The sequence below is a fragment of the Enterobacter sichuanensis genome (assembly GCF_002939185.1).
Lineage (GTDB): Bacteria > Pseudomonadota > Gammaproteobacteria > Enterobacterales > Enterobacteriaceae > Enterobacter > Enterobacter sichuanensis.
The window spans coordinates 1-210,464 of the sequence record NZ_POVL01000002.1; the positions used below are offsets into that span (position 1 = coordinate 1).

Below are 210,464 nucleotides of genomic sequence, written 5' to 3' on the forward strand. Positions count from 1 at the left end.
ACATTCACTATGAGATCGCCCCAGAGCGAGTGAACGGAGATACGAAACTGCAGCTTCTTTATTCCAACTCATTCTTAGTTCCTTTAAGTAAGTAAGAATAGAATTATTATATTAACCATTTATTCTACGCGGGATTAAAAGTGCTGTTTTCTAGAATTTTAAGCTGGCGGGGAACGATACAATGAATCACATTGAAAGTGTCAGCATTCAATATGAAAAAATCACCTGGAGAATTCTTGATGGTAATATTCAGTTTTCAGATGCATGGAATGAGCGTCGTACAAGTTGACTTATACGGTTCGGGGGGGTAATGAGGTTTATTCAGAAAAAGGCCCTTAAGGCCTCTGACTATGACTGATGAAATGAAACCGCAAATCCCTGCTCACGCCAGTGATCGAGCTGCTCCTGCTGGCGAGGGGTTGGGGATTTCCCCGTCCAGACGAAGATTTTTTGCCCGGGAAACAGTTCAGGACGCGGTGAATCAATCGGTTCCGCCAGAACGTCAATGTGCCAGCCCTTCTGCGATAGGCGCGCGGCTTCAAGCCACAAATGGGTGCGATCATCGCATTCCCAGCCAATCAGGAGCGCGTCTTTACCGGCTTTCTTGCGGGACTCCGCCAGGCTTGCAATCGCGAATTCAATCAGTACGCCATCAAACAGGCTCGCCATGTGGCGCACGGTGTTTTGATCCTGGTTCATCCGCTGACGGACGGGAGAGAGAATATTGTCAATCAGCGCATCCATCGGGTGATCGCGACGAAACTCACCGACTTTGGCGCGCAGTTTTGCCGGGCTGGCGTAACGCAGTACGGTCATCATCTCTTCCTGGAAGGCGAGCCAGTTGCCCTGCGTCAACACTTCCTTGTTTTCCAGCAAGGCTTTGACTTTGCCGACCGAAACGCCGCTTTTCATCAGGCGTTTGATCTCTTCAATACGCAGGATATCTTCATCGTCAAACTGACGATGACCCCCTTCGCTGCGCTGCGGCTTCAACAATCCATAACGGCGCTGCCAGGCACGCAGCGTAACGGGGTTGATACCGCATCGTTCGGCCACTTCGCCGATACTGTAATAGGCCATTAACTCCCTCACGCTCAGAACTTCCATACCTAACTACACCAACCTTATCAGATTGTACAAACCATTTGTATAATTAAGGCCACATTTTGCTCAGGTGAACGGGCGACGTTGCCCTTCACCTGTTAATACATTGTTGTATAAAATGTGCCTGTCGTACAGTTAAGTCCGTCGAAATGTGTACAACCCTATCAGATTTCGAATCTCTTCTCCGGCCACGCAATCGCCGGTATCCCGCCATGCCGGGGGCTGGCAAAAAGGTGCCCCTGGAACTGGGAAATGCCTGCAGACTCCAGCCACATCCACTCTTCCGCCTTCTCTACGCCTACCGCACAGAACTGAATCTCAAGCGAGGCACAGCATTTAATGATCGCCTGAATAATGGCCTGTCGGGGGCCACTTTTGTGCACGTTCGCAACCAGATCGCGATTAATCTTAATTCTGTCCGGCTGGAACTGAGCCAGCAGCTGCAACCCGGCAAAACCGGCACCAAAGTGATCGATCGTCACGCTGATCCCCGCGCTTTTCAACTGCCTGACCGCATCCGTAAACTCATCAAAGCGGGAAATGGCTTCGCTTTCGGTAAACTCCACCACAATTTGCTCGGGCACAAACCCGTTGGCTTCAATCGCGGTAAGCAGGAAATCCACGGCGTTGGGAATGTTAACCAGCGTCATGGGCAGCAGGTTGAGAGATAACGTCTGGCCCTGTAACCCCAGCGCGCTGGCCATGGAAAGCGCGACCTGTTTGCTTTGCAAATCCGAGACATACACTTCGTCACGCGGCCGGTTGGCGAAATAGACCCCAGGTGCGCCGCCGTCGGGGGTACGGAGAAGCGCCTCCCAGGAGACGACCTGCTGCATAAACGGATCGACTATCGGCTGGAAGGCGAAGCTGCAATCCGCCCCTTTCGCGACCACTTCAGGTTGCGCGGACAAAGGTGTTTCTTCGGTGACAAAATCCCATGAATCCGCAGGCGGCAGTTCAAAGTAGTTCGATTTTTCAGTCGCTTCGATAAAGGTACGGAAAAACTGCAGAGGGCGGTCGTTGTAGGTCAGCTGGTAACGGGTCGTTCCCCTGTTGAGCACCTGCTGCAACACCTCATCTCTGTCGAACTGGCGTAGATCAAACAGCTCCATGCCCACGTTACCAAAACGCCGGACTGGACCGTGATCGCGCATTAACTCCACTACGTTATGGTGACGCGGGTCGTTACAGATCTGCTCATAGATGGAAGTTACCTGCTCCACCGGCCCTTCAAGCAGTTGAAAAAAATGTGTGCCGTTAAACAGCAGGATCCCCGTGACATTGGATTGCCGGTTTTTACGATTTGCAGCAGCGACCATGGCTTCCAGCGCTTTCACTGGAACGTCCTCGCAGATATGACTGCGGTAAATGATGGTTGTGAGCATGCTATTCCTGGGGTTAGGGTTTTGGCCACGAAAGACGTGGGTAATTTTCATTTATAGCACATTAATTGCCCTACAAATAATTTACATCTCAATCATTTACAGCAGTTAATGTGATTTTTTTCTCTGCTGTACAACTTACCAGCGCCAGAACTTTTTGTACAATATATCCTGTAACGTTACCGCTTCGCGACACCATCATAACTATATGATAATAAAGTAATTTATTAAATATATCATAAAAACATTAAAAATTTGTACATTTTAAGTGTACAGATTTTGAAATTGTGTATACCTTAAATGTAACGTTAGTGATTACAAAATTTTACAGGAGCGAAACATGCAGCAGAAAGGTTACGCCACAGATTCCGCAGCAGCGATCGCACAGTACTTCGAAAAGGCCGCCCTTCCGACCCAACAGGAGACGCTGGGTCAGGTGGTAGTAGAAATTCTCAGCGACGGGCGAAACCTCAATCGCAAATCGCTCTGTACCAAACTGCTCAGCCGACTCGAGAACGCGGATGGGCCGGAAGAGGAAGAGCATTACCACATGCTGCTTGGTCTGCTCTTCGAACGGTAAGGTTATGAACAGCAGTGACGCAGACAGTCTGATCGACAAGCTTATCGGTGAAGCCGTTCTCTCTCTGTTGAAAGAGCGGGGGCCTGTGACAACCGAAGGATTGCTACAGCGTCTGCGGACGATGAAAGCCTGTGAAAAGGATCCCCGGCGGCGGGAGACACTTGCGAAGGTGATTGCCGACATCGGCACAAATAATCTCGCCTTTACACGTCGCAGAACCGCACAAGGACGAACGAACAGAGAGGGACCTCTCAACGATAAAAGAGACAATGTAGTGCCGTTATTTGGAAGTGGAAAACCGTCCGACCCCAAAAAAATACATTGACTGCAATTTAACAGCTACGGTGAGAACAAATGAGACAAAATATTCAGCTTCAACCCGAATACCACTCTGCTTTTTTAGACAGTGCGCTGGCGGAATATTTCCGTCACGCAGGCGATCGTTTTGCTGAAGAGTCCGCTATTTTTTCTACTGCAGTACGCTGTGTTCTGGCCTCCGAGGGTCACCTGTCTAATAAAGCGATCATCTTATGGCTTATTCAGACGCTGGAAGCCACCAACGACGTGGTTCAGGCGGACGTCATTCGTAAAACGCTGGAAATCGTGGTGGGTTACACGATGGACGATCTCTGAATTCCTGCTTGCCACGCCCCCGACGTGTCATCGTCAAAACTGACGAACAGCCTGACGATGACACGTAACGCCCCGCATAACACCCTGTAATACCAGCAAAGCCAATCTGGCACGCTTCCTGCTTAACGCCACGTACGGGACTGGGTTGTCCAGTCAACTTTGCTTCATTTCTTAACAGGTCTGTTATTGATGAAAAAGATCGCCAGCGTCTGCCCGTACTGCGGTGCAGGCTGTAAATTAAACCTTGTCGTAGAAAATAACCGTATCATCCGTGCCGAAGCGGCAGAGGGGGTAACAAACCAGGGCACCTTATGTCTGAAAGGATTTTACGGTTGGGACTTCCTCAACGATACCCGTCTGCTCACCCCACGCCTGACCCAGCCAATGATCCGCTACCACAAAGGCGAGCCATTCACCCCCGTTACCTGGGAAGAGGCTATCCGTTACACCGCTCACCGGCTCAGCAGCATTAAAGCGCAGCACGGACCGCGGTCAATTATGACCACCGGCTCCTCCCGTGGAACCGGCAATGAAACAAACTATGTGATGCAGAAATTTGCCCGTGCGGTGCTAAACACCAACAACGTGGACTGCTGCGCGCGCGTCTGTCATGGTCCATCCGTTGCCGGGCTTCAGGAGACGCTCGGCAATGGCGCGATGAGTAATTCCATCAACGATATTGAGAACTCAAAATGTCTGCTGGTGTTTGGCTATAACTGCGCAGACTCCCACCCTATCGTTGCCCGGCGCGTGCTGAAAGCGCGTGAAAACGGCGCAAAAATTATCGTCTGCGATCCGCGGCGCATTGAAACGGCGCGAATTGCCGATCAGCATCTGCAGCTCAAAAACGGCAGCAACATGGCGCTGGTGAACGCCTTTGGCTATGTTCTGCTTGAAGAGGAGCTGTACGACAAAAACTACGTTGCACGCTTTACAGAAGGGCTTGAGGCCTACCGGCAGACGGTAAAAGACTATGCGCCAGAGCGTGTGGAACATCTCACCGGCCTCCCCGCCCGTGAGGTGCGTCAGGCGATGCGTACCTTCGCGGCGGCCCCTTCCGCTACCGTGATGTGGGGGATGGGCGTCACCCAGTTTGGTCAGGCCGTTGATGTGGTCAAAGGGCTCGCAAGCCTGGCGCTGTTGACCGGTAATCTCGGTCGTCCTGCCGTCGGCGTCGGACCGGTGCGCGGTCAAAACAATGTCCAGGGGGCCTGTGATATGGGCGTGCTGCCCAATATGTTCCCCGGCTATCAGGACGTCACCGATCCGGCCGTTCGGCAGAAGTTCGCCAACGCCTGGGGGATTGACGTTGCGGCGATGGACGATCGGGTCGGGACGCGCATCACCGAAGTACCTCACCTGGCGCTGGAAGGCAAGATCAAGGCCTACTACATCATGGGGGAAGATCCGCTGCAGACGGAGGCCGATCTCGGGCTGGTGCGCAGCGGTTTTGAAGCGCTCGATTTTGTCGTGGTTCAGGACATCTTCATGACCAAAACAGCGGAAGTGGCGGACGTTCTGCTCCCGGCAACCTCCTGGGGTGAACACGGCGGCGTCTTTACCTGTGCCGACCGGGGATTCCAGCGTTTCGGCAAAGCCATCGAGGCCAGCGGCAACGTGAAGCGCGACTGGGAGATTATCAGCCTGCTCGCCACCGAGATGGGTTACCCCATGCACTATGACACTAACCAGCAGATCTGGGATGAGATGCGCGAGCTGTGCCCGCTTTTCTACGGGGTAACCTATGAAAAAATGGGCGAGATGGGCCACGTGCAGTGGCCGTGCCCGACGCTGGATCACCCCGGCACACCGTACCTGTACAAAGATAATCAGTTCGACACACCAACCGGTAAGGGGCAACTGTTTGCCGCGCCGTGGCGCGCGCCGGCAGAAACGCCTGATGACGATTACCCGCTGGTGCTCTGTACGGTGCGCGAAGTAGGACACTACTCCTGCCGCTCCATGACCGGTAACTGCGCCGCGCTGCAAAGCCTGGCCGACGAGCCCGGTCGGGTGCAACTGAACCCTGCCGATGCGGACAAACGGGGCATCACTGACGGGCAGCTGGTCTGGGTGCGTTCGCGTCGCGGCAAAGTGATTACCCGCGCCAGCATCAGCGAGCGCATCAACGCCGGGGCCGTCTACATGACCTATCAGTGGTGGATCGGCGCCTGCAACGAGCTGACCCAGGATAATCTCGACCCCATCTCCAAAACGCCGGAAACGAAGTACTGCGCGGTGCAACTGGAGGCTATTGAGGACCAGCGCTGGGCTGAGGACTATGCGGCGTCTGCCTATCAAACGATGAAGACCCGGTTGATTAGCGCAGTGAATGTGTAAGTAAAAAGAGGCTCACAGCGTGGGCCTCTGACACATTGCGTGTTTATCCAATTAACAGCAGGCAGGATAAATCATCACCGCCGTTGATTTTATCGATTGCAAAGTCCATGCGCGCATCAATGGTCGTATTGTGCATGGTCTTTTCTGACAGGCTGGCGATGGTTTTCATCACCACCTGCTGGTCGATTTCACCCTGCATCGATTTTACGCTGAGAATGCATTTGACGTAGAAAAAGTCGAGCACCATACGATAAAACTGTCGCATGATGGTTGCCGTGTTTTTGCCGGGGAAATAGCTGCTGTAGAGTTTATACAGCAGATAATTGCGTAACACATAAGGCTCTGACAAACAGGAATCCTCACACAGTGTATGCCACTGCTGATTAATCTTGTCGAACTTTGCCTCCAGTTCGGCCGGGTCGTCTGAACCAGCAATATTCAGATACGCGGCAATGTGCTGATGCCCTTCCAGAATAAAACCGTCCCGGGCCGAATCTTTCGCCACGTTGGTTCCCATTACCGACAGCGCAAGATATTTCATCGCGTTTGAACGGGCCAGATTACCGGAATCCATCAGCGATTTTCCGCTTTGTAGTTCAGTCAGTAACGCGTCGTAGAAACGTTCCACTTCCGAAAATCTATTATGCAAATCAAAGTTAACGTGCTGAAGACAGAGAATAAACTGTGCCAGCGCCATTAAATTCTCTTCAATGTTACGGGATGGCGACTGGATGATATTCCAGGCAAAGAGATGGATCACCTGCTGCGTCTGCGAAGCAGACTGGCGCTGCCCAATCAGGTTTGTTTTATAGCGCGCCACGAGCTCATCCTGCTCCTGAAGCAGCATGGCATCCGGGTCAAACAGCACACGTCGCACCACTTCCGGACAGGAGAGCGTCATCGTATGTCGCGTCTCATCCTGATAGCGGGTTGAATTGCGGGGATAGATACTGCAGGTAGGCGACAGCGCCTCTTCCCCTAAATCACGGTGTACCATGCAGAGCTTGTTTTCATCGATAAACGGACAGTCCCCGTTTTCGTTGAGCCTGATTCTGGAATAGCTGCTCTTGCCCTTGCGCTGCAGGATGAGATTCTCTTTGGCAATGGCGGCAATACCCGGGTGTGAGGAGAGGAGATATTTCTGGTGGGTTTTCTTATCAATATTGATCGTCCAGCCACGACAGCATGACATTAAGCACTCTGGCCCAACGCACTGAAACTTAGTAAAAAAAAGCGGCTTGATAGTTTTATGAATATGCATAGCGAAGGCGTCATTTTATAAAGCATAAAAAGTACCATGACGCGCTCGCTATTCTAAAGGCGCATAACCGTGCACTATGTTTTGTAATTCACTGCATCAAGGGAACACATTCCCCGTAATGATTGACCAGATAGTCACGCAGCAGGTTCGGGTAACTCTTTTTCTCTACCATTTTGCGAATCAGCGCAATCAGTTCAAAATCCGTTCGCAGATTAAATTTCTGCATCATCATATATTTATGCGTAAAGACAGTTTTATCATTCATCTCCAGCGCCCGGGCCACCTGCACTACCGATAGCCCCCGGTAAAAATTCACCATAATGCGAATTTGCTGAGGTGATAATATTTTATACTGGCACTCACAGCAGCTTATTTTTTTCCAGATATAACCGGGCGCCTGCGTGCGATACCAGGCGAGAAAAAGCATCTCGCTCAGGCTATCGAGCGAGACATTACGCGGAATAAAAAGAATATCCTGGAAACAGGCGTTAAATGCCGAAACGCCCAGCGCATCCTCCACCAGTCCTAACACGATCCCTTTCTGGCGGGCCTGTAATTCTGGAATACAGGTGAGCGTCTCCCCTTTACAGAGGGAGAGCACGATAATATCGGCAGTGCTGACGTTTTCATGGCTAAATTGCGTCGCGAAGTGGATCGGCTGTTTAAAATTACGCAAAAAGAAATCTATAAAAAAACGCTGTAGTCCGCTGCGAAAAAATTGATCGGCTTCCTGAATAAGAATATTCAACATAGCAAGTACCACTGTCCTTAATGAGTGAGGAACGTCAACGCTGACATCTCAGTTATATTGCATCGTCATCACAACGACTGCACTGATACTCCCCGGCGTCGCGCCGCCGCTAACCGATTTGACCGACGCCTGCATAGCCATCGTGGCGGTTCTGTCTGCCGCAATAGTTTGCGTTATGCTGGAACCTGTTCCCTTTAGCGTCCCTGTTCCGGCCTCACGCATGGCGACCGCCACGTTTGTCGCCGAGCCGCTGTTCAGATAGTAGTCCGCCCCGGCGAGCGGATCGGGGCTTCCGGTGAACGAGACCGTGACGCTACGGGTTCCCGCCGGACACTGGGTAAACAGCAGGTTAAAAGGCACGGGATCGGATGATGACCCCGGCGTCGCCATATTGGTGGCCTGTATATTCCCAAGATTAATATCCATACTGGTGCTCCCGCCGTTAAAGATACAGGGCGAGGCAACGATATTTCCCGTGACGCCAAGATTCACGCTGTCAGCCGCGAACGCGTGCCCGCAGAATAAAAGAAGGATAAGCCCACGCTGATAATGTAATTTCATCACTCCACCTGTTACTGGTACGTCAGATTAAGCGTGGCGGAGGCATTCGCGGAGCCGGACTCGACGGAGGTTAAGGTCTGGTAATAACGCGCCGTTAACGGGAGCGTCTCTTGTCCCCCCGCAGACTGTTTTAATAACAGACGGCTATTTAATGCCAGCGGCGTACCGTTATATAAAAGCTGCACGCCGACACCTTTTGCCGTACCGGCACTCCCCTGCCCCGTTAAGGCCATCACGCTGGTATTTGCACTGTCTGGATTCTGTATTCCGCTGAGCGAGACCGTAATATTGGTGCCAGCGCTGCAGGTTAATCCCAGATTTTGTGTATTCTGCGCCACGCCCGGCGTGGTCCCCACTACGGTGCCAAAGGCGGATGCCGGAATATCACCAAGCGGGAACGTCAGCTGTGGCGTATTGATCGTGCATGCCAGGGCGTTGATGGTTCCGCCGGTAAGTTGCTCGGTCAGCCCGTCACGATAAACCCCGTCGCTGCCCTGGAGCGTGACCACGCCGATGACCCCCGGCGTTAAGGCACCGGATGACACCGGGCCGGTCACCACCAGCTCGACCCGGCCGCCATACCAGTCCACATAAGAGGTCTGCGCACTGTAAGAGAATGTATTGCTTGGGTTCTCGAAATAGGCATTTGAAGAAAACCGAATGCCTATGCCGCTGACGTTGGTGTTATACACATGATTGCCGTAGCTGCTCAGCGTGGCATTGTTATAGCGCATGCTAAAACCCAGCATTAACGGGTTGGTACACCCTGTCAGATAGCTGCCTGTCATGCTTCCCGTGCCGGAAAAAATCACCGTGCCGACAGGCGTATCACGTTGAACATTAATGGTTCCCACCGACAGCGTCGACAGCTGCGGCGTAATAGTGGTGCAGGTCCCTGCCCTGGCCACTTGCCAGCCGCACAGACAACACAGCAGTAACATAGCGTTGATAAACTTCATATTAATGCTCCTGGCGACACGTGACGCTTATGTCAGCGATGCCACCATACTGAGATCCTTTCGGCAGATTAAAATCCGCCCGACACTGCTGGTGGGATTGCGTCCCCCATGTCGCCAGAACGGTGCCCTGTTCACGCAGGCCGGTTAAATAGACCTGACCGCGATCGCCGACGATAAAACTGGCGCTGGCATCACCCTCCAGCGTGACCACCGCGCCAAACGGCACAAAACGGTTATTGTCCATTAAGGTCATCAGCACCCGGCGCCCCACTTTAGAGAGGTAATCGGCTTTCACGACCGCACCGCGTGTCGGCGTGACCGTGCGCGTATTGATCTCAAGCTCCAAATCATCAGGCATATTTTCAGGATCGAGGGCGAGATCGTTTTTTCGGTACACGGAGAGGTTATTCACCACCGTGTAGCCCCGGAAATCCGTCCGCACGCCAGCCTGATTGCGTATATTGACGCCGTGCGCGCCAGGGGCTTTGATTAACGCGTTGGTTTCCCCCAGCGGCTGCGACAGCGTAATGCCGTCAGCATGCGCAAGGATGCCGCCCTGTAAGCCATAATTCAGGCGCTCGCTACTGGTGTCGTAGCCATAGCCCGCCGAGACCTCGCCGTATGTGCCTTTATAGTCGCCGTTCATATTGCCGGTATAACCCACGCCATCGGTGCCGTAACCCTGCTGGATATTCCAGTTCAGGGCGCTGTTTTCGAGAGCAACCCCGTTCATGCCGAGATTGTGTGTTGTGCCATTATTTTGACTGGCGTTCAGGCCATAGTTGGCCCACGTCTGCGGCAGAAATTTGTCCAGCGGCACGCTGACGGTAAACGCCAGAAGCTGGTCGCGATCGTAAGATTTCGTACCCCCGCTACCGGATGACGCCGGGCTGCCGTTTTTACTGAATGTCCAGGTCACGCCATAGCTGATGTTGTGCCAGTAATTGTTGTAACCGACGCTCCATGACGCCATTGATTTATCGGCGTTCCAGTAGTCCTCCCGTGCGGCGCTCAGCGTCAGCGCGCCCAGGTTTCCACCCAGCGTCTGGCTCATCGTCAGCTCCACGCGATTGCGCCGTCTCTCCTGAAGTGCGCCGCTGTCCCCGAAGGAATCCAGCACTTCCTGCATCCCGTAATAGCCACGGGTTGAATAGCGGTATCCTGCAATGGAAAAATTTGTGCCGGTATTGAGGAGGTTCTTGCTGTAACGCGCGCGCAAGGACTGCCCCTGCGTTTTTGCGGTATCGGCCGGTGATGACCAGGCCTGGGTGATATCCGCGGAAAGCGCACCGAAATCGCCCATGTTTTTACCTACCCCAAGCGCCAGGGACTGGTACTTGCCGGAACCCTGCACGCCGCCATAGAGCGTAATGCCATCCGGCAGGCCATAAATCGCGGTGATCTGGCCAAACGGGGTTTTCTCCACGCTGCTGTTATAGGCGCGATACTGTCCCGCGGAGAGGGCATATTTCAGCCGTCCCTCGCGCTGCAATACCGGTACCGAGGCATACGGCAGCGTGAAATGCTGCTCGCTGCCATCCGCCTCTTTGATGGTCACGTCTAAGTCGCCCGCGCCGCCGGTGGGGTACATATCGCTAATCTCAAACGCGCCCGGCGCCACATAGCTTTGGTAGATCTGATAGCCATTCTGGCGGATCACCACCTGGGCATTGGTGCGTGCGATCCCGCGTACCACAGGCGCATAGCCCTTCAGGGAATCCGGCAGCATGTCATCGTCCGACGCCAGCTGGACGCCGCGAAACGGCATACTGTCAAACACATCCGCCGGGGCGGAACTGTCCCCGACGGTAAGCTGCGCTTTCAGCGGGATCACGGCGCGTTGCAGGTAGCTGTAGACCGTGTCCCATTGATCCTTGCCGGAAGGATCCCGCGACCAGGTGGTGTAGTTGCGTAAACGCCACGGCCCGATATTGATCCCCGGACGCAGGTTCGCATACTGGCTGTTGCTGCTTGCCCCCGCGCCCGTTTTCGCCCGGCTGGTCGCCCCGCTCAGGCTGTAATTGAGCATGGCTGCGGTTATCCCCTCATCCCACATCTGCGGCGGTACATAGCCTCTCGCCGGCAGGTCGATGGCTGCCTGAGGGATGCTGAGCACAAGGCGCTGGGCGCTAAACTGGAAATCCGCACTGGCCTGCGGTATCGCCTGAAGATTGACACATTCGCCCGGTTCCGCACTGAGTGCGGGAAATAATGCGGTTTTAACCCCCCAGCGCTTTAATTGCTCAATACTCAGGCACGGCTGCAATGACTCATCGCCATTCTCGTTTTTGCCTGCGGTAAAGCGAATATCCCCCGTCTCCACTAACGCGTCGTCAACAATAATATCGACATGGTAGTTCCCCGGCGCCTGAGAGCCTGATTCAAAAGCCGACAGATCGGCTTTATCCATGCCGGGATTATCCAGCTCTATCAGATCCGTGTTAAAAGCCACACTGGCGCAGAGCGTCGGAGAGGATCCGGCAAACGCCAGGGCGATAAACGTCGCCAGGCGTGCAGGCCGCATCCTGTTTATTACTGTCATGACGAATTACCTGATAAATACGGGCGTTGCCGTTTGCTAACACATTACAAACTGGCCTGGTGTAAAACGCCGGGACTGCCATAGTCATTAATGATTTTAAACGTGAGTGAATTTCCCCTTACTTCATTCGGTAATGCAAACCGGGCTGAAGCGCCGGGTAAAACGTACGTCACGTCATCCAGTTTTTTCCCCGCCAGCGTAATTTCATTAAAATTAATGACGTATTGCGTGGGGTTTTTGACCTCAAGGTTATTTCCTGTTCGTTGCCAGGTTAATTTATTGGCCTGTTCCTCTGGTGTTGACGCCCGCAGACCTTCAGGCCGGTAAATCAGTTTGATGCGGGTTTTCACTGCAATTTGCAGGGAGTTCGTCTGTTTTGATGCCGACGGAATCGCTTTAATATTCAGCCAGAACAGACTTTCCCGTTCCTGTGGCAATGCACCCGTCATTACAATTCGCTCAATGTTTTTTTGTCCGCCATCCAGGCGATATAATGGCGGTGTAATAATAAAAGGCGCTTTACCTGAATTCCCTTCCTGCATATCTATCCATGACTGAATTAAATAGGGCGTACTGTCAGGGTTATTTATGCTTATTGACGCTTCTTTTTTAGCCCCATCAAAGATGAGGCGGGTGCCGCCAATAATAACGCCAGCGTTGGCTGTGGTCAGCGTGAGCGCAGACAGCGCCAGGGCCAGTCCTGTCGTGGTGATAAAACGCATGATAAACCTCATACAACAAAGGGGCCGGGTTGGCCCCTTAATGATTCTGCAAAATATCAGTTATAGATCACTGAGAAGTTAGCGACAGAGTTTGCCGGGCCGGCGGTGACTGCCGCTGCGGTGGAAATATACTGGGCATAGAAGCTCAGGGTATTATCCGCCGTGCTGCTCAGCACATAGCTGTAGCTGTTGCTGCCATGAAGCGGGAGATCCGCCTTATCTGCCGTCATCAGGTTAATGGCTACCCCGGTCGCCGCACCCGCCGCAGACGAATCAATCGCCAGCAGGCTGGCATTGGTGGCATCCGGCGTACCATCAAAACGCACTTTGGCGCTGGTCACCGTCACCGGACAGTTTTTCAACACAATATTAAACTGCGTTGCTGCCGTTCTGGCGCCGGTGGTTGGGAACTCCGTTTTATAATAATCCCCTAATACCACGACCTGATTCTGAGACGCGACATCCACATCGCAGGCGGAATCCAGAATATTACCGTTAAAGTTAACGGTACCGGCTGCGGCAAAAGCGTGCGTCGTTGCCAGAGTGGAGCCGATTGCCAGCATTGCTATCATCATTTTATTTTTCATAAGTAAATCCTGTATCACTTTATTTATTACAGAAATCCAGACAAAGCGGTTTAAAGCTGTTCACCGCCACCTCACCTTGTCATTTATATATTGTCAGGTGCCCATTAAATAACGTCGCTTCATAGCTCAGCTTAAACATTCCGGGTTATGCCTGCCGACGAGTAAAATTTATACAACTCTTTTTCGACGCACAATCTATTTGAGGTCTAGCTGTAGACTCAGGTTTAACAAAATTAAAACAATTCTCTTTAGAATTATCTCAATGCCATTATTACGGGTCTACTTTTAGACCCGTAAAAGACAACCTTAAAATTCATATAATTAGTACTACAACATCTTGCGGTCTATTTTTAGACCTGCCGTAAACATTCCACGACTCGCTGTTTTTTAAGATAATTCTTTATGCCGATCAAAAAATGATCGCATCCGTAAGTGAGGTCTCTGATGAACACCCGAATGGCTCCCGAAGTCGATATTGAAAAAAACCCGGTGCTGACTGCAAAACCCTATAAGCACATCGAGAAATTAATTAATACTCTTCTTCCCCTGACAGAAAGACGCATTCTGTCCAGAGGGGAAGTGGTTCACTATTACCATCACGACGATCGTCAGTGTTTTTTACTTCTGCAGGGCAGCGTGGCGTTGCACCGTCGGGGAGATGGCATTGTATTAAATTCTGAATCCTCGCCGTTTATTCTCGGCGTCAGCAGCCAGTTCTCGTCAGAACATCTGTACGTCCGGGCGCTGGAAACCTCTGAACTCGCGGCCGTTTCGCTGGAACGTTTTAACAGCACGATTGCGCAACACAATTTGTGGGAACCCTTTTCGCATCTGCTGATCTATACCGCCTCCCGGGTCTACGAACACTGCTCGCGGATCTCACAGATGTCGGCCTATGACATCATCCGGTTTCAACTGGTGGAGTTGATGCAGGAGCCGGAAGCAATACGGATGAACACCACGGCGGCTGCGTATATACAGAGTCGAACCTGGCTGTCGCGCAGCGGAATTATGCGGATCCTGGCCGAACTTCGCACCGGGCAGTACATTACAATGGAGCGCGGCGTGCTGCTTGATATACACCATTTACCGAGGAAATACTGACCCAGGTGGTGCTGGCGAAAACGAGTAACGCTATAATCAGAAAGATGATTCTTTCAGGTTCAGGTTATGTCCACCACAGAAAAGCCACGACGTGGCTCCCCTTATGCACAAGAGCTGATTACGCACTTACAACCTTACTCTGCGATTCGTAACACCGGTCGCGGGGAGCAACTGGATCTGGTGGTCAACGGTCAGGGGATGAGTTATTTGATCCTGGAAGGCACCGTGGCCATTTACCGACGCAACGACAATCTGATGCTGTCGACGGCGAAAAGCCCGGCGTTTTTTGGTGTGGCCAACCTGAATGACATTTTTTTTGACGACTACCTGAAAACGGTGACCCCCTGCAAAATTGGCCTGTTGCCTACCCGGGAGCTCAACGTCCTCATTCAGGAGAAGGCGCTATGGGGGCTGTTGTCAAACCATCTGATGTTTATGTACAACCGGCTCTACAACACCGTCATGCCGAAGGGCGCCCCAACGGCCTATGAGATGATCCGCCAGCAGCTGATGTTATTGATGAATGAAGATGAGTCTTATCGCCAGGGGATTACCGCTGAGCGCTACATTCGCGACAAGACCCAGCTTTCCCGCAGCGGCGTGATGCGGATCCTCGCGGATTTAAAAACCGGGGGGTTTATCGAAATGGAAGAGGGCCGGCTCATTAAAATCAATAAACTGCCCGCTAAATATTGAATTCCGGAGACAAAAAAGGCCGCGGTTGCGGCCTTTTTACGCTCTCAATGGACGTGAACGCCCAACCGCCAGGCAAAATAGATCTCTTCTTTCAGCTCATTCGAAGAGAGCGCCAGCAAATCTGTAAATTCCAGCTCAAGCTGTTTCAGCTTTTTCAGGTACTGCGCCGGAGACAGGTTGCTCTTATCGCGACGTAAATATTCAATTGCCAGCTGTGTTGGGGTTATTTCAGTATCCATGATGTCCTCGCTTATGTACAAAACCTGACCAGTATACCACAACCTGCTGGCTAGTTTTTGACCGATTGCAAAAACATCAGGAAAATTTATACCACCGCCGTCGTCAGCCTCGAAGAGCAGCACAGACGGTCCTGCTCATCGAGAATATCGATCTGCCACACCTGATGACGGCTACCGGCGTGCAGCGCACGGCAAATACCGCGCACGCGCCCGCTGCGCACCGAGCGAATGTGGTTAGCATTCACCTCAAGCCCGACAACCTTCTGCTCCCCTTCGGTGCAGAGATACCCCGCCACCGAGCCCAGCGTTTCGGCCAGCACCACGGAGGCGCCGCCGTGCAGCAGGCCAAACGGCTGATGCGTGCGGTGATCGACAGGCATGGTCGCCTCCAGATCGTTCTCGCCGATGCGGGTAAACTGGATATCCAGCAGCCCGACCATATTCCCTTCGCCCATGGCGTTTAACGCCTGTAGCGTGACAGCGCGTTTCCAGATCATCCAATAATCTCCAGCAAAGCCTGCAATGGGTGGCGTACCCCGTTACCTTCGACCCGTTTCACCTGGCTTCGACAGGAGTAGCCCGTCGCCAGGCAGCGGTTTCGCGGCAAACGCTGCATCGCCTGATGCCAGGACAGCTCGTAGATGCCGAGCGAGTTGGCATGGTTTTTCACTTCATGTCCGTAGGTGCCGGCCATTCCGCAGCAGCCCACGTTGACGCTCTCAAGCTTCGCGCCGAACCGGGCAAAGACAGATGCCCACTGGGCGGGTGCGCCAGGCAGCGCGGTGACTTCGGTGCAGTGGCCGAACAGGTACCACGGTTCACCGCTGACATCCTGAACCGCTTTGTCTGCCAGGACCCCAGGCAGCCACTCATGCACCAGCAGCACGTTGAAATCGCCACGCTTGTCGCCCAGCGTCTGCTTATATTCATCGCGATAGCACAGCACCAGCGCCGGATCGACGCCGACCATCGGTATCCCCAGCTGCGCCACGCGATTCAGGAAATCAGCCGTTTTCTGCGCGGTCTTCGCAAAGCGCGTCAGGAAGCCCTTAATGTGCTGCGCCTTGCCGTTAGGCGAGAATGGCAGGACCACCGGCTGATAGCCCAGCTTTTCTGACAGGCGGATGAAGTCCGCCACCACCTCTGCATCGTAGTAGCTGGTAAACGGATCCTGCACCACCAGTACTGTCTTCGCTTTTTGCTCAGGGGTGAGTGCCTCCAGCTGCTCCAGGGTCATGTTCGCCGAGCGATGCCCGACGAGCTGGCGCTGAAGAGAGGGCACCGAGAGCAGCGGCAGATCGACCATCCCGATATGCTTTTCGGAAAGCTTGCGCACCAGCGGCTGGTTAATAAAGAAGTTAAAGGTCTTTGGCGCTCGCGCCATCAGCGGCGCGTAGCTCTCTACCGTCGCCACCAGATGGTCGCGCACCGGACGCAGATAGCGCGTGTGGTAAAGCTGCAGGAAACGCGAGCGGAATTCCGGCACGTCGATTTTAATCGGACATTGGGTGGAGCAGGCTTTACAGGCCAGACAGCCGGACATCGCCTCTTTCACCTCGTGGGAGAAATCATACTCGCCCTTGCTGGCATGCCAGCTGTTGCGGGTGCGCTCGATAAGCGAGCGCAGGCTGGCGCGTTTTTCCGGTAACTCCTGCTCGAGCCGGAGCGGATCAACCCCGCGGTCGGCGAGCAGGCGCAGCCACTCGCGCACCAGCGTCGCCCGCCCTTTTGGCGAGTGAATACGGTTGCTGGTGATTTTCATCGACGGACACATCGGGCTTTTGACATCAAAGTTAAAGCACAGGCCGTTGCCGTTGCACTCCATCGCGCCGCGCCAGGAGGAACGCACCGCAATCGGGATCTGTCTGTCGTAGGTGCCGCGCTTGACGGCGTCCACCTGCAGCATCGGGGCATCGACACCTTCTGGCGGGCAGATTTTACCCGGGTTGAGGCGGTTATGCGGGTCGAAAGCCGCCTTCACCTTACGCAGCTCCGCATAGAGCTGTTCACCGAAGAACGCCGGGCTGTATTCCGCGCGGAACCCTTTCCCATGTTCGCCCCACAGCAGACCGCCGTATTTGGCGGTTAAGGCCACCACCTCATCGGAGATCTGCTTCATCAGGATCTCCTGCTGCGGGTCGCACATATCCAGCGCAGGACGCACATGCAGCACCCCGGCATCCACGTGGCCGAACATGCCGTAGCTCAGGCCGTGGCTGTCCAGCAGGGCGCGAAACTCAACGATATAATCCGCCAGGTGCTCAGGGGGAACGCAGGTATCTTCGGCAAACGGAATCGGCTTCGCCGCCCCTTTGGCATTGCCGAGCAGCCCCACGGCTTTTTTCCGCATCGCGTAGATACGCTCGATACCGGCCAGATCGTTACAGAGCTGCCAGCCGATCACGCCGCCTTCGCCATGGGCAATCAGTTCGTCCAGTCGCTGACACAGCGTGGTCACCTGGCTGTCGATAAGCGCTGCGTCATCGCCGGCAAATTCCACGATATTAAGACCCAGCATCTCTTTACCCGGCACGTCGGTAATCAGCTCGCTAACGGAGTGCCAGACGATATCTTCCCGGGCCAGATTGAGCACTTTAGAGTCAACGGTTTCCACTGACAGCGCCTGGGCTTCCACCATAAACGGCGCATTGCGCAGCGCGGAATCGAACGAGTCATATTTGACGTTCACCAGGCGACGCACCTTCGGCAACCGGGTGATATCCAGCCGCGCCTCGGTGATAAACGCCAGCGTCCCTTCGGAGCCGGTCAGCACGCGGGTTAAATCAAACTGGGTCAGGTCATCGTTAAAGACGTGGCGCAGGTCGTACCCGGTCAGGAAGCGGTTCAGTTTGGGGAATTTATCGAGGATCAGCTGTCGGTTGTCGCGGCAGCGCTCCAGCACGGTACGATAAATACGCCCGCTGGCGGTGTTATCTTTGCCCAGCGTTTCCGCCAGCTCCACCGCCATCGGCTGGGTATCGAGGATATCGCCTCCCAGCAGAACCGCTCGCACGCCCAGTACGTGATCGGAGGTTTTGCCGTAGACCAGCGAGCCCTGGCCGGAGGCATCCGTGTTGATCATCCCGCCAATGGTGGCGCGGTTACTGGTGGAGAGTTCAGGTGCGAAGAAGTAGCCGTACGGTTTGAGGTACTGGTTAAGCTGATCTTTGATCACGCCCGCTTCGACCCGCACCCATCCCTCTTCAGGATTGATCTCAATGATGCGGTTCATATAGCGCGACATATCAATAATGATGCCCTGGTTCAGCGCCTGACCGTTGGTTCCGGTGCCGCCGCCGCGCGGCGTAAAGACCAGCGAGGCGAAGCGCTCCTGCGTGGCGAGCCGGGCAATCAGCGCCACATCGGCCGTTGAACGAGGAAAAACGACGGCATCGGGAAGAAGCTGGTAAATACTGTTATCGGTGGCCATCGTCAGCCTGTCGGCATAGTTCGTGGCGGTATCACCTGTAAAACCCTGTTGCTCCAGTGCCTGCAAAAAATTAAGCACCAGCTGAACGACGCCAGGTGCCTGAGAAATCTGTGGGATCATGACCGTCGACCCTAATTAGAGTAATGTGAAATCGTTTGCGTTGTGTCCGGAAAGTTTTATCACATTTTTTTCTTATAATCTCTGCTGAATTACAGGCAGAATTCGCCTGTCAAAAATCGCTGATATCATTAATGATTAGAGAGACGCGGTTTTCCCTTCCCGCCAGCCTCGCTGGTGTTTTATTAAGGAAAGTTTCATTTATGGTCAATGTTCGCCAGCCCAGGGATGTTGCGCAAATTTTGCTGTCGGTGCTGTTCCTGGCCCTCATGATTATTGCGTGTCTGTGGATTGTTCAACCCTTTATTCTCGGCTTCGCCTGGGCCGCGACCGTGGTCGTCGCCACATGGCCTTTATTGCTGCGCTTGCAGAAGCTGCTGTTCGGCCGCCGTGGGTTAGCCGTGCTGGTCATGACGCTGCTGCTGTTCCTGCTGTTTATTATTCCCATTGCTTTGCTGGTGAACAGTCTGGTGGATTCCAGCGGCCCGGTTATCCGTGCCATTACCAGTGGCGACCTGACGCTGCCGGATCTCGCCTGGCTGAACAGCATTCCGCTGGTGGGGGCCAAGCTCTACAGCGGCTGGCATAGCCTGCTGGAGATGGGGGGCAGCGCGTTGATGGCAAAAGTTCGCCCGTATATTGGCACCACCACCACCTGGTTTGTGGGTCAGGCGGCGCATATTGGTCGCTTTATGATGCACTGTACCCTGATGCTGCTCTTCAGCGCCCTGCTCTACTGGCGCGGTGAACAGGTGGCGTTGGGCGTTCGTCACTTTGCAACCCGCCTGGCGGGTAAACGGGGCGACGCTGCGGTACTGCTGGCGGCACAGGCCGTACGCGCGGTTGCGCTGGGCGTGGTGGTGACCGCGCTGGTGCAGGCGGTGCTGGGTGGTATTGGTCTGGCGATTTCCGGCGTACCGTACGCCACGGTCTTCACCGTGGTCATGCTGATGACCTGTCTTGCGCAACTGGGGCCGCTGCTGGTGCTGGTACCCAGCATCATCTGGCTCTACTGGACGGGTGATACCACGTGGGGAACGGTGTTGCTGGTCTGGAGCTGCGTGGTCGGCACGATGGATAACGTCATTCGCCCGATTTTGATCCGCATGGGCGCTGACCTGCCGCTGATCCTGATCCTCTCCGGGGTGATTGGCGGCTTGATTGCCTTCGGCATGATTGGCCTGTTTATCGGCCCGGTGCTTCTCGCCGTCACCTGGCGTCTGTTCTCCGCCTGGGTGCATGAAATTCCCCCGCCGGGAACTGACCCGGACGTGATTTTGAGCGAACTGGAAGAGTTGGAAGAAAAGAATACCCATTAAGTCTTGTTGCCGGGTGGCGCTGACGCTTACCCGGCCTACATTCTCCCGCTCAATACTTTAACACTGCTAAAGTATTTATTCGTTACACACTGGTCAGACCCGCGATTCCTGCCCCCAATCTGCTCATAACCGCAAGAAATCTTTACGTCTCTTTAACTATTGAGACGAATCCGATCGACGCTAAAAGCGGACATGCCTACTATTAGCACACGGTTATAAATCAACACCTTGATTTATAAGCATGGAAATCCCCTGAGTGAAACAACGAATTGCTGTGTGTAGTCTTTGCCCATCTCCCACGATGGGCTTTTTTTTATCCTGACTACGCGCGCTTAACCTCACAGGTACTGAGCATCCGCCACTCAGCGGGCAGCACCCGCGTTTCCCCTGTCACATTAACCGTAACCGTCTCGCGGATATCCGCTGACGATGCGCCCATCTGCAGCTCAAACTCACCCGGCTCAACGATGCGTTTCCCGTCACGACGGGTAAAGTTGAACATCTCCACCGGCAGCGTAAAGGTGAGCGTGGCGGTTTCCCCCGGCGAGAGCGTGACGCGCTGGAAGGCCTTCAGCTCCTGGAGCGGCCGAACCTGCGTGGCGACCTTATCCCTGACGTAAACCTGCACCACCTCGCTGCCGCTGCGCTCCCCGGTGTTGGTGATCTCCACGCTCAGTGCCACCTCGCCGTCGACCGACACCTCAGATGAAGCCACGCTCGCGTTCCCCCAGCTAAATGTCGTCCAGCCGAGGCCGAAGCCAAACGGGTAACGTGCACCGAAATGGAACGCAAACGGCGTGCCGCCGCTTTTGAGCTTGTGATTGTAGTAGTACGGCATCGCGCCGGCGCTTTTCGGCACGCTCACCACCAGACGCCCCTGCGGCTCCGCACGCCCCGTTAGCACGTCCGCAATGGCCCAGCCCCCTTCCTGCCCCGGTGCCCACGCCACGATCAGCGCGGCCACCTTGTCCTCCAGGCCCTGAAGATGGTAAGGACGCCCTCCGGTCATCACGACAATCACCGGTTTGCCCGTCGCCACCAGCGCCTCCAGCAACTGTTGCTGCACGCCCGGCAGGTTTAAGGAGTCGGTATCCGAACCTTCCCCCACGGTACCGCTCTGGAACAGCCCGGCGAGATCGCCCACGCAGGCCACGACAACATCACTCTCCTGCGCGGCATTCACAGCCTCGGGGATCAAGGCGGTGCTTTGCGAAACCGGCGACTGCTGCATCGGTTTGCCTCCACTGTCCCCCGGGAAGACCGGCGCACCCGCCATCCGTTTTTCGATGATGTGACACCCTTTAGCGTAGCGGACCTGCGACGCGCCGAGGTAATGCTCCAGCGCCGCGCGCGGCGTCGTCACCTGAGAGGTCTCCTCGACCATATCGCTGATGATCAGATGAACGGGGAAACTGTAGCCGCTGAGTAACGCCAGCGGATCGTCTGCCGTCGGCCCTACCACCGCCACGCGGGGTTTGCCACCAAGAGGTAAGATGCCGTTGTTCTCCAGCAGCGTGACCGATTTTGTCGCCACCTCCCGCGCGACCTGGCGGGTCACTTCATTTTGCAGATCGATACCGTTTTCATCGACATACGGCTCTTCAAACAGACCGAGACGGAATTTTTCGGTCAGCACACGGCCCACAATCTCATCCACTTTCGCCATGGCGATCAGCCCGCGATCGACGGCTTCGGCCAGGTGGCGTGCGCAGTCATCTTTCGGCAGCTCAACATCCAGCCCGGCGTTGAAGGCCAGCGCGGCAGATTCTGCCGCATCGTGGGAAACCCCATGATGCTGATGCAGCAGGCTGACGCCGCCGTAGTCGGCCACAACGATCCCGTCGAAGCCCCACTGTTCGCGAAGGACGGTGGTCAGCAGGAAGCTGTCGCTGTGGCCCGGCTGGTTATCAATATCGTGATAGGCGGGCATTACCGAACCGGCGTTGGCGAGCTTCACCGCCATTTCAAACGGCAGCAGGAAGGTGTCGTTAAGCTCGCTAAAACCCAGGTGTACCGGAGCATGGTTACGCGCGCCTTCACTGAACGAGTGACCCACATAATGTTTGAGGGTCGCCAGCAGGTCACGTTTGTCGCCCTGCAGTCCCTTAACATAGGCGGTAGCCATGACGCCCACCAGCCAGGGATCTTCGCCAAAGGTCTCTTCGGTTCGCCCCCAGCGCACGTCGCGGGAGACATCCAGCACCGGCGCCAGCCCCTGCTGGCAGCCCACAGACCGCGCCTCTTTACCAATCTGTTGTGCCGCTCGCTGCACCAGTTCAGGGTCCCAGGTTGAACCGTAGTTCAGCGACGACGGGAACAGCGTGGCGTCTTTACACAGCAGCCCCACCAGGCACTCCTCATGGAACAGCGCCGGAATGCCGAGACGCGTCTCCTCAATCATCATCCGCTGCAGGCGGTTAGCGGCGCGTACCCCGGTTTTCGCATCAACGATATGGGTTCCCAGCGGACGGGTGATCTGCCCGACGCCCAGCTTAAGCCGTTCGCCGAGAGAAGCCTGTTGGCTCACACCGGCAAATTCGTCACTCAGATCGCTGCGCTCGCGGTGGTTGCCGTTTTCATCGAGGATCAGCCAGTACGCATGCATCTGAGCGAACTTCTCTTCCGGGGTCATGCGTGACAGTAAATCGGCGACGCGCTCGTGCACGGGACGTCCCGCGTCCTTATAGATAGCTGTCATGTTTTACTCCTGTAGTGCGGAAGGTGTTGCCGGGCTGAGCTGCCCTGCTTCGGGTCTTACCTCACGTTTGCTGGCCAGCTCCCGGGCGATGGAGTCCACCAGCCGGCTGTTCAGTTTGTAGATGGCCAGCAGCGCGACCATGCAGAGGAACAGCGCGCAAGGGATAAGGGTGAACAGTGCGTTAATGGTCGAGAGCACGTGCGGTGCCTGGGCTGCCTCACCGGGTGCATAATCCACCATGCCCAGCACCCAGCCGACGACCGCCCCGCCCAGCGCCAGGCCAAATTTGATGGCAAACAGCGCGGTGGAGAACACCAGCCCGTCCAGGCGGCGGCCGCTGCGATGCTCTTCGTAGTCCACCACATCGGAGAACATGGTCCACTGCAGCGGTGTGGTGAGGTTTTGCACAAAGCTGAAGACGATATTGAGGCCAAAGATGAGCCAGACCTGAGAAGGCGGCAGGAAGAAAATCAGCGCGCCGAAGATGACGAAGGAAATAATGGTCCACTGATAGGCGCGTACGCGGTCAAATTTCCCCAGCAGCCGTTCGGATAATAACGCGCCGCTTAATGAGGCCACCATCCCGGAAACAATAAAGGCAAAAACCAGCTCCGGACGCAACAGCACATATTTCACGTAATACATCGTGGCGGAACCCCGCGTCACCACCGCCGTTAACAGTAAAATATTAAACAGGAACACAATACGCCACTGGCTGTTTCCGGCCAGCAGTTTTAAATCGGTAAACATGGATCCGGAGGTATCGTTGCGTGGAGAATAACGCTCGCGGGTCATCATGAAACAGCAGAAGAACAGTACAATCCCCAGCAGCCCCATCAGACTCATGGCATAGAAATAGCCTTTCTGCACGTTGCCCTGGCCTAACAAGGAGACCAGCGGCAGGGCAATTACCGTCACAATCAACCCGCCGATAAATGACAGGCCAAAGCGCCAGGATTGCAGGGAGTGACGCTCACGCGGATCCAGCGTCAGCGCGCCCGGCATGGCGCAGTAAGGCACGTTAATCGCGGAGTAAATCAGGCTTAAAATAGCGTAGGTCACGCAGGCATACACGATTTTTGCCGTTGGCCCAACATCCGGGACATAGAACGTAATCAGGCAGCTCACGCCAAACGGAATGGCAAACCACAGCAGCCAGGGTCGGAAACGACCGTGGCGCGTCCGGGTGCGATCCACCAGCGCGCCAATGCACGGGTCGACAAACGCATCGACCACGCGCACCACTAAAAACATGGTGCCCATAACCGCGGCGGGCAAACCAAAAACGTCCGTATAGAAATAAGCGAGAAATAGCGTTGCCGTTTGCCAGACCAGCGCGCTGGCCATATCACCTAAGCCATAACCTATTTTATCTTTGGTACGCAATACAGAGGAGATTATCATTGTTATTTGCCTTTTTATCAGGTTAAAACGTATTTCAACCAGTTGCGCATCTTCACCAGGGAAATGCGCAGTAAGGCTCAAGTATTAGCAACGCTTTGCGGGCTAACAATTGTCTAAATTAACAGACAAATTATGATATTTAGTTTTTTACTTTATTTGTGATGGGGAGCATATTCGGGCGGAAATAAAAAAGGCGAGGAGATATCTCCTCGCCTTTATCCGTTTTTTAGCGGTTACTTGTTCAGTTCCGCCAGGCTCAGCCAGGTTTGCACCACGGTATCCGGGTTCAGGGACAGGCTATCAATCCCCTCTTCCATCAGCCATGCGGCAAAGTCTTCATGGTCGGATGGGCCCTGACCACAAATCCCGACGTATTTACCCTGCTTCTTCGCTGCGCGGATGGACATAGAGAGCAGCGCTTTCACCGCCTCGTTACGCTCATCGAACAGCTCAGAGACCACGCCGGAGTCGCGGTCCAGACCCAGCGTCAGCTGCGTCATGTCGTTCGAACCGATAGAGAAGCCGTCGAAGTGCTCAAGGAACTGCTCAGCCAGCAGGGCGTTGGACGGAATTTCACACATCATGATGATCTTCAGCCCGTTCTCGCCGCGCTTCAGCCCCTGACGAGCCAGCTCGTCCACCACGGCTTTCGCCTGATCCACGGTACGCACAAACGGGATCATGATCTCGACGTTGGTCAGCCCCATGTCGTTGCGCACGCGTTTCACCGCCTCACACTCCAGCGCGAAGCAGTCGCGGAAGCTGTCGGATACGTAGCGTCCGGCTCCGCGGAAGCCCAGCATCGGGTTCTCTTCTTCCGGCTCGTAGCGCTCACCGCCCACCAGGTTGGCGTATTCGTTAGACTTAAAGTCTGACAGACGCACAATCACGCGTTTCGGCCAGAACGCCGCGCCCAGCGTGGCGATCCCTTCGGTCAGACGGCCGACGTAGAACTCTTTCGGCGAGTCGTAGCCTTTCATCATCTCGCGGATTTCGTTCTGCAGTTTCGGATCCTGGTCGTCAAACTCCAGCAGCGCACGCGGGTGGACGCCGATCATACGGTTGATGATGAATTCCAGACGCGCCAGACCTACGCCTTCGTTCGGCAGGCAGGCGAAGTCAAACGCGCGGTCAGGGTTACCGACGTTCATCATGATCTTCAGCGGCAGGTCCGGCATGGTATCCACGCTGGAGCTCTTGACGCTGAAGTCGAGGATATCAGCATACACGTAGCCGGTATCGCCTTCGGCACAGGAGACGGTCACATTCTGTCCGTCTTTCATGCGTTCGGTAGCGTCACCGCAGCCGACAACCGCAGGAATACCCAGTTCACGCGCGATGATGGCAGCGTGACAGGTACGGCCACCGCGGTTGGTAACGATAGCCGCGGCTTTCTTCATGATCGGTTCCCAGTCCGGGTCGGTCATGTCGGTTACCAGCACGTCGCCAGGCTCAATACGGTTCATTTCGCTGATGTCGTGGATCACTTTCACCGGACCGGCACCGATACGGTGACCAATCGCACGGCCTTCCGCCACGATTTTGCCCTGCGCGTGCAGCGTATAACGCTCCATTACCTGGCCGCGAGAACGGACGGTTTCCGGGCGCGCCTGCACGATAAACAGCTTGCCGGTGTTACCGTCTTTCGCCCATTCGATGTCCATCGGACGACCGTAGTGTTTTTCGATCTGCACCGCCTGCTTCGCCAGCTCCTGCACTTCAGCGTCGGTCAGGGAGAAGCGATCGCGCTGCTCCTGCGGCACATCTTCAATTTTCACCTGCTTGCCATGCTCCTGCGTCGGGGCATAGATCATGCGGATTTTTTTCGAGCCCATGGTGCGGCGCACCACCGCCGGGCGGCCAGCGGCCAGCGTCGGCTTGTGAACGTAGAATTCGTCAGGGTTAACCGCCCCCTGGACCACCATCTCACCGAGACCCCATGCAGAGGTGATAAACACCACCTGGTCGAAGCCGGATTCGGTATCGATGGAGAACATGACACCGGAGGAACCGACATCCGAGCGCACCATGCGCTGAACGCCAGCGGAAAGCGCGACGCCACGGTGGTCATAGCCCTGATGCATGCGATAGGAGATGGCACGGTCGTTAAACAGGGACGCAAAGACATGTTTCACCGCCACCAGCACGGCGTCATATCCCTGAACGTTCAGGAAGGTTTCCTGTTGCCCGGCAAACGAGGCGTCCGGCATATCTTCTGCGGTGGCAGAAGAGCGCACGGCAAAAGAGGCCTGCGCGTCATCAGCAGAAAGCTGGTTGTACGCGTCGTGAATGGCTTTTTCCAGTTCCGGCTGGAAAGGTGTGTCGATGATCCACTGGCGGATCTGCGCCCCGGCTTTCGCAAGCTCGGTAACGTCATCAATATCCGTTTTATCCAGCAGGTCGTAAATGCGCTGGTTAACACCGCTCTGGTCTAAAAACAGGTTAAAGGCATCGGCGGTGGTGGCAAACCCGTTCGGTACGGAGACACCCATACCTGACAGATTTGTAATCATTTCACCCAGGGAGGCATTTTTGCCCCCAACTCTGTCTACATCATTCATGCCGAGTTGGTTATACCAAAGCACCAGCGGTGACGAGCCATTGTTGGACATCGAAACAATCCTTTTGTGATATTTGATCGGAGTAAGTAACGCCTGACTACGTATTTATAGTGGCATATTTATTTCCGCTAAAAAAACGGTGAATCGTGTAAGCAATTTAAATTTTCAACTTTTCGGATACTTTCCCATCAACGATTAAGCCGATGATTCCTCTATATTCAGCCAGAAACCCCAAAAATAAAGTCGCTATATGAAAAATGAAATCCACTTTTCAGGAAAATCAAAAACAGCGTTTCATTCATAATTAGGATAAGTTCTTTGCTGTATAAATTACTTTTTTAATTTATGCTTTCAGACAATTACGTATGATATTCAGGGTGGGTAAAATGGATAGTGCTGTCGATCGCCACGTTTTTTATATTTCTGATGGGACGGCGATCACCGCCGAGGTGCTGGGCCACGCGGTGATGTCGCAGTTCCCCGTTTCGATTAACAGCATCACGCTGCCGTTTGTCGAAAATGAGAGCCGCGCCAAAGCGGTGAAAGACCAGATTGACGCCATCTATCAACAGACCGGCGTCCGCCCGCTGGTGTTTTACTCGATTGTGATCCCCGAGATTCGCTCGATCATTCTGCAAAGTGAAGGCTTTTGTCAGGATATCGTGCAGGCACTGGTGGCCCCGCTGCAAAGCGAACTGAAGCTCGACCCGACGCCCATCGCCCACCGTACCCACGGGCTTAATCCCGGTAACCTGACCAAGTACGATGCCCGTATCGCCGCCATTGATTACACCCTGGCGCACGATGACGGTATCTCTCTGCGTAATCTCGACCAGGCGCAGGTGATCCTGCTGGGCGTGTCGCGCTGCGGCAAAACCCCGACCAGCCTCTATCTGGCGATGCAGTTCGGTATTCGCGCCGCCAACTACCCGTTTATTGCTGACGACATGGATAACCTGGTGCTGCCCGCCGCCCTGAAGCCGCTGCAGCACAAGCTGTTTGGCCTGACCATCAACCCGGAACGCCTCGCCGCCATCCGCGAAGAGCGCCGCGAAAATAGCCGCTACGCCTCGATGCGCCAGTGCCGAATGGAAGTCTCCGAAGTGGAAGCGCTGTACCGTAAAAACCAGATCCCGTGGCTGAACAGCACCAACTATTCGGTAGAAGAGATCGCCACCAAAATTCTCGACATCATGGGGCTTAACCGCCGCATGTACTAATATGCTAGTACATTAACTCAGATTCAGGTATCATCATCGGCAACCACGGGGCGGTGTCGCCCCGAACTTGAAATCAGCAGGGATTGGTTTAAGGTGATGCCCATCACTTCCCGGTAGTCTGCCGATGAAGCAAAAATTTTCTGAGACATTCCATGAATAAAACCGATGAACTCCGCACTGCGCGCATTGACAGCCTGGTTACGCCGGCTGAACTGGCACAGCGGCATCCCGTTTCCGCCACCGTTGCGGAACATGTGACGGCCTCCCGGCGACGCATTGAAAAAATCCTCAATGGTGAAGACCCGCGTCTTCTGGTGGTGATTGGGCCGTGCTCCATCCACGATCTGGATGCGGCGATGGATTATGCCAAACGGCTGCAGGGGCTGCGTGATAAGTACCAGCATCGCCTTGAGATCGTGATGCGAACCTACTTTGAAAAACCGCGCACCGTGGTGGGCTGGAAAGGCCTGATTTCCGACCCTGACCTGAACGGCAGCTATCGTGTGAATCACGGTATTGAGCTGGCGCGTAAGCTGCTGTTACAGGTCAACGAGCTGGGCGTGCCGACGGCAACCGAGTTTCTCGATATGGTGACCGGGCAGTTTATCGCCGACCTGATCAGCTGGGGCGCGATTGGCGCGCGCACCACCGAGAGCCAAATCCACCGCGAGATGGCTTCTGCCCTCTCCTGTCCGGTGGGCTTTAAAAACGGTACCGATGGTAACACCCGTATCGCGGTGGATGCCATCCGCGCGGCCCGTGCCAGCCATATGTTCCTGTCACCGGACAAGAGCGGCCACATGACAATTTACCAGACCAGCGGTAACCCGTACGGCCATATCATCATGCGCGGCGGCAAGAAGCCCAATTATCATGCAGAAGATATTGCGGCGGCCTGCGAGTCGCTGGCCGAGTTCGACCTGCCGGAACATCTGGTGGTAGATTTCAGCCACGGCAACTGCCAGAAACAGCATCGCCGCCAGCTGGATGTGTGCGATGAGATCTGCAAGCAGATCCGCAGCGGTTCAACCGCTATCGCTGGCATTATGGCCGAAAGTTTCATCAAGGAAGGGACGCAGAAGATCGTTGCCGGACAGCAGATGGTTTACGGGCAGTCCATCACCGACCCGTGCCTGGGCTGGGAAGACAGTGAACTGCTGCTGGAGAAGCTGGCTGCCGCCTTGGACACTCGCTTTTAACATCCTGCCGGGTGGCGCTGCGCTTACCCGGCCTACGATTCGTGCCCTTCTCCCTCAGCCCCGTGGGAGAGGGTCGGGGTGAGGGCATCAAGCCGCACCTCCCCCCAATTTTATCCCCTCACCCTTTTTTCACAAAAACGCTTGCTGTGAATTTGCAGTTTATTGATAATGATTATCATTGTTACATTGATTGTTATTTATAAACATTATGTCACGTACGGATAACAGCGCGGCAACGCCAGCAAAAACACACACAGCGCCAGCCCCTACCGAGCGCAGGATTGACAGCAAAACCCTGCTCGGCGATGAGGGGCGGGTCATTATCGAGCATGACGGCCAGCGCTACCTTCTGCGCCAGACCCATGCCGGAAAACTGATCCTCACGAAATAAACAACACAAAAAACGACGCCAGCCACCCAGGTGAAACCAAGGCAGCCAGCGCTTTTCAATGCTTATGGAGAGTTGCTATGCCACACCTGCCTTCCGCATCTTTACGTCCGTCACTTCTGGCGCTGGCGATCGTCAGCGCTCTGCCGGGCACCGCTTTTGCCGCCACAGATGAAATGACCGTGATCGCCACGGGTAACGCCCGCAGCGCCTTTGAAGCCCCCATGATGGTGAGCGTGATTGACGCCAGCGCGCCGGAGAAACAGACCGCCAGCTCGGCGGCCGACCTGCTGCGTAACATCCCCGGTCTGACGCTGGACGGCACCGGGCGCACCAACGGGCAGGACGTGAACCTGCGCGGCTATGACCGTCGCGGCGTGCTGGTGCTGGTGGACGGCGTGCGGCAGGGAACCGATACCGGACACCTGAACAGCACCTTCCTCGACCCGGCGCTGATTAAACGTATCGAAGTGGTTCGCGGTCCGTCGGCCCTGCTGTACGGCAGCGGCGCGCTGGGCGGCGTGATTTCGTATGACACCGTCGATGCGAAGGATCTGCTGGAGCCGGGTAAAAGCAGCGGTTACCGCGTGTTTGGTACCGGCGCGACGGGCGATCGTAGCCTTGGCATGGGGGCCAGCGCCTACGGACGCACAGACACGCTGGACGGGCTGGTGTCCTGGTCCAGCCGCGATCGCGGAGATATCCGCCAGAGCGACGGTGCAACGGCGCCTAACGACGAATCCATCAATAACATGCTGGCGAAAGGCAGCTGGAAAATCGATCCGGCCCAGACCCTGAGCGGCTCCCTGCGCTACTACAACAACGCCGCCCGGGAGCCGAAAAACCCGCAAACTCCCGGGGCGGACAGCAGTAACCCGATGACCGATCGCTCCACCATTCAGCGTGACGCGCAGCTGGGCTATAACATTGCCCCGGCGGGTAACGACTGGCTGAACGCCGACGCAAAAATTTACTGGTCCGAAGCGCGCATTAACGCACAGAATATCGACAGCAGCGGTGAGTTTCGCCAGCAGACCACCAAAGGCGGCAAAGTTGAAAACCGCACGCGCCTGTTCAGCGACACCTTTGCGGCACATCTGCTGACCTACGGTGGGGAATACTACCGTCAGGAGCAGCACCCGGGCGGGGCCACCACCGGTTTCCCGGAAGCGAAAATCGATTTCAGCTCTGGCTGGTTGCAGGATGAAATTACCCTTCGCGATCTTCCCGTCACCCTCCTTGGCGGCACACGCTATGACAATTACCGCGGCAGCAGCGATGGCTACGACGATGTCGATGCCGATAAATGGTCATCCCGCGCCGGGTTAACCATCAGCCCGACTGACTGGCTGATGCTGTTTGGCTCTTACGCGCAGGCGTTCCGCGCGCCCACCATGGGCGAGATGTACAACGACGCCAAACACTTCTCCATCGGCAGCTTCTATACCAACTACTGGGTGCCCAACCCGAACCTGCGCCCGGAAACCAACGAAACGCAGGAGTTTGGTTTTGGCCTGCGCTTTGACGATCTGATGCTTGCCAACGATGCGCTGGAGTTCAAAGCCAGCTATTTCGACACCAAAGCTAAAGACTACATCTCCACCACCGTCGATTTTGCGGCGGCGACCACCATGTCCTATAACGTCCCGAACGCCAAAATCTGGGGCTGGGACATGATGGCAACGTACTCGGCCGACCTCTTTAACCTTGACCTGGCCTATAACCGCACGCGCGGGAAAGACACCGATACGGGCGAGTATATCTCCAGCATCAACCCGGACACCGTGACCAGCAAGCTGGACATTCCGGTGGCGCAAAGCGGTTTCTCCGTCGGCTGGATTGGCACCTTTGTCGAGCGGTCAACGCATATCAGCAGCAGCTACAGCCAGCAGCCGGGCTATGCGGTCAACGATTTCTACGTGAGTTACAAAGGCCAGGAGCGGCTCAAAGGCGTAACCACAACGCTGGTGCTCGGCAACGCCTTTGACAAAGCGTACTGGTCCCCTCAGGGCATTCCGCAGGACGGCCGTAACGGCAAGATTTTCGTAAGCTATCAGTGGTAATTCCCGTCGGGGCCACTCTTCAGAAGGAAAAGACAATGAATCACTACACACGCTGGCTTGAGCTCAAAGAAGATAATCCGGGAAAGTACGCGCGCGACATCGCCAGTTTAATGCACATCAGCGAAGCAGAGCTGGCCTTTGCCCGCGTGGGTCACGACGCCTGGCGACTGCGCGGTGAAATCCGCGAGATCCTCGGCGCGCTGGAAGCGGTGGGCGAAACCAAATGTATCTGCCGTAACGACTATGCCGTACATGAACAGACAGGGAGCTTCACCAACCAGCACCTGACCGGACACGCCGGGCTGGTGCTTAACCCGCGCGCGCTGGATCTGCGCCTGTTCCTCCACCAGTGGGCAAGCGCGTTTCACATCAGCGAAGCCACCGCCCGCGGCGAGCGGCAGAGCATTCAGTTTTTCGACCACCAGGGCGATGCCCTGCTGAAGGTCTACGCCACGGAGAACACCGACGTTTCCGCCTGGGGAGACGTGCTGACCCGCTTTATCTTTGCCGAGAATCCCCCGCTGGCGTTGAAGGTGGCCGAGCGCCCGGCCCACGCTGAACAGCCGGAAGCCGCGCTCGTGGATGCCGAGTGGCGCGCCATGACCGATGTGCATCAGTTCTTCAGCCTGCTCAAGCGCCATAACCTCAGCCGCCAGCAGGCGTTTCGCCTGGTGGGGGACGATTTGGCCTGCAAGGTAGAGAACGCCGCGCTGGCGCAGCTACTGGAAGCGGCGCGCCGGGACGGGAACGACATCATGATCTTCGTCGGCAACCGCGGCTGCGTGCAGATCTTCACCGGTGCGGTGGAAAAGCTGGTGCCGATGAAAGGCTGGCTGAACATCTTTAACCCAACCTTTACCCTGCATCTGCTTGAAGGATCCATTGCGGAAACGTGGGTCACGCGCAAACCAACGGCAGACGGGCATGTCACCAGCCTGGAGCTGTTTGCCGCCGACGGGACGCAAATCGCCCAGCTGTACGGCCAGCGTACCGAAGGCGAACCGGAGCAGAGCCGGTGGCGCAGCCAGATTGACGCCTTAACGGCGAAAGGGCTGGCCGCATGAAACGGTGGCTTGCCCTGATCGGCGCCCTGCCCCTGCTGGCATTTGCTGCCCCGCAGGAGAAAATCGTCACGCTCGGCGGCGACGTCACCGAGATTGTCTACGCCCTCGGTGCGGCTTCTTCGCTGGTGGCGCGCGACAGCACCAGCCAGTGGCCCCAGGCGGCGAATGCGCTGCCTGACGTGGGCTATCTACGCCAGCTCAACGCGGAGGGGATCTTATCCCTGCGCCCCACGCTGGTGCTGGCCAGCGCCCAGGCGCAGCCGTCTCTGGCGCTAAAGCAGGTTGAGCAAAGCCACGTCAGGGTGATCGAAATTCCCGCCAGTAACGACCTGAGCGTCATTGATGAAAAGGTGCGGATCGTGGCGGAAGCAACGCACCGCGAGGCCGAGGGGCAAGCCCTGCGCAACAGGCTCCGTCAGGCGCTGTCGACACTTCCCGCATCGCCGCTCAACAAGCGGGTGCTGTTTATTCTCAACCACGGCGGGATGACCGCCATGGCTGCCGGACAACAGACCGCCGCCGATGCCGCTATCCGCGCGGCGGGACTGCTTAACGCGATGCAGGGGTTCAGCCGCTATCAGCCGCTGTCTCAGGAAGGCATCATCGCCAGCCGGCCCGATCTGGTGGTGATTTCCTCGGCCGGCATCACCGCCCTGGGCGGTGAAGCGAACCTGTGGAAGCTGCCCGGCCTGGCGCAAACCCCGGCAGGACGAAACAAGCAGGTGCTGGCGATTGACGATATGGCGCTGCTGGGCTTCAGCCTGCGAACGCCAGAGGCCATCCAGCAGCTGCGCAGCAAAGCGGAGCAGCTGCCCTGATGTCCCGGCGGATCACCTTATCGTTATGGATGCTGACCGCGATCCTGGCCATCATAACCCTCGCGGCAACCGGGGTCGGGGCATTACACCTGCCAGTCAGCCTGCTGTGGAACGGCACAGACGAAGCGCTGCGTCAGATCTGGCTGACGATCCGCCTGCCTCGCGTGCTGCTGGCGCTGGCGATCGGCGGTTCACTGGCAGTGGCGGGCTGCGTGATGCAGGGGCTGTTTCGCAACCCGCTGGCAGACCCAGGCCTGCTCGGCATCAGCAGCGGCGCGGCACTTGCCGTCGCGCTGTGGGTGGTGCTTCCCCTCTCGCTGCCTGCCCTGGTGATGCTGTATGCCCCGATGCTGGCGGCGTTTCTCGGTGCGCTGGCCGCCACCCTGGTGATTTTTATCCTCAGCCGACAACGTGACGGTTCTTTGTCGCGCCTGCTGCTGGTAGGCATTGCCATCAACGCCCTGTGCGGCGCGGCCGTCGGCGTGCTGTCATGGCTCAGCAATGATGCCCAGCTTCGCCAGCTTTCGCTCTGGGGAATGGGCAGCCTCGGCCAGGCGCAGTGGTCAACGCTGCTGGCCGTCTCGTCGCTGATGATACCCACCGTGCTGGTTATCTGGCGTCTGGCAGGCGCCCTTAATTTGCTGCAACTGGGTGACGAAGAGGCGCACTACCTCGGCGTGGACGTCGCCAGCGTGCAGAGGATCCTGTTGCTGTGCAGTGCTCTTCTGGTGGCTGCCGCCGTTGCGGTCAGCGGCATTATCGGCTTTGTCGGCCTGGTGGTGCCGCACCTGGTGCGCATGTGGCTGGGAGCCGACCACCGCGCCGTACTCCCTGGTTCGGTGCTGGCCGGAGCGTTGTTATTGCTGGTTGCCGATACGCTGGCGCGCAGCGTGGTCGCCCCGGCGGAAATGCCGGTCGGCTTATTGACCAGCCTTCTCGGCGCACCGGGGTTCCTGTGGCTTATCTTTCGTCGTGGAGGTTCGCATGGCTGAACGCTATTGTGGCGAAAACCTTGTTTTTCGCGTCGGGCAACGGACGCTGATTAACGACGTGTCGCTGACCTTATCTCAGGGCGAGATGGTGGCGTTGATTGGCCCCAACGGCGCCGGGAAATCCACGCTATTGCGGCTGCTTACCGGCTATCTTAAACCGGCGGGCGGACAATGCAGCCTGGCGGGCACGCCGATCGCCGCCTGGCAGCCGGAGACGCTCTCCCGCTACCGGGCGGTGATGCGTCAGAACACGCAGATTGGATTTGACTGGCCGGTTGAAGCAGTAATCGGCATGGGCCGCGCGCCCTGGACCCGCACGCCTGAAGCCTCGGTAGTAGAAGCGGTGATGGTCGTTACCGGGTGTTTACCGCTGGCGGGCAGGCAGTTTGCCGCACTTTCCGGTGGCGAGCAGCAGCGCATCCAGCTCGCCCGCGCGCTGGCTCAGCTCTGGTGCGACGGTGCGCCACGCGGCTGGCTGTTTCTGGATGAACCCACGTCTGCGCTGGATCTCTACCACCAGCAGCATCTGCTGCGCCTGCTGAAATCCCTGACCCGTCGGGGACATCTGCACGTGTGCGTGGTGCTGCATGACCTTAATCTGGCGGCGCTGTGGGCGGATCGCATCCTGCTGCTGCAAGGCGGAAAAATCGTGTCCCAGGGGAAACCGGAAACCGTTTTGCAGGCCGATGCGCTGGCAAAATGGTACGGCGCGCAGGTCCACGTTGGCCGGCATCCGGCTCACGCTGCGCCGCAGGTATTTCTCGCCCCCTGACCCGGCTGATAAAAATCTTTCAGGGTTTCCAGCAGGGCATGCGCTGCTTTAGAAAGCTGCGTGTGCCCGGGATGGATCACCCCGATACACTTTTCAATAGGCGGGCTGTCCAGCGGAATACAGACCGCGCCTAATGAGGCCATCTGGGTCTCACACAGCGCCGGTACGGCACTGCCGCCCAGCCCGCTCGCGACCATGCGCCCAACCGTCACCAGTTGATGGCTCTCCAGGGCGACCTCCAGTTTTCTGCCGCTTCGCGCCAGCTCCTCTTCCATCATCAGACGCACCGCAGAGGGACGCTGCAGGGTAATGAAATCCAGCGTCAGCAGCGCGTCCCATGTCAGGCGCTTTTTGCCTGCAAGCGCAGAATCTTTCGGCACAATGGCAATAAACCGGTCGAGGCCCAGCGGGGTAAACAGCAGGTTGTGCGTTGGCGCAGGCTCGAATGCGATCCCCATCTCCACGCGCCCTTCCCGGACCATCTCTATCACCTGCTCGTTAATCACATCATGCACGGTGACGTTGATCCCGGCGTGGCGGTCGCGAAACGCTTTTAGCACCTCGGGTAAGACATTCGCCGCAAACGACGGCATGGCCGCGACCGAGATTTTACCGCGCTGCAGGGTAAAGCACTGGTGCATGGCCTCTTCGACGTTATCCCAGTCCGCCAGCAGCTGCCGCGCCATCGGCAAAAAGGTCTCCCCTTCCTGCGTCAGGGCCACCTTGCGCGTACTGCGCTGAAGAAGCGGTCCGCCCAGCGCGTCCTCCAGCCCTTTTATCGTCAGGCTCAGGGCTGGCTGAGAGAGATTCAGCCGTTCGCTGGCGTGCGCGAAATTCAGAGTGTGAGCTACCGCTAAAAACGCGCGTAACTGTTTGACACTCATTCTCATTTTTCATCCTGTTAACTAATTGAAAAAATTTAGTTAACAGGAAATTAATAAAAAAACCAAATGAGTGGGTCACAAATTCAAAATTAACAAATGAGTCGCCACCCCTAATGATACCGGCACGGTTAACGGGAGGGATGAGTATGGCAGGACTGGATAAGCGCGTCGGCAGCTATGCGCAGGCGCTGGATGGGCTGACGGACGGGATGACCTTGCTGGCGGGCGGCTTCGGCCTGTGCGGCATTCCGGAGAACCTGATTGCCGAAGTCAGACGCCGGCAGGTGCAGGGGCTGACGGTGGTCTCAAACAACTGCGGCGTGGATGGCTTCGGTCTCGGGATCCTGCTTGAGACGCGGCAGGTTCGCAAGGTAGTGGCCTCTTACGTCGGCGAAAACGCGCTGTTCGAGCAGCAGGTGCTGAGCGGCAAGCTGGAGGTTGAACTCACGCCGCAGGGGACGCTGGCCGAAAAGGTGCGCGCAGGCGGCGCCGGGATCCCCGCGTTTTACACCGCGACCGGCTATGGCACCCCCGTGGCTGCAGGCAAAGAGGTGCGCCAGTTTGCGGGTAAACATTACATCCTCGAAGAAGCCATTACGGGGGATTTCGCGCTCATCAAAGGCTGGAAGGCGGACTGGTACGGCAACGTTATCTATCGCCATACCGCGCAAAACTTTAATCCGCTGATGGCAACCGCGGGCCGGATAACGGTGGTGGAGGTGGAAGAGATTGTTCCGCCAGGTGAACTGCCTCCGTCGGCTATTCATACGCCGGGCATTTACGTCGACAGGCTGATTGTCGGCCAGTTTGAAAAACGCATTGAGCAGCGCACGCTGCGCGCGCAAGGAGTGTGACGATGTTGACCCGTGAACAGATGGCCATGCGCGTGGCCCACGAGTTGCGTGACGGTTACTACGTCAACCTGGGGATCGGCATTCCGACGCTGGTGGCGAACTACATTCCCGCAGGGATGGACGTGATGCTCCAGTCGGAAAACGGTCTGCTGGGGATGGGCGCCTTCCCCGATGAGCAGAGCCTCGACGCCGACATGATCAACGCCGGTAAACAGACCGTCACCGCACGGACAGGGGCCGCCATTTTTGACTCAGCGCAGTCGTTTGCCATGATCCGCGGCGGTCATGTCGACCTGACCGTGCTGGGTGCCTTTGAAGTGGACGTTGAGGGCAGCATCGCCTCGTGGATGATCCCCGGAAAAATGGTGAAGGGGATGGGCGGCGCGATGGATCTCGTTGCCGGGGCGCAGAACATCATTGTGGTGATGACCCACGCCTCAAAAAGCGGTGAGTCAAAGCTGCTGCCGCGCTGCACGCTGCCGCTCACGGGCGTGGGCTGCATCCGTCGGGTGTTAACCGACCTCGCGCTGCTGGAAATTGAGGATGGCGCGTTCATCCTGCGGGAGTATGCCCCCGGCGTCAGTATTGACGAGATCGTGGCGAAAACGGCCGGGAAAATCATTGTGGCGGACGACGTGCGCGAGATGCGCTTTAGCTGAGGGCTTCGGATGAAACAGGTCATGATTGTCGGGGCAACGCGTACCCCTGTCGGCAGTTTTCGCGGATCGCTCGCCTCCCTCTCTGCGGTTGAGCTGGGGGCTGTCGCGGTACGTCACCTGCTTGAGAGCAGCGGTCTTGATAAAGAGAAGATTGACGACGTGATTTTCGGTCAGGTGCTGACGGCGGGATGTGGACAAAACCCGGCGCGTCAGACGGCCATCGCCGCCGGATTACCCGTCAGCACGCCAGCGACAACGGTCAATCTGGTGTGCGGCGCGGGCCTGAAAGCGGTACAACTCGCCGCGCAGGCGATCCGCAGCGGCGACGTCGGGGTGGTTATCGCAGGCGGTCAGGAGAGCATGAGCAACGCCCCCTATCTGCTGGACGGGGCGCGGTCTGGTTTGCGGTTTGGCCATACGGGTCTGCAGGACAGCATGATTACCGATGGTTTGTGGGACGCATTCAACGATTACCACATGGGTATCACCGCTGAAAACGTTGCCCGGCAGTACGGTATTTCCCGCGAACAGCAGGATGATTTCGCCGCCCGGTCGCAGCAAAAAGCGGCGGCCGCCATTGCGTCCGGTCGGTTTGACGCCGAGATAGCGCCAGTCACGGTGAAAGAGGGCAAAAAGCCACCGCGGGTTATTCGTTGTGATGAACAGCCCCGACCAGAGACCACCGCTGAGCAGCTTGCGCAACTGCGCCCCGCATTTTTACGCGAGGAAGGCACGGTCACGGCGGGAAATGCTTCGACGCTCAATGACGGTGCCGCTGCGGTACTGCTGATGAGTGAAGAAAATGCGCGGCAGAGCGGACTGCCGATCCTCGGTCGCATTGTGAGTTACGCCGTAACGGGGGTTGACCCGTCGGTGATGGGCATCGGTCCGGTGAGCGCCTGCCAGACGGCGCTGGCGCGGGCGGGCTGGACGCTCGATGAGGTGGATCTCATTGAAGCCAATGAAGCCTTTGCCGCTCAGGCGCTGGCGGTGGGCAAGCAGCTCGGCTGGGATGCGCGCAAGGTGAATGTAAACGGCGGCGCGATTGCCCTTGGTCATCCGATTGGCGCCTCCGGCTGCCGCATCCTCGTGACGCTGCTGTACGAAATGCAGCGCCGCGACGTTAAAAAAGGGCTCGTCACCCTGTGCATTGGCGGCGGACAAGGCATCGCCCTGACTGTCGAGCGTTAAGCCTCTCGTTGGTACCCGAATAATAATTAAAGTGAGGAGTCGTAATGAGTGTGTTAATTGCCCTGGCGGCGCTGGCACTGCTGATGCTGGCGGCCTATCGCGGATACAGCGTGATTTTGTTTGCCCCGATTGCGGCGCTCGGCGCCGTGCTGCTGACCGATCCTGGCGCCGTCGGCCCGACGTTTACCGGGCTGTTTATGGAAAAAATGGTCGGCTTCGTCAAGCTCTACTTCCCGGTGTTCCTGCTGGGTGCCGTGTTTGGCAAGCTGATTGAACTCTCCGGCTTCTCGCGCGCTATCGTCGCCGCAGCGATTCGGATCCTCGGGCGGCGTCACGCCATCCCGGTGATTGTCCTGGTGTGTTCGCTGTTAACCTACGGTGGCGTTTCGCTGTTTGTGGTGGCGTTTGCGGTTTACCCCTTTGCCGCCGAATTGTTCCGCCAGAGCGGCATCCCGAAACGGCTGATCCCGGCCACCGTGGCGCTCGGTGCATTCTCGTTTACCATGGATGCCCTGCCCGGCACGCCACAGATCCAGAACATTATCCCCACCAGCTTTTTTGGCACAAACGCCTGGGCCGCGCCGTGGCTGGGGCTGATTGGTTCGCTGTTTATTATCTGTTTTGGTCTGCTCTGGCTGGAGCGCCAGCGCCGCAAAGCGCTCCAGAACAACGAGGGGTACGGCACGGATCTGAAAAATGAACCGGAAACGCCGGACGACATTAACCTCCCTCACCCGCTGATTGCCCTCTCTCCTCTGCTGCTGGTAGGGATCCTCAATCTGCTGCTTACCCGCTGGATCCCCGGCTGGTACGGCACCAGCCACGAGCTGACCCTTCCCGGACTTGCAAAGCCGATTGTGATCGAGGTAAGCAAGATCACCGCCATCTGGGCCGTGGAAGCGGCGCTGATCGCCGGTATCGTGCTGGTGCTGGTTTTTGGCTTTCGCAATATCCGCGGACGTCTGGCGGAAGGCAGCCGCACGGCGGTCAGCGGGGCCATTCTGGCCGCGATGAATACCGCCTCGGAATACGGTTTTGGCGCGGTGATCGCCGCCCTGCCCGGTTTTCTGGTGTTATCCCACGCGCTGGCGGCCATTCCAAATCCGTTACTCAATGAAGCCATCAGCGTGACCGTTCTTGCAGGGATCACCGGTTCGGCGTCCGGCGGGATGAGCATTGCCCTCGCGGCCATGGCCGACACGTTTGTTGCCGCCGCCCACGCAGCCAATATCCCCCTTGAGGTGCTGCATCGCGTGGCCTCCATGGCCAGCGGCGGGATGGATACCCTTCCCCATAACGGCGCGGTGATCACCTTGCTGGCAATCACCGGTCTGAGCCATCGTCAGGCCTACGGCGGCATTTTCGCTATCACTATCATTAAAAGTCTGGCAGTGCTTTTTGTCATTGCCGTGTTCTATCTGACCGGCATTGTGTAAGGAGAAAAAGATGAATCTGAACGGTAAAACCGCCCTGGTGACCGGCTCAACCAGCGGCATTGGCCTGGGGATCGCCCGGGTACTGGCGAAAGCCGGGGCACAATTAATTCTTAACGGTTTCGGTGACAGCGAAGCGGCGCGCGCAGAGATCGCGCAACTGGGCAAAAAACCGGGCTATCACGATGCGGACCTGCGTGATGTCCTGCAGATTGAAGCCATGATGCGCTACGCCGAAACGCAGTTTGGCGGGGTGGATATTCTGGTCAATAACGCCGGGATTCAGCATGTGGCTCCGGTTGAGGCGTTTCCGGTTGAAAAATGGAATGACATTATCGCCATTAATCTTTCCGCAGTGTTCCACACCAGCCGGCTGGCGCTGCCTGCCATGCGGGAGAAAAACTGGGGGCGCATCATTAATATCGCCTCCGTTCACGGCCTGGTGGCCTCAAAAGAGAAGTCAGCCTACGTTGCTGCCAAGCATGGGGTGGTGGGTTTTACGAAGTCACTGGCGCTGGAAACCGCTCGCACCGCGATTACCGCGAATGCGCTCTGCCCCGGTTGGGTACTGACCCCGCTGGTGCAACAGCAGATCGACAAACGTATTGCGCAGGGCGTCGCGCCGGATCTGGCCCAGGACCAGCTTCTGAGCGAAAAACAGCCTTCCGGGGAGTTTGTTACCCCGGAACAGCTGGGCGAGTTGACGCTGTTTTTATGTAGCGACAGCGCCGTTAACGTTCGCGGCGCAGCATGGAATATGGATGGCGGCTGGGTCGCTCAGTGATGTCCTGGCCGGGTAGCGTAGCGCCACCCGGCAAAAGACTAGCTTGAGCAGCTGACCTCCAGCCGCTTGCCCCAGTCAGGCGGGCGGCTGACGTAATCATCATCCCGGTCGGCAAACGGCGTGCGCAACGCCACATGCAGACGATGTAACTCAGCGTATTCCCCCTGCTCTGCCTGCTCAATCGCCCGCTGCGCCAGCCAGTTGCGCAACACCATCGCCGGGTTCGCCGCGTTCATCTGCCTCTGGCGGGTAGCGTCATCCACCTGCTCCGACTGAAGCCGCGTGCGGTACTGAGTAAACCAGTCGTCAAACGCCTGTCGATCGATAAATTCATCACGCAGCGGCGAGGCAGGACTGTGCTGCTCCGTCTGGCCCAGCATGCGGAAGGTACGCGTATAATCGCTGCCCTCACGTGCCATAAGGGTAAACAGGCCATTCAGGATATCGTTATCGCCTTTCTCCTGGGTCATCAGCCCCAGCTTGTTGCGCATCAGCGTGCCGTATTCGCGCAGCAACGTCTCCTGATAGCCATCAAGCGCATCATTGAGGGCATCGACGTCGATAAACGGTGACAGGGATTGCGCAAGACGCTGAAGATTCCACAGTCCCACCGCCGGTTGATTGTCAAAGCTGTAGCGCCCCTGGTAGTCGGAGTGGTTGCAGATATACCCCGGCTGATAATCATCGAGGAAACCAAACGGACCGTAATCGAAGGTCAGCCCGAGGATCGACATGTTGTCCGTATTCATGACGCCATGGGCAAAGCCCACCGTTTGCCAGCGTGCGATCATCGTGGCCGTGCGGGCCACCACATCCCTGAACCAGAGAACGTATTTATCCGCCTCGTCCTGCAAATGCGGCCAGTGGTGACGGATGGCAAAATCCGCAAGCTGGCGAACCTTGTCCGGCTCGCGGCGATAATAAAAGTGCTCAAAATGACCGAAGCGCAGATGGCTTTGCGCAATGCGCATCAGCATCGCCCCTTTTTCCATCGTTTCGCGCGCGACCGGCGTATCGCTGGTGACAATCGACAGCGCACGGGTCGTTGGAATGCGCAGTGCATGCATCGCTTCAGATGCCAGGCATTCACGAATCGTTGAACGCAGTACCGCGCGCCCGTCGCCCATGCGTGAATAGGGAGTCAGCCCTGCGCCTTTCAGGTGCCAGTCAACCGTCTCCCCGTTGGGAAGCTGTTGTTCGCCGAGCAAGATCCCCCTGCCGTCGCCCAATTGACCCGCCCAGACGCCAAACTGATGCCCGCTGTAGACCTGAGCCAGGGGTTGCATCCCGGGGAGTAGCGTTTCGCCGCCCCAGACGCCAGCGCTGTCTGAACGCTGAAACAGCGCGGGTGGAATAGCCAGCTCGTCTGCCAGCCGATCGTTATGCCAGATGAGACGGGAATTTTGTAGCGGTGTCGGTTTGAGTGCGGTGTAAAAACCAGGCAACTCGTCATGCCAGTGAGCAGTAAAAGACAGGGTCATAAGTCCTCCTGCTTTTAGTGTAGAGGGTTTACCCGGTCTTAAACACGGGCGAAAGCAAGGGTTATCGCTGCTGAACCAGCGTGGTGACGTGTTCAGCAGAGACGGCAGGCCACAGCGCCCCCTGCATGGCACCAAAATTGAAGGACAGGACGCGCTGCAACAGGGCGTGATCGTCAATGCCCGAGACGATCACCGACTGACAGTGCGGCGTGATTTGCCAGAGGATTGCGCGCATAAAGGGCTCAAAGGAGAGTTCCTGAGCACGCTGCTGAATGAATCCTTTATCGAGAATGACCCGTTTGAATAATCCATCATAGACCGCTTTGAGCGATGCTGCGCCTGCGCCAAAGTTTGCCAGGACCAACGGGAAATGGATCGCCATTCTTGCCAGCTGCAGATCGTCCTTTCCGTTATTTAAACCTGGATAATTCTCATTAACAGTAAACTCCAGAAACGGATAGCGCTCAAGAATTGAAACAGCGTTTCCATTACTTAATAAAAACTCAACAATTACAGGTGTAATATTGATCCATGCAATTAACTGATGCTGAATAAAAAACAGTTTACAGGTATCAAGCAATTGCAGTTTTTCGTTAAACAGCGCTAACTCTTCCGCCTCGGAAAGCCGCGGGATAACGAGTTCAGTAGGGATCCTCACTTCGCTGCCGACGCCAGTAAAGTTAACCACAATGTCTAAACCTTTCAGCTCACCTGCGCTATTACGGGCAGGCTGAAGCAACAGTTCAGACTGGTAAGCATTATCTAGCGTAATAATCATTGCACTCGCCCCGCATTAAAGATGAGAGAGGACATCCTGGAGCAATTGCTGACACAATTCCACTGTCTTGATTTTAATAAGATTAATTTCATTAGTTCCGTATTAATTTTCAGATTTATCCCTGAATCTAAAATAATCTTATCCTGGTTGTAGAATAATAGCCAGTTTTAGATAAAACAGACACATGCGGGCTAAGCTAATTTTAGGTAAATTTAACTTTAATCATCTTATTTGAGAAAAAAACGGCATGAATTATTAGTTACCCTGCCGTCATAAGAGGCGTCCATCGGCGACTAAATACGTCGAGCCTGCCAAAAACTTTTACGCCAGTAAACATTATCCAGAGAAGAACGCATCACCCCGCGACTGGTCGACGCGTGAATAAACTGATTGTCTGTATCATATATCCCCACATGGAGACCGCTTTCACCCGACCCGGTTTTGAAGAAAACCAGATCCCCGGGCAGAAGATCGTCTTTATCAATTTCCGTACCGATTTCAGCCTGTTTACGCGTTTCGCGCGGCAGCTGTAAATCGAACTTATCGCGAAACGTCATCAGCACAAAGCCGGAACAATCCACCCCGCCACGGCTCATGCCGCCGTAGCGATAAGGCGTGCCGCGCCAGTTGCTCAGCTGATCGTTAAGGCTGGCAATGACGGTGATCGAATCTGAAAGCCGTGGGTTAGGCGGCGGAGCACGATGGCTACTGCATCCCGCAAGAAAGAGTGCAGCCATCAGGAGAAACCAGAATCGCATTTCAGACGAATCCTCTGCTTTTTTGTTCTTTTCGTAATTTAGCGTGCAAGTGTGTGGACAGGCAAGAAACGGTTACTCCTGCCCGGTAGAAATCAGCATCTTATGTCCCTCTATATCCAGCCTGCGGAACGCCATTTTGTACGCGCGGGCAAGATTGGGTGGCGTGAGAACCTGATCCCGCGTCCCGCTGGCGATCAGGTTTCCCTTCGACAGCAACCATACCCGGTGGGCATGACGCAAGGTATGGTTGAGGTCATGACTGCTCATTACCACGGCGATGCCTTTTCGGCTCAGGGTGCTTAGCTGCGTATCCAGTGCCGCCTGCTGCGCCACATCCAGACCGCTCATCGGTTCATCAAGCAGCAGCAGCCGCCCGTGAGGATTACCGGCCGGGTGGATCTGCACGATTGCGGCCGCCAGACGCACCCGCTGCCACTCTCCACCCGAAAGCTGCCTGGCTTGACGAGCCAGTTTATCTTCCAGCCCCAGGGCTGCAGCCACGTCCGTCAGCAGCGCCGTATGGTGTTTATCATGCAAATGCAGCGTCAGGTAGTGCCAGACAGGCATCGCAAAGGGCGGTGTCTGCTGCTGCACAAGGTAACTGCGCCGGTGCGCCAGCGAGACTGGCGTCCAGTCGGTGAGGGGATGCCCCAGCAGCGTTACCTGCCCTTCACCACCAACCAGGCCTGCCATCCGCGCCAGCAGCGTGCTCTTGCCCGCGCCGTTCGGCCCGACAAGATGCAGAATTTCACCCGCATTGACGGTACCGGTTACCGGCGCCAGACGTCCCTTTTCGGCTACGTCCGTGAGCTGCATCAGCAGTGACATTATTTCGCCAGCGCCAGCTTGATAGATTCCATCACAATCGGATCCTCAGGCGTCATATCCGGTGAAAAACGTTGCACCACCTGGCCATCACGACCAATCAGGAATTTTTCGAAGTTCCACAGAATGTCATCCGGGTAGAGCGGCGCGCGGCCTTTGCTGGCCATACGTTCATAAAAACCGCTTCCTTCCGGCGCAACGGCTTTCGGTGCGGCAGCGATCAGCTTCGCGTACAGCGGATGACGATGCTCACCGTTGACATCAATTTTGCTGAACAGCGGGAACGTGACGCCGTAGGTGGTGCTACAAAACGTCTTGATCTCCTCTTCGCTGCCCGGCTCCTGGCCCAGGAACTGGTTGCACGGGAACCCCAGCACGGTGAAACCGTCCTTCTCCCAGGCCTTCTGAATGTTCTCCAGCTGTTCGTACTGCGGCGTCAGGCCACATTTGGATGCCACGTTGACGATAAGCAACACGTTGCCTTTGTAGCCTTCCAGCGTGGTGTTATCGCCATCAATGGTGGTCACTTCAGTATTCAGGATATCTGACTGCATGGCATTCCCTCAGGTTGTCTTACGGGTATCGTGATTTAACGTCCAGCTTTTAATAGTAGCCAGATAAAGACCGGCGCGCCCAGCGTGGCGGTCACCACGCCAATGGGCAACTCTGCGGCTGTCAGGGCAAGCCGGGCGATGATATCGGCCACCAGCAGCGTGACGGCTCCGGCAACAGCCGAGGCCGGAAGCAAGGTTCGATGGTCAGTGAGGCCACACAGGCGCAGCATGTGCGGGATCACCAGCCCAATAAAACCAATCGCCCCCGCGAGGGCGACGCTGACGCCGACCAGCCAGCCAATGGCAATGACCAGCACATTACGCCAGAACCCAATCGGCATACCGAGCTGGCGGGCAGAGGTTTCACCCAGCGCGAGCATATTCAGCGGCTGCGCCTGCAGGGCAACCCACACGATAACCGGCACCAGCAGCACCATAAGCCAGCCCTGGTGCCAGTCAACGCCGCCAAAGCCGCCCATCATCCAGTACATGAGCTGTCTCAGGTCAAAGGAGGTTGAGAAGTAGACGGCCCAGGTCATCAGCGCGCTGCAGATGATCCCGAGCGCCACGCCGGCAAGCAGCAGACGGCTGGTCGATAAGTGCCGTCTGGCGAAGCGAAGCAGGATGACCGTGATCAGTAATGCGCCGAGAATGGCGCTCAGGCTAATACTCCACCCGGTGAGCTCTCCCCCACCCAGCATCACCGCGGCAATCAGCCCGACGCCAGCCCCGTTCGAGACGCCGAGCAGCCCCGGTTCCGCCAGCGGGTTATCAAATAACGCCTGCATAATGGTGCCGCCCAGCGCCAGCGCGGCCCCCACCAGCATCACCGCGACGGTGCGCGGCAGACGAATTTGCCAGACAAAGAGTTGTCCGTCTGGCCCCCACCAGCTCTCAGGCCCTATCCACCTGTCACCGGCACAGAGGCTAACCCCTGCGGCGACAATGAGCAGCAGCACCAGTAAAAGCAGGCGACGTTGATCGGAACGGTGCTGGCGATGGGCGTAATCAAGCATGGAGTCGGTTTTATTTGCGAGAGATATCATTGATTTTACGGCGGGTTTGCCAGGGAGCGCAAAGAAAAAAGGCCGCATGGGCGGCCTTTTTAGTTAGTTCATATTACTCTGCTTTGGGCGTTGCGTTTTCGACACGGCTTTTTAACTTCTGGCCGGGTCTGAAGGTCACCACGCGGCGGGCTGTAATGGGAATATCTTCCCCCGTCTTCGGGTTACGACCCGGACGTTGGTTTTTGTCTCGCAAATCAAAATTGCCAAAGCCGGAGAGTTTTACCTGCTCACCATTTTCCAGAGCACGACGGATCTCTTCGAAAAACAGCTCTACCAGCTCTTTGGCATCCCGTTTGCTAAGCCCAAGCTTATCAAACAGATATTCTGACATTTCAGCTTTTGTAAGCGCCATAGGTTCAATCCCTCAATGATGCCTGGAATCGCTCTTTTAATGCCTCTACACATTTGGCGACGGTAGCGGCAATCTCCTCTTCTTCGAGTGTACGGCTGGTATCCTGAAGGATAAGGCTGATAGCGAGGCTCTTGAAACCTTCTGCTACGCCCTTGCCGCGGTACACGTCAAATAAGTTTACGCCAACTACCTGATTTACGCCAACTTTCTTACATTCGGCCAAAATATCTGCTGCAGGCACATTTTCGGCGACCACAACCGCGATATCACGGCGGTTTGCCGGGAAGCGGGAGACGTCCTGAGCCTGAGGGATCACGCGGTCTGCCACCAGGTTCCACTCCAGCTCAAACACGATGGTACGGCCGTTCAGGTCCAGTTTACGTTCCAGCTCAGGGTGAACAACGCCAATAAAACCAACACGTTTGCCGTCTAAATAGATGGCTGCACTCTGACCCGGATGCAGGGCCGGAATGGCTTCTGCGCGGAATTCAATTTCAGATAATTTACCGGTCAGATCGAGAATCGCTTCCAGATCGCCCTTCATATCGTAGAAATCAACCGTGCCTTTTGCCAGGTCCCAGTGCTCTTCATAGCGGTTACCGCTAATCGCACCAGCCAGCATAAGATCCTGACGGATGCCTAAATTTGCCTGATTATCCGGCACAAAGCGCAAACCGCTTTCGAAAATTCGCACGCGGTTTTGCTGGCGATTCTGGTTATAAACGACAGTGCCCAGCAGGCCGGTCCACAGAGACAGACGCATAGCCGACATTTCGCTGGAGATTGGGCTTGGCAGGATCAGGGCTTCCTGACCTGGGTGGATCAGCTGCTGCAGTTTTGGATCAACAAAGCTGTAGGTGATCACTTCCTGGTAGCCTTTGTCGTTCAGCATGGTTTTCACACGCTTCAGGGACAGGTCGGCTTCACGGTGGGACCCCATCACCAGACCCGCCTGCACAGGCTCGTCAGGGATGTTGTTGTAGCCGTACACGCGGGCCACTTCTTCCACCAGATCTTCTTCAATTTCCATGTCGAAACGCCAGGATGGCGCAACGGCTTGCCACTCGTCCTGGCCTTCGGTCACTTCACAGCCCAGACGCTTCAGGATATCGGTCACCTGCGCATCGGGTACGTGGTGACCAATCAGGCGATCCAGCTTGCTGCGACGCAGGGTGATGGTCGCGCGCTTCGGCAGCGTGGCTTCGTGGGTGACATCAATCACCGGGCCCGCTTCACCGCCGCAGATGTCGATCAGCAGACGGGTGGCACGTTCCATCGCTTTGTACTGCAGCGCAGGGTCAACACCGCGCTCGTAACGGTGAGAGGCATCGGTGTGCAGACCGTGACGGCGTGCGCGACCGGTGATAGAGAGCGGGCTGAAGAATGCACATTCCAGCAGCACGTTTTGCGTCTCATCGTTCACGCCAGAGTGTTCGCCACCGAAGATACCGCCCATCGCCAGCGCTTTGCTGTGGTCAGCAATCACCAGCGTGTCAGCGTTCAGTTTCGCTTCGCTGCCGTCAAGCAGAACCAGGGTTTCACCCTCTTTCGCCATGCGTACAACAATACCGCCTTCGATACGATCTTTATCGAACGCGTGCATCGGCTGACCCAGCTCCAGCAGTACGTAGTTGGTCACGTCAACCACCGCATCGATAGAACGAATACCACAGCGACGCAGTTTCTCTTTCATCCACAGCGGGGTTGGCGCTTTAACATTGATGCCTTTCACCACACGACCGAGGTAGCGTGGGCAGGCATCCGCGGCATCAACCTGAATAGGCAGAACGTCACTGATGGTCGCTTCAACCGGGACGATCTCCGGCGCGTTCAGTTCGGTCTGGTTCAGCACGGCAACGTCGCGCGCAACGCCGATAATCCCTAAGCAATCAGCACGGTTTGGCGTGACGCTGATTTCGATGGTGTTGTCATCAAGCTTCAGGTATTCGCGGATATCGGTACCGATCGGCGCATCCAGCGGCAGCTCGATGATGCCGTTGTGATCGTCGGAAATCCCCAGCTCAGAGAACGAGCACAGCATACCTTCGGACGGTTCACCGCGCAGTTTGGCAGCTTTGATTTTGAAATCACCCGGCAGCACAGCACCGACGGTCGCCACGGCCACTTTCAGCCCCTGACGGCAGTTTGGTGCGCCGCAGACGATATCCAGCAGACGGTCACCGCCCACGTTGACTTTTGTTACGCGCAGTTTGTCCGCGTTAGGGTGCTGACCGCACTCCACCACTTCACCCACGACCACGCCATTGAACGCGCCCGAAACCGGCTCAACGCCGTCCACTTCCAGACCCGCCATGGTGATCTGGTTAGAAAGCGCGTCGCTGTCCAGCGTGGTGTTCACCCATTCGCGTAACCACAGTTCACTGAATTTCATTGTTCTGTCCTGCCCTTATTTAAACTGTTTGAGGAAACGCAGATCGTTTTCGAAGAATGCACGTAAATCGGTCACGCCGTAGCGCAGCATGGTCAGACGTTCCATGCCCATACCGAACGCAAAGCCAGAGTAAACTTCCGGATCGATGCCCACGTTGCGCAGCACGTTTGGATGCACCATACCGCAGCCCAGCACTTCCAGCCATTTACCGTTTTTACCCATCACGTCCACTTCCGCAGACGGTTCAGTGAACGGGAAATAGGAAGGACGGAAACGAACCTGCAGATCTTCCTCAAAGAAGTTGTTGAGGAAATCATGCAGCGTGCCCTTCAGGTTGGTGAAGCTGATGTTTTTATCAACAATCAGGCCTTCCATCTGGTGGAACATTGGGGTGTGAGTCTGATCGTAGTCGTTACGATAGACGCGGCCCGGCGCGATAATGCGGATTGGCGGTTCCTGCTCCTTCATGGTACGGATCTGAACGCCGGAGGTCTGGGTACGCAGCAGACGGGTCGCGTCAAACCAGAAAGTGTCGTGGTCAGCACGTGCCGGATGATGGCCAGGAATGTTCAGGGCATCGAAGTTGTGGTAATCATCTTCAATTTCCGGGCCAGTCGCCACGGTAAAGCCGAGCTCACCGAAGAAACTTTCAATACGATCGATGGTGCGGGTAACCGGATGCAGACCACCGTTTTCAATTCGGCGACCCGGCAGAGAAACGTCGATCGTCTCTGCGGCCAGACGCGCATTCAGCACCGCGCTTTCCAGCTCAGCCTTACGCGCGTTCAGAGCCTGCTGTACCTGCTCTTTGGCTTCGTTAATTACCGCACCTGCTGCCGGGCGTTCTTCTGCCGGCAGTTCACGCAGGGTTGTCATCTGAAGGGTCAGGTGCCCTTTTTTACCAAGATATTCGACGCGGACATTGTCTAACGCGGCAACATCTGAGGCCTGATTAATGGCGGCTGTTGCACTGGCAACCAGCTCTGCGAGATGTGACATGATTTTCCTCGTTATGTAGCGATATTTACCAGCGGCAGATACAAAAAAAGCCTCCATCAGGAGGCTTTCTGGCGCTGTTTTCCGTTTCGTCTCTCACGCGCTAGCCTCCTGATCTCAGGTGCTAAAGTAAAAGAAGAAGCGGAAAATAGCAGCATTCATGCTTGCGTTACCTTGTGTGGTAAGGAACCTAACGCCTTATTGAAAAGGGTAGCCCAAAAATTGTCAACGTTTTGATGCTGTTGAAACGAAAAGAGGGAGCCAGGCCCCCTCTCTCAACTGGCTTATGCCAGTGCTGCTTTCGCTTTTTCGACCAGAGCGGTGAACGCTACTTTGTCGAATACTGCGATGTCAGCCAGGATCTTACGGTCGATTTCAACAGAGGCTTTTTTCAGGCCGTTGATGAATTTGCTGTAAGAAATACCGTTCTGACGTGCTGCTGCGTTGATACGCGCAATCCACAGTTGACGGAACTGACGCTTACGCTGACGACGGTCACGGTAAGCGTACTGACCTGCTTTGATAACAGCCTGGAAGGCAACGCGGTATACGCGTGAACGCGCACCGTAGTAGCCTTTAGCTTGTTTCAAAATTTTCTTGTGACGTGCACGTGCAATTACACCACGTTTTACGCGAGCCATGTGTGCTCTCCTGTATCTATTCTAAGTTAAAAAAGTTAAACGAAACGACTTATGCGTACGGCAGGCACGCGATAACCAGGCCCAGATCGCCTTTAGAAACCATGGCTTTTGGACGCAGGTGACGTTTACGCTTGGTAGCTTTCTTAGTCAGAATGTGACGCAGGTTAGCGTGCTTGTGCTTAAAACCACCTTTACCGGTTTTTTTGAAGCGCTTAGCAGCACCGCGTACGGTCTTAATTTTTGGCATTTTAATAACTTCCACTTCGCATTGTTAAATAAACGAAACCCAGGCGAACAAAACCTGTGAAGCGCAAAGGCTCCACAGGAATTGCTACTTGAAGGCCTACTGTTTCTTCTTAGGAGCGAGCACCATGATCATCTGGCGGCCTTCGATCTTCGTAGGGAAGGATTCGACTACTGCCAGTTCACTCAGATCGTCACGGACGCGGTTAAGCACTTCCATACCGATCTGTTGGTGGGCCATCTCACGACCGCGGAAACGCAGTGTGATCTTGGCCTTATCGCCATCTTCCAGAAAGCGAATCAGGCTGCGGAGTTTTACCTGATAATCGCCATCGTCGGTACCAGGACGGAATTTGATTTCCTTAACCTGGATAACTTTTTGCTTTTTCTTCTGTTCCTTAGAAGACTTACTCTTTTCATAAAGGAACTTGCCGTAGTCCATGATACGACAAACTGGCGGTTCGGCGTTAGGGCTGATTTCAACTAAATCTACTCCAGCTTCTTCAGCCTTTTCGATTGCTTCTCTCAGACTCACAATCCCCAGCTGCTCGCCTTCCAGACCTGTTAAGCGAACTTCCTGGGCGCGAATCTCGCCATTGATACGATTCGGACGTGCCGTTTGAACTCGTTTTCCGCCTTTAATACCTTATTCCTCCAGTTGTTGAAGACTGCGGCTGCGAATCTCTTGTTGCAGCTTCTCAATCACTTCACTTACGTCCAGGCTGCCCAGGTCTTTACCACGGCGGGTGCGAACGGCAACTTTGCCTGCTTCCACCTCTTTATCACCACAGACCAACATATACGGGACACGACGTAAAGTGTGCTCGCGGATTTTAAAGCCAATCTTCTCATTTCTCAAGTCTGCTTTTACGCGAATGCCCGCATTTTGTAGTTTCTGCGTCAATTCTTTAACGTAATCCGCCTGAGAATCGGTAATGTTCATCACCACGACCTGCACCGGCGCAAGCCAGGTTGGGAAGAAGCCAGCAAACTCTTCGGTCAGGATGCCGATGAAGCGCTCCAGTGAACCGAGAATTGCACGGTGAATCATAACCGGTACCTGACGCTCGTTGTCTTCGCCAACATAAGAGGCGCTTAAACGCTGCGGCAGGGAGAAGTCCAGCTGTACCGTTCCGCACTGCCATGCGCGATCGAGGCAGTCATACAGGGTAAATTCAATTTTCGGACCGTAGAATGCGCCCTCGCCCAGCTGATATTCGAACGGAATCCCGTTCTCTTCCAGTGCAACGGCGAGATCCGCTTCTGCGCGATCCCAGGTCTCATCGCTACCGATACGTTTTTCCGGGCGCGTTGAGAGTTTGACCACGATCTTCTCGAAGCCAAAGGTGCTGTACATATCGTAGACCATACGAATACAGGCGTTAACTTCATCACGGACCTGGTCTTCAGTACAGAAGATATGCGCATCATCCTGAGTAAAGCCACGCACGCGCATCAGACCGTGCAGAGCACCTGATGGTTCGTTACGGTGGCAGCTACCGAACTCCGCCATACGCAGCGGCAGGTCGCGGTAGGATTTCAGACCCTGGTTGAAGATCTGAACGTGGCCCGGGCAGTTCATTGGCTTAATGCAGTATTCACGGTTCTCAGACGAGGTGGTGAACATCGCATCCTTGTAGTTGTCCCAGTGGCCGGTTTTTTCCCACAGCACACGGTCCATCATGAACGGACCTTTCACTTCCTGATACTGGTACTCTTTCAGCTTGGAGCGTACGAAGGTTTCCAGTTCACGGAAAATGGTCCAGCCATCGTTATGCCAGAACACCATACCCGGCGCTTCTTCCTGCATGTGGTACAGGTCAAGCTGCTTACCGATTTTACGGTGGTCACGCTTCGCGGCCTCTTCCAGGCGCAGCAGGTACGCGTTCAGGGCTTTTTTGTCGGCCCACGCGGTACCATAAATACGCTGCAACATCTTGTTGTTGCTGTCGCCACGCCAGTAAGCGCCTGCGATCTTCATCAGTTTGAAGTGATGGCAGAAGCGCATGTTCGGCACGTGCGGTCCACGGCACATGTCGACGTATTCTTCGTGATGGTACAAGCCAGGCTTGTCATCATGGGAGATATTTTCGTCAAGAATAGAGACTTTATAGCTCTCGCCGCGCTTCACGAAGGTTTCACGCGCTTCGTGCCAGCTGACTTTCTTCTTGATGACGTCATAGTTGGTTTCGGCGAGCTCGTGCATACGTTTTTCGAGCGCGTCGATATCTTCCTGAGTCAGGGTGTGGTCAAGGTCAACGTCATAGTAGAAACCGTTGTCGATCACCGGACCGATCGCCATTTTGGTGTTGGGCCACAGCTGTTTGATGGCATGACCTAACAGATGCGCGCAGGAGTGACGAATGATCTCCAGACCTTCTTCGTCTTTCGCGGTGATGATGGCAAGCGTCGCATCGTTTTCGATGAGATCGGAGGCGTCCACCAGTTCACCGTTAACACGGCCAGCGATAGTCGCTTTCGCGAGACCCGGACCGATATCCAGGGCAACATCCATTGGGCTTACAGCGTGATCGAAATGGCGTTGGCTGCCATCAGGAAGAGTAATTACAGGCATTTTATATCCTTATTTGCAGTGATGCCCCACACATAAGAGCATATACAAAGAAAATAATCGTGATTTGACAATAGATTACGAGACCATCTGACCAACAATCGTCAAATTGGTTCGTCATCATTCACCTGCCAGAATCAGAATAATTCGGATTTACGGCAGGCTTCGTAATGGTAACACTAATCACAGGGCGTATGCATCCTCTGCTGGCAGATTGATGCGCTGGCACTTTTGCATGAATTTGCAGGTGGCCAGTTCCCGGTGCTCGCATTCCTGAAATGCTGGGCTACTCTTGAACAGATCTTTAAACCCAAAGGTGCATACCATGAACGTATCCAGTAGAACGGTTGTGATATTGAACATCCTTTCAGCGACAGGTTTATTGTTGATTCTCGCCGAACGATTCCACTGGTTCTAAGCCCAACCCTACGCTGGCATAACCTGATCGATCCTGTGAAGGGGCATGTATCAGCCCTGTTTGATAGACTGTGGGTGTTAACAAACAAGGATCAGGTTATGCCAACAAAACGATTTGCCGTAAAACACTGGAAAATGGTGCTGGTGCTGATTGCCATCTGCGGCGCAATGCTGCTACTTCGCTGGGCGGCGATGATTTGGGGCTAAACGTCAACAGAAGGAAAGCCAACTGGCCTGAGATGAGAAACGGGCCGACATTTTCATCGGCCCGCCATAATTACATTTTATAACCCAGTGAAACCGTGGTTCTGCGGTCGGTATGATCCGGTGCCGTTTCTGGCGGTGACGAGTTCCAGGTGACGTTGTAGGCCACTTTCAGCCCAAAGTGTTCGTTGATGGCCACGTTCAGCGCCGTCTCAGAGTTCAGCGTCGTATCGTCGGCACCAAATACAGAAACACCCTGCGTGAATTTGGTGTTGTCAGTCATCTGCCAGGCATAGGTCCCGGACGCGTAACCGAGCGGTTGGGTTTTGGTATCGCCATCGGTGTACTCGTCATAGCGCACACCTGGACCGAATTCAAAACGGAAGCTGTGTACCGGGCCGTTCAGGAACTGGCGACCATAACCGGCGGTAAACACATCGCGCTGGCGATAACCGTTGTAACGGTCGGTTAACCAGCTTGCCTGACCAAACAGGTAGTCATAGTCGGTCATGTTGTAACGGCTACGTCCGCCTACCGCATATTTCTCGGAAGAGCGTTCGTCATTCGCGGACGTGTTGCTGGCATTTCCCCACAGCGACCAGGCGGTCGTGTTACCGTACCAGGTGAGCGTACTGTCCGCTGTCAGAGAGGAGCTTTTGGTGTTACCGGATTGTGCCAGATACCCAGCGTTCAGGTTACCTTCAAAAGGTTTTTTCGCGGTGGTGGGATCGTCCATGACAGTAAAAACGGTATCATCGGCGGCTGCGTTCATAGCTGCAAACACGCCACCCGCCAGCATCAGTGCAGCGGGAACTGTCTTTAAAAGCTTCATTTTATTAAGGAGTCCGTACAACAAAAAAAGAGACCACACGGTCCCGGAATCTTTCTTGAGGATCAATGACAAGGCGTCCAGAGAAAGGTAACAAATTATAAAAAGCCGCAAATAACATAGCAATGTTTTCTTATTTCATTTTTTGAATAAGAACGATCCCAAAAAGCGTTTTATTTTATATATCCCGCGCCTCACTTTACGTCTGTATTCATATTTAAAATCATACTGTTATTTACATTGCGTTCCGGACAAAGGGTGCCAGACTAATAGGAACCCACGCTAAAAGGAGGTAATGATGGTTTCTATCTACACCCTGACGCTCTCCCCTTCCCTTGATTCCGCAACCCTGACGCCGCAGATTTACCCGGAAGGTAAGTTGCGCTGTAGCGCCCCTGTCTTTGAGCCCGGCGGCGGCGGTATCAACGTGGCGCGCGCCATTACGCACCTTGGCGGCCACGCCACGGCAATTTTTCCCGTCGGTGGGGCCACCGGCGAACACCTGGTCTCTTTGCTGGCAGATGAACAGGTCGCCGTAGAGACCGTGGAGGCCAAAGACTGGACGCGGCAGAACCTGCATGTGCACGTGGAGTCCAGCGGCGAGCAGTATCGCTTTGTGATGCCCGGCGCGAAGCTCAGTGATGACGAGTTTCGTCAGCTTGAAGAGAAAGTGCTGACCATAGAAAGCGGCGCACTGCTGGTGATAAGCGGTAGCCTGCCGCCCGGAGTGAGTACGGATAAATTAACCGCGCTTATTCAGGCGGCGCAGCAGCGCGGTATCCGCTGCATTCTCGACAGCAGCGGCGAAGCCCTGCAGGCGGCACTCGTGCCGGGCAATCTGGAGCTGGTCAAACCGAACCAGAAAGAGCTCAGCGCGCTGGTCAACCGTGAGTTGACGCAACCGGATGATGTTCGCACCGCCGCACAGGAGCTGGTACGCAGCGGCAAAGCACGACGCGTCGTGGTCTCTCTGGGCCCTCAGGGGGCACTGGCCGTCGATGAAACGTCGGCCGTTCAGGTTGTCCCACCGCCCATGAAAAGTCAGAGTACGGTTGGCGCCGGGGATAGCATGGTTGGCGCGATGACGCTGAAACTGGCGCAGGGCGCGTCTTTGCTGGAAATGGCGCGTTACGGTGTGGCGGCGGGTAGCGCCGCAACCATCAACCAGGGCACGCGTCTGTGTTCGCTGGCCGATACGCAAAAAATCGTCGATTACCTGTCCCGAGATTAACGCCCGTTCCCCTTGATCGTTATGGAGGGGAATCTCATCTCTTAGTCGCCAAACGCAAACTATCGACTATGCTAAGAAAACTTCCATGATAACAATGAGGTGAATTATGAGCAGTGGTGACATCACCCGCTACGTCGTAACCGTCAACCTTCATGAAGCCTCGCTGACGGAGCTGAATGAGCTCAACAACGCCTTCACCCGGGCTAAGTTTCTCCTCACGCTCACGGATGACGAGGGCAATATTCACGATTTAGGCACCCTGGCATTTGGTCTCATCTCTGCGCTGACTAAAAAAGAAGTGCATGCGCTGGCCGCCAGTCTGGTGGAAAGTGTGACCGACAAACCCACCGAGATTGACGTCGATACCTGGGAAAGCTGGCAGAAAAAAGAACAATAAGTGCCCTGCATGAATTTAAACCGCTCAGGTGTGCGTTAGTTCGTATTTTTTTACCGCAATAATGCGCTAACTTTATGATCTGGCAGACAACATGGGAGAGACATCATGTGGCAGGCTATCAGTCATCTTTTAAGTGAGCAACTGGGTGAAGGTGAAATCGAACTGCGTAACGAACTGCCAGGCGGAGAGATCCACGCCGCGTGGCATTTACGCTACGCAGGCCGCGATCTCTTCGTAAAATGCGATGAACGTGAGCTTCTTCCAATATTTACCGCCGAAGCTGACCAGCTGGAGCTGTTGTCCCGCAGCAAAACGGTGACGGTTCCGCAGGTCCTGGCCGTGGGTAGTGACCGCGACTACAGCTTTCTGGTGATGGAATATCTCCCTGCCCGTCCGCTGGATGCCCATAACGCCTTCATTCTCGGCCAGCAGTTAGCGCGACTTCATCAATGGAGCGACCAGCCGCAGTTTGGTCTCGATTTCGACAACGATCTCTCCACCACCCCTCAGCCCAACGCCTGGCAGCGCCGCTGGTCGACGTTTTTTGCCGAGCAACGCATTGGCTGGCAGCTTGAGCTGGCCGCTGAGAAAGGGCTGGAATTTGGCAATATTGATGCCATCGTCGAACACGTTCAGCAGCGTCTGGCCTCCCACCAGCCGCAGGCATCTCTGCTGCACGGTGATTTATGGTCCGATAACTGCGCGCTGGGGCCCAACGGTCCCTATATCTACGACCCGGCCTGTTACTGGGGTGACAGAGAGTGCGATCTGGCCATGCTGCCGCTGCATCCTGAGCAGCCGCCGCAAATATACGACGGGTACCAGTCCGTTTCCCCCCTGCCGCACGGTTTCCTCGATCGTCAACCGGTGTATCAGCTGTATACGCTGATGAACCGCGCCATCCTCTTTGGTGGCGAACACCTTGTGAACGCCCAGCGGGCGCTCGAACGCATGCTTGCTGCCTGACAACAAAACGGGTGGCCTGAACGCCACCCTTATCGCTTACAGAAAACCAAGCAGTGAGAAGAAGAAATACCCCGCCACAATGACGATCGCAGGAAGAATATAGAGCGGGAAGATCTGCAGAAAAATGGAGTGACGCGGAACCACAATCCGTGACTCAATCTGTTCCCGGGTCATCCTTTCCGGGCCTTTGGCCTGCTCGAGAATCATCTGATCTTCAACCCCTTCACGAAGAAAACGCGTCTGACGGCTCATTCGTGCGCCGGAGGCCTGCAACGCCATGGCGATAAAGATCAGCGCATAGATAATCCAGAACCCGATATTGAGTTGCTGATGAAAGTCCGGCGTGGGGGAGTTGAACCAGAAGACATTCAAAAATGGCGTGTTAAAACGCATCATCTCAATCATGACATGCGCAAAATCAAGCATGACCGCATTTATACCCGGCTGTTTTTCGCTGTGATCGTACATGAACTTGAGCACAGAAATCAGCGTAGAAATAACGGCGGGAATAAAAATCACCCAGCCAGCAACCCGTTTTAAGACCGCAATGCGTCCAGCTTGTTGATACGTCATCAGTTCCTCTTCATAAAGACGCGTTATTTGTGCCTAAGTCTACCTGCTGGTCATCAATTTCGCCCGCTCTTTAAAAGCAATATGCTAAATTGCAGAGTGTGCTTAGCACGTATCGTCTGTCGAACACCCTGGATAAGGAGACGTTGTGATGTCGACACCGCGCCAAATTCTTGCCGCAATTTTTGACATGGATGGATTACTGATCGATTCCGAGCCGTTGTGGGATCGCGCTGAACTGGACGTCATGGCCAGTCTGGGCGTTGATATCAACCGCCGTAATGAACTTCCTGATACGCTGGGTCTGCGCATCGACATGGTGGTGGACCTGTGGTTTGCCCAACAGCCGTGGGTGGGCCCCGACCGTGATGAAGTGACCGCCCGTATTATCAGCCGCGCGATTTCCCTGGTGGAAGAGAACAGGCCGCTGCTGCCCGGCGTACGTGATGCCGTCGCGCTGTGCAAGGCTCAGGGGCTGAAGGTCGGCCTGGCCTCCGCCTCCCCGCTGCACATGCTGGAAAAAGTGCTCACCATGTTTGAGCTGCGCGACAGTTTCGACGCCCTGGCGTCCGCTGAAAAATTGCCTTACAGCAAGCCGCATCCTCAGGTCTATCTGGACTGCGCCGCGAAACTGGGCCTGGATCCCCTTAACTGTGTGGCGCTGGAAGATTCCGTTAACGGTATGGTGGCGTCCAAAGCCGCGCGGATGCGTTCCATTGTGGTGCCCGCTGAAGAGGGCCGTCACGATCCCCGGTTTGCCCTGGCCGATGTGAAGCTCACGTCACTGACAGAGCTCACGGCGCGACACCTGCTGGGCGGTTAACCCTTATCGCCGGTTTGTGACAAACAGTTACACCGTCACCTCTTCCGCCTACTGTATAAAAACCCTATACTGTATGAATTGACAGTTTCGTGGGTTTTATCATGACGGCGGAAGGCCACCTGCTTTTTTCTATTGCGTGTGCAGTATTTGCCAAAAATGCTGAACTCACCCCCGTGCTGGCACAGGGGGACTGGTGGCATATTGTCCCTTCCGCCGTATTAACCTGTCTGCTGCCCGACATCGACCACCCGAAATCCTTCCTCGGACAACGTCTGAAGTGGGTGTCAAAACCCATCGCCCGCGCGTTCGGCCACCGGGGATTTACCCACAGTCTGCTGGCCGTATTTGGCCTGCTGACGCTGTTCTATTTAAAAGTGCCCGAAAGCTGGATAGTGCCTGCGGATGCCATTCAGGGCATGGTGCTGGGTTATCTGAGCCATATTCTCGCCGATATGCTGACGCCTGCGGGCGTGCCGCTGCTGTGGCCCTGCCGCTGGCGTTTTCGTTTTCCCATCCTGGTTCCACAGAAAGGTAACCAGCTTGAGCGCGCATTGTGCATGGCGCTATTTGCTTACGCCGTCTGGATGCCGCAAACATTGCCCGAAAACAGTGCAGTCCGCTGGTCGTCCCAGATGATTAATTCGCTGCAATTTCAGTTCAATCGTTTTATTCATCACCAGATTGAACAGTAAACCAACAAAATCATCCCATTTGTCATAACCCATTCCATTTGGATATAAGCGCTACATCACACTTCTGCTAACCTTCCGCCAACAGGATCGGTAAAAACCGGCCCGATAATAAATCAGGAGAACGGGGATGAATTTTCCACTCATCGCGAACGTCGTTGTGTTCGTTGTATTGCTATTGCTTCTCGCGCAGACGCGCCACAAACAGTGGAGCCTGGCGAAGAAAGTGCTGGTCGGTCTGGCCATGGGTGTCGTATTTGGTCTGGCATTACAGGCAATTTATGGCTCCGATAATCCAGTTCTGAAAGATTCTATTCAGTGGTTCAACATTGTCGGTAACGGCTATGTTCAGCTGCTGCAGATGATCGTTATGCCGCTGGTGTTCGCCTCTATTCTGAGCGCCGTTGCGCGCCTGCATAACGCCACTCAACTGGGCAAAATCAGTTTCCTGACCATCGGTACGCTGCTGTTTACCACGCTGATTGCCGCGCTGGTGGGTGTGCTGGTGACCAACCTGTTTGGCCTGACGGCCGAAGGTCTGGTTCAGGGCAGTGCTGAAACGGCGCGTCTGACCGCGATTCAGACCAACTACGTAGGTAAAGTGGCTGACCTGACCGTGCCGCAAATGGTGCTTTCCTTCATTCCGAAGAACCCGTTTGCTGACCTGACCGGCGCGAACCCAACCTCCATCATCAGCGTGGTGATTTTCGCCGCGTTCCTGGGCGTGGCGGCGCTGAAGCTGCTGAAAGACGACGCGCCAAAAGGCGAGCGCGTGCTGACCGCCATCGATACCCTGCAAAGCTGGGTGATGAAGCTGGTACGTCTGGTGATGCAGTTAACCCCATATGGCGTGCTGGCGCTGATGACCAAAGTGGTCGCTGGCTCTAACCTGCAGGACATTATCAAGCTGGGAAGTTTCGTCGTCGCCTCTTACCTGGGTCTGGGCATCATGTTCGTGGTGCACGGTATCCTGCTGGGTGTGAATGGCGTCAGCCCGCTGAAATACTTCCGTAAAGTCTGGCCAGTGCTGACCTTTGCCTTCACCAGCCGTTCCAGCGCCGCGTCTATTCCACTGAACGTGGAAGCGCAGACCCGTCGTCTGGGCGTGCCTGAGTCTATCGCCAGCTTCTCGGCCTCGTTTGGTGCAACCATTGGTCAGAACGGTTGCGCAGGCCTCTACCCGGCGATGCTGGCGGTGATGGTCGCGCCAACGGTGGGGATTAACCCGCTGGATCCGGTCTGGATCGCCACGCTGGTCGGGATTGTGACCGTGAGCTCCGCAGGTGTTGCGGGCGTTGGCGGTGGCGCAACTTTCGCCGCGCTGATTGTTCTGCCAGCGCTGGGCCTGCCGGTTACGCTAGTCGCCCTGCTGATCTCCGTAGAACCGCTGATCGACATGGGCCGTACCGCGCTGAACGTCAGCGGCTCAATGACCGCCGGTACGCTGACCAGCCAGTGGCTGAAGCAGACTGACAAAACGATTCTGGAAAGTGAAGACGACGCCGAGCTGGCGCACCGTTAATCACTGTAGAAATAAAAAAACCGCCTGATGGCGGTTTTTTTTATGACTGTTATTCTTCAACCTCTTCATCCTGGCGTATCTGCATCGCCCACCGCTGCGCGGACTCCGGCACCGTAAACACGGGGGAACGACGGAAGTGCTCACCGATCAGCACAAAGGCCACGTATTTACCCCGCAGTTGCCAGACATCGCGAAACCCCTCCACTTTCAGGGCATGGTCAGGCGGCGCGGGCTCAACGCGGGGCACATAGCTAATAACCTGGCGGTTTTGTTGACGAAGAGGTTTCATAAGCGACGGATTCACTAAAACAAATTCTTGAAGCAGGAAAATTCTATGATAGCCGATCCTGCCCCCACGCGTCGCGCCTTGCGTGTGGTTGAGCGTGCCTTTTACGCAGTCAGTATCTGAAAACTCTTAGTTCACCTGCCCTTTCCCTACATTGTTCTATAGTTAACAGGGTTTTTTAGGAATGAATAAAGGAGAAGCGTGCAATGTCGAACAAAGATAAAACACATCAATCACCCATTCATGGCACCGAAGAATCGCAACCTGGGATGGACTCCCTTGCCCCTGAAGATGGCTCTCATCGCCCTTCCCCTGGCCCGTCCGCCCCAGGCGAGCAGCCTACCGCGCCGGGCAGTCTGAAATCACCGGACACCGGCAATGAGAAGCTGAAATCCCTCGATCCTCATCGCAAAGGCGGAGAAGGCTATGCGCTAACCACCAACCAGGGGGTGCGCATCGCTGACGACCAGAACTCCCTGCGCGCCGGGTCCCGCGGGCCAACCCTGCTGGAAGATTTTATCCTGCGGGAAAAAATTACCCACTTTGACCACGAACGCATACCGGAGCGCATCGTCCACGCGCGCGGCTCCGCTGCGCACGGCTACTTCCAGCCCTACAAGAGCCTGAAAGCGATCACCAAAGCGGACTTCCTCTCCGACCCGGACAAAATAACGCCGGTGTTCGTGCGTTTCTCCACCGTTCAGGGCGGTGCGGGCTCGGCGGATACAGTGCGTGATATCCGCGGCTTCGCCACCAAGTTTTATACCGAAGAGGGTATTTTCGATCTGGTGGGTAATAACACCCCGGTGTTTTTCATTCAGGATGCGCATAAATTTCCTGACTTTGTCCATGCGGTAAAACCGGAGCCCCACTGGGCCATACCGCAGGGACAAAGTGCGCACGACACCTTCTGGGACTATGTCTCTCTGCAGCCTGAAACCTTGCACAACGTGATGTGGGCGATGTCAGACCGCGGGATCCCCCGCAGTTACCGCACCATGGAGGGGTTTGGCATTCACACCTTCCGGATGATCAACGCCGAGGGGAAAGCCACGTTTGTCCGTTTCCACTGGAAACCGGTGGCGGGTAAAGCCTCGCTGGTGTGGGATGAGGCGCAGAAACTGACCGGGCGCGACCCGGACTTCCATCGCCGGGAGCTGTGGGAGGCCATTGAAGCCGGCGACTTCCCGGAATATGAACTGGGCCTGCAGCTGATCCCGGAAGAGGACGAATTTAAGTTCGATTTCGATCTCCTGGACCCGACCAAACTGATCCCGGAGGAGCTGGTGCCGGTTCAGCTGGTGGGTAAAATGGTGCTCAACCGCAACCCGGATAACTTCTTTGCCGAAAACGAACAGGCCGCCTTCCATCCCGGGCATATCGTGCCGGGGCTGGACTTCACCAACGATCCGCTGTTACAGGGGCGCCTGTTCTCGTATACCGATACGCAGATCAGCCGTCTTGGCGGGCCGAACTTCCACGAGATCCCGATCAACCGCCCCACCTGCCCGTATCACAACTTCCAGCGCGACGGGATGCACCGTCAGGATATTGATACCAACCCGGCCAACTATGAGCCGAACTCCATCAACGATAACTGGCCGCGTGAAACCCCTCCGGCCCCAAAACGTGGTGGATTCGAATCGTATCAGGAGCGGATCGATGGCAACAAAATTCGCGAGCGCAGCCCGTCGTTCGGCGAGTATTACGCCCACCCTCGCCTGTTCTGGAACAGCCAGACGCCGATTGAACAGCAGCATATTATCGGCGGCTTCAGCTTCGAACTGAGCAAAGTGGTGCGCACGTATATCCGCGAGCGCGTAGTCGACCAGCTGGCGCATATTGATATTCAGCTTGCCCAGAGCGTGGCGGATAACCTGGGTATCACGCTGACCGATGAACAGCGCAATCTTGCGCCGCCGAAAGAGGTTAACGGCATCAAGAAAGATCCGTCGCTGAGCCTGTACGCGGTGCCGGGAGGGTCGATCAAAGGCCGCGTGGTGGCGATCCTGCTGAACGACAAAACCCGCGCCAGCGACGTGCTGGGGATCATGCAGGCGCTGAAAACCAAAGGCGTACACGCCAAACTGCTTTATTCACGCATGGGTGAAGTGACCGCTGATGACGGCTCCGTGCTGCCGGTGGCGGCAACCTTTGCCGGTGCACCGTCGCTGACGGTGGACGCGGTGATTGTGCCGGGCGGGGATATAACCAGCCTGCTGACTAACGGTGACGCCGTCTATTATCTGCTCGAAGCCTATAAGCACCTGAAACCGATCGCCCTTTCCGGCGATGCGCGACAGTTTAAAGCGCCGTTGAAGGTGGCCGAGCAAGGTGAGGACGGCATTGTCGAGGGAGATAACGTTGACGACGCGTTTATGACGAAGCTGTTTGATTTGCTCGCCGCGCACCGCGTATGGTCGCGCAGCAGCAAGATCGATCAGATTCCGGCGTAAAAAAAGCCGGGTGGCGCTTGCGCTTACCCGGCCTACATTCGATTGGTTTTGTAGGCCCGGTAAGGCGAAGCCGCCACCGGGCTTTATTTCAAAGATCCCCGAACGTCCCCAACCGATATCCGCGCTCAGCAATCGCGTACTTGAGCGATGGCGACGTCAACACATCCAGCTCCGCCAGGCGCGGCCAGCAGTAGGCGCTCTTACGCACGATGTTATCGACAAAGGCGGGATGCGCCATCACCTCCAGCGACCGTTCACCCCGTGCGGCGGAATCGTCCAGCACCTTCAGGAACAGCGCCTCGTCGATCGCATCGCCGTAGAACGCGCTGCTGAACCCCTCGGTTGTGGCCACGGCGTACGCCGGCAGCCCGCGCACGTCGCGATCCACGCGCATGGCGACGCCTTTACGCTGCGCAAATTCCGCAACCAGAGGGAAAATCGCCGGGATCATATGCACATGGTGATGGCTGTCGATATGCGTCGGTTCACGACCAAAGAGGTCTACAAAACGGTTGAACTGACAGTCCAGCTCGCGGGCAATCTCTTCAAGCGGCAGCGCATCTTCCGCCATCTCCCAAATCCATTTCCCCAACTGTCCGTCGCGCGTCAGGCCCGGCATCGCTGAAAGCGGCATGCCCAGGGTCAGCACAAAGTGCATGCCCACGCCCAGGTCAGGCACCTCGCGGCTCAGCTGCGCCGCATGCTCAATCGCTTCTCCATTCACCAGCGCCGTCGTCGAGGTGACTACCCCCCGACGACAGGCTTCAACAATGCCGTAGTTCTGCCCTTTCGACAGGCCAAAATCATCAGCATTGACGATCAGCAGGTTTTCCATCGCACATCCTCTTAACGGTGTTGGAACTTGAGCTTCTCTACCGTGGCGGCAAAGTTTGGCAGCCATTTTTCGTGGGCCAGGATCATCTCCGTCGCCAGCACTTCTGCGTCGCGGTCGGAATGCACCAGCGGGCTGAGGTTCAGCGCCAGAAGCACATCGTTCAGCTCACCGCTCAGCGCCGCGTTGCTGGCCGCCACCTCGAACCCTTTGATGGTGTGAATGAGCCCCATCACCTTCTCATCAAAGTGGGTAATACGCGGATGCGGTTTCGCGCCATCGCGGCCGAGGATGCAGGTCATCTCCACGGCCCAGTCGGCCGGGATATTGTCGATATGGCCATGGTGCGGCACATTGACGTAGTGCTCGGCCTGCTTGTCGTTGTAAATGGCGTTGATCACTTCACACGCCGCATCGGAGTAGTAAGCCCCTCCGCGCTGCTCCAGCTCTTTTGGTTTGACGTTCAGGTTCGGATCTTTATACAAATCAAACAGCTGCTTCTCAACTTTCTGCACGATCTGAGCCCGTGCGCCGCCCTTATAGTACTCGCCCATTTCAATGGCCAGCATCTCTTTCTGCTTGAAGTAGTAGAGCAGGTAGGAGCACGGCAGCAGATTCAGGGAACGGATCAGCCCTTCACTGAACGGCAGGTCAAAGATATTTTTCACGGATGCGGCGGTCAGACGTCCCGACGCCACGCCGTCGAGCAGTTCGGCAAAGCGCGATTTTCCGTTCACGATGACATCTTTGATGAACACCATGTGATTCAGGCCGAACAGATCGATGGAGAGATCGTCGCTGTCAGTCAGCCCCAGCACGTCGCGGATAAACATCTTCATGCCAATCGGAATGTTACAGACGCCGATAAAGCGTTTGAAATTCGTATGCCGATAGACCGCCTCGGTCACCATACCGGCCGGGTTGGTGAAGTTAATCACCCACGCGTTCGGGCAGATCTCCTGCACGTCTTTTACGATGTCGAAAATGACCGGGATGGTACGCAGACCTTTAAACAGGCCGCCCGCGCCATTGGTCTCCTGCCCCAGATAACCGTGGCTCAGGGGAATACGCTCGTCCAGCTCGCGCGCTTTCAGCTGGCCCACGCGCAGCTGGGTGGTAACGAAATCCGCATCTTTCAGCGCCAGACGGCGATCGAGCGTTTTGTGTACGGTTAAGGGCACACCGGCTTTCGCAACCATGCGCTGACACAGGTCAAAAATGATATCCAGTTTTTCCTGCCCTTCCTCAACGTCAACCAGCCATAATTCGCTGACCGGTAATTCGTGATACCGTTTCAGAAAACCTTCAAGTAATTCCGGGGTATAGCTGCTGCCGCCACCAATGGTTACGACTTTCAATTTCTTCTGCATAATATCTCCCTTAGCGTATCAGGTTAATCGCCTGCAAGGTATAGCGTACTCTTCCCGCTATTTGGGCAAGCCATTAAAGCAATATTTGTGGCGGGCAAACCGCCGAACGTTAATTAATTACCGTCAGGTTCTTCCGGTAACTATTTGGTGTGAATGAGGTCAATTTCTTAAACGTTTTAATAAACAGGCTGGGACTGCTGTACCCGGACTCATAGGCAATATCCGTGACAGAATAGTTGGTAATTTCCAGCTGTTTTTTGGCAAAGTTAATGCGGATTTCATTAATAATTTGCACCGGCGTTTTACGATAATAGCGCTGGGTCGCACGGGTCAGATATTCCTGGGATTTCCCCGACAGTGAAACCATATTTTCCAGCGCATTTTCGCTGAACTGGCCTTTATCGTGCATCAGCTCAACGGTGCTGCGCAGCCACTGTGGAATATCATCCGTCACCTGCTGCTCTTCACGGTGATGGCGCAGCCGGTTCATCACGTAGAAGGTCACCGTTTCAATAAACTCATCGAACTCATTGTCGCGGAAGTTGAGCGAGGCAATCACCGTTTCAATCCAGGTCATGAACTCGTTTTTGACGCGATAGACCTGTGATGCCACAAAACAGAACGGCACCAGCGGCAAATAGTGCTTCTCAAAGAAGCGTCTGCTGACACCCACGTTCAGAATGCGGGTGGCGCCAAATTCGTAAAAGCTCTGGTGATGGGAGCCCATCGGCAGAAAGACAAAATCTCCGCGCTCAAGCAGAACGCGCTTACCGTTGATCTCCTGATAGTAGCGGCCGGTCAGAACAATCGTGAACTCGTAGTAGTCATGCTGGTGCAGACCACTCGCGCTCTCCGTCTTGTTGTAAATAACCACGTGAAAATTCTTGCCATTAAACAGTTGCTGCTCAAGTGCGGTTTTAATTTCCATCGTGCTGACCCCCTGCTACTCAGTCTGACTTACTGCATCTTCTCGTGAAGCTCAATTAACTCCGCCACCAGCTCGCGCGCCAGCATCGAGGTCATCAGGTGATCCTGGGCGTGTACCAGCACCAGACTGACCTTCATCTTACCTTCGCCCTGGTCGCCTTCAATCAGCTTCGTCTGCACCAGGTGCGCTTCATTGAGCGCGGTACGGGACTGTTCCATCATGGTTTTCGCGGCGGCAAAATCACCCTGCTTAGCCTGCTTGAGTGCGGCATACGCCAGGCTGCGTGCCTGACCGGAGTTGATGATAAGGCCCATCACCACTTCTTCGAGGTCATTCTCAGCGCTTTCTTCTGCAACGATACTGTCCAAATCTAACATCTTTAAGCTCCTTTTCGCTGGCGCGGGTTGCCCCGCGCCGTGCAATTTTAGAATTTCAGTGCGAGGGCGATATCCTCTTCGCTCTCTTCTTCATCAATAACGGTTGCGGCTTTGTTGGCGATGGCCACGAACGGCATGTAGAGCAGCGTTGCAATCCCGAGGTTGAATATCGCCAGCAGGAAGGCGGCGACGCTACCGTTGGTGTTGAAGAACGCCCCCAGACCCGCCGGCATGGTCCACGGCGCAATGTTGGTAATCGGTGGGATAATGCCCAGGTAATACGCGGTCAGGGTGATCCCCGCCAGCAGCGGCTGAACCAGAATGAAGGGAATGAACATCACTGGGTTCATGATGATTGGCAGACCAAACAGGATCGGTTCGTTAATCTGGAAGATACCTGACGGCAGTGCCAGCTTCGCCACCTGACGATGGTCAGCGCGACGAGAGACAATAAAGACCGCGATGATCAGACCCAGCGTCGCCCCGGTACCCCCCAGGAAGATATAGGAGTCCAGCATCGGCTTCGCCCACACATGGAAGGTTTTACCGGCCGCCAGCGCCGCGTCAACGGAGCCGTACTGCTGATAAAGTGCAACGTTTTCCAGTGCCCATGGGGTCATGATACCGCTGTCCAGCGCGGCCAGTGCCAGTGAACCATGCACGCCGAAGAACCACAGCAGGGAGGTGAAAATCACGTACGCCCAACCGACCACACCACCCATCGACGCCAGCGGCGTAGAGATAGAGTCCATGATGATCTGGTGGAAGTTTGTGCCCCAGTGAGAGAGCGCCCAGGCAATAATCCCCATGATGGAGAGAATAATGAAGCCTGGAATCAACGCGGAAAATGAACGGGAAACGGACGCCGGCACGCTATCCGGCAGGCGAATCACCCAGTTGCGACGGATAATAAAGGTAAACATCTCTGCCACCACCAGACCGATAACAATACCGGAGATGATGTTGGCCCCACCCAGCCAGTTGGCGCCCACCGCATAGGCTTCACCGACGCTGTAGGGGGTTACGGTCATAAAGGCGGCAACGGATAATAACCCGGCGGCCAGCGGATCCACTTTCCGCTCTTCTGCCAGTGCCATCCCGATAAAGAAAGGCGCCATCAGCGACATAATACCCAACGTACCGTTGTATACGTTACCGCCGATGGCTTTAAAACCATTAAGGGTTTCAATTGTCGATGCGTCTAAGCGAATTCCTAATGAATAAAAGAAGGAACCTTCACCAAAGCTCAGAAAAACGTTGTTAATTAAAACGAACATTGCCCCGGCCAGCGTCAATGGCATTAATTTAATAAAGCCGTTCTTGATGGCGTTAACGTGAGGCTGCTTTCCTATTTTAACAGCAAAAGGAAGGAGTACCTTTTCAAGTGAAGCGATGACTTTACTCATAGGAAAATACCCTTAAATGCCGCAACGACTGTTACGGCGTATTGTGTGTGAAATAACTCTTTGACGGGAAAAATAAAAATTAATTAGCCGCTTTTTTAATGGCTGCCACAGCAGCTTTAAGTACACCTAAACCATCAATCTTGCCGTACAGCCCCGAGTCGATCACTTCGACCGGTTTATTGGGTAACAGACGTTGTATTTCTGGCAGCATGTAGGCAATTTGCGGCCCGAGTAAAACGACATCCGCAGTCTGCCCCTTTTCACCCGCCAGCGTTTCCGGGAACGCTTCGATCACCACAGGCACTTCATACTTTTCAGCCTGCGCACGCATCTTTGACACCAGAAGCGAGGTTGACATGCCCGCTGAGCAGAACAGGTAGATATGTTTCTTTTCCATCGTAATTTCCCTCTTGTATGACTACCTGCCGTCTCGCTATCACTCGACTCGCTCTCCTGGCTGACAGGTAGTGTGCTGACTGTTGTTTATCGTTGGAGTGAGTATACGTAATGGTACAGAGGGGGGATAATTCTGGACAGGCCTAAATTGTCTCTCATTGACCTGGCTTGTTGACTACCTTCACATTTCGGGCAAATAATTCGCGCAAAGAAATAAGATTTACGTATGGATAAAAAAACCGGCCGATGGGCCGGTTTGTTAACATCCTCAGAGCAGCAAGGTTACTGCGCCTTAGGTGCCTGCGGATCGGTGTCATATTCTGCACAGGTCTGATACCCGGAGTTGATGACATGGCCGGTATCGTCCAGGGCGACAAAGTAGGTTTCTGCCTTACCATCACGTTGACCCAGGATATAGGTCTGACAGGTACCACGCGCGTGGATCATCGTCACTTCTGAAGACGGCTTACCGGCAATCGCAGCCACCTGCGAACGCGTCATGCCTTTTTTGACATCTTTCACCACGGGCTGTGTGAACTGATCTTTGGTGCGATCGTACGCCGTACACCCTGCCAGCATAGTCAGTACCGCCGCTGCGCTAAGAATTCCTGCTACGTTCTTGTTCATATTCCGTCCTCTTGTTTATCAGCGTGTTATCTAAGCATGGGATAAAAAGTACTATTGTTCAACTTTGTGAGTTACGCCAGACGAATTTCGGAAAATTCTAATAAAACAACGATAACCTGCTAAAACGGCGCAAATTAACGCACTCGAAACTGTGATCCTTGTCGTTTTCCGTCCAAAGGGTTAGTTTTAACAGTTAACACATTCTGTTTATGGAGAGCGTGATGACTCTGCAACAAGAGATTATCCAGGCGCTGGGCGCGAAGCCCGCGATAGATGCAAATGAAGAGATCCGCCGCAGCGTGGATTTTTTAAAAGCGTATTTAAAGACCAACTCTTTCCTGAAATCTCTGGTGCTGGGCATCAGCGGCGGCCAGGATTCCACGCTGACCGGTAAGCTCTGCCAGATGGCGATTTCAGAGCTGCGCGAGGAGACGGGAGATGAAAGCCTGCAGTTTATCGCCGTGCGCCTTCCGTATGGCGTACAGGCGGACGAACAGGATTGTCAGGATGCCATCGCCTTTATTCAGCCTGACCGCGTACTGACGGTGAATATCAAAGGATCGGTGCTGGCGAGCGAGCAGGCCCTGCGCGAAGCGGGCATTGAGCTGAGCGATTTTGTTCGCGGCAACGAAAAAGCCCGTGAGCGTATGAAAGCGCAGTACAGCATCGCCGGGATGACCAAAGGCGTCGTGGTCGGCACCGACCATGCAGCCGAAGCGATCACCGGTTTCTTCACCAAATACGGCGACGGCGGCACCGACATTAACCCGATCTTCCGTCTGAATAAGCGTCAGGGTAAGCAGCTGCTTGCCGCGCTGGGCTGCCCGGAGCATCTTTACAAGAAAGCGCCGACAGCGGATCTGGAGGACGATCGTCCTTCCCTGCCGGATGAAGCAGCCCTGGGCGTGACCTATGACAATATCGATGATTATCTTGAAGGCAAAACGCTGGATGAAGGTACCGCCAAAATCATCGAAGGCTGGTATCTGAAAACCGAACACAAGCGTCGCCCACCGATTACGGTGTTTGACGATTTCTGGAAAAAATAAAGCAAAACGGTAACCCTGGTTACCGTTTTTAGTGTTTACGCCCTCTCCCGTGGGAGCGGGTTAGGGTGAGGGCATCAGGCCGCACATCCTGGCCGGGTAAGGCGCAGCCGCCACCCGGCTCTTTTTTAACCAAACCGCCTCTGCTACACTGTATACCTGAACAGTATATGGAGTGGTATGTGAGCAGGCGTCAATCCGCCCCGCGTCTTGAATTTGAAGCGGCGGCTATCTACGAATATCCCGAGCACCTTCGTCCCTGGCTTGAAGCGCTGCCTAAGCTGCCGGGGGTGTATATCTTTCACGGTGAAAGCGACACCCTGCCGCTCTATATCGGCAAAAGCGTGAACATTCGCAGCCGGGTGTTATCCCATCTGCGTACGCCGGACGAGGCCGCCATGCTGCGTCAGTCGCGTCGCATATCCTGGTTCGAGACGGCGGGAGAAATGGGCGCGCTGTTACTGGAAGCCAGGCTTATAAAAGAACAACAGCCGTTGTTTAACAAGCGCCTGCGCCGCAATCGTCAACTCTGCTCCCTGCAAATAACCGCCGGCAAGCCGCAGGTTGTCTACGCGCGCGAGGTTGATTTTTCTCATGCCCCGAATCTTTACGGCCTCTTTGCGAATAAACGTGCCGCGCTCCAGGCGCTGCAAACCCTGGCGGATGAACTGCAGCTTTGCTACAGCCTTTTGGGTCTCGAGGCGACCACCCGCGGACGGGCCTGTTTCCGGTCTGCACTTAAGCGCTGCGCAGGCGCCTGTTGCGGGAAAGAGAGTGTCGACGCGCATCACGCCCGGCTCCTCGCCGGCCTGGCGACCATCAGCGTTAACTGCTGGCCCTGGGAAGGCGCCGTTGCGCTAAAAGAGGTGGGTGAAGCCATGACCCAGTACCACATCGTCAACAACTGGTTCTGGCTGGGCGCCGTCGACGATATCAACGACGCGGCAACCCTGTTGCGCACACCCGCCGGATTTGACCACGATGGCTATAAAATTCTCTGTAAACCCGTCTTAGCCGGTAAGTTTGAAGTCATTGAGCTCAATGGCCTGGCAGCCACGTAATTTCACTGAACAACAGGGTGCCCTGAGGCTCCAGCAGACGCAGAGTATGGGTCCCCTCCTCCCAGCTGGCGCCCTGATCGGCCGTCAGCAATTTATCCCCCAACTGCCACGCCCCGCTTAAGACAAAGACCACGCCCCCGCGTGTGCCAAAGGTGGTAAAGGTACGGTCGGCCACGCGCACCTTCGCACGACAACAGTCGCGACGGGTCATAATATTGAAGTCCATCGCCATCCGCCCATCGGACAGCAGCGCCTTGACCGGCAGATCGCCGGCAAAACTGTAAGGCTGATGGTGCTTGAGGGTATGGAAGAACGCCTGACCGGCATCGAGCGTCACCTCCCCTCCTTCCAGCAAGGTAATCACCCGATCGACGCCGGGGAATGAGGAGAATTCGCCGTTGCTGGCGATAGTCGCGATACTGGCACGCCAGTGAAAATCGCGCGTTGCGGGTGGGAAACAACAAATCTCACGCGTTTCGCCAGCACCATTACGCCAGAGGCTGACCGGCATCTTACGGATATCAAAGAACTCCATCACCACTCCTGAATGGCACAACCCGTGCCAGGGCAAAGATATTGCTATCGTTGCTGTCTTGTTTGTTATCGTTGGGTATTCACAGACACAGTATCGGCAGCAGAGCGGGCAAGCCTTAGCGCAACGTCAATAAATTTACTAACGTCATGACTCTACAAACATTCTCTGAAGCGACTACAGGAGAATACCGCGCTGGCGGCGGCAGGCAAGAGGGCAGGAAAGAAAAACCGCCGGTCCTGTCCACAGCGATTGCGCTTTTGTGGACAGGATCCCGGCGGTCTTAAGAGTGTGAACCGATTATTCGGTTGGTGCTGGCATTTTACCTTCCATCGCCGGACGTTCTGTCAGACGCTTCTCAAAATTCGCATTAAATTGTTTTTTCTGTTCCGGCGTCAGAATGTTGTAGATCTTGTTCTGAGTTTCCATGTGAGCCAGCATGCGGGCTTTATGCTGCTCGGCCATTTTGTCGATCTGCGCTTCAGCTTTCGCCTTATCGAAGCTGTCGCTGGCGATGATGTCATGCATCGCACGACGCTCTTCAAGCGGCGGACGTTTCATCTGATCGCGCTGACTTTTCATGATGTCGCGGATCTGCTGCTTCTGCGCATCTGTCAGGTTCAGGTCCTTAAACATCATCATCTCGTGCATACCCGGCTTGCCTTTATGATGCATCATCATTTTGCCTTCAGCAGGCGCGGCAGGGGTGGTTGCGGTATCTGCGGCGAACGCCATGCTGGTAGCGCCCAGAGCCAGGGTAGAAGCAACAAACAGTGCAGTAAACTTACGCATAATTTATTTCCTTTCTTTCAGTTATTCTTCGGCGCTATGCCGTGTTGACGAGATTAACTTTACGGGGTTTATCGTCAATTAGTCAGAGCAACGGTAAAACAATGAAAGTGTAAAAAACAAATTTTCGTCAAATGTGGAGAAAATAAGGATAAAGCGTGGAGAGTTGCAACAAAAAATATTTAAAACGATGATTTTAAAGAGAATGAGCAGAAGTATAGCGGAGAGCGGATTAAGAATAAAGCAATTCGCCAGGAATAATCCGCAAAAGAGGCATGAGCGCTTTAATTGCTAAGAAATGTTTTCCCCTCCCGAGTGATGAGAGGGGAAAAGGTCAGGATATTTTTTCCAGCATCAGCCCGGCACGCAGGCCAAATGCCACGGTAGGGTTGGGAAATAACACATACTCGGTGGTTTTCTGCACCTCGTAACGCTCTTCGCCATCTTCGGCCAACAGCGCCCCTTTACGAAACGGCGTGAAGTTCAGGGTGTGTGCGGCCATATGAAGCTGGAAAGCATCGCTGCGGCGCGTGATCTGCTGCACGACCCGATACCGCTCGACGGGCTGATGTGTATGCTCGGGCGCCGCCCCACCCAGCAATGCCCGCAGGGCAAGATGCGTTGGCGCAAAGCGAGTGAGATCGTTTTGCCCAAACGGCAACGCTTTCCCCAGCTCCAGCGTACAGGCCAGCGCGCCGAAGTGTTCACAGGTAAAGTGCGTAAAGGTTCCGCCCGGCGACTGGTGGAACACCAGCGCCTCCAGCCCGGCATCACCCAGCCAGTCGAGGAACGCTTCATCCCACGGCTGATTGCGCTGCGGCAGCACGCCGAAGCGGACATGGTAAGACGCGCGAATGGCCGTGTGCAGATCCAGATGCCAGCGCACTGGCCCCGCCGACGCAAAAAACGCGCTCACCACGTTCTCCAGCCACTGCGCCCGCGCCGTCTCGTCACTCTGCGGGAACTGCGACCAGCGCCCGCCGAACATGCGGTTAATGTCACTCACCAGATAGCGTTTGTTTTGCGCCAGCGCGGGTGGGTTCCCAAGCACCACCAGCACGCGGCACTGAAGCGTAATCTCTTTGCGATACAACGCGCGCAGCAGCAGGTCAACAATCTCCACGGGCGCCGTTTCATTCCCGTGAATACCGGTCGAAAGCAGTAGCGAGAGATCGCTCTCTACAACCGGTGTCAGTTCAAGCACCCCACGCCCCAGCCACCGCCAGTGGAATGAGGGGCCCTCCCCCTCACTCTGTTCCGGCGTTTCATCGGCCAGGGTCAGCGCCAGTAAATTTTCCATACCCACTCCTTAGCGCTGGAACGGATAAACCGATCCCAGCTGCAGGATTGATGTTAACGCGTCAAGCGCCTCGCGACCTTCGCGCAACAACTGCGGGTCAACGAGGTCAGCCTGCGTTAACCGGTCGCGATAGTAGCGGTCCACCCAGTCGTTCAGGGTAGTAAACAGCGTCTCATTCATCATTACTGCCGGGTTAACGGCCTGCATTTCTGACTGCGTCAACACCACGCGCAGGCGCAGACAGGCCGGTCCGCCGCCGTTGGCCATACTTTCGCGCAGGTCAAACACCCGCAGCTCGTCAATCGGGTTATCGGCCTTCACCAGCTCGGTCAGGTAACGCCACACCCCGCTATGGTCCCGCGACTCCTGCGGCAGGACCAGCATCATGCTGCCGTCATCACGGCTTAGCAGCTGGCTGTTGAACAGATACGTTTCGACAGCATCCTGGACGCTCACCGCCCGGGTAGGCACCTGAATCGGCATAAAACCGGGTACGCGTTCATGCAGCGTGGCGAGCAGCTTCTCCTGATGGGCAAACGCCTGCTCGTGGCAGAAGAGGACCTGACGGTTCGAAACGGCGATCACGTCGTTATGGAACACGCCCTGGTCGATCACCTGCGGGTTTTGCTGGGCAAAAATCACCTGCGAAGGATTGACCTGGTTCAGGCGGGCGACCGCCTGGCTGGCGGCCAGCGTCTGGCGTGCGGGATAGCGAACAGGGGCAGAATGACCGCCCTCCTCGCGCCCGTAGATAAACAACTGCACGCCGGGTTCACCGTAATCGCCCCCCAGCCGGTTATGGTTGGCCGCACCTTCGTCGCCAAACATTGCCACCTGTGGCAGAGCCGGATGCACCGCAAAATGGGCGTCATGGTTGAATATGGCGCGCAGCACGCGCTCGGTGGTTTCTGCTTCGGTGGCGCGGTGGAATTTGTTATTCAGGTTCGCCACCGTCAGATGGACTTTGCCATCCAGCGTGTCGGCTGACGGGGCGACGGTGGCCGCGTTGGCGACCCACATCGAAGAGGCCGAACTTGCCGCAGAGAGCAGGTGCGGCGTTTGCGTTCCCGCTTTTTCAACGACCTGCTCATCGCTGCCGGTGAAACCGAGCTGACGCAACACCGCGACGTTCGGGCGTTCCTGCGGCGGAATAACCGCCTGCGGGAAACCGGCATCCGCCAGCGCTTTCATTTTCAACAGCCCCTGCTTCGCCGCCAGCTTCGGGTTGGAGACCTGAAAGCGGTGCTTCGTCGAGGCCTCATTACCAAAAGAGAGACCGGCGTAGTGGTGCGTCAGCCCCACCAGCCCGTCAAAGTTGACTTCACGCGCTTTCATGACGTTCCCCTCCGGTAAAGTCCAGCCCCGGATTAAGCGTTTCCGGCAGCGTCAGCGCCGGGCTTTCCAGGCTTGCCATCGGCCATGCGCAGTAATCTGCGGCGTACCACGCGCTGGCGCGATGGTTGCCCGACGCGCCCACGCCGCCGAACGGCGCGGTGCTCGCAGCACCGGTCAGCGGTTTGTTCCAGTTCACAATCCCCGCACGCGCTTCCAGCAGCAGCTGTTCAAACTTCTCACGCTGCGGCGAAATCAGTCCGCTCGACAGGCCGTAGCGGGTGTTGTTGGCCATTGCGATAGCGCTGTCAAAATCGTCATAACGCCAGACGCAGAGCAGCGGACCAAAGACCTCTTCATCCGGCACGTTGCTCGCCCCACTCATCTCAACGATGCCCGGCGTCAGCAGCGAGGTACCCGGCTGAACCTGCTTCGGTTCGAGCAGGGTTTTCGCCCCGCGAGCGACGTGGTCCTGCCAGGCCTTCAGCACGTTTTGCGCGGCCTGCTCGGAAATCAGCCCACCGATAAACGGCTGCGGGTCGGCATCCCACGCGGCGGGCACCAGACGCGCACTCACCTCAACCAGACGTTTAAGGAACGCATCCCCCTGCGCGCCCCGTTTCACCAGCAGACGGCGGGCACAGGTGCAACGCTGTCCGGCGGTAATAAAAGCAGACTGAATCGTCAGGTGCACCGCGGCATCGATATCATCAGGATCTTCCACGATCAGCGGGTTGTTGCCGCCCATCTCGAGGGCGAGGATTTTTTCCGGCTGCCCCGCCAGCTGGCGATGCAGTTGATAGCCCGTCCCGGCGCTACCGGTAAACAGCAGGCCGTCGATATCGCTCAGCGCGCTCAGCGCCTGACCGGTTTCACGCCCGCCCTGCACCAGATTCAGCACGCCCGGCGGCAGGCCCGCCTGTTCCCACAGCTTAACCACCGCCTCGCCGGTGAACGGCGTTAACTCACTCGGCTTGAAAATAACGGTGTTGCCCGCCAGCAGCGCCGGCACGATGTGGCCATTCGGCAGATGCCCCGGGAAGTTGTACGGACCAAACACCGCCAGCACGCCGTGCGGACGGTGGCGCAGCGTGGCCGCGCCGTCCGGCATCTCGGTATGCTGCTCGCCGGTGCGGGTGTGGTAGGCCTTCACTGAAATGGCAATTTTATTGATCATCGCCGTTACTTCCGTGGCCGCTTCCCAGCGCGGTTTACTGGTTTCAGAGGCAATAATGCGCGTCAGCTCGGCTTTGTTCGCTTCCAGCAGCCCGGCGAACTTTTCAACAAGTGCCTGGCGCACGGCGAAAGGCTGTTTTGCCCACGCCGGAAACGCGCGACGCGCGGCATGGCAGGCTTGTTCCACCTGCGCGGCGCTGGCGTCGTTCCCCTTCCAGAGCACCTCTTTGCCTACCGGATTGGTTTTTACGCGCTGTTCGCCTTCGCCCGTGACCCAGTCACCGTTAATCCATAATGTCATGCTGTTTTCTCCTCAGGGCAGAGACGCACCAGGCGAACCGTATCGCCGGCGTTACATTTCAGGGCATCCAGTTCTGCAGCCGTCAGTACCAGACGTTCACATTTCGGGTTGGTCCGCACCAGCATGGCGCGGAAGTTGGTGTAATTTTCGTTCGCCACCAGGCACGCCGGCCAGTCCCCCGGCGCGGGCTGACCTTCGGCAACTTCAACCAGCCGGCTTTTACGGATCGCACGGACGCGGTCGATGTCACACTCAAGCGTTGGCCCACCGTCAAAGATGTCCACATAGTTACGGTAGCGGAAGCCCTCTTTCTCCAGCACCGCGCGGGCAGGCGCGGTTTGCGGGTGGACTTCGCCGATCACCGCCTGCGCTTCCGGCGTTAAGAAATGGGTGTAAATAGGATGCTTCGGCATCAGCTCGGCGATAAAGGCTTTCTGACCGGTGCCGCACAGGTAGTCCGCCCGGCTGAACTCCATCGAGAAGAAGCGCTCGCCCAGACTCTCCCAGAACGGCGAGTAGCCTTTGTCGTCGATCACGCCGCGCATCTCCGCAACCACTTTTTCGTTGAAGCGATCGCGGAAGGCGGCCATAAACAGAAAGCGCGATTTGGAGAGCAGATAGCCGTTGCCCTCTTTGCGCCACGCCGGGTCGAGGAACAGCGTGCAGAGCTCGCTGGCGCCCGTGTGGTCATTACAGAGAAACAGCGTCGGCAGCGCGTTATAAACGTTCAGCTCTTTGGAAGCATGTACCATGGTGCCAACGCGGTAGTTGTACCACGGGTCGTTAAGCCCCACGGCCACTTCGATAGCGCAGATCCCGGCCACGGTCCCCGTGGTGGTGTCTTCCAGCACGAACACATATCCCTGTTCGCTTTTTGGCAACGTCCCCTGCCAGGTTTGCAGGGCGCGCTCAATGCGCGCCGACAGCGTTTTTTCATCGGCAGGAAGCGAGGTCAGCCCGCCTCCCGTCTTACCGGCAAGCTGCATGAGCCCGGCGAGATCGCCGCGCTCAACGGGACGGATGACCATCATGATGACACCCCGGACTTCACCTGTTCACACGCCAGCGCAAAACGGTCCAGACCGGTTTGCACCTCTTCCTCGCTGACAATCAGCGCAGGAGCAAAACGCACCACGTTGGCACCGGCAATCAGGACCATCACGCCCATTTTTGCCGCTTCCTGTGAAATAAGTTTAGCTTTTCCGGCAAACTCAGCGGTAAGCTCGCAGCCAATTAACAGCCCCAGACCGCGAATTTCTTTAAACAGCCCCGTTTTGCTGTTGATGGCATTCAGACGCTCAACAAACCAGTCGTGACGCTGCTTAACGCCTTTCAACACCTCCGGGGTATTAATAATGTCGAGAACCTGCCCGGCGACAGCGGTGGCCAGCGGGTTGCCGCCGTAAGTGGTGCCATGGGTGCCCACGGTCATCACGCTGGCGAATTTATCGGTGGTCAGCATCGCCCCAATCGGGAAGCCGCCGCCCAGCGCTTTGGCAGTAGAAAGCACGTCAGGCGTCACGCCGTAGTGCATATAGGCATACAGCTCACCGGTACGGCCCACGCCGGTCTGCACTTCATCGAAAATCAGTACCGCATTGTGACGATCGCACAGCTCGCGCAGCCCCTGCAGAAACGCTTTTTGTGCCGGAAGAACGCCGCCCTCACCCTGCATCGGCTCGACAATTACCGCACAGGTGGTGTCGTTGATCAGTTCGCTGGCGGACTGCAGATCGTTATAAATACCGTGACGGATATCCGGCGGCAGCGGTGCGAAATCCTGCGAGTAAGCAGGCTGGCCGCCCGCGCTGACGGTAAAGAGCGTGCGCCCGTGGAAGGCATTTTTAAACGCCACGATACCGCTCTTGTGGGCACCAAATTTGTCGTGGGCATATTTGCGCGCCAGCTTCAGTGCCGCTTCGTTGGCTTCCGCCCCTGAGTTACAGAAAAAGACTTTTTCGGCAAACGTCGCGTCGATCAGCTTTTTCGCCAGGCGCAGCGCGGGCTCGTTGGTAAAGCCGTTGCCGGTATGCCAGAACCTCGCCGCCTGGTCATTTAGCGCCTGACGCAGCGCCGGGTGCGCATGACCCAGCGCGTTTACCGCAATCCCACCCGCAAAGTCGATATACTCTTTACCCTGCTGATCCCACAGGCGCGAGCCTTCCCCACGAACCGGAATAAAAGCCGCCGGAGCGTAAACCGGCATCATCCATTCATCGAAATTTTCACGCGTAATTGACAGAGACATAGCGACCTCATCCGGTAAATAAAAGGTTATTTGAATGTTAAATAATTGAGTGTTTGCACTGTGAATGTAGATTGCAGCCTTCGTGCCAGCCAGCGATAAAAATGCATAAACGGGTCTGATGAACAGAATATCAATGAGTTACAATATGGAGTTATTCACTATTAGTGCATAAAAAGTGAATATTTTTACGACAAGCGGCGCTTTGCCGCATGAAAATCAGAAAGAGTATGCACAAGCCAAATATAATTCTGGAATTGTGATCGCTCGCGAAATTTATCGGCCATTTACGCCCTGTTTGAGGGCGATGCGCGTCAGAATGGTGCAAATATTGCACCACCGGCATTATCTGTCGCAGTTATTGGTCGAAGCCGGTAACAGTTGACGCAAATTCTGCTACCATCCTTGCACTATTCACCTTGCACTGGCAGCGACTATGAAATTTGTCTCTTTTAATATCAACGGCCTGCGTGCCCGCCCTCATCAGCTTGAAGCTATCGTTGAGCAACATCAGCCAGATGTGATCGGCCTGCAGGAGACCAAGGTCCACGACGACATGTTCCCTCTCGAAGAGGTGGCGAAACTCGGTTATAACGTCTTTTACCACGGTCAAAAAGGTCACTATGGCGTCGCGCTGCTGACCAAAGCGCCGCCGGTTTCCGTACGTCGCGGCTTCCCTGGTGACGGTGAAGAAGCCCAGCGCCGCATCATCATGGCGGAAGTGCCTTCTGCGCTCGGCAATATCACAGTCATTAACGGCTATTTCCCGCAGGGTGAGAGCCGTGACCACGAGACCAAATTCCCGGCCAAAGCGAAGTTTTATCAGGATCTGCAGGACTTCCTGACCACCGAACTCAAAAAAGAGAATCCGGTGCTGATCATGGGCGACATGAATATCAGCCCGACGGATCTCGATATCGGTATTGGCGAAGAGAACCGCAAGCGCTGGTTGCGTACCGGCAAATGCTCTTTCCTGCCGGAAGAGCGTGAGTGGATGGAACGCCTGCTGGGCTGGGGCCTGGTGGATACCTTCCGCAATGCCAACCCGGAAACGCAGGACCGCTTCTCCTGGTTCGACTATCGCTCAAAAGGTTTTGACGACAACCGTGGCCTGCGCATCGATCTTCTGCTGGCCAGCGCGCCGCTGGCAGAACGCTGCATCGAAACCGGGATCGACTACGATATCCGTAGCATGGAAAAGCCGTCCGATCATGCGCCAGTGTGGGCGACCTTCAAGCTGTAATGACGCGTGAACAGTCGAAAAATCCTTCTCCTGTGCGCCCTTCTGGGCGCATTTATTCTGACGATTGTTCTCCTTCCACCGGGCACACTCTCTCTGGAAGGGATTAAAACGCATCAGCAGGCGTTACTCGCCCACGTCGACCGCGCGCCGCTGCAGAGCGCCATGATCTTTTTTGCGCTCTACGTGCTGGTTTCCGCCCTGTCGATACCCGGTGCAGCGATACTGACCCTGCTGGGTGGGACGCTGTTTCCCCTGGGCGAAGGCATCGTGCTGGTCTCGTTTGCCTCGACGCTCGGGGCAACGCTTGCGATGCTCGCCAGCCGTTATCTGCTGGGTGAGTGGGTCCAGCAGCGATTTGCTCAGCAGATGAAAACGGTTAACGCTGGCATGAGGCATGACGGCGCGGGCTATCTTTTTGCCCTGCGCCTGATGCCACTGTTCCCGTTTTTTCTGGTGAATTTGCTGATGGGGCTGACCCGCATGGGGGTATTCCGCTACTGGTGGGTGAGCCAGGTGGCGATGCTGCCCGCGACGGTTGTCTTTCTGAACGCCGGGCGCGAACTGGGAAAAGTAGCATCGCTTCGCGATATTTTGTCGCCGGGCATGGTATTCGCCTTTACACTACTGGGGTTATTACCGCTGGTCACACGCCAGCTCTTTTCCCGCTACACCCCCTTGTCTAAAAAGTGAGGCATTATGCGCCGTGTGCGTTTTTGCGCGTTTCTGACCGGCCTGCTGCTGGCAGCCCCCCTCTGTGCTGCCGACAGCTGGCAGGCAATCCAACAACAGGCCAAAGGCCAGACCGTCTGGTTTAACGCCTGGGGCGGCGATCCGGCGGTAAACCGCTATCTGGAGTGGGTCAGCGGTGAGATGCAAACGCACTATGCCATTACCCTTAAGATCGTCCCGCTGGCGGACGCTGCCGACGCGGTAAAACGCATTCAGACGGAAGCCGCCGCAGGACGCAAGAGCAACGGCTCCGTCGATCTGTTGTGGGTCAACGGTGAAAATTTCCGCACGTTAAAAGAGGCTAACCTGCTGCTGAGCGGATGGGCACAGACGCTGCCGAACTGGCGCTATGTCGATACCCGCAAACCCGTTACCGAAGATTTTACGGTGCCCACCGACGGGGCGGAATCGCCGTGGGGCGGCGCGCAGCTGACCTTTATCGCCCGCAAAGGCAGCATGCCAGCGCCACCGGCGGATCCGCAGGCGCTGCTGGCTTACGCGCAGCAGCATCCGGGTAAGATGAGCTACCCTCGCCCGCCCGATTTTACCGGCACGGCATTCCTTGAGCAGCTGCTGCTGGCGCTTACCGCTCGTCCACAGGCGCTGCAAAAAGCGCCCGATGATACCTTTGCCCAGGTGACCGCGCCGCTCTGGGATTACCTTGACACACTCCACCCGCTGTTGTGGCGCGAAGGAAAAGATTTCCCGCCCTCACCTGCCCGGATGGATACCCTGTTTGCCAGCGGCAGTCTGAACCTGTCGCTGACATTTAACCCGGCCCATGCGCAGCAAAAAGTCGCCCGCGGCGAACTGCCCGCCGACAGCTACAGCTTTGGTTTCCACGGCGGAACGATCGGTAACGTTCATTTTGTGGCGATTCCGGCCAACGCCCGCGCCAGTGCAGGCGCGAAGGTGGTCGCCAATTTCCTGCTTTCACCGCAGGCGCAGATCCGCAAAGCTGACCCCGCCGTCTGGGGCGACCCAAGCGTGCTGGATGCCAGGGCGCTGCCTGACAATGAAGCAACGCGCTTGCAGGCCTATACGCCTCAGGGGCTACCGAAAGTGCTTGCAGAGCCGCAGTCCGGCTGGGTGAACGCGCTGGAGCAGGAATGGCTGCGTCGTTACGGCACCCGCTAAGCGGGCTGGTCTGGCTGGCGATGGCGGTTATCTATCTGCCGATCCTGCCCGCTGGCGCCATGCTGTTAGCCCCGGCGTTTTCTGCGGCAAACTGGCAGAGGCTGCTGGACGACCCGCAGCTTCCGCAGGCGGCCCTCGCCACGCTGGTCTCAACGCTCATCGCCACGCTGGGCGCGTTGCTGATTGCCCTGATTTTCGTCAGCCTTTTCTGGCCCGGCAAACGCTGGCGACGTCTCACCACGCGCCTGCCGTGGCTGCTGGCGATCCCGCACGTGGCGTTTGCCACCAGCGCGTTACTGCTGTTTGCCGAGGGCGGGCTGTTCTATCAGCTCTGTACCGTCTGTACGGCTCCCTTTGACCGCTATGGCGTTGGGCTGGGGCTGACGCTCGCCGTAAAAGAGAGCGCGTTTGTGCTGTGGGCAATTTACGCCGTACTGCCGGAAAAACGGCTGGCACAGCAGAAGATCGTCCTGCGAACCTTCGGTTACGGGCGGTTTCAGATACTTAACTGGCTGATCCTCCCGGCGATCGCCCCTCTCCTCGGCGCGGTGATGCTGGCGGTACTGTCGTGGTCGCTGTCGGTTGTGGATGTGGCGATCGTTCTCGGCCCCGGAAATCCGCCTACCCTGGCCGTGCTGGCCTGGCAGTGGCTGAGCCAGGGCGATGCCGGGCAGCAGGTGAAAGGGATGCTGCTGTGCCTGGTTCTGCTTTTGCTGCTGGCTGCGCTGGCCGCCCTGGGGTACGGCTTCTGGAAGGCATGGCGCCGCACGGTTGCCGACCTCACCGGGACGCGCCGCCGATCTCAGCGCATTCTGCCTGAACGCGCAGTAAGCGGGTTTCTGCCCGCATGCGGCGTCCTGTGCGCTGCGGTGCTGCTGATGCTGGCGCAGCAGGACGACGTGGGCCCTGTGGGGAACAGCCTCTCCTTCGGCCTGCTGTCGAGCCTGCTCGGTCTGGTCGTCAGCGCGCTCTGGCTGGAATGGGGGCCGCAGCGCGGCACAGTGTGGGTATGGTCTCCGCTTGCCCTTCCGGCACTGCCGCTCGTCACCGGCCAATATACGATTGCGTTGCAGCTGGGACTCGACGGGCAGTATGCCGCCGTGCTCTGGAGCCATCTGCTGTGGGTGTTACCGTGGATGCTGCTGGTGCTGCAACCTGCCTGGCGCCGGATCGATCCCCGGCTTATCCTTACCGCCAGAACGCTGGGCTGGCGACGGACAAAAATCTTCTGCCTGCTGAAATGTCCGCTGCTGCTACGCCCCGCGCTGCTGGCCTTTGCCACCGGTTTTTCCGTCAGCATGGCGCAGTACATGCCAACGCTGTGGCTGGGCGCAGGGCGTTTCGCCACGCTGACCACCGAAACCGTCGCGCTCAGCAGCGGGGGCAGCATTCCGCTTCTGGCTAACCGGGCGCTGGGGTTACTGCTGGTTACGGGGGGCGTGTTTGGTCTTGCCGCCCTGCTATCCCGGTTCGTGGGCCACTACCGCCAGGGATTACGTTAATGTTGCAGGTAAAAAATCTCACCATCGAACCGCTGTTCCGCGAGGTCAATTTTTGCGTGCCCCGCGGGGAGATAGTCACCCTGATGGGCCCCTCCGGCAGCGGAAAATCGACCCTCTTTGCCTGGATGGTCGGCGCGTTGTCAGACGATTTTCAGGCGCGGGGCGAACTGTGGCTCGACGCGCGTCGCTGCGACGCCCTTCCCGTGGAATCCCGCGGGCTGGGTATTCTCTTTCAGGACGCGCTGCTGTTCGAGACATTCAGCGTCGGGCAAAATCTGCTGCTGGCGTTGCCTGAGCGGATCGTCGGAGGCGCGCGTCGGGAAGCGGTCGAGCAGGCGCTGGACTCCGCCGGGCTGGGCGGCCGTTACGCCAGCGATCCGGCAACCCTCTCCGGCGGGGAGCGCGCCCGGGTCAGCCTGTTGCGGGCCCTGCTCGCGGAGCCGCAGGCGCTGCTGCTGGATGAACCGTTCAGCCGCCTCGATAAGACGCTACGGGCCTCATTTCGGCAATGGGTATTTGACGCCGTTCGCGCACGCGATATTCCGGTGGTGCTGGTCACCCACGATGAGGACGATATTCCGCCCGGCGGCGAGCTGATTGAGATTTCTCGCTGGCAATAATGTGCTAACGCAATGTTTTCCATGACGGGAGAGACGACAATGCCCCCCTCTTTTACTGACGTCAGGTTATTCGATGAAACGTGTTTCTCAACTGACCGCGCTGGCCCTGCTCTGCGGCCTCGCCTCTTTTTCCTCTCTGGCCGCTGATATGCCCAACGCGATGACGCTGTCCCAGCTTCAGGCACAGCACGGCACGCCTGTCGACACCCGCGCCAGCGCCTTCTATAACGGCTGGCCGCAAACGCTCAGCGGTCCCTCCGGGCATGAACCCGCCGCACTTAATCTGTCAGCCGCCTGGCTGGACGCGATGAGCGACGAGCAGATTGCGCTGTGGGCCAAACAGCATCAGCTTACCCCCTCGTCGGCCATCGCGCTGTATGGGAACGCGCGCGATAACCAGGCGGTGAGAGCCCGTCTGGAGAAAGCTGGATTCCATTCTGTTTCGCTGCTCAGCGATGCCCTGCAGACGCCCGAGCGCCTTCAGCGCCTGCCCCATTTCGAACAGCTCGTCTACCCGCAGTGGATCCATCAGCTTCAGCAGGGTAAACCGGTGGTTGCCGCACCGGAGGGTGACTGGAAAGTGATTGAGGCCGCCTGGGGCGCGCCGAAGTTTTATCTGCTAAATCACATTCCCGGCGCGGGCTATATCGACACCAACGAAGTGGAGAGCGAGCCGCTATGGAATAAAGTCTCCGACGATAAGCTGAAAGCGATGCTGGCGAAGCACGGGATCCGACACGACACGACCGTCATTTTGTATGGCCGTGACGTCTACGCCGCCGCACGCGTGGCGCAGATTATGCTCTATGCGGGGGTGAAAGATGTGCGCCTTCTCGATGGCGGCTGGAAGGCGTGGTCAGATGCCAACCTTCCGGTTGAGCGCGGTACGCCAGCGAAGGTGACGCCGGCCCCTGATTTTGGCGCGCCGATCCCCGGCCAGCCGCAGCTGATGGTTGATATGGCGCAGGCGCGCGGGATGCTGCACCGCCAGGATGCCTCCCTGGTCAGCATTCGTTCGTGGCCGGAGTTCATCGGCGAAACCAGCGGCTACAGCTACATCAAACCCAAAGGTGACATTGCCGGTGCCCGCTGGGGCCACGCCGGCAGCGATGCCACCCACATGGAAGATTTTCATAACCCGGATGGCACCATGCGCACAGCTGACGATATTGCCGCCATGTGGAAACGCTGGAACATTCTGCCGGAACAACAGGTCGCGTTTTACTGCGGTACAGGCTGGCGGGCGTCTGAAGCCTTCATGTACGCCCGGGCGATGGGCTGGAGGAAGGTCGCGGTCTATGACGGCGGCTGGTACGAATGGAGCAGTTACCCGCAGAACCCGGTCTCCACCGGCGAGCGCGGGCCCGACAGCGCCCGCTAAGCGTGACGTGATTTAAGCGTCACGTACCCGCTCCAGATGCGCGTTGTGGTGGTCAGCCAGCACAGCGCGCCAAATACCCACGCAAACAGCGCAAAGTGCGCCGGAAACAGGCAGCACAGTACGAACAGCGCGATGGTCTCCGTCCCTTCCGTTAACCCGCCGAGGTAATAAAACGACTTGTGCGCATAGCCGGGGTTGTCAATGTCGTGCTTCGCGGCCAGCGCCGCAAACGCCAGAAAACTGCTGCCGGTGCCGATAAACGCAAACAGCAGCCAGGCGGCAGGCAGCGCATTCTCAGCGGGTGTCGCCAGCGCAAAACCAAACGGCACCAGGGCGTAGAACAGAAAATCGAGCGCGATATCGAGAAACCCCCCTGCGTCCGTCAGCCCTCTCCGGCGCGCCAGCGCGCCGTCCAGACCATCCAGCAGGCGGTTGAGCGCAATAGCGACCAGCGCCGCCGGGTACCAGCCAAGGGCCAGAAACGGCAGCGCCAGCACGCCGATGGCAAACCCGGTCAGGGTTAATCCGTCGGGGGTGATGCCCGGCTTATCCAGCACGGACACCAGTCGATTCAGTGTCGGTTTTAACCGCGGGTGCAGGTGGCGATCAAGCATGAGGCGTCTCGTTAAACGTGGCACACAGGCCCTGAGCCGGAATATCCAGGGCGGCATTGAAGCGGGCAGAGAGATTCTGAAACGCAATGAGCGCCGTCATCTCAGTAATCGCGTCGTCCGTGAAGTGATGTTTCAGCGCCGTTCGGATGGCCTCATCCGCCCGGGGCGGCGTGGCGGTCACCGCCTCGGCGTAGGCCAGCGCCGCACGCTCCTGACTCGTGAACAGCGCGGAGTCTTGCCAGTTGCTCACGGCCTGAACTTTATCCAGCGCTCCACAGCGTTCGGCCAGCCGCAGGCTATTGGCATCGATACAGAAATCGCAGTGGCAGAGTTGCGATACCCGCGTCATGAGCAGGGAGCGCAGTTCGGGCGTCAGGCGCGCGTGACGACGCTCCAGAAAACCGACAAACAGCGCCACCAGCCAGAAAAGACGCGGCATACGTCCCCACCAGCGCGTGGGGTTTAGCACGGCACCAAAATGTTTTTTCTGCATGGCGGCAATCGGTTTTAAACTCGCCGGAAGGGTTGGGATGGGATCGACCCAGGTGTGCGTCTCTTTCACCGGATTCTCCTGATGGCTGGACTCTGACAAAGGGCACGATAATATGGTGTTTTTCGTTATTAAGTATTGACGCCCATGCTAAAAACAGTCGATGTCGTTGCGGCCATCATCGAAAAAGACGGCAACATTTTACTGGCACAGCGCCCTGCTCACGCTGACCAACCGGGGATGTGGGAATTCGCCGGCGGAAAGGTGGAATCCGGCGAAACACAACCGGAGGCGCTTATCCGCGAACTGCAGGAAGAACTCGGTATTGCGGCCCAGCCAGGCCAGTATGTCGCCAGCCACCAGCGGGAGGTCTCGCAGCGGTTGATCCACTTGCATGCCTGGCACGTTCCCGCTTTTAGCGGCAAGCTCACAGCGCACTACCACAGCGCGCTGGTGTGGTGTACGCCGGAAGAGGCGTTCAGCTACCCCTTAGCCCCGGCCGATATTCCGCTGCTGGAAGCGTTTATTGTTTTACGCGACGCCAGACCAGCGGGTTCGTGCTGATGGCGCGCTCATCGCGCTGGCACTGCAGCAGCACACCGTCCGCCTTCACCACCGCCCCTTCGGAATAGTTCTGATCCTGATAGATGCAGCACTGGTTACAGGGCTGCGCTCTCTGGCCGCTGGAACTAAAGACCTCTGGCGGGACATTCACTTCCACATCCGGGCGAATACGGTCAGCCTGCGCGCCGGCGGAAAACATCAAACATAACGCGGTGAATACATAACGGTTCATAGACTTATCTTCCTGTCGTGTCCTGATAAAGACTATAACGGTTAATCCACGCGGAACCTTTAATTTATCTCGTCATCGCTTTTTGTTATGACCCGCCCCGGGTCATTAATTTCCCTTTCGGCATGAATTTCTGCTTGCTTCACAAAGCGGTGTGGGTGGTATAGTCAAAAAAACAACACAAATTGCATAAGCAATAGACACAAATAACTATAAGAGGTTCTTATATCTATGGATCAGACACGCTCTCTGGAAAGTTTCCTTGCCCATGTTCAGCAGCGCGACCCGCATCAAAGCGAGTTTGCCCAGGCCGTTCGTGAAGTGATGACCACCCTGTGGCCTTTCCTTGAAGAAAATCCACGTTATCGTCAGCTGTCTCTGCTTGAGCGCCTGGTTGAACCAGAGCGCGTTATCCAGTTTCGCGTGACCTGGGTGGACGATCGTAATCAGGTTCAGGTTAACCGCGCGTGGCGCGTGCAGTTTAACTCCGCCATCGGGCCGTTTAAGGGCGGGATGCGTTTCCACCCCTCTGTTAACCTGTCGATTCTCAAATTCCTCGGCTTCGAGCAAACCTTTAAAAATGCGCTGACCACCCTGCCGATGGGTGGCGGTAAAGGCGGAAGTGATTTCGATCCCAAAGGCAAAAGCGAAGGCGAAGTGATGCGTTTCTGTCAGGCGCTGATGACCGAACTCTATCGCCACCTTGGTCCGGATACCGACGTGCCAGCGGGAGATATCGGCGTCGGAGCACGCGAAGTGGGTTTTATGGCAGGGATGATGAAAAAGCTCTCCAACAACAGCGCCTGTGTCTTCACCGGCAAAGGGTTGTCCTTCGGCGGCAGCCTGATCCGCCCGGAGGCCACGGGCTACGGCCTGGTCTATTTCACTGAGGCGATGCTCAAGCGCCACGGCCTGGGCTTTGAAGGGATGCGCGTGGCGGTGTCCGGCTCCGGTAACGTGGCGCAGTATGCTATCGAAAAAGCGATGCAGTTTGGCGCCCGCGTGGTGACGGCGTCAGACTCCCGAGGCACGGTGGTGGATGAAGCGGGCTTTACGGCGGAAAAGCTGGCGCGCTTGTGCGAAATCAAAGCCAGCCGCGATGGCCGTCTCGCCGACTATGCCGCAGAGTTTGGCCTGACCTGGCTGGAAGGCAAACAGCCGTGGAGCGTGCCGGTGGATATCGCCCTGCCGTGCGCCACGCAGAACGAACTGGATGTGGACGCCGCGCGGACATTAATTAGCAATGGCGTGAAGGCGGTGGCCGAAGGGGCCAATATGCCGACCACCATCGAGGCGACCGATCTGTTCCTGGAAGCGGGCGTGCTGTTTGCACCGGGCAAAGCCGCCAACGCAGGCGGCGTGGCAACCTCCGGTCTGGAGATGGCGCAAAACGCCGCGCGTCTCGGCTGGAAAGCGGAGAAAGTGGATGCGCGTCTGCACCATATCATGCTGGATATTCACCACGCCTGCGTGGAGTACGGCGGAGAGGCGTCGCAAACCAACTACGTGCGCGGCGCGAATATCGCCGGGTTCGTCAAGGTGGCGGATGCGATGATTGGGCAGGGTGTGATTTAAGCTTTATCGTGCGGCCGGGTGCCCTCACCCCGGCCCTCTCCCACGGGGAGAGGGAGAAAACCGGGCGTATCAGGCCGCGCTTTTTTTCTTCTTAAACGGTTTCTTCGCACCGCTACCCGGTGCCACCATTCCTCTGAACCGCTTCACCGGCGTGCTGCGCGCCTGATCGATCAGCTGATAAAGCGTCCCCACCAGCGGCTGCATAAAGTCCTGATAACGACACTGCTTTTCGCTGATCTGCGTCAGCACCGATTCCCAATGCGCGGTCATGTCCGGCCTTGCGGCCAGCTCCGGCAGGGAATGAATCAGGGCGCGTCCCGGCTCAGTCGAATGGATATAGCGTCCTTTTTTCTCCAGGAAACCGCGTTTAAACAGCAGCTCGATGATTCCGGCACGGGTCGCTTCGGTGCCCAGACCGTCGGTGGCGCGCAGGATCTTCTTCAGATCTTTATCCTGCACAAACCGGGCTATCCCGGTCATCGCCGACAGCAGCGTCGCATCGGTGAAATGGCGCGGCGGCTGCGTCTGGCGCTCAACCACTTCCCCTTTCTCGCACAGTAGCTCGTCGTCTTTAGCCACCACCGGCAGCGGCGTGCCGTCGTTCTCTTCGTCGCGCTCTTTACTGCCAAGCAGGGTGCGCCAGCCCGCTTCCGCGAGGAAGCGCGCTTTGGCGACAAACTTGCCTTTGGCAATGTCCAGTTCGATAACGCATTTGCGGAACACCGCATCCGGGCAGAACTGCATCAGGTACTGACGGGCGATCAGGTTATAGACCTTCGCTTCGTTATCCGTCAGGTTAACGCTGCTGGCGCGGGCCGTCGGGATAATCGCGTGGTGGGCATCCACCTTCTTATCATCCCAGCAGCGGTTATGGGTGTCCGGATTCACCGCCGGCTGCGGCAGCAGATCCGGCGCGTGGACGCTAATGGCGTTCATCACCGCGTGGCGTCCGGCAAAATGCTCTTCCGGCAGATAGCGGCTGTCCGAACGCGGATAGGTGATGAGCTTGTGGGTTTCATACAGCTTCTGGCAGATGTCCAGCACGTTCTGCGCGCTGAGCCCAAAGCGCTTCGCGGCCTCAATCTGCAGGGCCGACAGCGAGAACGGCAGCGGCGCGGGTTCTGATTCCCGTTTATCGTTATAGCTGGTCACGATAGCCGGTTGCCCGGTGATGCGGTTAACCACATGCTCCGCCAGTGGACGATGCAGCAACCGCCCCTCTTCATCCTGATACGATTCGCAGGCATCGCTCGGCTGCCAGACAGCGGTAAAGCGCTCCTCTTTCGGGGTGACGATATGCGCTTTCACTTCAAAGAAATCTTTGGCGACGAAATTCTCAATCTCTTCGTCGCGACGCACCACCAGCCCCAGCACCGGCGTCTGCACGCGGCCCACGGAGAGCACGCCCTGATAACCAGCATTACGCCCAAGGATGGTGTAGGCGCGGGTCATGTTGATGCCGTACAGCCAGTCCGCACGCGCACGCGCCAGCGCGGAGACGCACAGCGGGATAAACTCGCTGTTGGCGCGCAGACGCGAGATCGCACGTTCAACGGCCTGCGGGTTGAGGTCGTTGATCAGGCAGCGCTGTACCTGCTGGCGCTTTTCAGGTGCCAGCTCCAGGTAGTCCAGCACTTCATCCACCAGCAGTTGCCCTTCCCTGTCCGGGTCACCCGCGTGCACGATCTCAGCCGCTTCATGCAGGAAGCGTTTGATCACGTTGAGCTGTTTGGTAACCGAAGGTCGCGGCTGCAGGCGCCATTTTTCAGGCACGATGGGCAGGTCATTCAGATTCCAGCGGGCGTAGCGGCTGTCATAGACATCCGGCTGCGCCTGCTCAAGCAGGTGACCAATACACCAGGTGACCACCTGCCCGTTACCGCATTCAATAAAGCCGTCGCCTTTGCGATGCGGTTTAGGCAGCACATCGGCGATGGCTCGCGCCAGACTCGGCTTTTCGGCAATAAACAACCGCATCGAATTAACGGATCTCAATCATCGGTCGGCCACCGCGTGCGGTCACCAGCTCGCCGATTGCCGTCAGGGTAATGCCAAACTCGGCAGCCGTCGCCTGAACCTCGGCTTCGGACTCCGGCGTGACCGCCAGCAGCAGACCGCCGGAAGTTTGCGGATCGCACAGCAGGTTGCGCCATTCTTCAGGCATTTCGCCCATCAGATGACCGTAGCTGGCGAAGTTGCGCTGGGTACCGCCCGGGACTGCGCCCTGAGCAATGTACTCTTCCACGCCCGGCAGTTTCGGCACGTCCTGATACCAGACCTGCGCCTGCACGCCCGCCCCCTGACACACTTCGGAAAGGTGTCCCAGCAGACCGAAACCGGTCACGTCGGTCATCGCCTTCACGCCGTCGATATTAGCGAAAGCGGCACCCGCGAGGTTCATCTGGCACATGACTTCTGTCGCCAGCCCCTGGTGCTCTGGTTTCAGCAGGGATTTTTTCTCGGCGGTGGTCAGCACGCCAATGCCCAGCGGCTTGGTGAGGAACAGCTTGCAGCCCGCCTGCGCGGTGCTGTTACGCTTCACGCGCTCGGTCGGCACCACACCGGTGACGGCCAGCCCGAAGATAGGCTCCGGCGCATCAATCGAGTGACCACCGGCCAGCGCAATCCCCGCCTGCTGACAGGCGAAACGCCCGCCATCTATCACCTCGCGGGCAACTTCTGGCGGGATGGTGTTGATCGGCCAGCCCAGAATAGCGATCGCCATAATCGGTTTGCCGCCCATGGCGAAGATATCGCTGATGGCGTTAGTGGCCGCAATACGCCCGAAGTCGAACGGGTTGTCGACAATCGGCATAAAGAAGTCGGTGGTGCTGATAATGCTGGTGCCGTTACCCAGGTCATAAACCGCTGCATCGTCACGCGTTTCGTTGCCGACAAGCAGGTTCGGGTCGACAAACTTCGCCTGTTCGCTGTGCAGGATGGTCTCCAGCACTTTCGGGGAAATTTTACAACCGCAACCGGCTCCGTGGCTGTACTGCGTTAAACGAATGGTTTGCTCGCTCATGGACGTCTCCTGTCATCTCAATCGCGCTATGGTAGCGCTCATTCCATAAAGAGGTAAGTATGACTGTCTGAATTCTGCGGCAGATGCTCAGAATCCAGACAGTTTAGCGTGCGTTATCAGAAACGGCTGACGAAAGGCGTGGTGTCCGGCACGCTGATGGTGCTGGAGGCTTTAAGCTGCGGGGTACCGAGATAGAGGAAACCGACAATTTTGTCATGCTCGCCGCAGCCAAAACCGTCACGGACCGCCGGGCTTTCGGTCAGCGGACCGGTGCGCCAGATGCCGTTGAAGCCTTGCGCGACAGCGGCCATTTGCATCGCCATCACGGCGCAGCCGGCAGACATTTCCTGTTCCCAGACCGGCACCTTATGGTCAGCCTGGCATTTTGCCACGACAGCGATGATCATCGGGGCGCGGAACGGAGCATTACGCGCCTTGTCGATACCTTTCTCATCCTGCCCTGCGGCCACCGCGCCCTGCTCCAGCAGTTGGCTGAAACGATCGCGGCCTTCGCCTTCAATCACAAAGAAGTGCCACGGCTGCAGAGTGCCATGATCGGGGGCACGCATACCGGCACGCAGAATGTTCTCCAGCTGTTCGCCCGCCGGGGCCGGTTCGGCCAGACGTGAAGCGCTACGGCGGTTAACAAGCAGTTCGAGTGCATCCATTGGTTAACTCCTTTCTTGAAATTTACTCACAAAATTAACACGACGGCAGATTTTGTTACAGCCTGGCAGGCGATTCCTGCTGACAAGTGGCGGTTGGGTCATTACGATAACCCAACATTACCGTCCAGTGGCGACGGAAACAGTCATTTTCTGGTTAGGGAGAATACATGCGAACCCTTTGGCGAATCTTTGCCGGTTTCTTTAAATGGACGTGGCGACTGCTCAACTTCGTCCGCAACCTGGTGATGAACATCTTCTTCATTTTCCTGGTTCTGGTTTGCGCGGGCATCTGGATGCACATCAGTAACGCGAATCAGGCGCAGCATTCGACTCGCGGGGCGCTGTTACTCGATATTACCGGCGTTATTGTTGATAAACCGTCCGCCAGCAGCCGTCTGGGGGTAATCAGCCGCCAGCTGTTTGGCGCGACATCAGACCGTCTGCAGGAAAATTCCCTGTTTGATATTGTCGATACTATTCGTCAGGCCAAAGACGACCGTAACATCACCGGGATCGTGCTGGATCTGAAAGATTTTGCCGGCGGCGATCAGCCTTCCATGCAGTACATCGGTAAAGCGCTGCGCGAATTCCGCGACAGCGGCAAGCCGGTGATTGCCGTGGGCGACAGCTACAGCCAGGGGCAATATTATCTGGCGAGCTTTGCCAATAAGATCTGGCTCTCTCCGCAGGGCACGGTCGATCTGCACGGTTTTGCCACCAACGGGCTGTATTACAAATCGCTGCTCGACAAGCTGAAGGTCACCACCCACGTCTTCCGCGTCGGGACTTATAAGTCGGCCGTTGAGCCGTTTATCCGCGATGATATGTCCCCTGCCGCCCGTGAAGCGGACAGCCGCTGGATTGGCGAACTGTGGCAGAACTATCTGGGCACCGTTGCCGCTAACCGCCAGATTACGCCGGAACAGGTGTTCCCTGGCGCACAGGGCGTGCTGGACGGCCTGCGTAAGGTAGATGGCGATACCGCGAAATATGCGCTCGACAACAAACTGGTTGATGCCCTGGGCACCAGCGCCGAGATTGAAAAATCCCTGAGCAAACAGTTTGGCTGGAGCAAAGAGGACAAAAATTACAGCGCCATCAGCATGTACGACTACTCGGCGAAAAAACCGGATGAGAGCGGTGACAGCGTCGCGGTGGTCTTTGCCAACGGTGCCATCATGGACGGTCAGGAGACGCCGGGGAACGTGGGCGGTGATACCACGGCATCACAAATCCGCGATGCGCGCCTGGATCCGAAAGTGAAAGCGATTGTGCTGCGGGTGAACAGCCCTGGTGGCAGCGTCAGCGCCTCCGAGGTGATCCGCGCTGAACTGGCTGCCGCGCGTGCCGCCGGCAAGCCGGTCGTCGTCTCAATGGGCGGAATGGCCGCCTCCGGGGGGTACTGGATCTCCACTCCCGCTAACTATATCGTGGCCAACCCAAGCACATTGACCGGATCAATTGGCATCTTCGGGGTGATCAACACCGTGGAAAACAGCCTGGATTCTCTGGGCGTGCATACCGACGGCGTGGCGACCTCCCCGCTGGCGGATGTGTCGGTGACAAAATCTCTGCCGCCGGAAGTCTCTGAGATGATGCAGCTCAGCATTGAGAACGGCTATAAACGCTTTATCACCCTGGTGGCGGATTCGCGTAAAAAGACGCCTGAGCAGATCGACCAGATTGCCCAGGGCCACGTCTGGACCGGCCAGGATGCGAAGAGCAACGGTCTGGTCGACAGCCTGGGCGACTTCGATGACGCGGTGAAGAAGGCCGCTGAACTGGCGAAGCTGAAACAGTGGCATGTTGAATACTATCAGGACGAGCCGTCGTTCTTCGATATGGTCATGGACAGCATGTCCGGCTCCGTGCGCGCCATGCTGCCGGAGGCGCTGCAGGCCTATCTGCCTGCGCCCGTCGCCACGGCGGCAAAAGCGATGAAAGCGGAAAGCGATAAGCTCGCGGCCTTTAATGATCCACAAAGTCGTTACGCGTTTTGCCTGACCTGCGCGAACGTCCGTTAAAAACCGTCCCCTCTTCTCGCGAAGAGGGGATTTTTTTCTTTTGAAGAACAAGAACTCACTACCATGCAGAAGAAATCGATTTATGTAGCCTACACTGGCGGTACCATCGGTATGCAACGCTCTGAAAACGGCTATATCCCCGTCTCCGGCCACCTTCAGCGTCAGCTTGCGCTGATGCCAGAATTCCACCGTCCGGAAATGCCTGACTTCACTATCCACGAGTATGAACCGCTGATGGACTCCTCCGATATGACGCCAGAAGACTGGCAGCACATCGCGGATGACATCAAAGCCCATTACGACCAGTACGACGGTTTCGTGATCCTCCACGGTACCGACACCATGGCTTTTACCGCCTCGGCGCTCTCCTTCATGCTGGAGAATCTGAGCAAGCCGGTTATCGTGACGGGCTCGCAAATTCCGCTGGCGGAACTGCGCTCCGACGGTCAGATCAACCTGCTGAACTCCCTGTACGTGGCGGCGAATTACCCGATTAACGAAGTGTCGTTGTTCTTTAACAACCGCCTGTATCGCGGCAACCGCACCACCAAAGCCCATGCCGACGGGTTTGACGCTTTCGCTTCACCCAACCTTCAGCCGCTGCTGGAAGCCGGTATTCATATTCGTCGTCTGGGAACCCCGCCTGCGCCAAACACCGCAGGCGAGCTGATTGTGCATCCGATTACGCCGCAACCGATTGGCGTGGTCACCATCTACCCGGGGATCTCTGCAGACGTGGTGCGCAACTTCCTGCGCCAGCCGGTGAAAGCGCTGATTCTGCGCTCCTACGGCGTGGGCAATGCGCCGCAGAACGGCGAATTCCTGAAAGAGCTTCAGGAGGCCAGCGAGCGCGGAATTGTAGTGGTGAACCTGACGCAGTGCATGTCCGGTAAAGTCAATATGGGCGGCTATGCCACCGGCAACGCGCTGGCGCATGCGGGGGTGATCAGCGGCTTCGACATGACCGTTGAGGCAACGCTGACTAAACTTCACTATTTACTGAGCCAGGATCTGGATATTCAGTCCATACGCAGCGCGATGATGCAAAACCTGCGCGGCGAACTGACGCCTGACGAATAAGGAGGTCTCATGAAGCAACGCGCCCTGCTACTGGTCGATTTGCAAAATGATTTCTGCGCGGGCGGTGCGCTGGCCGTCGCCGAAGGTGACAGCACCGTTGACGTGGCCAACACGCTGATTGACTGGTGCAAAGCCCGCGGTGAAGCGGTTGTCGCAAGCCAGGACTGGCACCCGGCGAATCATGGCAGCTTTGCCAGCCAGCATCACGTCGAGCCATTCACTCAGGGAGAACTCGACGGGTTGTCACAAACCTTCTGGCCGGATCACTGCGTACAGCAGACACAAGGCGCGGACCTTCATCCGCTCCTGAAACAGAAAGCCATCGATGCGGTGTTCCATAAAGGGGAAAACCCTGCTATCGACAGCTACAGCGCGTTTTTTGATAACGGGCATCGCCAGAAAACGGCGCTGGACGCGTGGTTACGTCACCATGAAATCACGGAGCTGATTGTGCTGGGGCTGGCAACCGATTACTGCGTGAAGTTTACCGTGCTGGACGCGCTCCAGTTAGGCTATACCGTCAGCGTCATCACCGACGGTTGCCGTGGGGTGAATATCCAGCCGCAGGACAGTGCCCAGGCGTTTATGGACATGGCCGCGGAAGGTGCGACGCTGTATACGCTCGAAGACTGGCTGGAAACGCAGGCGTAGTCTTTTATGCCGGGTGGCGCTGCGCTTACCCGGCAACCCCCTCTCCGATCTCCCATAAAGTGAACTCCCTCGCATCCTCAGCGAAGCGGCAATGCTATTCTCATCAGGTTGTTTTTTCGCCACGCCTTTTCCGTGGCGTGGTTAATTTTATTATGTCAAAGAGGAACTTGTATGAAATGTATGCCTTTGCTGGCAGTATTGCCCCTGCTGTGCGCTTCCGTTGCTTCTGCCAGTAACCTGATGTCCGTGGGCTACTTTAACGGCGGAGGTGACGTCACTGCCGGACCGGGTGGCGACATCAACAAATTAGACGTCCGCCAGATTACACATCTCAACTACTCGTTTGGTCTGATCTATAACGACGAAAAAGACGAAACCAACGCCGCGCTGAAAGACTCCACCAGGCTGCACCAGATCTGGTTATCACCCAAAGTCGCCTCCGACCTCGCATTCATCCCGACCCTGCGCAAACAAAACCCGAACCTTAAGGTCCTGCTCTCCGTCGGCGGCTGGGGCGCACGCGGTTTCTCTGGCGCAGCGGCAACCAAAGAGAGTCGCGCGGTGTTTATCCGCTCCGCGCAGGAGATTGTCGACAAGTACGGTCTGGACGGGATCGATCTCGACTGGGAGTACCCGGTGAATGGCGCATGGGGTCTGGTTGCAAGCCAGCCCGCCGACCGGGATAACTTCACCTCCCTGCTAAAAGAGATGCGCGCCGCCTTCGGAGACAAAAAGCTGGTGACCATTGCGGTGGGCGCCAACGCGGAAAGTCCGAAAAGCTGGGTGGATGTCACCGCCATCGCTCCCCTGCTCGACTACATCAACCTGATGACCTACGACATGGCGTACGGAACGCAATATTTCAACGCCAATTTGTATGACTCCAGCACCTGGCCGACGGTGGCCGCCGCAGATAAATACAGCGTCGATTTTGTGGTGAACAATTATCTGGCCGCCGGGCTGAAGCCGCAGCAGATGAACCTTGGGATCGGTTTCTATGGCCGCGTGCCGAAACGCGCCGTGGAGCCGGGCATTGACTGGAGCAAACCCGACGCACAAAAAAATCCGGTCACCCAGCCTTACTTCGGGCCACAGGAGATCGGGTTGTTCAGGTCACTCGGCTATGACCTGACCAAAGATACCTACGTGAAGTACAACGATATCGTGAAAAAGCTGTTGAACGATCCGCAGAAGCGCTTTACAGAGCACTGGGACGAGCAGGCGAAAGTGCCGTGGCTCTCGGTGAAGGGTGCCGATGGCAACGCGCTGTTTGCGATTTCGTATGAGAACCCACGTTCCGTTGCCATCAAAGCGGACTATATCAAAGCGAAAGGCCTCGCCGGGGCGATGTTCTGGGAGTATGGCGCGGATGACGAAAACCAGTTAGCGAAGCAGCTGGCGGCGTCGTTGGGGATCCCGCACTAAGCAGTATTGTGCCGGGTAGCGCTAACGCTTACCCGGCCTACATTGAGTTCATTATTTGAAAGTGGCAATCGGCTTCGGCGTGATGCCGAACTCTTCTTTCAGCTCACGCTTGCTCTTCATCACCATCTGGCCGTTGGTGTCGATGGTCATGTGCTGCGCGTCGGTGTTATTACGCGCCTGCCATAACATGACCAGTTGCAGGCTGTTCTCTTTTTGCTCCGGCGTCAGCGCGACGCCGTCAGGCCATTTTCCGAGCTCAACGGCGGTGACCAGACGCTGATAAATCTCCGGCGTCATGCCGCTAATCATCTCTTCAATATTCACAATCGCTCCCTTTAGCAGGAATAATTTGCTGAATCGTTTTTTCAACCTTTAATCTGGTCGCCGTTTTCATCGTCGCTGAAGCTCAGTGAGGCTGAATTGACGCAGAAACGCTCGCCCGTTGGCTGTGGTCCATCCGGGAAGACGTGACCCAGGTGCGCATCACAGTTGCCGCAGCGTATTTCCGTGCGCACCATGCCATGGGATGAGTCAGTCAGGTAGCGGATTGCCTCGTCGCTCACCGGCTCGTAAAAGCTCGGCCAGCCGCAGCCAGAATCGTATTTCGTCTGGGAATTGAACAACGGCGCATCACAGACCAGACAGTGGTAAACGCCATCGCGTTTGTTATGCAGTAAACGTCCGGTGAACGGCGGTTCCGTGCCGTGATTCTGCGTCACGTAAAACTGCATTTCTGTGAGGTTTTTTTTCAAATCGTCAGGGTTACGTTGGTTCGACATAGGCTTACATCTCGCTGTAGAAACAGACATCTTTTAACCCGGATTCTAACAAAACATTAACACCCTTGCGTGCACTTTTGATCTAAACTTATGTGTCGCGAAAAGGCGGTCAGGCAATTGTGATCATGTTCACATTTTAATCCTGAGAGGACTTTAAAATTCCGGGCGCAGCCCCCATGTGGTTGCAAGCTCAAAGGGAAAGTGAGGCGAGTCAGTCGCACAAACGTTAGTCACAGGATTGATTTGTCGCAATGATTGACACGATTCCGCTTGACGCTGCGTAAGGTTTTTGTAATTTTACAGGCAACCTTTTATTCACTAACAAATAGCTGGTGGAATATATGACTATCAAAGTAGGTATCAACGGTTTTGGCCGTATCGGCCGTATTGTTTTCCGTGCTGCTCAGAAACGTTCTGACATCGAAATCGTTGGTATCAACGATCTCCTGGACGCTGAATACATGGCGTACATGCTGAAGTACGACTCAACTCACGGTCGTTTCGACGGCACCGTTGAAGTGAAAGACGGCCACCTGGTTGTTAACGGCAAAACCATCCGCGTTACTGCTGAGAAAGACCCAGCTAACCTGAAATGGAACGAAATCGGTGTTGATGTTGTTGCTGAAGCAACCGGTATCTTCCTGACCGACGAAACTGCACGTAAACACATCACTGCGGGTGCGAAAAAAGTTGTTCTGACGGGTCCTTCCAAAGACAACACCCCAATGTTCGTTCGTGGTGCAAACTTCGAGACTTACGCTGGCCAGGACATCGTTTCTAACGCATCCTGCACCACCAACTGCCTGGCACCGCTGGCTAAAGTTATCAACGACAACTTCGGCATCATCGAAGGTCTGATGACTACCGTTCACGCAACCACCGCTACTCAGAAAACCGTTGACGGCCCGTCTCACAAAGACTGGCGCGGCGGCCGTGGCGCGGCTCAGAACATCATCCCATCCTCTACCGGTGCTGCTAAAGCAGTAGGTAAAGTACTGCCAGAACTGAACGGCAAACTGACTGGTATGGCGTTCCGCGTTCCAACTCCTAACGTATCCGTTGTTGACCTGACCGTTCGTCTGGAAAAAGCTGCTTCTTATGAAGAAATTAAGAAAGCAATCAAAGCTGCTTCCGAAGGCGCAATGAAAGGCGTTCTGGGTTACACCGAAGACGACGTTGTATCTACCGATTTCAACGGCGAAGTGTGCACTTCCGTGTTCGATGCTAAAGCAGGTATCGCACTGAACGACAACTTCGTTAAACTGGTATCCTGGTACGACAACGAAACCGGCTACTCTAACAAAGTACTGGACCTGATCGCTCACATCTCCAAATAAGTTGAGATGAGTGTTTGATCCAAAAAGGCGACTTCGGTCGCCTTTTTTATTGCCAAGACAGAGGATTGCTTAATGATTAATAAAATTTTTGCACTTCCGGTAGTCGAACAGCTTACCCCTGTGCTTTCCCGGCGTCAGATTGACGGTGCCGATGTCATCGTCGTTGACCATCCGCGCGTTAAAGCCTCCGTGGCACTGAACGGCGCTCACCTGCTCTCCTGGAAACCGGAAGGTGAAGCCGAAGCTTTATGGCTGAGCGACGCGACCTCTTTTAAAAAAGGGGCAGCCATCCGCGGTGGCGTACCGATCTGCTGGCCATGGTTTGGCCCGTCCGCACAGCCGGGTTTGCCTTCTCACGGGTTTGCCCGTAACCAGCAGTGGACTTTGAAAGCGCATAATGAAGATGACAACGGCGCTGTGCTGACCTTTGAACTTCAGGCGAATGATCAAACCCGTGCCCTCTGGCCGCATGATTTCACCCTGTACGCCCGCTTTAAGCTGGGCAAGACCTGTGAAATTGAACTGGAAGCCCACGGTGAGTTCGAAACCACCTCTGCCCTGCATACCTACTTCCACGTGGGTGACATCGGCGCGGTGAAGGTGAGCGGCCTTGGCGATACGTATATCGACAAAGTCGACAACGCGAAAGAAGGTAAACTGAGCGACGGGGTACAGACTTTCCCTGACCGTACCGATCGCGTCTATCTGCATCCGGAAGCCTGCAGCGTGATCCACGACGGCGCCCTGAACCGTGGCATCGAAGTGGTTCATCATCATCACAGCGACGTGGTGGGCTGGAACCCGGGCCCGGCGCTTTCTGTCAGCATGGCCGACATGACGGATGAGGGATATAAAACGTTTGTCTGTGTGGAAACCGCTTGCGTGAGCACACCGCAGAAAGCGAGCGATGAAAAACCCTCTCGCTTAGGACAGACAATCAAGATTGTGAAGCGCTAGGGGATTGTGCTTCTCTGCACCATACCAAAGCAAACGGGGCGCAAGCGCCCCGTTTTAATGCACGGACTGCACGTTAGTAGTGCAATCAGAACTTGTAGGTCACACCGACTGAGAAAATGCCTGCCCAGTACTTGTCGACCATCGGGCTGTCTTTCACCTCATCGCTCAGACGCTCGTAACGGCCAGTACCGTATACGCTCCAGTCCCCGAGGAAGTTATAGCTAGCGGTCAGCTCCAGGTAGGGATTCCAGCCATCATCAGCGCTGTAGCTTTTCAGACCACTGCGACGGGATTCGTTTTTAGAGACGCCGTAATAGTAGTCGTTGTAGTTCTCGCTGTTGTACTGCACACCGATACCTGGCGTCAGGGTCAGCGCACCGTTGGTGTAGCGGTATAACCACGCCAGATCCCAGATAAAGCCGTTGCTGTTATCCAGCGTGTCACCCGCGAGGGCAGTACGCAGGAAACCGTACTGGGTGTTATGCACATAGGAAAGCCCAGCCATCAGGGTGCCTTTACGCTTGTCGAGCTGACGAAGCGCGTGGCTGTCGCTGTCGCCCGGCTTGAAGTGCGTTGGGTCGTAGTAAGCCATAATGGAGAGCTTATCGGCCGTATCGTTCCACAAATAGTAGCCACCGCCGAGCCCATGGAACCAGACGTTATCGCCTTCATAGGTGACAACGGGAACGGGATAAAGATCACGGTCATACTGTTTGTACGGGCTGTTAATGACGCCAACGCCCGCGCCAACCGTCCACTGACTTTCCGCCTGTGCGGTGCTTACTGCGGTCGCGGCAAGGATGCCCAATGCCAGAAGTTTGAGTTTGGTCACAATCCATTCTTTCCTGTAGTCAAATAATCAGCGGGTGAAGTGTAACCGCCATTCCCGTACATCCCAAAATTTTTTGCCTGCTAATCAGTCTGATTAACCCATTATTTTTAACTTTTCAGATGACAACCCGCTTTCATTTATATGACCACTGTATGAAAAAGGGGCATTTGCCTTATCACCACAGTGGAAATTTTTGGATGAGTTATTGATATGTCATTGAAATTAGATTTTATCGGCATGCAAGTTTTGCAAATGCCATCTACGCTTTAATTTAAGAAGAGTTTTCCTGAACACCCCGCGGTGCTTAGCGTCCGACCTGGCACACAGGTTGCTGCTCTGGCAGTGAGGTGCGAGAGATCCTCTTCCGGGAGCCTCCACTACTCATACGAACGGCTCTTATCCTGTGCTAAAAAACGAAAGGACGGCATGCCATGAATATATTCGATCACTATCGCCAGCGTTATGAAGCTGCCAAGGACGAAGAGTTCACACTGCAGGAGTTTCTTACCATCTGTCGGCAAGATCGCAGTGCTTATGCCAATGCGGCAGAACGGCTATTGATGGCTATTGGTGAGCCAAACATGGTTGATACTGCCCTGGAACCCCGGCTTTCCCGTCTCTTTTCGAATCGGGTGGTCGCCCGCTACCCGGCGTTTGAAGAGTTCTATGGTATGGAAGATGCCATTGAACAAATCGTCTCTTACCTGAAGCATGCTGCTCAGGGCCTGGAAGAGAAGAAACAGATCCTCTATTTACTCGGCCCGGTGGGGGGCGGTAAGTCCTCGCTGGCTGAACGCCTGAAGTCGCTGATGCAGCGCGTGCCTATCTATGTGCTGAGCGCGAACGGCGAGCGCAGCCCGGTCAACGACCATCCGCTGTGCCTGTTTAACCCGCAGGAAGATGCGCAAATTCTGGACAAAGAGTATGGCATCCCGCGTCGCTATCTCGGCACCATCATGTCGCCGTGGGCGGCGAAACGCCTGCACGAGTTTGGCGGCGACATCACCAAATTCCGCGTGGTGAAAGTCTGGCCGTCTATCCTGGAACAGATTGCCATCGCGAAAACAGAACCCGGGGATGAGAACAACCAGGACATCTCCGCTCTGGTGGGTAAAGTCGACATCCGTAAGCTGGAAAACTTCGCGCAGAATGACCCGGATGCCTACGGTTACTCCGGCGCGCTGTGCCGAGCAAACCAGGGGATTATGGAGTTCGTCGAGATGTTTAAAGCACCGATCAAAGTGCTGCATCCACTGCTGACGGCGACCCAGGAAGGGAACTACAACGGGACGGAAGGTATCTCCGCCCTGCCGTTTAACGGGATTATTCTCGCCCACTCGAACGAATCTGAATGGGTGACTTTCCGTAATAACAAAAACAATGAGGCGTTCCTTGACCGCGTTTACATCGTCAAAGTGCCTTATTGCCTGCGGATCTCCGAAGAGATCAAAATTTACGAGAAATTGCTTAACCACAGTGAGCTGGCGCATGCCCCGTGCGCGCCCGGCACCCTGGAAACGCTGTCACGCTTCTCTATCCTGTCGCGCCTGAAAGAGCCGGAAAACTCCAGCATCTACTCAAAAATGCGCGTGTATGACGGTGAAAGCCTGAAAGATACCGACCCGAAAGCGAAGTCCTATCAGGAATACCGCGATTACGCCGGGGTTGATGAAGGGATGAACGGTCTGTCCACGCGTTTTGCGTTTAAGATCCTCTCTCGCGTCTTTAACTTCGACCATGCGGAAGTGGCGGCTAACCCGGTTCATCTGTTCTACGTGCTGGAGCAGCAAATCGAACGCGAGCAGTTCCCACAGGAGCAGGCTGAACGCTACCTGGAGTTCCTGAAAGGTTACCTTATTCCAAAATACGCCGAGTTCATTGGCAAAGAGATCCAGACGGCCTACCTGGAGTCCTATTCAGAATACGGGCAGAACATTTTCGACCGTTATGTCACCTACGCTGACTTCTGGATCCAGGATCAGGAGTACCGCGACCCGGATACCGGCCAGCTGTTTGACCGTGAATCCCTGAACGCGGAGCTGGAAAAAATCGAGAAGCCGGCCGGGATCAGCAACCCGAAAGACTTCCGTAACGAGATTGTGAACTTTGTGCTGCGCGCCAGAGCGCACAACAACGGCCGCAATCCGAACTGGACCAGCTACGAGAAGCTGCGCACGGTCATTGAGAAGAAAATGTTCTCTAATACCGAAGAGCTGTTGCCGGTGATCTCGTTTAACACCAAAACCTCAACCGATGAACAGAAAAAGCACGACGATTTTGTCGACCGTATGATGGAGAAAGGCTACACCCGCAAACAGGTTCGCCTGCTCTGCGAATGGTATCTGCGTGTGCGTAAATCGTCTTAAAACAAGTGCCCGGTGGCGTTTAACGCCTGCCGGGCCTACAAAATGCAAGTTGGCAAATGCAGTACGGGGGGTATATGACCTGGTTTATTGACCGGCGTCTTAACGGCAAAAACAAGAGCACGGTGAACCGCCAGCGCTTCTTGCGTCGTTATAAAGCGCAAATTAAACAGTCTATCTCCGAGGCCATCAACAAACGCTCGGTGACCGACGTCGACAGCGGCGAGTCTGTCTCCATCCCCACCGATGACATCAGCGAACCGATGTTTCATCAAGGGCGAGGCGGCCTGCGCCATCGCGTACACCCAGGTAATGACCACTTCGTTCAGAACGACAGAATTGAGCGTCCTCAGGGCGGCGGCGGTGGTTCAGGAAGCGGTCAGGGACAGGCCAGCCAGGACGGTGAAGGTCAGGACGAATTTGTCTTCCAGATCTCAAAAGATGAATATCTCGACCTGCTGTTCGAAGACCTGGCGCTGCCGAATCTCAAAAAGAATCAGCACCGTCAGCTCAATGAATACAAAACCCATCGCGCGGGTTATACCGCCAACGGCGTGCCCGCCAATATCAGCGTCGTGCGTTCGCTGCAGAACTCGCTGGCGCGACGCACGGCCATGACGGCAGGAAAACGTCGTGAGCTGCGTGAACTGGAGAGCAGCCTGAAGGTGGTGGAAAACAGCGAGCCGGCGCAACTGCTGGAAGAGGAGCGCCTGCGTAAAGAGATTGCCGAGCTGAGAGCGAAGATCGACCGGGTACCGTTTATCGACACCTTCGACCTGCGCTACAAGAACTACGAAAAGCGTCCGGAACCCTCCAGCCAGGCGGTGATGTTCTGTCTGATGGACGTTTCCGGCTCCATGGACCAGGCCACCAAAGATATGGCGAAGCGTTTTTATATTCTGCTCTATCTCTTCCTGAGCCGAACGTATAAGAACGTGGAAGTGGTCTATATTCGCCACCATACCCAGGCCAAAGAGGTGGATGAACACGAGTTCTTCTACTCTCAGGAGACCGGGGGCACCATCGTCTCGAGCGCGCTGAAGCTGATGGATGAAGTGGTGAAAGAGCGTTACGACCCGGCGCAGTGGAACATCTATGCCGCGCAGGCGTCGGACGGCGATAACTGGGCAGATGACTCACCGCTGTGTCACGAAATTCTGGCGAAAAAGATTCTGCCGGTGGTGCGTTACTACAGCTATATCGAAATCACCCGTCGCGCACACCAGACCCTGTGGCGGGAGTATGAACATCTGCAGTCGATGTTTGATAATTTTGCCATGCAGCACATCCGTGACCAGGATGATATTTATCCCGTGTTCAGGGAGCTGTTCCACAAGCAGTCCGCCACCAGCAACGCATAATCCAACAGCCAGCGAACCCGCTGGCTGTTTTCTTTCGACCCCGTACATCCCGTGCTAATGTAGAAAGCTACCTACTGGATTTTCACCGGGAAAGCGTTATGACTGACGACGTTATTGGGGCAGGAACCCATCAGCAACTGATTACTTTACTCACCGAGCAGGGCGCACGGTTTCGCGTCATGGAGCATGAGGCGGTCGGAAAATGCGAAGCGGTAAGTGAAATTCGCGGGACCGAACTGCGCCAGGGGGCAAAAGCGCTGGTGTGCAAAGTGAAGGGAAACGGCGTAAAAAAACACGTTCTGGCGATCCTGGCCGCCGATCTGCAGGCCGACCTGAGCCAGCTTGCCAGCCATTTTGGTGGGCTGAAAGCCTCTCTCGCCAGCCCGGCCGAGGTCGATGCTCTCACCGCCTGCGTGTTTGGCGCCATCCCGCCCTTTAGCTTCCATCCTGATCTGGCGCTGGTTGCCGACCCGCTGCTGTTCGAGCGCGTTGACGAAATCGCGTTTAACGCCGGTCTGCTGGAGAAATCCGTGATTATGGACACCCAGGATTACCTGCGCATCGCCCGTCCAGAGCTGGTGACGTTCCACAGAGCCTGACCGCGCTGGCTGGCGCTCCTGTCAGCCTTTTCTTTCCAGAAACAGCACGGAAGCGACCAGAATAACGGCGATGGCGAAAAACGATGAGGAGATAATCAGCGTTTCGACAAACATGTGATCGTTCATGATGGCGACCCCTTTTGCGATATCTCCCTTCGTTTTAATCCGCGTAAATGACAAGGTTATGACAGCGATAAAAATCTTTTTAAACCTGTCCACCGTTTTTCCGCGTACAGTAAGCAGGATCATTTTTCTGGCAAGGATTCCCCTATGTTTGACCCGACTCTGCTCATTCTGCTGGCGCTCGCCGCGCTCGGCTTTATCAGCCATAACACTACCGTCGCCATCTCGATTCTGGTGCTTATCATTGTGCGCGTAACGCCGCTCAATACCTTTTTCCCGTGGATAGAAAAACAAGGGCTGACCATCGGGATCATCATTTTAACCATTGGGGTGATGGCACCCATCGCCAGCGGTACCCTTCCCGCCTCAACGCTGCTGCACTCGTTCGTCAACTGGAAATCACTGGTGGCGATCGCGGTGGGGATTTTTGTTTCGTGGCTGGGGGGACGCGGCGTCACGCTGATGAGCAGCCAGCCCTCGCTGGTAGCGGGCCTGTTGGTGGGCACCGTGCTGGGTGTGGCGCTCTTTCGCGGCGTTCCGGTGGGCCCGCTGATTGCGGCGGGTCTTGTCTCGCTGTTTATCGGGAAGTCGTAGTCAGGCTGGCCATATAACGCGCCGGCGTCTGACCCAGCCCCTTTTTAAACATGGTGATAAACGCGGTGGTCGAGTCATAGCCCAGTGACTGAGCCACCTGCTGCACTGATTTGCCGCTAATCAAATGCTGTAACGCCACAATCAACTGCAGCTGGTGACGCCAGCGGCGAAAGCTCAAGCCGGTCTCTTTCACCACCAGCCGTGCCAGGTTGCGTTCGCTCATGGCAAAGTGGCTTGCCCACTGCGCCAGCGTCTGCCAGGCCGCCGGCTCTTCCGCCATCTTCTCGCTCATCAGCCGGATTTTGGGATGGGGTGAGACGGGCAGTTGCAGATGCTCCTGGCGCTGGAGCGGCAGCTCATCAAACAGGACATTCACCAGCCGCGAGGTGGCCGCAAGGTGCAACTGTTCACGTGATTTTTCTGCCAGCGATAAAATCAATTCCCGTACCAGCGGAGAGATTTTCAGGGTGCAGCAGCGGTCGGGCAACCGCGCGGTCCCCGGTTCAATGAACAGAAAGCAGAGTTGTGCCCCCGGCGTGGCTCTGTTGCTGTGCGGCATCTGGCCGGGGATCCAGACGGCATACTGAGGCGGCACCATCAGCATGGCATTTTCCACTTCGCAGGTGATCGCCCCGCCAAGAGCCAGAATTAGCTGTCCCTTGCGGTGGTGATGAAGCGGAATATATTGTTCCTCTGCCACCACGCGAATGCGAAATGCGACGGCCGCATCGTGCTGGCTATCAGGATCGTAGCCGTCCAGTCCCAGACCAATCATCAGGTTGTCCGATTTTAGCGATAAACTGTCATTTTAGCCTGATTTCAACCGCCGCGAAAATCGGTATGGTGTGCACTCGCTTGAACGTATGAGAACAAAATGACTACTGCACTTCGCACCTCAGGAAAACACGGCGTGCTGCTGATCGCAGGCATCCTGATGATTGCCACGACGCTTCGCGTCACCTTTACCGGGGCAGCCCCGCTGCTCGATACTATTCGTCTTGATTATGGCTTAAGCACGGCGCAAACCGGTCTGCTGACCACCCTGCCGCTGCTGGCCTTCGCTCTGGTCTCGCCGCTTGCAGCCGGTGTGGCCCGGCGCATCGGCATGGAGCGCAGCCTGTTTATCGCCCTGCTGTTGATTTGCGCCGGGATTGCCGTGCGCTCCCTGCCCTCCGCCGCTGCGCTTTTCGCTGGAACGGCGGTGATAGGCTGCGGCATTGCGCTCGGCAATGTACTGTTACCCGGGTTAATTAAACGTGACTTTCCCGGCCAGGTGGCGAAACTCACCGGCGCCTATTCCCTGACGATGGGCGTGTCGGCGGCGTTCGGCTCGGCACTGATTGTTCCCCTGGCGCAGGGGGCGGCGGGCTGGCATGGCGCGCTGCTGATGCTGATGGTATTTCCACTGCTCGCGCTGCTGCTGTGGCTGCCGCAGTGGCGTCAGGAACACGCCGCGACGGTCACGGGCGCTGGCGCGCTGCATAACCGCGCCATCTGGCGCTCGGCTCTCGCCTGGCAGGTGACGCTCTTTTTGGGGATCAACTCGCTGATTTACTACGTCATCATCGGCTGGCTGCCGGCGATACTGCTCAGCCACGGCTACAGCGAAGCGCAGGCCGGCTCGGTGCATGGACTTTTACAGCTGGCCACGGCGGTACCGGGTCTTGCCGTTCCGCTGATCCTCCACCGTCTGAAGGATCAGCGGGGCATCGCCGGCGCGGTGGCGCTGATGTGCGCGGTGAGTGCGGCGGGCCTGTGGTTTATGCCTGAGCTGGCGGTAATGTGGACGCTGGTGTTTGGCTTTGGTACCGGGGCAACGATGATCCTCGGTCTGACGTTCATCGGTCTGCGCGCCAGCTCTGCGCATCAGGCGGCGGCGCTGTCCGGCATGGCACAGTCGATTGGTTATCTGCTCGCGGCCTGCGGCCCGCCGGTAATGGGGAAAATTCATGATACCACGGGAGACTGGCGTCTCCCACTTCTGGGCTGCGCGCTGGCCGCTGTGATCATGGCCGTCTGCGGCATGCTGGCCGGGCGAGACCGGGAGATCGCGCCCCGTTAAACACGGAGGCAGACCCTCGGGTCTGCCTTTTTTATCCGCGGGCCGCGCGCAGCATCGCCTGTACCAGCACCACCGGACGGCCTTCCAGCGCAGCACGCTCATGCTGGAATAAGGTGATCACAAAGAACGGGTGGGTAACCAGTTCCGCGGCACGAATTTCTCCCTGATCGTCCCAGCCTGTGACATGCATATCACCGCTCTCCAGCGCCTGGGCAAAGGCCGGCGACACGCCATAATTACAGTGATATCCCTCTTCAATTTCCGGCTTGCCGTACGCTTTCGCAATCAGCGTATTATTACGCAGCTCAATGGCATCGGTTTTTTCCACCAGCGAGCAGGTGAGCGGCGCAATCACCATAGTGCCTTCGGTATCCGTCTCAGCGTGTGCCGCATCGCTCCAGCCCAACACATTACGGGCATACTCGATCAACGCATGCTGGAACCCACCGCAGGTGCCCAGGAACGGAATGCCGTTTTCACGGGCGTAGCGCGCGGCGATAAAAGCGGCTTCCGTGTTTTTATAGGGGCTTGCAGGAACCAGCCAGATGGCATCGTAGCCCACCAGATCTTCCGGGCTGGTGAGCTCCGTGGTGGCAAGCCAGTCGTAATCGGCAGTGAGGTCAAGGACAGCAGCGGCATCGTCAATGGCCAGCGGGATCGCCTGATGCGCAATAACAGCGGGATTGTAGTCGCCAACCAGCGCAATGCGCAGCGTCGTTTTAACCGGGAGGTGTTCCATGAAAGGTTCCTTATGCCAGAGAATTATCAGATAACATAAGGAACCTCAGACTACCGATCTTTTGCAGTTATCACAATACCTTAAATTGGGAGGGTGGGATCATGATTCAATGCAAACGGGTATACGAACAGGCTAGCCCGGACGACGGATATCGGGTGCTGGTGGACCGACTGTGGCCGCGCGGGGTTAAAAAAACGGACCTCGTCTATGATGAATGGTGTAAAGCGCTCGCGCCGTCGAATGAATTACGCAAGGCCTTTCACAGCGAAACCCTTGATTTCGCGGCCTTCAGTCAGGCCTATCGGGAAGAGCTGGCGCAGCATGTGGACGACGGCATGCTTCTGGCGGCGAGGGCCAAAAAGCAGACCGTCACGCTGCTGTTTGCTGCCAAAAACACGGAACAAAATCACGCGCAGGTCTTAGCTGACTGGCTGCGCCATCTGTAATCAGCTGACGGTGAGTTCACCGAGAATCTGCGGTGCTCCATCCGGGTTGAGCGGCATCAGATGTTCGGCGCGAACAAACGCAAAGCCGTGCTGATTGTCAAAGGCGTAGACATCACCCGTCACCAGCCAAAGTGCGCGATCTGCCGTGGCGGGTAATTGTGTCATTACGCCGTTAACCGGGTTAACGAAGCGCAGGCCGGGCTGGCAAAGGCCAAATAACTCAACAGATTTACCAATATTGCGACGGCCTGACGCCGTGCGGGCACCCACGATTAACGCCATGCTGCCCGGTTTAAGCTGAAACATACTTCTCTCACGATAACGATGGCCAGAAACTGGCTAAGAATAATCCTAAAGAGAAGTGTATCGCAATCCCGGCCCCGCTGTCACCTGGCGGGCTGCGGGTGATCGCGACGGTAGAGGTCCCATTCATCGATCACTTTACCATCGGGTAATTTGCACTCCGTGCGCACGCCTTGTGGGCTCTGGATCGGGATCTGTTCCCCCCCTTTTTCCAGACAGTAAACGGAAGCCGGGTTAGCCATCCCGATAGCATGCGGTGGCTGAGGCGCATCCGGTGGGGGAGTTTTTGTGGTGCAAGCCGCCAGCGGTAGCGCAAGGGCCAGAAGCAGAAATCTCATCTTATTGATCCTTTTGACATCATGACAGGCTAAGGGTAACGGGCCAGCGCCGCGTTCTCCATGATTTCTCCATTTTAACTGCACTTTTCCAGCCTATAGTGCGGAATGTTCTCGATATGACCAGAGAACATCATTCCGTAATCAAGATGTCTTTGCCCCGGTCCTCAACGCCGGGGCTTTTTTCGCCCTCTCCCCCAACCCGCGCATATATTAAATTTTTTATATTCATGTTTTACTATGGCTGAAGCCTAAAAATAAAGCATAACATGCAGATGCAGACGTCTTCTGCCTGGGAGTCATTCTACGTCATGTCGGATATTATCCTTGCCCGTGTTTCAGAAACCCTCGCCACTGAACAATCCCTTGAAAGCCTCGTTCGTCAGTTACTGGAGATGCTGGAGATCGTGACCGACATGGAGTCAACTTACCTCACTAAAGTTGATATCCAGGCCCGGCTGCAGCATATCCTCTACGCCCGCAACAGCAAGCAGATGACGATCCCCGAAGGGTTGAGCGTTCCCTGGGATGAAACGCTGTGCAAGCGTGCGCTGGATAGCGATACCCTGTTCAGTAACGACGTCCCCGAACGCTGGCCTGAGTGTGAAGCGGCAAAAGCGCTTGGCATTACTACCTATATGAGCATCCCCGTCCATTTTGCCGATGGTTCATTGTACGGAACGCTCTGCGCCACCAGCACGGCGAAGAAACCCCTCAGCGAGCGCGGTGAGCAGGTGCTGAGATTATTCGCGGGTTTGATTGGCCAGTACATCCAGAAGGAGTCGCTGGTCACCCAGCTTCGCGAAGCCAACGCGGCCCTCATTGCGCACTCTTATACCGATGCCCTGACCGGTTTACCCAACCGTCGTGCCCTGTTTGAGGATCTGACCACCCTGTTCTCGCTGGCCCGGCATCTGAAGCGTAACGCTATCATCGCGTTTATCGATCTGGATGATTTTAAACTGATTAACGACCGTTATGGACACGAAGCCGGCGACCAGTTCCTGGTTGAAGTGGGCAAACGTCTGACGGAAGGAAAGCAGCAGGACGACATCATCGGCCGGCTGGGTGGTGATGAGTTTCTGGTGGCGTCGCTGGGCCAGCCCCACAGTGAAGGCGATATCACGCAGGTCACCCTGCTCAAATCACGTCTCAGCGCCTGTATTGCCGGTGAATACTGGCTGGGCAGCGTTCACATTATCTATCCGGGAGCCAGCCTCGGCGTTATCGAAGTTGACCCAGGCGCAACCGATCCGGACAGCGCGTTACGTGCCGCGGACGTCGCGATGTATCAGGATAAGAAAGGAAAAAGCAAAACACGCTTTCTCACTATGGATTAACCCCGTACACTCTACGGCGTTATAGAAACCGAAACAGGTGATGGTATGAGAATAGGGATCCTCTTCCCGGTCGTTATTTTTATAACGGCGGTGGTCTTTTTAGCATGGTTTTTTGTCGGCGGTTATGCGGCTCCTGGGGCATAAATGCGCAAAACAACCGTCATTATGCTGATCGTTGCCCTCGCGGCGTTCGCCGGCACGCAGCTTGGCTGGTGGTAAACCCACTACGTAAAAAGGCCGCCATCTGGCAGCCTTTTTTAACGCTTACAGGGCTTAGCTTTTGATCTTTCTGTAGATAAACAGAACAACCAGTGCACCAATCACCGCGACGGCGAAACTACCGAAGTTAAAGCCATCGACCTTGCCAAACCCGAACAACGTACTGATCCAGCCGCCGACTACCGCGCCGACAATACCCAGTATTACGGTGACGATAAACCCACCGCCATCTTTGCCCGGCATGATCCACTTCGCCAGAATACCCGCAATAAGCCCAAAGATAATCCAGGATAAAATTCCCATAACGTTCCTCTCTGTATGGTTTTTGTCATTAAATCAACGACACAAAAAGAATAGCACAGGATCTGAGAAAGGAAATTCGTGATAAGCATCACAACGAGAGAGTGCGTAACGATTAGCCAGCGGACAGATCGCGCCACATGAAATGTAGGGTTGCATCTTTTGTTGAGAAAGATTATCTTTCTCAACACTGAATAGTTGAGAGAAACACTCAGGTATTCAGTACGACATTGCTCACATTGCTTCCAGTATTTCTTGCCCACTCCTGAGTGGGCTTTTTTTTGCTCATAGCCCGACAAACGCATAACGATTACGTCCGGCGCGTTTTGCCTGGTAGAGCGCCTGGTCAGCGGCAATAATCAGGTTCTGCTGGCTGCCTGCGATGTCGACGGCGCGCGCGGTGGAAATCCCGACGCTGACCGTAACCCGCCTGAAGGGGCTAAAAGCATGATCGATTTGCAGGGAATAGACATTGCGAATAATGGTCTGCGCCAGACGAAGCGCCTCCTGAATATCCGTATCAGGTAATATCAGAGCGAATTCCTCTCCGCCATATCGCGCCACAGTCTGGTTATCACGGGTCAGGCTCTCACGAAGACTGTTACCCAGCAGTGCCAGGCACCGGTCCCCTTCCGGATGACCGTAGTTATCATTGTATTTTTTAAAGTAATCCATATCCACAAGGAGCATCGATATCGGCGTGTCATGGGCAGCACACCGCGCGATTTCCGAGAGGATCCTTTCATCAAAGATGCGGCGGTTGTACAGCCCGGTCAGCGCATCCTCAGAGGCGATAATTTTTAGCGCTTTATTATCCCGCGCTTTTCGGGACAAGTCGGAATAGAGGAACCATGACGCAACGATGAGTATCGCCGCGAAAACGAAAATCAGTACCGCCAGCTGAATGGCCTGTTTGCGCCAGGCAGAGAGAGCTTCATCAATGCTGACGGCCACGGTGGTGACCAGCCCGTAGCGTTTGTTTTTCTCATAGGCATAAATGCGCTCGATTTTATCAAACCGCGAGATGGAGCTGGCTATCCCTGTATTTTGTACCTTGAGGTATTTCCTGAAGAGGGGTGAGTCAGAAACAATGGTGCCGATATAGGTATTTTTAAAAGGATAACGGACCAGTAGCACGCCAGATTGTGTCGTTAAGCCAATCACCCCCGAGTGACCGATATTAATCTGTCCGTACAGCGCGAGAAAATTCTCGATACCCAGCGTGACCACCACGACACCGTTAAAAGCCCCGGAGGGGGTTTCAAGGCGCCGACTGATGGTGATCACCCATTTACCATTGGTTCTGCTTACCACCGGCTCACCAATAAAAATCTGCTGATTTTTATTTTCCTTATGGTAGATAAAAAATTCTCTGTCCGAGCCTTTACGCGGCCCGGTAAAACTTTCGTGCAATGCGGTAAAGATATCGCCCTGTGCATTGTAAACAACCACATTATTAATCTGGGTAAGAAGATTATCCTGATCGTTTATCATCCGCTGAATATTGATCGCCTGTTGCGCGGTCATGCCATAAATTTCGATCATGTCGGAAACGGTAGTAATTAACATTTCACTCTGGCGCATGATCCCCTCGGTGTAGACATCAAGGGTATGGCTCAGGTTGGCGACGCTGGTATTAATTTGCTGGATTGACTGCTGTCTGGACGTGGCAATTTGGACCGCAAGCGACAACGAGATGATCAAGGAGACAATGATGACGGTAATGGTTGTTGTGTAAAAAGTATTTTTCACATGCACGAGCTATTCCACCTTATCACGCCTGACGTCCCTGGCTGACAACTCTTGTCACTGTAACAAAGCTCAGGATAAGAGGAAAATGAATTGCACTTAAGCATACAACAGAAGCTCGTCTTTATTTCTTTTTTCACCGCCTGGCGACCGCCTTATTCCAGGCGCACTGCAAAGGGCGAGGTTTTTACAGACTTACGGCCTCCCTGGGCTTAGATAAAATGACTTTAATAAAGTCTATATAGGAGACGGGTTTACCAAAATAATATCCCTGTAACAGGGTAATCTCATTACGGTTGAGATACTCCAGTTGCTCCTTCGTTTCTACACCTTCCGCCACAATACGCAATGAGAGTTTTTTCGCGAGATCAATAACGCAGTCCAGCAGGATCGTGGAGTCCTTCTCCTCTGACACCCGGTTCACAAAACTCTTATCAATTTTAATGTAATCAATGGCAAGCGCATTAAGGCACGACAGTCCGGAATAGCCCGTACCAAAATCATCCAGGGCAATGACAAAACCGGCCTTATGCAGCAGATTGAGATTTTCCACCAGGTGAGGATTATCGACCAGCGGCTCACGCTCGGTTACCTCGAGCACCAGTTTGACTTCTTTCCCCTGAAACCCTTTGCCGAACACGCGGCAATCGCCGATGAAAGAAGGAGCATCGATGTGCCTGGCGCTGATGTTCACCCCAATATGAAAGCCGTCCGGCAGTTTCGACAACAGCGGCTTAAGCTGAGTAACCACTTTCGCCATTAACCCTTTGGTCAGCGGGATAATCAAACCGCTACGTTCAGCAATCGGGATAAAGACATCCGGCGGGATAAAGCCTGATTTCGGATGTTTCCATCGGGCCAGGACTTCCACACCGTACAATCCGCCGGTATCACCATTTACGATGGGCTGATAATAGGGAACAATCTCCCCCTGCAAAATGGCCTTACGCAGATCGTCTTCAATGGAGGTGCTTTTTCCCTTGTAGCGGTGGATTAAAATGCCCACCGTCACGGACAGCGCGAGAATGAGCAATATCAGACGCCATCCCTGCTGCAGGATCATGACGACACGCTGATGCGGTTTTAATGCGGCCTCTGTCCCTGACACCCGTTGTCCGCTACGGGTACAGACCTGAGTCGCACTGACGGCTGTCGCGGTATGAATATTATTCTGTTTCGCCAACTGCCCGTTAACGATCACAATACCGCTCAGAAAGAGAAAAAGAGTACTGACAATAGCGATCGTTACGTTGCGCACGATGTTTTCCTTACTAGAAAAAACAAGCATGGAAGTTCTGAAGAAAAGTCTGTGGCAAACCTGGCGTACCTAAATAGCAATAAAAAAAGCTTAGCTGAGATTTATCTTAAAAAACTGATGCTTTCGTATGAGTTCATCCGCCTGATAGCGCTCACAGGCTGCGACTGTCGGGCTTGTGCCTTGCCCTGGCTGTGTTAATATTTGAGCAATCAGGGAGTGGACAGGATCGCTGGAAAATGAAAAAAATGATTGCCGTTGCTATCGTTTCAACGCTTCTGGTCCTCCTCTCTCTTTATGCGGTCAATGCTGTTATCGTGGGTCAACAGAAGAGCAAACAGCGTGAAATATCCCATACCCTCTTACGTTATTCAGAAGATCTCTCCCAAAGCGTAGCGCTGGCCCTGAAAAGTATTACGACACAAGGGTGCGATAAATCCAGTCTCGATAGCTACAGACAAATAAAGCTGGATAGCCTCTATTTCGGTGATATCGGTTTTATTGAAAATGGAAAAATAGTCTGTACCGCGTTTTGGGGAAAACTTGCCACGCCCGTTGCACTTCCCACAGAACTGCATAAAACGCCGAGAGGCTTTCTGCTGGCGCAGTTTTCCAGAAAAGATTTTTTCACGGGCAACGCGGCAATTTATAACAATATTATTATTTTCACCTCCCGCTATGCTTACGATAAATTCACCCCGGTTACGGCAAGCTATTCGCTGAGCGCCACCACCAAAGACCTCGGCAGAACGTTTTTTACTACCGCCCCTGAGTTAACGCAGCAGAGCTGGCTGCATTCGACGTTGTTTACCCTGACCCTTACCCGGTGCAGCGCCTTCTGGGACCTGTGTGTCATTGTGACGCATCACGACGCAGGGTTGGCCTCGTTACCCCCGTTTATCTTTGCGCTTCTGGCTGTCATTTTATATTTTATTTGGGTCGCGATAACTCTCTTTATCTTCCGTCTCTATGAAGATCGTTTTTCGCTGGAACGCACGCTGATTAAAGCCGTGTTAACGAACACCATCAGCGTTAACTATCAGCCGATTATTCGCATTCACGATCAAAAAATAGTGGGCGTAGAAGTACTGTCGAGATGGCGCGATCAAAAACAAGGGGATGTCTCCCCGGAGCTTTTCATTCCATTAATTAAGAAGATTGGTCTCTATAAAAAATATTATTGTAACATTATCGAAAAATCGATCTCTGAAATCGCTCCGCTGGCGAATAAACATCGGCTGATTGTCTCACTTAATGTTGGACGCAAGGAAATTGAAGACGGCCAGTTTATTCACGTTTTGCAGCGAGTCTGTTTGGCCAATCACCTTCCCCTCTCCCTGGTAAAGGTTGAGCTCTCTGAAAAAGCCGTTTCCAGCGCCGATATTCTCGAGGGATTTTGTCAGGAGCTTAAAGCGCTCGGCGTTAAAATATCAATCGATGATTTTGGCGTGCAAAATTCCAACCTCGCCAGACTGTCGCTGCTCGAATATGATGAGATCAAAATCGATAAGTCGCTGGTTGATGGCATCAGCGAGCATTATAAGCAAAATATCTTTGTGATCTTTAGCGACGCGCTGGCAAAACTGAATAAAACCCTGGTATTTGAAGGGGTGGAAAATGAAATACAGTATCGCTTCATTGCCGACAGATATCCCGATGCGCTGATCCAGGGATGGTACTTTTCTAAATCACTCACCCGCAGTGAGCTGGCAAAGCGACTCACCGGCGTCGCATGTTCTGCGGAATAAATGACTGTGGTCCGATAGCGTGATGCCGAGCGGTCAGGCAAAGCATCAGCATAAGGGTGTTTGAGGCAGGTTATTCATTTCCCCACTGATTGAGGAAATTCGCAATATCATCAATGCGGGTAGCGCGGATCCCGGCCTCTGCGGCCATCTCTTGCTGAGCGTCCTCGCTTATCTCCTCATTATTCGCTAAACGGGGAGCAGCAGCTGGAAATAATGTGCCAGCGCATCATGCTCAGACTCTGCGACCTGCTTTGCCGCTTCCGACGCGTATTCCTCGGCAATGTCATAATATTTCAGTGGGATAGTGTTGTTCATAACAGTCTCGTCTCTAACCAGTAAGGGTAAAGGCATCAGTATATCGGACGCCTTCCCGCAACCAAAGCCTTGCTTCAGAGGAGTAACGCAAGCAGCGCTGCGAGCGCGGGCATGGCCTGCACATAGAGAATTTTTCTGCTGGCGGTGACTGCGCCGAATAGTCCGGCAATCAACACGCAGACCAGGAAGAAGATCGCCACCGGAATACCTTTTTCGCCAAGCCAGAGGCTCCAGAGCAACCCCGCCGCCAGAAAACCGTTATACAGCCCCTGATTTGCGGCCAGCACGCGGGTGTCGCGCGCAAAGTCGGGACGCAGATTAAAGGCCTTATGACCTGTTTTGGTATTCCACAGGAACATCTCCAGCACCAGAATATAGAGGTGAATTAACGCAACAACCGTGATAAGGACGGTGGCTAACATCGTGTTGTCTCCCACAGGCAGAGGCAAAAAAAACGGGAACCCTCAGGCTCCCGTTACAGGTTAACCCAGAATCTGGATTACATGTTCGCGATAATCGCGTCGCCAAACTCTGAACATTTCAGCAGCTTAGCGCCTTCCATCAGACGTTCGAAGTCGTACGTTACGGTTTTCGCGTTGATCGCGCCTTCCATCCCTTTAACGATCAGGTCTGCGGCTTCGAACCATTCCATATGGCGCAGCATCATCTCTGCGGACAGGATGATCGAGCCTGGGTTCACTTTGTCCTGACCTGCGTATTTTGGCGCAGTACCGTGGGTCGCTTCGAACAGGGCGCACTCGTCACCGATGTTCGCGCCAGGGGCGATACCGATACCGCCAACCTGAGCGGCCAGGGCGTCAGAGATGTAGTCACCGTTCAGGTTCATACAGGCGATCACGTCGTATTCCGCTGGACGCAGCAGGATCTGCTGCAGGAACGCATCGGCGATCACATCTTTAATGATGATCTCTTTGCCGGTGTTCGGGTTCTTGATTTTCTGCCATGGGCCGCCGTCGATCAGCTCGCCGCCGAACTCTTCTTTCGCCAACTGGTAGCCCCAGTCTTTGAACGCGCCTTCGGTGAACTTCATGATGTTGCCTTTGTGAACCAGGGTCACAGAGTCACGGTCGTTGGTGATCGCGTATTCAATGGCCGCACGCACCAGACGCTTGGTCCCTTCTTCGGAGCACGGCTTAATGCCGATACCGCAATGCTCAGGGAAGCGAATTTTCTTCACGCCCATCTCTTCGCGCAGGAATTTAATCACTTTTTCTGCGTCTGCAGAGTCAGCTTTCCATTCGATACCGGCGTAGATGTCTTCTGAGTTTTCGCGGAAGATAACCATATCGGTCAGTTCTGGGTGCTTAACCGGGCTTGGGGTGCCCTGATAGTAACGAACCGGACGCAGACAGACGTACAGGTCCAGCTCCTGACGCAGTGCCACGTTCAGGGAACGGATACCGCCGCCAACTGGCGTCGTCAGTGGGCCTTTGATAGCAACGCGGTATTCGCGGATCAGCTCCAGCGTTTCAGCTGGCAGCCAGACGTCCTGGCCATAAACTTGAGTCGATTTCTCACCGGTGTAAATTTCCATCCAGGAAATTTTACGCTCGCCTTTGTAGGCTTTCTCAACAGCGGCATCAACCACCTTCAGCATTGCCGGGGTAACGTCTACACCGATACCGTCACCTTCGATGAACGGGATAATCGGATTGTGAGGAACGTTAATCTTGCCGTTTTGCAGGGTGATCTTTTTACCTTCCGCCGGAACAACTACTTTGCTTTCCATTAACCTCTCCTTCGAGCGCTTCTGGTTGTTACTGATCTTATGTTAATAAATTGTAATGAGCCCTTCGATAGTACCTGATTGTCCGACGCCATGAAAGGTCTTCGTTATTAGGCTATAATGCGGCAATTGATAACGCCTGAAAATACCATGAAGAAAACTTCTTTTACAAAACACCGGGTTGAGCGATTCAGCTCGCGACAAGCCGCCAGAAGACCGCAACAAACCCAGCCGAAGCGGGTGATTTTGTTCAATAAACCCTACGATGTTTTGCCGCAATTTACCGACGAAGCCGGGCGCAGCACGTTGAAGGACTACATTCCTGTTCAGGGGGTCTACGCGGCCGGTCGTCTTGACCGTGACAGCGAAGGCCTGCTGGTCTTAACCAACGACGGTGCGCTGCAGGCGAAGCTCACCCAGCCCGGGAAACGCACCGGAAAAATTTACTTCGTCCAGGTGGAAGGCGAGCCGGATGACGAGACGCTGGAAACATTACGCAAAGGCGTCACGCTGAACGATGGCCCCACCCTGCCCGCAGGTATTGAGCGCGTGAATGAACCGGCGTGGCTGTGGCCGCGCAACCCGCCTATCCGCGAACGCAAATCGATTCCGACCAGCTGGCTCAAAATCACCCTTTATGAAGGCCGCAACCGTCAGGTTCGGCGCATGACCGCACACGTTGGCTTTCCGACCCTGCGCCTGATCCGCTACGCCATGGGCAACTACACGCTGGAAACGCTCGCCAACGGTGAATGGCGGGACGTTACCTCTTAAGGAGTCACTATGTTTAAACCTCATGTCACGGTTGCCTGTGTGGTCCACGCCCAGGGGAAATTCCTTGTGGTAGAAGAGAGCATTAACGGCAAAGCGCTGTGGAATCAGCCTGCCGGACACCTTGAAGCCAATGAGACCCTGCTGCAGGCGGCGAAACGCGAGCTGTGGGAAGAGACCGGTATTCACGCTGAGCCCCAGCATTTCATCCGTATGCACCAGTGGATTGCGCCCGACAGCACCCCGTTCCTGCGTTTTTTGTTTGCCGTTGAGCTTAGCGAAACGTGCGCCACTGAACCGCAGGATGACGATATCGACCGCTGCCTGTGGGTCACCGCCGACGAGATCCTGAACGCGCCAAACCTGCGCTCGCCGCTGGTTGCGGAAAGCATTCGCTGCTGGCAATCTGCCGGTCGCTTACCGCTGGATGTCATCGGCGCATTTAACTGGCCGTTTACAGAGGGTGTCAATGGTGGGGGGGCGTGATAGAATACGCCGCCTTGAAGTTCAATGTCGTGAGTATTCCATGTCAGATAACAGCCAGAAAAAAGTAATCGTCGGCATGTCCGGCGGTGTCGATTCCTCCGTTTCCGCCTACCTGTTACAGCAACAGGGCTATAAGGTGGAGGGCCTGTTCATGAAGAACTGGGAGGAAGATGATGGCGAGGAATACTGCACTGCCGCAGCGGATCTCGCCGATGCGCAGGCCGTGTGCGATAAGCTCGGCATTGAACTGCACACCGTTAACTTTGCCGCAGAATACTGGGACAACGTTTTTGAACTGTTCCTCGAAGAGTACAAAGCCGGACGTACGCCAAACCCGGATATTCTGTGCAACAAAGAGATCAAATTTAAAGCCTTCCTGGAATTCGCCGCAGAAGATCTGGGCGCAGACTACATTGCGACCGGTCACTACGTGCGTCGCGCAGATGTGAATGGCAAAAGCCAGCTGCTGCGCGGTCTGGACGGCAACAAAGATCAGAGCTACTTCCTCTATACGCTGAGCCACGAGCAAATCGCCCAGAGCCTGTTCCCGGTTGGCGAGCTGGAAAAGCCGCAGGTGCGTAAAATCGCGGAAGAGCTGGATCTGATCACCGCGAAGAAAAAAGATTCTACCGGCATCTGCTTCATCGGCGAGCGCAAGTTCCGTGATTTCCTCGGTCGTTACCTGCCGGCACAGCCTGGCAAAATTGTCACCGTCGATGGCGACGAAATTGGCCAACACCAGGGGCTGATGTACCACACGCTCGGCCAGCGTAAAGGCCTGGGTATCGGCGGGACCAAAGAGGGTAGCGAAGATCCGTGGTACGTTGTCGACAAAGATGTCGAAAACAATATTCTGGTTGTGGCCCAGGGACACGACCATCCGCGTCTGATGTCCGTTGGCCTTATCGCGCAACAGCTGCACTGGGTCGATCGTGAGCCGTTAAAAGGCACACTGCGCTGCACGGTGAAAACACGTTACCGTCAGACCGATATTCCCTGCACCGTGACTGCGCTTGATGACGATCGCATTGATGTGCGTTTCGACGAGCCGGTTGCCGCCGTCACCCCGGGTCAGTCAGCTGTCTTCTACAGCGGCGAAATCTGCCTGGGCGGCGGGATTATTGAACAGCGCCTGCCGCTGCCCGCTGTTTAACACGATTGCACACATAAAGGAGACCGTGTGGCGAAGAACTACTATGACATCACCCTGGCACTGGCGGGAATTTGCCAGTCAGCCCGTCTGGTGCAACAGCTGGCACATCAGGGTCATTGCGACGCTGATGCCCTGCACGTTTCACTCAACAGCGTTATCGACCTCAATCCCGGCTCTACCCTGGGTGTGTTCGGCGGCAGTGAAACCAATCTTCGTCTCGGTCTTGAAACCCTGCTTGGCGTGCTCAACGCCAGTAGCCGTCAGGGGTTAAACGCAGAGCTGACCCGCTACACGTTAAGCCTGATGGTGCTGGAGCGTAAACTGAGCGCGGCAAAAGGCGCGCTCAATACCCTGGGCGATCGGATAGCCGGGTTACAGCGTCAGCTCGACCATTTTGACCTGCAGTCCGACACGCTGCTGAGCGCCATGGCCGGCATTTATGTCGATGTCATCAGCCCGCTCGGCCCGCGTATTCAGGTCACCGGCTCCCCTGCTGTGCTGCAAAGCCCACAGGTACAGGCAAAAGTACGCGCCTCCCTGCTGGCAGGGATCCGTGCCGCCGTGCTGTGGCACCAGGTTGGCGGTGGCCGCCTGCAGTTAATGTTTTCTCGTAATCGCCTGACCACTCAGGCAAAACAAATTCTTGCTCATTGTTAACCTCCCGGAGTTGCGAATTATGGAATTATCCTCACTGACCGCCGTATCCCCTGTCGATGGACGCTACGGCGATAAAGTCAGCGCGCTGCGCGGGATCTTCAGCGAATATGGTTTGCTGAAGTTCCGTGTTCAGGTTGAAGTACGCTGGCTGCAAAAGCTGGCCGCCCAGGCAGCAATCAAGGAAGTTCCTGCTTTTGACGCCCAGGCAAACGATTACCTTGATAAAATCGTCGCTGACTTCAACGAAGAAGATGCTGCGCGCATTAAAACCATTGAGCGCACCACCAACCACGACGTAAAAGCGGTTGAGTATTTCCTGAAAGAGAAAGTGGAAAGCGTTCCTGCGCTGCACGCCGTGTCTGAGTTCATTCACTTCGCCTGTACCTCAGAAGACATCAACAACCTGTCCCACGCCCTGATGCTCTCCACCGCACGTAAAGAGGTGGTGCTGCCATACTGGCGTAAAATCATCGACGCGGTGAAAGCGCTGTCTGTGGAATACCGCGACATCCCGCTGCTTTCCCGTACCCACGGTCAGCCAGCTACCCCCTCCACAATGGGTAAAGAGATGGCGAACGTGGCGTACCGTATGGAGCGCCAGTATCGTCAGCTGGAGCAGGTTGAGATCCTCGGCAAAATCAACGGTGCGGTCGGTAACTATAACGCCCACATCGCCGCGTACCCGGAAGTGGACTGGCACCAGTTCAGCGAAGAGTTCGTGACCTCGCTGGGCATTCAGTGGAACCCGTACACCACCCAGATTGAGCCGCATGACTATATTGCGGAGCTGTTTGACTGCATCGCACGCTTCAACACCATTCTGATCGACTTCGATCGTGACGTGTGGGGCTACATCGCGCTGAACCACTTCAAACAGAAAACCATCGCCGGTGAAATCGGCTCGTCAACCATGCCGCACAAAGTGAACCCTATCGACTTCGAAAACTCCGAAGGCAACCTGGGTCTGGCGAATGCCGTGCTGCAGCATATGGCCAGCAAACTGCCGGTATCCCGCTGGCAACGCGACCTGACCGACTCCACCGTACTGCGTAACCTGGGCGTGGGCATTGGCTACGCGCTGATCGCTTACCAGTCCACCCTGAAAGGCGTGAGCAAACTGGAAGTGAACCGCGATCGTCTGCTGGACGAGCTGGATCACAACTGGGAAGTGCTGGCAGAGCCGATTCAGACCGTCATGCGTCGTTACGGCATCGAAAAACCGTACGAGAAACTGAAAGAGCTGACCCGCGGCAAACGCGTTGACGCCGAAGGCATGAAGCAGTTTATCGACGGTCTGGCCCTGCCTGAAGACGAGAAAACGCGCCTGAAAGCGATGACCCCGGCGAACTACATTGGCCGCGCTATCACCATGGTCGACGAGCTTAAGTAATCTCCCTTCCCCCCTTTCCGCCCGGAAAGGGGGTTGCTTTTCCCCGGTTTACTCAATGTTTATCCCCACAGCAACATAATCAGCGTTAAACTATTCATACTATTCATTCTGGGAGAAAAGATGATGCGCGTACTGGTTGTTGAGGATAACGCATTGCTACGTCATCACCTGAAGGTTCAGCTTCAGGAGATGGGACATCAGGTGGACGATGCTGAAGATGCAAAAGAAGCCGATTATTATCTCAATGAACACCTGCCGGATATCGCCATTGTCGATTTAGGGTTGCCCGATGAAGACGGCCTCTCGTTGATTCGTCGCTGGCGCAGCCATGATGTTTCCCTGCCGGTTCTGGTTCTGACCGCCCGTGAAGGCTGGCAGGATAAAGTCGAGGTGCTCAGCGCGGGAGCAGATGATTACGTTACCAAACCGTTTCATATTGAAGAGGTGGCGGCCCGCATGCAGGCCCTGCTACGCCGTAACAGCGGACTGGCTTCACAGGTTATCTCCATCCCGCCTTTCCAGGTTGACCTCTCCCGTCGGGAATTAGCGATCAACGATGAAGTGATCAAGCTAACCGCCTTCGAATACACCATTATGGAAACGCTGATCCGTAACAGCGGCAAGGTAGTGAGTAAAGATTCCTTAATGCTTCAGCTCTATCCTGATGCCGAACTGCGCGAGAGCCATACCATTGATGTGCTGATGGGACGTTTACGTAAGAAAATTCAGGCACAGTATCCGCAGGACGTCATTACTACCGTCCGTGGCCAGGGCTATCTGTTCGAACTACGCTAAATGAGACGGATCTTGCGCCATATTTTGCCCCTGTCGCTGCGGGTACGTTTTTTACTGGCAACGGCTGCCGTCGTGCTGGTGCTGTCGCTCTCCTACGGCATGGTCGCGCTGGTGGGTTACAGCGTCAGCTTTGATAAAACCACCTTTCGCCTGTTGCGTGGCGAAAGCAATTTGTTTTATACCCTGGCGAAGTGGGAAAACAACAAAATCACCGTCGAGATGCCGGAGAACCTCAACCAGCAGAGCCCCACGCTGGCCCTGATTTATAACGAAAAGGGTAAGCTACTCTGGGCGCAGCGTGATATCCCCTGGCTGGTCAAAAGCATTCGGCCGGAGTGGCTCAAGACCAACGGATTTCATGAAATTGAAGCCGATCTCAATACCACCAGCTCCCTGATCCGGGAAGATCGCTCCCTGCAGCAAAAGCTGAATGAGATCCGCGCCGATGATGCCGAAACCGAGATGACGCACTCCGTTGCGATTAATCTCTATCCGGCGACGCTGAACATGCCGCAGCTGACCATCGTAGTGATCGACACCATTCCGGTCGAGCTTAAGCGCTCCTATATGGTCTGGAGTTGGTTCGTCTATGTGCTTGCGGCGAATCTGCTGCTGGTGATCCCGCTGCTGTGGGTCGCGGCGTGGTGGAGCCTGCGGCCTATTGAGTCACTGGCGAAAGAGGTTCGCGAGCTGGAGGAACATCATCGCGAGAAGCTTAATCCGGAAACCACCCGTGAGCTCACCAGCCTGGTACGTAACCTCAACCGCCTGCTGAAAAGTGAACGCGAACGCTATGATAAGTACCGTACCACACTGACCGACCTGACCCACAGCCTGAAAACGCCGCTGGCGGTCATGCAAAGTACCCTGCGTTCCATGCGCAGCTCCACGCTGAGCGTGGATGATGCCGAGCCGGTCATGCTGGAACAGATCAGCCGTATCTCCCAGCAAATTGGCTATTATCTGCACCGCGCCAGTATGCGTTCAGGAAGCGCGCTGCTGAGCCGCGAACTGCATCCCGTGGCCCCGCTTCTGGATAACCTCACTTCCGCCCTCAACAAGGTGTATCAGCGTAAAGGGGTCAACATCAGCCTCGATATCTCGCCTGAGATAAGTTTTGTCGGTGAGAAAAATGATTTTATGGAAGTGATGGGCAACCTGCTGGATAACGCCTGTAAATACTGTCTGGAGTTCGTGGAAGTGTCTGCACGTCAGACCGATAACGAACTGCATATTATCGTTGAGGATGATGGCCCGGGGATCCCGCGCAATAAACGCGATGTGGTGTTCGATCGCGGTCAACGCGCTGATACGTTGCGTCCCGGCCAGGGTGTGGGACTCGCCGTGGCCCGGGAGATTGTTGACCAGTACGACGGAAAGATCGAAACCGGCGAAAGTTTGCTGGGCGGCGCCAGAATGGAGGTCATTTTTGGCCGTCAACAGCCTGCATCGAACGATAGTTAACCCGTTCTGTGAAAAATGCGACGATCTCGCAGCCGGGGGGCCGAGCTTCCGTTATAATCCGAGTCAGTAAGAGCCTGCGGAATAAAAAAATATGGATTATCACTTAACACTTAACTGGCCCGAGTTTATTGAACGCTACTGGCAAAAACGCCCGGTGGTTCTTAAACGCGGGTTCAGCAATTTTGTCGACCCTATCTCCCCTGATGAGCTGGCCGGTCTGGCTATGGAAAACGAAGTCGACAGCCGCCTGGTCAGCCACCAGGACGGGAAATGGCAGGTCAGCCACGGTCCTTTCGAAAGCTACGATCATCTCGGCGAAAACAACTGGTCGCTGCTGGTGCAGGCGGTCAACCACTGGCACGAGCCGACGGCCGCATTAATGCGTCCGTTCCGTGCCCTGCCCGACTGGCGCATGGACGATTTGATGATCTCGTTCTCGGTGCCGGGCGGCGGCGTGGGTCCGCATCTGGACCAGTACGACGTGTTTATTATTCAGGGGACGGGCCGCCGCCGCTGGCGCGTGGGCGAAAAAGTGCCCATGAAGCAGCACTGCCCGCATCCGGACCTGCTTCAGGTTGATCCGTTTGAAGGGATTATCGACGAAGAGCTGGAGCCGGGTGATATTCTCTACATCCCGCCAGGATTCCCTCATGAAGGTTATTCCCTGGAAAACTCACTTAACTACTCCGTCGGGTTCCGCGCACCAAGCGGCCGCGAGATGATCAGCGGGTTTGCCGATTACGTTCTGCAACGCGAGCTGGGCAGCTATCGTTATAGCGATCCGGGTGTGCCTGCGCGCGAGCATCCGGCAGACATCCTGCCTGCGGAGCTCGATAAGCTGCGCGGCATGATGCTGGATCTGATCAACGAGCCGGAACATTTCAGACAGTGGTTTGGTGAGTTTATCAGCCAGTCTCGTCATGAGCTGGACGTTGCGCCGCCAGAGCCGCCGTATCAGGCCGACGAAATTTATGATGCCCTTCAGCAGGGCGACAAGCTGGTACGTCTGGGCGGATTGCGCGTGCTGCGCATTGGTGAGGATGTGTTTGTCAACGGCGAGAAGCTGGACTCCCCGCACCGTCCGGCGCTGGATGCCATTGCCAGCCATCTTGTGTTGACCGCCGAGACCTTTGGCGACGCGCTGGAGGACCCGTCCTTCCTCGCGATGCTGGCTGCGCTGGTCAACAGCGGGTACTGGTTCTTTGAGGACTGAGTCGCCTTAACGCCCGGTGGCGCTTCGCTTACCGGGCCTACGATCGTGGGTTTTGTAGGCCGGGTAAGGCGCAGCCGCCACCCGGCTTTTTACTTCCGCTCCCCCGCCGCAAAATCCTCGATCTCTCCCGCCCAATTCACCGGATACACGCCTTCCCGAAGGTCACGATGAAATGTTGAATACGGCCAGTCACTGCCCTTACTGACATAACCGTGTTTTACAGGATTGATGTAGATGTAATCCACATGCCGCCGGTAGTCCTCTTCGTTACGAATGGTGTGCTCCCAGAAGCGTGGCTGCCAGATGTGGCGCGTGTCGATGATGCGGCTAAAAGTCTTTTTGATGTCGCGCCAGCGGGCGGAAAAATCACTGTCTCCTTCCGGTAGGGTCCAGATACAGTGCATATGTTCAGGCAAAATAACCCAGGCGTTTATGGTGAAGGGCTTCGCACGTTTAACCATTGAGGTGGCGGAACGCAGGCTATCGATATGGTGGGTAAGCAAATCGCTCTGACGATTTTGCAGGTTGACGGTGAAAAACCAGGTGCCTCCGGGGACGTAATGGCGACGATAGTTTGACATGGGCACTCCTTTGCCTCAATGCCGGGTGGCGGCTTCGCCTTACCCGGCCTACATTTAGCAAAACGCGACTACCGCTTCGCGGTTAACTCCGCAATCCGCACAATCACCTTCACCGCTTTTTCCATCCCTTCCAGGGTGACGAACTCATGTTTACCGTGATAGTTGTAGCCACCGGTAAACAGGTTCGGGCACGGCAGTCCCATAAACGACAACTGAGAACCGTCGGTACCGCCACGAATCGGTTTTAATACCGGTTCAATATCGCAGTCGCGCATGGCCTGCTGGGCAATATCAAGAATATGCGGATGGGCCATCACCTTCTCACGCATATTGTAATAACTGTCTTCGATAATAAGCTCGATATAGCAGTCAGGGTGTAAGCCCTTCCCGACCTTTTTGGCGATCTCCATCATCTTGCGCTTGCGCGCCTCAAAGGCTTTGCGATCAAAATCGCGGATGATGTAGTGCATCTGGGCGCTGTCCACGGTGCCTTTGATGCTGGTCAGGTGATAGAACCCTTCATACCCTTCCGTCTGTTCAGGGCTCTCTTCCGCCGGGACTTCCGCATGAATTCTGGAGGCCAGCGATAGCGCGTTCACCATGACGCCTTTCGCCGAACCGGGGTGAACATTGTTGCCGACAATTTTGATCGTCACGGACGCGGCGTTGAAGTTTTCATACTCCAGTTCACCAACGCCGCCGCCATCGACGGTATACGCCCACTGCGCGTTGAAGGCTTCCACGTCGAAATGTTTTGCGCCTTTACCGACCTCTTCGTCCGGCGTAAAAGCCACCCGGATATCACCGTGGGGGATGTTTTTTTCCTTCAGTACCGCCAGCGCCGTCATGATTTCCGCAATACCGGCCTTGTCATCCGCCCCCAGCAGCGTTTTCCCGTCGGTGGTGATCAGCGTCTGACCCAGCAGCTGGTGCAGCACCGGGAACATCACCGGGGAAAGTACCTCGTCACCGATCCCCAGCGCAATGTCGCCGCCACGGTAGTTTTCAACAATCTGCGGGTTCACATGTTTACCGCTAAAGTCCGGAGAGGTGTCGACATGGGAGATAAAGCCAATCGCGGGAATGTCACCCGGGACATTCGCCGGCAGCGTTGCCATCACAGTGCCTTTTTCGCTTAACGTGACGTTGACCAGCCCCATGGCGTCAAGCTGCTCTTTAAGCAGGTTTAATAGCTTCCACTGGCCTTCGGTGCTCGGCACCTGGCGGACACCCGGTTTAGATTGGGTATCCAGCGAAACGTACTGTAAAAAACGCTCAAGTAATTTATCCATGCAGTCACCCTCACTTTTTGTGACAACATTATCAATAAGCATCAAAACGCAAATATTGCGTCAGGTCACTTTTATCCCGCAAACGAGAATATTTTCCGTTTATATCGTTACACGTCAGTAAATGTAGCTTATGAATCAGTGACAAGGATTGGCGATTGCTGGGGATTGCCGTAGAATGTCCGCCCTCATTACGAGTCACCAAGGTGGTTACACACAAACCCCGCTTCAGTCTGCTGCCTGAGGCGTCTATATGGGACAGCGCAAAAATTGAATACACAATCCCGTTCACGTGCGCCGCTGGTGCAACTGGAACGAATTCGTAAAAGTTTTGATGGTAAAGACGTTATTTCCGACCTCAATCTCACCATCAATGACGGTGAGTTTCTTACGCTGCTTGGCCCCTCTGGCTGCGGCAAAACCACCGTACTGCGCCTTATCGCCGGGCTGGAAAGCGTCGATAACGGTCAAATCCTTCTTGAAAACCAGGATATTACGCGGGTTCCCGCCGAAGATCGTCACGTCAACACGGTCTTTCAAAGCTATGCCCTGTTCCCGCACATGACGGTGTTTGAGAACGTGGCGTTTGGCCTGCGGATGCAAAAAACCCCGGCAAACGAGATAGAACCGCGCGTCACCGACGCCCTGCGCATGGTGCAGCTTGAGACGTTTGCTAAGCGTAAACCGCATCAGCTTTCCGGTGGTCAGCAGCAGCGTGTGGCCATCGCCCGCGCCGTGGTCAATAAACCTCGCCTGCTTCTGCTGGATGAGTCCCTCTCGGCGCTGGATTACAAACTGCGCAAGCAGATGCAGAACGAACTTAAGGCCCTGCAGCGTAAGCTCGGCATTACCTTTGTCTTCGTCACTCACGACCAGGAAGAGGCCCTGACCATGTCCGACCGTATCGTGGTGATGCGTGACGGCAAAATCGAGCAGGACGGCACGCCGCGTGAAATTTACGAAGAGCCGAAGAACCTGTTTGTCGCAAGCTTCATTGGTGAGATCAATATCTTTAACGCCACGGTGATTGAACGTCTGGATGACCAGCGTGTGCGGGCCAGCGTTGAAGGTCGCGAGTGCAACATCACCGTAAATTTCCCCGTCGAAAAGGGGCAAAAGCTCAACGTTCTGCTGCGCCCGGAAGATCTGCGCGTTGACGAAATTCACGGCAACACCGAGGCCGAAGGGCTCATCGGCTATATCCGCGAACGCAACTACAAAGGGATGACGCTGGAATCCGTCGTTGAACTGGAGAACGGCAAAATGGTGATGGTCAGTGAGTTCTTTAACGAGGACGACCCGGACTTCGACCACTCTCTCGACCAGAAAATGGTTATCAACTGGGTAGAAAGCTGGGAGGTTGTGCTGGCTGATGAAGAACACAAGTAAGTTCCAGAATGTGGTGATTGCCACGATCGTCGGTTGGCTTGTGTTGTTTGTCTTTTTACCCAACCTGATGATCATCGCCACCAGCTTCCTGACCCGCGATGACGCTAGCTTCGTGTCGCTGGTCTTTACGCTGGACAACTACGCGCGCCTGCTCGATCCGCTCTATTTTGACGTGCTGCTGCACTCGCTCAATATGGCGCTAATCGCCACGATTGCCTGCCTGGTGCTGGGTTATCCTTTCGCATGGTTCCTCGCGGGTCTGCCGCAAAAGGTGCGCCCGCTGCTGCTGTTTTTACTGATTGTGCCGTTCTGGACCAACTCACTCATTCGCATCTATGGGTTGAAAATTTTCCTCAGTACCAAAGGCTATCTCAACGCGTTTCTGCTGTGGCTGGGGGTAATCGATACCCCGATCCGCATCATGTTTACGCCTGGCGCGGTCATTATCGGTCTGGTCTATATCCTGCTGCCGTTTATGGTGATGCCGCTCTACTCCAGTATTGAGAAGCTGGATAAACCGCTGCTGGAAGCGGCAAAAGATCTGGGGGCGAATAAGCTGCAGACTTTTATCCGCATTATCATCCCGCTGACGATGCCTGGTATTATCGCGGGTTGTCTGCTGGTGATGCTTCCGGCGATGGGGCTTTTCTACGTGTCTGACCTGATGGGCGGCGCGAAAAACCTGCTGATTGGTAATGTCATCAAGAGCCAGTTCCTGAACATTCGCGACTGGCCGTTCGGCTCCGCCACCAGCATAACGCTAACAGTGGTGATGGGTCTGATGCTGCTGGTCTACTGGCGCGCTTCACGACTGCTGAACAAGAAGGTGGAACTCGAATGATCGGTCGACTGCTTCGCGGCGGTTTTATGACCGCCATTTATGCATACCTGTATATCCCGATTATCATTTTGATCGTGAACTCCTTTAACAGCTCGCGTTTTGGTATCAACTGGCAGGGCTTTACCACCGACTGGTACAGCCTGCTGATGAATAACGACAGCCTGCTGCAGGCCGCGCAGCACTCGCTGACGATGGCGATCTTCTCCGCCACCTTCGCCACGCTGATTGGTTCGCTCACCGCCGTGGCGTTGTATCGCTACCGATTCCGCGGAAAACCGTTCGTTAGCGGTATGCTGTTTGTGGTGATGATGTCCCCGGACATCGTGATGGCGATTTCGCTGCTGGTGCTGTTTATGCTGCTCGGCGTTCAGCTTGGCTTCTGGTCACTGCTGTTTTCCCATATCACCTTCTGCCTGCCGTTTGTGGTGGTGACGGTCTTTGCACGCCTGAAAGGGTTCGACGTGCGTATGCTGGAGGCGGCGAAGGATCTGGGTGCCAGCGAGATGACTATCCTGCGCAAAATCATCCTGCCGCTGGCGATGCCCGCTGTTGCCGCGGGATGGCTGCTTAGCTTTACCCTGTCGATGGATGACGTGGTGGTCTCCTCCTTCGTGACCGGGCCGAGCTATGAAATTCTGCCGTTGAAAATTTATTCGATGGTGAAAGTCGGCGTTTCACCTGAGGTGAACGCGCTGGCGACCATTCTGCTGGTGTTTTCGCTGGTTCTGGTGATCGCCAGCCAGGTTATTGCTCGTGATAAAACAAAATCTCAGGGGACAATGAAATGAAAAAAATGCTCGCCGCTGCGGCGCTGGTGCTTGGCATGGGTGCCGCGCACGCTGATGACAGCAAAACGCTCTACTTCTATAACTGGACCGAGTATGTGCCGCCGGGACTGCTGGAGCAGTTTACGAAGGAGACGGGCATCAAGGTTATCTACTCGACCTATGAGTCGAATGAAACCATGTACGCCAAGCTGAAAACCTACAAAGACGGGGCGTACGATCTGGTCGTGCCTTCCACCTACTTTGTCGACAAAATGCGCAAAGAGGGCATGATTCAGAAGATCGATAAAACAAAGCTGACCAATTTTTCAAATCTCGATCCGGAGATGCTTAACAAACCGTTTGATCCCAATAACGACTACTCTATTCCGTATATCTGGGGTGCGACCGCGATTGGCGTGAACAGCGATGCCGTCGATCCGAAAACAGTGACAAGCTGGGCCGATCTGTGGAAACCAGAATACAAAGGCAGTCTGTTGTTAACCGACGATGCGCGCGAAGTGTTCCAGGTGGCGCTGCGCAAGCTGGGCTATTCAGGCAACACGACGGATCCGAAAGAGATCGAAGCGGCGTATAACGAGCTGAAAAAGCTGATGCCTAACGTGGCGGCATTCAACTCTGATAACCCGGCAAATCCGTATATGGAAGGCGAAGTGAATCTGGGGATGGTCTGGAACGGCTCTGCCTTTGTCGCCCGTCAGGCCGGCACGCCGCTTGAGGTGGTCTGGCCGAAGGAAGGCGGGATCTTCTGGATGGATAGCCTCGCTATCCCGGCCAATGCGAAAAACGTGGACGGTGCGATAAAACTTATTAACTTCCTGCTGCGTCCGGACGTGGCGAAACAGGTTGCTGAGACGATTGGCTACCCAACACCCAACCTGGCTGCGCGCAAGCTGCTTAAGCCTGAGGTGGCGAACGATAAATCGCTTTATCCGGATGCCCAGACCATCAGCAAAGGGGAGTGGCAGAATGATGTCGGCGACGCCAGCCGTCTCTACGAAGAGTATTACCAGAAATTAAAAGCGGGCCGATAACGGTATCGCGTTCTTCCTCGCGCCGCCTGCACGGCGTGAGGAAGGATTAACTGACCGCATTCTCCCCTGCCCAGATGGTCGCTTTTCTCATCGCCTCAACCACCGCCTCATCCGACAAACCCAGCGCCTCACGGACCGTGGCCGCCTCCTCCCATTGTTGCTGTTCGTAGTAACGGCAAAGCGTGACCATATCGGCTAGCTGTCCCTCCTGATGGCACAACGCATTGCTCACATTTTGCGGCACCGCAATTTGCTTCATCAACTCTGCCATTGGCAGCTCAAGGAGGGTATCGAGCAGTGAAAACAGGCCGCACATAAACGCATTTTCAGCCAGCGTCGGCTCGTTCATCGTCTGTGCGATCAGTTCGCAGAACTTCCCGCGCATCATACTCAAGGGGTATAGCTCGCTGACGGTATCATTCCCTGCACTCGCCAGGACCACGACGGCAACAAACCGTCTTAGCTGGTTTTCACCGAGGTATCTCAGCACCTCACTCAGCGTCAACTTACTGAAATTACAGGCACCGATATGTTTAAATGCGGTGTGTTTCATGTAGCGCATGATTTTCCAGGAGAGCGTGAGGTCGGTTTTAATCAACGACTCGATAATGCGAAAATCAGGTTTATTGCGACCCACTTCCATTTGCAGACGGAAAATCGCCAGCTGATTTTGCGACAACCGTTTATATTTAATGACCTCCGGACGGCAGAAAAAATAACCCTGAAAAAGAGAAAAGCCCTCTTCCCTGTATTGTTTGAATTCCTCTTTAGTCTCAATTTTTTCAGCGAGATATTTAATATGTCCGGTCAGATGTTTACGCTCTTTCAGATACGTTTTAATTTGCGCTAAGGTGTAATTTCTGACATCGAATTTCAGGATGGAAATATAAGGTAAAAAAGCATCCCATTCAGCTGCAAGGGTGAAATCATCAAGCGCAAACTGATAACCTTGCGCGTTCATCTCCTTAACGGCTTGCAAGAGTTCCTCCCCCGGCACAGCATCCTCCAGGATCTCAATAACTACATGCTCTTTATCGAGCGCTTCACCACTGCGGTCAATGACCATGCGTGAAGGGAAATTGATAAACGACGTATGTGTCCCGGCGATGCGCTGAGATGGCACACATAAGAACTGGTCGGAAATCATTCTGGAGGTGGCATACTCCGCCGACACATCCGGAAAACGGTTTGTCATCCCGTCTCTGAAGAGCAGCTCATAGGCCACCGTTTTCATCTCAGGGTTAAAAATGGGTTGTCGCGCAATAAATCCGTACATATCCCATCCTCCTCTACAACTTAATATTTATTAGCATCCTCTTTCTACACGACTATAACGAGCATTATCGAGTGCTATTTTGATTTAATGCACAAAATAAAAGCATCCACACTAATTAACCGGGTTTAATATCCGGCAATTTAAATTAAATATACCCGGCGCTCTACAGAAAAAGGAGAAAATATCCGATAAGTCATATGTGCCTGCCCGACATGCACAACATTACGGGAGATGAGAATGAAAAACGCCATGGTCCGAAAACAAAAAATAAGCGTCAAGACGTTGATGCTATTGTCCATTTTCCTTACCGTGACGGTGGGCTTTACGGCAACGATCGGGTTTATGATGTGGCAGTGGATGGCACAGCAGGAAATTCTGGCCAAAAAACATATCCGTCAAATCGCCGAGGTACAGTCTTTGCAGGTTGGTAAACAGCTGGACGCCGCCCTGGCTGCCGCCCGGGACATGGGCAACAGCGCCCTGGCACTGCACGATGCGGGGATAGCCGATCGCCAGAGTCTCAACCAGTTGCTTATCCATTACCTCTCAGCTCATCCCCAGTTTCTCTCTATGTCGATGGCCTTTGAGCCCAACGCGTTCGACGATAAAGACACGACATTTGCCGGTCAAAGCGGTGAAGATCCTGCCGGGCGCTACGCCCGCTATGTCGACCGCGACGCCACCGGCAAACCGGCATTGCACCTGCTGACGGATTTCGAAACGCCCGGCAGTGGGGATTACTATCTGCTGCCGAAGCAACGGCATAAAGACGTGATCATCGAGCCCTATATTTACCCCTACAACGGCGTAGACGTGATGCTCACCTCAATTGCCGCGCCCATCATGCGTGACGGTCAGTTCCTGGGTTCGGTCACCTCTGACTTCTCCCTTGCCACCCTGCAAGCCATGATTGGGTCGATTAAACCGTGGAATGGCACCGGCTACGCCCTGCTCCTTTCAGCAGGTAACAACGTGGTGTCCAGCCCGGACAAACGTGCTGCAGGCAAGCCTTACGCGGGCAAAATTGCCGGTCATGAGGTTATCCGGATAAACGATCCGCTGCTGAAGGAGGAGGTGTTTATCACCTGGCAGTCGATCGCCGTTGGTAACAGCCAGACGCCATGGAAACTCGCCATTGTCACGCCGGTCAGCGAAGTGATGGCCGAAGCGCGCGCATTTTTACTGAAAGCCATCGTCCTGATGGTGTTAAGCATCGTTGCGGTTAGCCTGGTGATGGCCCAAATCTTTACCCGTAAAGTTGACCGCCCGGTGGGGGGTGAACCTTCGGAGGCGGCCGGGATCGCCCTGGCCGTCGCCCGCGGGGATCTGAATAACACTATCCCGGTGCGTTCCGGGGATACCGAAAGTATTTTTTACGCCCTGCATACCATGCAGATGCAGCTCAAGCGCATCGTCAACAATATCAGCGAAGCCAGCCATTCCGTACACGGTGGCACCAGCGAAATTTCGGCGGGCAATCTTGACCTCGCCTCGCGTACCGAAGAGCAGGCAGCCGCAATTGTTGAAACGGCTGCCAGTATGGAAGAGATTTCGGTCACGGTGAAGAATAATGCGGACAATGCGCACAAGGCGACCACGCTGACCGATCGCGCCGCGACGCTCGCCGGACATGGCGAAACGCTGGTGAACGATGTGGTCGTAGTGATCGGGGAGATTGATGAGAGTGCACGTAAGATCGGTGAGATTAACCGCATCGTGGATGGTATCGCCTTCCAGACAAATATCCTGGCGCTGAATGCGGCCGTTGAAGCAGCACGGGCCGGCGAACAGGGACGCGGTTTTGCGGTGGTGGCAGGTGAAGTCCGCAATCTGGCTCAGCGAAGCGCTAACGCGGCAAAAGAGATCTCTCAGCTGATTGCCGAGTCCTCTGGTCGCGTCAGCAAAGGCGTCGCGCTGGTCAATGAAACCGGTGTGATGATGAAACAGGTGATTGAGGCGGTATCGCACGTGCATCTGGTCATCAACGATATTGTTCAGGCGCTGGACGAACAGAATCGGGGGATTAGCCAGGTCAGCACCGCCGTTAACCAGATGGACAGCACAACCCAGCAGAACGCCTCTCTGGTTCAGCAGATCTCTGCGGCGGCGCTGTCGCTGGATGAGCAGGCTAAATCGCTGGAGAAGACGCTGGCATTCTTTCATTCATAATAAATAAGGCACCCGCAGGGCGGGTGCCTTTTCGCACGATTGCCGTTACAGCCCTTTCAACAGCTTGTCGACAAACGCCGGGACGACGGCACTGGCCAGGCCGTAGTGCTTCTCTTCAAACTCGCTGCCCACCTGGCTTGGCTCAAGGTTGAGTTCTACCGTATGCGCACCGTGCAGTCGCGCTTCGTGAACGAATCCCGCCGCCGGATAAACATGACCGGATGTGCCGATGGCGATAAATACGTCGGCCATCGCCAGCGCGCTGTAGATCTCATCCATGCCCAGCGGCATCTCGCCAAACCAGACGACGTGCGGACGCAGGCGTGACGGGAACTGGCAGCAGTGGCATTTATCCTCTGGCAGCACGTCCTCTTTCCAGTCCAGCACCTGACCACTCCATGCGCAGCGAACTTTGAGCAGCTCACCGTGCATATGGATGATGTTCCTGTTACCGGCCCGCTCATGCAGGTTATCGATATTCTGCGTCACCAGCAGAAAACGATCGCCCAGCGCCTCCTCCAGCTTTGCCAGCGCCAGATGCGCCGCATTCGGGGCAATCTCTGGCTGGAGAAGCTGGCGACGGCGGGCGTTGTAAAACGCCTGCACAAGATCCGGATCGCGGGCAAAACCTTCCGGCGTGGCCACATCCTCCACGCGGTGCTCTTCCCACAACCCATCCGCCGCTCGGAAGGTTCGAATTCCTGACTCCGCGGAGATCCCCGCTCCGGTCAGCACCACCACTCTGGGTTTATCCATCGCTTCTGGCATTATTCTGTCTCTGAAAAAGATCCGCTGGCGCAAGCGCTCACGTAAGCGGCGTTTGTTTTTGCGAAAACGGCTGAGTCGACCCTGGCGACGCGACAGCATAGAAACCTCGTAAACTAATCGGTGAGATGAAGGAATGCGGCTCCGCGCATGCCTCCTGCGTCCCCATGTCGCGCACGTTCGATACGCGGCACGCGGGCAACCGGCAATAAATGTCGGGGCAAACGCCCGGACAACCGTTCCGTAATCGCGGTAAAGTTTGAAAGCCCTCCCCCAATCACCAGCAGATCCGGGTCGACGATGGTGAGAATATTTCCCAGACATACCGCCAGCAGATCCAGATAGCGCTCGACGTGCTCACGCGCCTGCGCATCCCCTTGCTCCCACAAGGTAATGATTTGAGGGGCCTCAAGTTTCTGATGATAGAAGTGTTCGTAAAGCCATGCAAACCCGCGACCTGACAGGTAGTTTTCAATACAGCCGTGCTGGCCGCAGCCGCAGCGGGTTAGCGGAAAATCACGGCCCACCACCTCCAGCGCATCCACCGGCAGGCGGATATGACCAAACTCGCCGGTGATGTAACTGCGGCCAGTGATGGGCTTCCCATTGATGACAATCCCCCCGCCAACGCCGGTACCGAGGATCAGCCCCATCACCAGCGGATAGCGACGGAATTCATCATCCCAGGCTTCAGAGAGCGCAAAGCAGTTGGCATCGTTGTCTAAACGCACGTCGCGTTCAAGAAGAGTGGAGAGATCGGCGCGCAGCGGTTTGCCGCTGGCAGCAGGCACATTGGCGGCATACAGCGTGCCGTCGTCGGTTTCGGGCATCCCCGGAATACCAATGCCAACGCTGCCTTTCACGCCAAAGCGTTTATCGGCCTGGGCCACCAGCGCGGCAATGGCGGTTAAAAATTCGTCGTAGCTGTCGCGCGGCGTGGGAACGCGGGTTTCCCACTGCAGTTTGAGGTCTTTATCAAATACGCCGAGCGCAATCTTGGTGCCGCCAATATCAAATCCGTAATACATAACGCATTCCTCTTTCAACCTGGCGGCCCGAAAGCCGCTAGATCATGACGAAATTACTGGCCACTTAATACCCTCGCCGGATCAATTCGGCTTGCGCGACGCGCCGGGTACCAGCTTGCCAGCAGACTCAGTAAAAGTGCTGTAACCAGCACGTAAAAAACGTCCAGCCAGTGCAGTTCAGACGGCAGGAAGTCAATAAAATAGATATCACCCGACAGGAACTGGTGACCAATCAGCTTTTCTATGCCATTGATAATTGGCGTCAGTTGCAGGGAAACCACTACGCCAATCACCACGCCGCACACGCTGCCGAGCAGCCCCGCCAGCAAACCGTACCAGACAAAAATGGCGCGAATAAGACCGTCTTTTGCCCCCAGGGTGCGCAGCACGGCAATGTCACCGCTCTTGTCTTTGACCGCCATCACCAGCGTCGAGACGATATTAAAGCACGCCACCCCAATCACCAGCACCATTGCCAGATACATGATGGCGCGGATCATCTGGATATCACGGTACATATAGCCGTACGTGCCGATCCAGCTCTTGATGTAGACATAGTTATTAGTCACGCTGCCCGCATCGCGCACCAGTTTGTTGGCGTTAAAGACGTCGTTAACCTTGATGGCAATGCCCGTCACGCTGTCGCCCATATCGAGATACTGGCGCGCATCCTCCATCGGTACCATTGCAAAGCTATGGTCAAGCTGACCGCTCAGCTGAAGAATACCGGTGACGTGCAGGCGCACGCGTTTAGGCTGCTGTAATTTATGATCCGCGCTGGCGTTCGGGATCATGATCGACACCCAGTCGCCCTGCTTCACCTTCAGGGCATCGGCAACGCCTTTACCCATAATGATCTGCTGCTCGCCAGCCTTGAAGTTGGCCCACGCGCCGTTCTGCACATAGTTCGGTAGCGCGCTAAGACGCGCTTCCTGAGCGGGATTCACCCCTTTCACCTGAATGGCGCGCAGGTTTACCCCGCTCTCCACCAGCCCGGTAAAGTTAATGTAGGGCGCAGCCGCGGCAATGCCCGGCACTTTTTCGACTTTGGTGAGCGCATCGTTCCAGTTTGTCCATGGCTGGTTAACCGGCTCGATCTCCCCGTGCGGCACGACCGCCAGAATTCGGTTATTCAACTCGCGCTCAAAGCCGTTCATGGCGCTCAGGCCCACAATCAGCACTGCCACGCCCAGCGCAATACCGATGGTCGAGATAACGGAGATCAGCGACACCATGCCGCCACGACGGCGACCGCGGCTAAAACGTAAACCGATGAGTAACGATAACGGTGACGCCATTACTCTGCTCCCATCAGGGTCAGTTCCGCGTTCAGATGGCCGTCGCGCATCTCAAGCTGACGTCCCATGCGTTTTGCCAGCTGCAGGTCATGGGTGACCACCAGAAACGCCGTGCCCTGCGAGGCGTTCAGCTCGCCGAGAAGCTGGAAAATACTGTCTGCATTACGCGCATCGAGGTTACCGGTAGGCTCATCCGCCAGCACCAGACGCGGGTTGTTCACCAGCGCACGGGCAATGGCCACACGCTGACGTTCACCGCCGGACAGCTCCGATGGACGGTGGTTACCGCGATGGCCCAGCCCTACCGCTTTCAGCATGTCGCTGGCACGGGCATTAATTTCAGCCGGTTTCTTTTTACCAATCAGCAGCGGCATCGCCACGTTTTCCAGCGCCGTGAAATCCGGCAGCAGGTGGTGGAACTGGTAGATAAAGCCCAGCTCGCGGTTACGCAGGTCCGCTTTCGCCGCGGAAGACATCTTGCTCATCGGCTGGCCGGAGAAAATCACGTCGCCGCTGGTCGGCGTGTCCAGCCCGCCCAGCAGATGTAATAAGGTACTTTTACCGGAGCCGGAGCTGCCGACAATCGCCATCATCTCGCCTTCACCCACGCTGAAGCTCACATTGTGCAGCACGTCAGTCTGCACAGTGCCTTCCTGATAGCGTTTGGACAGGTTGTCGCATTGCAACAGGATCTTATTCATAACGTAAAGCCTCAGCGGGTTGAGTGGCGGCAGCGCGCCAGGAAGGATAAAGCGTAGAAAGCAGCGCAATGGCCATCGCGGCCAGCGCAATACCGATCACCTGCAGCGGCTCGATAGCCACCGGCAGCGCCGCACCATCGAGCAATGCACCGATGATCGGCATTAAGTTATTTAGCTGACTGGCAAGCAGCGCACCCAGCACGGCACCGAGCAGCGCGCCGATGATCCCGGCGCTGGCACCCTGCACCATAAAGACCGCCATGATCTGACGCGGCGTGAGTCCCTGGGTTTGCAGAATGGCGACTTCGCCCTGCTTTTCCATCACCATCAGCCCCAGCGAGGTGATGATGTTAAAGGCAGCCACGGCCACGATCAGGCTCAGCAGCAGCCCCATCATGTTTTTTTCCATGCGCACGGCCTGGAACAGCTCGCCCTTGCGCTCGCGCCAGTCCTGCCATTTCGTGCCTTCCGGCAGCTTTTGCTGGCTGAGGGTATCGACTTTCAGTGGCGCGTCGAGCCACAGACGCCAGCCAGTGATATTCCCGGCCGGGTAGCGCATCAGGCGTGACGCGTCCTGGATGTTAACCAGCATCTGATAACCATCGACTTCACTGTTGGCCGCAAAGGTGCCAACCACGGTGAACAGGCGCTGGCTTGGCAGACGCCCCATCGGCGTAAACTGGCTGGCTGAAGGCACCATCACGCGCAGCTGGTCGCCGCGGTTGACGCCGAGCTGGCCAGCAAGCTGTTCACCGAGAATCACGTTGTATTTACCCGCTTGCAGATCGGTCTGCTTCACGTTAACCAGGTATGGCGTCAGCGGATCGTTTTGCGCCGGGTCAATCCCCAGCATCACGCCGACCGCCACGCTGCGGGCGCTTTGCAGCACCACGTCACCGGTCGTCAGTGGCGCAACGCGCGTGACACCCTGTAACTTCGCCGCGCTTTCCGGCAGCTGTTGTGGGTTAACCGAACCGTTAGTGGATGAGAGAACGGCCTGCGGCATCAGCCCCAGGATGTTGTTTTGCAGCTCGCGCTCAAAGCCATTCATGACGGAAAGCACCGTCACCAGTGCCATCACGCCAAGCGTAATGCCAATAGTCGAAAGCCAGGAGACAAAGCGACCGAAGCGGTCCGCGGCGCGCCCACGCATGTAGCGTAAGCCTATGAAGAGTGCGACAGGTTGATACATGAAGTCCGTCTGTTTGCTGATAGCAGACCCACGAGTATATAAGCGAATCCGTTAAGCGTAAATGACTGAAACCGTAAGCTTTGGTAATCATTTTTCCGAAAAATTCAGATAAATCAGGGTACTAATGGCTGAAACCGCACCTCGCAACCTCCACCTTTTCCGAAAAACCTCCTGATACAGACTGTTACCCATTACATCCCGGTTTCGTTTTTGAACAATTGCTCGTTCGTTTATGGCAATAAGGTAGTTGCGAACAATGAAGCAAAAAGCATTATGGATTAACCAGATAAAAGGGCTGTGTATCTGCCTGGTGGTTATCTATCATTCGGTCATCACGTTTTATCCGCACCTGAACGGGCTGCAACACCCGCTCTCCGGGCTTCTCGCCAAATGCTGGATCTACTTTAACCTTTATCTTGCACCGTTCCGTATGCCGGTCTTCTTCTTTATTTCCGGCTATCTGATTCGTCGTTATATTGACGAGGTGGACTGGCGGACCAGTCTCGACAAACGCATCTGGAGTATCGTCTGGGTGCTGGCCCTGTGGGGCATCCTGCAGTGGCAGGCGCTGAGCCACCTGAATGCCTGGCTGGCGCCGGAGCGTGAGCTTGCCACCTCATCGAACGCAGCCTACGCCGACTCGCTCTCCGGATTTGTGCTGGGGATGCTCACCGCCAGTACCAGCCTGTGGTATCTGTACGCCCTGGTGGTCTATTTCACGCTGTGTAAACTGCTCAGCCGCTGGAAGCTGCCGGTGCTTGGGCTGCTGGCGCTGGCGAGCATCGCGATTAACTTCCTGCCGCTGCCGTGGTGGGGGATGAACAGCGTGGTACGCAATATGGTCTACTACAGCCTCGGGGCGTGGTATGGCGCTGAGCTGATGGCATGGATGAAAAATCTAAGCCTGCGCCGCACCTGGCTGGCAACTGGCGCTTTCGCAGCTGTCTCCGTGGTACTGTGGTTTGCTAATGTTCCGCTGCTGCTCTCCTTGTTGTCGATTGTGCTGATCATGAAGCTGTTTTACAGCCTGGAGCAGCGCTATGCCGTTCAACCGAATAACCTGCTGAATGTGATTGGCTCTAACACCATTGCGATTTATACCACCCATCGCATCCTCATTGAGGCCTTCAGCCTGGTCCTGATTGGCGAAATGAATGCCGCATACTGGCCGGTCTGGGCAGAGCTTTCCCTGATCCTGGTCTACCCGTTTGCCAGCCTGCTTATCTGTACCCTGGCCGGGCTTGGGGTGCGTAAACTCTCTACCGCCCTGTTTGGGGACATTTTCTTCTCCCCACCCTCAACGCTCACGCTGTCACCAACCACCCGTTAATCCCCTTCACGCCCCCGTTTCGGGGGCGTACAGCCCCACCCTGCGCTTACGATTTGCTTATGTAAAACGATCGAGGATAATAAAGACATTGCGTATCAGTGATATGCCCCAATACTGTTGGTATATCCATAAGAGACTCTGACAAAGCCATGCCTGAACACTATCGTTATTCCTTACCTGTCAAAGCGGGCGACCAGCGCCAGCTGGGTGAACTCACGGGCGCGGCGTGCGCCACGCTGGTGGCAGAAATTGCTGAGCGCCATCCTGGCCCGGTGATCCTGGTTGCCCCGGATATGCAAAACGCCCTGCGCCTGCACGACGAAATTCGCCAGTTCACCGATAACCTGGTGTTCAGCCTGGCCGACTGGGAAACGCTGCCGTATGACAGCTTCTCTCCGCATCAGGAGATCATCTCCTCGCGCCTGTCGACGCTCTATCAGCTGCCGACCATGCAGCGCGGTGTGCTGATTGTGCCGGTGAACACCCTGATGCAGCGCGTCTGCCCGCACAGCTATCTGCATGGTCATGCGCTGGTGATGAAAAAAGGCCAGCGCCTGTCCCGTGATGCCCTGCGCGCGCAGCTTGACGGCGCCGGTTATCGCCACGTCGATCAGGTGATGGAGCACGGGGAATACGCGACCCGCGGCGCGTTGCTTGATCTGTATCCGATGGGCAGCGACCAGCCGTATCGTCTCGACTTCTTCGATGATGAAATCGACAGTCTGCGGGTATTCGACGCCGACACCCAGCGCACGCTGGAGGAGGTCGAGTCCATTAATTTATTGCCCGCGCATGAGTTCCCGACGGACAAAACCGCCATCGAACTGTTCCGTAGCCAGTGGCGCGATAAATTCGAGGTGAAGCGTGACGCCGAACACATTTACCAGCAGGTCAGCAAAGGCACGTTGCCTGCCGGCATCGAATACTGGCAGCCGCTGTTCTTTAACGAGCCGCTGCCGTCCCTGTTCAGTTACTTCCCGGCGAACACGCTGATTGTGAACACCGGTGATATCGATGCCAGCGCCAGCCGCTTTGAAAGCGAAACCCGCGCCCGCTTTGAAAACCGCGGCGTTGACCCGATGCGCCCGCTGCTGCCACCGGAAGCGCTGTGGCTGCGTACCGATGAGCTCAACGCCGAGCTGAAGCGCTGGCCGCGAGTGCAGCTAAAGACCGACTCGCTTGCCGATAAGGCCGCCAACACCAACCTCGCCATCCAGGCGCTGCCGGATCTGGCCGTTCAGGCCCAGCAGAAATCTCCGCTGGAAAATCTGCGCAAGTTCCTGGAATCCTTTACCGGCCCGGTGGTGTTCTCCGTTGAGAGTGAGGGCCGCCGTGAAGCACTCGGTGAACTGCTGGGGCGCATTAAAGTGGCGCCGAAGCGCATCCTGCGTCTGAGCGACGCGACCGGAAATGGTCGTTACCTGATGATCGGCGCCGCCGAGCATGGGTTTATTGATACGCTCAACAACCTGGCACTGATTTGCGAAAGCGACCTGCTGGGCGAACGCGTCGCGCGGCGCCGCCAGGACAGCCGTCGTACCATCAATCCGGACACGCTGATCCGCAACCTGGCCGAGCTGCATCCGGGCCAGCCGATTGTTCACCTTGAACACGGCGTGGGTCGTTACCAGGGAATGACGACGCTGGAAGCGGGCGGTATCAAAGGTGAATACCTGATGCTGACCTACGCTAACGACGCCAAACTGTATGTCCCGGTCTCTTCCCTGCATCTGATCAGCCGCTATGCGGGGGGCGCCGAGGAGAATGCGCCGCTGCATAAGCTGGGCGGTGACGCCTGGGCGCGCGCGCGCCAGAAAGCGGCGGAAAAAGTACGCGATGTGGCAGCCGAGTTGCTGGACATCTACGCGCAACGCGCGGCCAAAGAGGGCTTCGCCTTTAAGCATGATAAAGAGCAGTATCAGCTGTTCTGCGACAGTTTCCCGTTTGAAACCACGCCGGATCAGGCTCAGGCCATTAACGCCGTGCTGAGCGATATGTGTCAGCCGCTGGCAATGGATCGGCTGGTGTGCGGCGACGTCGGTTTCGGTAAAACCGAAGTGGCAATGCGTGCCGCCTTCCTTGCGGTCGAAAATAACAAGCAGGTGGCGGTACTGGTGCCAACCACCCTGCTTGCCCAACAGCACTTTGACAACTTCCGCGACCGCTTCGCCAACTGGCCGGTACGCATCGAGATGCTGTCGCGTTTTCGCAGTACCAAAGAGCAAACGCAAATTCTGGAACAGGCAAGCGAGGGTAAGATCGATATTCTGATTGGCACCCACAAGCTGCTGCAAAGCGACGTGAAGTGGAAAGATCTGGGGCTGCTGATTGTCGACGAAGAGCACCGCTTCGGGGTGCGTCATAAAGAGCGGATCAAGGCGATGCGCGCCGACGTCGATATCCTGACCCTGACCGCGACGCCTATTCCACGTACGCTCAATATGGCGATGAGCGGCATGCGCGATCTGTCGATTATCGCCACGCCGCCTGCGCGCCGTCTGGCGGTAAAAACCTTTGTCCGTGAGTACGATAATCTGGTGGTGCGTGAGGCCATTCTGCGTGAAGTGTTGCGCGGGGGGCAGGTCTACTACCTCTACAACGACGTGGAAAATATCCAGAAAGCGGCAGACCGGCTGGCGGAGCTGGTACCGGAAGCGCGCATTGCCATCGGTCACGGGCAAATGCGCGAGCGCGAGCTGGAGCGGGTGATGAACGACTTCCACCACCAGCGCTTTAACGTGCTGGTGTGTACCACCATCATTGAAACCGGGATCGACATTCCGACAGCAAACACGATTATTATCGAGCGCGCGGATCACTTCGGTCTGGCGCAGCTCCACCAGCTGCGCGGCCGCGTCGGACGTTCGCACCATCAGGCCTACGCCTGGCTGTTGACGCCGCACCCGAAAGCGATGACCACCGACGCGCAAAAGCGCCTGGAAGCCATCGCCTCGCTGGAAGACCTTGGGGCAGGCTTTGCGCTGGCCACGCACGATCTTGAGATCCGCGGTGCCGGTGAACTGCTGGGGGAAGACCAGAGCGGCTCCATGGAAACCATCGGCTTCTCACTCTATATGGAGCTGCTGGAGAACGCGGTTGATGCCCTGAAGGCCGGACGCGAACCGTCGCTGGAGGATCTCACCAGCCAGCAGACCGAGGTCGAGTTGCGTATGCCTTCTCTGCTGCCGGACGATTTCATTCCGGATGTGAATACGCGTCTGTCGTTCTATAAGCGCATCGCCAGTGCGAAGACGGAAAACGAGCTGGAAGAGATTAAGGTGGAACTGATTGACCGCTTTGGCCTGCTGCCCGATGCGGCGAGAAATCTGCTGGATATCGCGCGTCTGCGTCAACAGGCACAGAAGCTGGGCATTCGGAAGCTTGAAGGCAACGAAAAAGGCGGCGTGATTGAATTCGCCGAGAAGAACCACGTCAACCCGATGTGGCTGATCGGTCTGCTGCAAAAACAGCCGCAGCATTTCCGCCTGGATGGCCCGACACGTCTGAGATTTACCCAGGAGCTGACGGAGCGCAAAACCCGGATGGACTGGGTACGTAATTTTATGCGCCAGCTGGAAGAGAACGCGATCGCCTGACGCCCTTTCCCCCCGTTAGCGTCCTGTTGCGGGGGGGGGGGGGACAATTTACAAACTCTTTGCACTTCACCCGATCTTCCCGACATACCCATTCGCCATAATTATCGTTAATCCGTTATAAAACAATAACCTTATTATTTACATGGACTATGGTGATGATCTCTTCGCGTATGACTCGCTGGATAACCTTGTTTGCGCTGGCAGCCACCGTCGCGGTGGCCCTTCCCGCCCGGGCAAACACCTGGCCCCTTCCCCCTCCTGGCAGCAAGGTGGTCGGGGAAAACCGCTTTCATGTGGTTGAAAACAACGGTGGTTCCCTGGAAGTGATTGCCAAAAAATATAACGTTGGTTTTCTGGCGCTGCTGCAGGCCAATCCGGGCGTTGACCCGTACGTCCCGCGCGCGGGCAGCGTACTGACCATCCCGTTACAAACTCTGCTGCCGGATGCCCCGCGGGAGGGGATCGTGATAAACCTGGCGGAGTTACGTCTCTATTATTATCCACCGGGCAAAAAGGAAGTGACCGTCTACCCTATCGGGATTGGCCAGCTGGGCGGCGACACCCTGACGCCGACGATGGTCACCACCGTCTCGGATAAACGAGCGAACCCCACCTGGACCCCGACGGCCAACATTCGTGCCCGCTATAAGGCACAGGGGATCGATCTTCCCGCCGTGGTGCCGGCAGGCCCGGATAACCCGATGGGGCACCATGCCATCCGCCTGGCGGCCTACGGTGGCGTCTATCTGCTGCATGGCACCAATGCGGACTTTGGCATCGGCATGCGCGTCAGCTCCGGCTGTATTCGTCTGCGCGATGACGACATCAAAACGCTGTTTAACGTCGTTACGCCGGGAACCAAAGTGAATATCATCAACACGCCGATCAAAGTTTCTGAGGAGCCAGGCGGCGTGCGGCTGGTCGAAATTCACCAGCCGCTATCGAAAAACATTGGCGACGATCCGCAGACGCTGCCCATCAACCTGAATGCTGCCATGGTGAGCTTTAAAACCAATGCGAACACCGATGGCACCGTCATGGAGCGCGCCATTGAGGCCCGTTCAGGAATGCCGACCGATGTCACCCGGCATCACGATGTCGTCCAGCAGCCGCTGTAATTCAGAAAGAAAAACGCCCTGCACGTGTGCAGGGCGTTTTTTATTGCAGTGGCATAAATGAGGGTTTATGCCCAGCTTATTTGTAGATAACAGCTGTGCCGTGCAGAGTGTTAGGACCGGTCACAGAGGTGATACGGAAAGATTTCGCACCCATTTCTTCCGCTTTTTGCGCCAGCTGATCTTCCAGAGAACCCAGGTTAGTCCCGGCAGATGCTGAGATAGTCCCGACTTTATGCTGATCGGCAGGGGTGGATTGCACTTCAACAGCAGCAAAGCTGGCGAAAGAGAGTGAGCTCAGAACAGCGGCAGCGATGAGAGTTTTTACGTTTTTCATGATCTTTACCTTTTGCAGATGAATTTGGAGGTCGTTAGCCATTTAATTAACGATCGATAGGTAAATCATAAATGTGATCCAGCTCACGCGTCAACATAATTTTATAATGAGCGTTAAGTTATTTTTAAAGTCGTTAATTTTCATACGCATATGATTAATTTATTTTTAAGCATTCAGCGCTGGTGGTGGCTTGCGTTTATTTTTATAATGGTTATTCAACAAACCAACAGAGGACCAACGGCACATGACAACCGATGTCACGAGTTGTGCGAAGAAAAGCCGTGGCCGACCAAAAGTGTTTGACAGGGATGCAGCGCTTGATAAGGCCATGACTCTCTTCTGGCAACATGGGTATGAAGCGACCTCGCTTTCCGATCTGGTGGAAGCTACCGGAGCCAAAGCGCCGACGCTATATGCTGAATTTACCAATAAAGAGGGGCTGTTCAGGGCAGTGCTGGACAGGTACATTTCGCGCTTTGCGGCGAAGCACGAAGCCCAGCTTTTTTGTGAAGAAAAAAGCGTTGAACAGGCTCTGCGGGATTACTTCACCGCCGTCGCAACCTGTTTTACCAGTAAAGACACGCCTGCGGGCTGCTTTATGATTAACACCTCTGCCACCCTTGCGGCGTCGTCAAAAGAGATCGCCAATACGGTGAAATCGCGTCACGCCATGCAGGAGGAGACGCTCAGCGCGTTTCTGGCTCAGCGTCAGCAGCGCGGTGAAATCCCGGCTCACTGTAACCCTCAGGTGCTGGCGCAATACCTGAGCTGTATTTTGCAGGGGATGTCGATCAGCGCCCGTGAAGGGGCCTCGCTGGAAAAACTGCAGACTATCAGCGACACCACGCTGCGACTGTGGCCTGAGCTCCTCAAACTCTGATGCAAAAAAAAGCTCCTCAGCCTGAGCGCATGAGGAGCTAAATTCAGAGAACATCTATTTTTTACACTTTGTTATTCAGAACCAGCTGGCCATTTCCATCCAGTGGGATTTGCGTGCCGGGATCTTTATCCATGCGGATTTTGCCCTGCTGATCGCCAATTTTATACGTCACGTCATAACCCAGCATTTTCTCCGACTTCTCATAGACGGTTTTGCAGCGCTGCTGAGTGGTGGTGTAGGTATCGTTATCCTGCATCGCGCCCTGCACCTGGTTACCGGCATAGCCGCCACCCAGTGCGCCGACCACGGTCGCCACATCCCTGCCCCGGCCACCGCCAAACTGGTGACCAATCACGCCACCCGCTACCGCTCCCAGAACAGAACCGGCAATACGGTTTTCATCCTGTACCGGACGACGGTGAGTTACCGAGACGTTACGGCACTCCTGACGAGGGGTTTTCACGGTTTCTTTAATCGGCGTAGCAGAAACCACCTGAGCATACTGCGGGCCGCGATCTAATACGTTGAGACTGGCAACGGCAGCCACACCTAACGCAGCCGCAACACCAATCCCTATACCCGCCAACATTGATTTATTCACGGGACTTCCTCCTTTGTTGCTATTGGTAACAATTTTGCAATGGAGGCACGATCTCGCCAATCAGATAAAGGATCAAAAAAGCGGCATTACAGGGGGGTAGAGTCGATTTAGGAGAACTCTTAAGCACTCAAACTGTGATCTGCAGCATGAAATGCTAAAAACTCCCTCCAGAGAGCCCGGAGGGAGTGAAAGATTAGTGCAGCTTCAGACGCGGACGGATCACGCGGTTGATGCGGCCCACCAGCATCATCAGTCCGGTTTTGAAGTAGCCGTGCAGCGCAATCTGGTGCATACGGTACAGGGAGATATACACGAAGCGGGCAATGCGCCCTTCTACCATCATCGAGCCACGCATCAGGTTACCCATCAGGCTGCCGACGGTTGAGAAGTTGGACAGCGATACCAGCGAACCGTGGTCTTTATAGACATACGCTTTCATCGGCTTACCTTTGATCTGCGCCAGGATGTTGTGCAGCACCAGGCTTGCCATCTGGTGAGCGGCCTGAGCACGCGGCGGCACGAAGCCACCTTCAGGACGCGCGCAGGAAGCGCAGTCGCCAATAGCAAAGATGTCAGGGTCGCGGGTGGTTTGCAGCGTCGGCTCCGTTACCAGCTGGTTAATACGGTTCGTTTCCAGGCCACCGATATCTTTCATGAAGTCAGGAGCTTTGATACCTGCCGCCCAGACCATCAGATCCGCTTTGATGTACTCGCCGTCTTTGGTGTGCAGGCCACCTTCGTCAGCGCTGGTCACCATGGTCTGTGTCAGCACCCGCACGCCCAGTTTGGTCAGTTCATTGTGCGCCGCGCCGGAAATACGCGGTGGCAGCGCAGGCAGAATGCGTTCACCCGCTTCAACCAGCGTCACGTTCAGCGCTTCGTTGGTTAACCCTTTGTAGCCGTAGCTGTGCAGCTGCTTCACCGCATTGTGCAGCTCAGCAGACAGCTCAACGCCCGTCGCGCCGCCGCCGACAATGGCGATATTCACCTTGCCGTTCGCCCCCAGATTACTGGTGTACTTCAGGAACAGGTTCAGCATTTCCTGATGGAAACGACGTGCCTGGTGCGGGTTATCAAGGAAGATACAGTGCTCTTTCACGCCAGGCGTATTGAAATCGTTAGAGGTACTGCCCAGCGCCATAACCAGCGTGTCATACGCCAGCTTGCGCTCCGGGACCAGCAGCTCCCCTTTTTCATCACGCAGCTCTGCCAGAGTAATGGTTTTGCTTTCACGGTTGATGTCCACCACCGAGCCCAGCTGGAACTGGAAGTGATGGTTGCGCGCGTGTGCCAGATAGCTCAGTGCGTCCACACCCTCATCCAGAGAGCCGGTCGCCACTTCGTGCAGCAACGGTTTCCACAGGTGACTGTGGTTACGATCCACCAGCGTAATTTTGGCTTTTTTACCGCGACCCAGCTTCTTGCCCAGCTGTGTCGCCAGCTCCAGCCCGCCAGCACCACCGCCTACAATCACTATCTTTTTCAATGGCGTAGTCAACGTGACCCCCTCAAATTATTAACCAATTGTTAATTAAAAGTTATAAAAATAACCCTTAATTAACAACAGGTTACAGCACTGAAACCATTCAGGTGAATTGAGAATAACACGTCAGGCGCATTGGTCATACCAAAATTGATATGCATCAAGTTTTGATGGCTTAAAAGTAGACAATTCTGGTCAAAAAGAAAGCCCGGTACGCTTTCACGTCCGGGCTTCAAGAGCTGCTGACGGGACTTAACCCAGCGTTTTAAACGCTTTGATACGCTGCAGGTGTGGAGAGATGTTCTTAAACTTGTGGGTCTGTTCTTCGTCCCAGACGATCTCATAGTAATGATGCAGCAGTTCTGCAGCCCGATGGCTGTTGAGTGCCTCATCATTACGCGACAGGATCACCAGGCAGCGGTCACGGTTTTTCTCCCGAAAATTGCTGACGCACTTGGTCGCAATATCGACATACTCTTCCGGGCGGTCAATCTTGCCTTCCATGTTCTCATTCGGGAAAAGATTAGGATTAAATACCACCTGGCGGATGTCGCACAGGAAGCCAATCCGCTCTGCCCAGTAGCCGCCCAGCCCTACGCCACAGATCAACGGACGATCGTCGACGTTAAGCTGCAGCATCTTGTCCACTTCTTTAAGAAGATGCTGCATATCATGCTTCGGATGGCGCGTGCTGTAGCTGATCAACCGTACATCCGGATCGATAAACTGCAGCTGCAGCACCTTCTCATGATTACCAGGACTGTTTGAGTCAAAACCGTGTAAATAGATGATCATCGTCTTCTCACCATGCTACGCCTTCCGGGAGGGTTTACAGGCTGGCTTTATGTGCCTGCCAGCGCTCGTTCAGGTCTTCAAGCCGGGCGTTGACCGTCTTCCAGCGCGCCGAATCCATCAGCTCCTGACGGCTAAATGAACCTTTATGATACAATTGTGTAACACGCTCTGCATTGATCGGCGACAGGTTATCCAGCACGCTAACCGCACCTTTACGATTATTGCAGACCAGGATCATATCGCAACCTGCATCCAGCGAGGCCTGACCGCGTTCAGCATAGCTGCCCATGATCGCCGCCCCTTCCATCGATAAATCGTCAGAGAAGATCACGCCATTGAAGCCCAGCTCCTGGCGCAAAACGGTTTTCAGCCAGTGCGGAGAGCCGCTGGCAGGACGCGGATCAACGTCGCTGTAAATCACGTGCGCCGGCATGATGGCGTCCAGCTTGTTATCGGTGATAAGCGAGCGGAACACCGACATGTCTTTGGCGCGAATTTCCGCTTCCGGTCGCGGATCGCGCGGGGTCTCTTTGTGGGAATCCGCCGTTACCGCCCCGTGGCCCGGGAAGTGTTTCCCGGTGGTTTTCATCCCTGCAGCGTGCATGCCGTCGATGAAGCGGGTTGCCATTGCCAGCGCAACACGCGGATCTTCATGGTATGAACGCTCGCCAATGGCGGCGCTGATATGCCCCACGTCCAGTACAGGGGCAAAACTGATGTCGATATCCATGGCAATCATCTCGCTGGCCATCAGCCAGCCGGCCTCCTGCGCCAGTCTCCCGCCCTCTTCCGTACCGAGCAGTGCGGCAAAAGACTGAGCCGCCGGCAGACGGGTAAATCCTTCGCGAAAACGCTGCACGCGTCCGCCTTCCTGATCCACGGCCACCACCAGATGGTTGCACGATGCGGCGCGGATCTGACGCACCAGCTCACGCAACTGTGCCGGATCGTGATAGTTGCGGGTAAACAGGATCAGGCCCCCCACCAGCGGATGCGCCAGAATTTCACGCTCCTCCGCATCCAGCTCAAACCCTTCTACATCCAACATGACTGGACCCACATCCACCTCTCTTATCCTTTAGTTTGTAACTGACGCCAGGCATCGTCTGCCAGCGCAATAAAATGTTTGTCTCTGGACTGCTGGTAGCGCATTTCAAACCAGCCGGCCATTAATATGACGACCCAGGGTCGCCAGCGTCTGACCTGACGCTTCAGCGCGTCGACGTCAATCTGTGCCAGCCTGGCGTAGTCCCTGATGAGCGCCTGCCGCGCGGCGTCGCTTTCCGTCCAGACCGCCGCCAGCTCCAGCGCCACATCGCCATCTCCGGCATATTCCCAGTCGATCAGCCTGATCCCCGCCGGTGTATGCACAATATTTCCGGGATGAACATCCATGTGCAACGGCGAGAGCCGAATCGGCTGTGGCTCGCCCGTTTTACGCAGCCGTTTGAGCTGTGCCAGCCACGCCGGGCTGCGTCTCTCCGGCAGGGCTTGCTGCCAGTAATGTTCGAGCAAGGGAAATAACGTGATTCGCCATCCCAGACGGGGTTGCCGGTGCAAATGATACAGCATAGCCGCAAGCTGCGGCGTGTCCGGCAGCGCGCTTTTAACCTCGCCTTCCAGATACTCAACGGCCATCCATCCCTGTCTGAAAAAACGGGGAGCGGGTACCAGATCTGACGGAAGACGTCTCAGGGCACGAAACTGACGACGAAAATGGGAGGCAGGCGCGAAAGGATCGTGATTTTGCCGCAGGACCAGGCGTTGCTCACCCTGCGCAATAATGCAACTCGCGCCGCCAAGCCCGGAGTGGGCCTGCGGCGCGATAAGGCGATACTGCGGAAAATAGCGTGTCAGGATCTCGTCACGCGTGCTGTCATTGTTGCGTAACCGCACCTTTACCTGACCAGATAATTTCGCCTGTCTGAACCAGCATCAGCTGCATCTGCAGGGCTGGCGTGTTCACGTTGCCGGTGGCGTTAGAGTACAGCACATACTGTGCGCCCACGTTACGGGCTATACCGATTGCCTTGCTACGTGTGCCGAGGCTGTCTTGTGGCGACAGGCCAAGCTGCTGTTTGGCTACCGCGAGCTGCTGGGCGGAGACCAGCGTAAACTTACCGTTGTTTGCCAGCGCATTACGCAGGGTTTCCGTCGCTTCGCCCGCGTTCAGAGAACCGTTGGTACGGTTGTTTACGCTATCGACCAACAACACGCTGCCTGCGGTCACACCCTGTGCCTGCAGCATTTTGCCCACCATCGGCTGCATTGCCCCGTTCCAGTCGTAATGGCGCACGCGCGGCGTGGGCTGCGACGTCTGGTCAGGATGTTCAATTGGCCCCGGCTGCGCCGGAATAGACGGTACAGACGGCACGGTTGGCTGCGGCTGCGTTGGCTGCGTTGGCTGTTCCGTGCCCGGTTTAGCCTCTTCCACAGGCGCCGGCTGTTCAGTACGGGTCACACACCCTGCCAGGAACAGGGCAAAAGCGGTCACGAGCGCATAACGGCTCACATTTTTAATCAAGGTTCACCCCTCAGAGATAAAGATAAAGTCTCACTTTATGCGCACCCAGATAGTTGGCGCTGCCATAGAGCGTTACCGACGATCTTGCCGGAAGGGTAACGCTGCGCGCCGCCTCCAGCGGGTGCATTTCAAGACCTCTTGCGTCATACCAGAAAAAACGGTAGTGAACCGTTACTGGTTCATGTCTTTCATTAAAGAGCGTAGAGGAGGCAGACGAGTTGATTTCACTGATGGTCAGCGCGGGTTGTTGCGCGGTAATGCCCGCAGCAAGCACAGAAGATTCCATCACCAGCGTCTGCTCATCATTCACGGGGATCGCCGGGCGTGAACTGCACCCCACGATCGTCATCGTCATTATCAGCGCTGCAATACGCCCTTTAAACATGTCAAAGACCTTTGTGTGCCAGCATCGGCCCCAGAGGACGTCCACCCAGCAGATGCATATGAATATGATAAACTTCCTGGCCGCCATGACGGTTGCAGTTCATGATCAGACGATAACCGTCTTCAGCAATGCCTTCCTGTTCAGCGATTTTCGCGGCCACCGTCAGCATACGACCTAACGCCACTTCGTGCTCGGTTTTTACGTCGTTTACGGTCGGAATCAGAATATTAGGAATGATAAGGATGTGCGTCGGTGCCTGAGGGGAAATGTCCCGGAAAGCCGTCACCAGTTCATCCTGATAGACGATATCCGACGGAATTTCGCGACGGATAATTTTACTGAAAATCGTTTCTTCAGCCATGACCTTTTCCTTTTTTGTTTAATCTGGCGCGAGCAATCGCTGTTAACACACGCTCTGATTGAGTGCGTGACACAATTCAAGAGTATGAGCGAGTTTCTCCTGTCCTTTCAACCTCCTCCCCCGATTTCTTTCCTGAATGTTCATCAGCTGAACGAAGAGTGACCGTTAAATCGCGCGGGTGCGTTTTTTTGAGACAGAAATAAAAAAGGCAGCCATTCGGCTGCCTTAGTCTCCCCAGGTCACAACTTAGCTGTTGCGGATGTACTCATCCATTTCGGTTTTCAGGTTATCGGATTTGGTACCGAAGATTGCCTGTACACCGGAACCTGCAACAACCACACCGGCTGCGCCCAGTTTTTTCAGACCCGGCTGGTCTACTTTCGCGACGTCGGCCACGCTCACACGCAGACGAGTGATGCACGCGTCCAGGTTAGTGATGTTCTCTTTACCGCCGAACGCGGCAACCAGTGCCGGTGCCATTTCGCTGGTTGCACCCGCTTTGCTGTCTTCTGTCGCATCTTCACGGCCTGGGGTTTTCAGGTCCAGTGCTTTGATCAGCACGCGGAAGATGGTGTAGTACACAACGGCGTAGCACGCACCCACGATTGGGAACAGCCACAGTTTGCTGCTGTTACCGGACAGAACGATGAAGTCGATCAGACCGTGAGAGAAGGACGTACCGTCACGCATACCCAGTAGGATACAGATTGGGAATGCCAGACCTGCCAGAATCGCGTGAATTACGTACAGGATCGGCGCAACGAACATGAAGGAGAACTCGATCGGCTCGGTGATACCAGTCAGGAACGAGGTCAGCGCTGCGGAGATCATGATACCACCCACTTTTGCACGGTTCTCTGGTTTAGCAGAGTGCCAGATAGCGATTGCCGCTGCTGGCAGGCCGTACATTTTGAACAGGAAGCCACCAGACAGTTTACCTGCAGTTGGGTCGCCCGCCATGTAACGTGGGATATCACCGTGGAACACCTGGCCCGCGGCATTGGTGAATTCACCAATCTGCATCTGGAATGGAACGTTCCAGATGTGGTGCAGACCGAATGGCACCAGGCAACGCTCGATGAAGCCGTAGATACCAAACGCCACAACCGGGTTCTGGTAAGCAGCCCACTGAGAGAAGGTCTGGATAGCGGAACCGATTGGTGGCCAGATGAAGGACAGGATCACGCCAGTGAAAATCGCGGCCAGACCAGAAATGATCGGAACGAAACGCTTGCCCGCGAAGAAGCCCAGATACTCAGGCAGCTTGATGCGATAGAAGCGGTTAAACATATACGCTGCAATCGCACCGGAGATGATACCGCCCAGAACACCGGTGTCCGCCAGGTGTTTCGCGGCAATCTCTTCTGCCGGTAAATGCAGAACCAGCGGCGCAACCACAGCCATGGTTTTCACCATGATGCCGTAAGCCACCACTGCAGCCAGCGCAGATACGCCGTCGTTATTGGTGAAGCCCAGAGCCACACCAATCGCGAAGATCAGTGGCATGTTAGCAAAGACAGAACCGCCTGCTTCGGCCATCACGTGGGAAACTACGGCTGGCAGCCAGCTGAAGTTAGCAGAACCGACACCCAGCAGGATACCTGCGATAGGCAGTACGGATACTGGCAGCATCAGCGATTTACCGACCTTTTGCAGGTTAGCAAATGCATTCTTAAACATAATTGAGAGTGCTCCTGAGTATTTGTGCTTTTTTTACGCTTTCACGCATTGGCCCGGGGGGAGTACCGTGCCGTGGACAGGACATCTAAGCGCCCTTTATTTATTACACAGAGTAAAATAATTCCCTCTGAGTTTGTTTGACGGCTATCACGTTTCAGCTTAAGGCGGTCGAAAAACTTTCAGTTATTTACAAAAAGCATGTCCGGATGTGTCTAAAAACACCCTCACCGCCCCAAATGAGGCGGTGAACTTTACTCGTTTTATTTATTAATTACGAGCCTAAAAAAAACAGGTGTATCAGACAGATTGCAGGCGGGCGGGGTCGATATGGAACAGCGTAGAGAAGTTTTCCGTGGTGACGCGAGCCAGCTCTTCAATACTGACACCTTTAAGCACGGCCATGTACTCCGCAACATCTCTCGTCATCGCCGGTTGGTTCTCTTTACCGCGATGCGGTACCGGTGCCAGATAAGGAGAGTCTGTTTCCACCAGAATGCGATCGAGCGGAACATAACGCGCAGCATCACGAAGTTGCTCAGCGTTACGGAACGTGACAATCCCGGAAAACGAAATATAAAACCCTAAATCAAGCAGTTTACCCGCCGTTTCTCTGTCTTCTGTGAAACAGTGTAGTACGCCCCCGCAATCCGTCACGTTTTCTTCCCGCAGGATCGCCAGCGTATCGGCACGCGCATCGCGGGTATGCACGATAACCGGCTTGTTAAGCTCGCGGCCGATGCGGATATGATGGCGGAAAGACTCCTGCTGGCGCGGTTTCGTTTCCGGCGTGTAAAAATAGTCCAGCCCGGTCTCACCCATCGCCACCACGCCCTCTTCTGCGGCCAGTCGGCGCAGGTCCTCGACGTCATACGCCTCATCCTGATTCAGCGGGTGAACGCCGCAGGAAAACACCACGTTATCGCGAACGCCTACCAGCTCGCGCATCGTGCGATAACCCGGCAGCGTCGTCGCCACCGCAAGGCAAAATTTCACATCGCGGGCCGCGGCTTTCGCCAGTACGTCATCCACGTTTTTATGCAGGGATTGATAATCCAGGCCATCAAGATGGCAGTGTGAGTCGACTAAAAACATAATGTCTCTCTCAGAGATGGGAAACAGGCGGTGTGACGCCGGGTTGCAGGTAATGTTCAATGCGCAGTAACTGGTCGGTCAGTAAAAGCTCGCGATTAAGACCCGTAACGGTTAAAAGCTGTTCACGACTCTGGCAAATGTCATGGAGCATCACGTGAAGAACCGCACCTGAGAGGCGGTTCGCCAGCGTATTCACCAGTGTCCATGCATCCGGATTGGTCAGCAGCGTTGCCCCTTGCTGGATTTTTAGCGCATCCAGCAGTAAGGCGGCCAGCCAGTGCAGACGCTCGGCGGCCTGGTCGCTGTTGAGCACCGGCAATACGCTTAGCCAGTCACCACTGTGAAGCGAAGACTCGACGGCCCGGCAGAGCGCTTCTCGCTGTGACCAGACGTCCGGCTGCAATAAGGCCAGTGCCGCCGCCGGGGCTCCGCTGCTCAGGCGCAAGGCGGACAGCGCACTTTCAGGTGACGTTGTCACCTCTCGCTCCAGCCAGCTCAGCGCCCATGATTCCTGAGGCACCGCGAGGTGATGAAGACGGCAGCGGCTGCGCAACGTCGCCAGCAATCGTCCCGGATCGCGGCACGAGAGGAAAAACCATGTTTTTTCCGGCGGCTCTTCAAGGGTCTTAAGCAGCGCATTAGCCGCCGCCTCGGTCAGTTGGGTGGCGTCTTTAAGCCAGACGACTTTAGCGCCGCCCAGACGCGCGTGTTCGTACAATTTTTCACTGACTTCACGCACGGCATCAATACCCAGTGCGCTCTTGCCCTTCTCAGGCTCAAGCGTGTAGTAGTCAGGATGTGTGCCCGCCTGCATCAGTTGACATCCACGGCACTTGCCGCAGCTTTTGTGCCCTTCCGGCTGCTGACACATCAGAAAACGGGTGATGGCATAAATTAGCGCCTCATCCCCCATCCCTGGCAATGCCTGAATCAGTAACGCATGATGCCCCCGCCCCGCCTGATAGCTGCCGATCAGCTGTTCAAAGTGCGGACGCAACCATGGATACCATTTCATGCCTGTTGCTCCTGTACCCACTGTGTAACGGTCTGCTGAATATCGCGCGTGACGTCATCCAGCGACTGCGTCGCATCGATGGTACGAATAGCGCTGTCCTGTGCCGCCAGCTCAAGATAGCGTGCACGGGTGCGGTTAAAGAAATCAAAGGACTCTTGTTCAATGCGGTCCAGCTCGCCGCGCGCGCGTGCGCGTTTGAGCCCCACTTCCGGCGTAACGTCCAGATAGAGGGTCAGGTCGGGGCGAAAATCACCCAATACGGCATTACGCAGTGTTGCCAGCATTGTCTGGTCAATACCGCGTCCCCCGCCCTGATACGCCTGAGTAGACAGATCGTGACGATCGCCAATAACCCACTTGCCCTCGGCCAGCGCGGGCTTAATCACCGTCTCAACCAGCTGTACACGCGCCGCGTAGAACATCAGCACTTCCGCTTTGTCAGTGATAACTTCGTCGCCAACCGATTTAATGTCCAGTACCAGGCTGCGCAGCTTCTCGGCCAGCAGCGTACCACCCGGTTCACGGGTAAATACCATGTCCGTCACGCCAAGCGCCTTGAGCGTATCCACCACCACGTTGCGGGCGGTAGTTTTACCTGCCCCTTCGAGTCCCTCAATGACAATGTATTTACTGCGCATTTTTTTCCTTAAGTGCCTTCAGATAGTCCTGAACGGAACGATTATGGCTGGCAAGGTTGGTGTTAAAGGTGTGCCCCCCTTTTCCATCCGCCACAAAATAGAGATACGGTGTTTTAGCCGGGTGCGCGGCTGCCCTGAGCGACGCCTCGCTCGGCGTGGCAATCGGGCCAGGCGGTAAACCACTAATCACATACGTATTATACGCCGTGGGTGTCTCGAGATCTTTTCTGGAAATTTTTCCGGTATAACTCTCACCCATGCCGTAGATAACAGTAGGGTCGGTTTGCAGACGCATGCCGATACGCAGACGGTTGATAAAGACAGACGCCACCCGATCCCGCTCAGCAGCGACGGCCGTCTCCTTTTCAATGATTGACGCCATCGTTACAAACTGGTTCCGATCGTTGTAAGGCAGCCCTTCCATTCGCCCTTCCCAGGCGGCATCGACCGCTGCGACCATTTTTTTATGCGCCCGCTTCAGAATCGCCACGTCGGTTGTACCGGCGGTGTACATCCAGGTGTCTGGCCAGAACCAGCCTTCCACCCATTCCGGATGCTCTAATTTCAGCGCCTCGGCCACCGTCTGATAGCGATCGTCTTTTAACGTGTGTTTGATATACGGCGCGTCGCGCAGTTGTTTGAGGTAATCGCTCAGGCGCATCCCCTCCACAAACCGCAGGGGGAACTGCGCTTCTTTACCGCTTTCCAGCAACTGCATCATCTCCCTGACGGTCATTCCCGGCGTGAAGCGATAGGTACCGGCTTTGAAATGAGACAGGTCAGGCTCCACGCGCAATAGCCACTGGAAAACGCGCGGACGATTGATAATCTTGTCGCCATAGAGCTGTTCCCCAAGCGCCTGGCGGCCCGTCCCCGCTTTCAGGGTAAAGATTGTTTCGTCTTTAATCAGGATCTTACTGTTCGCCAGCTGGCGAACTTTCCATACGCCTGCTCCGCCAGCGACACCCAGCGCAACGATCAGGAGAAGGACAAAGCGCAACATTTTTTTCATGACTATCTGGTTTGCTCACATATCGGGGCTAAAAACTGAAACAGCTCTCGCGAAGTCCAGCGGTGTTGACCATACGCACGGACCGGTACAACAGGCATCAGCGCATTACATATGATGACTTCATTTGCGGTCTGTAGCGCCGTTTCGCCTGCGCTCACTTCGACAACGCGAAAGCCGGAGTGTGCCAGCTGCTGCAAACAAAACTGACGCATAATACCGTTCACCCCCGCCTGTTCCAGTGACGGCGTGAAAACATCATTCCCCTGCCGCCAGAATAAATTAGCCGCACAGCATTCCGTAATGACGCCTTCGCTGTCAAGAACCAGCGCCTCATCGGCGTCCGTCTGCTCAAGATGAGTACGAATCAACACCTGCTCCATGCGATTGAGATGTTTTATGCCGGCGAGCATGGCATTTCGTCCCAGCCGCAGGGGACTCAACGTCAGGGTGACGCCCTCTTCTCGCCAGCGAGCGTAATGGGCGGGATAAGCAGACGTGGAGAGGATACGCGTTGGGTTAAGGCACGACGCGGCACTGTACCCCCGGCCACCACTGCCACGGCTGATAATAACTTTAAGTACGCCGCTCTGCTTCCCGGATGCCAGGTGGCACATTTCCTGACGCAATGTGTCCCACTGTATAAAGGGGATCAGTAACGCCTCGCAGGCCGTTTGCAGACGACGAAGGTGGGCATCAAGCAGGCATACGTCACCATCGGCAATGCGCGCCGTGGTAAAGCAACCATCACCAAACTGCGTCGCCCTGTCGCTGGCAGGCAGCGTGTCCTGCTCAAGGCCATTGATTAAAAACATGGTGGCTCCTTATGCGTGGGCGTTTAGTCTGGCAGGATGTTATGCAGCCGACAAGAAGATTAGCCTTAATAAAAAAGGTCCGGCAAGCGGACCTTTTTTAGGGCTATCGAGAGTCTGGATCAGATCTTTTTGAAGATCAGAGAACCATTCGTGCCGCCGAAGCCAAAGGAGTTACACAGGGTGTACTCCATACCACTAACCTGGCGCGCTTCGTGAGGAACGAAGTCCAGGTCGCAACCTTCATCCGGGTTATCCAGGTTGATGGTTGGCGGAACAGCCTGATCGCGCAGCGCAAGGATAGAGTAGATAGATTCTACTGCACCCGCCGCACCCAACAGGTGACCGGTCATGGATTTGGTAGAACTCACCAGTACGCGGCTGGCAGACTCGCCGAAGATAGACTTAACCGCCTGCGCTTCTGCTTTATCACCTGCTGGTGTTGACGTCCCGTGCGCGTTAACGTAGCCGATCTGGGCTGGAGTGATACCCGCATCGCGGATTGCGTTTTCCATCGCCAGTGCAGCACCCGCGCCGTTCTCCGGAGGAGACGTCATATGGTAAGCGTCGCTACTCATACCAAAGCCAACGACTTCAGCATAAATTTTCGCACCACGTTTTTTCGCGTGTTCGTACTCTTCCAGCACGAGCATACCTGCACCGTCGCCCAGCACGAAACCGTCACGGTCTTTATCCCACGGACGGCTTGCCGCCTGAGGATTATCGTTGCGGGTAGACAGCGCACGCGCGGCACCGAAGCCACCCACGCCGAGCGGGGTACTGGCTTTTTCAGCGCCGCCCGCCACCATAGCATCTGCATCGCCGTACGCAATAATGCGCGCGGCCTGGCCGATGTTATGCACGCCAGACGTACATGCGGTCGCAATAGAGATGCTTGGCCCACGCAGGCCGAACATGATGGTCAGGTGACCCGCCACCATATTAACAATCGTGGACGGAACGAAGAACGGGCTGATTTTACGCGGTCCGCCATTCATCAGAGATGTATGGTTTTCCTCAATCAGGCCAAGACCGCCAATCCCGGAGCCGATAGCGGCGCCGATACGGGTTGCGTTCTCTTCCGTAATCTCAAGGCCAGAATCCTGCATGGCCTGAACGCCAGCGACAATTCCATATTGAATGAAGGCATCCATCTTGCGCTGTTCTTTGCGCGAGATGATCTCTTCACAGTTAAAATCCTTTACTAAGCCAGCAAATTTCGTTGCATAGGCGCTAGTATCGAAATGGTCGATTAGGCTGATGCCGCTCTGACCGGCAAGGAGAGCTTTCCAGGTGGACTCTACGGTATTGCCGACAGGAGACAACATGCCAAGTCCGGTCACAACTACACGACGCTTAGACACGTTTGTCCTCCAGGGAGGGATAAAAAAAGAGATTCGTGGGACTAAAAAAGATAAAACTCAGGCGGTCGAATGACCGCCTGGAGATGTTCACTTACGCCTGGTGACCGTTGATGTAATCAATGGCAGCCTGAACGGTGGTGATCTTCTCAGCTTCTTCGTCCGGAATCTCAGTATCAAACTCTTCTTCCAGAGCCATTACCAGCTCAACGGTGTCAAGAGAATCTGCGCCCAGGTCTTCAACGAAGGAAGCGGAGTTCACAACTTCTTCCTGCTTAACGCCCAGCTGTTCGCCGATAATTTTCTTAACGCGTTCTTCGATAGTGCTCATACTCTTAAATTTCCTATCAAAACTCGCTTTCGCGATGGTTTTCGTAGTGTATAAAATGTTGAAAAATTTGCAACTAAATCCCGGCAGTTCGTACCACGATTTTACGTTATTTTGAGGCCTTTTACCCAAATAACGCAAATTTTTTTATCGTGGTTAAACCATATACATCCCGCCGTTGACGTGGAGGGTCTCACCAGTGATGTAACCCGCTTCGTCAGAGGCTAAAAATGCAACCGCACTGGCAATTTCTTTCGGGTCGCCTAAGCGGCCCGCAGGAACAGCTGCCAGCGTACCCGCACGCTGCTCATCAGTCAGCGCACGCGTCATGTCCGTTTCAATAAAGCCCGGAGCAACAACGTTTACAGTAATACCGCGGGACGCGACTTCACGCGCCAGCGACTTACTGAAACCAATCAGACCTGCTTTCGCCGCAGCGTAGTTAGCCTGACCAGCATTTCCCATGGTACCAACCACAGAACCGACAGTGATAATACGACCATGACGCTTTTTCATCATAGCGCGCATTACCGCTTTTGACAGACGGAATACAGATGACAGGTTGGTTTCGATGATATCGTTCCACTCGTCGTCTTTCATTCGCATTAACAGGTTATCACGGGTGATCCCGGCATTGTTTACCAGAATATCCACTTCGCCAAACTCTGCGCGAATATTTTCCAGAACAGATTCGATAGATGCAGGCTCGGTCACATTCAGTACCAGACCTTTACCGTTCGCACCCAGATATTCGCTGATACTCTTCGCACCATTCTCGCTGGTTGCTGTACCAATCACCTTCGCGCCGCGCGCAACCAGTGTTTCAGCAATCGCACGCCCGATACCGCGGCTAGCCCCAGTCACCAGGGCGATTTTTCCTTCAAAACTCATGGTATTCCTCTTTTATTGCGAGAGTGCCGCTGACATCGCTTCCGGCTCGTTAATCGCCGAGGCAGTCAGGGTGTCAACAATACGTTTAGTCAGACCGGTGAGGACTTTCCCTGGGCCAACTTCATACAGATGCTCAACGCCCTCCGCTGCCATAAACTCAACGGTTTTGGTCCACTGTACCGGGCTGTAGAGCTGGCGAACCAGCGCGTCACGGATAGCTTCCGGCGAAGTTTCGCATTTCACGTCGACGTTGTTCACAACGGAAATCGTCGGTGCGTTAAACGTAATTTTTTCCAGCTCGACCGCCAGTTTTTCGGCAGCAGGTTTCATCAGCGCACAGTGTGACGGCACGCTAACAGGCAGCGGCAGCGCACGTTTGGCACCCGCCGCTTTACAGGCCGCACCAGCACGTTCAACCGCTTCTTTATGACCGGCGATAACGACCTGGCCCGGCGAGTTGAAGTTAACCGGAGAAACCACCTGGCCTTCAGCGGATTCTTCGCACGCTTTTGCAATCGCGGCATCATCCAGGCCGATGATGGCAGACATACCGCCCGTGCCTTCCGGCACCGCTTCCTGCATGAATTTACCGCGCAGTTCCACCAGACGTACCGCGTCAGCAAACGCGATCACACCGGCACAGACCAGCGCAGAGTATTCACCCAGGCTATGGCCCGCGAGCAGCGCTGGCGCTTTACCGCCCTGCTGCTGCCAGACACGCCACAACGCAACGGACGCGGTCAGCAGTGCTGGCTGGGTCTGCCAGGTTTTGTTCAGTTCTTCGGCCGGCCCCTGCTGGGTCAGCGCCCACAAATCATAACCCAGTGCATCGGAAGCTTCACGGAAAGTCTCTTCAATTACCGGATAGTTTGCTGCCATTTCAGACAACATCCCAACGGTTTGAGAGCCCTGCCCCGGGAACACAAAAGCAAATTGCGTCATTTTTTATTCCTTATCCTAGAAACGAACCAGCGCGGAACCCCAGGTGAACCCGCCACCGAAGGCTTCAAGCAAGACCAGCTGGCCCCGTTTGATTCGCCCGTCGCGTACCGCTTCGTCAAATGCGCACGGTACTGACGCCGCAGAGGTGTTGCCGTGGCGATCCAGCGTCACCACGACGTTATCCATCGACATGCCCAGCTTTTTCGCGGTCGCGCTGATGATACGCAGGTTCGCCTGGTGCGGCACCAGCCAGTCGAGTGCAGTGCGTTCCAGGTTATTGGCTTCCAGCGTCTCATCAACAATGTGCGCAAGCTCAGTCACCGCCACCTTGAACACCTCATTACCTGCCATGGTCAGGTAAATGGCATTGTCTGGATTAACGCGATCGGCGTTAGGCAGTGTCAGCAGCTCACCGTAGCTTCCGTCGGCATGCAAATGCGTGGAGATAATGCCCGGCTCTTCGGACTGGCCCAGCAGCACCGCACCTGCACCATCACCAAAAATAATGATCGTTCCGCGATCGGTCGGATCGCAGGTACGCGCCAGCACGTCAGCACCGATCACCAGCGCATATTTGACGGCACCGGACTTAACATACTGATCGGCAACGCTCAGTGCATAGGTGAAACCTGCACACGCGGCAGCGACGTCAAACGCCGGACAGCCCTTAATGCCGAGCATATTTTGCACCTGGCACGCCGCGCTTGGGAAAGCGTGTGTGGCAGACGTCGTGGCGACCACGATCAAACCAATCTGTTCTTTATCAATGCCCGCCATCTCGATAGCACGCTGTGCGGCTTCGTAACCCATGGTCGACACGGTTTCGTCTGGCGCGGCAATACGACGTTCACGGATACCTGTGCGCGTGACAATCCACTCGTCAGACGTATCTACCATTTTTTCCAGATCGGCGTTGGTACGCACTTGTTTTGGCAGGTAGCTGCCGGTACCTAAAATCTTCGTATACATGTACGCTCAGTCACTTTTAGCTAATACAGATTCCAGGCGAGCGGCAATCCGCTGAGGGACTTGTCGCTGCACCGCCTGCACTGCCTGTTCAATCGCGACAGCAAATGCTCGCTGATTGGCGGCGCCATGACTCTTAATCACGATGCCGCGCAATCCTAACAGACAGGCGCCATTATACTGGTCGGGGTTGAGGTGACTGAATCGCCGCGTCAGGCTTTTTTGTAACCAACGCTTTAATAAAATCAACCACCAGGCGCTTTTTTTGCCTTCTCCCTGCGATTTCAGCAGAGAAAGAAACATGCGCACCACCCCTTCCATGGTCTTCAACGTGACGTTTCCGGTGAAGCCATCGCACACCAGAACATCCGTTTTACCCGTCAACAACTCATTGGCTTCGAGATAACCAATATAGTTGATGGAGGGAACCTGTTTGAGCAATTCAGCCGCATCGCGAATGCTGTCCAGGCCTTTGGTCTCTTCTTCACCAATGTTCAGTAACGCAACACGGGGAGTATTAATCCCGACCACTTCTTCTGCCAGCACCGATCCCATCACGGCAAACTGAGCCAGCATTGTACTATCACAATCGACGTTAGCGCCCAGGTCGAGCACCACCGTCTTACCCTTCTGTTGATGCGGTAACACCGTCACCAGCGCCGGGCGCTCAATGCCCTCAATAGGCTTGAGCAGTAATTTCGACAGTCCCATCAGCGCGCCGGTGTTTCCCGCACTGACGCAGGCCTGAGCGCGCCCTTCTTTCACCAGTTCCAGCGCGATGCGCATAGAACTGCCACGGCTATTACGAATAGCCTGAGAGGGCCGGGCATCACTGGCAATAACTGACTGCGCAGGAATAATCTGCAGACGCGAACGTTGTTCAAAGTCAGCTTTTGCAAGTAATGGCGTGATTGTGTCGGGATTACCGACTAAAAGAAGAGTGAGTTGCGAATTAGAATTCAGTGCCTGCAATGCTGCAGGCACTGTCACGGAAGGGCCGAAATCTCCCCCCATGACATCTAACGCCAGGGTTAGACGTGTCAAGGTATCGTCGCAGCCTGGTTCGGTAAGTTCCCCGTTTGCACGGGGAGCTCCTCACTAAGCCTAATCACGCTGACGCGTGATTACTTAGTGATAACCTTGCGGCCGCGGTAGAAACCGTCAGCGGTGATGTGGTGACGCAGGTGTTTCTCACCAGAAGTCTTGTCTACAGACAGGCTGGTAACTGCAGTCAGCGCGTCATGGGAACGACGCATGCCACGTTTGGAACGGGTTGGTTTATTCTGTTGTACGGCCATGGACCTTACTCCTTAATTACTTACGCTTTAAGCTGGCTAATACGGCAAATGGGTTTGGTTTTTGCGCTTCATCAGGCAGTTCCCCAAAGACCATGTCCGCCTCGGACACTTCACAGTGTTCAGAATCATGCACCGGAACCACTGGCAAGGAGAGGATGATTTCATCTTCAACCAGAGCCAGAAGATCGATTTCACCGAATTCGTTAACCTCAATCGGCTCATACGCTTCCGGGAGTGCTTCAGCCTGTTCGTCAGAACGAACCGGACTGAAACAATACGTTGTGTGAACATGCTGTACAAACGGTTTCCCGCAACGCTGGCACTCGAGCGTTACCGTCACCTTTGCATCACCGGTTAAAACGGCGAGACGCTGGTTGTCGATAGCGAACGACATGGAGCATTCTACATCACTGTCCACACTGACTACGGATTCGGCAATACGCTCAGCCTGATCGGAAGTATAAATACCTTCGTAATCGAGGCGTTTTTGAGCCGTACGAACCGGATCAAGAGTCAGGGGTAATTTTACCTTTTGCATAGGGCGCGCATATTAACTTTGTAACGTCATAGAGTCAAAGAAAAAGGCAACCTGGGCTGCCTTTTGCCAATTATTCGCACACATTGCGGCCTGTAGTTTAAAATGGCTGGCATCGATACGCTATATCTGGTGATAAAAATATGCCAAATCTCGTTCTCGCGTCCACCTCTCCCTACCGCCGAATGTTGCTGGAAAAGCTCGGGATCCCGTTTGAATGTGCCGCGCCAGAGGTTGATGAGACGCCACAACCGGGCGAGTCACCGCGTCATCTGGTGACGCGTCTGGCGAAAGAGAAAGCGCAATCGCTGGCCGCACGTTACCCTTCGCATTTGATTATAGGCTCCGATCAGGTTTGTGTGCTGGACGGCGTAATTACCGGCAAGCCGCACACCGAGGAGAAAGCCTGTCAGCAATTACTGCAGGCACGCGGCAATATCGTCACTTTTTATACGGGCCTGGCGCTCTATAACTCCGCCTCTGGTCACCTGCAAACAGAATGCGAGCCCTTCGACGTTCACTTCCGCCACCTCAGTGAGCAAGAAATTGAGGATTATGTGCGACGGGAGCGCCCGCTCAACTGTGCGGGTAGCTTTAAGAGTGAAGGATTGGGGATTGCATTATTCGACAAGTTGGACGGGCGTGATCCGAATACGCTGGTCGGGTTGCCGCTGATTGCGCTGTGTCAGATGTTACGGCGCGAAGCGTGTAATCCACTGACAATGTGATCTTCGCCGGGTGGCGCTACGCTTACCCGTCCTACAAAACCGTAGGCCCGTGCAAGCGTAGCGCCGCCGGACAAAATCAGCCGCGCAGCACTTTCAGACAGCGTTTTAACTGCTCATCCAGCGGCGCTTCAATACGGATGATTTCACCCGTATGAGGATGGGTAAACTTCAGCGCTGCCGCATGCAGGAACAGACGCGACAGCCCCGTGCCTGCCAGTTGCTTATCAAATTCGCGATCGCCATAGCGGTCATCAAACGCAATAGGATGGCCTGCAAACTGTGTATGCACGCGGATCTGGTGGGTACGTCCGGTCACCGGGCTGCAGCGCACCAGCGTGGCAAACTCATAGCGCTCTTCCACCTTAAAACGCGTCTCAGAAGGTTTGCCTTCCTGGCTCACGCGGACAATACGTTCGCCGCTTTGCAGAATGTTCTTCAGCAGCGGCGCCTGCACCACTTTCACATGGGACTGCCACTGACCGCGCACCAGCGCCAGATAGTCTTTCTGCATGCCCTTTTCACGCAGCTGCTCATGCAACGCGCGCAGCGCTGACCGCTTCTTCGCCACCAGCAGTACGCCGGAGGTGTCACGGTCAAGTCGGTGAACCAGTTCAAGGAAACGCGCTTCCGGACGCAGGGCACGCAGCCCTTCAATCACGCCGAAGCTCAAACCGCTCCCGCCATGCACCGCCGTTCCGGACGGCTTATTGAGCACCAGAATGTGGTCATCTTCGTAGAGGATCACATCACTCAGGGCCGCCACTTTCTGCAGCTTCGGCGACACAACCTCTTCTTCGCGTTCAGCAACGCGCACCGGTGGAATACGCACTTCGTCGCCGGCTTCGAGCTTGTACTCAGGTTTGACGCGCTTTTTGTTAACCCGCACCTCGCCCTTGCGCAGGATACGGTAAATCATACTCTTTGGCACGCCTTTCAGCTGAGTGCGCAAAAAGTTATCGATACGTTGCCCCGCTTCGTCTTCGGCGATGGCAACCATTTTTACGGCTGGAGTCTCTGTTTTCATGGTGGGCGATTCTAAATATCGTCAGCCATTAGCGCCACTCATTTTTCTATGCTTATATTTACTTTTATCCGGCCTGCCCCCTGTTTCGCGCATTCAGTTTGGTGGTTATTAAACCAATCACCACCTTGAAGTGAAGAAACTGTGAGTAACCGGGTGATAATTGGTAAAAGTCATCTTGCTATAACCCGGCGAGCAGTGGAATAATGAAGCCGTTTTCCGCGTTAAATCCGGGTTTTGTAAGGATCTCGACGGAATGACCAATTTTGTCTGACCGATCATCCACGCAGCAATGGCGTAAGACGTATTGATCTTTCAGGCAGTTAGCGGGCTGCGGGTTGCAGTACTTCCCGGTATAAGGATTGTTCTCTGGAGAGTTCTACCCAGGCAATTCCCCTGATAATTGCGCTGTGTTTCCGTATGAAACACAGGCAACCGACACTCTGCGCCTCTTAAGCGAGCGACAACCGTGAGGTTGGCGACGTGAATAGACACGAGGCCATCGGTTCATACCCCGGAAAGCGTCACCTTGCCCGCAGCTTTGTCGTCAATGTAAGAATAACGAGTAAGTTACGATGAAAAGAATGTTAATCAACGCAACTCAGCAAGAAGAGTTGCGTGTCGCCCTTGTGGATGGGCAGCGCCTGTACGATCTGGATATCGAAAGTCCTGGACACGAACAGAAAAAAGCGAACATTTACAAAGGTAAAATCACCCGCATTGAACCAAGCCTTGAAGCTGCATTTGTCGATTACGGTGCTGAGCGTCATGGTTTCCTCCCTCTGAAAGAAATCGCCCGCGAATATTTCCCTGCAAACTACAACGCCCATGGCCGCCCAAACATCAAAGATGTTCTGCGTGAAGGTCAGGAAGTTATCGTTCAGATTGATAAAGAAGAGCGTGGCAACAAAGGTGCCGCACTGACCACCTTTATCAGCCTGGCAGGGAGCTATCTGGTTCTGATGCCTAACAACCCGCGTGCGGGTGGCATCTCTCGCCGTATCGAAGGTGATGACCGTACCGAGCTGAAAGAAGCGCTGGCAAGCCTGGAACTGCCTGATGGCATGGGGCTTATCGTGCGTACCGCAGGCGTAGGTAAATCTGCCGAAGCGCTGCAGTGGGACCTGAGCTTCCGTCTGAAGCACTGGGAAGCTATCCAGAAAGCAGCGGAAAGCCGCCCTGCTCCGTTCCTGATCCACCAGGAAAGCAACGTCATCGTGCGTGCCTTCCGCGATTACCTGCGTCAGGATATCGGTGAGATTCTGATCGATAACCCGAAAGTCCTTGAGCTGGCTCGCCAGCACATCGCCGCACTGGGCCGTCCGGATTTCACCAGCAAAATCAAACTGTACACCGGTGAAATCCCGCTGTTCAGCCACTATCAGATCGAATCCCAGATTGAGTCCGCCTTCCAGCGTGAAGTGCGTCTGCCTTCCGGCGGTTCTATCGTTATCGATACCACTGAAGCGCTGACCGCTATCGACATCAACTCCGCGCGTGCGACGCGTGGTGGCGATATCGAAGAGACAGCCTTCAACACTAACCTTGAAGCCGCTGATGAAATCGCCCGCCAGCTCCGCCTGCGCGACCTGGGTGGTCTGATTGTCATCGACTTCATCGACATGACCCCTGTTCGCCACCAGCGCGCGGTAGAAAACCGTCTGCGCGAAGCGGTTCGTCAGGATCGTGCGCGTATCCAGATTAGCCATATTTCTCGCTTCGGCCTGCTGGAGATGTCCCGTCAGCGCCTGAGCCCGTCGCTGGGTGAGTCCAGCCATCACGTTTGTCCGCGCTGCTCCGGCACCGGTACCGTGCGTGATAACGAATCTCTGTCCCTCTCTATCCTGCGTCTGATTGAAGAAGAAGCGCTGAAAGAGAATACCAAAGAGGTTCACGCCATTGTTCCTGTGCCAATTGCCTCCTACCTGCTGAACGAAAAACGTGCCGCGGTCAGTGCCATTGAAGCGCGTCAGGGTGGCGTTCGCTGCATCATCGTGCCAAACGATCAGATGGAAACCCCGCACTATCACGTGCTGCGCGTCCGTAAAGGCGAAGAGACAACGACCCTCAGCTACCTGCTGCCGAAGCTGCATGAAGAAGAGATGGCTCTGCCTTCCGATGAAGAGCCTGCCGAGCGCAAACTGCCAGAACAGCCTGCGTTAGCTACCTTTATCATGCCTGAAGCTCCGCCAGAAACGGCGCTGGAAAAACCGGCAGCGAAAGCCGCAACGCAGAAACCAGAAGCCGCAGCGGCGAAAGCCCAGCCTGCGCAGCCTGGCCTGCTGAGCCGCTTCTTCGGTGCGCTGAAGAAAATGTTTGCCGGTGAGGAAGTTCAGCCAGAGCAGCCGAAAGAAGAGCCGAAAGCCGCTAAACCTGAGCGTCAGCAGGACCGCCGCAAGCGTCAGAACAACCGCCGCGATCGTAATGACCGCAGCGACCGTAACGACCGTAGCGAACGTCGTGACAACCGCGCTGAGAATAACGAAGGCCGTGAGCAACGCGAAGACAACCGTCGTAACCGTCGCGAGAAACAACAGCAGAACGTTGACGATCGTGAAATTCGCCAGCAGGCGGGCGATGAGTCTGAGAAGAGCAAACAGCGTGACGACCAGCAGCCACGCCGTGAACGTAACCGTCGTCGTAACGACGAGAAGCGTCAGGCGCAGCAGGAAGTCAAAAACCTGAACCGCGAAGAGCCTGTTGAACAGCAGGACGGCGAGCAGGAAGAACGCACTCAGGTAATGCCGCGTCGTAAGCAGCGCCAGCTTACCCAGAAAGTGCGTTTCGCTTCCGAAGCCACCGAAGCACCAGCAATCGCTGCGGAAACAATCGAGAACGCAGCCGGTACGCAGCTGGCAAAAGTTGACCTGCCAGCGGTCGTGGACAACAACGTAGAGCAGGATGACAACGGTGAAAACCGTGATAACGCCGGCATGCCACGTCGTTCGCGTCGTTCCCCACGTCATCTGCGCGTCAGCGGTCAGCGCCGTCGTCGCTATCGTGACGAGCGTTACCCGACCCAGTCGCCAATGCCGCTGACCATTGCCTGTGCATCGCCAGAAATGGCCTCCGGTAAGGTCTGGATCCGCTACCCGGTTGCTCGTCCGGAGCAGGTTGTTGAAGAACAGCCGGTAACCGAAGAGGTGATTGCACCTGTCGCTGTCGCTGAAGAAGTGGTGGCTGAAGCTGCTACCGTGGTGGAACCGCAGGCTGTTGAAGCTGAAGCGCCGCAGGCGGTAGAAGTGGAAACCACGCATCCTGAAGTGATTGCCGCGCCGGTTGATGCCGCACCACAGCTGATTGCTGAGGAAGACACCGCCGTGGCTGAAAGCGTTGTGGAAGAAGCACAGCCTGCCGCCGCGGTTGAAGAAGCCGCAGAGGTTGTGGTCGAAACCGTCACTGAAGAAGTGGTTCAGGACGTAGAGATTGCCGTGGAACCTGTTCGTGAAGCCGAAGAAGCGAAAGCACCTGAGGTGAAACCAGAGCCGGTTGTTTCTGCACCAGCCGCTGCCCACGTGGCGACAGCACCGATGACGCGCGCGCCAGCGCCGGAATACGTGCCTGAAGCCCCGCGTCACAGTGACTGGGTACGCCCAGCATTTAACTTCGACGGTAAAGGCGCTGCAGGTGGCCACAGTGCAACGCACCAGGCGACCGCCCCGGCAACGCGTCCACAGTCTGTCGAATAACGACGCTGAACGTAAAAAGCCGACCTCCGGGTCGGCTTTTTTTATGGCTGCTGTACGGGCTTTCTCATCCCGGTGACCTCCGGCATGACCTGCCGCATCAGTTCCAGAAAGCGCCGCAAGCGCGCTGGATAATAACGGGACCAGGGGTATACCAGATGCACCGGTAATGCCGCCGGCTGCCACTCTGGCAGTAAATGCACCAGCCGCCCCTCCCGAATATCATCCTGTACCGTCCAGCTGGATACGACCGCGACGCCAAGCCCGGTGAGGGCCGTATTGCGCGCGACATACAGACTGTCAGTGCTGAGGCGGGGTGTAATCGCCACTCGCGCGGTGGCGAGTGATGCCTCGTGAAAAAGCTCCACATGACGCTGGTAGAACGAGCTGATGGCTATCCAGGGGAGCTGTTGCAAATCCTCCGGGGTGTTAACCGTCGGGAAACGGGCCAGCAGTGCCGGAGAAGCCACCACCGAGCGCGGCACTTCAGCCAGCAGCACGGAGACGGTCGCCGGATCGACGTCCACGCCCACCCGAATCGCACAGTCAAGGTTGTCGCCGAGAAAATCAGCTGACCGATCGTTAAGCATCCACTCGATAGAAAGCTGCGGATAACGTTGCAAAAATTCGGTTACCGGCTTCAGAAGCTGATCCTGCCCAAAGGCGTGCGGTGCCCGCACCCGCAGCACGCCTACCGGTTCATCTTCCGACTGCCCCACCTCATCTTCCAGCGCCAGCCAGCTGTCAATCACCCGACGAGCGTGTTGATAGCAGCGTTCGCCGTCATCCGTCAGCCGCGTCGTGTGGGGGGTACGCAGCAGCAGGCGCACGCCCAGCATTGTCTCAAGCGACTGTAAACGTCGGCTCACCGTGGCCTGGGTTGTTGCCAGCTGCCGTGCCGCCGCAGAGAGTGAACCCGCCTCAACAATGCGGACAAACGTCCGCATCAACTCCACCCTGTCTATACGCTCAGTTCTTTTCATCGCCTTTTTGCCTATACGCTCAACGTATAAGCGTTTTACCACCGGGCTGGCTACCCACGCAACGCCTGCTGGTAAAAAATAGCTTCACACGACGAATGAGGAACAACCTATGAACACAACTACAACGCCCCATGCTGCAAGCCGCTGGGTGATTTTCATGCTGGCCCTCGGGGCTGGCTTCAGCGTGGCATCGATCTACTACGCCCAGCCTCTTCTGCCGCTGATGGGTGCCGATCTTCATCTCACGATTGAAGGTATGGGGCTGGTTCCCACATTGACGCAAGCAGGCTACGCGTTAGGTATCCTGTTCCTGCTTCCGCTTGGCGATCGTCATGACCGCCGGACGTTAATCCTGATCAAAAGCGCGGCACTGGCCCTGTTTCTCCTCGGCTGTAGCCTGACCGGGCAGCTCCACTCTCTGCTGGTAGCAAGCCTGCTTATCGGTATGGCCGCCACCATGGCACAGGATATTGTTCCCGCCGCGGCGATCCTCGCCCCGGAAGGCAAACAGGGGAAAACCGTAGGAACGGTAATGACCGGGCTGCTGCTGGGTATCTTATTATCAAGGACCGTGAGCGGCGTGGTGGGCGAACCGTTCGGCTGGCGCGTCATGTACCAGTTGGCGGCTGCGAGCATTGCGTTCATCGGGGTAATGATGTGGTTTGTACTTCCCCGTTTTGCCATTCACTCCACGCTGAGCTACCCCGCGCTGATGCGCTCAATGGAGCACCTGTGGCGTCGCTATCCGGCGCTGCGCCGCGCCGCGCTGGCTCAGGGTTTTCTGTCCATTGCCTTTAGCGCCTTCTGGTCTACGCTGGCAGTCATGCTGCTGGAACGTTATCACCTGGGCAGTGCCGTCGCGGGCGGTTTTGGTATTGCCGGTGCCGCCGGTGCGTTAGCGGCCCCGCTGGCAGGAGGTCTGGCGGACAAGCTGGGCGCAGGAAAAGTCACGCAGCTTGGTGCTGTTCTGGTGACGGTCTCCTTCGCCCTGATGTTCCTGATGCCCGTACTGGGTGTTCATGGGCAGCTGATGCTTATCGCCCTCTCTGCCGTCGGTTTCGATCTGGGTCTGCAATCCAGTCTGGTCGCCCACCAGAACCTGGTCTACAGCCTTGAACCGCAGGCACGCGGTCGTCTTAATGCGCTGCTCTTCACGATGGTGTTTATCGGAATGGCGTTGGGTTCGGCGTTAGGCAGTAACATCTATTCGCTGGCTGGCTGGACGGGGGTAGTCGCTCTGGCAACCTTCTGCGGCATCATTGCGCTGGCAATTCGCCTGATGGAAAGCGCACGTATCGCCTCCGCTGCGGCAGAAGCAGCATAAAAAAATGCCCAATCCAGACGGATTGGGCAGTAAAACATGCCCAGTTTCAAGACATGTTTCAAGAGGTCAAGATGTTATTTGTTCAGCTGGAACAGAGACATGCCCTGCATATCGCTAAACGCTTTATACGATGCCTGCAGGGCTGCCTGCTGCATGGTGTAGGAAGAGATCGCTTCGTTCCAGTCAACGTCAACCAGGTCACTCATCTGCTTTGTCTGACCCAGAGCGCGGTCATCACCCAGCGTATCGAGTTTTTCCAGCTCGTTCATCTTGGTACCCACATCCGCCACAACCGTCAGGATGTTGTTCTGGGCATTTTTAATGCCGATCTGCGTGTTGGCTATCACCTGGCTTTGCGCCGCGGCGGCTGCCGGATCGTTCTCAATCGGTGTCTTCAGCGATGCAATAGCAGAATCAAGGATTTTGAACATGTTTGTTTCGCCATACCCACCGCCCGGCAGCTCTTCAGCATTGCTGGTAATGCTGTTGAAAATCTGCTGTCCGGTATGGCTGATGGCCATCGTTCGCGCCGTATCAACCTGCTGGGTAATCGCCTCAGTGCCACCGTTATAATCGCCGGTTGCCGCATCAAACGGTGCGCTCTCGGTTTTGTATCCCGCGAAGATAAAGCGACCGTTACCATCCGTCGTGTTGGCCAGGTTCATAAGCTGATCGCGGATCCCCTGAATATCGGTCGCCAGAGAAAGACGATCGTCATCGCTTAACGTCCCGTTCGAGGCATAAACCAGCTTCTCGCGCACGCTGGAGATCGCGGTGTTCACCTGCGTTAACACGCTATCTTCCAGCGACACCTTTTGCGTTGCAAAGGTACGCGCTAAGGCAAACTGGCTGTTCTGGGACTGAGACTGAGACAGAACGATAGCCTGCGACGCCGCAATGGGATCGTCCGACGGACGATTAACACGCTTACCGGTGGACATCTGCTCACCGTAGCTCAGCCATCTGCTCTGGGAATCGGTGATCCCACGCATGTTCTGCTCGTACATCATCTGGGTGCTAATACGCATTTTTCACCTCAACCTTAACGAATGTTGATAATTGCATCAAAGAGCGTACTGGCAGTCTGTAACACCTGGGCATTGGCCAGGTAATACTGCTGATAACGCTGCAAATTGCCATACTCTTCGTCGAGGTTTACCCCAGAGATGGTCTGCTGCTGCTTGATTAACTGGGTTTCCACATTGGCTTTCGTCTGGCTGCTCACCTTCAGTGAAGCCGTCGTGCTACCTACGGTACTGACGAGAGAGGCATACGCATCGTTGAAGGTTTTGTTGCCACCGACCACTTTGCCGTTTTGCAGATCAAGCATTTTTTGGCCATTACGGTTGTCGCTCTCACCGCCATTCTGCACCGCAGCCATGGCCAGTTTGGACTCGTCGCTGATGGCCAGATCCATGTTCATAATGACGTTGGCAACAGGCTTCACGGTAAAGCTGTCTTTGGTGTTTGCCGTGCCGCTCACATTGACCTTAAGTCCATCAAACGCCAGATTACCGCTGGCGTCCGGGCTCATCGTAAAGCTGGTTTTGTCTGATGTACGGGTGACCGTCCAGTCAGTGCCATTAAACTGCAGGGTATAATCTGTCGCCTGGACTTGTTTACTGTCCGTCACAGACGCCGTGACAACGGCGGAACCGCCGTTTTTGCTATTGGACAGCACCGCCGGAGAACCGAAGTCGAACAGCTTGCCGCCAGCATCACCGTTAGCATCAAAACCGGCTTCATGCTGGGTGTTCATCGCATCGGCAAAGGCCAGCGCCATCTGGTTCAGACTGTTACGGGCTTTATCCAGATCTTCCGCACGGAAGGTCAGTAAACCGCCTAAAGAGCCGTTGGTGATAAACTTTTCCGGGATCTCAATGTTCCCGGCCACGTCATCGACATAGGCGATGGTGGTACGCGCCGGATCGGCGCTGGACTTCACGGCCGCCAGCTGGCTCGCTTTGCTCCCCTGCACCAGGGTATACCCGTTGCCGAGAGAGATATTAAACGTACCGCTATCCTGTACGGAAACTTCCACACCCACGATTTTGTTGAGCTCAGTCACGAGCTGGTCGCGCTGGTCAAGCAGGTCGTTAGGGGACGCGCCCGCGCCTACGCCGGTCAGACGAGAAATCTGATCGTTCAGATTGGCAATCTGTGCTGCGTAGTTGTTGATCTGTGAAACGCTGCTCGAGATGGCGGTATTTACCTGCGCATCCTGGTCGCGGAGATACTGATCGTTGGTTTTGAACTGATTCACCAGACCACCCGCTTTACCCAGCACCGTCTGACGTGCCGCCGGGTCTTCCGCGTTGCTCACCAGTGTTTGCAGGCTCTTGAAGAAGTCCTGCAACGTGGTGGAGAGCGAGTTGGTCGTATCGGAGAGCACATCGTCGATTTTTGACATCTGCTGATAGCGCGTCGTCAGCCCGCTGCTTTGCGTCTGTGCGGCGCGCAGCTGGTTGGTAATGAAAGCGTCATACTCACGCTGGACACCGGAGACATAAACCCCGTTACCCACCCAGCCACCGCCGGTCAGCGTGCTGTTAGATGCGCCCAGCACCGTGGTCTGGCGGGTATAGCCGGCCACGTTATAGCTTGAAATATTATTACTGACGGTATTGAGTGCCGCCTGTGCAGCACTGAGGCCACTCATGGCGCTGTTAATCAAACTGGACATGGGGGTTCCTTTTATACGTTCAGACACAAGTCCTGATGAAGGTTATCGGCAACCTCCACCGGGACTTGAGAACTTTCAGAACAGATTTTCAATATCTGTGCTATAGGCTTTGCTGACCTTCTCGCCCATGGATTTCAGCTGCTGGATCATGCTGGTGAGCTTACGGGCATAGTTCGGATCGGTCGCGTAGCCGGCGTTTTGTAAGGCCTGCGCCCCCTGCTCCGCCGTCGCCGCCTGCGTCACAGCGGTATAGCGCGGATTTCGGCTCAGCAGCCCCACGTAATCGGACAAGGCTTCCAGATACGAGCTGTAGACGCGGAATTTTGCTTTGACCTTCACCGCGGCGCCGTTCTCGTATTCGGTAGTCGTGATCTCCGTTGTCGGCCCCTTCCAGCTGGCGGTGGCTTTGACACCAAAGATGTTGAAGCTTGGGTCGCCGTTTTCCTTACGGATCTGGCGCTGCCCCCAGCCCGACTCCAGCGCAGCCTGAGCCAGAATCAGGTGATGCGGCACGCCGCTCTGTTCACTGGCAAGACGCGCAGGCAGCGAAAGCTGCGCCAGGAAATCTTTGCTGTCACCGGAGAGCGGCTCATCATTACTGCTCGTGGCTTTGGGTATGGCCTTGCGCACCATTTGCGTCAGGGCCTGGTTCTGATAGCTGGTCACCGTTTGCAGGTCGAACTTCATCGGCACCTGCTGCGGCTGCTCCTCAGGCTGAATGCCCTGCGCGGCTTCGGTCTGTTTCACAATCATGTCAGCCAGACCGAGGCCTTTACCGGCGGTCATCTGCTGCGCAATCTGCTGGTCATACATGCTGGTGTACAGACGCGTTGAATCACTGCTGAACATCCCGTCTTTCGGCAGGGTTTCACGCATGCTTTTCAGCATCATCTGGACAAACATCCCTTCCACCTGGCGGGCGACCGGGCGGATATTCGCCGCCGGGTCTTTTCCTGCTTTGGTTTTCAGTTCGTTAAGCGACTGGGCATCCCAGGCGGCACTGGTCAACAGTTTGCTATCGGTCAGCATCAGATGATTTCCAGTTTGGCGCGCAGGCAGCCCGCGCTTTGCATGGATTGCAGAATGGACATCAGATCCATCGGCGTTGCCCCCAGGGCGTTCAGGGCGCGTACCACGCTGTTCAGGTTGGCGCTGGAGCGAACGCTCTGCAGCGATCCACCGCTCTGACGCATATCAATCTGCGTTTGCGGTGTTACCACCGTCTGACCACCGCCAAATGGCGTATCAGGCTGGCTGACGTTTGCCGAGCGGTTGACCGTCACAGAGAGGTTACCCTGGGCAACGGCGCAACTGTCCAGCGACACTTCCCGGTTCATCACCACCGAGCCCGTACGGGAGTTGATGATCACCTTCGCATCCTGTACCGGAACGTTGACTTCCATATTCTGGATATCGGCCAGCATGCGCACCTGGTTGCTGTTGCCCGTAGAGGTACGGATCTGCACGGTACGCGCATCGAGAGCCGTTGCATTGCCGTAACCGCGGTTGCGGTTAATGGTATCGGCAATTTGCTGCGCCATCGTGAAGTCTTCATTATTAAGCTGCAGGTTGATGGTGTTGCCCGAGCCAAACTGGGTAGGCAATTCACGCTCAATGATCGCACCGTTGGTGATACGCCCACCGTTCAGCTGGTTCACCTGCACGCTGCTTCCCCCTGCGGATGCCCCTGCACCGCCGACGAGAATATTGCCCTGCGCGAGCGCATAGACCTGGCTGTCAACACCCTTCAACGGGGTCATCAGCAGCGTACCACCGCGCAGGCTTTTGGCGTTACCCATGGAGGAGACGACCACGTCAATGGTCTGCCCCTGACGCGCAAACGCCGGGTAGGAGGCGGTGACCATCACCGCGGCCACGTTTTTCAGCTGCATGTTGGTTCCCGCCGGCACGGTAATGCCGAGCTGGGAAAGCATATTGTTCAGGCTTTGGGTGGTGAATGGCGTCTGGGTTGTCTGGTCACCGGTACCATCCAGACCGACCACCAGGCCATAGCCAATCAGCGAGTTTTCGCGCACGCCCTGGACACTGGTGAGATCGCGAATACGGTCAGCCTGGGCAAACGTAGCCACCAGCGCCAGCGCCACGGCGAAGATCGATTTAAACATGGGTCACCTCGCTTACATTGGCGATAAGTTAAGGAAGAAGCGCTGCAGCCAACCCATATTTTGCGCTTCATTGATATAGCCGTTACCGACGTACTCAATGCGCGCATCGGCCACCTGAGTGGACGGAACGGTGTTGCTGCCGCTGATGGTGCGAGGGTTAACCACGCCTGAGAAACGAATGAATTCAGTGCCCTGGTTAATGGCAATCTGTTTTTCACCCACAACGTGTAAGTTGCCGTTAACCAGCACCTGGTCAACCGTGACCGTCAGCGTGCCGCTGAAGGTGTTGCTGGCGTTCGCGCCACCTTTACCGTTAAAGGTATTGCCGCCAGAGGCATCGACATCTGCTCGCGCGTTGCCGAACAGTCCCTGCAGGTAGCGTGGGACAGTATCGAAGCCAAAATTGGTTTTGCCATCGCGGCTGGCATTCGCCGACGAGCTCTTGCTCGCGCTGACGTTTTCCTGCAGCACAATGGTCAGGGTATCGCCGACGTTACGCGGGCGGCGATCTTCAAACAGCGGCTGATAACCGTAATTAATCGGCTGCGCGGTCTGGAAAATAGAGCCGTTGACAACTGGCGCGGGGCCAGGAACGGGTTGGGCAGTCGTCGCACCCTGGACCAATGGTTTAGACGGGATCCAGGCACATCCGCTAAGGGAGACGGCCAGAACAGTCAGAATCGGATAACGAAACGCCGCGTTTTTTTGCATTGCCTTCATCTTCGAAAACAGGGAGCCGGTGCGGCGTTTACCGCACCGGGCTACACCTTAGAGTTGCGTCAGTTTCTGCAGCATCTGGTCGGTCGTCGACACTGCTTTACTGTTAATTTCATACGCGCGCTGGACCTGGATCATATTCACCAGCTCTTCCGCTACGTTCACGTTGGACGTTTCTACATAGCCCTGGTAGAGCAGGCCCGCGCCGTTCAGACCCGGGGTGCTCTCATTCGGCGTACCGGAGGATTGCGTTTCGGTGTAGAGGTTCTCACCAATGCTTTCCAGGCCGGTATCGTTCATGAAGGTAGTCAGGTTGAGTTGTCCCACCTGAACAGGCGCGGCCTGTCCCTGCTGGGTCACGCTGACCACGCCGTCACGGCCGATGGTGATGCTCAGGGCGTTTGCCGGGATGGTAATCGCAGGCTGAACCTGGAAACCGCCCGCCGTGACCAGCTGACCGTTCTGATCGACCTGGAACGAGCCGTCGCGAGTATAGGCAGAGGTCCCGTCAGGAAGCTGTACCTGGAAGAAGCCCTGGCCTTTGATCGCCACATCTTTACTGTTGTTGGTCTGAGACAGGTTGCCCTGGCTGTGCAGACGCTCGGTGGCCACTGGACGAACACCGGTACCGATCTGCAGACCCGATGGCAGCGTCGTCTGTTCAGAAGACTGCGCGCCCGGCTGGCGGATGGTTTGATAAAGTAAATCTTCGAAAACGGCGCGCTGACGCTTGAAACCATTGGTGCTCACGTTTGCCAGGTTGTTGGCAATCACGTCCATATTGGTTTGCTGGGCGTCGAGGCCAGTTTTCGCGATCCATAAAGAACTGATCATAAGGAGTCCTGTTAACTCATAGCCAGAAGTTGGTTAGCCTTGCCCGCGTTTTCATCCACGCTGCTGATGATTTTCATCTGCATTTCAAAGCGACGGGCGCTGGCGATCATGTCGGTCATGGCCTCGACCGGCTTGACGTTACTGCCTTCCAGGACGCCGGACATCACGCGGATGCTCGGGTCGGCCTGTAACGTGGCACCCCGCGTCGCCTGCGCCGCCTGGGTCAGACGGAACATGCCGTCGTCGCCACGCTGCACCTCTTTGCCTTCCGCTTTAACCAGTTTCAGACGTCCGACAGGTGCAACGGTATTGGCCGGATCGCCCGGGTTCAGCGCCGAAATGGTGCCGTCCGCGGCGATGGTCAGCTCAGAACCTTCCGGCACGGTCAGCGGACCCGCTTCCCCCATCACCGGATGCCCCTGAATCGTCAACTGCCCCGTCGCGCTCACCTGGATATTCCCGTTACGGGTATAGCCTTCGCTGCCGTCCGCCGTTTGCACCGCCAGCCAGCCGTCCTGCTGCAGGGCAACGTCCAGCGGGCGCGAGGTGTAGTCCATCTGCCCTGGCGTCATATCGGCGCCAGGTGTAGAGGCCGTGACCAGCGTACGGGTCGGCAGAGACAATCCTTCCACCGGCACCGCGCGCAGCGCATTGAGCTGCGCGCGAAAGCCCGGCGTAGAGGCGTTTGCCAGGTTGCTGGCGGTAACAGCCTGCTGATTGAGCGTCTGACTTGCCGCGCCCATCGCGGTATATATTGCGTGATCCATTGCGCTTTCCTGTTAGCCGCTTAACGCAGGTTAACCAGCGTGTTGAGGATCTGATCCTGGGTTTTGATGGTCTGCGCGTTCGACTGATAGTTACGCTGCGCGACAATCATGTTCACCAGTTCTTTACTCATATCCACGTTGGATGCTTCCAGCGCGCCGTTGGTCAGCTTGCCGAAGTTACCGGTGCCCGCCGTACCCAGCAGCGCCACACCGGAGGACTGGGTAGCCGACCAGACGTTATCGCCTTCAGATTTCAGACCTTCGTTGTTGGCGAAGTTAGCCAGCACGATCTGACCCAGAACCTGAGTCTGTTCGTTGGAGTAGTTACCGACCACGGTGCCATCGTCGTTGATCTGATAGCTCACCAGGTCACCCGGCTTGTAGCCGTTCTGATTGGTTGCCACCACGCTGTTGGCGCCGGTGTTCTGCTGCATGGAGTTCTGGAAACTCAGGGAGAAGGTCGCCGCCGTCGCCCCGCCGACAGAGCCGGTGGTGATGTTAATGGCCGGCGTGGCATTTGGCGTGGCGCTCAGTACACCCGCAGCGTTGTAGTTGTAAACGCCCGCCAGGTTACCGTTCGCATCGAAGTTCATCTGCGCCGCTTTCGTCGCGGTAGAACCCGCTACGCTGCCGTCCTGCGTGTAAAGATCCCATTTGTTGTTGGCTGTCTTCACGTAGTAGACATACATGTTATGGGCGTTACCCTGGCTGTCGAAGACGGTCACGGTCCCTTTTTTGTTATAGGTATCCGGGTTGGTCGCATCGAACGGGGCAGTTTGCACAGGATCGGTGGAGTTGAGGTTGATCTGCTGTGAGGCGGTGGTGGTGGCTTTCGCCGACATCAGCGTATTCGGAATGGTGATAGCCTGAGGGTTCGCACCTGTCTGAATCGTCGGTGGGGTACCCGCTGCCGGGTAGCCTGTCACCTGCATGCCCTGCATGTTGACCAGCGTACGGTTTTCGTCCAGCTTGAACTGACCGTTACGGCTGTAGAACACCGAACCGTTGGAATCAACCATACGGAAGAAACCGTTTTGGCTGATAGCAACGTCCAGACCACGACCGGTGTTGGTGGTGGTACCGTCGGTAAAGTCCTGAGTGATGCCCGCCACTTTAACGCCCAGGCCTACTTTAGAACCGGCAAACATATCTGCAAAGGAAGCAGAACCGGATTTAAAACCATAGGTCGCGGAGTTGGCGATGTTGTTGCCAATGACATCCAGGTTGGTGGCCGCAGCATTCAGGCCGCTGACCGCTTGAGAAAAGGCCATGACTTACTCCTGATAAGTGTTAAGGCTTAGATAATCTGCCGAACTTCGTCGAGTGTGGTGGTACCAGAGGTACCCAAATCCAGTTTGTTGCCGTCGCTCCCCTTAATCACGCCCTGGACCAGCGCGAACTGCAGCGGCTGCGCCACCAGCTGGGTTGTCCCTTTGCTGGCGCTGATTGCCACTTTGTAGGAACCGTTTGGCGCTTTGGTGCCGTCGGTGAGGGTGCCATCCCAGGTAAAGGTGTGAACGCCCGCCTTCAGTTCACCAATGTCGATGGTGCGAACCACGGCACCGGTTGCGTCGGTGATCGTCGCGGTCACCTTGTCAGCCGGCTGCTGCAGCTCAACGCCAAACGGCGTGGTCGTCGTTGTGGCATTGCCATCTGTGGTGCTGGTGCCCGCCAGAATCGTGGTTCCCGGGATCATCACCCCATGACCAATCAGGCTTGCCGCCTGCAGAGACTGGGCGCTGTTAATCTGTCCGGAGACGGAACCAAGGGTGGTGTTGAGTTTCTCAATGCCGCTCACGGTACTGATCTGCGCAAGCTGCGTGGTCAGTTCGTTGTTCTGCATTGGGTTAGTGGGATCCTGGTTCTTCAGCTGAGCCACCAGCAGCGTCAGAAAGCTGCCCTGAAGATCGGCGGCGTTACTCCCCGTCAGGGAGTTAGAACCTGTCGAACTTTTGGTGTTACTGACACCCGAGTTCGTAGGATCATTCACATTTACGGCGATGGACATGCATGTCTCCTTTACTGGCCGAGAGTGAGTGTTTTGAGCATCATGCTCTTCACGGTATTAAGCACTTCGACGTTGGCCTGGTAGCTACGGGAAGCCGACATGGAGTTCACCATCTCACCCACCACATCCACGTTGGGCATTTTCACGTATCCGTTGGCATCCGCGAGCGGGTTACCTGGCTCATATACCAGCCTGTCCGGGGCCTGGCTCTCGACCACATCAGCAACCTTCACGCCGCCCGTCGCCGCGCCTGGCGCAGCATCGACCTGAAAGACAACCTGTTTGGCACGATAAGGTTGTCCGTCAGGTCCGGTTACGCTGTCCGCATTCGCCAGGTTACTGGCGGCCACGTTCAGACGTTTGGACTGAGCGGTTAACGCCGAGCCGGCGATATCAAAAATATTCAGCAACGCCATCTATCAGTTACCCCCCTGCAGGACGTTCATCATGCCTTTGATTTGTCCGCCGAGTACGGTCAGGCCCGTCTGGTATTTCAGGCTGTTATCGGCAAACTGCGTGCGCTCCCGGTCCATATCCACGGTGTTACCGTCGAGTGAAGGCTGATCGGGGATGCGATAAAGTAAATCGGTCGTTGGCGCGGTCATCGCCTGAGCAGGAATATGGCGAGAGGAAGTCATGGCGAGTGCAACACCCGTTCCTTCGGCACGTCCACGCTCCATCACCTTTTTGAGTTCACTGGAAAAATCAATATCGCGCGCCTGATACCCCGGGGTATCGGCGTTAGCGATGTTGGCGGCTAAAATCTCCTGCCGCTGGGCGCGTAAATTGAGCGCTTCCTGCTGAAAACGTAACGCGGCGTCGAGTTTATCGAGCATGTCTCCTCCGCTGATGGCAAAATTTCAGTTCACAGCTTAAATCTCACCCGGTCTCCCCTATCGACGGAATAAGCGCAAAATGCGTCGCTATTTATTCCGTTGATGCAAAACCACTGCAGGTAGAATTTGTTCAACTCTGGAAACGGTGGAACTGACGATGCAAACGCTAAAACGTGGTCTGGTGGCGACTCTCTTGCTCTTAAGCCCCCTGGTGCAGGCTGACGGTCTGCAGGATCGGCTCACGGCTTTTTTTGCGGAAAAACTGGCAGGCTTTAGTGATGACGTCACCGTCAGCGTGCGCACGCCACCGAATCTGTACCCGACGTGTGACCAGCCGTCATTCAGCGTGGTGGGGTTCACAAAGCTGTGGGGAAATGTGAACGTACTGGCACGTTGCGCCAACGAAAAACGCTATTTACAGGTTGCAGTTCAGGCGACGGGCAATTATGTTGTTGCCGCCGTGCCCATTGCGCGCGGCAGCGTACTGCAAACAAACAGCGTGACGCTGAAACGTGGCCGTCTCGATCAACTGCCACCACGAACCATGCTGGATATTAACCAGGCACAGGACGCCGTCAGCCTGCGCGACGTCGCCCCGGGTCAGCCGATACAGATCTCGATGCTGCGTCAGGCATGGCGGGTCAAAGCCGGTCAACAGGTCATGGTCGTGGCCAACGGAGATGGCTTTCGTATCAACAGTGAAGGGAAAGCGTTGAACAATGCCGCGGTAGCGCAAAACGCCCGCGTCAGAATGTCCTCAGGCCAGGTGGTTAGCGGAACCGTCGATTCTGATGGGAATATTCTGATTAACCTATAATCTTTTTAAAGATTTCGCTGCGCGTGCCGATAAATATTCAACTAATGATGATGTCAGGCGCAAACGCCGCGAACCCTCGATGAGGACAACACTATGAGCATTGATCGTACATCAGCCCTGAAGCCGGTAAGCGCTGTACAACCTCGCGAAACGAATGACGCGTCCCCTCAGAAAACGCGTCTGGAAAAACCGTCAACCTCCAACAGCACCAGCGTAACCCTGAGCGATGCGCAGGCAAAACTGATGCAGCCAGGCAGCAACGACATCAATATGGAACGTGTTGAAGCGCTGAAAACGGCTATTCGTAACGGTGAACTGAAAATGGACACCAGCAAAATCGCTGATGCCCTGATTCAGGAAGCACAGAGTTTCTTACAGAGTAACTAACCGTATGAGTCGACTGTCAGAAATACTGGATCAAATGACGGTTGTCCTGAACGACCTGAAAACGGTAATGGACGCTGAGCAACAGCATCTCTCTTCCGGTCACATCAACGGCAGCGCGTTGCAGCGTATTACTGAAGATAAAAGTTCGCTTCTGGCGACGCTGGATTATCTGGAGCAACAACGCCGCGCTGAGCAAGATCCTAAGCGCAGCGCCAATGACGATATTGTTGAGCGCTGGCAGACCATTACAGAAAAAACCCAGCATCTGCGCGATCTTAATCAGCATAACGGCTGGCTGCTGGAAGGTCAGATTGAGCGTAACCAGCAGGCGCTTGAGGTGCTGAAACCGCATAAAGAGACCGGATTGTACGGTGCGGATGGTCAGACGGCGACGGCGCGTATTGCGGGTGTTAAAAAGATTTCGATTTGAAGCATAAGCGACAAATCATGCAATGGGGAGCACCCTAAGGTGAACTCCCCTTTTGGCGTTTATGTCGTACGGCGGGCAAACTCTTTCACTTTGAAACCCAACACGGCGAGCGTGGCAAAGTAAGCCACCACCCCAACGCCAACCACGGCCATCAGCCGCATCAGACGGTAAGGCATGGTGCCCAGGGACCACTCCGGCATGATAGACATCATGCCCAGTAACGCAGCAGACATCACCAGTACCGCAACGATCAGACGCACGAGGAAACTCGCCCAGCCTGGCTGCGGCGTGAAAATATCCTGCTTGCGCAGCTGCCAGTACAACAGCCCGGCATTCAGACAGGCTGCCAGACCAATCGATAATGACAGACCTGCATGCTTCAGGGGACCAATAAATGCCAGGTTCATCAGCTGCGTCATAATCAGCGTCACGATGGCAATTTTCACCGGCGTTTTGATGTCCTGACGCGAATAGAAGCCCGGCGCCAGTACCTTGACGACGATAAGCCCCATCAATCCGACCGAATAGGCGATCAGTGCCCGCTGGGTCATGGCGGCGTCAAACGCGGTGAATTTCCCGTACTGGAAGAGCGACACCGTGAGCGGTTTGGCCAGAATACCCAGCGCCACTGCGCTTGGCAGGGCCAGCAGGAAACAGAGGCGTAACCCCCAGTCCATCAGGCGGCAGTATTCATCATGATTACCGCTGGCAAAACTCTTCGACAGCGACGGCAGAAGAATGGTCCCCAGCGCCACGCCCAGCACTCCGGACGGAAACTCCATCAGCCGGTCCGCGTAGTACATCCAGGAAACCGAGCCAGAGACCAGGAAAGAGGCAAAAATGGTGTTAATGATAAGCGAGATCTGGCTGACGGAGACGCCAAGAATGGCGGGCCCCATCTGCTTAATGACGCGCATCGCCCCGGCATCTTTAAGATTGATGCGCGGCAGCACCAGCATGCCAATTTTTTTCAGATGCGGCAGCTGATACGCCAGCTGCAGTACGCCACCCACGGTGACCGCCCACGCCAGCGCCAGCACCGGCGGGTTGAAATGCGGCGCGGCGAACAGGGCAAAACCGATCATGCTGACGTTAAGAAACGTCGGCGCAAACGCCGGAACGGAGAAGCGGTTCCAGGTGTTCAGGATCGCCCCCACCAGCGAGGCCAGCGAGATCAACAAAATATAGGGGAAGGTAATGCGCAGCAGCTGCGTGGTCAGGGCAAATTTATCGGCCGTGTCGGCAAAACCGGGCGCGGTCACCATTATCACCCAGGGCGCGGCCAGCATCCCGAACACGGTCACCACGGCGAGGGCCAGCGTCAGCAGTCCGGAGACATACGACACAAATACGCGCGTCGCGTCTTCACCCTGTTTGCTTTTATATTCCGCCAGGATGGGAACGAACGCCTGGGAAAATGCCCCTTCAGCAAAAATACGACGCAGCAGGTTCGGCAATTTAAACGCGACGAAAAAGGCGTCCGTTGCCATCCCTGCACCAAAGACCCTTGCCACAATCGCATCACGCGCAAAACCGAGTACGCGTGAGAACATGGTCATCGAGCTGACGGCTGCCAGCGATTTTAATAAGTTCATTAACGTGAATTTCCAGAACCATACGGATGTGTAGGCCGGGTAAGCGTAAGCGCCACCCGGCAAAGCCAACAAGCGGCGCTTAGTCTAACCGGATTTCAACGAATTACTATCCGCAGATGTTACCGCGAGTTATTCACTCATGGCTTCGCGCCACAGCCGTTCCACAATGCGCTGCGCCATAATGGCCTGTTCGCCGGAGGTTTCAGGAACCGTCTGATTTTGCACGCAGTTGATAAAGTGGCGGGCACAACCGGCGAAACCGCGCTGCTCAAGGGTACTCTGCCAGCCCGGGACCGGCTGCATCACCACGCCGCTGCCCTTCTCTTCCCGCCATTCGCGCATGTCGGTAACGTCGTACAGTGCGCCGTCGGTGACGGCCTGAACGCTCTCGCGCTGGCTGCCCGCACGACGGTGCATGCTGGTCGTTATCTGCAGATGCTCAATCGCGAAATGATGTTCGGCATAGACCATCTCACCCTGTTCGTTCGTCAGGAGCGTCCCGCTTTGCAGTTGCGCCTGGCTACCGGCGAGCCACAGCGCCGTGTCCACCACGTGCAGATAGTCATCCAGCAGCGTAAAGCGCAAATCGTTTGGCCCAATGCTGTCGGTGCGGTGTTTATCCATGCGCAGCGAAGCGAAGCTGCCGGACTGCGCCTTTAATTGCTGGTAAAGCGGGGCGAAACGGCGGTTGAAACCGACCATCAGCGTCAGGTTTTTACGCGCCGCCAGCTCAATCAGCCGTTCGGCGTCCTGTACATTTTCAGCGAGCGGTTTATCCACACAGACGTGGACGCCTGCATTAAGGAGCTCACTCACGACCTGATAATGGGTCGCCGTTGAGGTGTGAACAAAGACCGCATCGCACTCGCGGGCCAGATCCAAAAGAGAGTTGGCATACGGCATGCGCCAGGTTTCGCAGATACGTTCTGCCTTTTCCCGGCTGGGTGACCACGCCCCTTGCAGAGTCCAGTCCGTCGCCGCACCCAATACCGGAAGCCAGGCCTTTTGCGCGATGCCGCCCAGCCCCACCACGCCTATACGTAATTTTTTCACTATTAATCTCCCAGATGAGCCAGCAGTGCATCCAGACGCTGTTTCAGTCCTGCGACCTCGTCTTCCAGCGCCGCCACGCGGGCCACCAAATCGTCGTCACCCACAGTGATATCGGGGGTAATCGATTTATCTGAAATATCAATTTCACCACTGAAGAGATGCATATAGCGGCTTTCACGTTTACCCGGCTCGCGTGCCAGACGCACCACGTAAGGGCCATCTTCACGTGAGGCCAGCCCTTCCAGGACCTGTTCAACTTCCTGCATATCCGCGAACTCATGCATACGGGAGGCACGCGTGCGCAGTTCACCCGGCGTTTGCGCCCCGCGCAGCAGCAGCGTGGTGATGACCGCCACTTCCGCACTGCTCAGCTTCAGGTCGCCAAATTCAGAGTTACAAAAGCGCTGTTCGTATTTGGTCACGCGGTTACCAAAACCGCTGACGGTGCGCAGATAATGGCGTTTTACCAGCGCATCCAGCACGTCCTGAACCTCATGCTCGCTGAGGTTCAGGACCGGCTCGCGGTTCGTCTTCTGGTTGCAGGCCATGGTTACGGCGTTGACGGAGAGCGGATACTGCTCCGGGGTGGTGACCTGTTTTTCGAGCAAGCACCCAATCACGCGCGCTTCTGTAGCGTTTAGCTGATACTTCATCTTTTCTCCTTAACGACCTGCAGTCCAGTCCCGGGTGGTTAATGCCGTCAGAACGTGGTCGCGCCACTCTCCGTCTATCAGCAGATAGTCTTTGGCATAGCCTTCTTTCTCGAACCCTAACCGCGCCAGCAAATTCCCGCTGCGCTGATTATGCGGCATGTAGTTCGCCATAATGCGATGGATATGTTGCGTGCGTTGCATATAGCGGATAGCCACCGTCAGCGCCTCGTACATCAGCCCCTGCCCCTGCCATTTCTGGCCAATGGAGTAGCCAAGGTAACAGGCGTGGAACGATCCCCGCACCACGTTTGAAAAATTGGCGATCCCGATAATCTCTTTCTCTTCAGGATCCAGCAGGGCGAAATAAAACGCGCTGCCCTGCTTGTGAAATTCGGTGATCATGCTGAGGCGCGCCTGCCAGCCGGAAGGGTAACAATGACTCTCATCCCGAACGGGTTCCCAGGGTTTTAAAAACTGGCGATTCTCGGCGTAATAATCCGCCAGACGCCAGGCATCACGCTCATGCACCAGACGAACGACCAGCCTGTCCGTTGTCAGACGCACTTTTGGCACATTACTGCGATAGCCAAACATCGATACCACTCCTTCCCGTCACTTCTGCTTACCCATTAGCTTTACTATACCTGCGCCGCTGCCGTCTGTGAAAACAGTGACATACCATTTTGCCTCCTTTTCCTCTTTTTCGATGAGAACTCTCTATCAAAGCGCGCTTTTGATAAAAAAATATTGTCACGCCCAGGGGTGGGCAAAAACGCAGCGACACCGCAGAATGTTAGCGTGCTCACCATCTTATTTTCCCTGGAGGGAAAATGTCCCGCGTATCACAGGCCAGGAGCCTGGGTAAATATTTCCTGCTGGTCGATAACATGCTCGTCGTGCTCGGCTTTTTTGTCGTATTCCCCCTCATCTCAATTCGCTTCGTCGATCAAATGGGCTGGGCAGCGCTGATGGTCGGCATCGCGCTGGGGTTACGCCAGTTTGTGCAGCAAGGTCTCGGCGTCTTTGGCGGTGCCATCGCTGACCGTTTTGGCGCTAAACCAATGATCGTGACCGGCATGCTGCTCCGCGCGGCAGGTTTTGCCACGATGGCCATCGCCCACGAGCCCTGGCTGCTTTGGTTCTCCTGCTTCCTCTCCGGTATCGGGGGGACCCTGTTCGATCCGCCGCGCACCGCGTTGGTGGTGAAGCTCATTCGTCCGCAGCACCGCGGTCGTTTTTTCTCAATTCTGATGATGCAGGACAGTGCCGGAGCGGTTGTCGGCGCACTGCTGGGAAGCTGGCTTCTGCAGTATGACTTCCGTCTGGTCTGCGCGGCGGGTGCGGTGCTCTTTGTTCTGTGCGCGCTGTTTAATGGCCTGTTCCTGCCAGCGTGGAAGCTGTCGACGGTCAAAGCGCCGGTCCGGGAAGGGCTGGGGCGCGTCCTGCATGACAAACGCTTTGTCACCTATGTGTTGACCCTGACGGGGTATTACATGCTTGCCGTGCAGGTGATGCTGATGCTGCCGATCATGGTGAACGACATTGCGGGCACCCCTGCTGCCGTTAAATGGATGTACGCCATTGAAGCCGCGCTTTCTCTGACGCTGCTCTATCCCATTGCCCGCTGGAGCGAACGGCGTTTTCGTCTGGAACATCGCCTGATGGCCGGGCTGTTCCTGATGACGCTGAGCATGATGCCTATTGGCCTGGTGAACTCGCTTCAGCAGTTGTTTACACTGATTTGCACGTTCTATATCGGCTCCATCATCGCCGAACCTGCCCGTGAAACGCTGAGCGCCTCGCTCGCGGATGCGCGCGCACGCGGCAGCTATATGGGGTTCAGCCGCCTGGGATTGGCCCTTGGCGGCGCGTTGGGATACACCGGCGGCGGCTGGCTGTTTGATGCCGGCAAAGCGTTACAGCAACCTGAGCTTCCCTGGATGATGCTCGGCGTGGTGGGCTTTATGACGCTCCTTGCCCTGTGGTGGCAGTTCAGCCAGAAACGCAGCGCGAGCGGCATGCTCGAACCCGGCGCGTAGCCTTTCCCTCGGGCGGGAGCCCTTCCCGCCCCATTTCTCAGTTTTTTCTGCTGGTTTCTGCCATTTCACACTGACATACTGGCGTAACAGGACAGAAGCGCCGATTTTTCGTTGAGGAACACTATGAAGAAGATTGTCTTTGCTGCTGCATTCATTGTCAGCGGTCTGCTGGTTGGCTGTAACCAGCTCACGCAATATACCGTCAGTGAACAGGAAATTAATCAGGCGCTGGAAAAACATAATAATTTTTCTAAAGACATTGGCGTGCCGGGGCTTGCGGACGCGCATATCGTGCTCTCGAATCTGACCAGTCAGATCGGACGTGAAGAGCCAAACAAAGTCACCCTGTCAGGAGATGCGGACCTCGACATGTCATCCCTTTTTGGCAATCAGAAAGCCAACATCAAGCTCAAGCTGAAGGCACTGCCCGTTTTCAACAAGGAGAAAGGGGCGATTTTCCTGCAGGAGATGGAAGTCGTCGATGCGAAGGTTTCCCCGGACAAGATGGCGCCGGTTCTGCAAACCCTGATGCCTTATCTGAATCAGTCACTGCGTAATTACTTTAACCAGCAGCCCGCGTATGTCTTAAGTGAAGACAAAAGCAAAGGGGAAGCCCTGGCGAAAAAATATGCTAAAGGCATAGAGGTGAAGCCAGGAGAAATTATTATTCCTTTCACCGATTAACCTGAAGGGGCGCTGCGGCGCCCTTTTTTTTACGGAAAAGTGTGCAAAGGAAAACGTTTCCGCTTATGATTTGTGTCCGGCAAAAACAGCCATCCTTATGACTGATCCCTGACAAGCCGGAGCTTCCATGACTGCACAACCCCAGGTTCTTAAAATCCGCCGCCCTGACGACTGGCATATCCATCTGCGTGATGGCGATATGCTGAAAACTGTCGTGCCTTATACCAGCGAAATTTATGGCCGCGCGATTGTCATGCCTAACCTGGTGCCACCAGTCACCACCGTTGATGCGGCAATGGCCTACCGCCAGCGCATCCTTGATGCCGTTCCCGCGGGACATGATTTTACCCCGCTGATGACCTGCTATCTGACCGATTCCCTGGATCCGAACGAAGTGGAGCGCGGGTTCAACGAAGGCGTATTTACGGCGGCTAAACTCTACCCGGCGAATGCCACCACCAATTCCAGCCACGGGGTCACCAGTATTGATGCCATCATGCCGGTTCTGGAACGCATGCAGAAACTGGGCATGCCGCTGCTGGTTCATGGGGAAGTGACGCATGCCGAGATTGACATCTTCGACCGTGAAGCCCGTTTTATTGAGACCGTCATGGAGCCTCTGCGCCAGCGCCTGCCGGCGCTGAAAGTGGTCTTCGAGCATATCACCACCAAAGACGCAGCAGAGTACGTGCGTGACGGCAACGAACTTATCGCTGCGACCATTACGCCACAGCACCTGATGTTTAACCGCAACCACATGCTGGTCGGCGGGGTGCGCCCTCACCTGTACTGTCTGCCTATTCTTAAGCGCAATATCCATCAGCAGGCGCTGCGCGAGCTGGTAGCCAGCGGGTTCTCCCGTGCATTCCTGGGCACCGATTCCGCCCCTCACGCCCGCCATCGTAAAGAGGCAAGCTGCGGTTGCGCAGGCTGTTTCAACGCCCCAACTGCGCTTGCCAGCTACGCGACCGTGTTTGAAGAGATGAACGCGCTGGAGCATTTCGAAGCGTTCTGCTCTCTCAACGGCCCGCGTTTCTATGGCCTGCCGGTGAACGAGACCTTCATCGAACTGGAGCGTAAGACAAGCCACGTTGAGGAGTCCATCGCGCTGACGGATGACACGCTGATCCCATTCCTGGCGGGTGAAACCGTAAACTGGACGGTAAAACGTTAAAAAATCAATGCCCCTTGTTGTCAAACCGAGAATATACCTGTATAAATAAACAGTATATTACACAGGGGGCCTTTATGCGTATTGAAGTCACCATAGCCAAAACGACCGTTCTGCCTGCCGGCGCGCTTGATGCACTGGCAGGCGAATTGTCCCGTCGTATTAATAATACCTTTCCTGACAACGCGGGTGCCGTAACGGTGCGTTACGCCTCAGCGAACAACCTCTCCGTCATTGGCGGCGCGAAAGAAGATAAAGATCGCATCAGCGAAATCCTGCAGGAAACGTGGGAAAGCGCCGACGACTGGTTCATCACAGATTAACACTGCTCCCTCATTGTGTTTTTTTGCCGGGTCGCCCCGGCTTTTTTTCGTCTGAACATTCTGGAAGTTCAAATTAATTCGGTATCTTCTTTAAAAATCGTGAACGAGATGGTGTTTTATTGTTCGAACAATCCTAAAAAGCAGAAAAATGTGTTGCCACCTGTTTATTTTTCCCGTTGGAACCCTTATTACTTGGTATACTGAAGATGCTTTCAGAAAAACATGCATTGAACCTCAGAGCCGTTGTCTTCTAACACGCATTAAGGGGGTTATAATGGAAAAGAATAGTGAAGTCATCCAGACCCACCCACTTGTTGGCTGGGATATCAGTACCGTAGATAGCTACGATGCGCTGATGCTGCGTTTGCACTACCAGACCCCGAATCAACTCAACCGTGAAGAAGCGGAAGTTGGACAGACGCTGTGGCTAACAACAGACGTCGCTCGTCAGTTTATTTCTATTCTGGAGGCAGGTATTGCCAAAATAGAATCTGGCGACTATCAGGAAAATGAGTATAAACGGCACTAACCGTATGCCCACTTTTCACTCAACAGGCACCCTCGCGGTGCCTTATTTATTTCTCCCTTGTCTAACCCCGCGTTGTTAATTACTCTGCTAACAAAACATCAGTTTACGAGAAAGATATGAGATACGACCTAATCATTATTGGTAGCGGCTCCGTAGGTTCGGCCGCCGGTTATTACGCGACGCAGGCGGGTCTGAACGTTCTGATGATTGATGCCCATCTTCCGCCTCATGCGGAGGGTAGCCATCATGGAGACACCCGCCTCATGCGCCATGCCTACGGTGAAGGCGAACGCTATGTTCCTCTGGTGCTCCGCGCCCAGACGCTATGGGATGAACTGGCGAAACAGACCGAAGATCGCATTTTCGAGCGTACCGGGGTTATCAATCTTGGTCCGGCCCGTTCGGAATTTCTCGCTAATGTCGAACGCAGCGCGAAAGCCTTTAATCTTAACGTTGAGAAGCTGGACGCGGCGGCCGTTACCGCGCGCTGGCCTGAAATTACCGTCCCGGACGATTACATTGGTCTCTTTGAAGCCAATTCCGGAGTATTGCATTGCGAAACCGCGATCAAAACCTGGATCGATCTTGCCGCGAAAGCGGGCTGTGCGCAGCTGTTTAACTGCCCGGTGGACGCCATCACCCATGACGCTGACGGCGTCACCGTGAAGACCCTCGACGGCGAATATTCCGCGTCCCGCCTGCTGGTCAGCGCGGGAACCTGGGTCACCCGTCTGATGCCAGACCTGCCCATTCAGCCGGTGCGTAAGGTCTTCTCCTGGTTCCAGTCAGATGGTCGTTTCAGCGCGCAGAATAAATTCCCGGCCTTTACCGGTGAACTGCCGAATGGCGACCAGTTCTACGGTTTCCCTTCCGAGAAAGACGCGCTGAAAATCGGTAAACACAACGGAGGCCAGGCGATCGCCTCCCCTGAAGAGCGCAAACCCTTCGGCGCCTTCCCGCAGGATGGTTCAGAAGCCTTCTCGTTCCTGCGTAACATCCTTCCCGGTGTCGGCGGCTTGCTGTATGGCGCAGCCTGTACCTATGACAACACGCCGGATGAAGACTTTATCATTGATACGTTGCCAGGCCATGACAACACCCTGCTTATCACCGGGCTGAGCGGTCACGGATTTAAGTTTGCCTCCGTGTTGGGGGAAATTGCCGCGCAGTTTGCCCAGGGTATCACGCCGCAGTTTGATCTGACGCCCTTCTCACTCTCGCGTTTTAACGGATAATCCCTTGCGGGCTTCGGACTTCCCGGAGCCCGTTTCATTCACACTGTATTGCGGAGCGATATGCGCAGGATTGTTAACTTCCTCATCAATAATATTCGCGAGCATTTTATGCTCTACCTCTTATTGTGGGCGCTGCTGGCTATTATCGATTTCGTGTACATTGTATTTTATTGAAAGCCCGCACTGACAGTAATTGACATTAATTTATCTTTTTTGAAATTCACTATTTCTACTTGCACGAAGCAATTGAATTAACTTTAGCGTTTCTTTTCAAAATTGCTGAAATAAGAAAAATAAAAATCAATATACCATTTTTTCAGTTGCAATATTATGCCACCCCGTTCATTTTTACTCTTCGGCTAATTTGAAAATGGACATTCTGATGCAATTGCGTAACTCCTCCCGACACTACGGAATAATATCCATAGCTTTGCACTGGATATTTGCTCTTGCCGTCTACGGTATGTTTGGTCTTGGCCTCTGGATGGTCACGCTCAGCTATTACGATGGCTGGTATCACCAGGCACCGGAGTTACATAAAAGCATTGGCGTTCTGCTGATGTTGGGGCTGGTGTTTCGCGTGATCTGGCGACATATTTCCCCGCCGCCCGCGCCGCCGAAAAGCCACGGTAAAATGACCCGCGTAAGTGCCGTCGCGGCACATATTGCGCTCTACGCGCTGCTCTTCGCCATCCTGATTAGCGGCTACCTGATCTCGACAGCGGACGGTAAGCCGATTAGCGTCTTTGGTCTTTTTGACGTTCCGGCAACGATCAGCGATGCCGGATCTCAGGCAGACACGGCTGGGGTCGTTCATCTCTGGCTTGCCTGGAGCGTTGTGATCTTGTCTGTACTGCACGGGCTTGCCGCCCTCAAACACCACTTTATTGATAAAGACGATACGCTCAAGCGCATGCTTGGCCGCTCGTCTGTTGACTCTGGAGCATAAAATGAAAAAACACCTGCTGGGTATCGCACTGGGTTCTCTGTTATTGACCGCCGGTTCCGCCGTGGCGGCTGATTATAAAATTGATAAAGAGGGCCAGCATGCTTTCGTCAATTTCCGTATTCAGCATCTGGGATATAGCTGGCTGTACGGTACTTTTAAAGATTTTGACGGCACGTTCACGTTTGACGATAAAAACCCTGCCGCCGATAAAGTCAATGTGACGATTAATACCAACAGCGTCGACACGAATCATGCAGAGCGTGATAAACATTTGCGCAGTGCCGATTTCCTGAATGTCTCTAAATTCCCACAGGCGACCTTTACATCGACGCAAGTAAAGAAAGCGGGCGATAAGCTGGATATTACCGGCAACCTGACGCTCAATGGCGTCACGAAACCTGTCACCCTTGAAGCAAAATTACTGGGTCAGGGAGACGATCCGTGGGGCGGTAAACGTGCGGGCTTTGAAGCGGCGGGAAAAATTCACCTGAAAGATTTTAATATCACAACGGATTTGGGCCCGGCCTCTCAGGACGTGGAGCTGATTATTTCCGTTGAAGGGGTTCAGCAGAAGTCGTGATAAATACGCCCGGCAGGTTTTTACGCAGCCGGGCGTTATCATTATTCCGGGTCTGGGATCCCCAGTTTGGTATTCAGACGGCCACGGGACTTATTGAAAATCTTATTGCCGTTTTCACGACCTGCGCGACGACGGCGCTGCTCTTCTTCCGGCAGCATGCTCTCTTCACTGCACAATTCGCTACAGCAGCCGTTAAACTTCTCGGCGCAGGCCGGGCACTGGATGAACAGCAGATGACATCCGTCGTTTTTGCAGTTGGTATGGGTATCGCACGGCGCGCCGCACTGATGGCAATGGGCAATCACGTCCTCAGAAATACGTTCCCCCATACGTTCGTCAAAGACAAAGTTTTTGCCGATAAAACGTACCGGTAAACCCTGCTCACGGGCGCGGCGGGCGTACTCGATAATGCCGCCTTCAATGTGCCAGACCTTATTGAAGCCGTTGTGCTTCATCCATGCGCTGGCTTTCTCACAGCGGATACCGCCGGTGCAGTACATCACGATCTTTTTATCTTTATGTTCCTGCATCATCTCAACCGCTTTGGGCAGTTGCTCGCGGAAGGTATCGGCCGGGATTTCCATGGCGTTCTCGAAATGCCCCACTTCATACTCATAGTGGTTACGCATATCAATGAATACGGCATCCGGATCGTCCAGCATCGCATTCACTTCTGCAGCCTTCAGATATTCACCGACATCAGCCGGGTTAAACTCAGGATCGTCAATGCCATCCGCCACGATGCGTTCACGCACTTTCATACGCAGCACCCAGAAGGATTTCCCGTCATCGTCCAGCGCAATATTCAGGCGTAAGCCGTCAAGGGCCGGATCAAACTGATAAAGACACTCGCGGAAAGCGCTCACTTTACTTTCCGGTACGCTAATCTGCGCGTTGATGCCTTCGCGGGCAAGATAGACGCGTCCGAAGACGTTCAGCGCCGTGAATGCCTGATAAAGCGCATCGCGGGTCGCCTGCGGATCGTTGATCGTGAAGTATTTGTAGAAGGAGATGGTCGTGCGCGGTTCGGTTTCAGCCAACATACGCGCTTTTAACATCTCATTCGATACGCGGTTGTGTAACACTGGCATGGTGTACAGTCCTGGGTTCGTCAGAGAGAATGAAAAATCGGTCGGCATGATATAGCAAACAAAACCAATTTACATCCACACAATTTACGCTACATTTCACACTCCCTGATTAATCAGGGTTAACAATTGCTGTATTCGTGCACGTTTCGAAAGCAGATATTTTGGCTACGTCTCAAAAAATGAGACACTAGCGGAACAGGACGTTTAAACACAGGAAAGACATGACCCAGTTACCAAAATTTACTGCCGCCCTTTTGCATCCCCGCTATTGGTTGACCTGGCTTGGCATCGGCTTTTTATGGCTACTGGTACAGCTTCCCTACCCTGTTATTTTCCGGTTGGGTAACGCTCTGGGCCGTCTCGCACAAAAGGTGATGAAGCGCCGCGCCAGGATTGCGTACCGCAACCTTGAGCTGTGCTTCCCGCAGATGAGTGAAGCAGAGCGTCACCAGCTGGTCACGAAGAATTTCGAATCCGTCGGGATGGGGCTGATGGAAACCGGTATGGCGTGGTTCTGGCCGGATAAACGCATGGCTCGCTGGAGCGAAGTGACGGGAACCGGCATGGAGCCTGTGCATACTCTTCAGTCCAGCCAGACGGGCGTTCTGCTGATTGGCGTACATTTTTTGACGCTGGAGATCGGCGCGCGGATGTTTGGCATGCAGGCACCCGGCATTGGCGTTTATCGTCCTAATGATAACCCGGTCATCGATTTAATCCAGACCAACGGGCGCATGCGCTCCAATAAAAGCATGATCGACCGTAAGGATCTGAAGGGCATGATCCGCGCGCTGAAATCCGGTGAAGTGGTCTGGTATGCCCCCGACCACGACTATGGTCCGCAATCCAGCGTATTTGTTCCCTTCTTCGCCGTTGAAGAGGCCGCTACAACGACCGGTACGTGGATGCTGGCGCGCATGTCCAAAGCCGCCATCGTGCCCTTTGTTCCCCGCCGTAAGCCGGATGGTTCAGGCTACGAGCTGATTATGCTGGAGCCGGAACTTGCGCCGCCGCTGGATGACGCCGAGACAACCGCCCGCTGGATGAACGGCATTGTCGAGAAGTGCATCCTGCTCGCGCCAGAGCAGTATATGTGGCTGCACCGCCGCTTTAAAACGCGGCCAAAAGGGACACCGTCCCGCTATTAATTCATCATGCGGCTCTCAGGGCCGCCTGCTGTTTTAGCTTTAAAAGCTCACCTTCATTGCGGCAATCATAACTCAGGCGCATAATTAGCAGGCTTATTACTTTATGCCTCAGGTGCTCTGCACCTCACTATGCGGATTGTTATGTCACCCTCAGATGCCCCCATAAACTGGAAGCGTAACCTCGCGGTTGCGTGGCTTGGCTGTTTTCTCACTGGCGCGGCATTTAGCCTGGTCATGCCTTTCCTCCCGCTCTACGTCGAACAGCTGGGCGTGACGGGTCACAGTGCGCTGAATATGTGGTCTGGCCTGGTGTTCAGCATCACGTTTCTCTTTTCCGCTATTGCCTCGCCCTTTTGGGGCGGCCTTGCTGACCGCAAGGGCCGAAAAATTATGCTGCTCCGTTCAGCGCTGGGGATGGCGATAATCATGGCGCTGATGGGCATGGCGCAAAACGTCTGGCAGTTCCTGATCCTGCGCGCTTTACTGGGTTTGCTGGGCGGATTTATTCCTAACGCGAATGCTCTCATCGCCACGCAAATTCCTCGCCATAAGAGCGGCTGGGCACTGGGAACGCTCTCAACCGGCGGCGTGAGTGGTGCCCTGCTGGGGCCTCTGGCCGGTGGGTTACTGGCCGATAGCTACGGCCTGCGACCGGTGTTCTTTATCACCGCCAGCGTGCTGTTCCTGTGCTTTGTTGTCACCCTGCTCTGTATCCGTGAAAATTTCACACCCGTCGCCAAAAAAGAGATGCTTCACGCCAGAGACGTGCTGGCCTCGCTTAAAAACCCCAGACTGGTGCTGAGCCTGTTCGTAACGACCCTGATTATTCAGGTGGCAACCGGTTCAATTGCCCCGATTCTGACGCTGTACGTCCGCGATCTCGCGGGTAACGTCAGTAACATCGCCTTTATCAGTGGACTGATTGCCTCCGTGCCCGGCGTGGCAGCGCTGCTTAGCGCCCCGCGGTTAGGGAAACTCGGGGACCGCGTCGGTCCGGAGAAAATCCTGATCTGTGCGCTGGTGATTTCCGTGCTGCTGCTTATCCCCATGTCGTTGGTGCAATCCCCCTGGCAGCTGGGCGTGCTGCGCTTTTTGCTGGGTGCCGCCGACGGGGCGTTGCTGCCTGCCGTCCAGACCCTGCTGGTCTACAACTCCACAAACCAGATTGCCGGGCGGATATTCAGCTATAACCAGTCCTTCCGCGACATCGGTAATGTCACCGGACCGCTTCTCGGGGCAGGGATCTCCGCCAGCTTCGGTTTTCGCGCCGTCTTTATCGTCACGGCAGGCGTGGTGCTGTTTAATGCGATCTATTCATGGTTCAGTTTATCCCGTGCGTTACGGCCCGCGACGGAATAAGACGAACGCCTTCAATATACAGATCAAAAGCTAAAGATGCTTTTGAGAAAGAATTGTTTGATATCCTACATGATGCAGTGAAAAACAGCACCTATATCAGGAACGAGATCAATAGAGTTTATTCTTAAAACAGACCAATAAAAGATTTCATTATTCGTAAAAAGAAATAAAGCCCCTTATGGGGCTTCTTTTTACAATTAATTTCTTTTGTTCTGAAACTTACTGAGGGTTAAGCGTATGAGCAGGAATAGTACCGTAGCGTAGATGAGTACCATAACGATTAAGGCTATGAATCTTACTGGATCTGCATCAGCTTCATATGACCCGCTCAGGCCGGAACCGAAAGTACTATAGGCGGTATCCATCGCCCATTGCGTTATGCCGTTCAGGGGCTTACCAAAGCTTGATAGCCACCATGAAAAGATGATGCAGATACTATATAAGGCTGCATTCTTAACGAATCCTACAGTTTGCATAGTTGCTACCTCCTTGCACGTCCACCCAGCCATACGCCATTAATCCAGTTCTGGAACCTGGTACTTTAACCTTTTTAGTACGTAGCAACTGACTACGTACAGTATAGAAATCAGGGCGATTGACGAATGTTATGCATCCCTCTGATACACCCGTTCCATCTGGCCGTAATAGATGCAAACGGAAACTACCACGCGATACGTCATCCTCATTATTTGCATACTGTATTCCCTGCCGTGTGCATAGAGAAAGTCTACCATACGAGAGAAATACAAACAGCATCGTAGGATTAATTTGGAAATTATTTTCTGAATGTAGTACTGAAAAAGCACTCGTTCTGTAACGGAACAAGTTATAGGCCATTGTAAATATATCTACTATTGATCGGCAATTTAATACATATCATTCCGTTACTCTGACAAGAGGTAAAATAATTATCTATGTATTTAAATCGCTTCTGTCAGGTAGGTAAACCACTTCTGAAGTCGGAACATTCAGGCTTTTGGAGCACTTCTCTGATGCCTGATGCTGGGGTAATCGTCAATCTAAGCCAAAAGCATCAACCTGTTCCTTGCGGGTTATCCTACTATAGACATACGCTTTGACAATCTTCCTGCCCCAACCTATACATTTGTTAACATTAACCGACGAGGCACTGATTATGGCCCCTAAAGAATATGTTTTTTATAGCACACTGGAAGAAGCTATTGATGCCGCTCGCGAAGAGTTCCTCGCCGACAATCCCGGCGTTGAGGAAGAAGATGCTGACGTGCAACAACTTAATATCCAAAAATACGTTCTGCAGGATGGGGATATTATGTGGCAGGCCGAATTTTTTGCCGATGAAGGTGAAGAAGGGGAATGTTTGCCGGTCCTGAGCGGTGAAGGTGCGCAGGCCGTCTTTGATGGCGACTACGATGAAATCGAGTTACGGCAGGAATGGCTGGAAGAAAACACCCTGCATGAATGGGATGAGGGCGAATTTCAACTCGAACCGCCGCTGGATACGGAAGAAGGACAAACCGCGGCTGACGAATGGGACGAGCGTTAATTTACACTACTCGTAGGGGCCGTGGCTGGCATCGATGGGCAGCAACAGCGTGTCGAAAATCAGCGAAAACGGCAGATCGAGTACGGTGAGGTAGCGCCATGCGGAATCACGGAGATCCCATTTAACGCCCGAGTAATACTGATTGCCGTGACCTTGCCCTGGGATGGTGCGGCTGATGATACTGCCGCAGCCACTAAGCAGGCATGCCATCATGACGACGATGATGATTCTCATGGGTGACCTCTAAAAAAATACCGGCGATTAAGCCGGTATTTTATCTGGCGGGCGACGCTTCGCTTACTCGCCCTGGTTAACAACTTACTTCGCCTTCAACGCCAGCGGGTTCAGTTTCAGTTCTTTATAGTAGTTTACCCACGAAGAGTATCTCTCCGGAGCAGACCACACCCGATAGTGAAGACGCGCCATCGTGACCGGGTCGCTCAACAGCACCAGACGACGGTCGCGGTTGAGTTTTTCCGGGGTCTCGTTCAGCGCTTGCTCAACGTGACGATCGCGGGCAATCTCCAGCACCTGGCTGGCGCGGTGACGCGCGGTCGCCATTGCCGTGGCCAGGGCGTTGAATGACGGGTTAAACACAGCGTGCATGAAGCCGTCATCCAGTGAGCGGTTGCGGTTCTGCTCCAGATAGGTGTCGGTATCCACCAGCACCTGCGGCGGGGAATACTCTTCCGGGATCAGGAACAGTTTCCAGCGTTTAGTACGCAGCCCCACCGTTGCACGGCTGGAGATGACGGACACAAACGGCGACAGGATCAGCGAGAAGACGATCGGCGCCAGCCAGAACAGGAAGCGCAGATCCAGCCAGGCCATCCCGGCCGCCCATACCAGCCCCAGCAGCAGCTGAGAGCCGTGACGCATAAAGGCTTCACTCCACGGCGTGGAGTCGTCATCACGCTGCGGTGAATTCCAGACCACTTCCCAGCCCAGGAACGCGCTGACCACAAATACGGTGTGGAACAGCATACGCACCGGTGCCAGCAGCACGGAGAAAAGCACTTCCAGCAGCAGTGAAAGGGTCACGCGGAAGAAACCGCCGTACTCTTTCGAGCCTTTGCACCAGATCAGAATGATACTGAGCAGCTTAGGCAGGAACAGCAGCACCATGGTGGAGGCAAACAGCGCAATCGCCAGCTCCGGACGCCACTGCGGCCACACCGGGAATAGCTGGCGCGGTTGCAGGAAGTATTGCGGCTCCGTCAGGGCATGAACGACCTGCAGCGCAGTCGACAGCGCAAGGAACATGAACCACAGCGGTGCAGAGAGATAAGACATCACGCCCGTCAGGAACACCGCACGGTGAACCGGGTGCATCCCTTTAACCAGGAACAGACGGAAGTTCATCAGGTTACCATGACACCAGCGGCGGTCACGCTTGAGCTCGTCCAGTAGGTTCGGCGGCAGCTCTTCGTAGGATCCCGGCAGGTCGTAAGCAATCCAGACGCCCCAGCCAGCACGACGCATCAGCGCCGCTTCCACGAAGTCGTGCGACAGAATAGAGCCGGCAAACGACCCCTCACCCGGCAACGGCGCCAGCGCACAGTGTTCGATGAACGGCTTCACGCGGATAATGGCGTTGTGACCCCAGTAGTGGGATTCACCCAGTTGCCAGAAGTGCAGACCCGCCGTGAACAGTGGCCCGTAAACACGCGTCGCAAACTGCTGACAGCGCGCATACAGCGTGTCCATACCGGACGCTTTTGGAGAAGACTGAATGATACCCGCGTTCGGGTTGGCTTCCATCAGACGCACCAGCCCGCTCAGGCAGTCACCGCTCATGACGGAGTCCGCATCCAGCACCACCATGTAGCTGTACTGGTTACCCCATCGGCGGCAGAAGTCATCGATGTTGCCGCTTTTACGCTTCACACGACGACGGCGACGACGGTAGAAGATTTGACCTTCGCCCTGCACTTCCGCAATCAGCTCCATCCACGCTTTTTGTTCTGCCACACAGATATCCGGGTTGTAGCTGTCGCTCAGGATGTAAACGTCGAAATGCTCCGCGTTGCCGGTCGCCTTTACGGACTCCCAGGTTGCACGCAGGCCCGCAAACACGCGGTCAACGTCTTCGTTACAGATAGGCATAATCAGCGCAGTACGGTGCTCAGGATTGAGGGGTTCATCCCCGACCGTTGACGCCGAAATGCTGTATTTGTCACGCCCCATCAGCAGCTGCAGGAACCCCATCAGCGCGGTCCAGAAACCGGCCGAGACCCAGCAGAAGAGGACGGCGAACAGCAGGAGGATGCCGCTCTGCAGGATGTACGGAAGCAGCTGCATGAAGGAGACCCAGAGATCCTGGCCCATCATGTCCGTCGGGTTGATAAACGCCCAGCCCTGGTAAGGCAGGATGGTTTTCATATACCAGGTCGCGACGACCGTCTGTGCCAGCGTCAGCAGCAGCAGGATATAGCGACGGATAGTCCCCACCGTACGCCATTTCTGTTCGGACGCCTGCTCTTCTTTCGTCAGGCGTGACAGATAGCGCGGCGTGACATCACGCCCGCGCAGGCGATCCCAGAAGCGGCCAACCGGGTTGGTGCGCCAGGGATCAGGGAACATCGAGGAACGGGTCGCCTTCGGCATTGCCTGAAGCTGATCGCGTCCTTCGTCGTCTTTAATCAACTGCCCTTCTGCCAGCGAGTCTGGCCATGCCTGCTCCAGACGCGCCTTTACTGACCCCAGCGGCGTATCATCATCACGGGAAAACTGACGATGTTCACCATCCAGCGCGGCGTGAACCGCGCGAATGTTGCTCTCAGGCAGTGCCGCTTTCTCAATATCCGTCAGCGGCATGGCATCAATATATTCAGATGTATTATTCATTGGCAGGTAGCTGATAGCTCCAGGTTTCACTCAGCGGCTGATCGTTACTGACCAGCGCAGCACGCATTTCAGTGGTCTGTTTCGGATCTTTCACTTTCACGCGCAGGGTCAGACGCCATCCTTTCGTTACCGGGTTGTAACGCACGGTGTTCTCAACGATTTCACCGTTATCACCGATGCTGGCCTGAGCGGCAACGGCGGTATCCGGCGACAGTTTCTTCATATCCTGGCCTGTGAAGTCCACGACGAAGGCCACGGTACCGTCAGGCTGGCGGATAAGATTAGACTGCTTCACATCACCCGTTGAACGGCGAGTCTGCATTACATACGCGTTATCCGGCGCATGCAGCTTATCTTCGTCGCGGCTGAAGGTGATGGTGTACTTGAAGTTCATCTCTTTACCGGCTTCCGGCAGTTGATCCGGCGTCCAGTAAGCCACGATGTTATCGTTGGTTTCGTCGTTGGTTGGAATCTCAACCAGCTCAACCTTACCTTTACCCCAGTCACCGTTTGGCGTGACCCAGGCGCTTGGACGCTGATCGTAGCGATCGTCCAAATCTTCAAAGCGGGAGAACTGACGACCACGCTGCAGCAGGCCAAAACCTTGCGGGTTTTCCATAGCAAAGCTGCTCACCGCCAGATGTTTCGGGTTGTTCAGCGGACGCCAAATCCACTCACCGTTACCGGCATGAATAGACAGACCGTTGGAGTCGTGCAGTTCCGGGCGGAAGTTGGTTGCCGGCGACGGCTGGTTCGGCCCAAACAGGAACATACTGGTCAGCGGCGCAACGCCCAGTTTGCCCACTTTATCGCGCAGGTAAACTTTAGACTGAACGTCAACCACCGTGTCACGGCCCGGCATTATCACAAAGCGATAAGCCCCGGTTGCACGTGGGGAATCCAGCAGCGCATAAATGGTCAGACGTTTGTCTGTTGGTTTTGGACGTTCAATCCAGAACTCACGGAAACGCGGGAATTCTTCACCTGATGGCAGCGCAGTATCAATGGCCAGGCCACGCGCAGAAAGCCCGTACACCTGCCCCGCGCCAATCACGCGGAAATAGCTGGCGCCAAGCATGCTGACGATTTCGTCGTTTTTATCTTTGCTGTTGATCGGGTAAAGCACCTTGAAGCCTGCGAAGCCCAGGTCTTTCACCGTATCTTTGTCGTGTTGCACATTGCCAAAATTGAAGTAATCCGGGCTGTATTTGATCTTACGTACCGCTGTCGCCGTCACTTCATTGATGGCAACAGGCGTGTCGAAGTACATACCCTGATGATAAAATTCAAGCTTGAACGGGGTCTTAATATTGCTCCAGTACGCTTTGTCGTGATTGAACTGGATCTGCTGATAGTCCGCATACTTCATGTCGCGGAAAACGGAGGGCAAGTTACTTTTCGGCGCTTCGTAGCTCTTGCCTGCCATCGATTTTGCCTGTTTTGCGACATCGTCGATGTTAAAGGCCAGTGCCGATGAGGTATACAGTGATAACACCACTGCAGCACCTAACCAACGCATTTTCATCATCTGTGGTTTATGTTTCATAATAAGTAAGCACTTCCCCCTTTGTGTGCTTATATCGATCCGATCCATTTTAATGGAAACTCAGGCAATCCGACAACATTATCACTGCTTTGTTCAGCTGCTGGCTCATGGATTAAGCAATGAAAGAACCCTCTATTCACTTTGCGTGCTTATCCTGGAGACAGGGTGTCGGTCTTGGTGTAGGGTTGGCTTCGAATGTAACCATTATGAGTCTTAGGGATAAGACGAAAAGTCTGAGAATGCACAACGTTATATGAGCACAACACCTACAGAACGTGAATATTTCCTCGACTCGATCCGGGCATGGCTGATGCTATTGGGGATCCCTTTTCACATTTCACTGATTTACTCCAGCCACACCTGGCATGTTAATAGCACGATGCCCTCCTGGTGGCTGACGCTGTTTAATGACTTTATTCACGCCTTCCGTATGCAGGTGTTTTTTGTCATTTCCGGCTATTTCTCTTACATGCTGTTTCTGCGATATCCGCTCAAGCGCTGGTGGAAAGTGCGCGTGGAGCGCGTGGGGATACCCATGCTGACCGCCATCCCGCTGCTGACGCTGCCGCAGTTCATCATGTTGCAATACGTCAAAGGCAAGGCGGAGAACTGGCCGAATCTGTCACTGTATGAAAAGTACAATACGCTGGTCTGGGAGCTGGTCTCTCACCTGTGGTTCCTGCTGGTCCTGGTGGTACTCACAACGGTCAGTCTGGTGATTTTCAGCCGCCTGCGCCATCATTTGAGTCATAAAGCCGACACCTTTTTCGCCAACCTGACCATGGGCAAACTGTCCGTGCTCTTTTTGCTGTTGGGGATCGCCTATGCCGCGGTAAGACGTACCCTGTTTATCGTCTATCCGCCGATTCTGAGTGACGGGTTATTTAATTTTGTGGTGATGCAATCGCTGTTCTACATACCGTTCTTTTTAATCGGCGCTCTGGCCTTTATTCATCCAAAACTTAAATCGCTGTTTACCACCCCATCACCGTGGTGTGCGCTGGGGTCCGCCCTGGCGTTCGTGGCCTATCTGCTGAACCAGCGCTACGGTAGCGGCGACGCCTGGATGTATGAGACGGAGAGCGTCATCACTATGCTGCTGGGCCTGTGGATGGTAAACGTGGTTTTCGCCCTGGGACACCGTTTGCTGAACTTCAAGTCCAGCCGCGTAACCTACTTTGTCAACGCGTCACTGTTTATCTATCTGGTGCATCACCCCTTAACGCTGTTCTTCGGGGCTTATATCACACCGCATATCGCATCTAACACGCTGGGCTTCTTTACCGGGCTGGTCTTTGTGGTGGGGATTGCGATTGTGCTCTACGAAATCCACCTGCGGATCCCGCTCCTGCGTTTCCTCTTTTCCGGAAAACCTCAGACGAAAGCGGCATAAACACACGCGGCGCACTCAGTGCGCCGCGTGTGTTTCAGGTGTCCAGTTCCTGCCCGCGCTGGGTCAGCAACCGTTGATACAGGTGCGTGGTTTCTTCATCGAAACAGACAAAGAAAACTTTCTCAGGCATCGGCTTAAGCGACAGATAGCGATAAACGGTTTCGACGGCGATAGTCGCAGCGGCAGCTTTCGGATAGCCATACACACCGGTACTGATGGCCGGAAACGCCATTGTTTTATAGCCGTTGTCGGCGGCCAGCCGCAGACAGTTTCGGTAAGCCTCTTCCAGAATACTCGCTTCGTGCTGGTCACCACCGTGCCAGACAGGTCCAACAGCGTGAATCACCGCTCTGGCAGGCAGATTGCCCGCGAGGGTGATGACCGCATGGCCGGGAGGACATTCACCCTGCTGCTGCCGCACGATTTTACAGGCTTCCAGTAACTGCGGTCCGGCAGCCCGGTGGATAGCCCCGTCCACACCGCCTCCCCCCATCAGGGAGGGATTGGCCGCATTGACGATGACATCGACATGCATTGTCGTGATATCGCCATGGATAACGTCTATTTGCGGTTTCATAAAGCCCCTCTGCAACCCGCCTTTTTCTTAA

Annotated in this window: 210 protein-coding genes, 1 other RNA gene, 2 pseudogenes and 1 other annotated feature; of the genes and pseudogenes, 92 read left to right on the top strand and 121 right to left on the bottom strand. The window is 55.5% G+C overall.

The window, feature by feature from the left end; all coding sequences use genetic code 11:
- Positions 1-154 precede the first annotated feature (154 nt).
- Positions 155-289: pseudogene (locus C5687_RS24965) on the top strand (type VI secretion system tube protein Hcp); the annotation flags it as partial.
- 59 nt (positions 290-348) lie between these two features.
- On the opposite strand, the gene C5687_RS01050 reads toward C5687_RS24965, so the two are convergent.
- On the bottom strand, positions 349-1,080 hold the full coding sequence (locus C5687_RS01050; RefSeq protein WP_059385788.1) for a MerR family transcriptional regulator: 732 nt from the start codon (positions 1,078-1,080) through the stop codon (positions 349-351).
- A gap of 188 nt (positions 1,081-1,268) precedes the next feature.
- Positions 1,269-2,489, bottom strand: coding sequence for a diguanylate phosphodiesterase (locus tag C5687_RS01055; RefSeq protein WP_104556255.1), 1,221 nt, complete (start codon positions 2,487-2,489; stop codon positions 1,269-1,271).
- A gap of 337 nt (positions 2,490-2,826) precedes the next feature.
- Between C5687_RS01055 and ycgZ the strand changes: the two genes are divergently transcribed.
- From ycgZ to fdhF, 4 genes are all read left to right on the top strand, one after another.
- Positions 2,827-3,066, top strand: coding sequence for a regulatory protein YcgZ (gene ycgZ / locus C5687_RS01060; protein WP_047958360.1), 240 nt, complete (start codon positions 2,827-2,829; stop codon positions 3,064-3,066).
- Between the two features lie 4 nt (positions 3,067-3,070).
- Positions 3,071-3,391 carry a hypothetical protein gene (locus tag C5687_RS01065; RefSeq protein WP_047958359.1) on the top strand — a complete coding sequence of 107 codons (321 nt, stop codon included), beginning with the start codon at positions 3,071-3,073 and terminating at the stop codon, positions 3,389-3,391.
- Between the two features lie 29 nt (positions 3,392-3,420).
- Positions 3,421-3,699, top strand: coding sequence for a biofilm development regulator YmgB/AriR family protein (locus tag C5687_RS01070; protein ID WP_023327185.1), 279 nt, complete (start codon positions 3,421-3,423; stop codon positions 3,697-3,699).
- A gap of 189 nt (positions 3,700-3,888) precedes the next feature.
- Positions 3,889-6,039, top strand: coding sequence for a formate dehydrogenase subunit alpha (gene fdhF / locus C5687_RS01075; protein ID WP_104556256.1), 2,151 nt, complete (start codon positions 3,889-3,891; stop codon positions 6,037-6,039).
- Positions 6,040-6,082: 43 nt separating this feature from the next.
- Here fdhF and fliB read toward each other — a convergent pair whose 3' ends face one another.
- From fliB to C5687_RS01110, 7 genes are all read right to left on the bottom strand, one after another.
- Positions 6,083-7,300: a flagellin lysine-N-methylase gene (gene fliB / locus C5687_RS01080; protein ID WP_104556257.1), complete on the bottom strand. Its 1,218-nt coding sequence runs from the start codon at positions 7,298-7,300 to the stop codon at positions 6,083-6,085.
- An 88-nt stretch (positions 7,301-7,388) separates the two neighbouring features.
- Positions 7,389-8,051, bottom strand: coding sequence for a helix-turn-helix transcriptional regulator (locus tag C5687_RS01085; protein ID WP_104556258.1), 663 nt, complete (start codon positions 8,049-8,051; stop codon positions 7,389-7,391).
- 48 nt (positions 8,052-8,099) lie between these two features.
- Complete coding sequence (locus C5687_RS01090) at positions 8,100-8,612, bottom strand: fimbrial protein (protein WP_104556259.1); 513 nt, start codon at positions 8,610-8,612, stop codon at positions 8,100-8,102.
- Between the two features lie 11 nt (positions 8,613-8,623).
- On the bottom strand, positions 8,624-9,571 hold the full coding sequence (locus C5687_RS01095; protein WP_104556260.1) for a fimbrial protein: 948 nt from the start codon (positions 9,569-9,571) through the stop codon (positions 8,624-8,626).
- A 1-nt stretch (position 9,572) separates the two neighbouring features.
- The gene (locus C5687_RS01100; RefSeq protein ID WP_104556261.1) at positions 9,573-12,113 is read right to left on the bottom strand and encodes a fimbria/pilus outer membrane usher protein; all 2,541 of its coding nucleotides are present in this window, start codon (positions 12,111-12,113) and stop codon (positions 9,573-9,575) included.
- Between the two features lie 44 nt (positions 12,114-12,157).
- A complete protein-coding gene (locus tag C5687_RS01105) occupies positions 12,158-12,835 on the bottom strand; it encodes a fimbrial biogenesis chaperone (RefSeq protein ID WP_045285299.1) in 678 nt (225 codons plus the stop codon).
- Between the two features lie 56 nt (positions 12,836-12,891).
- Positions 12,892-13,422: a fimbrial protein gene (locus C5687_RS01110; protein WP_104556262.1), complete on the bottom strand. Its 531-nt coding sequence runs from the start codon at positions 13,420-13,422 to the stop codon at positions 12,892-12,894.
- Positions 13,423-13,866: 444 nt separating this feature from the next.
- Here C5687_RS01110 and C5687_RS01115 point away from each other — a divergent pair, with 444 nt between their 5' ends.
- Positions 13,867-14,526 carry a helix-turn-helix domain-containing protein gene (locus tag C5687_RS01115; RefSeq protein WP_104556263.1) on the top strand — a complete coding sequence of 220 codons (660 nt, stop codon included), beginning with the start codon at positions 13,867-13,869 and terminating at the stop codon, positions 14,524-14,526.
- Positions 14,527-14,592: 66 nt separating this feature from the next.
- Positions 14,593-15,222 carry a helix-turn-helix domain-containing protein gene (locus C5687_RS01120; RefSeq protein ID WP_104556264.1) on the top strand — a complete coding sequence of 210 codons (630 nt, stop codon included), beginning with the start codon at positions 14,593-14,595 and terminating at the stop codon, positions 15,220-15,222.
- A gap of 44 nt (positions 15,223-15,266) precedes the next feature.
- Here the strand turns inward: C5687_RS01120 and C5687_RS01125 are convergent, their stop codons facing one another.
- The 3 genes from C5687_RS01125 to ydiJ form a co-directional block, all read right to left on the bottom strand.
- Complete coding sequence (locus C5687_RS01125) at positions 15,267-15,461, bottom strand: YdiH family protein (protein ID WP_003857766.1); 195 nt, start codon at positions 15,459-15,461, stop codon at positions 15,267-15,269.
- Between the two features lie 86 nt (positions 15,462-15,547).
- Positions 15,548-15,958, bottom strand: a complete 411-nt coding sequence (menI, locus tag C5687_RS01130) for a 1,4-dihydroxy-2-naphthoyl-CoA hydrolase (RefSeq protein WP_045285297.1) — start codon at positions 15,956-15,958, stop codon at positions 15,548-15,550.
- The gene (gene ydiJ, locus C5687_RS01135) at positions 15,955-19,011 is read right to left on the bottom strand and encodes a D-2-hydroxyglutarate dehydrogenase YdiJ (protein ID WP_104556265.1); all 3,057 of its coding nucleotides are present in this window, start codon (positions 19,009-19,011) and stop codon (positions 15,955-15,957) included. The genes menI and ydiJ overlap by 4 nt, the downstream gene beginning before the upstream one ends.
- Before the next feature lie 200 nt (positions 19,012-19,211).
- On the opposite strand from ydiJ, the gene ydiK reads away from it, so the two are divergent.
- Together ydiK and rprA are read left to right on the top strand one after the other, a co-directional pair.
- Positions 19,212-20,327, top strand: a complete 1,116-nt coding sequence (gene ydiK, locus C5687_RS01140) for an AI-2E family transporter YdiK (RefSeq protein WP_025757318.1) — start codon at positions 19,212-19,214, stop codon at positions 20,325-20,327.
- A 209-nt stretch (positions 20,328-20,536) separates the two neighbouring features.
- An RNA gene (gene rprA, locus C5687_RS01145) (antisense sRNA RprA) lies at positions 20,537-20,644 on the top strand.
- Between the two features lie 5 nt (positions 20,645-20,649).
- Here rprA and C5687_RS01150 read toward each other — a convergent pair.
- The 3 genes from C5687_RS01150 to ppsA all read right to left on the bottom strand — a co-directional run bounded on the left by C5687_RS01150 (position 20,650) and on the right by ppsA (position 27,041).
- Positions 20,650-23,025 (bottom strand): glycoside hydrolase family 3 N-terminal domain-containing protein, encoded by a 2,376-nt coding sequence (locus tag C5687_RS01150; protein WP_104556266.1) that lies wholly within the window; start codon positions 23,023-23,025, stop codon positions 20,650-20,652.
- Between the two features lie 3 nt (positions 23,026-23,028).
- Positions 23,029-24,429 (bottom strand): MFS transporter, encoded by a 1,401-nt coding sequence (locus tag C5687_RS01155; RefSeq protein ID WP_104556267.1) that lies wholly within the window; start codon positions 24,427-24,429, stop codon positions 23,029-23,031.
- Between the two features lie 233 nt (positions 24,430-24,662).
- Complete coding sequence (ppsA, locus tag C5687_RS01160) at positions 24,663-27,041, bottom strand: phosphoenolpyruvate synthase (protein ID WP_104556268.1); 2,379 nt, start codon at positions 27,039-27,041, stop codon at positions 24,663-24,665.
- 335 nt (positions 27,042-27,376) lie between these two features.
- On the opposite strand from ppsA, the gene ppsR reads away from it, so the two are divergent.
- From ppsR to C5687_RS01200, 8 genes are all read left to right on the top strand, one after another.
- Positions 27,377-28,210: a posphoenolpyruvate synthetase regulatory kinase/phosphorylase PpsR gene (gene ppsR, locus C5687_RS01165; RefSeq protein ID WP_023311315.1), complete on the top strand. Its 834-nt coding sequence runs from the start codon at positions 27,377-27,379 to the stop codon at positions 28,208-28,210.
- A 152-nt stretch (positions 28,211-28,362) separates the two neighbouring features.
- On the top strand, positions 28,363-29,409 hold the full coding sequence (gene aroH / locus C5687_RS01170; protein ID WP_104556269.1) for a 3-deoxy-7-phosphoheptulonate synthase AroH: 1,047 nt from the start codon (positions 28,363-28,365) through the stop codon (positions 29,407-29,409).
- A gap of 208 nt (positions 29,410-29,617) precedes the next feature.
- Complete coding sequence (gene hemP, locus C5687_RS01175; protein WP_025757323.1) at positions 29,618-29,800, top strand: hemin uptake protein HemP; 183 nt, start codon at positions 29,618-29,620, stop codon at positions 29,798-29,800.
- Between the two features lie 77 nt (positions 29,801-29,877).
- A complete protein-coding gene (locus C5687_RS01180; protein WP_104556270.1) occupies positions 29,878-31,860 on the top strand; it encodes a TonB-dependent hemoglobin/transferrin/lactoferrin family receptor in 1,983 nt (660 codons plus the stop codon).
- Positions 31,861-31,895: 35 nt separating this feature from the next.
- The gene (locus tag C5687_RS01185; protein ID WP_104556271.1) at positions 31,896-32,924 is read left to right on the top strand and encodes a hemin-degrading factor; all 1,029 of its coding nucleotides are present in this window, start codon (positions 31,896-31,898) and stop codon (positions 32,922-32,924) included.
- A complete protein-coding gene (locus C5687_RS01190) occupies positions 32,921-33,742 on the top strand; it encodes a heme/hemin ABC transporter substrate-binding protein (protein ID WP_104556272.1) in 822 nt (273 codons plus the stop codon). The genes C5687_RS01185 and C5687_RS01190 overlap by 4 nt, the downstream gene beginning before the upstream one ends.
- Complete coding sequence (locus tag C5687_RS01195; protein WP_104556273.1) at positions 33,742-34,734, top strand: FecCD family ABC transporter permease; 993 nt, start codon at positions 33,742-33,744, stop codon at positions 34,732-34,734. The genes C5687_RS01190 and C5687_RS01195 overlap by 1 nt, the downstream gene beginning before the upstream one ends.
- Positions 34,727-35,506 carry a heme ABC transporter ATP-binding protein gene (locus C5687_RS01200; RefSeq protein ID WP_104556274.1) on the top strand — a complete coding sequence of 260 codons (780 nt, stop codon included), beginning with the start codon at positions 34,727-34,729 and terminating at the stop codon, positions 35,504-35,506. Before C5687_RS01195 ends, C5687_RS01200 begins: the two co-directional genes overlap by 8 nt.
- Here C5687_RS01200 and C5687_RS01205 read toward each other — a convergent pair.
- Positions 35,473-36,396: a LysR family transcriptional regulator gene (locus tag C5687_RS01205; protein ID WP_032672463.1), complete on the bottom strand. Its 924-nt coding sequence runs from the start codon at positions 36,394-36,396 to the stop codon at positions 35,473-35,475. The two genes, C5687_RS01200 and C5687_RS01205, sit on opposite strands and share 34 nt — an antisense overlap.
- A gap of 140 nt (positions 36,397-36,536) precedes the next feature.
- Here C5687_RS01205 and C5687_RS01210 point away from each other — a divergent pair, with 140 nt between their 5' ends.
- Genes C5687_RS01210 through C5687_RS01230 form a run of 5 tightly spaced genes read left to right on the top strand, consistent with a single transcriptional unit; the run spans position 36,537 to position 41,311 of the window.
- The gene (locus C5687_RS01210; protein WP_104556275.1) at positions 36,537-37,244 is read left to right on the top strand and encodes a CoA transferase subunit A; all 708 of its coding nucleotides are present in this window, start codon (positions 36,537-36,539) and stop codon (positions 37,242-37,244) included.
- Positions 37,245-37,246: 2 nt separating this feature from the next.
- Positions 37,247-37,903: a CoA transferase subunit B gene (locus tag C5687_RS01215; RefSeq protein ID WP_094918968.1), complete on the top strand. Its 657-nt coding sequence runs from the start codon at positions 37,247-37,249 to the stop codon at positions 37,901-37,903.
- A 9-nt stretch (positions 37,904-37,912) separates the two neighbouring features.
- Positions 37,913-39,094 (top strand): acetyl-CoA C-acetyltransferase, encoded by a 1,182-nt coding sequence (locus C5687_RS01220; protein WP_104556276.1) that lies wholly within the window; start codon positions 37,913-37,915, stop codon positions 39,092-39,094.
- 44 nt (positions 39,095-39,138) lie between these two features.
- On the top strand, positions 39,139-40,530 hold the full coding sequence (locus tag C5687_RS01225) for a GntP family permease (protein ID WP_104556277.1): 1,392 nt from the start codon (positions 39,139-39,141) through the stop codon (positions 40,528-40,530).
- A 10-nt stretch (positions 40,531-40,540) separates the two neighbouring features.
- Positions 40,541-41,311: a 3-hydroxybutyrate dehydrogenase gene (locus C5687_RS01230; protein ID WP_104556278.1), complete on the top strand. Its 771-nt coding sequence runs from the start codon at positions 40,541-40,543 to the stop codon at positions 41,309-41,311.
- A gap of 38 nt (positions 41,312-41,349) precedes the next feature.
- Here the strand turns inward: C5687_RS01230 and selO are convergent, their stop codons facing one another.
- The 14 genes from selO to thrS form a co-directional block, all read right to left on the bottom strand.
- Entirely contained in the window at positions 41,350-42,792 is a 1,443-nt protein-coding gene (gene selO, locus C5687_RS01235) for a protein adenylyltransferase SelO (protein ID WP_104556279.1), read from the bottom strand.
- Positions 42,793-42,853: 61 nt separating this feature from the next.
- Positions 42,854-43,570, bottom strand: a complete 717-nt coding sequence (locus tag C5687_RS01240; protein WP_025757336.1) for an EAL domain-containing protein — start codon at positions 43,568-43,570, stop codon at positions 42,854-42,856.
- 293 nt (positions 43,571-43,863) lie between these two features.
- On the bottom strand, positions 43,864-44,328 hold the full coding sequence (locus C5687_RS01245) for an NlpC/P60 family protein (RefSeq protein WP_025757337.1): 465 nt from the start codon (positions 44,326-44,328) through the stop codon (positions 43,864-43,866).
- A 72-nt stretch (positions 44,329-44,400) separates the two neighbouring features.
- Positions 44,401-45,156, bottom strand: a complete 756-nt coding sequence (gene btuD, locus C5687_RS01250) for a vitamin B12 ABC transporter ATP-binding protein BtuD (RefSeq protein WP_104556280.1) — start codon at positions 45,154-45,156, stop codon at positions 44,401-44,403.
- Positions 45,156-45,707 (bottom strand): glutathione peroxidase, encoded by a 552-nt coding sequence (locus tag C5687_RS01255; RefSeq protein ID WP_025757339.1) that lies wholly within the window; start codon positions 45,705-45,707, stop codon positions 45,156-45,158. The genes btuD and C5687_RS01255 overlap by 1 nt, the downstream gene beginning before the upstream one ends.
- 35 nt (positions 45,708-45,742) lie before the next feature.
- A complete protein-coding gene (gene btuC / locus C5687_RS01260; RefSeq protein WP_170940844.1) occupies positions 45,743-46,723 on the bottom strand; it encodes a vitamin B12 ABC transporter permease BtuC in 981 nt (326 codons plus the stop codon).
- Between the two features lie 103 nt (positions 46,724-46,826).
- Entirely contained in the window at positions 46,827-47,126 is a 300-nt protein-coding gene (ihfA, locus tag C5687_RS01265; RefSeq protein WP_003857805.1) for an integration host factor subunit alpha, read from the bottom strand.
- Between the two features lie 4 nt (positions 47,127-47,130).
- Positions 47,131-49,518 carry a phenylalanine--tRNA ligase subunit beta gene (gene pheT, locus C5687_RS01270; RefSeq protein ID WP_104556281.1) on the bottom strand — a complete coding sequence of 796 codons (2,388 nt, stop codon included), beginning with the start codon at positions 49,516-49,518 and terminating at the stop codon, positions 47,131-47,133.
- 15 nt (positions 49,519-49,533) lie between these two features.
- Positions 49,534-50,517 carry a phenylalanine--tRNA ligase subunit alpha gene (gene pheS / locus C5687_RS01275; RefSeq protein WP_003857809.1) on the bottom strand — a complete coding sequence of 328 codons (984 nt, stop codon included), beginning with the start codon at positions 50,515-50,517 and terminating at the stop codon, positions 49,534-49,536.
- 40 nt (positions 50,518-50,557) lie between these two features.
- Positions 50,558-50,681: a sequence feature (Phe leader region), on the bottom strand.
- Complete coding sequence (pheM, locus tag C5687_RS01280; protein WP_001386830.1) at positions 50,632-50,676, bottom strand: pheST operon leader peptide PheM; 45 nt, start codon at positions 50,674-50,676, stop codon at positions 50,632-50,634. Its footprint overlaps the feature before it by 45 nt.
- A 117-nt stretch (positions 50,682-50,798) precedes the next feature.
- Complete coding sequence (gene rplT / locus C5687_RS01285) at positions 50,799-51,155, bottom strand: 50S ribosomal protein L20 (protein ID WP_000124850.1); 357 nt, start codon at positions 51,153-51,155, stop codon at positions 50,799-50,801.
- A gap of 49 nt (positions 51,156-51,204) precedes the next feature.
- On the bottom strand, positions 51,205-51,402 hold the full coding sequence (gene rpmI / locus C5687_RS01290) for a 50S ribosomal protein L35 (protein WP_001124225.1): 198 nt from the start codon (positions 51,400-51,402) through the stop codon (positions 51,205-51,207).
- Positions 51,403-51,498: 96 nt separating this feature from the next.
- A complete protein-coding gene (gene infC / locus C5687_RS01295) occupies positions 51,499-52,041 on the bottom strand; it encodes a translation initiation factor IF-3 (protein WP_023616141.1) in 543 nt (180 codons plus the stop codon).
- A gap of 3 nt (positions 52,042-52,044) precedes the next feature.
- On the bottom strand, positions 52,045-53,973 hold the full coding sequence (gene thrS, locus C5687_RS01300) for a threonine--tRNA ligase (protein WP_025757343.1): 1,929 nt from the start codon (positions 53,971-53,973) through the stop codon (positions 52,045-52,047).
- Positions 53,974-54,295: 322 nt separating this feature from the next.
- On the opposite strand from thrS, the gene yncL reads away from it, so the two are divergent.
- Together yncL and yniD are read left to right on the top strand one after the other, a co-directional pair.
- Positions 54,296-54,388 carry a stress response membrane protein YncL gene (gene yncL, locus C5687_RS01305; RefSeq protein WP_021241082.1) on the top strand — a complete coding sequence of 31 codons (93 nt, stop codon included), beginning with the start codon at positions 54,296-54,298 and terminating at the stop codon, positions 54,386-54,388.
- 98 nt (positions 54,389-54,486) lie between these two features.
- Positions 54,487-54,594 carry a small membrane protein YniD gene (gene yniD / locus C5687_RS01310; protein ID WP_008500658.1) on the top strand — a complete coding sequence of 36 codons (108 nt, stop codon included), beginning with the start codon at positions 54,487-54,489 and terminating at the stop codon, positions 54,592-54,594.
- A 70-nt stretch (positions 54,595-54,664) separates the two neighbouring features.
- Here the strand turns inward: yniD and C5687_RS01315 are convergent, their stop codons facing one another.
- Positions 54,665-55,423, bottom strand: a complete 759-nt coding sequence (locus C5687_RS01315) for a DUF481 domain-containing protein (RefSeq protein ID WP_025757344.1) — start codon at positions 55,421-55,423, stop codon at positions 54,665-54,667.
- Between the two features lie 295 nt (positions 55,424-55,718).
- Here C5687_RS01315 and pfkB point away from each other — a divergent pair, with 295 nt between their 5' ends.
- The 3 genes from pfkB to C5687_RS01330 all read left to right on the top strand — a co-directional run bounded on the left by pfkB (position 55,719) and on the right by C5687_RS01330 (position 58,014).
- Positions 55,719-56,651: a 6-phosphofructokinase II gene (gene pfkB / locus C5687_RS01320; protein WP_104556282.1), complete on the top strand. Its 933-nt coding sequence runs from the start codon at positions 55,719-55,721 to the stop codon at positions 56,649-56,651.
- A gap of 106 nt (positions 56,652-56,757) precedes the next feature.
- Positions 56,758-57,048 (top strand): type V toxin-antitoxin system endoribonuclease antitoxin GhoS, encoded by a 291-nt coding sequence (gene ghoS, locus C5687_RS01325; protein WP_104556283.1) that lies wholly within the window; start codon positions 56,758-56,760, stop codon positions 57,046-57,048.
- 105 nt (positions 57,049-57,153) lie between these two features.
- A complete protein-coding gene (locus C5687_RS01330; protein WP_025757347.1) occupies positions 57,154-58,014 on the top strand; it encodes a fructosamine kinase family protein in 861 nt (286 codons plus the stop codon).
- A gap of 36 nt (positions 58,015-58,050) precedes the next feature.
- Here the strand turns inward: C5687_RS01330 and C5687_RS01335 are convergent, their stop codons facing one another.
- Entirely contained in the window at positions 58,051-58,587 is a 537-nt protein-coding gene (locus tag C5687_RS01335; protein ID WP_104556284.1) for a YniB family protein, read from the bottom strand.
- A gap of 148 nt (positions 58,588-58,735) precedes the next feature.
- Between C5687_RS01335 and hxpB the strand changes: the two genes are divergently transcribed.
- The 3 genes from hxpB to tcyP all read left to right on the top strand — a co-directional run bounded on the left by hxpB (position 58,736) and on the right by tcyP (position 61,618).
- Complete coding sequence (hxpB, locus tag C5687_RS01340) at positions 58,736-59,407, top strand: hexitol phosphatase HxpB (protein ID WP_094918961.1); 672 nt, start codon at positions 58,736-58,738, stop codon at positions 59,405-59,407.
- A gap of 101 nt (positions 59,408-59,508) precedes the next feature.
- The gene (locus C5687_RS01345) at positions 59,509-60,099 is read left to right on the top strand and encodes a metal-dependent hydrolase (RefSeq protein ID WP_025757350.1); all 591 of its coding nucleotides are present in this window, start codon (positions 59,509-59,511) and stop codon (positions 60,097-60,099) included.
- Positions 60,100-60,226: 127 nt separating this feature from the next.
- Positions 60,227-61,618, top strand: a complete 1,392-nt coding sequence (gene tcyP, locus C5687_RS01350; RefSeq protein WP_059385763.1) for a cystine/sulfocysteine:cation symporter — start codon at positions 60,227-60,229, stop codon at positions 61,616-61,618.
- 49 nt (positions 61,619-61,667) lie between these two features.
- Here tcyP and cedA read toward each other — a convergent pair whose 3' ends face one another.
- Entirely contained in the window at positions 61,668-61,907 is a 240-nt protein-coding gene (cedA, locus tag C5687_RS01355; protein ID WP_025757352.1) for a cell division activator CedA, read from the bottom strand.
- Positions 61,908-62,110: 203 nt separating this feature from the next.
- Between cedA and katE the strand changes: the two genes are divergently transcribed.
- Entirely contained in the window at positions 62,111-64,360 is a 2,250-nt protein-coding gene (katE, locus tag C5687_RS01360) for a catalase HPII (RefSeq protein ID WP_047958326.1), read from the top strand.
- Positions 64,361-64,448: 88 nt separating this feature from the next.
- Here katE and chbG read toward each other — a convergent pair whose 3' ends face one another.
- The 7 genes from chbG to osmE all read right to left on the bottom strand — a co-directional run bounded on the left by chbG (position 64,449) and on the right by osmE (position 70,296).
- Positions 64,449-65,195 carry a chitin disaccharide deacetylase gene (gene chbG / locus C5687_RS01365; RefSeq protein WP_104556285.1) on the bottom strand — a complete coding sequence of 249 codons (747 nt, stop codon included), beginning with the start codon at positions 65,193-65,195 and terminating at the stop codon, positions 64,449-64,451.
- A gap of 11 nt (positions 65,196-65,206) precedes the next feature.
- Positions 65,207-66,562: a 6-phospho-beta-glucosidase gene (locus C5687_RS01370; RefSeq protein ID WP_104556286.1), complete on the bottom strand. Its 1,356-nt coding sequence runs from the start codon at positions 66,560-66,562 to the stop codon at positions 65,207-65,209.
- A 109-nt stretch (positions 66,563-66,671) separates the two neighbouring features.
- Positions 66,672-67,490: a transcriptional regulator ChbR gene (chbR, locus tag C5687_RS01375; protein WP_025757356.1), complete on the bottom strand. Its 819-nt coding sequence runs from the start codon at positions 67,488-67,490 to the stop codon at positions 66,672-66,674.
- 29 nt (positions 67,491-67,519) lie between these two features.
- The gene (gene chbA, locus C5687_RS01380; protein ID WP_047958323.1) at positions 67,520-67,867 is read right to left on the bottom strand and encodes a PTS N,N'-diacetylchitobiose transporter subunit IIA; all 348 of its coding nucleotides are present in this window, start codon (positions 67,865-67,867) and stop codon (positions 67,520-67,522) included.
- A 47-nt stretch (positions 67,868-67,914) separates the two neighbouring features.
- Positions 67,915-69,273: a PTS N,N'-diacetylchitobiose transporter subunit IIC gene (gene chbC / locus C5687_RS01385; protein WP_025757358.1), complete on the bottom strand. Its 1,359-nt coding sequence runs from the start codon at positions 69,271-69,273 to the stop codon at positions 67,915-67,917.
- A 79-nt stretch (positions 69,274-69,352) separates the two neighbouring features.
- Positions 69,353-69,670, bottom strand: a complete 318-nt coding sequence (chbB, locus tag C5687_RS01390; protein ID WP_008500676.1) for a PTS N,N'-diacetylchitobiose transporter subunit IIB — start codon at positions 69,668-69,670, stop codon at positions 69,353-69,355.
- 281 nt (positions 69,671-69,951) lie between these two features.
- Positions 69,952-70,296 carry an osmotically-inducible lipoprotein OsmE gene (gene osmE / locus C5687_RS01395; RefSeq protein WP_003857836.1) on the bottom strand — a complete coding sequence of 115 codons (345 nt, stop codon included), beginning with the start codon at positions 70,294-70,296 and terminating at the stop codon, positions 69,952-69,954.
- Between the two features lie 221 nt (positions 70,297-70,517).
- Here osmE and nadE point away from each other — a divergent pair, with 221 nt between their 5' ends.
- Together nadE and cho are read left to right on the top strand one after the other, a co-directional pair.
- Positions 70,518-71,345, top strand: coding sequence for an ammonia-dependent NAD(+) synthetase (nadE, locus tag C5687_RS01400; RefSeq protein WP_025757359.1), 828 nt, complete (start codon positions 70,518-70,520; stop codon positions 71,343-71,345).
- A gap of 179 nt (positions 71,346-71,524) precedes the next feature.
- A complete protein-coding gene (cho, locus tag C5687_RS01405; protein ID WP_045285270.1) occupies positions 71,525-72,403 on the top strand; it encodes an excinuclease Cho in 879 nt (292 codons plus the stop codon).
- Here the strand turns inward: cho and ves are convergent.
- From ves to astC, 7 genes are all read right to left on the bottom strand, one after another.
- Positions 72,381-72,938, bottom strand: a complete 558-nt coding sequence (gene ves / locus C5687_RS01410; protein WP_025757361.1) for an environmental stress-induced protein Ves — start codon at positions 72,936-72,938, stop codon at positions 72,381-72,383. The genes cho and ves overlap by 23 nt on opposite strands.
- 297 nt (positions 72,939-73,235) lie before the next feature.
- Positions 73,236-73,727 (bottom strand): ATP-independent periplasmic protein-refolding chaperone Spy, encoded by a 492-nt coding sequence (gene spy / locus C5687_RS01415; RefSeq protein ID WP_047958321.1) that lies wholly within the window; start codon positions 73,725-73,727, stop codon positions 73,236-73,238.
- A 331-nt stretch (positions 73,728-74,058) separates the two neighbouring features.
- On the bottom strand, positions 74,059-75,024 hold the full coding sequence (gene astE, locus C5687_RS01420; protein WP_095440841.1) for a succinylglutamate desuccinylase: 966 nt from the start codon (positions 75,022-75,024) through the stop codon (positions 74,059-74,061).
- A gap of 9 nt (positions 75,025-75,033) precedes the next feature.
- Entirely contained in the window at positions 75,034-76,359 is a 1,326-nt protein-coding gene (gene astB, locus C5687_RS01425) for an N-succinylarginine dihydrolase (protein WP_104556287.1), read from the bottom strand.
- Positions 76,346-77,833 (bottom strand): succinylglutamate-semialdehyde dehydrogenase, encoded by a 1,488-nt coding sequence (gene astD, locus C5687_RS01430; RefSeq protein ID WP_059385754.1) that lies wholly within the window; start codon positions 77,831-77,833, stop codon positions 76,346-76,348. Before astD ends, astB begins: the two co-directional genes overlap by 14 nt.
- A complete protein-coding gene (gene astA / locus C5687_RS01435; RefSeq protein ID WP_025757366.1) occupies positions 77,830-78,864 on the bottom strand; it encodes an arginine N-succinyltransferase in 1,035 nt (344 codons plus the stop codon). The genes astD and astA overlap by 4 nt, the downstream gene beginning before the upstream one ends.
- Positions 78,861-80,081, bottom strand: a complete 1,221-nt coding sequence (gene astC / locus C5687_RS01440) for a succinylornithine/acetylornithine transaminase (RefSeq protein WP_047958317.1) — start codon at positions 80,079-80,081, stop codon at positions 78,861-78,863. Before astC ends, astA begins: the two co-directional genes overlap by 4 nt.
- Before the next feature lie 433 nt (positions 80,082-80,514).
- On the opposite strand from astC, the gene xthA reads away from it, so the two are divergent.
- The 6 genes from xthA to C5687_RS01470 all read left to right on the top strand — a co-directional run bounded on the left by xthA (position 80,515) and on the right by C5687_RS01470 (position 86,690).
- Positions 80,515-81,321: an exodeoxyribonuclease III gene (gene xthA, locus C5687_RS01445; protein ID WP_045285263.1), complete on the top strand. Its 807-nt coding sequence runs from the start codon at positions 80,515-80,517 to the stop codon at positions 81,319-81,321.
- Positions 81,322-81,327: 6 nt separating this feature from the next.
- Positions 81,328-82,011, top strand: a complete 684-nt coding sequence (locus C5687_RS01450) for a TVP38/TMEM64 family protein (RefSeq protein WP_059385753.1) — start codon at positions 81,328-81,330, stop codon at positions 82,009-82,011.
- Between the two features lie 15 nt (positions 82,012-82,026).
- Positions 82,027-83,187: an ABC transporter substrate-binding protein gene (locus C5687_RS01455; RefSeq protein ID WP_373467663.1), complete on the top strand. Its 1,161-nt coding sequence runs from the start codon at positions 82,027-82,029 to the stop codon at positions 83,185-83,187.
- Positions 83,160-84,689 (top strand): ABC transporter permease family protein, encoded by a 1,530-nt coding sequence (locus tag C5687_RS01460; protein ID WP_059385751.1) that lies wholly within the window; start codon positions 83,160-83,162, stop codon positions 84,687-84,689. The genes C5687_RS01455 and C5687_RS01460 overlap by 28 nt, the downstream gene beginning before the upstream one ends.
- A complete protein-coding gene (locus C5687_RS01465) occupies positions 84,689-85,309 on the top strand; it encodes an ATP-binding cassette domain-containing protein (protein ID WP_059385750.1) in 621 nt (206 codons plus the stop codon). Before C5687_RS01460 ends, C5687_RS01465 begins: the two co-directional genes overlap by 1 nt.
- 73 nt (positions 85,310-85,382) lie before the next feature.
- Positions 85,383-86,690, top strand: coding sequence for a sulfurtransferase (locus tag C5687_RS01470; protein WP_104556288.1), 1,308 nt, complete (start codon positions 85,383-85,385; stop codon positions 86,688-86,690).
- Here the strand turns inward: C5687_RS01470 and C5687_RS01475 are convergent.
- Together C5687_RS01475 and C5687_RS01480 are read right to left on the bottom strand one after the other, a co-directional pair.
- Positions 86,687-87,304, bottom strand: coding sequence for a CDP-alcohol phosphatidyltransferase family protein (locus C5687_RS01475; RefSeq protein ID WP_104556289.1), 618 nt, complete (start codon positions 87,302-87,304; stop codon positions 86,687-86,689). The genes C5687_RS01470 and C5687_RS01475 overlap by 4 nt on opposite strands.
- Positions 87,297-87,866, bottom strand: coding sequence for a carboxymuconolactone decarboxylase family protein (locus C5687_RS01480; protein WP_104556290.1), 570 nt, complete (start codon positions 87,864-87,866; stop codon positions 87,297-87,299). Before C5687_RS01480 ends, C5687_RS01475 begins: the two co-directional genes overlap by 8 nt.
- A 75-nt stretch (positions 87,867-87,941) precedes the next feature.
- Here C5687_RS01480 and C5687_RS01485 point away from each other — a divergent pair, with 75 nt between their 5' ends.
- Positions 87,942-88,358, top strand: coding sequence for a pyrimidine (deoxy)nucleoside triphosphate diphosphatase (locus C5687_RS01485; protein ID WP_104556291.1), 417 nt, complete (start codon positions 87,942-87,944; stop codon positions 88,356-88,358).
- Here the strand turns inward: C5687_RS01485 and C5687_RS01490 are convergent.
- Entirely contained in the window at positions 88,318-88,590 is a 273-nt protein-coding gene (locus tag C5687_RS01490; RefSeq protein WP_025757376.1) for a YnjH family protein, read from the bottom strand. The genes C5687_RS01485 and C5687_RS01490 overlap by 41 nt on opposite strands.
- Before the next feature lie 228 nt (positions 88,591-88,818).
- Between C5687_RS01490 and gdhA the strand changes: the two genes are divergently transcribed.
- Positions 88,819-90,162 carry an NADP-specific glutamate dehydrogenase gene (gene gdhA / locus C5687_RS01495; protein WP_047958309.1) on the top strand — a complete coding sequence of 448 codons (1,344 nt, stop codon included), beginning with the start codon at positions 88,819-88,821 and terminating at the stop codon, positions 90,160-90,162.
- 69 nt (positions 90,163-90,231) lie between these two features.
- Here the strand turns inward: gdhA and C5687_RS01500 are convergent, their stop codons facing one another.
- The 3 genes from C5687_RS01500 to C5687_RS01510 form a co-directional block, all read right to left on the bottom strand.
- The gene (locus tag C5687_RS01500) at positions 90,232-92,139 is read right to left on the bottom strand and encodes a DNA topoisomerase III (RefSeq protein ID WP_094918943.1); all 1,908 of its coding nucleotides are present in this window, start codon (positions 92,137-92,139) and stop codon (positions 90,232-90,234) included.
- 4 nt (positions 92,140-92,143) lie between these two features.
- The gene (selD, locus tag C5687_RS01505; protein ID WP_023616289.1) at positions 92,144-93,187 is read right to left on the bottom strand and encodes a selenide, water dikinase SelD; all 1,044 of its coding nucleotides are present in this window, start codon (positions 93,185-93,187) and stop codon (positions 92,144-92,146) included.
- Between the two features lie 116 nt (positions 93,188-93,303).
- A complete protein-coding gene (locus C5687_RS01510; protein WP_045285253.1) occupies positions 93,304-93,855 on the bottom strand; it encodes an NAD(P)H nitroreductase in 552 nt (183 codons plus the stop codon).
- A gap of 167 nt (positions 93,856-94,022) precedes the next feature.
- Here C5687_RS01510 and sppA point away from each other — a divergent pair, with 167 nt between their 5' ends.
- The 4 genes from sppA to chiD all read left to right on the top strand — a co-directional run bounded on the left by sppA (position 94,023) and on the right by chiD (position 99,035).
- Complete coding sequence (gene sppA, locus C5687_RS01520; RefSeq protein ID WP_047958306.1) at positions 94,023-95,879, top strand: signal peptide peptidase SppA; 1,857 nt, start codon at positions 94,023-94,025, stop codon at positions 95,877-95,879.
- Between the two features lie 63 nt (positions 95,880-95,942).
- Complete coding sequence (gene ansA / locus C5687_RS01525) at positions 95,943-96,959, top strand: asparaginase (protein WP_008500705.1); 1,017 nt, start codon at positions 95,943-95,945, stop codon at positions 96,957-96,959.
- A 9-nt stretch (positions 96,960-96,968) separates the two neighbouring features.
- Positions 96,969-97,610, top strand: coding sequence for a bifunctional nicotinamidase/pyrazinamidase (gene pncA / locus C5687_RS01530; protein ID WP_094918941.1), 642 nt, complete (start codon positions 96,969-96,971; stop codon positions 97,608-97,610).
- Positions 97,611-97,781: 171 nt separating this feature from the next.
- Positions 97,782-99,035: a chitinase ChiD gene (gene chiD / locus C5687_RS01535; RefSeq protein WP_104556292.1), complete on the top strand. Its 1,254-nt coding sequence runs from the start codon at positions 97,782-97,784 to the stop codon at positions 99,033-99,035.
- 51 nt (positions 99,036-99,086) lie between these two features.
- Here chiD and C5687_RS01540 read toward each other — a convergent pair whose 3' ends face one another.
- Positions 99,087-99,359 (bottom strand): YeaC family protein, encoded by a 273-nt coding sequence (locus tag C5687_RS01540; RefSeq protein ID WP_025759331.1) that lies wholly within the window; start codon positions 99,357-99,359, stop codon positions 99,087-99,089.
- Between the two features lie 41 nt (positions 99,360-99,400).
- On the bottom strand, positions 99,401-99,814 hold the full coding sequence (msrB, locus tag C5687_RS01545; RefSeq protein ID WP_025759332.1) for a peptide-methionine (R)-S-oxide reductase MsrB: 414 nt from the start codon (positions 99,812-99,814) through the stop codon (positions 99,401-99,403).
- 341 nt (positions 99,815-100,155) lie between these two features.
- On the opposite strand from msrB, the gene gapA reads away from it, so the two are divergent.
- The gene (gapA, locus tag C5687_RS01550; protein ID WP_014831506.1) at positions 100,156-101,151 is read left to right on the top strand and encodes a glyceraldehyde-3-phosphate dehydrogenase; all 996 of its coding nucleotides are present in this window, start codon (positions 100,156-100,158) and stop codon (positions 101,149-101,151) included.
- A gap of 72 nt (positions 101,152-101,223) precedes the next feature.
- Positions 101,224-102,108, top strand: coding sequence for a D-hexose-6-phosphate mutarotase (locus C5687_RS01555; protein ID WP_045285250.1), 885 nt, complete (start codon positions 101,224-101,226; stop codon positions 102,106-102,108).
- Between the two features lie 85 nt (positions 102,109-102,193).
- Here C5687_RS01555 and C5687_RS01560 read toward each other — a convergent pair whose 3' ends face one another.
- Entirely contained in the window at positions 102,194-102,940 is a 747-nt protein-coding gene (locus C5687_RS01560; RefSeq protein WP_104556293.1) for a MipA/OmpV family protein, read from the bottom strand.
- A gap of 431 nt (positions 102,941-103,371) precedes the next feature.
- Between C5687_RS01560 and yeaG the strand changes: the two genes are divergently transcribed.
- The 3 genes from yeaG (at position 103,372) to C5687_RS01575 (ending at position 107,263) form a co-directional block, all read left to right on the top strand.
- Positions 103,372-105,306, top strand: coding sequence for a protein kinase YeaG (gene yeaG, locus C5687_RS01565; RefSeq protein ID WP_025759338.1), 1,935 nt, complete (start codon positions 103,372-103,374; stop codon positions 105,304-105,306).
- 74 nt (positions 105,307-105,380) lie between these two features.
- Entirely contained in the window at positions 105,381-106,664 is a 1,284-nt protein-coding gene (locus C5687_RS01570; RefSeq protein ID WP_047958303.1) for a YeaH/YhbH family protein, read from the top strand.
- A gap of 98 nt (positions 106,665-106,762) precedes the next feature.
- Positions 106,763-107,263, top strand: a complete 501-nt coding sequence (locus tag C5687_RS01575) for a YbaK/prolyl-tRNA synthetase associated domain-containing protein (protein ID WP_025758202.1) — start codon at positions 106,763-106,765, stop codon at positions 107,261-107,263.
- A 21-nt stretch (positions 107,264-107,284) separates the two neighbouring features.
- On the opposite strand, the gene yoaI is transcribed toward C5687_RS01575, so the two are convergent.
- A complete protein-coding gene (gene yoaI, locus C5687_RS01580; RefSeq protein WP_010430055.1) occupies positions 107,285-107,389 on the bottom strand; it encodes a small membrane protein YoaI in 105 nt (34 codons plus the stop codon).
- Between the two features lie 144 nt (positions 107,390-107,533).
- Here yoaI and C5687_RS01585 point away from each other — a divergent pair, with 144 nt between their 5' ends.
- The gene (locus C5687_RS01585) at positions 107,534-107,980 is read left to right on the top strand and encodes a DUF441 domain-containing protein (protein WP_008500737.1); all 447 of its coding nucleotides are present in this window, start codon (positions 107,534-107,536) and stop codon (positions 107,978-107,980) included.
- Here the strand turns inward: C5687_RS01585 and C5687_RS01590 are convergent.
- Positions 107,964-108,755, bottom strand: coding sequence for an AraC family transcriptional regulator (locus tag C5687_RS01590; protein WP_025758201.1), 792 nt, complete (start codon positions 108,753-108,755; stop codon positions 107,964-107,966). The two genes, C5687_RS01585 and C5687_RS01590, sit on opposite strands and share 17 nt — an antisense overlap.
- A 99-nt stretch (positions 108,756-108,854) precedes the next feature.
- Here C5687_RS01590 and C5687_RS01595 point away from each other — a divergent pair, with 99 nt between their 5' ends.
- The gene (locus C5687_RS01595; RefSeq protein ID WP_045284964.1) at positions 108,855-110,042 is read left to right on the top strand and encodes a CynX/NimT family MFS transporter; all 1,188 of its coding nucleotides are present in this window, start codon (positions 108,855-108,857) and stop codon (positions 110,040-110,042) included.
- Positions 110,043-110,073: 31 nt separating this feature from the next.
- On the opposite strand, the gene C5687_RS01600 is transcribed toward C5687_RS01595, so the two are convergent.
- On the bottom strand, positions 110,074-110,781 hold the full coding sequence (locus tag C5687_RS01600; RefSeq protein WP_025758199.1) for a CTP synthase C-terminal region-related (seleno)protein: 708 nt from the start codon (positions 110,779-110,781) through the stop codon (positions 110,074-110,076).
- Positions 110,782-110,882: 101 nt separating this feature from the next.
- On the opposite strand from C5687_RS01600, the gene C5687_RS01605 reads away from it, so the two are divergent.
- Positions 110,883-111,227: a DUF488 domain-containing protein gene (locus C5687_RS01605; RefSeq protein ID WP_047958298.1), complete on the top strand. Its 345-nt coding sequence runs from the start codon at positions 110,883-110,885 to the stop codon at positions 111,225-111,227.
- Here the strand turns inward: C5687_RS01605 and C5687_RS01610 are convergent, their stop codons facing one another.
- Together C5687_RS01610 and C5687_RS01615 are read right to left on the bottom strand one after the other, a co-directional pair.
- A complete protein-coding gene (locus C5687_RS01610; protein ID WP_104556294.1) occupies positions 111,228-111,533 on the bottom strand; it encodes a nuclear transport factor 2 family protein in 306 nt (101 codons plus the stop codon).
- Between the two features lie 80 nt (positions 111,534-111,613).
- Positions 111,614-111,868, bottom strand: a complete 255-nt coding sequence (locus tag C5687_RS01615) for a putative hemolysin (protein WP_047958296.1) — start codon at positions 111,866-111,868, stop codon at positions 111,614-111,616.
- Positions 111,869-112,176: 308 nt separating this feature from the next.
- Between C5687_RS01615 and C5687_RS01620 the strand changes: the two genes are divergently transcribed.
- Together C5687_RS01620 and C5687_RS01625 are read left to right on the top strand one after the other, a co-directional pair.
- Positions 112,177-113,205, top strand: coding sequence for a sensor domain-containing diguanylate cyclase (locus C5687_RS01620; RefSeq protein ID WP_047959793.1), 1,029 nt, complete (start codon positions 112,177-112,179; stop codon positions 113,203-113,205).
- A gap of 45 nt (positions 113,206-113,250) precedes the next feature.
- Positions 113,251-113,349 carry a YoaK family small membrane protein gene (locus C5687_RS01625; RefSeq protein ID WP_014883431.1) on the top strand — a complete coding sequence of 33 codons (99 nt, stop codon included), beginning with the start codon at positions 113,251-113,253 and terminating at the stop codon, positions 113,347-113,349.
- 129 nt (positions 113,350-113,478) lie between these two features.
- On the opposite strand, the gene C5687_RS01630 is transcribed toward C5687_RS01625, so the two are convergent.
- The 3 genes from C5687_RS01630 to C5687_RS01645 all read right to left on the bottom strand — a co-directional run bounded on the left by C5687_RS01630 (position 113,479) and on the right by C5687_RS01645 (position 116,731).
- Positions 113,479-113,727 carry a GlsB/YeaQ/YmgE family stress response membrane protein gene (locus C5687_RS01630; protein ID WP_008500746.1) on the bottom strand — a complete coding sequence of 83 codons (249 nt, stop codon included), beginning with the start codon at positions 113,725-113,727 and terminating at the stop codon, positions 113,479-113,481.
- A 282-nt stretch (positions 113,728-114,009) separates the two neighbouring features.
- Positions 114,010-115,482: a sensor domain-containing diguanylate cyclase gene (locus C5687_RS01640; protein WP_104556295.1), complete on the bottom strand. Its 1,473-nt coding sequence runs from the start codon at positions 115,480-115,482 to the stop codon at positions 114,010-114,012.
- Between the two features lie 178 nt (positions 115,483-115,660).
- Entirely contained in the window at positions 115,661-116,731 is a 1,071-nt protein-coding gene (locus C5687_RS01645) for an EAL domain-containing protein (RefSeq protein WP_104556296.1), read from the bottom strand.
- 236 nt (positions 116,732-116,967) lie between these two features.
- Here C5687_RS01645 and C5687_RS01650 point away from each other — a divergent pair, with 236 nt between their 5' ends.
- Positions 116,968-118,476, top strand: a complete 1,509-nt coding sequence (locus tag C5687_RS01650) for an EAL domain-containing protein (RefSeq protein ID WP_104556297.1) — start codon at positions 116,968-116,970, stop codon at positions 118,474-118,476.
- A gap of 70 nt (positions 118,477-118,546) precedes the next feature.
- Here C5687_RS01650 and C5687_RS01655 read toward each other — a convergent pair.
- From C5687_RS01655 to icd, 3 genes and pseudogenes are all read right to left on the bottom strand, one after another.
- Positions 118,547-118,791: pseudogene (locus C5687_RS01655) on the bottom strand (DUF2543 family protein).
- A gap of 74 nt (positions 118,792-118,865) precedes the next feature.
- The gene (locus tag C5687_RS01660; RefSeq protein WP_104556298.1) at positions 118,866-119,213 is read right to left on the bottom strand and encodes a DUF1304 domain-containing protein; all 348 of its coding nucleotides are present in this window, start codon (positions 119,211-119,213) and stop codon (positions 118,866-118,868) included.
- Positions 119,214-119,290: 77 nt separating this feature from the next.
- Complete coding sequence (gene icd / locus C5687_RS01665) at positions 119,291-120,541, bottom strand: NADP-dependent isocitrate dehydrogenase (protein ID WP_104556299.1); 1,251 nt, start codon at positions 120,539-120,541, stop codon at positions 119,291-119,293.
- A gap of 117 nt (positions 120,542-120,658) precedes the next feature.
- Between icd and rluE the strand changes: the two genes are divergently transcribed.
- From rluE to C5687_RS01705, 8 genes are all read left to right on the top strand, one after another.
- A complete protein-coding gene (gene rluE, locus C5687_RS01670) occupies positions 120,659-121,312 on the top strand; it encodes a 23S rRNA pseudouridine(2457) synthase RluE (protein ID WP_045284970.1) in 654 nt (217 codons plus the stop codon).
- 9 nt (positions 121,313-121,321) lie between these two features.
- Entirely contained in the window at positions 121,322-121,795 is a 474-nt protein-coding gene (locus C5687_RS01675; RefSeq protein ID WP_059385735.1) for an NUDIX hydrolase, read from the top strand.
- A 40-nt stretch (positions 121,796-121,835) separates the two neighbouring features.
- A complete protein-coding gene (gene mnmA / locus C5687_RS01680) occupies positions 121,836-122,948 on the top strand; it encodes a tRNA 2-thiouridine(34) synthase MnmA (RefSeq protein ID WP_045284972.1) in 1,113 nt (370 codons plus the stop codon).
- Positions 122,949-122,975: 27 nt separating this feature from the next.
- A complete protein-coding gene (hflD, locus tag C5687_RS01685; RefSeq protein ID WP_008500756.1) occupies positions 122,976-123,605 on the top strand; it encodes a high frequency lysogenization protein HflD in 630 nt (209 codons plus the stop codon).
- A 19-nt stretch (positions 123,606-123,624) separates the two neighbouring features.
- Entirely contained in the window at positions 123,625-124,995 is a 1,371-nt protein-coding gene (purB, locus tag C5687_RS01690; protein ID WP_094918927.1) for an adenylosuccinate lyase, read from the top strand.
- Positions 124,996-125,118: 123 nt separating this feature from the next.
- The gene (gene phoP, locus C5687_RS01695) at positions 125,119-125,790 is read left to right on the top strand and encodes a two-component system response regulator PhoP (protein WP_045285019.1); all 672 of its coding nucleotides are present in this window, start codon (positions 125,119-125,121) and stop codon (positions 125,788-125,790) included.
- Complete coding sequence (gene phoQ / locus C5687_RS01700) at positions 125,791-127,254, top strand: two-component system sensor histidine kinase PhoQ (RefSeq protein ID WP_025758178.1); 1,464 nt, start codon at positions 125,791-125,793, stop codon at positions 127,252-127,254.
- 91 nt (positions 127,255-127,345) lie between these two features.
- Entirely contained in the window at positions 127,346-128,467 is a 1,122-nt protein-coding gene (locus C5687_RS01705) for a ribosomal protein uL16 3-hydroxylase (RefSeq protein ID WP_104556300.1), read from the top strand.
- An 89-nt stretch (positions 128,468-128,556) separates the two neighbouring features.
- On the opposite strand, the gene C5687_RS01710 is transcribed toward C5687_RS01705, so the two are convergent.
- Both C5687_RS01710 and pepT read right to left on the bottom strand, forming a co-directional pair.
- The gene (locus tag C5687_RS01710) at positions 128,557-129,048 is read right to left on the bottom strand and encodes an REP-associated tyrosine transposase (protein ID WP_047958291.1); all 492 of its coding nucleotides are present in this window, start codon (positions 129,046-129,048) and stop codon (positions 128,557-128,559) included.
- Positions 129,049-129,116: 68 nt separating this feature from the next.
- A complete protein-coding gene (gene pepT / locus C5687_RS01715) occupies positions 129,117-130,340 on the bottom strand; it encodes a peptidase T (protein ID WP_104556301.1) in 1,224 nt (407 codons plus the stop codon).
- A 237-nt stretch (positions 130,341-130,577) separates the two neighbouring features.
- Here pepT and potA point away from each other — a divergent pair, with 237 nt between their 5' ends.
- Genes potA through potD form a run of 4 tightly spaced genes read left to right on the top strand, consistent with a single transcriptional unit; the run spans position 130,578 to position 134,386 of the window.
- Positions 130,578-131,726 (top strand): spermidine/putrescine ABC transporter ATP-binding protein PotA, encoded by a 1,149-nt coding sequence (potA, locus tag C5687_RS01720; RefSeq protein WP_176472173.1) that lies wholly within the window; start codon positions 130,578-130,580, stop codon positions 131,724-131,726.
- On the top strand, positions 131,710-132,567 hold the full coding sequence (potB, locus tag C5687_RS01725; protein WP_045284977.1) for a spermidine/putrescine ABC transporter permease PotB: 858 nt from the start codon (positions 131,710-131,712) through the stop codon (positions 132,565-132,567). Before potA ends, potB begins: the two co-directional genes overlap by 17 nt.
- Positions 132,564-133,355: a spermidine/putrescine ABC transporter permease PotC gene (potC, locus tag C5687_RS01730; protein ID WP_008500765.1), complete on the top strand. Its 792-nt coding sequence runs from the start codon at positions 132,564-132,566 to the stop codon at positions 133,353-133,355. Before potB ends, potC begins: the two co-directional genes overlap by 4 nt.
- Entirely contained in the window at positions 133,352-134,386 is a 1,035-nt protein-coding gene (gene potD, locus C5687_RS01735) for a spermidine/putrescine ABC transporter substrate-binding protein PotD (protein WP_104556302.1), read from the top strand. Before potC ends, potD begins: the two co-directional genes overlap by 4 nt.
- 46 nt (positions 134,387-134,432) lie before the next feature.
- On the opposite strand, the gene C5687_RS01740 is transcribed toward potD, so the two are convergent.
- Complete coding sequence (locus tag C5687_RS01740) at positions 134,433-135,662, bottom strand: EAL and HDOD domain-containing protein (protein ID WP_104556303.1); 1,230 nt, start codon at positions 135,660-135,662, stop codon at positions 134,433-134,435.
- Positions 135,663-135,899: 237 nt separating this feature from the next.
- On the opposite strand from C5687_RS01740, the gene C5687_RS01745 reads away from it, so the two are divergent.
- Positions 135,900-137,831 carry a methyl-accepting chemotaxis protein gene (locus tag C5687_RS01745; RefSeq protein WP_104556304.1) on the top strand — a complete coding sequence of 644 codons (1,932 nt, stop codon included), beginning with the start codon at positions 135,900-135,902 and terminating at the stop codon, positions 137,829-137,831.
- Between the two features lie 45 nt (positions 137,832-137,876).
- On the opposite strand, the gene cobB is transcribed toward C5687_RS01745, so the two are convergent.
- From cobB to lolC, 5 genes are read right to left on the bottom strand one after another with little or no spacing between them, the layout of a single operon-like run.
- Positions 137,877-138,698 carry a Sir2 family NAD+-dependent deacetylase gene (cobB, locus tag C5687_RS01750; protein ID WP_047958285.1) on the bottom strand — a complete coding sequence of 274 codons (822 nt, stop codon included), beginning with the start codon at positions 138,696-138,698 and terminating at the stop codon, positions 137,877-137,879.
- A 14-nt stretch (positions 138,699-138,712) separates the two neighbouring features.
- Positions 138,713-139,624 carry an N-acetylglucosamine kinase gene (gene nagK / locus C5687_RS01755; RefSeq protein ID WP_059385721.1) on the bottom strand — a complete coding sequence of 304 codons (912 nt, stop codon included), beginning with the start codon at positions 139,622-139,624 and terminating at the stop codon, positions 138,713-138,715.
- Positions 139,625-139,677: 53 nt separating this feature from the next.
- Complete coding sequence (gene lolE, locus C5687_RS01760; RefSeq protein WP_045284983.1) at positions 139,678-140,922, bottom strand: lipoprotein-releasing ABC transporter permease subunit LolE; 1,245 nt, start codon at positions 140,920-140,922, stop codon at positions 139,678-139,680.
- Entirely contained in the window at positions 140,922-141,623 is a 702-nt protein-coding gene (gene lolD, locus C5687_RS01765) for a lipoprotein-releasing ABC transporter ATP-binding protein LolD (RefSeq protein WP_094918920.1), read from the bottom strand. The genes lolE and lolD overlap by 1 nt, the downstream gene beginning before the upstream one ends.
- Positions 141,616-142,815 carry a lipoprotein-releasing ABC transporter permease subunit LolC gene (lolC, locus tag C5687_RS01770; protein ID WP_047958282.1) on the bottom strand — a complete coding sequence of 400 codons (1,200 nt, stop codon included), beginning with the start codon at positions 142,813-142,815 and terminating at the stop codon, positions 141,616-141,618. The genes lolD and lolC overlap by 8 nt, the downstream gene beginning before the upstream one ends.
- A gap of 256 nt (positions 142,816-143,071) precedes the next feature.
- Here lolC and C5687_RS01775 point away from each other — a divergent pair, with 256 nt between their 5' ends.
- From C5687_RS01775 to ldtC, 3 genes are all read left to right on the top strand, one after another.
- Positions 143,072-144,145 carry an acyltransferase family protein gene (locus C5687_RS01775; RefSeq protein ID WP_104556305.1) on the top strand — a complete coding sequence of 358 codons (1,074 nt, stop codon included), beginning with the start codon at positions 143,072-143,074 and terminating at the stop codon, positions 144,143-144,145.
- A gap of 149 nt (positions 144,146-144,294) precedes the next feature.
- Positions 144,295-147,741: a transcription-repair coupling factor gene (gene mfd, locus C5687_RS01780; RefSeq protein WP_104556306.1), complete on the top strand. Its 3,447-nt coding sequence runs from the start codon at positions 144,295-144,297 to the stop codon at positions 147,739-147,741.
- A gap of 152 nt (positions 147,742-147,893) precedes the next feature.
- Positions 147,894-148,859 (top strand): L,D-transpeptidase LdtC, encoded by a 966-nt coding sequence (gene ldtC, locus C5687_RS01785; RefSeq protein WP_104556321.1) that lies wholly within the window; start codon positions 147,894-147,896, stop codon positions 148,857-148,859.
- 76 nt (positions 148,860-148,935) lie between these two features.
- Here ldtC and bhsA read toward each other — a convergent pair whose 3' ends face one another.
- Positions 148,936-149,193, bottom strand: a complete 258-nt coding sequence (bhsA, locus tag C5687_RS01790; protein ID WP_025758152.1) for a multiple stress resistance protein BhsA — start codon at positions 149,191-149,193, stop codon at positions 148,936-148,938.
- A gap of 244 nt (positions 149,194-149,437) precedes the next feature.
- Between bhsA and comR the strand changes: the two genes are divergently transcribed.
- Positions 149,438-150,073: a TetR family copper-responsive transcriptional repressor ComR gene (comR, locus tag C5687_RS01800; RefSeq protein WP_025758151.1), complete on the top strand. Its 636-nt coding sequence runs from the start codon at positions 149,438-149,440 to the stop codon at positions 150,071-150,073.
- A gap of 61 nt (positions 150,074-150,134) precedes the next feature.
- On the opposite strand, the gene C5687_RS01805 is transcribed toward comR, so the two are convergent.
- The 22 genes from C5687_RS01805 to yceD form a co-directional block, all read right to left on the bottom strand.
- On the bottom strand, positions 150,135-150,674 hold the full coding sequence (locus C5687_RS01805; protein ID WP_059385714.1) for a glycine zipper 2TM domain-containing protein: 540 nt from the start codon (positions 150,672-150,674) through the stop codon (positions 150,135-150,137).
- Positions 150,675-150,867: 193 nt separating this feature from the next.
- On the bottom strand, positions 150,868-152,172 hold the full coding sequence (locus C5687_RS01810) for an NAD(P)/FAD-dependent oxidoreductase (protein ID WP_094918916.1): 1,305 nt from the start codon (positions 152,170-152,172) through the stop codon (positions 150,868-150,870).
- A gap of 237 nt (positions 152,173-152,409) precedes the next feature.
- Positions 152,410-152,952: an alpha/beta hydrolase YcfP gene (gene ycfP / locus C5687_RS01815; protein WP_008500781.1), complete on the bottom strand. Its 543-nt coding sequence runs from the start codon at positions 152,950-152,952 to the stop codon at positions 152,410-152,412.
- A 34-nt stretch (positions 152,953-152,986) separates the two neighbouring features.
- Positions 152,987-154,012, bottom strand: coding sequence for a beta-N-acetylhexosaminidase (nagZ, locus tag C5687_RS01820; protein WP_104556322.1), 1,026 nt, complete (start codon positions 154,010-154,012; stop codon positions 152,987-152,989).
- Between the two features lie 11 nt (positions 154,013-154,023).
- Positions 154,024-154,848, bottom strand: coding sequence for a thiamine kinase (gene thiK / locus C5687_RS01825; RefSeq protein ID WP_104556308.1), 825 nt, complete (start codon positions 154,846-154,848; stop codon positions 154,024-154,026).
- The gene (gene lpoB / locus C5687_RS01830) at positions 154,829-155,476 is read right to left on the bottom strand and encodes a penicillin-binding protein activator LpoB (RefSeq protein ID WP_025758146.1); all 648 of its coding nucleotides are present in this window, start codon (positions 155,474-155,476) and stop codon (positions 154,829-154,831) included. The genes thiK and lpoB overlap by 20 nt, the downstream gene beginning before the upstream one ends.
- A gap of 10 nt (positions 155,477-155,486) precedes the next feature.
- Positions 155,487-155,861 (bottom strand): YcfL family putative periplasmic lipoprotein, encoded by a 375-nt coding sequence (locus tag C5687_RS01835; RefSeq protein WP_025758145.1) that lies wholly within the window; start codon positions 155,859-155,861, stop codon positions 155,487-155,489.
- Between the two features lies 1 nt (position 155,862).
- On the bottom strand, positions 155,863-156,222 hold the full coding sequence (gene hinT / locus C5687_RS01840; protein ID WP_006809243.1) for a purine nucleoside phosphoramidase: 360 nt from the start codon (positions 156,220-156,222) through the stop codon (positions 155,863-155,865).
- A gap of 246 nt (positions 156,223-156,468) precedes the next feature.
- Entirely contained in the window at positions 156,469-157,902 is a 1,434-nt protein-coding gene (ptsG, locus tag C5687_RS01845; RefSeq protein WP_014831454.1) for a PTS glucose transporter subunit IIBC, read from the bottom strand.
- Between the two features lie 297 nt (positions 157,903-158,199).
- A complete protein-coding gene (locus C5687_RS01850; protein ID WP_045284990.1) occupies positions 158,200-158,994 on the bottom strand; it encodes a metal-dependent hydrolase in 795 nt (264 codons plus the stop codon).
- Positions 158,995-159,004: 10 nt separating this feature from the next.
- A complete protein-coding gene (gene holB / locus C5687_RS01855) occupies positions 159,005-160,009 on the bottom strand; it encodes a DNA polymerase III subunit delta' (RefSeq protein WP_104556309.1) in 1,005 nt (334 codons plus the stop codon).
- Entirely contained in the window at positions 160,006-160,647 is a 642-nt protein-coding gene (gene tmk / locus C5687_RS01860) for a dTMP kinase (protein ID WP_045284992.1), read from the bottom strand. Before tmk ends, holB begins: the two co-directional genes overlap by 4 nt.
- Positions 160,637-161,659, bottom strand: coding sequence for a cell division protein YceG (gene yceG, locus C5687_RS01865; RefSeq protein ID WP_025758138.1), 1,023 nt, complete (start codon positions 161,657-161,659; stop codon positions 160,637-160,639). Before yceG ends, tmk begins: the two co-directional genes overlap by 11 nt.
- A 2-nt stretch (positions 161,660-161,661) precedes the next feature.
- Positions 161,662-162,471 (bottom strand): aminodeoxychorismate lyase, encoded by an 810-nt coding sequence (pabC, locus tag C5687_RS01870; protein ID WP_104556310.1) that lies wholly within the window; start codon positions 162,469-162,471, stop codon positions 161,662-161,664.
- 119 nt (positions 162,472-162,590) lie between these two features.
- On the bottom strand, positions 162,591-163,832 hold the full coding sequence (fabF, locus tag C5687_RS01875) for a beta-ketoacyl-ACP synthase II (RefSeq protein WP_052685737.1): 1,242 nt from the start codon (positions 163,830-163,832) through the stop codon (positions 162,591-162,593).
- Between the two features lie 91 nt (positions 163,833-163,923).
- Positions 163,924-164,160: an acyl carrier protein gene (gene acpP / locus C5687_RS01880; protein ID WP_003857954.1), complete on the bottom strand. Its 237-nt coding sequence runs from the start codon at positions 164,158-164,160 to the stop codon at positions 163,924-163,926.
- Positions 164,161-164,313: 153 nt separating this feature from the next.
- The gene (gene fabG, locus C5687_RS01885) at positions 164,314-165,048 is read right to left on the bottom strand and encodes a 3-oxoacyl-ACP reductase FabG (protein WP_025758135.1); all 735 of its coding nucleotides are present in this window, start codon (positions 165,046-165,048) and stop codon (positions 164,314-164,316) included.
- Positions 165,049-165,060: 12 nt separating this feature from the next.
- Positions 165,061-165,990 carry an ACP S-malonyltransferase gene (fabD, locus tag C5687_RS01890; RefSeq protein WP_025758134.1) on the bottom strand — a complete coding sequence of 310 codons (930 nt, stop codon included), beginning with the start codon at positions 165,988-165,990 and terminating at the stop codon, positions 165,061-165,063.
- A 15-nt stretch (positions 165,991-166,005) separates the two neighbouring features.
- Complete coding sequence (locus tag C5687_RS01895) at positions 166,006-166,959, bottom strand: beta-ketoacyl-ACP synthase III (RefSeq protein WP_025758133.1); 954 nt, start codon at positions 166,957-166,959, stop codon at positions 166,006-166,008.
- A gap of 6 nt (positions 166,960-166,965) precedes the next feature.
- Positions 166,966-168,000, bottom strand: a complete 1,035-nt coding sequence (plsX, locus tag C5687_RS01900) for a phosphate acyltransferase PlsX (protein WP_025758132.1) — start codon at positions 167,998-168,000, stop codon at positions 166,966-166,968.
- Positions 168,001-168,080: 80 nt separating this feature from the next.
- Positions 168,081-168,254, bottom strand: coding sequence for a 50S ribosomal protein L32 (rpmF, locus tag C5687_RS01905; RefSeq protein WP_003857964.1), 174 nt, complete (start codon positions 168,252-168,254; stop codon positions 168,081-168,083).
- Positions 168,255-168,270: 16 nt separating this feature from the next.
- Complete coding sequence (yceD, locus tag C5687_RS01910; protein WP_021240759.1) at positions 168,271-168,792, bottom strand: 23S rRNA accumulation protein YceD; 522 nt, start codon at positions 168,790-168,792, stop codon at positions 168,271-168,273.
- A 140-nt stretch (positions 168,793-168,932) separates the two neighbouring features.
- Between yceD and C5687_RS01915 the strand changes: the two genes are divergently transcribed.
- Positions 168,933-169,517, top strand: coding sequence for a Maf family protein (locus tag C5687_RS01915; protein ID WP_104556311.1), 585 nt, complete (start codon positions 168,933-168,935; stop codon positions 169,515-169,517).
- A 76-nt stretch (positions 169,518-169,593) separates the two neighbouring features.
- Here the strand turns inward: C5687_RS01915 and rluC are convergent, their stop codons facing one another.
- Complete coding sequence (gene rluC, locus C5687_RS01920; RefSeq protein WP_045284997.1) at positions 169,594-170,541, bottom strand: 23S rRNA pseudouridine(955/2504/2580) synthase RluC; 948 nt, start codon at positions 170,539-170,541, stop codon at positions 169,594-169,596.
- Between the two features lie 572 nt (positions 170,542-171,113).
- Here rluC and rne point away from each other — a divergent pair.
- Complete coding sequence (gene rne, locus C5687_RS01930; protein ID WP_104556312.1) at positions 171,114-174,227, top strand: ribonuclease E; 3,114 nt, start codon at positions 171,114-171,116, stop codon at positions 174,225-174,227.
- Between the two features lie 41 nt (positions 174,228-174,268).
- Here the strand turns inward: rne and C5687_RS01935 are convergent, their stop codons facing one another.
- A complete protein-coding gene (locus C5687_RS01935) occupies positions 174,269-175,207 on the bottom strand; it encodes a LysR family transcriptional regulator (RefSeq protein WP_162299934.1) in 939 nt (312 codons plus the stop codon).
- Between the two features lie 109 nt (positions 175,208-175,316).
- Here C5687_RS01935 and C5687_RS01940 point away from each other — a divergent pair, with 109 nt between their 5' ends.
- Positions 175,317-176,531: an MFS transporter gene (locus C5687_RS01940; RefSeq protein ID WP_104556314.1), complete on the top strand. Its 1,215-nt coding sequence runs from the start codon at positions 175,317-175,319 to the stop codon at positions 176,529-176,531.
- A gap of 74 nt (positions 176,532-176,605) precedes the next feature.
- Here the strand turns inward: C5687_RS01940 and flgL are convergent, their stop codons facing one another.
- The 11 genes from flgL to flgB all read right to left on the bottom strand — a co-directional run bounded on the left by flgL (position 176,606) and on the right by flgB (position 186,502).
- The gene (gene flgL / locus C5687_RS01945) at positions 176,606-177,559 is read right to left on the bottom strand and encodes a flagellar hook-associated protein FlgL (protein ID WP_025755822.1); all 954 of its coding nucleotides are present in this window, start codon (positions 177,557-177,559) and stop codon (positions 176,606-176,608) included.
- 14 nt (positions 177,560-177,573) lie between these two features.
- Positions 177,574-179,214: a flagellar hook-associated protein FlgK gene (gene flgK / locus C5687_RS01950; RefSeq protein WP_025755823.1), complete on the bottom strand. Its 1,641-nt coding sequence runs from the start codon at positions 179,212-179,214 to the stop codon at positions 177,574-177,576.
- A gap of 75 nt (positions 179,215-179,289) precedes the next feature.
- On the bottom strand, positions 179,290-180,243 hold the full coding sequence (gene flgJ, locus C5687_RS01955) for a flagellar assembly peptidoglycan hydrolase FlgJ (protein WP_045285001.1): 954 nt from the start codon (positions 180,241-180,243) through the stop codon (positions 179,290-179,292).
- Positions 180,243-181,340 carry a flagellar basal body P-ring protein FlgI gene (locus C5687_RS01960; protein ID WP_025755825.1) on the bottom strand — a complete coding sequence of 366 codons (1,098 nt, stop codon included), beginning with the start codon at positions 181,338-181,340 and terminating at the stop codon, positions 180,243-180,245. The genes flgJ and C5687_RS01960 overlap by 1 nt, the downstream gene beginning before the upstream one ends.
- Positions 181,341-181,352: 12 nt before the next feature.
- Positions 181,353-182,051, bottom strand: a complete 699-nt coding sequence (gene flgH, locus C5687_RS01965; RefSeq protein WP_025755826.1) for a flagellar basal body L-ring protein FlgH — start codon at positions 182,049-182,051, stop codon at positions 181,353-181,355.
- 57 nt (positions 182,052-182,108) lie between these two features.
- The gene (gene flgG, locus C5687_RS01970; RefSeq protein WP_008500810.1) at positions 182,109-182,891 is read right to left on the bottom strand and encodes a flagellar basal-body rod protein FlgG; all 783 of its coding nucleotides are present in this window, start codon (positions 182,889-182,891) and stop codon (positions 182,109-182,111) included.
- 11 nt (positions 182,892-182,902) lie between these two features.
- Entirely contained in the window at positions 182,903-183,658 is a 756-nt protein-coding gene (locus C5687_RS01975; protein WP_008500811.1) for a flagellar basal body rod protein FlgF, read from the bottom strand.
- Between the two features lie 20 nt (positions 183,659-183,678).
- The gene (gene flgE / locus C5687_RS01980; protein ID WP_059385706.1) at positions 183,679-184,929 is read right to left on the bottom strand and encodes a flagellar hook protein FlgE; all 1,251 of its coding nucleotides are present in this window, start codon (positions 184,927-184,929) and stop codon (positions 183,679-183,681) included.
- Between the two features lie 26 nt (positions 184,930-184,955).
- Positions 184,956-185,666 carry a flagellar hook assembly protein FlgD gene (flgD, locus tag C5687_RS01985; protein ID WP_025755829.1) on the bottom strand — a complete coding sequence of 237 codons (711 nt, stop codon included), beginning with the start codon at positions 185,664-185,666 and terminating at the stop codon, positions 184,956-184,958.
- Between the two features lie 11 nt (positions 185,667-185,677).
- Positions 185,678-186,082, bottom strand: coding sequence for a flagellar basal body rod protein FlgC (flgC, locus tag C5687_RS01990; RefSeq protein WP_025755830.1), 405 nt, complete (start codon positions 186,080-186,082; stop codon positions 185,678-185,680).
- A gap of 3 nt (positions 186,083-186,085) precedes the next feature.
- Positions 186,086-186,502, bottom strand: coding sequence for a flagellar basal body rod protein FlgB (gene flgB / locus C5687_RS01995; protein ID WP_025755831.1), 417 nt, complete (start codon positions 186,500-186,502; stop codon positions 186,086-186,088).
- 157 nt (positions 186,503-186,659) lie between these two features.
- Between flgB and flgA the strand changes: the two genes are divergently transcribed.
- The 3 genes from flgA to flgN all read left to right on the top strand — a co-directional run bounded on the left by flgA (position 186,660) and on the right by flgN (position 188,136).
- Positions 186,660-187,319 carry a flagellar basal body P-ring formation chaperone FlgA gene (flgA, locus tag C5687_RS02000; protein WP_059385705.1) on the top strand — a complete coding sequence of 220 codons (660 nt, stop codon included), beginning with the start codon at positions 186,660-186,662 and terminating at the stop codon, positions 187,317-187,319.
- A gap of 93 nt (positions 187,320-187,412) precedes the next feature.
- A complete protein-coding gene (flgM, locus tag C5687_RS02005) occupies positions 187,413-187,706 on the top strand; it encodes a flagellar biosynthesis anti-sigma factor FlgM (RefSeq protein ID WP_045285005.1) in 294 nt (97 codons plus the stop codon).
- A 4-nt stretch (positions 187,707-187,710) separates the two neighbouring features.
- Entirely contained in the window at positions 187,711-188,136 is a 426-nt protein-coding gene (flgN, locus tag C5687_RS02010) for a flagella biosynthesis chaperone FlgN (RefSeq protein ID WP_025755834.1), read from the top strand.
- A 59-nt stretch (positions 188,137-188,195) separates the two neighbouring features.
- Here the strand turns inward: flgN and murJ are convergent, their stop codons facing one another.
- The 4 genes from murJ to rimJ all read right to left on the bottom strand — a co-directional run bounded on the left by murJ (position 188,196) and on the right by rimJ (position 192,031).
- Positions 188,196-189,731: a murein biosynthesis integral membrane protein MurJ gene (murJ, locus tag C5687_RS02015; RefSeq protein ID WP_104556315.1), complete on the bottom strand. Its 1,536-nt coding sequence runs from the start codon at positions 189,729-189,731 to the stop codon at positions 188,196-188,198.
- 129 nt (positions 189,732-189,860) lie between these two features.
- Complete coding sequence (locus C5687_RS02020) at positions 189,861-190,784, bottom strand: Gfo/Idh/MocA family protein (protein ID WP_104556316.1); 924 nt, start codon at positions 190,782-190,784, stop codon at positions 189,861-189,863.
- Between the two features lie 2 nt (positions 190,785-190,786).
- Positions 190,787-191,437 carry a YceH family protein gene (locus tag C5687_RS02025; RefSeq protein ID WP_059385702.1) on the bottom strand — a complete coding sequence of 217 codons (651 nt, stop codon included), beginning with the start codon at positions 191,435-191,437 and terminating at the stop codon, positions 190,787-190,789.
- 9 nt (positions 191,438-191,446) lie between these two features.
- Positions 191,447-192,031, bottom strand: coding sequence for a ribosomal protein S5-alanine N-acetyltransferase (rimJ, locus tag C5687_RS02030; protein WP_008500822.1), 585 nt, complete (start codon positions 192,029-192,031; stop codon positions 191,447-191,449).
- A gap of 236 nt (positions 192,032-192,267) precedes the next feature.
- Between rimJ and mdtH the strand changes: the two genes are divergently transcribed.
- The 9 genes from mdtH (at position 192,268) to C5687_RS02080 (ending at position 198,947) form a co-directional block, all read left to right on the top strand.
- Positions 192,268-193,476, top strand: a complete 1,209-nt coding sequence (gene mdtH, locus C5687_RS02035; RefSeq protein WP_025755838.1) for a multidrug efflux MFS transporter MdtH — start codon at positions 192,268-192,270, stop codon at positions 193,474-193,476.
- Between the two features lie 123 nt (positions 193,477-193,599).
- Complete coding sequence (locus C5687_RS02040; RefSeq protein ID WP_025755839.1) at positions 193,600-194,160, top strand: lipoprotein; 561 nt, start codon at positions 193,600-193,602, stop codon at positions 194,158-194,160.
- Positions 194,161-194,287: 127 nt separating this feature from the next.
- Positions 194,288-195,334: a dihydroorotase gene (gene pyrC / locus C5687_RS02050; RefSeq protein ID WP_095441029.1), complete on the top strand. Its 1,047-nt coding sequence runs from the start codon at positions 194,288-194,290 to the stop codon at positions 195,332-195,334.
- A 74-nt stretch (positions 195,335-195,408) separates the two neighbouring features.
- Complete coding sequence (dinI, locus tag C5687_RS02055; protein WP_025755841.1) at positions 195,409-195,654, top strand: DNA damage-inducible protein I; 246 nt, start codon at positions 195,409-195,411, stop codon at positions 195,652-195,654.
- Positions 195,655-195,928: 274 nt separating this feature from the next.
- Entirely contained in the window at positions 195,929-196,183 is a 255-nt protein-coding gene (bssS, locus tag C5687_RS02060; RefSeq protein WP_008500827.1) for a biofilm formation regulator BssS, read from the top strand.
- 116 nt (positions 196,184-196,299) lie between these two features.
- Entirely contained in the window at positions 196,300-197,418 is a 1,119-nt protein-coding gene (gene solA / locus C5687_RS02065) for an N-methyl-L-tryptophan oxidase (protein WP_045285010.1), read from the top strand.
- Positions 197,419-197,478: 60 nt separating this feature from the next.
- The gene (locus C5687_RS02070; protein WP_032672401.1) at positions 197,479-197,592 is read left to right on the top strand and encodes a DUF2770 family protein; all 114 of its coding nucleotides are present in this window, start codon (positions 197,479-197,481) and stop codon (positions 197,590-197,592) included.
- A 208-nt stretch (positions 197,593-197,800) separates the two neighbouring features.
- On the top strand, positions 197,801-198,367 hold the full coding sequence (locus tag C5687_RS02075; RefSeq protein WP_104556317.1) for a cytochrome b: 567 nt from the start codon (positions 197,801-197,803) through the stop codon (positions 198,365-198,367).
- Position 198,368: 1 nt separating this feature from the next.
- A complete protein-coding gene (locus tag C5687_RS02080) occupies positions 198,369-198,947 on the top strand; it encodes a YceI family protein (protein ID WP_094918350.1) in 579 nt (192 codons plus the stop codon).
- Positions 198,948-198,988: 41 nt separating this feature from the next.
- On the opposite strand, the gene trhO is transcribed toward C5687_RS02080, so the two are convergent.
- Complete coding sequence (gene trhO, locus C5687_RS02085) at positions 198,989-200,038, bottom strand: oxygen-dependent tRNA uridine(34) hydroxylase TrhO (protein ID WP_045285013.1); 1,050 nt, start codon at positions 200,036-200,038, stop codon at positions 198,989-198,991.
- A 221-nt stretch (positions 200,039-200,259) separates the two neighbouring features.
- On the opposite strand from trhO, the gene C5687_RS02090 reads away from it, so the two are divergent.
- Both C5687_RS02090 and mdtG read left to right on the top strand, forming a co-directional pair.
- Positions 200,260-201,186: a Kdo(2)-lipid IV(A) acyltransferase gene (locus C5687_RS02090; RefSeq protein WP_104556318.1), complete on the top strand. Its 927-nt coding sequence runs from the start codon at positions 200,260-200,262 to the stop codon at positions 201,184-201,186.
- A 141-nt stretch (positions 201,187-201,327) separates the two neighbouring features.
- Positions 201,328-202,545 carry a multidrug efflux MFS transporter MdtG gene (mdtG, locus tag C5687_RS02095; RefSeq protein WP_104556319.1) on the top strand — a complete coding sequence of 406 codons (1,218 nt, stop codon included), beginning with the start codon at positions 201,328-201,330 and terminating at the stop codon, positions 202,543-202,545.
- Between the two features lie 453 nt (positions 202,546-202,998).
- Here mdtG and C5687_RS02105 read toward each other — a convergent pair whose 3' ends face one another.
- Positions 202,999-203,382 (bottom strand): tlde1 domain-containing protein, encoded by a 384-nt coding sequence (locus C5687_RS02105; protein ID WP_104556320.1) that lies wholly within the window; start codon positions 203,380-203,382, stop codon positions 202,999-203,001.
- A 298-nt stretch (positions 203,383-203,680) separates the two neighbouring features.
- Between C5687_RS02105 and C5687_RS02110 the strand changes: the two genes are divergently transcribed.
- The gene (locus tag C5687_RS02110) at positions 203,681-204,070 is read left to right on the top strand and encodes a MysB family protein (RefSeq protein WP_045908287.1); all 390 of its coding nucleotides are present in this window, start codon (positions 203,681-203,683) and stop codon (positions 204,068-204,070) included.
- Positions 204,071-204,076: 6 nt separating this feature from the next.
- On the opposite strand, the gene C5687_RS02115 is transcribed toward C5687_RS02110, so the two are convergent.
- From C5687_RS02115 to mdoG, 3 genes are all read right to left on the bottom strand, one after another.
- Entirely contained in the window at positions 204,077-204,304 is a 228-nt protein-coding gene (locus C5687_RS02115; RefSeq protein ID WP_047958255.1) for a YceK/YidQ family lipoprotein, read from the bottom strand.
- An 84-nt stretch (positions 204,305-204,388) separates the two neighbouring features.
- Positions 204,389-206,917 carry a glucans biosynthesis glucosyltransferase MdoH gene (mdoH, locus tag C5687_RS02120; protein WP_047958254.1) on the bottom strand — a complete coding sequence of 843 codons (2,529 nt, stop codon included), beginning with the start codon at positions 206,915-206,917 and terminating at the stop codon, positions 204,389-204,391.
- The gene (gene mdoG / locus C5687_RS02125; RefSeq protein ID WP_021240787.1) at positions 206,910-208,463 is read right to left on the bottom strand and encodes a glucans biosynthesis protein MdoG; all 1,554 of its coding nucleotides are present in this window, start codon (positions 208,461-208,463) and stop codon (positions 206,910-206,912) included. The genes mdoH and mdoG overlap by 8 nt, the downstream gene beginning before the upstream one ends.
- A gap of 253 nt (positions 208,464-208,716) precedes the next feature.
- Here mdoG and mdoC point away from each other — a divergent pair, with 253 nt between their 5' ends.
- Complete coding sequence (gene mdoC / locus C5687_RS02135; protein ID WP_059385696.1) at positions 208,717-209,856, top strand: glucans biosynthesis protein MdoC; 1,140 nt, start codon at positions 208,717-208,719, stop codon at positions 209,854-209,856.
- Positions 209,857-209,890: 34 nt separating this feature from the next.
- Here mdoC and ymdB read toward each other — a convergent pair whose 3' ends face one another.
- A complete protein-coding gene (ymdB, locus tag C5687_RS02140; protein WP_025755850.1) occupies positions 209,891-210,433 on the bottom strand; it encodes an O-acetyl-ADP-ribose deacetylase in 543 nt (180 codons plus the stop codon).
- Between the last annotated feature and the right edge of the window lie 31 nt (positions 210,434-210,464).

Coding starts and splice junctions, on each gene's coding strand:
- C5687_RS01050 (WP_059385788.1), bottom strand. CDS start 1,080: ATGGCCTATTACAGTATCGGCGAAGTGGCCGAACGATGCGGTATCAAC.
- C5687_RS01055 (WP_104556255.1), bottom strand. CDS start 2,489: ATGCTCACAACCATCATTTACCGCAGTCATATCTGCGAGGACGTTCCA.
- ycgZ (WP_047958360.1), top strand. CDS start 2,827: ATGCAGCAGAAAGGTTACGCCACAGATTCCGCAGCAGCGATCGCACAG.
- C5687_RS01065 (WP_047958359.1), top strand. CDS start 3,071: ATGAACAGCAGTGACGCAGACAGTCTGATCGACAAGCTTATCGGTGAA.
- C5687_RS01070 (WP_023327185.1), top strand. CDS start 3,421: ATGAGACAAAATATTCAGCTTCAACCCGAATACCACTCTGCTTTTTTA.
- fdhF (WP_104556256.1), top strand. CDS start 3,889: ATGAAAAAGATCGCCAGCGTCTGCCCGTACTGCGGTGCAGGCTGTAAA.
- fliB (WP_104556257.1), bottom strand. CDS start 7,300: ATGCATATTCATAAAACTATCAAGCCGCTTTTTTTTACTAAGTTTCAG.
- C5687_RS01085 (WP_104556258.1), bottom strand. CDS start 8,051: ATGTTGAATATTCTTATTCAGGAAGCCGATCAATTTTTTCGCAGCGGA.
- C5687_RS01090 (WP_104556259.1), bottom strand. CDS start 8,612: ATGAAATTACATTATCAGCGTGGGCTTATCCTTCTTTTATTCTGCGGG.
- C5687_RS01095 (WP_104556260.1), bottom strand. CDS start 9,571: ATGAAGTTTATCAACGCTATGTTACTGCTGTGTTGTCTGTGCGGCTGG.
- C5687_RS01100 (WP_104556261.1), bottom strand. CDS start 12,113: ATGACAGTAATAAACAGGATGCGGCCTGCACGCCTGGCGACGTTTATC.
- C5687_RS01105 (WP_045285299.1), bottom strand. CDS start 12,835: ATGCGTTTTATCACCACGACAGGACTGGCCCTGGCGCTGTCTGCGCTC.
- C5687_RS01110 (WP_104556262.1), bottom strand. CDS start 13,422: ATGAAAAATAAAATGATGATAGCAATGCTGGCAATCGGCTCCACTCTG.
- C5687_RS01115 (WP_104556263.1), top strand. CDS start 13,867: ATGAACACCCGAATGGCTCCCGAAGTCGATATTGAAAAAAACCCGGTG.
- C5687_RS01120 (WP_104556264.1), top strand. CDS start 14,593: ATGTCCACCACAGAAAAGCCACGACGTGGCTCCCCTTATGCACAAGAG.
- C5687_RS01125 (WP_003857766.1), bottom strand. CDS start 15,461: ATGGATACTGAAATAACCCCAACACAGCTGGCAATTGAATATTTACGT.
- menI (WP_045285297.1), bottom strand. CDS start 15,958: ATGATCTGGAAACGCGCTGTCACGCTACAGGCGTTAAACGCCATGGGC.
- ydiJ (WP_104556265.1), bottom strand. CDS start 19,011: ATGATCCCACAGATTTCTCAGGCACCTGGCGTCGTTCAGCTGGTGCTT.
- ydiK (WP_025757318.1), top strand. CDS start 19,212: ATGGTCAATGTTCGCCAGCCCAGGGATGTTGCGCAAATTTTGCTGTCG.
- C5687_RS01150 (WP_104556266.1), bottom strand. CDS start 23,025: ATGACAGCTATCTATAAGGACGCGGGACGTCCCGTGCACGAGCGCGTC.
- C5687_RS01155 (WP_104556267.1), bottom strand. CDS start 24,429: ATGATAATCTCCTCTGTATTGCGTACCAAAGATAAAATAGGTTATGGC.
- ppsA (WP_104556268.1), bottom strand. CDS start 27,041: ATGTCCAACAATGGCTCGTCACCGCTGGTGCTTTGGTATAACCAACTC.
- ppsR (WP_023311315.1), top strand. CDS start 27,377: ATGGATAGTGCTGTCGATCGCCACGTTTTTTATATTTCTGATGGGACG.
- aroH (WP_104556269.1), top strand. CDS start 28,363: ATGAATAAAACCGATGAACTCCGCACTGCGCGCATTGACAGCCTGGTT.
- hemP (WP_025757323.1), top strand. CDS start 29,618: ATGTCACGTACGGATAACAGCGCGGCAACGCCAGCAAAAACACACACA.
- C5687_RS01180 (WP_104556270.1), top strand. CDS start 29,878: ATGCCACACCTGCCTTCCGCATCTTTACGTCCGTCACTTCTGGCGCTG.
- C5687_RS01185 (WP_104556271.1), top strand. CDS start 31,896: ATGAATCACTACACACGCTGGCTTGAGCTCAAAGAAGATAATCCGGGA.
- C5687_RS01190 (WP_104556272.1), top strand. CDS start 32,921: ATGAAACGGTGGCTTGCCCTGATCGGCGCCCTGCCCCTGCTGGCATTT.
- C5687_RS01195 (WP_104556273.1), top strand. CDS start 33,742: ATGTCCCGGCGGATCACCTTATCGTTATGGATGCTGACCGCGATCCTG.
- C5687_RS01200 (WP_104556274.1), top strand. CDS start 34,727: ATGGCTGAACGCTATTGTGGCGAAAACCTTGTTTTTCGCGTCGGGCAA.
- C5687_RS01205 (WP_032672463.1), bottom strand. CDS start 36,396: ATGAGAATGAGTGTCAAACAGTTACGCGCGTTTTTAGCGGTAGCTCAC.
- C5687_RS01210 (WP_104556275.1), top strand. CDS start 36,537: ATGGCAGGACTGGATAAGCGCGTCGGCAGCTATGCGCAGGCGCTGGAT.
- C5687_RS01215 (WP_094918968.1), top strand. CDS start 37,247: ATGTTGACCCGTGAACAGATGGCCATGCGCGTGGCCCACGAGTTGCGT.
- C5687_RS01220 (WP_104556276.1), top strand. CDS start 37,913: ATGAAACAGGTCATGATTGTCGGGGCAACGCGTACCCCTGTCGGCAGT.
- C5687_RS01225 (WP_104556277.1), top strand. CDS start 39,139: ATGAGTGTGTTAATTGCCCTGGCGGCGCTGGCACTGCTGATGCTGGCG.
- C5687_RS01230 (WP_104556278.1), top strand. CDS start 40,541: ATGAATCTGAACGGTAAAACCGCCCTGGTGACCGGCTCAACCAGCGGC.
- selO (WP_104556279.1), bottom strand. CDS start 42,792: ATGACCCTGTCTTTTACTGCTCACTGGCATGACGAGTTGCCTGGTTTT.
- C5687_RS01240 (WP_025757336.1), bottom strand. CDS start 43,570: ATGATTATTACGCTAGATAATGCTTACCAGTCTGAACTGTTGCTTCAG.
- C5687_RS01245 (WP_025757337.1), bottom strand. CDS start 44,328: ATGCGATTCTGGTTTCTCCTGATGGCTGCACTCTTTCTTGCGGGATGC.
- btuD (WP_104556280.1), bottom strand. CDS start 45,156: ATGTCACTGCTGATGCAGCTCACGGACGTAGCCGAAAAGGGACGTCTG.
- C5687_RS01255 (WP_025757339.1), bottom strand. CDS start 45,707: ATGCAGTCAGATATCCTGAATACTGAAGTGACCACCATTGATGGCGAT.
- btuC (WP_170940844.1), bottom strand. CDS start 46,723: ATGCTTGATTACGCCCATCGCCAGCACCGTTCCGATCAACGTCGCCTG.
- ihfA (WP_003857805.1), bottom strand. CDS start 47,126: ATGGCGCTTACAAAAGCTGAAATGTCAGAATATCTGTTTGATAAGCTT.
- pheT (WP_104556281.1), bottom strand. CDS start 49,518: ATGAAATTCAGTGAACTGTGGTTACGCGAATGGGTGAACACCACGCTG.
- pheS (WP_003857809.1), bottom strand. CDS start 50,517: ATGTCACATCTCGCAGAGCTGGTTGCCAGTGCAACAGCCGCCATTAAT.
- rplT (WP_000124850.1), bottom strand. CDS start 51,155: ATGGCTCGCGTAAAACGTGGTGTAATTGCACGTGCACGTCACAAGAAA.
- rpmI (WP_001124225.1), bottom strand. CDS start 51,402: ATGCCAAAAATTAAGACCGTACGCGGTGCTGCTAAGCGCTTCAAAAAA.
- thrS (WP_025757343.1), bottom strand. CDS start 53,973: ATGCCTGTAATTACTCTTCCTGATGGCAGCCAACGCCATTTCGATCAC.
- yncL (WP_021241082.1), top strand. CDS start 54,296: ATGAACGTATCCAGTAGAACGGTTGTGATATTGAACATCCTTTCAGCG.
- yniD (WP_008500658.1), top strand. CDS start 54,487: ATGCCAACAAAACGATTTGCCGTAAAACACTGGAAAATGGTGCTGGTG.
- C5687_RS01315 (WP_025757344.1), bottom strand. CDS start 55,423: ATGAAGCTTTTAAAGACAGTTCCCGCTGCACTGATGCTGGCGGGTGGC.
- pfkB (WP_104556282.1), top strand. CDS start 55,719: ATGGTTTCTATCTACACCCTGACGCTCTCCCCTTCCCTTGATTCCGCA.
- ghoS (WP_104556283.1), top strand. CDS start 56,758: ATGAGCAGTGGTGACATCACCCGCTACGTCGTAACCGTCAACCTTCAT.
- C5687_RS01330 (WP_025757347.1), top strand. CDS start 57,154: ATGTGGCAGGCTATCAGTCATCTTTTAAGTGAGCAACTGGGTGAAGGT.
- C5687_RS01335 (WP_104556284.1), bottom strand. CDS start 58,587: ATGACGTATCAACAAGCTGGACGCATTGCGGTCTTAAAACGGGTTGCT.
- hxpB (WP_094918961.1), top strand. CDS start 58,736: ATGTCGACACCGCGCCAAATTCTTGCCGCAATTTTTGACATGGATGGA.
- C5687_RS01345 (WP_025757350.1), top strand. CDS start 59,509: ATGACGGCGGAAGGCCACCTGCTTTTTTCTATTGCGTGTGCAGTATTT.
- tcyP (WP_059385763.1), top strand. CDS start 60,227: ATGAATTTTCCACTCATCGCGAACGTCGTTGTGTTCGTTGTATTGCTA.
- cedA (WP_025757352.1), bottom strand. CDS start 61,907: ATGAAACCTCTTCGTCAACAAAACCGCCAGGTTATTAGCTATGTGCCC.
- katE (WP_047958326.1), top strand. CDS start 62,111: ATGTCGAACAAAGATAAAACACATCAATCACCCATTCATGGCACCGAA.
- chbG (WP_104556285.1), bottom strand. CDS start 65,195: ATGGAAAACCTGCTGATCGTCAATGCTGATGATTTTGGCCTGTCGAAA.
- C5687_RS01370 (WP_104556286.1), bottom strand. CDS start 66,562: ATGCAGAAGAAATTGAAAGTCGTAACCATTGGTGGCGGCAGCAGCTAT.
- chbR (WP_025757356.1), bottom strand. CDS start 67,490: ATGGAAATTAAAACCGCACTTGAGCAGCAACTGTTTAATGGCAAGAAT.
- chbA (WP_047958323.1), bottom strand. CDS start 67,867: ATGTTAGATTTGGACAGTATCGTTGCAGAAGAAAGCGCTGAGAATGAC.
- chbC (WP_025757358.1), bottom strand. CDS start 69,273: ATGAGTAAAGTCATCGCTTCACTTGAAAAGGTACTCCTTCCTTTTGCT.
- chbB (WP_008500676.1), bottom strand. CDS start 69,670: ATGGAAAAGAAACATATCTACCTGTTCTGCTCAGCGGGCATGTCAACC.
- osmE (WP_003857836.1), bottom strand. CDS start 70,296: ATGAACAAGAACGTAGCAGGAATTCTTAGCGCAGCGGCGGTACTGACT.
- nadE (WP_025757359.1), top strand. CDS start 70,518: ATGACTCTGCAACAAGAGATTATCCAGGCGCTGGGCGCGAAGCCCGCG.
- ves (WP_025757361.1), bottom strand. CDS start 72,938: ATGGAGTTCTTTGATATCCGTAAGATGCCGGTCAGCCTCTGGCGTAAT.
- spy (WP_047958321.1), bottom strand. CDS start 73,727: ATGCGTAAGTTTACTGCACTGTTTGTTGCTTCTACCCTGGCTCTGGGC.
- astE (WP_095440841.1), bottom strand. CDS start 75,024: ATGGAAAATTTACTGGCGCTGACCCTGGCCGATGAAACGCCGGAACAG.
- astB (WP_104556287.1), bottom strand. CDS start 76,359: ATGAAAGCGCGTGAAGTCAACTTTGACGGGCTGGTGGGGCTGACGCAC.
- astD (WP_059385754.1), bottom strand. CDS start 77,833: ATGACATTATGGATTAACGGTGACTGGGTCACGGGCGAAGGCGAACAG.
- astA (WP_025757366.1), bottom strand. CDS start 78,864: ATGATGGTCATCCGTCCCGTTGAGCGCGGCGATCTCGCCGGGCTCATG.
- astC (WP_047958317.1), bottom strand. CDS start 80,081: ATGTCTCTGTCAATTACGCGTGAAAATTTCGATGAATGGATGATGCCG.
- xthA (WP_045285263.1), top strand. CDS start 80,515: ATGAAATTTGTCTCTTTTAATATCAACGGCCTGCGTGCCCGCCCTCAT.
- C5687_RS01460 (WP_059385751.1), top strand. CDS start 83,160: ATGGCTGCGTCGTTACGGCACCCGCTAAGCGGGCTGGTCTGGCTGGCG.
- C5687_RS01465 (WP_059385750.1), top strand. CDS start 84,689: ATGTTGCAGGTAAAAAATCTCACCATCGAACCGCTGTTCCGCGAGGTC.
- C5687_RS01470 (WP_104556288.1), top strand. CDS start 85,383: ATGAAACGTGTTTCTCAACTGACCGCGCTGGCCCTGCTCTGCGGCCTC.
- C5687_RS01475 (WP_104556289.1), bottom strand. CDS start 87,304: ATGCTTGATCGCCACCTGCACCCGCGGTTAAAACCGACACTGAATCGA.
- C5687_RS01485 (WP_104556291.1), top strand. CDS start 87,942: ATGCTAAAAACAGTCGATGTCGTTGCGGCCATCATCGAAAAAGACGGC.
- C5687_RS01490 (WP_025757376.1), bottom strand. CDS start 88,590: ATGAACCGTTATGTATTCACCGCGTTATGTTTGATGTTTTCCGCCGGC.
- gdhA (WP_047958309.1), top strand. CDS start 88,819: ATGGATCAGACACGCTCTCTGGAAAGTTTCCTTGCCCATGTTCAGCAG.
- C5687_RS01500 (WP_094918943.1), bottom strand. CDS start 92,139: ATGCGGTTGTTTATTGCCGAAAAGCCGAGTCTGGCGCGAGCCATCGCC.
- selD (WP_023616289.1), bottom strand. CDS start 93,187: ATGAGCGAGCAAACCATTCGTTTAACGCAGTACAGCCACGGAGCCGGT.
- C5687_RS01510 (WP_045285253.1), bottom strand. CDS start 93,855: ATGGATGCACTCGAACTGCTTGTTAACCGCCGTAGCGCTTCACGTCTG.
- sppA (WP_047958306.1), top strand. CDS start 94,023: ATGCGAACCCTTTGGCGAATCTTTGCCGGTTTCTTTAAATGGACGTGG.
- ansA (WP_008500705.1), top strand. CDS start 95,943: ATGCAGAAGAAATCGATTTATGTAGCCTACACTGGCGGTACCATCGGT.
- pncA (WP_094918941.1), top strand. CDS start 96,969: ATGAAGCAACGCGCCCTGCTACTGGTCGATTTGCAAAATGATTTCTGC.
- chiD (WP_104556292.1), top strand. CDS start 97,782: ATGAAATGTATGCCTTTGCTGGCAGTATTGCCCCTGCTGTGCGCTTCC.
- msrB (WP_025759332.1), bottom strand. CDS start 99,814: ATGTCGAACCAACGTAACCCTGACGATTTGAAAAAAAACCTCACAGAA.
- gapA (WP_014831506.1), top strand. CDS start 100,156: ATGACTATCAAAGTAGGTATCAACGGTTTTGGCCGTATCGGCCGTATT.
- C5687_RS01555 (WP_045285250.1), top strand. CDS start 101,224: ATGATTAATAAAATTTTTGCACTTCCGGTAGTCGAACAGCTTACCCCT.
- yeaG (WP_025759338.1), top strand. CDS start 103,372: ATGAATATATTCGATCACTATCGCCAGCGTTATGAAGCTGCCAAGGAC.
- C5687_RS01570 (WP_047958303.1), top strand. CDS start 105,381: ATGACCTGGTTTATTGACCGGCGTCTTAACGGCAAAAACAAGAGCACG.
- C5687_RS01575 (WP_025758202.1), top strand. CDS start 106,763: ATGACTGACGACGTTATTGGGGCAGGAACCCATCAGCAACTGATTACT.
- yoaI (WP_010430055.1), bottom strand. CDS start 107,389: ATGAACGATCACATGTTTGTCGAAACGCTGATTATCTCCTCATCGTTT.
- C5687_RS01585 (WP_008500737.1), top strand. CDS start 107,534: ATGTTTGACCCGACTCTGCTCATTCTGCTGGCGCTCGCCGCGCTCGGC.
- C5687_RS01590 (WP_025758201.1), bottom strand. CDS start 108,755: ATGATTGGTCTGGGACTGGACGGCTACGATCCTGATAGCCAGCACGAT.
- C5687_RS01595 (WP_045284964.1), top strand. CDS start 108,855: ATGACTACTGCACTTCGCACCTCAGGAAAACACGGCGTGCTGCTGATC.
- C5687_RS01600 (WP_025758199.1), bottom strand. CDS start 110,781: ATGGAACACCTCCCGGTTAAAACGACGCTGCGCATTGCGCTGGTTGGC.
- C5687_RS01605 (WP_047958298.1), top strand. CDS start 110,883: ATGATTCAATGCAAACGGGTATACGAACAGGCTAGCCCGGACGACGGA.
- C5687_RS01610 (WP_104556294.1), bottom strand. CDS start 111,533: ATGTTTCAGCTTAAACCGGGCAGCATGGCGTTAATCGTGGGTGCCCGC.
- C5687_RS01615 (WP_047958296.1), bottom strand. CDS start 111,868: ATGAGATTTCTGCTTCTGGCCCTTGCGCTACCGCTGGCGGCTTGCACC.
- C5687_RS01620 (WP_047959793.1), top strand. CDS start 112,177: ATGTCGGATATTATCCTTGCCCGTGTTTCAGAAACCCTCGCCACTGAA.
- C5687_RS01625 (WP_014883431.1), top strand. CDS start 113,251: ATGAGAATAGGGATCCTCTTCCCGGTCGTTATTTTTATAACGGCGGTG.
- C5687_RS01630 (WP_008500746.1), bottom strand. CDS start 113,727: ATGGGAATTTTATCCTGGATTATCTTTGGGCTTATTGCGGGTATTCTG.
- C5687_RS01650 (WP_104556297.1), top strand. CDS start 116,968: ATGAAAAAAATGATTGCCGTTGCTATCGTTTCAACGCTTCTGGTCCTC.
- C5687_RS01660 (WP_104556298.1), bottom strand. CDS start 119,213: ATGTTAGCCACCGTCCTTATCACGGTTGTTGCGTTAATTCACCTCTAT.
- icd (WP_104556299.1), bottom strand. CDS start 120,541: ATGGAAAGCAAAGTAGTTGTTCCGGCGGAAGGTAAAAAGATCACCCTG.
- rluE (WP_045284970.1), top strand. CDS start 120,659: ATGCGGCAATTGATAACGCCTGAAAATACCATGAAGAAAACTTCTTTT.
- C5687_RS01675 (WP_059385735.1), top strand. CDS start 121,322: ATGTTTAAACCTCATGTCACGGTTGCCTGTGTGGTCCACGCCCAGGGG.
- mnmA (WP_045284972.1), top strand. CDS start 121,836: ATGTCAGATAACAGCCAGAAAAAAGTAATCGTCGGCATGTCCGGCGGT.
- purB (WP_094918927.1), top strand. CDS start 123,625: ATGGAATTATCCTCACTGACCGCCGTATCCCCTGTCGATGGACGCTAC.
- phoP (WP_045285019.1), top strand. CDS start 125,119: ATGCGCGTACTGGTTGTTGAGGATAACGCATTGCTACGTCATCACCTG.
- phoQ (WP_025758178.1), top strand. CDS start 125,791: ATGAGACGGATCTTGCGCCATATTTTGCCCCTGTCGCTGCGGGTACGT.
- C5687_RS01705 (WP_104556300.1), top strand. CDS start 127,346: ATGGATTATCACTTAACACTTAACTGGCCCGAGTTTATTGAACGCTAC.
- C5687_RS01710 (WP_047958291.1), bottom strand. CDS start 129,048: ATGTCAAACTATCGTCGCCATTACGTCCCCGGAGGCACCTGGTTTTTC.
- pepT (WP_104556301.1), bottom strand. CDS start 130,340: ATGGATAAATTACTTGAGCGTTTTTTACAGTACGTTTCGCTGGATACC.
- potB (WP_045284977.1), top strand. CDS start 131,710: ATGAAGAACACAAGTAAGTTCCAGAATGTGGTGATTGCCACGATCGTC.
- potC (WP_008500765.1), top strand. CDS start 132,564: ATGATCGGTCGACTGCTTCGCGGCGGTTTTATGACCGCCATTTATGCA.
- potD (WP_104556302.1), top strand. CDS start 133,352: ATGAAAAAAATGCTCGCCGCTGCGGCGCTGGTGCTTGGCATGGGTGCC.
- C5687_RS01740 (WP_104556303.1), bottom strand. CDS start 135,662: ATGTACGGATTTATTGCGCGACAACCCATTTTTAACCCTGAGATGAAA.
- C5687_RS01745 (WP_104556304.1), top strand. CDS start 135,900: ATGAAAAACGCCATGGTCCGAAAACAAAAAATAAGCGTCAAGACGTTG.
- cobB (WP_047958285.1), bottom strand. CDS start 138,698: ATGCTGTCGCGTCGCCAGGGTCGACTCAGCCGTTTTCGCAAAAACAAA.
- nagK (WP_059385721.1), bottom strand. CDS start 139,624: ATGTATTACGGATTTGATATTGGCGGCACCAAGATTGCGCTCGGCGTA.
- lolE (WP_045284983.1), bottom strand. CDS start 140,922: ATGGCGTCACCGTTATCGTTACTCATCGGTTTACGTTTTAGCCGCGGT.
- lolD (WP_094918920.1), bottom strand. CDS start 141,623: ATGAATAAGATCCTGTTGCAATGCGACAACCTGTCCAAACGCTATCAG.
- lolC (WP_047958282.1), bottom strand. CDS start 142,815: ATGTATCAACCTGTCGCACTCTTCATAGGCTTACGCTACATGCGTGGG.
- C5687_RS01775 (WP_104556305.1), top strand. CDS start 143,072: ATGAAGCAAAAAGCATTATGGATTAACCAGATAAAAGGGCTGTGTATC.
- mfd (WP_104556306.1), top strand. CDS start 144,295: ATGCCTGAACACTATCGTTATTCCTTACCTGTCAAAGCGGGCGACCAG.
- bhsA (WP_025758152.1), bottom strand. CDS start 149,193: ATGAAAAACGTAAAAACTCTCATCGCTGCCGCTGTTCTGAGCTCACTC.
- comR (WP_025758151.1), top strand. CDS start 149,438: ATGACAACCGATGTCACGAGTTGTGCGAAGAAAAGCCGTGGCCGACCA.
- ycfP (WP_008500781.1), bottom strand. CDS start 152,952: ATGATCATCTATTTACACGGTTTTGACTCAAACAGTCCTGGTAATCAT.
- C5687_RS01835 (WP_025758145.1), bottom strand. CDS start 155,861: ATGTTTAAAGGGCGTATTGCAGCGCTGATAATGACGATGACGATCGTG.
- hinT (WP_006809243.1), bottom strand. CDS start 156,222: ATGGCTGAAGAAACGATTTTCAGTAAAATTATCCGTCGCGAAATTCCG.
- ptsG (WP_014831454.1), bottom strand. CDS start 157,902: ATGTTTAAGAATGCATTTGCTAACCTGCAAAAGGTCGGTAAATCGCTG.
- C5687_RS01850 (WP_045284990.1), bottom strand. CDS start 158,994: ATGTTTTTAGTCGACTCACACTGCCATCTTGATGGCCTGGATTATCAA.
- holB (WP_104556309.1), bottom strand. CDS start 160,009: ATGAAATGGTATCCATGGTTGCGTCCGCACTTTGAACAGCTGATCGGC.
- tmk (WP_045284992.1), bottom strand. CDS start 160,647: ATGCGCAGTAAATACATTGTCATTGAGGGACTCGAAGGGGCAGGTAAA.
- yceG (WP_025758138.1), bottom strand. CDS start 161,659: ATGAAAAAAATGTTGCGCTTTGTCCTTCTCCTGATCGTTGCGCTGGGT.
- pabC (WP_104556310.1), bottom strand. CDS start 162,471: ATGTTTTTAATCAATGGCCTTGAGCAGGACACGCTGCCTGCCAGCGAC.
- acpP (WP_003857954.1), bottom strand. CDS start 164,160: ATGAGCACTATCGAAGAACGCGTTAAGAAAATTATCGGCGAACAGCTG.
- fabG (WP_025758135.1), bottom strand. CDS start 165,048: ATGAGTTTTGAAGGAAAAATCGCCCTGGTGACTGGGGCTAGCCGCGGT.
- fabD (WP_025758134.1), bottom strand. CDS start 165,990: ATGACGCAATTTGCTTTTGTGTTCCCGGGGCAGGGCTCTCAAACCGTT.
- C5687_RS01895 (WP_025758133.1), bottom strand. CDS start 166,959: ATGTATACGAAGATTTTAGGTACCGGCAGCTACCTGCCAAAACAAGTG.
- rpmF (WP_003857964.1), bottom strand. CDS start 168,254: ATGGCCGTACAACAGAATAAACCAACCCGTTCCAAACGTGGCATGCGT.
- yceD (WP_021240759.1), bottom strand. CDS start 168,792: ATGCAAAAGGTAAAATTACCCCTGACTCTTGATCCGGTTCGTACGGCT.
- C5687_RS01915 (WP_104556311.1), top strand. CDS start 168,933: ATGCCAAATCTCGTTCTCGCGTCCACCTCTCCCTACCGCCGAATGTTG.
- rluC (WP_045284997.1), bottom strand. CDS start 170,541: ATGAAAACAGAGACTCCAGCCGTAAAAATGGTTGCCATCGCCGAAGAC.
- rne (WP_104556312.1), top strand. CDS start 171,114: ATGAAAAGAATGTTAATCAACGCAACTCAGCAAGAAGAGTTGCGTGTC.
- C5687_RS01935 (WP_162299934.1), bottom strand. CDS start 175,207: ATGAAAAGAACTGAGCGTATAGACAGGGTGGAGTTGATGCGGACGTTT.
- C5687_RS01940 (WP_104556314.1), top strand. CDS start 175,317: ATGAACACAACTACAACGCCCCATGCTGCAAGCCGCTGGGTGATTTTC.
- flgL (WP_025755822.1), bottom strand. CDS start 177,559: ATGCGTATTAGCACCCAGATGATGTACGAGCAGAACATGCGTGGGATC.
- flgK (WP_025755823.1), bottom strand. CDS start 179,214: ATGTCCAGTTTGATTAACAGCGCCATGAGTGGCCTCAGTGCTGCACAG.
- flgJ (WP_045285001.1), bottom strand. CDS start 180,243: ATGCTGACCGATAGCAAACTGTTGACCAGTGCCGCCTGGGATGCCCAG.
- C5687_RS01960 (WP_025755825.1), bottom strand. CDS start 181,340: ATGTTTAAATCGATCTTCGCCGTGGCGCTGGCGCTGGTGGCTACGTTT.
- flgH (WP_025755826.1), bottom strand. CDS start 182,051: ATGCAAAAAAACGCGGCGTTTCGTTATCCGATTCTGACTGTTCTGGCC.
- flgG (WP_008500810.1), bottom strand. CDS start 182,891: ATGATCAGTTCTTTATGGATCGCGAAAACTGGCCTCGACGCCCAGCAA.
- C5687_RS01975 (WP_008500811.1), bottom strand. CDS start 183,658: ATGGATCACGCAATATATACCGCGATGGGCGCGGCAAGTCAGACGCTC.
- flgE (WP_059385706.1), bottom strand. CDS start 184,929: ATGGCCTTTTCTCAAGCGGTCAGCGGCCTGAATGCTGCGGCCACCAAC.
- flgD (WP_025755829.1), bottom strand. CDS start 185,666: ATGTCCATCGCCGTAAATGTGAATGATCCTACGAACTCGGGTGTCAGT.
- flgC (WP_025755830.1), bottom strand. CDS start 186,082: ATGGCGTTGCTGAATATTTTTGATATCGCCGGCTCGGCGTTAACCGCT.
- flgB (WP_025755831.1), bottom strand. CDS start 186,502: ATGCTCGATAAACTCGACGCCGCGTTACGTTTTCAGCAGGAAGCGCTC.
- flgA (WP_059385705.1), top strand. CDS start 186,660: ATGCAAACGCTAAAACGTGGTCTGGTGGCGACTCTCTTGCTCTTAAGC.
- flgM (WP_045285005.1), top strand. CDS start 187,413: ATGAGCATTGATCGTACATCAGCCCTGAAGCCGGTAAGCGCTGTACAA.
- flgN (WP_025755834.1), top strand. CDS start 187,711: ATGAGTCGACTGTCAGAAATACTGGATCAAATGACGGTTGTCCTGAAC.
- murJ (WP_104556315.1), bottom strand. CDS start 189,731: ATGAACTTATTAAAATCGCTGGCAGCCGTCAGCTCGATGACCATGTTC.
- C5687_RS02025 (WP_059385702.1), bottom strand. CDS start 191,437: ATGAAGTATCAGCTAAACGCTACAGAAGCGCGCGTGATTGGGTGCTTG.
- rimJ (WP_008500822.1), bottom strand. CDS start 192,031: ATGTTTGGCTATCGCAGTAATGTGCCAAAAGTGCGTCTGACAACGGAC.
- mdtH (WP_025755838.1), top strand. CDS start 192,268: ATGTCCCGCGTATCACAGGCCAGGAGCCTGGGTAAATATTTCCTGCTG.
- C5687_RS02040 (WP_025755839.1), top strand. CDS start 193,600: ATGAAGAAGATTGTCTTTGCTGCTGCATTCATTGTCAGCGGTCTGCTG.
- pyrC (WP_095441029.1), top strand. CDS start 194,288: ATGACTGCACAACCCCAGGTTCTTAAAATCCGCCGCCCTGACGACTGG.
- dinI (WP_025755841.1), top strand. CDS start 195,409: ATGCGTATTGAAGTCACCATAGCCAAAACGACCGTTCTGCCTGCCGGC.
- bssS (WP_008500827.1), top strand. CDS start 195,929: ATGGAAAAGAATAGTGAAGTCATCCAGACCCACCCACTTGTTGGCTGG.
- solA (WP_045285010.1), top strand. CDS start 196,300: ATGAGATACGACCTAATCATTATTGGTAGCGGCTCCGTAGGTTCGGCC.
- C5687_RS02070 (WP_032672401.1), top strand. CDS start 197,479: ATGCGCAGGATTGTTAACTTCCTCATCAATAATATTCGCGAGCATTTT.
- C5687_RS02075 (WP_104556317.1), top strand. CDS start 197,801: ATGCAATTGCGTAACTCCTCCCGACACTACGGAATAATATCCATAGCT.
- C5687_RS02080 (WP_094918350.1), top strand. CDS start 198,369: ATGAAAAAACACCTGCTGGGTATCGCACTGGGTTCTCTGTTATTGACC.
- trhO (WP_045285013.1), bottom strand. CDS start 200,038: ATGCCAGTGTTACACAACCGCGTATCGAATGAGATGTTAAAAGCGCGT.
- C5687_RS02090 (WP_104556318.1), top strand. CDS start 200,260: ATGACCCAGTTACCAAAATTTACTGCCGCCCTTTTGCATCCCCGCTAT.
- mdtG (WP_104556319.1), top strand. CDS start 201,328: ATGTCACCCTCAGATGCCCCCATAAACTGGAAGCGTAACCTCGCGGTT.
- C5687_RS02105 (WP_104556320.1), bottom strand. CDS start 203,382: ATGGCCTATAACTTGTTCCGTTACAGAACGAGTGCTTTTTCAGTACTA.
- C5687_RS02110 (WP_045908287.1), top strand. CDS start 203,681: ATGGCCCCTAAAGAATATGTTTTTTATAGCACACTGGAAGAAGCTATT.
- C5687_RS02115 (WP_047958255.1), bottom strand. CDS start 204,304: ATGAGAATCATCATCGTCGTCATGATGGCATGCCTGCTTAGTGGCTGC.
- mdoH (WP_047958254.1), bottom strand. CDS start 206,917: ATGAATAATACATCTGAATATATTGATGCCATGCCGCTGACGGATATT.
- mdoG (WP_021240787.1), bottom strand. CDS start 208,463: ATGAAACATAAACCACAGATGATGAAAATGCGTTGGTTAGGTGCTGCA.
- mdoC (WP_059385696.1), top strand. CDS start 208,717: ATGAGCACAACACCTACAGAACGTGAATATTTCCTCGACTCGATCCGG.
- ymdB (WP_025755850.1), bottom strand. CDS start 210,433: ATGAAACCGCAAATAGACGTTATCCATGGCGATATCACGACAATGCAT.